Origin of the sequence: Mesorhizobium sp. M1348 (assembly GCF_040317925.1) — a bacterium.
Taxonomy (GTDB): Bacteria; Pseudomonadota; Alphaproteobacteria; order Rhizobiales; family Rhizobiaceae; genus Mesorhizobium.
Map to the genome: position 1 here is coordinate 107,430 of NZ_JAMYLH010000005.1, position 224,796 is coordinate 332,225.

Annotated in this window: 214 protein-coding genes, 1 tRNA gene and 11 pseudogenes (2 of these 226 running past the window's edge); 116 read left to right on the top strand and 110 right to left on the bottom strand. The window is 62.6% G+C overall.

Annotation, left to right across the window (positions count from 1 at the left end; genetic code table 11):
- Both NKH13_RS11275 and NKH13_RS11280 read left to right on the top strand, forming a co-directional pair.
- A protein-coding gene (locus NKH13_RS11275; RefSeq protein ID WP_352912529.1) for an MFS transporter crosses the window boundary here: on the top strand, positions 1-7 show its end. Its footprint begins 1,238 nt before the window's first position; 7 of the gene's 1,245 nt are visible here — the last part of the coding sequence; its start codon lies off the left edge, out of view; it ends in the stop codon at positions 5-7.
- Positions 8-212: 205 nt separating this feature from the next.
- The gene (locus NKH13_RS11280; protein WP_292661315.1) at positions 213-962 is read left to right on the top strand and encodes an SDR family oxidoreductase; all 750 of its coding nucleotides are present in this window, start codon (positions 213-215) and stop codon (positions 960-962) included.
- Positions 963-1,021: 59 nt separating this feature from the next.
- Here the strand turns inward: NKH13_RS11280 and NKH13_RS11285 are convergent.
- A pseudogene (locus NKH13_RS11285) lies at positions 1,022-1,108 on the bottom strand (alpha/beta fold hydrolase); the annotation flags it as partial.
- 224 nt (positions 1,109-1,332) lie between these two features.
- Here NKH13_RS11285 and NKH13_RS11290 point away from each other — a divergent pair.
- The 7 genes from NKH13_RS11290 to NKH13_RS11320 all read left to right on the top strand — a co-directional run bounded on the left by NKH13_RS11290 (position 1,333) and on the right by NKH13_RS11320 (position 6,731).
- Entirely contained in the window at positions 1,333-1,977 is a 645-nt protein-coding gene (locus NKH13_RS11290; RefSeq protein WP_352912530.1) for a 50S ribosomal protein L25/general stress protein Ctc, read from the top strand.
- 25 nt (positions 1,978-2,002) lie between these two features.
- Positions 2,003-2,728, top strand: a complete 726-nt coding sequence (gene pth / locus NKH13_RS11295) for an aminoacyl-tRNA hydrolase (RefSeq protein ID WP_352912531.1) — start codon at positions 2,003-2,005, stop codon at positions 2,726-2,728.
- Positions 2,729-2,731: 3 nt separating this feature from the next.
- Positions 2,732-3,295, top strand: coding sequence for a hypothetical protein (locus tag NKH13_RS11300; RefSeq protein WP_352912532.1), 564 nt, complete (start codon positions 2,732-2,734; stop codon positions 3,293-3,295).
- Between the two features lie 77 nt (positions 3,296-3,372).
- Positions 3,373-4,476: a redox-regulated ATPase YchF gene (gene ychF, locus NKH13_RS11305; protein WP_352912533.1), complete on the top strand. Its 1,104-nt coding sequence runs from the start codon at positions 3,373-3,375 to the stop codon at positions 4,474-4,476.
- A 216-nt stretch (positions 4,477-4,692) separates the two neighbouring features.
- A complete protein-coding gene (gene corA / locus NKH13_RS11310; protein WP_352912534.1) occupies positions 4,693-5,667 on the top strand; it encodes a magnesium/cobalt transporter CorA in 975 nt (324 codons plus the stop codon).
- Positions 5,668-5,802: 135 nt separating this feature from the next.
- On the top strand, positions 5,803-6,264 hold the full coding sequence (locus tag NKH13_RS11315) for a MaoC family dehydratase (RefSeq protein WP_352466830.1): 462 nt from the start codon (positions 5,803-5,805) through the stop codon (positions 6,262-6,264).
- Entirely contained in the window at positions 6,261-6,731 is a 471-nt protein-coding gene (locus NKH13_RS11320; RefSeq protein ID WP_352912535.1) for a MaoC family dehydratase, read from the top strand. Before NKH13_RS11315 ends, NKH13_RS11320 begins: the two co-directional genes overlap by 4 nt.
- A 47-nt stretch (positions 6,732-6,778) precedes the next feature.
- On the opposite strand, the gene NKH13_RS11325 is transcribed toward NKH13_RS11320, so the two are convergent.
- The 4 genes from NKH13_RS11325 to petA form a co-directional block, all read right to left on the bottom strand.
- A complete protein-coding gene (locus tag NKH13_RS11325) occupies positions 6,779-7,324 on the bottom strand; it encodes an adenine phosphoribosyltransferase (RefSeq protein WP_352912536.1) in 546 nt (181 codons plus the stop codon).
- Between the two features lie 212 nt (positions 7,325-7,536).
- The gene (locus NKH13_RS11330) at positions 7,537-8,409 is read right to left on the bottom strand and encodes a cytochrome c1 (RefSeq protein ID WP_292662132.1); all 873 of its coding nucleotides are present in this window, start codon (positions 8,407-8,409) and stop codon (positions 7,537-7,539) included.
- Positions 8,410-8,498: 89 nt separating this feature from the next.
- Complete coding sequence (locus NKH13_RS11335) at positions 8,499-9,800, bottom strand: cytochrome b (RefSeq protein WP_352488993.1); 1,302 nt, start codon at positions 9,798-9,800, stop codon at positions 8,499-8,501.
- A 16-nt stretch (positions 9,801-9,816) separates the two neighbouring features.
- On the bottom strand, positions 9,817-10,377 hold the full coding sequence (gene petA / locus NKH13_RS11340) for a ubiquinol-cytochrome c reductase iron-sulfur subunit (protein ID WP_352912537.1): 561 nt from the start codon (positions 10,375-10,377) through the stop codon (positions 9,817-9,819).
- Positions 10,378-10,658: 281 nt separating this feature from the next.
- Between petA and NKH13_RS11345 the strand changes: the two genes are divergently transcribed.
- Positions 10,659-11,015: a cupin domain-containing protein gene (locus NKH13_RS11345; protein WP_352638465.1), complete on the top strand. Its 357-nt coding sequence runs from the start codon at positions 10,659-10,661 to the stop codon at positions 11,013-11,015.
- A gap of 28 nt (positions 11,016-11,043) precedes the next feature.
- Here the strand turns inward: NKH13_RS11345 and NKH13_RS11350 are convergent, their stop codons facing one another.
- Genes NKH13_RS11350 through NKH13_RS11365 form a run of 4 tightly spaced genes read right to left on the bottom strand, consistent with a single transcriptional unit; the run spans position 11,044 to position 15,719 of the window.
- Positions 11,044-11,358, bottom strand: coding sequence for a DUF6665 family protein (locus NKH13_RS11350; protein WP_352466824.1), 315 nt, complete (start codon positions 11,356-11,358; stop codon positions 11,044-11,046).
- Between the two features lie 22 nt (positions 11,359-11,380).
- On the bottom strand, positions 11,381-13,264 hold the full coding sequence (locus NKH13_RS11355; RefSeq protein ID WP_352912538.1) for an ABC transporter ATP-binding protein: 1,884 nt from the start codon (positions 13,262-13,264) through the stop codon (positions 11,381-11,383).
- Positions 13,261-15,150 (bottom strand): ABC transporter ATP-binding protein, encoded by a 1,890-nt coding sequence (locus tag NKH13_RS11360; protein ID WP_352912539.1) that lies wholly within the window; start codon positions 15,148-15,150, stop codon positions 13,261-13,263. The genes NKH13_RS11355 and NKH13_RS11360 overlap by 4 nt, the downstream gene beginning before the upstream one ends.
- Positions 15,151-15,176: 26 nt before the next feature.
- Positions 15,177-15,719 (bottom strand): hypothetical protein, encoded by a 543-nt coding sequence (locus tag NKH13_RS11365; protein ID WP_352912540.1) that lies wholly within the window; start codon positions 15,717-15,719, stop codon positions 15,177-15,179.
- 283 nt (positions 15,720-16,002) lie between these two features.
- On the opposite strand from NKH13_RS11365, the gene NKH13_RS11370 reads away from it, so the two are divergent.
- Complete coding sequence (locus tag NKH13_RS11370; protein WP_352912541.1) at positions 16,003-16,461, top strand: tRNA (cytidine(34)-2'-O)-methyltransferase; 459 nt, start codon at positions 16,003-16,005, stop codon at positions 16,459-16,461.
- Between the two features lie 170 nt (positions 16,462-16,631).
- Positions 16,632-17,078 (top strand): redox-sensitive transcriptional activator SoxR, encoded by a 447-nt coding sequence (gene soxR / locus NKH13_RS11375; RefSeq protein WP_352466819.1) that lies wholly within the window; start codon positions 16,632-16,634, stop codon positions 17,076-17,078.
- Here the strand turns inward: soxR and NKH13_RS11380 are convergent.
- Positions 17,075-17,332, bottom strand: a complete 258-nt coding sequence (locus NKH13_RS11380; RefSeq protein ID WP_023679487.1) for a hypothetical protein — start codon at positions 17,330-17,332, stop codon at positions 17,075-17,077. The two genes, soxR and NKH13_RS11380, sit on opposite strands and share 4 nt — an antisense overlap.
- Before the next feature lie 105 nt (positions 17,333-17,437).
- Here NKH13_RS11380 and hemF point away from each other — a divergent pair, with 105 nt between their 5' ends.
- The 3 genes from hemF (at position 17,438) to NKH13_RS11395 (ending at position 19,340) form a co-directional block, all read left to right on the top strand.
- The gene (hemF, locus tag NKH13_RS11385) at positions 17,438-18,352 is read left to right on the top strand and encodes an oxygen-dependent coproporphyrinogen oxidase (RefSeq protein WP_352912542.1); all 915 of its coding nucleotides are present in this window, start codon (positions 17,438-17,440) and stop codon (positions 18,350-18,352) included.
- A 258-nt stretch (positions 18,353-18,610) separates the two neighbouring features.
- Positions 18,611-18,871, top strand: coding sequence for a DUF1344 domain-containing protein (locus NKH13_RS11390; RefSeq protein WP_023679489.1), 261 nt, complete (start codon positions 18,611-18,613; stop codon positions 18,869-18,871).
- A 283-nt stretch (positions 18,872-19,154) separates the two neighbouring features.
- Positions 19,155-19,340: a DUF1059 domain-containing protein gene (locus NKH13_RS11395; RefSeq protein ID WP_292662162.1), complete on the top strand. Its 186-nt coding sequence runs from the start codon at positions 19,155-19,157 to the stop codon at positions 19,338-19,340.
- A 3-nt stretch (positions 19,341-19,343) separates the two neighbouring features.
- Here the strand turns inward: NKH13_RS11395 and NKH13_RS11400 are convergent, their stop codons facing one another.
- The 3 genes from NKH13_RS11400 to NKH13_RS11410 are packed head-to-tail and all read right to left on the bottom strand — an operon-like array spanning position 19,344 to position 21,884.
- Positions 19,344-20,612, bottom strand: coding sequence for a CCA tRNA nucleotidyltransferase (locus NKH13_RS11400; RefSeq protein WP_352912543.1), 1,269 nt, complete (start codon positions 20,610-20,612; stop codon positions 19,344-19,346).
- Complete coding sequence (locus tag NKH13_RS11405; protein WP_352713193.1) at positions 20,609-21,241, bottom strand: CoA pyrophosphatase; 633 nt, start codon at positions 21,239-21,241, stop codon at positions 20,609-20,611. The genes NKH13_RS11400 and NKH13_RS11405 overlap by 4 nt, the downstream gene beginning before the upstream one ends.
- Positions 21,242-21,254: 13 nt before the next feature.
- Positions 21,255-21,884: a DUF1285 domain-containing protein gene (locus NKH13_RS11410; RefSeq protein ID WP_352714559.1), complete on the bottom strand. Its 630-nt coding sequence runs from the start codon at positions 21,882-21,884 to the stop codon at positions 21,255-21,257.
- Between the two features lie 145 nt (positions 21,885-22,029).
- Here NKH13_RS11410 and NKH13_RS11415 point away from each other — a divergent pair, with 145 nt between their 5' ends.
- From NKH13_RS11415 to NKH13_RS11430, 4 genes are read left to right on the top strand one after another with little or no spacing between them, the layout of a single operon-like run.
- Complete coding sequence (locus NKH13_RS11415; protein ID WP_292662167.1) at positions 22,030-23,034, top strand: AAA family ATPase; 1,005 nt, start codon at positions 22,030-22,032, stop codon at positions 23,032-23,034.
- Complete coding sequence (locus NKH13_RS11420) at positions 23,034-23,948, top strand: DUF58 domain-containing protein (RefSeq protein WP_352912544.1); 915 nt, start codon at positions 23,034-23,036, stop codon at positions 23,946-23,948. The genes NKH13_RS11415 and NKH13_RS11420 overlap by 1 nt, the downstream gene beginning before the upstream one ends.
- Positions 23,945-26,767: a DUF4159 domain-containing protein gene (locus NKH13_RS11425; protein ID WP_352912545.1), complete on the top strand. Its 2,823-nt coding sequence runs from the start codon at positions 23,945-23,947 to the stop codon at positions 26,765-26,767. Before NKH13_RS11420 ends, NKH13_RS11425 begins: the two co-directional genes overlap by 4 nt.
- A gap of 3 nt (positions 26,768-26,770) precedes the next feature.
- Positions 26,771-28,858 carry a hypothetical protein gene (locus NKH13_RS11430; protein WP_352912546.1) on the top strand — a complete coding sequence of 696 codons (2,088 nt, stop codon included), beginning with the start codon at positions 26,771-26,773 and terminating at the stop codon, positions 28,856-28,858.
- Positions 28,859-29,020: 162 nt separating this feature from the next.
- On the opposite strand, the gene clpS is transcribed toward NKH13_RS11430, so the two are convergent.
- The 3 genes from clpS to NKH13_RS11445 all read right to left on the bottom strand — a co-directional run bounded on the left by clpS (position 29,021) and on the right by NKH13_RS11445 (position 30,179).
- On the bottom strand, positions 29,021-29,326 hold the full coding sequence (gene clpS, locus NKH13_RS11435) for an ATP-dependent Clp protease adapter ClpS (RefSeq protein ID WP_352540995.1): 306 nt from the start codon (positions 29,324-29,326) through the stop codon (positions 29,021-29,023).
- 256 nt (positions 29,327-29,582) lie between these two features.
- Positions 29,583-29,798, bottom strand: a complete 216-nt coding sequence (locus NKH13_RS11440) for a hypothetical protein (RefSeq protein ID WP_352450529.1) — start codon at positions 29,796-29,798, stop codon at positions 29,583-29,585.
- 36 nt (positions 29,799-29,834) lie between these two features.
- Positions 29,835-30,179, bottom strand: a complete 345-nt coding sequence (locus tag NKH13_RS11445) for a hypothetical protein (protein ID WP_292665026.1) — start codon at positions 30,177-30,179, stop codon at positions 29,835-29,837.
- Positions 30,180-30,416: 237 nt separating this feature from the next.
- Here NKH13_RS11445 and NKH13_RS11450 point away from each other — a divergent pair, with 237 nt between their 5' ends.
- Both NKH13_RS11450 and NKH13_RS11455 read left to right on the top strand, forming a co-directional pair.
- Positions 30,417-31,133 carry a response regulator gene (locus tag NKH13_RS11450; protein WP_352466812.1) on the top strand — a complete coding sequence of 239 codons (717 nt, stop codon included), beginning with the start codon at positions 30,417-30,419 and terminating at the stop codon, positions 31,131-31,133.
- Entirely contained in the window at positions 31,130-32,539 is a 1,410-nt protein-coding gene (locus NKH13_RS11455; protein WP_352912547.1) for an ATP-binding protein, read from the top strand. The genes NKH13_RS11450 and NKH13_RS11455 overlap by 4 nt, the downstream gene beginning before the upstream one ends.
- Before the next feature lie 109 nt (positions 32,540-32,648).
- Here NKH13_RS11455 and choV read toward each other — a convergent pair whose 3' ends face one another.
- From choV to NKH13_RS11470, 3 genes are all read right to left on the bottom strand, one after another.
- Positions 32,649-33,830, bottom strand: coding sequence for a choline ABC transporter ATP-binding protein (gene choV / locus NKH13_RS11460; protein ID WP_352713211.1), 1,182 nt, complete (start codon positions 33,828-33,830; stop codon positions 32,649-32,651).
- On the bottom strand, positions 33,827-34,681 hold the full coding sequence (gene choW / locus NKH13_RS11465) for a choline ABC transporter permease subunit (protein ID WP_352466809.1): 855 nt from the start codon (positions 34,679-34,681) through the stop codon (positions 33,827-33,829). The genes choV and choW overlap by 4 nt, the downstream gene beginning before the upstream one ends.
- A gap of 118 nt (positions 34,682-34,799) precedes the next feature.
- Positions 34,800-35,735, bottom strand: coding sequence for a choline ABC transporter substrate-binding protein (locus NKH13_RS11470; RefSeq protein ID WP_352912548.1), 936 nt, complete (start codon positions 35,733-35,735; stop codon positions 34,800-34,802).
- A gap of 236 nt (positions 35,736-35,971) precedes the next feature.
- On the opposite strand from NKH13_RS11470, the gene NKH13_RS11475 reads away from it, so the two are divergent.
- The 9 genes from NKH13_RS11475 to NKH13_RS11515 all read left to right on the top strand — a co-directional run bounded on the left by NKH13_RS11475 (position 35,972) and on the right by NKH13_RS11515 (position 46,485).
- Positions 35,972-36,583, top strand: a complete 612-nt coding sequence (locus NKH13_RS11475) for a thymidine kinase (protein ID WP_352912549.1) — start codon at positions 35,972-35,974, stop codon at positions 36,581-36,583.
- A gap of 126 nt (positions 36,584-36,709) precedes the next feature.
- Positions 36,710-37,099, top strand: a complete 390-nt coding sequence (locus NKH13_RS11480) for a c-type cytochrome (protein ID WP_352912550.1) — start codon at positions 36,710-36,712, stop codon at positions 37,097-37,099.
- 215 nt (positions 37,100-37,314) lie between these two features.
- Positions 37,315-38,403, top strand: coding sequence for a hypothetical protein (locus NKH13_RS11485; protein ID WP_352912551.1), 1,089 nt, complete (start codon positions 37,315-37,317; stop codon positions 38,401-38,403).
- A gap of 35 nt (positions 38,404-38,438) precedes the next feature.
- On the top strand, positions 38,439-39,584 hold the full coding sequence (locus NKH13_RS11490; protein WP_352912552.1) for a hypothetical protein: 1,146 nt from the start codon (positions 38,439-38,441) through the stop codon (positions 39,582-39,584).
- A 24-nt stretch (positions 39,585-39,608) separates the two neighbouring features.
- Complete coding sequence (locus tag NKH13_RS11495) at positions 39,609-41,519, top strand: AAA family ATPase (protein ID WP_352912553.1); 1,911 nt, start codon at positions 39,609-39,611, stop codon at positions 41,517-41,519.
- A 63-nt stretch (positions 41,520-41,582) separates the two neighbouring features.
- A complete protein-coding gene (locus tag NKH13_RS11500; RefSeq protein WP_352714560.1) occupies positions 41,583-41,993 on the top strand; it encodes an endonuclease domain-containing protein in 411 nt (136 codons plus the stop codon).
- A gap of 67 nt (positions 41,994-42,060) precedes the next feature.
- Positions 42,061-43,359 (top strand): DUF6638 family protein, encoded by a 1,299-nt coding sequence (locus tag NKH13_RS11505; protein WP_352912554.1) that lies wholly within the window; start codon positions 42,061-42,063, stop codon positions 43,357-43,359.
- A 15-nt stretch (positions 43,360-43,374) separates the two neighbouring features.
- The gene (locus tag NKH13_RS11510) at positions 43,375-44,499 is read left to right on the top strand and encodes a DUF2333 family protein (RefSeq protein WP_352912555.1); all 1,125 of its coding nucleotides are present in this window, start codon (positions 43,375-43,377) and stop codon (positions 44,497-44,499) included.
- Positions 44,500-44,805: 306 nt separating this feature from the next.
- Complete coding sequence (locus NKH13_RS11515) at positions 44,806-46,485, top strand: formate--tetrahydrofolate ligase (RefSeq protein WP_352466802.1); 1,680 nt, start codon at positions 44,806-44,808, stop codon at positions 46,483-46,485.
- 77 nt (positions 46,486-46,562) lie between these two features.
- Here the strand turns inward: NKH13_RS11515 and NKH13_RS11520 are convergent, their stop codons facing one another.
- Positions 46,563-47,210: a cysteine hydrolase family protein gene (locus NKH13_RS11520; protein ID WP_352912556.1), complete on the bottom strand. Its 648-nt coding sequence runs from the start codon at positions 47,208-47,210 to the stop codon at positions 46,563-46,565.
- 146 nt (positions 47,211-47,356) lie between these two features.
- Here NKH13_RS11520 and NKH13_RS11525 point away from each other — a divergent pair, with 146 nt between their 5' ends.
- The 3 genes from NKH13_RS11525 to NKH13_RS11535 all read left to right on the top strand — a co-directional run bounded on the left by NKH13_RS11525 (position 47,357) and on the right by NKH13_RS11535 (position 49,700).
- Positions 47,357-48,346, top strand: coding sequence for a helix-turn-helix domain-containing protein (locus NKH13_RS11525; protein ID WP_352912557.1), 990 nt, complete (start codon positions 47,357-47,359; stop codon positions 48,344-48,346).
- A 362-nt stretch (positions 48,347-48,708) separates the two neighbouring features.
- Positions 48,709-49,194 carry a type II RES/Xre toxin-antitoxin system antitoxin gene (gene parS / locus NKH13_RS11530; RefSeq protein WP_352912558.1) on the top strand — a complete coding sequence of 162 codons (486 nt, stop codon included), beginning with the start codon at positions 48,709-48,711 and terminating at the stop codon, positions 49,192-49,194.
- Positions 49,191-49,700: an RES family NAD+ phosphorylase gene (locus NKH13_RS11535; protein WP_352466798.1), complete on the top strand. Its 510-nt coding sequence runs from the start codon at positions 49,191-49,193 to the stop codon at positions 49,698-49,700. The genes parS and NKH13_RS11535 overlap by 4 nt, the downstream gene beginning before the upstream one ends.
- A 56-nt stretch (positions 49,701-49,756) precedes the next feature.
- Here the strand turns inward: NKH13_RS11535 and NKH13_RS35615 are convergent, their stop codons facing one another.
- Entirely contained in the window at positions 49,757-49,879 is a 123-nt protein-coding gene (locus tag NKH13_RS35615) for a hypothetical protein (protein ID WP_502914562.1), read from the bottom strand.
- Complete coding sequence (locus tag NKH13_RS11540) at positions 49,822-50,445, bottom strand: maltose acetyltransferase domain-containing protein (protein WP_502914563.1); 624 nt, start codon at positions 50,443-50,445, stop codon at positions 49,822-49,824. Before NKH13_RS11540 ends, NKH13_RS35615 begins: the two co-directional genes overlap by 58 nt.
- Before the next feature lie 14 nt (positions 50,446-50,459).
- Here NKH13_RS11540 and NKH13_RS11545 point away from each other — a divergent pair, with 14 nt between their 5' ends.
- The 5 genes from NKH13_RS11545 (at position 50,460) to NKH13_RS11565 (ending at position 56,823) form a co-directional block, all read left to right on the top strand.
- Positions 50,460-50,921, top strand: a complete 462-nt coding sequence (locus NKH13_RS11545) for a DUF4126 domain-containing protein (RefSeq protein ID WP_352912559.1) — start codon at positions 50,460-50,462, stop codon at positions 50,919-50,921.
- Positions 50,918-52,294: an FAD-containing oxidoreductase gene (locus NKH13_RS11550; protein WP_352912560.1), complete on the top strand. Its 1,377-nt coding sequence runs from the start codon at positions 50,918-50,920 to the stop codon at positions 52,292-52,294. Before NKH13_RS11545 ends, NKH13_RS11550 begins: the two co-directional genes overlap by 4 nt.
- A gap of 101 nt (positions 52,295-52,395) precedes the next feature.
- Complete coding sequence (locus NKH13_RS11555) at positions 52,396-53,445, top strand: M14 family metallopeptidase (protein ID WP_352912561.1); 1,050 nt, start codon at positions 52,396-52,398, stop codon at positions 53,443-53,445.
- A 226-nt stretch (positions 53,446-53,671) separates the two neighbouring features.
- A complete protein-coding gene (locus NKH13_RS11560) occupies positions 53,672-55,861 on the top strand; it encodes an anthranilate synthase (RefSeq protein ID WP_352713255.1) in 2,190 nt (729 codons plus the stop codon).
- A gap of 32 nt (positions 55,862-55,893) precedes the next feature.
- Positions 55,894-56,823 (top strand): cation diffusion facilitator family transporter, encoded by a 930-nt coding sequence (locus NKH13_RS11565; RefSeq protein ID WP_352713258.1) that lies wholly within the window; start codon positions 55,894-55,896, stop codon positions 56,821-56,823.
- Positions 56,824-57,208: 385 nt separating this feature from the next.
- On the opposite strand, the gene NKH13_RS11570 is transcribed toward NKH13_RS11565, so the two are convergent.
- The gene (locus NKH13_RS11570; protein WP_352713261.1) at positions 57,209-57,454 is read right to left on the bottom strand and encodes an antitoxin; all 246 of its coding nucleotides are present in this window, start codon (positions 57,452-57,454) and stop codon (positions 57,209-57,211) included.
- A 57-nt stretch (positions 57,455-57,511) separates the two neighbouring features.
- A complete protein-coding gene (locus tag NKH13_RS11575; RefSeq protein WP_352713264.1) occupies positions 57,512-58,612 on the bottom strand; it encodes a hypothetical protein in 1,101 nt (366 codons plus the stop codon).
- A gap of 102 nt (positions 58,613-58,714) precedes the next feature.
- Here NKH13_RS11575 and NKH13_RS11580 point away from each other — a divergent pair, with 102 nt between their 5' ends.
- The 4 genes from NKH13_RS11580 (at position 58,715) to NKH13_RS11595 (ending at position 61,759) form a co-directional block, all read left to right on the top strand.
- Positions 58,715-59,173: a DsrE family protein gene (locus NKH13_RS11580; RefSeq protein ID WP_352713267.1), complete on the top strand. Its 459-nt coding sequence runs from the start codon at positions 58,715-58,717 to the stop codon at positions 59,171-59,173.
- Positions 59,174-59,244: 71 nt separating this feature from the next.
- Positions 59,245-60,042 carry an SDR family NAD(P)-dependent oxidoreductase gene (locus tag NKH13_RS11585; RefSeq protein WP_352912562.1) on the top strand — a complete coding sequence of 266 codons (798 nt, stop codon included), beginning with the start codon at positions 59,245-59,247 and terminating at the stop codon, positions 60,040-60,042.
- A 49-nt stretch (positions 60,043-60,091) separates the two neighbouring features.
- Complete coding sequence (locus NKH13_RS11590; RefSeq protein WP_352713272.1) at positions 60,092-60,400, top strand: putative quinol monooxygenase; 309 nt, start codon at positions 60,092-60,094, stop codon at positions 60,398-60,400.
- Between the two features lie 270 nt (positions 60,401-60,670).
- Positions 60,671-61,759, top strand: coding sequence for an AbrB family transcriptional regulator (locus tag NKH13_RS11595; RefSeq protein ID WP_352713275.1), 1,089 nt, complete (start codon positions 60,671-60,673; stop codon positions 61,757-61,759).
- A gap of 19 nt (positions 61,760-61,778) precedes the next feature.
- On the opposite strand, the gene NKH13_RS11600 is transcribed toward NKH13_RS11595, so the two are convergent.
- From NKH13_RS11600 to NKH13_RS11610, 3 genes are read right to left on the bottom strand one after another with little or no spacing between them, the layout of a single operon-like run.
- On the bottom strand, positions 61,779-62,093 hold the full coding sequence (locus NKH13_RS11600; protein ID WP_352713278.1) for a nuclear transport factor 2 family protein: 315 nt from the start codon (positions 62,091-62,093) through the stop codon (positions 61,779-61,781).
- Positions 62,094-62,111: 18 nt separating this feature from the next.
- Positions 62,112-62,888: an esterase family protein gene (locus tag NKH13_RS11605; protein WP_352713280.1), complete on the bottom strand. Its 777-nt coding sequence runs from the start codon at positions 62,886-62,888 to the stop codon at positions 62,112-62,114.
- A gap of 4 nt (positions 62,889-62,892) precedes the next feature.
- On the bottom strand, positions 62,893-64,059 hold the full coding sequence (locus tag NKH13_RS11610) for an ATP-grasp domain-containing protein (RefSeq protein WP_352912563.1): 1,167 nt from the start codon (positions 64,057-64,059) through the stop codon (positions 62,893-62,895).
- A gap of 772 nt (positions 64,060-64,831) precedes the next feature.
- Between NKH13_RS11610 and leuA the strand changes: the two genes are divergently transcribed.
- The 4 genes from leuA to NKH13_RS11630 all read left to right on the top strand — a co-directional run bounded on the left by leuA (position 64,832) and on the right by NKH13_RS11630 (position 70,287).
- Positions 64,832-66,568, top strand: a complete 1,737-nt coding sequence (gene leuA, locus NKH13_RS11615; protein ID WP_352912564.1) for a 2-isopropylmalate synthase — start codon at positions 64,832-64,834, stop codon at positions 66,566-66,568.
- Positions 66,569-66,711: 143 nt separating this feature from the next.
- Positions 66,712-68,502 (top strand): tetratricopeptide repeat protein, encoded by a 1,791-nt coding sequence (locus NKH13_RS11620; protein WP_352912565.1) that lies wholly within the window; start codon positions 66,712-66,714, stop codon positions 68,500-68,502.
- A 229-nt stretch (positions 68,503-68,731) separates the two neighbouring features.
- Positions 68,732-69,535, top strand: a complete 804-nt coding sequence (locus tag NKH13_RS11625) for an alpha/beta fold hydrolase (RefSeq protein ID WP_352912566.1) — start codon at positions 68,732-68,734, stop codon at positions 69,533-69,535.
- Positions 69,536-69,669: 134 nt separating this feature from the next.
- Positions 69,670-70,287 (top strand): hypothetical protein, encoded by a 618-nt coding sequence (locus NKH13_RS11630; RefSeq protein ID WP_254819130.1) that lies wholly within the window; start codon positions 69,670-69,672, stop codon positions 70,285-70,287.
- Between the two features lie 76 nt (positions 70,288-70,363).
- Here NKH13_RS11630 and NKH13_RS11635 read toward each other — a convergent pair whose 3' ends face one another.
- Positions 70,364-71,308, bottom strand: a complete 945-nt coding sequence (locus tag NKH13_RS11635; RefSeq protein ID WP_352912630.1) for a metallophosphoesterase family protein — start codon at positions 71,306-71,308, stop codon at positions 70,364-70,366.
- 53 nt (positions 71,309-71,361) lie between these two features.
- Between NKH13_RS11635 and NKH13_RS11640 the strand changes: the two genes are divergently transcribed.
- Complete coding sequence (locus NKH13_RS11640) at positions 71,362-71,862, top strand: NUDIX domain-containing protein (RefSeq protein WP_352912567.1); 501 nt, start codon at positions 71,362-71,364, stop codon at positions 71,860-71,862.
- Between the two features lies 1 nt (position 71,863).
- Here NKH13_RS11640 and NKH13_RS11645 read toward each other — a convergent pair whose 3' ends face one another.
- The gene (locus NKH13_RS11645) at positions 71,864-72,853 is read right to left on the bottom strand and encodes a glutathione S-transferase family protein (RefSeq protein WP_352912568.1); all 990 of its coding nucleotides are present in this window, start codon (positions 72,851-72,853) and stop codon (positions 71,864-71,866) included.
- 282 nt (positions 72,854-73,135) lie between these two features.
- Between NKH13_RS11645 and NKH13_RS11650 the strand changes: the two genes are divergently transcribed.
- From NKH13_RS11650 to NKH13_RS11665, 4 genes are all read left to right on the top strand, one after another.
- Positions 73,136-73,672: a GNAT family N-acetyltransferase gene (locus NKH13_RS11650; protein ID WP_352912569.1), complete on the top strand. Its 537-nt coding sequence runs from the start codon at positions 73,136-73,138 to the stop codon at positions 73,670-73,672.
- Between the two features lie 63 nt (positions 73,673-73,735).
- The gene (locus NKH13_RS11655) at positions 73,736-74,497 is read left to right on the top strand and encodes a 3-hydroxyacyl-CoA dehydrogenase (protein WP_352912570.1); all 762 of its coding nucleotides are present in this window, start codon (positions 73,736-73,738) and stop codon (positions 74,495-74,497) included.
- On the top strand, positions 74,469-75,275 hold the full coding sequence (locus tag NKH13_RS11660) for a HugZ family pyridoxamine 5'-phosphate oxidase (protein ID WP_352912571.1): 807 nt from the start codon (positions 74,469-74,471) through the stop codon (positions 75,273-75,275). The genes NKH13_RS11655 and NKH13_RS11660 overlap by 29 nt, the downstream gene beginning before the upstream one ends.
- 173 nt (positions 75,276-75,448) lie before the next feature.
- Positions 75,449-75,787, top strand: a complete 339-nt coding sequence (locus NKH13_RS11665; protein ID WP_352466769.1) for an ArsR/SmtB family transcription factor — start codon at positions 75,449-75,451, stop codon at positions 75,785-75,787.
- 55 nt (positions 75,788-75,842) lie between these two features.
- Here the strand turns inward: NKH13_RS11665 and NKH13_RS11670 are convergent, their stop codons facing one another.
- On the bottom strand, positions 75,843-76,847 hold the full coding sequence (locus tag NKH13_RS11670) for a L,D-transpeptidase (RefSeq protein WP_352912572.1): 1,005 nt from the start codon (positions 76,845-76,847) through the stop codon (positions 75,843-75,845).
- A gap of 315 nt (positions 76,848-77,162) precedes the next feature.
- Between NKH13_RS11670 and NKH13_RS11675 the strand changes: the two genes are divergently transcribed.
- Complete coding sequence (locus NKH13_RS11675; RefSeq protein WP_352912573.1) at positions 77,163-77,960, top strand: TrmH family RNA methyltransferase; 798 nt, start codon at positions 77,163-77,165, stop codon at positions 77,958-77,960.
- Positions 77,961-78,095: 135 nt separating this feature from the next.
- On the opposite strand, the gene NKH13_RS11680 is transcribed toward NKH13_RS11675, so the two are convergent.
- Positions 78,096-79,259, bottom strand: a complete 1,164-nt coding sequence (locus NKH13_RS11680; protein WP_352912574.1) for a coiled-coil domain-containing protein — start codon at positions 79,257-79,259, stop codon at positions 78,096-78,098.
- A 147-nt stretch (positions 79,260-79,406) separates the two neighbouring features.
- A complete protein-coding gene (locus NKH13_RS11685; protein ID WP_292660010.1) occupies positions 79,407-79,943 on the bottom strand; it encodes a DUF1134 domain-containing protein in 537 nt (178 codons plus the stop codon).
- Positions 79,944-80,060: 117 nt separating this feature from the next.
- On the opposite strand from NKH13_RS11685, the gene NKH13_RS11690 reads away from it, so the two are divergent.
- The 3 genes from NKH13_RS11690 to NKH13_RS11700 all read left to right on the top strand — a co-directional run bounded on the left by NKH13_RS11690 (position 80,061) and on the right by NKH13_RS11700 (position 81,564).
- Entirely contained in the window at positions 80,061-80,306 is a 246-nt protein-coding gene (locus tag NKH13_RS11690; RefSeq protein WP_352912575.1) for a hypothetical protein, read from the top strand.
- A 21-nt stretch (positions 80,307-80,327) separates the two neighbouring features.
- Positions 80,328-80,957: a histidine phosphotransferase ChpT gene (chpT, locus tag NKH13_RS11695; RefSeq protein ID WP_023679558.1), complete on the top strand. Its 630-nt coding sequence runs from the start codon at positions 80,328-80,330 to the stop codon at positions 80,955-80,957.
- A gap of 238 nt (positions 80,958-81,195) precedes the next feature.
- Positions 81,196-81,564 (top strand): response regulator, encoded by a 369-nt coding sequence (locus NKH13_RS11700; RefSeq protein WP_352466765.1) that lies wholly within the window; start codon positions 81,196-81,198, stop codon positions 81,562-81,564.
- A 105-nt stretch (positions 81,565-81,669) separates the two neighbouring features.
- Here the strand turns inward: NKH13_RS11700 and ctrA are convergent, their stop codons facing one another.
- Complete coding sequence (gene ctrA / locus NKH13_RS11705; protein WP_006203583.1) at positions 81,670-82,365, bottom strand: response regulator transcription factor CtrA; 696 nt, start codon at positions 82,363-82,365, stop codon at positions 81,670-81,672.
- A 450-nt stretch (positions 82,366-82,815) separates the two neighbouring features.
- Between ctrA and NKH13_RS11710 the strand changes: the two genes are divergently transcribed.
- Positions 82,816-83,193, top strand: coding sequence for a flagellar export protein FliJ (locus NKH13_RS11710; protein WP_023719275.1), 378 nt, complete (start codon positions 82,816-82,818; stop codon positions 83,191-83,193).
- 62 nt (positions 83,194-83,255) lie between these two features.
- Here NKH13_RS11710 and NKH13_RS11715 read toward each other — a convergent pair whose 3' ends face one another.
- Entirely contained in the window at positions 83,256-83,651 is a 396-nt protein-coding gene (locus NKH13_RS11715) for a winged helix-turn-helix transcriptional regulator (protein WP_352466764.1), read from the bottom strand.
- Positions 83,652-83,742: 91 nt separating this feature from the next.
- On the opposite strand from NKH13_RS11715, the gene NKH13_RS11720 reads away from it, so the two are divergent.
- On the top strand, positions 83,743-84,669 hold the full coding sequence (locus NKH13_RS11720) for an NADP-dependent oxidoreductase (RefSeq protein ID WP_352713317.1): 927 nt from the start codon (positions 83,743-83,745) through the stop codon (positions 84,667-84,669).
- Between the two features lie 57 nt (positions 84,670-84,726).
- Here NKH13_RS11720 and sciP read toward each other — a convergent pair whose 3' ends face one another.
- Complete coding sequence (sciP, locus tag NKH13_RS11725; protein WP_023679563.1) at positions 84,727-85,002, bottom strand: CtrA inhibitor SciP; 276 nt, start codon at positions 85,000-85,002, stop codon at positions 84,727-84,729.
- A gap of 261 nt (positions 85,003-85,263) precedes the next feature.
- Here sciP and mnmA point away from each other — a divergent pair, with 261 nt between their 5' ends.
- Positions 85,264-86,454, top strand: a complete 1,191-nt coding sequence (gene mnmA / locus NKH13_RS11730) for a tRNA 2-thiouridine(34) synthase MnmA (RefSeq protein WP_352912576.1) — start codon at positions 85,264-85,266, stop codon at positions 86,452-86,454.
- 13 nt (positions 86,455-86,467) lie between these two features.
- On the opposite strand, the gene NKH13_RS11735 is transcribed toward mnmA, so the two are convergent.
- Positions 86,468-87,427, bottom strand: coding sequence for a Gfo/Idh/MocA family protein (locus NKH13_RS11735; protein WP_352466761.1), 960 nt, complete (start codon positions 87,425-87,427; stop codon positions 86,468-86,470).
- A 236-nt stretch (positions 87,428-87,663) separates the two neighbouring features.
- On the opposite strand from NKH13_RS11735, the gene NKH13_RS11740 reads away from it, so the two are divergent.
- Positions 87,664-87,740: transfer RNA gene (locus NKH13_RS11740), tRNA-Met, on the top strand.
- Here NKH13_RS11740 and NKH13_RS11745 read toward each other — a convergent pair.
- The 3 genes and pseudogenes from NKH13_RS11745 to NKH13_RS11755 all read right to left on the bottom strand — a co-directional run.
- Positions 87,697-89,325: a recombinase family protein gene (locus NKH13_RS11745; RefSeq protein WP_352912631.1), complete on the bottom strand. Its 1,629-nt coding sequence runs from the start codon at positions 89,323-89,325 to the stop codon at positions 87,697-87,699. The genes NKH13_RS11740 and NKH13_RS11745 overlap by 44 nt on opposite strands.
- Positions 89,326-89,862: 537 nt before the next feature.
- Entirely contained in the window at positions 89,863-90,324 is a 462-nt protein-coding gene (locus tag NKH13_RS11750) for a phasin (RefSeq protein WP_352912577.1), read from the bottom strand.
- Positions 90,325-90,508: 184 nt separating this feature from the next.
- Positions 90,509-90,637 (bottom strand): annotated as a pseudogene (locus NKH13_RS11755) (NAD-binding protein); the annotation flags it as partial.
- A gap of 192 nt (positions 90,638-90,829) precedes the next feature.
- Between NKH13_RS11755 and NKH13_RS11760 the strand changes: the two are divergent.
- The 3 genes from NKH13_RS11760 (at position 90,830) to NKH13_RS11770 (ending at position 91,915) form a co-directional block, all read left to right on the top strand.
- Complete coding sequence (locus NKH13_RS11760; RefSeq protein WP_125007292.1) at positions 90,830-91,252, top strand: CBS domain-containing protein; 423 nt, start codon at positions 90,830-90,832, stop codon at positions 91,250-91,252.
- Between the two features lie 196 nt (positions 91,253-91,448).
- Positions 91,449-91,658 (top strand): recombinase family protein, encoded by a 210-nt coding sequence (locus NKH13_RS11765; protein ID WP_352912578.1) that lies wholly within the window; start codon positions 91,449-91,451, stop codon positions 91,656-91,658.
- A gap of 41 nt (positions 91,659-91,699) precedes the next feature.
- Positions 91,700-91,915 (top strand): hypothetical protein, encoded by a 216-nt coding sequence (locus NKH13_RS11770; protein ID WP_502914564.1) that lies wholly within the window; start codon positions 91,700-91,702, stop codon positions 91,913-91,915.
- 473 nt (positions 91,916-92,388) lie between these two features.
- On the opposite strand, the gene NKH13_RS11775 is transcribed toward NKH13_RS11770, so the two are convergent.
- The 3 genes from NKH13_RS11775 to NKH13_RS11785 form a co-directional block, all read right to left on the bottom strand.
- On the bottom strand, positions 92,389-93,180 hold the full coding sequence (locus NKH13_RS11775; protein WP_352912580.1) for an ATP-binding cassette domain-containing protein: 792 nt from the start codon (positions 93,178-93,180) through the stop codon (positions 92,389-92,391).
- Entirely contained in the window at positions 93,173-95,428 is a 2,256-nt protein-coding gene (locus NKH13_RS11780; protein ID WP_352912581.1) for an ABC transporter permease, read from the bottom strand. The genes NKH13_RS11775 and NKH13_RS11780 overlap by 8 nt, the downstream gene beginning before the upstream one ends.
- Before the next feature lie 83 nt (positions 95,429-95,511).
- Entirely contained in the window at positions 95,512-96,594 is a 1,083-nt protein-coding gene (locus tag NKH13_RS11785) for a substrate-binding domain-containing protein (RefSeq protein WP_352912582.1), read from the bottom strand.
- Between the two features lie 719 nt (positions 96,595-97,313).
- On the opposite strand from NKH13_RS11785, the gene NKH13_RS11790 reads away from it, so the two are divergent.
- Positions 97,314-97,550, top strand: a complete 237-nt coding sequence (locus NKH13_RS11790) for a hypothetical protein (protein ID WP_352912583.1) — start codon at positions 97,314-97,316, stop codon at positions 97,548-97,550.
- Positions 97,551-97,779: 229 nt separating this feature from the next.
- Here the strand turns inward: NKH13_RS11790 and NKH13_RS11795 are convergent, their stop codons facing one another.
- Positions 97,780-98,283 (bottom strand): site-specific integrase, encoded by a 504-nt coding sequence (locus NKH13_RS11795; RefSeq protein ID WP_502912326.1) that lies wholly within the window; start codon positions 98,281-98,283, stop codon positions 97,780-97,782.
- Positions 98,284-98,379: 96 nt separating this feature from the next.
- Here NKH13_RS11795 and NKH13_RS11800 point away from each other — a divergent pair, with 96 nt between their 5' ends.
- On the top strand, positions 98,380-98,565 hold the full coding sequence (locus NKH13_RS11800) for a hypothetical protein (protein WP_111549063.1): 186 nt from the start codon (positions 98,380-98,382) through the stop codon (positions 98,563-98,565).
- 837 nt (positions 98,566-99,402) lie between these two features.
- Here the strand turns inward: NKH13_RS11800 and NKH13_RS11805 are convergent.
- The 9 genes and pseudogenes from NKH13_RS11805 to NKH13_RS11845 form a co-directional block, all read right to left on the bottom strand.
- Positions 99,403-100,617 (bottom strand): NAD-dependent formate dehydrogenase, encoded by a 1,215-nt coding sequence (locus NKH13_RS11805; protein WP_352912584.1) that lies wholly within the window; start codon positions 100,615-100,617, stop codon positions 99,403-99,405.
- A 441-nt stretch (positions 100,618-101,058) separates the two neighbouring features.
- Complete coding sequence (locus NKH13_RS35620) at positions 101,059-101,214, bottom strand: hypothetical protein (RefSeq protein ID WP_502908371.1); 156 nt, start codon at positions 101,212-101,214, stop codon at positions 101,059-101,061.
- 775 nt (positions 101,215-101,989) lie between these two features.
- Positions 101,990-102,355 (bottom strand): 4a-hydroxytetrahydrobiopterin dehydratase, encoded by a 366-nt coding sequence (locus NKH13_RS11815; protein WP_352912585.1) that lies wholly within the window; start codon positions 102,353-102,355, stop codon positions 101,990-101,992.
- A gap of 49 nt (positions 102,356-102,404) precedes the next feature.
- Positions 102,405-102,479 (bottom strand): annotated as a pseudogene (locus tag NKH13_RS11820) (NADH-quinone oxidoreductase subunit D-related protein); the annotation flags it as partial.
- A gap of 42 nt (positions 102,480-102,521) precedes the next feature.
- The gene (groL, locus tag NKH13_RS11825; protein WP_352912586.1) at positions 102,522-104,165 is read right to left on the bottom strand and encodes a chaperonin GroEL; all 1,644 of its coding nucleotides are present in this window, start codon (positions 104,163-104,165) and stop codon (positions 102,522-102,524) included.
- 50 nt (positions 104,166-104,215) lie between these two features.
- A complete protein-coding gene (locus NKH13_RS11830) occupies positions 104,216-104,530 on the bottom strand; it encodes a co-chaperone GroES (RefSeq protein ID WP_352466759.1) in 315 nt (104 codons plus the stop codon).
- A gap of 633 nt (positions 104,531-105,163) precedes the next feature.
- Complete coding sequence (locus tag NKH13_RS11835) at positions 105,164-105,601, bottom strand: hypothetical protein (RefSeq protein WP_292659986.1); 438 nt, start codon at positions 105,599-105,601, stop codon at positions 105,164-105,166.
- A 303-nt stretch (positions 105,602-105,904) separates the two neighbouring features.
- A pseudogene (locus NKH13_RS11840) lies at positions 105,905-106,029 on the bottom strand (IS6 family transposase); the annotation flags it as partial.
- 669 nt (positions 106,030-106,698) lie between these two features.
- Complete coding sequence (locus NKH13_RS11845; RefSeq protein WP_352912587.1) at positions 106,699-107,373, bottom strand: protein-L-isoaspartate(D-aspartate) O-methyltransferase; 675 nt, start codon at positions 107,371-107,373, stop codon at positions 106,699-106,701.
- Positions 107,374-108,036: 663 nt separating this feature from the next.
- On the opposite strand from NKH13_RS11845, the pseudogene NKH13_RS11850 reads away from it, so the two are divergent.
- The 8 genes and pseudogenes from NKH13_RS11850 to NKH13_RS11890 all read left to right on the top strand — a co-directional run.
- A pseudogene (locus NKH13_RS11850) lies at positions 108,037-108,336 on the top strand (diacylglycerol kinase); the annotation flags it as partial.
- 602 nt (positions 108,337-108,938) lie between these two features.
- Entirely contained in the window at positions 108,939-110,141 is a 1,203-nt protein-coding gene (locus NKH13_RS11860) for an ABC transporter substrate-binding protein (RefSeq protein WP_352912588.1), read from the top strand.
- Between the two features lie 76 nt (positions 110,142-110,217).
- Positions 110,218-111,084 (top strand): branched-chain amino acid ABC transporter permease, encoded by an 867-nt coding sequence (locus NKH13_RS11865; protein ID WP_352912589.1) that lies wholly within the window; start codon positions 110,218-110,220, stop codon positions 111,082-111,084.
- A 5-nt stretch (positions 111,085-111,089) separates the two neighbouring features.
- Entirely contained in the window at positions 111,090-112,064 is a 975-nt protein-coding gene (locus NKH13_RS11870) for a branched-chain amino acid ABC transporter permease (protein ID WP_292659991.1), read from the top strand.
- 4 nt (positions 112,065-112,068) lie between these two features.
- Positions 112,069-112,848 (top strand): ABC transporter ATP-binding protein, encoded by a 780-nt coding sequence (locus tag NKH13_RS11875; RefSeq protein ID WP_352912590.1) that lies wholly within the window; start codon positions 112,069-112,071, stop codon positions 112,846-112,848.
- A gap of 2 nt (positions 112,849-112,850) precedes the next feature.
- On the top strand, positions 112,851-113,573 hold the full coding sequence (locus NKH13_RS11880) for an ABC transporter ATP-binding protein (RefSeq protein WP_352466752.1): 723 nt from the start codon (positions 112,851-112,853) through the stop codon (positions 113,571-113,573).
- Between the two features lie 8 nt (positions 113,574-113,581).
- Positions 113,582-114,322 carry an aspartate/glutamate racemase family protein gene (locus NKH13_RS11885; RefSeq protein WP_023722329.1) on the top strand — a complete coding sequence of 247 codons (741 nt, stop codon included), beginning with the start codon at positions 113,582-113,584 and terminating at the stop codon, positions 114,320-114,322.
- A gap of 102 nt (positions 114,323-114,424) precedes the next feature.
- Positions 114,425-115,129, top strand: a complete 705-nt coding sequence (locus NKH13_RS11890; RefSeq protein ID WP_023722328.1) for a GntR family transcriptional regulator — start codon at positions 114,425-114,427, stop codon at positions 115,127-115,129.
- Between the two features lie 491 nt (positions 115,130-115,620).
- Here NKH13_RS11890 and glnQ read toward each other — a convergent pair.
- Together glnQ and NKH13_RS11900 are read right to left on the bottom strand one after the other, a co-directional pair.
- A pseudogene (gene glnQ / locus NKH13_RS11895) lies at positions 115,621-115,761 on the bottom strand (glutamine ABC transporter ATP-binding protein GlnQ); the annotation flags it as partial.
- Between the two features lie 40 nt (positions 115,762-115,801).
- Positions 115,802-116,140: pseudogene (locus NKH13_RS11900) on the bottom strand (DUF1612 domain-containing protein); the annotation flags it as partial.
- Positions 116,141-116,388: 248 nt separating this feature from the next.
- Here NKH13_RS11900 and NKH13_RS11905 point away from each other — a divergent pair.
- Together NKH13_RS11905 and NKH13_RS11915 are read left to right on the top strand one after the other, a co-directional pair.
- On the top strand, positions 116,389-116,646 hold the full coding sequence (locus tag NKH13_RS11905) for a hypothetical protein (protein ID WP_352466751.1): 258 nt from the start codon (positions 116,389-116,391) through the stop codon (positions 116,644-116,646).
- Positions 116,647-117,570: 924 nt separating this feature from the next.
- A complete protein-coding gene (locus NKH13_RS11915) occupies positions 117,571-117,828 on the top strand; it encodes a hypothetical protein (protein ID WP_352466750.1) in 258 nt (85 codons plus the stop codon).
- On the opposite strand, the pseudogene NKH13_RS35625 reads toward NKH13_RS11915, so the two are convergent.
- Both NKH13_RS35625 and NKH13_RS11925 read right to left on the bottom strand, forming a co-directional pair.
- Positions 117,812-118,099 (bottom strand): annotated as a pseudogene (locus NKH13_RS35625) (hypothetical protein); the annotation flags it as partial. The gene NKH13_RS11915 and the pseudogene NKH13_RS35625 sit on opposite strands and share 17 nt — an antisense overlap.
- 85 nt (positions 118,100-118,184) lie before the next feature.
- Positions 118,185-119,516 (bottom strand): PQQ-dependent sugar dehydrogenase, encoded by a 1,332-nt coding sequence (locus NKH13_RS11925; protein ID WP_352466749.1) that lies wholly within the window; start codon positions 119,514-119,516, stop codon positions 118,185-118,187.
- Between the two features lie 402 nt (positions 119,517-119,918).
- Between NKH13_RS11925 and NKH13_RS11930 the strand changes: the two genes are divergently transcribed.
- A complete protein-coding gene (locus NKH13_RS11930) occupies positions 119,919-120,878 on the top strand; it encodes a DMT family transporter (protein WP_352466839.1) in 960 nt (319 codons plus the stop codon).
- Between the two features lie 68 nt (positions 120,879-120,946).
- Here NKH13_RS11930 and NKH13_RS11935 read toward each other — a convergent pair whose 3' ends face one another.
- Positions 120,947-122,185 (bottom strand): ROK family transcriptional regulator, encoded by a 1,239-nt coding sequence (locus NKH13_RS11935; RefSeq protein WP_352713339.1) that lies wholly within the window; start codon positions 122,183-122,185, stop codon positions 120,947-120,949.
- A 101-nt stretch (positions 122,186-122,286) separates the two neighbouring features.
- On the opposite strand from NKH13_RS11935, the gene NKH13_RS11940 reads away from it, so the two are divergent.
- The 9 genes from NKH13_RS11940 (at position 122,287) to NKH13_RS11980 (ending at position 130,643) form a co-directional block, all read left to right on the top strand.
- Positions 122,287-123,552 (top strand): ABC transporter substrate-binding protein, encoded by a 1,266-nt coding sequence (locus NKH13_RS11940; RefSeq protein ID WP_352912591.1) that lies wholly within the window; start codon positions 122,287-122,289, stop codon positions 123,550-123,552.
- Positions 123,553-123,609: 57 nt separating this feature from the next.
- Positions 123,610-124,548: a carbohydrate ABC transporter permease gene (locus NKH13_RS11945; protein WP_352466746.1), complete on the top strand. Its 939-nt coding sequence runs from the start codon at positions 123,610-123,612 to the stop codon at positions 124,546-124,548.
- Positions 124,541-125,443 carry a carbohydrate ABC transporter permease gene (locus NKH13_RS11950; RefSeq protein WP_352912592.1) on the top strand — a complete coding sequence of 301 codons (903 nt, stop codon included), beginning with the start codon at positions 124,541-124,543 and terminating at the stop codon, positions 125,441-125,443. Before NKH13_RS11945 ends, NKH13_RS11950 begins: the two co-directional genes overlap by 8 nt.
- A 10-nt stretch (positions 125,444-125,453) precedes the next feature.
- Positions 125,454-126,551 (top strand): ABC transporter ATP-binding protein, encoded by a 1,098-nt coding sequence (locus tag NKH13_RS11955; protein WP_352466744.1) that lies wholly within the window; start codon positions 125,454-125,456, stop codon positions 126,549-126,551.
- 3 nt (positions 126,552-126,554) lie between these two features.
- A complete protein-coding gene (locus NKH13_RS11960; RefSeq protein WP_352466743.1) occupies positions 126,555-127,328 on the top strand; it encodes an SDR family NAD(P)-dependent oxidoreductase in 774 nt (257 codons plus the stop codon).
- Positions 127,329-127,365: 37 nt separating this feature from the next.
- Positions 127,366-128,367 (top strand): sugar phosphate isomerase/epimerase family protein, encoded by a 1,002-nt coding sequence (locus tag NKH13_RS11965; protein ID WP_352466742.1) that lies wholly within the window; start codon positions 127,366-127,368, stop codon positions 128,365-128,367.
- Positions 128,364-129,176: an SDR family NAD(P)-dependent oxidoreductase gene (locus tag NKH13_RS11970; protein WP_352713345.1), complete on the top strand. Its 813-nt coding sequence runs from the start codon at positions 128,364-128,366 to the stop codon at positions 129,174-129,176. The genes NKH13_RS11965 and NKH13_RS11970 overlap by 4 nt, the downstream gene beginning before the upstream one ends.
- Positions 129,177-129,399: 223 nt before the next feature.
- Positions 129,400-129,564 (top strand): NAD(P)-binding protein, encoded by a 165-nt coding sequence (locus NKH13_RS11975; protein WP_352912593.1) that lies wholly within the window; start codon positions 129,400-129,402, stop codon positions 129,562-129,564.
- Positions 129,561-130,643, top strand: a complete 1,083-nt coding sequence (locus tag NKH13_RS11980) for an NAD(P)-binding domain-containing protein (protein ID WP_352912594.1) — start codon at positions 129,561-129,563, stop codon at positions 130,641-130,643. The genes NKH13_RS11975 and NKH13_RS11980 overlap by 4 nt, the downstream gene beginning before the upstream one ends.
- Before the next feature lie 233 nt (positions 130,644-130,876).
- On the opposite strand, the gene NKH13_RS11985 is transcribed toward NKH13_RS11980, so the two are convergent.
- Positions 130,877-131,317 carry a DUF2267 domain-containing protein gene (locus NKH13_RS11985; RefSeq protein WP_352912595.1) on the bottom strand — a complete coding sequence of 147 codons (441 nt, stop codon included), beginning with the start codon at positions 131,315-131,317 and terminating at the stop codon, positions 130,877-130,879.
- A gap of 184 nt (positions 131,318-131,501) precedes the next feature.
- Here NKH13_RS11985 and NKH13_RS11990 point away from each other — a divergent pair, with 184 nt between their 5' ends.
- Positions 131,502-131,927: a VOC family protein gene (locus NKH13_RS11990; RefSeq protein WP_352912596.1), complete on the top strand. Its 426-nt coding sequence runs from the start codon at positions 131,502-131,504 to the stop codon at positions 131,925-131,927.
- Positions 131,928-132,003: 76 nt separating this feature from the next.
- Here the strand turns inward: NKH13_RS11990 and NKH13_RS11995 are convergent, their stop codons facing one another.
- The 5 genes from NKH13_RS11995 to NKH13_RS12015 form a co-directional block, all read right to left on the bottom strand.
- Entirely contained in the window at positions 132,004-133,200 is a 1,197-nt protein-coding gene (locus NKH13_RS11995) for a glycoside hydrolase family 172 protein (protein WP_352912597.1), read from the bottom strand.
- A gap of 24 nt (positions 133,201-133,224) precedes the next feature.
- Positions 133,225-134,067 carry a carbohydrate ABC transporter permease gene (locus NKH13_RS12000; protein ID WP_352912598.1) on the bottom strand — a complete coding sequence of 281 codons (843 nt, stop codon included), beginning with the start codon at positions 134,065-134,067 and terminating at the stop codon, positions 133,225-133,227.
- Entirely contained in the window at positions 134,060-134,986 is a 927-nt protein-coding gene (locus NKH13_RS12005; protein WP_352912599.1) for a carbohydrate ABC transporter permease, read from the bottom strand. The genes NKH13_RS12000 and NKH13_RS12005 overlap by 8 nt, the downstream gene beginning before the upstream one ends.
- 27 nt (positions 134,987-135,013) lie before the next feature.
- The gene (locus tag NKH13_RS12010; RefSeq protein WP_352912600.1) at positions 135,014-136,366 is read right to left on the bottom strand and encodes an ABC transporter substrate-binding protein; all 1,353 of its coding nucleotides are present in this window, start codon (positions 136,364-136,366) and stop codon (positions 135,014-135,016) included.
- A 73-nt stretch (positions 136,367-136,439) separates the two neighbouring features.
- Positions 136,440-137,444 carry a LacI family DNA-binding transcriptional regulator gene (locus NKH13_RS12015; RefSeq protein ID WP_352912601.1) on the bottom strand — a complete coding sequence of 335 codons (1,005 nt, stop codon included), beginning with the start codon at positions 137,442-137,444 and terminating at the stop codon, positions 136,440-136,442.
- Positions 137,445-138,347: 903 nt separating this feature from the next.
- On the opposite strand from NKH13_RS12015, the gene NKH13_RS12020 reads away from it, so the two are divergent.
- Positions 138,348-138,815 (top strand): hypothetical protein, encoded by a 468-nt coding sequence (locus NKH13_RS12020; RefSeq protein WP_352912602.1) that lies wholly within the window; start codon positions 138,348-138,350, stop codon positions 138,813-138,815.
- Positions 138,816-138,854: 39 nt separating this feature from the next.
- On the opposite strand, the gene NKH13_RS12025 is transcribed toward NKH13_RS12020, so the two are convergent.
- The 3 genes from NKH13_RS12025 to NKH13_RS12035 form a co-directional block, all read right to left on the bottom strand.
- On the bottom strand, positions 138,855-139,529 hold the full coding sequence (locus tag NKH13_RS12025; protein WP_352713353.1) for a LuxR C-terminal-related transcriptional regulator: 675 nt from the start codon (positions 139,527-139,529) through the stop codon (positions 138,855-138,857).
- Positions 139,526-140,836, bottom strand: a complete 1,311-nt coding sequence (locus NKH13_RS12030) for a sensor histidine kinase (protein WP_352912632.1) — start codon at positions 140,834-140,836, stop codon at positions 139,526-139,528. Before NKH13_RS12030 ends, NKH13_RS12025 begins: the two co-directional genes overlap by 4 nt.
- A gap of 280 nt (positions 140,837-141,116) precedes the next feature.
- The gene (locus tag NKH13_RS12035) at positions 141,117-142,634 is read right to left on the bottom strand and encodes a S10 family peptidase (RefSeq protein WP_352912603.1); all 1,518 of its coding nucleotides are present in this window, start codon (positions 142,632-142,634) and stop codon (positions 141,117-141,119) included.
- 280 nt (positions 142,635-142,914) lie between these two features.
- Between NKH13_RS12035 and NKH13_RS12040 the strand changes: the two genes are divergently transcribed.
- Complete coding sequence (locus NKH13_RS12040) at positions 142,915-143,418, top strand: hypothetical protein (RefSeq protein WP_352713361.1); 504 nt, start codon at positions 142,915-142,917, stop codon at positions 143,416-143,418.
- 114 nt (positions 143,419-143,532) lie between these two features.
- On the opposite strand, the gene NKH13_RS12045 is transcribed toward NKH13_RS12040, so the two are convergent.
- A complete protein-coding gene (locus tag NKH13_RS12045) occupies positions 143,533-144,867 on the bottom strand; it encodes a four-carbon acid sugar kinase family protein (protein ID WP_352912604.1) in 1,335 nt (444 codons plus the stop codon).
- Between the two features lie 4 nt (positions 144,868-144,871).
- Positions 144,872-146,134, bottom strand: coding sequence for a 3-oxo-isoapionate-4-phosphate decarboxylase OiaX (gene oiaX / locus NKH13_RS12050; RefSeq protein ID WP_352713366.1), 1,263 nt, complete (start codon positions 146,132-146,134; stop codon positions 144,872-144,874).
- Positions 146,135-146,317: 183 nt separating this feature from the next.
- Between oiaX and NKH13_RS12055 the strand changes: the two genes are divergently transcribed.
- Together NKH13_RS12055 and NKH13_RS12060 are read left to right on the top strand one after the other, a co-directional pair.
- Positions 146,318-147,031 carry a transcriptional regulator NanR gene (locus NKH13_RS12055; RefSeq protein ID WP_352713369.1) on the top strand — a complete coding sequence of 238 codons (714 nt, stop codon included), beginning with the start codon at positions 146,318-146,320 and terminating at the stop codon, positions 147,029-147,031.
- A gap of 309 nt (positions 147,032-147,340) precedes the next feature.
- Positions 147,341-148,309, top strand: a complete 969-nt coding sequence (locus tag NKH13_RS12060) for a GlxA family transcriptional regulator (RefSeq protein ID WP_352713371.1) — start codon at positions 147,341-147,343, stop codon at positions 148,307-148,309.
- Positions 148,310-148,386: 77 nt separating this feature from the next.
- Here the strand turns inward: NKH13_RS12060 and apnL are convergent, their stop codons facing one another.
- From apnL to NKH13_RS12095, 7 genes are all read right to left on the bottom strand, one after another.
- Positions 148,387-150,294: a D-apionate lactonase gene (apnL, locus tag NKH13_RS12065; RefSeq protein WP_352713374.1), complete on the bottom strand. Its 1,908-nt coding sequence runs from the start codon at positions 150,292-150,294 to the stop codon at positions 148,387-148,389.
- The gene (locus tag NKH13_RS12070; RefSeq protein WP_352713376.1) at positions 150,291-151,325 is read right to left on the bottom strand and encodes a Gfo/Idh/MocA family protein; all 1,035 of its coding nucleotides are present in this window, start codon (positions 151,323-151,325) and stop codon (positions 150,291-150,293) included. Before NKH13_RS12070 ends, apnL begins: the two co-directional genes overlap by 4 nt.
- Position 151,326: 1 nt before the next feature.
- The gene (locus NKH13_RS12075; protein WP_352713379.1) at positions 151,327-152,391 is read right to left on the bottom strand and encodes an ABC transporter permease; all 1,065 of its coding nucleotides are present in this window, start codon (positions 152,389-152,391) and stop codon (positions 151,327-151,329) included.
- On the bottom strand, positions 152,388-153,932 hold the full coding sequence (locus NKH13_RS12080; protein ID WP_292663146.1) for a sugar ABC transporter ATP-binding protein: 1,545 nt from the start codon (positions 153,930-153,932) through the stop codon (positions 152,388-152,390). The genes NKH13_RS12075 and NKH13_RS12080 overlap by 4 nt, the downstream gene beginning before the upstream one ends.
- A complete protein-coding gene (locus NKH13_RS12085) occupies positions 153,929-154,582 on the bottom strand; it encodes a DUF2291 family protein (protein ID WP_352713382.1) in 654 nt (217 codons plus the stop codon). Before NKH13_RS12085 ends, NKH13_RS12080 begins: the two co-directional genes overlap by 4 nt.
- Before the next feature lie 113 nt (positions 154,583-154,695).
- Positions 154,696-155,637: a D-ribose ABC transporter substrate-binding protein gene (locus NKH13_RS12090; RefSeq protein WP_352466724.1), complete on the bottom strand. Its 942-nt coding sequence runs from the start codon at positions 155,635-155,637 to the stop codon at positions 154,696-154,698.
- Positions 155,638-155,901: 264 nt separating this feature from the next.
- The gene (locus NKH13_RS12095; RefSeq protein WP_352713384.1) at positions 155,902-156,729 is read right to left on the bottom strand and encodes a phosphogluconate dehydrogenase C-terminal domain-containing protein; all 828 of its coding nucleotides are present in this window, start codon (positions 156,727-156,729) and stop codon (positions 155,902-155,904) included.
- Positions 156,730-157,060: 331 nt separating this feature from the next.
- On the opposite strand from NKH13_RS12095, the gene NKH13_RS12100 reads away from it, so the two are divergent.
- The 3 genes from NKH13_RS12100 (at position 157,061) to NKH13_RS12110 (ending at position 159,568) form a co-directional block, all read left to right on the top strand.
- The gene (locus NKH13_RS12100; RefSeq protein WP_352713386.1) at positions 157,061-157,735 is read left to right on the top strand and encodes a DUF2161 domain-containing phosphodiesterase; all 675 of its coding nucleotides are present in this window, start codon (positions 157,061-157,063) and stop codon (positions 157,733-157,735) included.
- 150 nt (positions 157,736-157,885) lie between these two features.
- Positions 157,886-158,311: a hypothetical protein gene (locus NKH13_RS12105; RefSeq protein ID WP_292663156.1), complete on the top strand. Its 426-nt coding sequence runs from the start codon at positions 157,886-157,888 to the stop codon at positions 158,309-158,311.
- A gap of 66 nt (positions 158,312-158,377) precedes the next feature.
- The gene (locus NKH13_RS12110) at positions 158,378-159,568 is read left to right on the top strand and encodes an NADH-quinone oxidoreductase subunit D (protein ID WP_352713388.1); all 1,191 of its coding nucleotides are present in this window, start codon (positions 158,378-158,380) and stop codon (positions 159,566-159,568) included.
- A 286-nt stretch (positions 159,569-159,854) separates the two neighbouring features.
- On the opposite strand, the gene NKH13_RS12115 is transcribed toward NKH13_RS12110, so the two are convergent.
- Entirely contained in the window at positions 159,855-160,286 is a 432-nt protein-coding gene (locus NKH13_RS12115) for a hypothetical protein (RefSeq protein ID WP_352465792.1), read from the bottom strand.
- Positions 160,287-160,375: 89 nt separating this feature from the next.
- On the opposite strand from NKH13_RS12115, the gene NKH13_RS12120 reads away from it, so the two are divergent.
- The 4 genes from NKH13_RS12120 to NKH13_RS12135 all read left to right on the top strand — a co-directional run bounded on the left by NKH13_RS12120 (position 160,376) and on the right by NKH13_RS12135 (position 163,605).
- Complete coding sequence (locus NKH13_RS12120) at positions 160,376-160,795, top strand: hypothetical protein (protein ID WP_352912605.1); 420 nt, start codon at positions 160,376-160,378, stop codon at positions 160,793-160,795.
- 54 nt (positions 160,796-160,849) lie between these two features.
- The gene (locus NKH13_RS12125) at positions 160,850-161,731 is read left to right on the top strand and encodes an HlyD family secretion protein (RefSeq protein ID WP_352912606.1); all 882 of its coding nucleotides are present in this window, start codon (positions 160,850-160,852) and stop codon (positions 161,729-161,731) included.
- Positions 161,728-163,341, top strand: coding sequence for a DHA2 family efflux MFS transporter permease subunit (locus NKH13_RS12130; protein ID WP_352713393.1), 1,614 nt, complete (start codon positions 161,728-161,730; stop codon positions 163,339-163,341). Before NKH13_RS12125 ends, NKH13_RS12130 begins: the two co-directional genes overlap by 4 nt.
- A gap of 93 nt (positions 163,342-163,434) precedes the next feature.
- Positions 163,435-163,605, top strand: a complete 171-nt coding sequence (locus NKH13_RS12135; protein ID WP_352713396.1) for a hypothetical protein — start codon at positions 163,435-163,437, stop codon at positions 163,603-163,605.
- On the opposite strand, the gene NKH13_RS12140 is transcribed toward NKH13_RS12135, so the two are convergent.
- Together NKH13_RS12140 and NKH13_RS12145 are read right to left on the bottom strand one after the other, a co-directional pair.
- Positions 163,602-164,354, bottom strand: a complete 753-nt coding sequence (locus NKH13_RS12140) for a metallophosphoesterase family protein (protein WP_352713397.1) — start codon at positions 164,352-164,354, stop codon at positions 163,602-163,604. The genes NKH13_RS12135 and NKH13_RS12140 overlap by 4 nt on opposite strands.
- A complete protein-coding gene (locus NKH13_RS12145) occupies positions 164,347-165,159 on the bottom strand; it encodes a nucleotidyltransferase family protein (protein WP_352713400.1) in 813 nt (270 codons plus the stop codon). The genes NKH13_RS12140 and NKH13_RS12145 overlap by 8 nt, the downstream gene beginning before the upstream one ends.
- Before the next feature lie 721 nt (positions 165,160-165,880).
- On the opposite strand from NKH13_RS12145, the gene NKH13_RS12150 reads away from it, so the two are divergent.
- Positions 165,881-166,744, top strand: a complete 864-nt coding sequence (locus tag NKH13_RS12150) for a hypothetical protein (protein ID WP_352912607.1) — start codon at positions 165,881-165,883, stop codon at positions 166,742-166,744.
- Between the two features lie 59 nt (positions 166,745-166,803).
- Here NKH13_RS12150 and amaB read toward each other — a convergent pair whose 3' ends face one another.
- From amaB to NKH13_RS12230, 16 genes are all read right to left on the bottom strand, one after another.
- On the bottom strand, positions 166,804-168,315 hold the full coding sequence (gene amaB / locus NKH13_RS12155; RefSeq protein WP_352912608.1) for an L-piperidine-6-carboxylate dehydrogenase: 1,512 nt from the start codon (positions 168,313-168,315) through the stop codon (positions 166,804-166,806).
- Between the two features lie 184 nt (positions 168,316-168,499).
- Complete coding sequence (locus NKH13_RS12160; protein ID WP_352713407.1) at positions 168,500-169,762, bottom strand: RNA polymerase sigma factor; 1,263 nt, start codon at positions 169,760-169,762, stop codon at positions 168,500-168,502.
- The gene (locus tag NKH13_RS12165; RefSeq protein WP_292663532.1) at positions 169,759-170,133 is read right to left on the bottom strand and encodes a YciI family protein; all 375 of its coding nucleotides are present in this window, start codon (positions 170,131-170,133) and stop codon (positions 169,759-169,761) included. The genes NKH13_RS12160 and NKH13_RS12165 overlap by 4 nt, the downstream gene beginning before the upstream one ends.
- An 85-nt stretch (positions 170,134-170,218) precedes the next feature.
- Complete coding sequence (locus NKH13_RS12170) at positions 170,219-171,337, bottom strand: DNA topoisomerase IB (protein WP_352713408.1); 1,119 nt, start codon at positions 171,335-171,337, stop codon at positions 170,219-170,221.
- A 118-nt stretch (positions 171,338-171,455) separates the two neighbouring features.
- Complete coding sequence (locus NKH13_RS12175) at positions 171,456-172,340, bottom strand: transglutaminase family protein (RefSeq protein WP_352448166.1); 885 nt, start codon at positions 172,338-172,340, stop codon at positions 171,456-171,458.
- 7 nt (positions 172,341-172,347) lie between these two features.
- Entirely contained in the window at positions 172,348-174,759 is a 2,412-nt protein-coding gene (locus tag NKH13_RS12180) for a circularly permuted type 2 ATP-grasp protein (RefSeq protein WP_352912609.1), read from the bottom strand.
- A 6-nt stretch (positions 174,760-174,765) separates the two neighbouring features.
- Entirely contained in the window at positions 174,766-178,137 is a 3,372-nt protein-coding gene (locus tag NKH13_RS12185; protein WP_352912610.1) for a transglutaminase family protein, read from the bottom strand.
- 380 nt (positions 178,138-178,517) lie between these two features.
- Positions 178,518-179,708, bottom strand: coding sequence for an acyl-CoA dehydrogenase (locus NKH13_RS12190; RefSeq protein ID WP_352664437.1), 1,191 nt, complete (start codon positions 179,706-179,708; stop codon positions 178,518-178,520).
- A gap of 239 nt (positions 179,709-179,947) precedes the next feature.
- Positions 179,948-182,260: a Tex family protein gene (locus NKH13_RS12195; RefSeq protein ID WP_352912611.1), complete on the bottom strand. Its 2,313-nt coding sequence runs from the start codon at positions 182,258-182,260 to the stop codon at positions 179,948-179,950.
- Between the two features lie 120 nt (positions 182,261-182,380).
- Complete coding sequence (locus tag NKH13_RS12200) at positions 182,381-183,562, bottom strand: serine hydrolase domain-containing protein (RefSeq protein ID WP_352713415.1); 1,182 nt, start codon at positions 183,560-183,562, stop codon at positions 182,381-182,383.
- Between the two features lie 26 nt (positions 183,563-183,588).
- Complete coding sequence (locus NKH13_RS12205; protein WP_352713417.1) at positions 183,589-184,785, bottom strand: serine hydrolase domain-containing protein; 1,197 nt, start codon at positions 184,783-184,785, stop codon at positions 183,589-183,591.
- Between the two features lie 62 nt (positions 184,786-184,847).
- Positions 184,848-185,876, bottom strand: coding sequence for an extracellular solute-binding protein (locus NKH13_RS12210; RefSeq protein WP_352713418.1), 1,029 nt, complete (start codon positions 185,874-185,876; stop codon positions 184,848-184,850).
- A 42-nt stretch (positions 185,877-185,918) separates the two neighbouring features.
- Positions 185,919-186,731, bottom strand: a complete 813-nt coding sequence (locus NKH13_RS12215) for an ABC transporter permease (RefSeq protein ID WP_352713421.1) — start codon at positions 186,729-186,731, stop codon at positions 185,919-185,921.
- A complete protein-coding gene (locus NKH13_RS12220; RefSeq protein ID WP_352713423.1) occupies positions 186,724-187,653 on the bottom strand; it encodes an ABC transporter permease in 930 nt (309 codons plus the stop codon). Before NKH13_RS12220 ends, NKH13_RS12215 begins: the two co-directional genes overlap by 8 nt.
- Positions 187,653-188,753 (bottom strand): ABC transporter ATP-binding protein, encoded by a 1,101-nt coding sequence (locus tag NKH13_RS12225; protein WP_352714565.1) that lies wholly within the window; start codon positions 188,751-188,753, stop codon positions 187,653-187,655. Before NKH13_RS12225 ends, NKH13_RS12220 begins: the two co-directional genes overlap by 1 nt.
- Positions 188,754-188,892: 139 nt before the next feature.
- A complete protein-coding gene (locus NKH13_RS12230) occupies positions 188,893-190,560 on the bottom strand; it encodes an amidohydrolase (protein ID WP_352713426.1) in 1,668 nt (555 codons plus the stop codon).
- Between the two features lie 141 nt (positions 190,561-190,701).
- Between NKH13_RS12230 and NKH13_RS12235 the strand changes: the two genes are divergently transcribed.
- The 7 genes from NKH13_RS12235 to NKH13_RS12265 all read left to right on the top strand — a co-directional run bounded on the left by NKH13_RS12235 (position 190,702) and on the right by NKH13_RS12265 (position 198,368).
- A complete protein-coding gene (locus NKH13_RS12235) occupies positions 190,702-191,733 on the top strand; it encodes a histone deacetylase family protein (RefSeq protein ID WP_352713429.1) in 1,032 nt (343 codons plus the stop codon).
- A gap of 237 nt (positions 191,734-191,970) precedes the next feature.
- A complete protein-coding gene (locus NKH13_RS12240) occupies positions 191,971-193,614 on the top strand; it encodes an MFS transporter (protein WP_352713432.1) in 1,644 nt (547 codons plus the stop codon).
- Between the two features lie 137 nt (positions 193,615-193,751).
- Complete coding sequence (locus NKH13_RS12245) at positions 193,752-194,612, top strand: FAD binding domain-containing protein (protein WP_352713436.1); 861 nt, start codon at positions 193,752-193,754, stop codon at positions 194,610-194,612.
- A complete protein-coding gene (locus NKH13_RS12250) occupies positions 194,612-195,088 on the top strand; it encodes a (2Fe-2S)-binding protein (protein WP_352713439.1) in 477 nt (158 codons plus the stop codon). The genes NKH13_RS12245 and NKH13_RS12250 overlap by 1 nt, the downstream gene beginning before the upstream one ends.
- A 2-nt stretch (positions 195,089-195,090) precedes the next feature.
- Entirely contained in the window at positions 195,091-197,355 is a 2,265-nt protein-coding gene (locus tag NKH13_RS12255; RefSeq protein WP_352713442.1) for a xanthine dehydrogenase family protein molybdopterin-binding subunit, read from the top strand.
- Positions 197,355-197,600, top strand: coding sequence for a MoaD/ThiS family protein (locus tag NKH13_RS12260; RefSeq protein ID WP_352713444.1), 246 nt, complete (start codon positions 197,355-197,357; stop codon positions 197,598-197,600). Before NKH13_RS12255 ends, NKH13_RS12260 begins: the two co-directional genes overlap by 1 nt.
- A 204-nt stretch (positions 197,601-197,804) precedes the next feature.
- The gene (locus tag NKH13_RS12265; protein ID WP_352713446.1) at positions 197,805-198,368 is read left to right on the top strand and encodes a GNAT family N-acetyltransferase; all 564 of its coding nucleotides are present in this window, start codon (positions 197,805-197,807) and stop codon (positions 198,366-198,368) included.
- An 89-nt stretch (positions 198,369-198,457) separates the two neighbouring features.
- Here the strand turns inward: NKH13_RS12265 and NKH13_RS12270 are convergent, their stop codons facing one another.
- On the bottom strand, positions 198,458-198,856 hold the full coding sequence (locus NKH13_RS12270; RefSeq protein ID WP_352448190.1) for a GFA family protein: 399 nt from the start codon (positions 198,854-198,856) through the stop codon (positions 198,458-198,460).
- A gap of 208 nt (positions 198,857-199,064) precedes the next feature.
- Between NKH13_RS12270 and NKH13_RS12275 the strand changes: the two genes are divergently transcribed.
- On the top strand, positions 199,065-199,562 hold the full coding sequence (locus tag NKH13_RS12275; RefSeq protein WP_352912612.1) for a GNAT family N-acetyltransferase: 498 nt from the start codon (positions 199,065-199,067) through the stop codon (positions 199,560-199,562).
- A gap of 54 nt (positions 199,563-199,616) precedes the next feature.
- Here the strand turns inward: NKH13_RS12275 and NKH13_RS12280 are convergent.
- From NKH13_RS12280 to NKH13_RS12295, 4 genes and pseudogenes are all read right to left on the bottom strand, one after another.
- Positions 199,617-199,793 (bottom strand): annotated as a pseudogene (locus NKH13_RS12280) (hypothetical protein); the annotation flags it as partial.
- A 44-nt stretch (positions 199,794-199,837) separates the two neighbouring features.
- Positions 199,838-199,951 (bottom strand): annotated as a pseudogene (locus NKH13_RS12285) (Lrp/AsnC family transcriptional regulator); the annotation flags it as partial.
- A 121-nt stretch (positions 199,952-200,072) separates the two neighbouring features.
- Complete coding sequence (locus tag NKH13_RS12290; RefSeq protein WP_352664401.1) at positions 200,073-200,585, bottom strand: OmpA family protein; 513 nt, start codon at positions 200,583-200,585, stop codon at positions 200,073-200,075.
- A 10-nt stretch (positions 200,586-200,595) separates the two neighbouring features.
- Positions 200,596-201,255 (bottom strand): L,D-transpeptidase, encoded by a 660-nt coding sequence (locus NKH13_RS12295; protein ID WP_352713452.1) that lies wholly within the window; start codon positions 201,253-201,255, stop codon positions 200,596-200,598.
- A gap of 282 nt (positions 201,256-201,537) precedes the next feature.
- Here NKH13_RS12295 and NKH13_RS12300 point away from each other — a divergent pair, with 282 nt between their 5' ends.
- The 3 genes and pseudogenes from NKH13_RS12300 (at position 201,538) to NKH13_RS12310 (ending at position 206,619) form a co-directional block, all read left to right on the top strand.
- On the top strand, positions 201,538-201,948 hold the full coding sequence (locus NKH13_RS12300) for a DUF1194 domain-containing protein (protein WP_352713455.1): 411 nt from the start codon (positions 201,538-201,540) through the stop codon (positions 201,946-201,948).
- A gap of 365 nt (positions 201,949-202,313) precedes the next feature.
- Positions 202,314-203,419, top strand: a pseudogene (locus tag NKH13_RS12305) (efflux RND transporter periplasmic adaptor subunit).
- Positions 203,416-206,619, top strand: a complete 3,204-nt coding sequence (locus NKH13_RS12310; protein WP_352713458.1) for an efflux RND transporter permease subunit — start codon at positions 203,416-203,418, stop codon at positions 206,617-206,619. Before NKH13_RS12305 ends, NKH13_RS12310 begins: the two are co-directional and overlap by 4 nt.
- Before the next feature lie 558 nt (positions 206,620-207,177).
- Here NKH13_RS12310 and NKH13_RS12315 read toward each other — a convergent pair.
- On the bottom strand, positions 207,178-208,290 hold the full coding sequence (locus tag NKH13_RS12315) for a TauD/TfdA family dioxygenase (protein WP_352713461.1): 1,113 nt from the start codon (positions 208,288-208,290) through the stop codon (positions 207,178-207,180).
- Positions 208,291-208,546: 256 nt separating this feature from the next.
- Positions 208,547-210,328, bottom strand: a complete 1,782-nt coding sequence (locus NKH13_RS12320; protein ID WP_352912613.1) for a chloride channel protein — start codon at positions 210,326-210,328, stop codon at positions 208,547-208,549.
- A gap of 262 nt (positions 210,329-210,590) precedes the next feature.
- Between NKH13_RS12320 and NKH13_RS12325 the strand changes: the two genes are divergently transcribed.
- Positions 210,591-210,875, top strand: coding sequence for an SCP2 sterol-binding domain-containing protein (locus NKH13_RS12325; RefSeq protein WP_352664381.1), 285 nt, complete (start codon positions 210,591-210,593; stop codon positions 210,873-210,875).
- 50 nt (positions 210,876-210,925) lie between these two features.
- Here NKH13_RS12325 and NKH13_RS12330 read toward each other — a convergent pair whose 3' ends face one another.
- The gene (locus NKH13_RS12330; RefSeq protein WP_502908334.1) at positions 210,926-211,489 is read right to left on the bottom strand and encodes a GNAT family N-acetyltransferase; all 564 of its coding nucleotides are present in this window, start codon (positions 211,487-211,489) and stop codon (positions 210,926-210,928) included.
- Positions 211,490-211,754: 265 nt separating this feature from the next.
- Positions 211,755-212,888, bottom strand: a complete 1,134-nt coding sequence (odc2, locus tag NKH13_RS12335) for an ornithine/lysine decarboxylase (protein WP_352576081.1) — start codon at positions 212,886-212,888, stop codon at positions 211,755-211,757.
- Positions 212,889-213,451: 563 nt separating this feature from the next.
- On the opposite strand from odc2, the gene NKH13_RS12340 reads away from it, so the two are divergent.
- From NKH13_RS12340 to NKH13_RS12355, 4 genes are all read left to right on the top strand, one after another.
- Entirely contained in the window at positions 213,452-214,651 is a 1,200-nt protein-coding gene (locus NKH13_RS12340) for an amidase (RefSeq protein ID WP_352912614.1), read from the top strand.
- 1 nt (position 214,652) lies between these two features.
- A complete protein-coding gene (locus NKH13_RS12345) occupies positions 214,653-215,552 on the top strand; it encodes a LysR family transcriptional regulator (protein ID WP_352912615.1) in 900 nt (299 codons plus the stop codon).
- An 86-nt stretch (positions 215,553-215,638) separates the two neighbouring features.
- On the top strand, positions 215,639-216,307 hold the full coding sequence (locus NKH13_RS12350) for a DUF1007 family protein (RefSeq protein WP_352713476.1): 669 nt from the start codon (positions 215,639-215,641) through the stop codon (positions 216,305-216,307).
- A gap of 5 nt (positions 216,308-216,312) precedes the next feature.
- Positions 216,313-217,419, top strand: a complete 1,107-nt coding sequence (locus NKH13_RS12355) for a nickel/cobalt transporter (protein WP_502908333.1) — start codon at positions 216,313-216,315, stop codon at positions 217,417-217,419.
- 25 nt (positions 217,420-217,444) lie between these two features.
- Here the strand turns inward: NKH13_RS12355 and denD are convergent, their stop codons facing one another.
- The 4 genes from denD to NKH13_RS12375 form a co-directional block, all read right to left on the bottom strand.
- Positions 217,445-218,422 carry a D-erythronate dehydrogenase gene (gene denD / locus NKH13_RS12360; protein ID WP_352912616.1) on the bottom strand — a complete coding sequence of 326 codons (978 nt, stop codon included), beginning with the start codon at positions 218,420-218,422 and terminating at the stop codon, positions 217,445-217,447.
- Position 218,423: 1 nt separating this feature from the next.
- A complete protein-coding gene (locus NKH13_RS12365) occupies positions 218,424-218,630 on the bottom strand; it encodes a hypothetical protein (RefSeq protein WP_031211377.1) in 207 nt (68 codons plus the stop codon).
- 62 nt (positions 218,631-218,692) lie between these two features.
- Positions 218,693-219,676 (bottom strand): cation diffusion facilitator family transporter, encoded by a 984-nt coding sequence (locus tag NKH13_RS12370; protein WP_352713482.1) that lies wholly within the window; start codon positions 219,674-219,676, stop codon positions 218,693-218,695.
- A 14-nt stretch (positions 219,677-219,690) separates the two neighbouring features.
- Positions 219,691-220,377 carry a GNAT family N-acetyltransferase gene (locus tag NKH13_RS12375; protein WP_352713485.1) on the bottom strand — a complete coding sequence of 229 codons (687 nt, stop codon included), beginning with the start codon at positions 220,375-220,377 and terminating at the stop codon, positions 219,691-219,693.
- Positions 220,378-220,460: 83 nt separating this feature from the next.
- Between NKH13_RS12375 and NKH13_RS12380 the strand changes: the two genes are divergently transcribed.
- Both NKH13_RS12380 and NKH13_RS12385 read left to right on the top strand, forming a co-directional pair.
- On the top strand, positions 220,461-221,645 hold the full coding sequence (locus NKH13_RS12380) for a pyridoxal phosphate-dependent aminotransferase (RefSeq protein ID WP_352713487.1): 1,185 nt from the start codon (positions 220,461-220,463) through the stop codon (positions 221,643-221,645).
- Between the two features lie 30 nt (positions 221,646-221,675).
- Entirely contained in the window at positions 221,676-222,056 is a 381-nt protein-coding gene (locus NKH13_RS12385; protein ID WP_352912617.1) for a YciI family protein, read from the top strand.
- Between the two features lie 22 nt (positions 222,057-222,078).
- On the opposite strand, the gene NKH13_RS12390 is transcribed toward NKH13_RS12385, so the two are convergent.
- Together NKH13_RS12390 and NKH13_RS12395 are read right to left on the bottom strand one after the other, a co-directional pair.
- Positions 222,079-222,834 (bottom strand): SDR family oxidoreductase, encoded by a 756-nt coding sequence (locus tag NKH13_RS12390; protein ID WP_352912618.1) that lies wholly within the window; start codon positions 222,832-222,834, stop codon positions 222,079-222,081.
- Between the two features lie 223 nt (positions 222,835-223,057).
- Positions 223,058-223,804 carry a tellurite resistance TerB family protein gene (locus tag NKH13_RS12395; RefSeq protein WP_352488764.1) on the bottom strand — a complete coding sequence of 249 codons (747 nt, stop codon included), beginning with the start codon at positions 223,802-223,804 and terminating at the stop codon, positions 223,058-223,060.
- 278 nt (positions 223,805-224,082) lie between these two features.
- Between NKH13_RS12395 and NKH13_RS12400 the strand changes: the two genes are divergently transcribed.
- Positions 224,083-224,442 (top strand): YybH family protein, encoded by a 360-nt coding sequence (locus NKH13_RS12400; protein WP_352912619.1) that lies wholly within the window; start codon positions 224,083-224,085, stop codon positions 224,440-224,442.
- 2 nt (positions 224,443-224,444) lie between these two features.
- Here the strand turns inward: NKH13_RS12400 and trhO are convergent, their stop codons facing one another.
- A protein-coding gene (trhO, locus tag NKH13_RS12405; RefSeq protein ID WP_502908332.1) for an oxygen-dependent tRNA uridine(34) hydroxylase TrhO crosses the window boundary here: on the bottom strand, positions 224,445-224,796 show its 3' portion. Its footprint extends 569 nt past the window's final position; only the last 352 of its 921 coding nucleotides appear in the window; its start codon lies off the right edge, out of view; the stop codon is at positions 224,445-224,447.

Below are 224,796 nucleotides of genomic sequence, written 5' to 3' on the forward strand. Positions count from 1 at the left end.
CAGCTAAAAATCAGTTCATCTTTCGGAATTGATACGAGGGCGCGGCAGTTGCCGCGCCCTCGATGATTCCTTCACCATACGCCGGGTGAAAAGCCTGTTAGAGAGGGTCACCCCTGAAGGCAAAATTTTGGTCAGCAACGCCTTCAAGTTGAACATACCGGGCTCAGCCCAGATGCTGCGCAGCGCTCCGCGCCAGGAAAGGCAATTCGCTTATGTCCAGACTAAAAGGCAAGGTCGCATTGATTACCGGCGGTACCAGCGGCATCGGCCTGGTGACGGCGCGACGTTTCATCGAGGAAGGTGCGCGCGTCGCTATCACCGGAACCAATGCGAGCCGTCTCGAGGAGGCGCGCACCATCCTCGGCAGTGATGTGCTTGTCATTGCCGCCGACGCCGGAGATGCTGCTGCCCAGAACGACATAGCGCGGCGGATCGAGGAAACCTTCGGCAAGCTCGACGCTCTCTTCCTCAATGCCGGTATCGCCGACCTGCGCCCGCTTGGCGACTGGACCGAGGCCGCGTTTGACAGGAGCATCGATGTCGACCTCAAGGGGCCGTACTTCCTGGTCAAGGCGCTCGTTCCGCTGTTTTCGAACCCGTCGTCGATCATCCTCAGCGGCTCGGTCAACGCACATATGGGAATGGCTGGAACGCACGTCTATGCGCTGGCCAAGGCCGGCATGATTTCGCTCGCCCGGACGCTCTCGGGCGAACTGATAGAACGCGGTATTCGCGCCAATGTGATCAGCCCGGGTCCGATCGACACGCCGCTCAACGACAAACTTGGGCTGGACCCCGAAGCGGCGAAGGCGCGCGCGAAAGCTGTGGTCGGCCTGGTGCCCGCCCGTCGTTTCGGAACCGCCGAGGAAATTGCCAACGCAGTGGTCTTTCTTGCTTCGGACGAATGCCCGTTCATGGTCGGTGCGGAAATGCTGATCGATGGCGGCTTGAGCATCGCCTGACATCGGCACGACCTGACACAAGAACACCCGGGTGTTTTTTTGTTACGTTCTGAAAGGCCTTACGCCCTGAAGAAGGCCAGCAGGTCGGCGTTGATGACATCGGCATGGGTGGTTGCCATGCCATGGGGGAAACCCTTGTAGACCTGTGCCTGCCATGGCTTGCACCTCGCGCCGCCTTCCGCTATAGAGCCGCCACCCGCGTAGACACCCTTGGAGGCAACGCGGCGGAAGGCCGCCTTCCCGCATGATCCCGAAAAGTGGATTCCGGTTTTCGGACCAGGTCATGCGTTAGCTATGTCGGCTTTCGACGTTTACGGCCCCGGCACATTGCCGGCCGCGAACGCTCCAGAACAACGCGAAAGGAAATGCCATGAGCCACGATACTTACGAGCTCAAGGCCGAGGCGCGCGAACAGGTCGGTAAGGGGTCCGCCCGTGCAGTTCGCCGCAACGGTAAAGTGCCTGCAGTGATTTACGGCGACAAGCAGCCTCCCCTGGCGATTGCGCTGACCTACAAGGACATCTACTACAAGATCCATGGCGGCGGGTTTCTGACCACGGTCGCCACGATCGATGTCGACGGCAACAAGATCCAGGTTCTGCCCAAGGACTTCCAGCTCGACCCGGTCAAGGATTTCCCGGTCCATGTCGATTTCCTGCGCATCGGCAAGGACACCGAAGTCAATGTCGACGTGCCCGTGCACTTCATCAATGAAGACAGGTCGCCCGGCATCAAGCGCGGCGGCGTGCTCAACATCGTGCGCCACGAGGTCGAGTTCCACTGCCCGGCCAATGCGATCCCGGATTTCATCACCATCGATCTCACCGGTACCGATATCGGCGATTCGATCCACATTTCGGCCGTCACCTTGCCGGCCGGCGTCAAGCCGGTGATCTCCGACCGCGACTTCACCATCGCGACCATTGCCGGCTCCTCGGCGATGAAGCCGGAGGCTGCAGAAGAGACGACTGAAGTGGCTGCGCCCGAAGCGGCTCCTGCCGCCGAAGAGAAGTAACCCCCCTTCCCGCCCGGAGGCGACGATGCTTGTCTTTGCAGGCCTCGGCAATCCGGGCGCGAAATACGCCAACAACCGGCACAATGTCGGCTTCATGGCGGCGGACGCGATCGCCCGCCGCCATTCCTTTTCGCCTTGGTCGAAGAAATTCCAGGGCCTGATCGCCGAAGGCACGCTTGCGGGCGAAAAGGTGATCCTGATCAAGCCGCAGACCTTCATGAACCTGTCCGGCCAGGCGGTCGGCGAAGCCTTGCGCTTCTACAAGCTCGGCCCTTCGGCACTGACTGCCTTCTATGACGAGATCGACCTTGCCGCCGGCAAGGTGCGGGTCAAGGTCGGTGGCGGTTCCGGCGGCCACAACGGTATCCGCTCGCTCGACCAGCACGTCGGCAAGGATTTTCGCCGTGTGCGCATCGGCGTCGGCCACCCCGGGGTCAAGGAAATGGTGCATGGCCATGTGCTCGGCGATTTCGCCAAGGCCGACCGCGAGTGGCTGGAGGTGCTGCTCGACGCTATCGCCGACGATGCCGGATTGCTTGCCAAGGGCGACGACAATTCCTTCATGAACCGCGTGACGCTGGCGCTGCGCGACAAGCTCACGCCGACCGGCGACGACGACCGCCCGCCGCCCAAGGCGCCAAAGGCGCAAAGCCACGTCCGCCAGGCACGGCCGCAGCAGCCGGCGGCCAAGCTGCCCGAAACCGGCCCGATGGCGGCTATGCTGAAGAAGCTTTTTGGCGGCAAGGACTGAGCCATGGATCTGGATGACGTTCAGGAATTGGTCCGTCTCATCAGACAGAAGTATGTTGATTATTTCGTCGCCGCTGCCGGCGAACTTGCTCGCAACAGCCAAGGGTCGCATGCAACCGAGATCAAGTTTTCGAATGTCGATTCGTTCTATCGAAATCTCATCGCGGTTGATTTCGTCGGCAATGACGGACAGCCAAATCCACAATTCATCAATAGCGAAACCTATGTGAAATTCTCTCCGGATATTCACGCCGGGATTGGTGGAATGGATATCCTCGTCTCACCGTTCAAATGGGACGAGGTTCATTTAAAATTCCCCGTAAATGAGCTCGACGGCGATCTCTTCGACGAATGGTTTCGCGGCTGGTTCGATATCGATGGCGAGCGTGAAACATCGGAGACCGTCGGAAACATCATTCACAGTGTGCAATTGCTCGACGGGCAACTGACGATCGATTTCGGAACCGCCGAGGTCGACGCGTTCTGGCATCTCCTGCAAATACTGAGCAGGTCCGGTGTCCGCTCGTTGGCCATAGGCACCGATGGCGTCGCGCAGCGTCTGAATTGAATTGCTCCTTGACGATCATCGGCGCTTTCGCCCATAGCCCTGATCAAATTTCGATTTCCCGATAGGACCAGACAAAAATGGGTTTCAAATGCGGCATCGTTGGCTTGCCCAATGTCGGCAAGTCGACGCTCTTCAATGCGCTGACCAGGACGGCGGCGGCGCAGGCCGCCAATTATCCGTTCTGCACCATCGAACCGAACACCGGCGAGGTGGCGGTGCCCGACCCGCGCCTGCAGAAGATCGCCGCGATCGGCAAGTCGAAGGAGATCATCCCGACCCGCATCTCGTTCGTCGACATTGCCGGCCTGGTGCGTGGCGCCTCGAAAGGCGAAGGGCTTGGCAACCAGTTCCTCGCCAACATCCGTGAGGTCGACGCCATCGTCCATGTGCTGCGCTGCTTCGAGGATGACGACATCACCCATGTCGAGGGCCGCATCGATCCTGTCGCCGATGCCGAGACCGTCGAGACCGAATTGATGCTTGCCGATCTCGACAGCCTCGAGCGCCGCATCGTGCAGATTCGCAAGCGTGCCGCCGGCAAGGACAAGGAAGCAGCGACCGTACTTCCGATGATGGAAGCGGCGCTTGAACTGCTGCAGGCCGGCAAGCCCGCCCGCATCCTGCTCAACGGCATCTCGGCTGAGGATCTGGGCATCCTGCAGGGGCTGAATCTCTTGACCTCACACCCGGTGCTTTACGTCTGCAACGTCGCGGAAGCCGATGCCGCCACCGGCAACGCGCATACCAGCGCTGTCGAGAACATGGCCGCCGCGCAAGGTGCCCGCACCGTCGTGATTTCCGCGGCGATCGAGGCCGAGGTCGCCCAGCTCTCGGACGAAGAGGAAATGGAATTCCTGGCAACGCTCGGTCTGGACGAACCCGGCCTGAACAAGGTCATCCGCGCCGGCTACGAGCTGCTCCAGCTCATCACCTACTTTACCGTCGGGCCCAAGGAGACGCGCGCCTGGACCGTGCACAAGGGCGCCAAGGCGCCGCAGGCGGCAGGCGTCATCCACACCGATTTCGAGCGCGGCTTCATCCGCGCCCAGACCATCGCTTATGACGACTTCGTCAGGCTGGGCGGCGAAGTGGCGGCCAAGGAGGCCGGCAAGGCGCGCGACGAAGGCAAGGAGTATGTCGTCCAGGACGGCGACATCATGCTGTTCAAGTTCAACACCTGACCGCGAGGGAGCCCAATGGTCACCATTGCCGTCGCTCGATGACAAACTTCAAAGCAGGGGTGTCGCAGTGCCTCTTGCGCTGCTTGACGGGCCGTCGTGCTGGGTCTAAGGGGCCTCTGCACCGGCCTCGCGCCTCACCTGCCCGTGTCCGTGCGATCTGACTGACGCGCCCCCTCCAAACGAACGCTCTTTGGCAACAGCAAGGGAGACCCGGCGATGATCAAGGCCTTCGTCGTCGACAATGATCGCCTGCGCCTGGTCGACGATCTCCTGCAAAACAGCGACACTGTCGTCTGGGTCGACCTCTTCAACCCGACAAAGGAAGAAGAGACGACAATCGAGACCTGGCTCGGCATCGCCGTTCCGACCCGCGAGGAGATGGAAGAGATCGAGATCTCGAGCCGTCTCTACGTCGAGGACGGCGCCTACTTCATGACCGCCATTCTGCCTGCACAGACCGAGGTGGACGATCCGTTGATGTCGCCGGTTACCTTCGTGCTCGCCGGCAGCAGGCTGATCACCGTGCGGTACCACGAACCGAAGGCGTTTAAGACCTTTCCGCTGCGCGCCGAGAAGGTAGCGACCGGTTGCAACAGCGGCGACACCATCCTGATCGGATTACTGGAGGCGATCGTCGACCGCCTCGCCGACATTCTGGAGCGCGCCGGCCGCGACGTCGAGGCGATCTCGCGCGACATCTTCGAGGCACGCTCGACCAAGGTTTCCAAGCGCAACCGCGACTTCCAGGAGCTGTTGAAAGGCATTGGCCGCAAGGAGGACCTCGCCTCCTCGATCCGCGACAGCCTGATCTCGCTGCAGCGCCTTGCCGGCTTCCTCGCCCATGCCTCCACGCAGACCAGGATGAGCAAGGATACCCGCGCCCGCATCAAGACCTTGTCGCGCGACGTGCTGTCGCTCGCCGACCACGCCACGTTCCTGTCGCAGAAGATTAGCTTCCTGCTCGACGCGACGCTCGGCATGATTTCGATCGAGCAGAACGCCATCATCAAGATCTTCTCCGTCGCCGCTGTCATCTTCCTGCCGCCGACGCTTGTCGCGTCGATCTACGGCATGAATTTCGACATCATCCCCGAGCTCAAATGGCACTTTGGCTATCCCTTTGCCATCGGCATGATGGTGCTTTCGGCAATCCTGCCCTTCTGGTATTTCCGCCGCCGCGGCTGGCTGTAGGGTCATCAATACCTCCGCTGCGGCTTGGGCGCAGCGGGCTGGCGCAGTAGAAATTGCTTGACCAAACGCCACCCTGCCTGCATCCGGGACCCCGACCCGTAGCGATCGTACAATCCTGAACAGGATCTCCAGACCATGACCGCAAAGACCTGGGCTTATGAGGATTTTGTCGAGGGCGCTTCGCTCGACCTCGGCACCAAGCTGGTAAGTGCCGCCGAAATCATAGAATTCGCCGGCGAGTTCGACGCCCAGCCGATGCATCTCGACGAGGCAGCGGGCAAGGCCAGTATCCTCGGCGGGCTGGCGGCTTCGGGCTGGCACACCTGCGCCATGTTCATGCGCATGCTGTGCGATGCCTTCCTGCTCGACTCTACTTCCCAGGGCGCGCCGGGCGTCGACCAGGTCAAATGGAAACGGCCGGTCCTGGCCGGCGACCTGTTGAGCGGCAGCACCACCGTCCTTGCCAAGCGCCTGTCCAGATCGAAGCCCCGGCTTGGCCTGGTGACCATGCGCAGCGAGTTGTTCAACCAGCGCGGCGAAGGTGTTTTCGAGCTCGAAAACACCGTCATGTTCCTCACCCGCGAGGGCAGTGCGTGAGCCTCGACGAATTCTTCTGCATCGGTATCACCGTCACGCTCGGTTCGCATCGATTCGAACCGGAGGCGATCAAGGCTTTCGCCCGCAAATACGACCCGCAGATATTCCATATCGACGAAGAGGCGGCGAGGAACAGCATATTCGGCGGGCTCTGCGCCTCGGGCTGGCACACCGCCGCCACCTGGATGAAATTGAACCTCGAGGCTGGCATGGAGGCAGAGGTCGCCCGCTGGCCCGGCCCCGGGCCGGTGCCGGAATTCGGCCCCTCGCCCGGCTTCAAGAACCTCAAATGGCCCAAACCTGTCTATGCCGGGGAAACCGTGACTTTCACCCGCACCGCGCTGGCCCATCGCCCCATTGCCTCGCGACCGGGCTGGCGGCTGCTGACGCTCCGCTCAGAGGCCTTCGATTCGACCGGCGACAAGGTCATCGAATTCGAAAGTGCCGTGCTGGTGAAGGTGGGGTGAGCGGAGTTCTTCCCTTCTCCCACAACAAGGGGAGAAGGAAGAAACGCTCAATGCCCCTCAAACCCGATCAGCGTACTCACCGGCACGCCGAGCGCCTCTAGCCTCTCTCGGCCGCCAAGGTCCGGCAGGTCGATGACGAAGCAGGCGGCGAGAATGTCGGCGCCGATTTGCCGCAATAGCTTGACGGCCGCCTCGGCCGTGCCGCCGGTGGCGATCAAATCGTCGACGAGGATTACCTTCTCGCCTGGAGAAACACCGTCCTTGTGCATCTCCATCTCGTCCAGCCCGTATTCCAGGCTGTAGGCGACGCGCACCGTCTCGTAAGGCAGCTTGCCCTTCTTGCGGATCGGCACGAAGCCGGCCGAGAGCTGGTGGGCGATGGCGCCGCCGAGGATGAAGCCGCGCGCCTCGATGCCGGCGATCTTGTCGATCTTCAGGCCGGCATAGGGATGCACCAATTCGTCGATGGCGCGGCGGAAGGCCCGCGCATTGCCGAGCAGCGTGGTGATGTCGCGAAACAGGATGCCCGGCTTGGGATAATCCGGAATGGTGCGGATCGCGGCAAGCAGCGTCTCTTCGAGCGAGGATTTCATCAAGCGGCTCTCCGGGCCATTCAGATTCGGCTGAAGACGTGAAAGGAATTGGCCAATCGTAACCCGGTGCAGCTAAGTCCGGCTACCGCCATGTGACGCCTGACGGAAAATTGTCCGACAAAGGGCCTGCTCTGCGCCGGCAGCGATGAATCGACATGCCTGCAATGAAAAGGGCGCCTTTCGACGCCCTCGCATTCTCGTATATCGCGGGTTCAGTGCGCCACGCCGGCCCACACCTTGCGCTTGGTCAGGTAGACCAGCGCACCGAACAGCAGCAGGAAGACCAGTACGCGAAAGCCGGTCTTCTTACGGTCCTCGAGGTGTGGCTCGGCCGCCCACATCAGGAAGGCCGACACGTCCCGCGAATATTGATCGACCGTCTGCGGCGCGCCGTCATCATAAGTAACCTGGCCGTCGGAGAGCGGCTTCGGCATCTTCAGCGACACGCCGGATAGGAAGTACGGATTGTAGTGCGTACCTTCCGGTATGACCATGCCCGCCGGCGGTTGTTGGTCGTAGCCGGTCAGCAGCGAGTGGATGTAGTCGGGACCGCCCTGGGCATACTGCGTAAAGATGTCGAACACGAAGCGCGGAAAGCCGCGCTCGATGCCGCGCGCCTTGGCCAGCAGCGACATGTCGGGCGGTGCTGCGCCGCCATTTGCCGCCGCCGCCGCTTCCGCATTGGGGAACGGCGCTGGGAAATGGTCGGACGGCTTGCCGGGACGATCGAACATGTCGCCGGCATCGTTCGGTCCGTCATGGATCGTATATTCGGCCGCCAGCGTCTTGATCTGCGCATCCGAATAGCCAAGGCCCTCCAGAGTACGGAACGCCACCAAATTCATCGAATGGCAGGCCGAGCAGACTTCCTTATAGACCTTCAGCCCGCGCTGCAGCTGCGCCTTGTCATAGGTGCCGAAAGGCCCGGCGAAGCTCCAATCCATTTCCTTCGGTTCGTGTATCGGGAAATGCGTCGGCGCCGCCTCATTGTGCGCCTCTTCCTGGGCGTTGGCTCCAGTGCCCGCGACCCCAATGCCCGCGGCCACAAGGCCAAGCAGCGCCAGCGAGGTGAGAATCTTCTTCATGCCAAATCCCCTTGAGATTCTCTGACGCGCTGTCACCGTCTCGAGCATGACCTTGTCCGAGTACCGGTTTCCACTTTTCGGAATCATGCTCAGCCCTTGGTTTCCGGCGCGGCCGTGGCGCCGGCAGGATGTCCACCGCCGCCCTTGTTCTTCTCGAGCACCGCCTCGGTGATCGAATTCGGCAGCCGCCGCGGCTTTTCGATCAGCCCGAGCACCGGCAGCGCTACCAGGAAGAAGGCGAAGTAGAACAGCGTCGCCATCTGCGCCATGAACACATAGCTGCCCTCGGCCGGCTGCGAACCCAGCCAGCCCAGCAGGATGGAGTCGGCTACGAACAGCCAGAAGAAGAGCTTATACCAGGGCCGGTAGACCGCCGAGCGCACTTTTGAGGTGTCGAGCCACGGCACCAGGAACAGCATGACGATCGCCCCGAAAAGGCAGAGCACGCCGCCAAGTTTGGAGTTGATCGGCCCGATATTGAAGGTGATGGCGCGCAGGATCGCGTAGAACGGCAGGAAGTACCATTCCGGGACGATGTGGGCCGGCGTCTTCAGCGGGTTGGCGACGGTGTAATTGTCCGGATGGCCGAGATAGTTCGGCAGGTAGAAGACGAAATAGGCGAAGACGAACAGGAACACGATCATGCCGAACCCGTCCTTGATGGTCGCGTAAGGCGTGAAGGCGAGCGTGTCGGTCTTCGATTTGACCTCGATGCCGGTCGGATTGTTCTGGCCGACGACATGAAGCGCCCAGATGTGCAGCACGACGACGCCGGCGATCATGAACGGCAAAAGGTAATGCAGCGCAAAGAAACGATTCAGCGTCGGATTGTCGACGGCGAAGCCGCCGAGGAGAAGCTGCTGGATCCAGTCACCAACCAGCGGTATGGCGGTGAAGAAGCCGGTGATGACGGTAGCGCCCCAGAACGACATCTGTCCCCAGGGCAGCACATAGCCCATGAACCCGGTCGCCATCATCAGCAGGTAGATGATGCAGCCGAGGATCCACAGCAACTCGCGCGGCGCCTTGTAGGAGCCGTAGTAGAGTCCACGGAAAATATGGATGTAGACGGCGATGAAGAAGAACGACGCGCCGTTAGAATGCATGTAGCGCAGCAGCCAGCCGGAATTGACGTCGCGCATGATCTTCTCGACCGAATCGAAGGCGAGAGTGCTGTCGGCCGCATAGTGCATGGCCAGTACGATACCGGTCAGGATCTGCGCCGCCAGCATAAGCGCTAGGATGCCGCCGAAGGTCCATGCATAGTTCAGGTTGCGCGGCACCGGATAGGCGATGAAGCTGTCATAGACCAGCCGCGGCAGCGGCATGCGGGAATCGAACCAGCGTCCGATGCCAGTCTTGGGCGTATAGGTCGAGTGTCCCTCGCTCATGGAAATATCCCCTGCCTCAGCCGATACGGATCTTGGTGTCGGAAATGAACTGGAACACCGGTACCGCCATGTTCTCGGGTGCCGGACCTTTGCGAATGCGGCCGGCGGTATCGTATACGGAACCGTGGCACGGGCAGAACCAGCCGCCGAAATCGCCTTCCTGGCCAAGCGGGATGCAGCCAAGATGGGTGCAGACCTGGACCATCACCATCCAGGCTTCCTTGCCCGGCGTGGTGCGGTTGGCGTCGGTTGCCGGCGCATCGGCCGGCAGGTTGGCGTTGCGGGCGATTGGATCCTTGAGCTCGGCGAGATTGACCGCCTCGCCGTCCTTCATCTCTTTTTCGGTGCGGTTGCGCACGACCACCGGCTTGCCGCGCCACTTCACAACGAGCGACATTCCTGGCGTCAGCGAAGAGACGTCGACCTCAACCGAGGCGAGCGCCAGCGTCGAGGCATCCGGACGCATCTGGTCGATGAACGGCCAGGCGACGGCGCCCGCGCCGACCACCGCGGCCATGCCGGTGGCGACGTAGAGAAAATCACGACGGTTGGGATCCTGGGTGTCGGTTGCGCTCACGGGTGCCTGATCCTTTCGCCTCTTCCGTGCCGGCGGCCGAGCCTTGTTCCCCGCTCAATCGCGCCGGCCCGACAGCGCATGGCGAACAGGCTAGCGAATTCCTCCGGCATTTGGGACTTGGGTTTATGCGTGAAGCCTGTTTTTGTCCAGACGGGTGAAGGCACAAGGGCAGATTGTCGCGGGGACGTAATTCGCACGGCGGAGCGATTGGAAAACAGCAGCAAAACCAAATGGCTGCGTTCGCCTCGACAGCTGGCGCTGGCCCGGTTTATCCTCGGCCTATGGCGCATGTCATAGACCGCGACAAATGGGCCGAAGCGCCCGACCGCTGGCCCGACCACTGGCAGGGCGAGCTGCAAGGCGGAGCTTACGGCTCGAACAGCTGCCTGATCTTCAACTACCTGCCCGAAATCGGCGGCGGCCCCAGGCTGCACAGCCATCCCTATTGCGAGATTTTTATCATCCGGACTGGGACCGGCTTGTTCACCGTCGGCGACCGGCAGATCGAGGCCACCGCCGGCCAGATCCTGATCGTACCGCCGAACACGCCGCACAAATTCACCAATCTCGGGCCAGGCCCGCTGGAAACCACCGACATACACGAGAACGGCAGCTTCATCACCGAGTGGCTGGAATAACGCCTCCCGAACCAATTTCCGGTTCGGATCATGCGCTGGCGCCGAGCCTGGCCAGCACGGCCTTGGGAATGTTGTATTCCCGGATCACCGCGTCGTGCTTGCGCAAGCCGCAGAGTTCGCGCTGGATGAAATAGCCGTGCACCGCTTCGGCTGCGTCCCTGAGCAGCCGGGCTCGATCGTCGCTGTCGCAATTCTCGCGCAGCCTCGTCAGTGTTTCCTCGACGCGCCGGCCGGCACGGCCGAGCGCTGCCGCCTTTTCGCCGAGGATTTCGTGGCCAAGCAGGTCCAACGCGCTCTCCTGCGCGCCGGACCGTCCGAAATTCGATGGCATTCTCACCGCCATGGTCTACTCCGGTTTGTAGAAACTACTCTGCCGGCCGGGTCTCGGCCAGCGCGCTCTCTTCGTTGAACAGGAAGCCGCCGGACTGCCGCTTCCACAGCCTTGCATAGAGCCCGTCGAGCGCGACCAGCTCGTCATGCGTGCCTTGCTCGACGATGCGGCCCTGGTCGAGCACCACCAACCGGTCGAGTGCCGCGATGGTCGACAGCCGGTGCGCGATGGCGATGACCGTCTTGCCTTCCATCAGCCTTGCCAGATTTTCCTGGATCGCCGCCTCGATGTCGGAATCGAGCGCCGAGGTCGCCTCATCGAGCACCAGGATCGGTGCGTCCTTGAGGAAGACGCGGGCGATCGCCACGCGCTGGCGCTGGCCGCCGGAGAGCTTGACGCCGCGCTCGCCGACATAGGCCTCATAGCCAATACGATCGCGATTGTCGCGCAGACCGAGGATGAACTCGTGCGCCTCGGCCTTCTCCGCTGCCGCGACCACCTCGGCGTCGGTCGCTTCCAGCATGCCGAGCTTGATGTTGTCGCGCAGCGAGCGGTGGAAAAGTGCCGTATCCTGGCTGACGACGCCGATATTGGCGCGCAGCGAGTTCTGCGTGACCCTGGAGACGTCCTGCCCGTCAATGGTGATCTTGCCGCTCTCGAGGTCGTAGAGGCGCAGGATCAGATTGACCAAGGTCGTCTTGCCGGCGCCGGACGGTCCGACCAGCCCGACCTTTTCGCCCGACCGCACCACCAAGTCGATGCCGTTGAGCACGCCGAACCCCTTGCCGTAGTGGAACTCGACGTTGCTTACGTCGATGCGGCCGCCGCCGATGACAAGCTCTTTCGCGTCCGGTGCATCGGTCAGGCCGAGCGGCTGCGAGATCAGCGCCTTGGAGTTTTCCAGCACGCCGAGGTTCCGCAATATGCTGTTGAGCTGCATCATCAGCCGACCGAGCAGCATGTTCAGCCGCAACACCAACGACAGCGTGAAGGCCACGGCGCCGACGGTGATCGTGCCCTCGACCCAGAGATAAACGGCAAAGCAGGCGATCGCGGTGATCATGATCCCCGACAGCATCGTCAGCGCCATGCGCACGCCGGTCAGCCGGCGGGTGAACGGGCGCAGCGCGTCGAGATAGATGTCGAAGCCGTTCCTGATATAGCGGTCGTCGCCATCGGCGGAGAACAGTTTCAGCGTCTGCACGTTCGAATAGGAATCGACGATGCGGCCGGTGATCATCGAGCCGGCTTCGGCGGTGGCTTCGGCATGCTTGCGGATCGCCGGCACATAGCGTCTGGCCAGCAGGCCGAAGGCGGTAATCCAGATCACCACCAGCACCGCCAGCCGGAGGTCGAGCCCGGCGACCAGCGCCAGCGTCGTCACCGTATAGACGACCATGAACCAGACGACCTCGATGAAGCTTTCCATCAGATCGCCGGTCGCCTGTCCCGCCTGCCAGACCTTGGTCGCGATACGTCCGGCAAAGTCGTTCTGGAAGAAGGCGTAGGATTGGCGCGAGACATGGCGATGCGCCTGCCAGCGCACCAGATTGTAGAAACCCGGCGTGATCGTCTGCTCGTCAACCAGCGCCGACAGGCCGACGACGATGGTGCGGATGACCAGCACCACGGCAATCATGAAGACAAGTTCCGGGCCGGCGGCAGTCCACAGCGCGTGCCAGCTGCGTTCGCCGGGAAGCTGGTCGAGGATGTCGACCAGCCGCCCGACGAAATAGAACAATCCGGCTTCGACCAGCGGCGCGATGCCGCCGATCACCAGCATGGCGAAGAAGGCGATCTTCGCCTGCCCGACATAGTGCCAGAGGAAACCCCTGACGCCGGCAGGTGGCCGAAGGTCCGCGGGCTCCCGGAATGGATAGACCCAGTTCTCGAACCAGCGGTAGATGGCAGTCATCATTCGGCGGCTTCACCCTTGGCGAGTGCATCGTTGGCGGCTGCATCGTTGGCAGAGGGGCCGTCGTCGAGCAGGAAGCCGCCCGACTGGCGCTGCCAAAGCTGGGCGTAGAGCCCGCCTTTGGCAACGAGTTCCTCATGCGAACCTTCCTCGATGACGCGGCCTTTGTCCATGACGACGAGGCGGTCCATGGCTGCGATCGTCGACAGCCGGTGGGCAATGGCGATGACGGTCTTGCCTTGCATGAGCTTGTAGAGGTTCTCCTGGATGGCCGCCTCGGCCTCGGAATCGAGGGCGGAGGTCGCCTCGTCGAGGATGAGGATCGGCGCGTCCTTCAGCATGACACGGGCTATGGCGATGCGTTGCCGCTGGCCGCCGGACAATTTGACGCCGCGATCGCCGACATGCGCGTCGAAACCCTTGCGGCCGCTCGAATCCGACAACCCGGCAATGAAATCCAGCGCCTCGGCGCGCCGCGCCGCCTCGATCAGCATCTCGTTGCTGGCGTCCGGCCGGCCATAGAGGATATTCTCGCGTACCGAGCGATGCAGCAGCGAGGTGTCCTGCGTGACCATGCCGATCTGGGCGCGCAGCGAGTCCTGCGCCACCGCCGCGATGTCCTGGCCGTCGATCAGGATCTTGCCGCTTTCGAGGTCGTAGAAGCGCAACAGAAGATTGACCAGCGTCGACTTGCCGGCACCCGAACGGCCGACGATGCCGACCTTCTCGCCCGGCTTCATCGTCAGCGACAGGCTTTCGATCACGCCCTTCTGCTTGCCGTAGTGGAAGCGGATGTCCTCAAAACGGATCTCCCCCTTGGTCACGGCAATATCCTTGGCGCCAGGCCGGTCTTCGACGAGGCGCGGCAGCGAGATCGAGCTGATGCCATCCTGCACCGTGCCGATATTCTCGAACAGCGTCGACATCTCCCACATGATCCATTGCGACATGCCCCAGAGCCGCAGCACGAGGCCGATGACCAGGGCGACCGCGCCGATCGTCACGGCTTGGCCGAGCCACAGCCATAGCGAGATTGCGGTGACCGAAAACAACAGCAGCGAATTCAGGACATAGAGCAACCCGTAGAGCTGTGTCACCAGCCGCATCGACCGGTAGACCGTATCGAGAAAGCCGGCCATACCGTCCTTGGCGAAGGATGCCTCGCGCCGCGCATGCGAGAACAGCTTGACCGTCTGGATGTTGGAGTAGCTGTCGACGACCCGGCCGGTCATGGTCGAGCGCGCATTGGCCTGCTCCTCGCCGACCTGGCCCAGCCGCGGGATGAAATAGCGCAACAGCAGGACATATCCGGCAAGCCAGACGGCAAGCGGCGCAGCCAGCCGCCAGTCTGCCGAGCCGACAATGAACATCATGCCAAGAAAATAGACGACGATGTAATTGAGCACGTCGATGAGCTTGATGACGCATTCGCGCACCGCGAGCGCCGTCTGCATCAGCTTGGTCGCGATGCGCCCGGCGAACTCGTCCTGATAGAAGCTCATCGACTGCTTGAGCAGATAGCGATGCACCTGCCAGCGGATGCGCATCGGATAGTTGCCCATCAGCGTCTGCTGGTTGAGCAGCGAATGGAACCAGACCGTCGCCGGCAGCGCGAAAACCACAATGAAGGCCATGCCGGCCAGCTTCAAGCTCTCGGTCTGCAGGAACGTCTCGCGATTCTGCGCCGACAGCCAGTCGACGATCCGGCCCATGAAGCCGAACATCCACACCTCGGCAAGCGCGATGGCCGTCACTAGCACCGCATCGAGAGCGATGTAGGGCCACGCGCCGCGCGTATAATGCACGCAGAAGGCGATCAGTGTCCTTGGCGGCTCGACCGGCTCCTTGGCAGGGAACGGATCGAGCCTTTTTTCAAACCAGCTAAACATAGTGATGCTCACAATATTGGTTCCGCTCACGCGGCACGGGAACGGACGAGGTGCCCAGACCGCATGGCGTCAAGGACCGGCGATACGGAATCGTCCGCCTCGCCGGTCCTGCTTCGCGCTATATAGGTTGTCGCGGGCCTTTCGCCGACAGTCTCGTTTGACGATGCTGACGACGTTTTGACGATCCGGATTTTCGCGCCGGTTTTTGCACCAGGCCGGATCAGCCTGATGATCCGGCGCACCAGCGACGGCCGGCTATGGTCCGGAACGGCGCGCGAGAAATCGACGTCCGGCAGCATGCCGCGATGCGGACGCCGGCGAGTCTCGGCGTGAACCGCTGACGAGTAGGTCTCGCCGATCAAAAGCGCCCAAGTCGCAGTCTTGCGCTCGTGCAGGCTTCTTGAGCCGGGTATTCTACAGGGATCGAACATCGGTCCGTCCTCCAGTTGAAGATGCAGATAGAAGGGTGAACCAACCCAGGCCGCGGGCACGCGCAGCGCGGCAAAGGTCACATCGGTCGAAGTGTGTTCAGGTGGGGCGTTCAGCCCCTTCCACAGCTTGAAAAACATCGCAGGATTCCTTCAAAGGCCGAAAAAGGTTTCGGCGGGAATCGGTGCGATTGAAGTCTAGAAGGTCAGGAGAATCGTCGTACCGAATCCGCCATCGGGCTGGTAAGCCCACGAGAGGGGTGGTGGATGTGCATGGCCATCATGAATTACCCCTCCATCGGTTCGGGTTGACAATGCTGGCCGTATAACCGACTTCGCAGAAAATGACCACCCGCCAGTCCAGGAATTTCCAAAACCGCGAGAGCTCTGTGGCTGATCTGCCACTTATTAGAAAGACGCGGAAATGAACGATCGTCTCCGCATCGCGCTCTACCAGCCGGATATCGCCGGCAATACCGGGACAATCCTGCGCTTCGCCGCTTGCCTCGGTCTCGGCGTCGACATCATCGAACCGACCGGCTTCCCGCTCTCCGACCGGGCGCTGAAACGGGCCGGCATGGACTATCTCGAAATGGCGGCGCTCACCCGGCATGTCGACTGGCACGCCTTCGATGACTGGCGCAAACTTGGCAAGCGGCGGCTGGTGCTGCTGTCGACCAAAGCCGCTGTCGCCTACACGGATTTCGTCTTCGCCACCGATGACATTCTCCTGTTCGGCCGCGAATCCGCAGGCGTGCCGGATGCCGTCCACGAGGCGGCGGATGCGCGATTGATCATCCCGATGCAGCCCGGCGCGCGCAGCATCAACGTCGCGCTTTCCGTTGCGATGGTGGCGGCCGAGGCGATCCGGCAGCTCCGCTAGGATGTGTACGCGATCGCCGGCCGTAGCGACCAAGGCGTCGTCCTCACGCAACACTGCGTCCTCTCCGGTCATTCTCATCCAGACGCACATCGCCTTCTCCTGCCGTTTGCATCTTCGAGGCTTCTTCGCTACAAGCTCAACTTAACTTGAGGTCAAGCGGAAACTCGGAGATGGCTGCGGCAACGGAATTAACAGTCGGCCAGGTGGCGACGCGCAGCGGCGTGGCGGTGTCGGCGCTGCATTTCTACGAAGCACGCGGGCTGATCCGCAGCCACCGCACATCAGGCAACCAACGGCGTTACGGCCGCGACGTGCTGCGACGTGTGGCGATCATCAAGGTAGCGCAGGAGGTCGGCATTTCGCTGGCCGAGATCGGCGCCGCACTTCGATCATTGCCCGAAGGCCGGACGCCGACGCGCGAGGATTGGAACCTGCTTTCGACGGCTTGGCGCGACGAGCTCGACCAGAAGATTGCCCAGCTCAAGAAGCTGCGCGATGGGCTGACCGACTGCATCGGCTGCGGCTGCATGTCGATCGACAAATGCCCGCTGAGGAACAAGGGCGACCGGCTGAGCACCCGGGGGCCGGGAGCGAGACGTTTGCTGATCGAGCGTTAATCCGCCGCCGGCAGCCGCCTGATGGTGAATTCGATGACGTCGCCCGGCCGCTCGAACCAGCTCTCGATCTCGGTCCAATAGGCCTGCTTGGGAAAGCGCTCGAACCATTCCTTCGCCTTGAGACGAGCGTCGGAGCGCGGCAGCACGAAGGTCTCGCGCAGAAATCCGTCGCGCGGCATGCGCGCGTTCTCGGCGCGTGAACGGTCGAGCCTCTTCTTCAGGCCATCCAGCGGCGGTCTTGCCGGGGTGCGCACGAAAGAACTCCATTCACACTTGACCCTTGCACCTAAGAGATTAGGGATCGCGGCCGGAAAAGACGAGTCATTTGTCGGGGTACGCCCCGCAACCGGAGACAGGATTTGCAACGACCCGAGATACCGGCGGGGCTGCCAGCCGACATCGAACAGAAGAAGATGAAGGCACGGCTGTGGTTCGAGACGTTGCGCGAGCGCATCTGCGCCAGCTTCGAGCAGATCGAGCAGGACCTGCAGGGGCCGCAGGCCAGCTGGTCGCCCGGTCGCTTCGAAAAGACGCCGTGGCAACGCGATGCCGGCAAGGGCGGCGGCGGCATCATGTCGATGATGCACGGCCGCGTCTTCGAGAAGGTCGGCGTCCACACCTCGACCGTCCACGGCGAGTTCTCGCCCGAATTCAGGAAGCAGATGCCGGGCGCCGAAGAGGACCCGTCCTTCTGGGCGAGCGGCATTTCGCTGATCGCCCATCCGTGGAACCCCAACGTACCGGCAGTGCATATGAACACGCGCATGGTCGTCACCTCGCGCCAGTGGTTCGGCGGCGGCGCCGACCTGACACCGGTGCTCGACCGCCGCCGCAGCCAGGACGACCCCGACACGATCGCCTTCCACAGGGCGATGCAATTTGCCTGCGAGAAGAACGCGGCGATCGCCGACTACGCGAAATTCAAGGCTTGGTGCGACGAGTACTTCTATCTGCCGCACCGCGACGAGCCACGCGGTACCGGCGGTATCTTCTTCGACTGGCTGCATTCGGGCGAGGACAAAGGCGGCTGGGACGCCGATTTCAACTTCGTCCAGGACGTTGGGCGATCTTTTCTCGTCGTCTACGGACATCTGGTGCGCGCCAACTTCAATGATAACTGGACCGATGGCGACCGTGACGAGCAGCTCATCCGTCGCGGCCGCTATGTCGAATTCAACTTGCTTCACGATCGCGGCACCATCTTCGGGCTGAAGACCGGCGGCAATGTCGCGTCGATCCTGTCCAGCCTGCCGCCTGAGGTGAAATGGCCGTAAAATCTCGGTGAGCGCAACGTGAGCCGCAATCGGGTCCAAATCCCCAGAATTTGACGGCGAATGTGGCGCAACGCGCGCCAGAAAATATCTTTTTCGTCTAATATTCTATTGAAAAGATTGGGCTATTTGTCGCGTCGGGCCAGGAAACGCCGGCGGTTCTTTACTCCCGAGAGCCGCGACCCGACGTGACCGGACGGCCCATGATTGAATGGGGCACCTTTCCCAAGCGGGTGCCCGCATTTTCCAGGAGAGCATGCCATGCGCAAGCTTATTATGACCGCGGCCGCCGCTGCCGTTCTCGCCTCTGGTACTGCCGCATTCGCTGCGGTCAAGCACACCACCGGCACGATCAAAAGCTTTGATGGAACGGCGATGAGCCTAGTTCTGGATAACGGAGCCACCTTTACGTTGCCCCAGACCTTCAAGGATCCTGGCCTGAAGGTCGGCGAAAAGGTCCGCGTCACGTGGGATATGAGCGGCAAGGATAAAATTGCTGAGGCAGTCAAGATCGTGAAGTGATGTCCTGCCCGCTGGAGCAAGACAAGGTCTTGCCTCCGGGGTAGCGTAAGAGGGCGGAGCAGCGATGCTCCGCCTTTTCGCAATCCGTACCCTTGAGCACTGCGTGTCGGCTTGGACGCGCGGCGCTCTAAGGCAACCAAAACCGTTCGATCGTGTTATGCTAAGCTGGCCAGCGTGTAACCCGGATACCGGACCCGGTTTCCGGATGCTGCGCAAGATCAAAGGTCTGGAGCTTCCGTGTCAGTGCGCTGCGGCGCTCCAAGGAGGAGATGAGGAGAAGCCGATGAAGGAGTTCCATTGCGGGTCGCTCGTACCCGGCTGCGAGTGGCACACACGCGCCGAGGAGGAGGCTGAGGTCATGCGCCGTGCCGTCGAGCATCTGCGCGAGACGCACGGCGAGACGGTGATCCGCGAGACGATGATCGAGGCGATCCGCTCGCGCATCGAAAAGGCCCGCGACGCAGCGTGACGGTTAGGATTCGAGTGCCTCTGCGGCGCGCTTGAGCAGCGCGCCGCGATCAAGCGCAAAACCGGACTCGACCCATTCCTTTTCAAGATTCTTCAACGTTGCACCAAGCTTCGGCCCCGGTGATGCGCCAAGTGTCGTCAGATCGGCGCCCTTGACCGGAAAAACAGGGTTTTGCCATTTTGCGGCGAAGGCAAGCAGGCGCGAGAAGCCGCCGGCTTCGAGCAGTGCGTCATTGTCTTCGACCGCGCGGGCTCGAGCGGAAGCGAGCAACAGCCGCAACCGATCGACAAAGCCTTGGCGGTCGCCAAAATAGAGCCTTTTCGCCAACTCTCCTTCGGTCGTTTTCGGATCGACGGCAGCCGTGATCGCCCAATGCCGCAGGCGGCTTGCCTCGCTCACAGAAAGCCTCAATCTCTCGGCAAGCGTTTTCATGCGCGCGGCATCCGGCGGCACGATAGCTTCCAGCCTGAGCAGCGGGTCCGGCGCCCAGGCCAGGTCCTTCTCGGTCTTGGTCAGCCCGTGGATGGCATCGATGCCCCATTTCTCGCTTTCCGGCAAAACGGCGGTCAGAACGCCGGCCTGACGCATCCACAGCAGCGCCCGTGACGGATCGGGCGCTGACAGCAATTTCTTCAATTCCCACCAGACGCGCTCGACCGAGAGCTGGTCGAGCCCCTGCTTCAGCCTGGCGCAAGCCTTCAACCCTTCGGCATCCGGCCTGCCGTCGCCATACCAGGCGAAGAAGCGGAAGAAACGCAGGATGCGCAGATAATCCTCGCGGATGCGCGCTTCCGGATCGCCGATGAATCGCAGCCGCCGCGCTTCGATATCGGCGATCCCGCCGACCAGATCGACGACCGTTCCATCGGCTTCGGCATAGAGTGCATTGATGGTGAAATCGCGCCGCTCAGCGTCGGCTTTCCAGTCGCGACCGAAGGACACTTTGGCGCGCCGGCCGTCGGTTTCGATATCGGCACGCAGCGTGGTGACCTCATAGGCCTTGCCGTGGGCGACCGCGGTGACGGTGCCATGCTCGATGCCGGTCGGCACCGTCTTGAAGCCCGCCGCCTCGGCGCGCCGGATGGTTTCCTCAGGCACCGTGGTGGTGGCAATGTCGATGTCGGCGACAGGCTGTCCGATAAGCGCGTTGCGCACGGCACCGCCGGCGACGCGTGCCTCCTCGCCGCTGTCGGTGAGCGCGGCGAGCAGGCGCTGCAGGTGGCTTTCGCCGAGCCAGCCGGCCTTGCCAGCAATCGACACCGGATTGCTCACGAATAGAGCCTTTCATAAAGCGTTCGGATGATACCCGCGGTGACGCCCCAGATGCGCTGGCCGCCATAGGGCATCTCGTAATAGAACCATTCGAGGTCATTCCACATGCGACTGTCTCTGGTGTGGTTGGCGGGGTCCATCAGAAAGCCCAGCGGCACTTCGAAGACGGCATCGACCTCGTCGGAATTCAGCGTCAGGCTGAAACCGGGCCGCACAATCCCGAGCACCGGGGCGATGCGATAGCCGCTGCCGGAGACGTAGTCCGGCAGACGGCCGATGATCTCGATGTAATCCCTATCGAGACCGATCTCCTCGAATGTCTCGCGCAATGCCGCCGCTTCCGGGCTCGCATCGGTTGGATCGATGGTTCCGCCGGGGAAAGCCACCTGCCCCGAATGGTTGCGCAGCTTTTCCGCCCGCCTGGTCAAAAGGACCGTGGCTTCATGGCCATGATCGACCACCGGGATCAGCACGGCGGCGTCGCGCAGCGCCTTGGCCAGCTTCAGCCTGGCATGGCCCGGATTGAAGCGGTGGTCGCCAAAATCGTCGCCGGCATGCGCCAGTGGCTGCGCCGCGACGCGCTGGCGAAACTCGGCAGCGGAAAACGGCAACGGCGTCACCTGATCCATCATAGACGGTCCATCATGCGCTCAGCCGTTTCAGTTTCTCAGCCGGCATGATTGGATAGACCTCGCCTTTGGAACGGACGGCAAACATCGTCTTGCCGCCGATGTCGATCTCTTCGCCGTGCTCGACCAGCTCGTACATCACCGGCCGCGCCACCAGCGCCTCCAGCCGCCCGCGCACCAGCACGTAGGGCTTCAGGCCACCTGTCTCATCCTCATCGACGAAGCGCAGCGGATGCTCCGCCCCAGCCTCGACCACATCGCCGACATTGGTGCGAAAGGTGATGATTTGTCCGTCGCCGGCGCCCGACACATCCATCTCGACGGCAATGAAGGGCGCGTCGGCAACGCGGATCCCGACCTTTTCCACCGGCGTCACCAGGTAGGTCCTACCGTCCTCGTCCTTGCGCAGCACCGAGGAAAAAAGCTGCACCAGCGGCATCCGGCCAATCGGCGTTCCCAGATAGAACCAGGTGCCATCCTGCTTGATCTCCATGTCGAGATCGCCGCAAAACGCCGGATTCCAGCGTTCCACCGGCGCCTGCCCCTTGCCGGCGCGCGTCGCGCGCGAGACCAGCGCCTCCAGCCCGCGCGCCTCGGTCGCGGCCGTCAGGCTCTCTTCACGATGGTCGGCGGCTTCTGTCATGGTCACGAAATAGTCACTGTTGTTCCGCTTGTCAGCCTAAGTCTGTGATTTAAGTTCATTGCAGGCGCCATGCGAGGCCGAATCGCGGCATTCTGCGGCACCCAAGGTGCCAAGCGGTATTTCCAACCAGAAGGATCGATGCTGCATGAGCGTTATGATCAAGGAAAGCCCGATCAGCGAAAAAGACATGGTGGCACAGGCCGAGAAGGCGCTGGCCGACATTTCGAGGGTCCGCGACGGCGTCGGCCGGGTCATCTTCGGCCAGGAAAGCGTCGTCGAGCGCACGCTGGTTGCGTTGCTGGCCGGCGGCCATGCACTGCTGGTCGGCGTGCCCGGCCTAGCCAAGACCAAGCTGGTCGAAACGCTGGGCATCGTGCTCGGCCTCGATTCGCGCCGCATCCAGTTCACGCCCGACTTGATGCCATCAGACATTCTCGGCTCCGAGGTGATGGAGCAGGATGAATTCGGCAAGCGCTCGTTCCGCTTCATTTCCGGGCCGATCTTCGCGCAACTGCTGATGGCCGACGAGATCAACCGCGCCTCGCCGCGTACCCAGTCGGCGCTGCTGCAGTCGATGCAGGAATACCACGTCACCATTGCCGGCGTGCGCCATGACCTCCCGTCACCGTTCCACGTTCTGGCGACGCAGAACCCGCTGGAGCAGGAAGGCACCTATCCGCTGCCGGAAGCGCAGCTCGACCGCTTCCTGATGCAGGTCGACATCCTCTACCCCGAGATCGAGGCGGAGCGCCGCATCCTGCTGGAAACCACCGGTATCGAGGATGCCAAGGCTGAAAACGTGCTGCAGCCGGCGCGGCTGAAGGATATCCAGACGCTCATCCGCCGCATGCCGGTGCCTGAAAGCGTCGTCGAGGCGATCCTCAAGCTGGTGCGTTCGGCGCGCCCCGGCCAGGGCAACGCCGATACCGACAAGCACGTCGCCTGGGGCCCAGGCCCGCGCGCCAGTCAGGCGCTGACGCTGTGCGCCCGCGCCCGCGCCCTCTATGACGGCCGGTTGGCGCCGTCGGTCGACGACGTTCGCGCGCTCGCTGAGCCGGTGCTGCAGCACCGCATGGCGCTGACCTTCGCCGCCCGCGCCGAGGGCACCACGGTTCGCGATGTCGTGGCGAAGCTCGCGAAAGGGATTTGATGGCGCGCATCGGTGAAGCGCAGGCACCGGCAGCGACGCGCGATGCGCTCGCCAGAGGCCGGTTGCGGGCTTCGTTGGTGCCGGACCTGCTGGTCGAGGCGCGCCGCATCGTCAACACGGTAATTGCCGGCTGGCATGGCCGCCGCAAGCGCGGCATCGGCGAGAATTTCTGGCAGTTCCGGCCCTATGTCGAAGGCGATTCCTCGCGCATCGACTGGCGCCGTTCCGCTCGCGACGACCACACCTATGTCCGCGACCGTGAATGGGAGGCCGCCCATACGGTGTGGCTGTGGGCCGACCCCTCGCCTTCCATGCTCTACAAATCGACCGGAGCCAGCGTTTCCAAGGAATCGCGCGCCCTGGTGCTGGCGCTGGCCATGGCCGAGCTTTTGTCGCGCAGCGGCGAGCGCATTGCCTGGCCGGGCCTGACCGACCCGTTCACCGCCCGCAATGGCGCCGAGCGCATCGCGGCGCAACTGATGCACGCCGCCGACCTGCCGGCAAAGCCCGACCTGTCCGGCATTCGCCGCTTCTGCGACATCGTCCTCGTCAGCGATTTCCTCGACCCGGTCGAGGACACCATAGCCTGGCTGGACGTGCTCGCCCGCCACGGCGTGCGCGCACATCTGATCGAGGTCGCCGATCCGGCCGAGGAAAGCTTCCCCTATGCCGGGCGCACCGAATTCACCGATCCTGAGACCGGCGACAAGCTGACCGCCGGCCGCGCCGAAATGCTGGGCGAGGAATATCGCCTGCTTTATGCCGCCCGCCGCCAGGAACTGGCTGCCTGGTGCAAACGGCTTGGCTGGAGCTTTACCGTCAATCATACCGATCGCCTTGCCTCCGAGGCGCTGGTGCACATCCACATGGCGATGACCGCCGAGGGCAGCTTTGCCGGGAGGGCCCGCGCATGAGTTGGCTGCCGCTCTCCTTCGGGGCGCCGATGGTGCTGTGGGGCCTGCTGGCGCTGCCTGTGATCTGGTGGCTTCTGCGGCTGACCCCGCCCAGGCCGCAAACCGAGGTGTTTCCGCCGCTCAGGATTCTCGCCCGCGTGCTGAGGCGCGAAGAAACGCCGCAGCAGAGCCCTTGGTGGCTGACGCTGCTCAGGCTGCTGATGGCCGCGCTTATCGTGGCAGCACTTGCCGAACCCGTCTTCAACCCGCGCGAAAAGCTGCCGGCCGAGGGCGCCGCCCTGGCGCTGGTGATCGACAATGACTGGGCAAGTGCCGCCGACTGGGGCAAGCGCGTCGCCACCGCCGAGCGGCTGATCGCCGATGCCAATTCGAACGGCGTGCCGGTGCTCATCGCTTTCACCGCCGAGAAGCCGAATGCCGAGATCGGTCCCTTCGATGCCGCTGCCGCGCTCGACCGGCTGCGCGCGGCAATGCCGCGGCCGATCCCGACCGACCGCCCCGCCGTCTACGCCCGCGTCGCGTCAGCCTTGGAGTCGCTGCCGGGCGCCAGCGTCGCAGTGCTCGCCGATGGCTTGGCGGCGCAAGGCGACGAAGCCGCCTTCAACACGCTGTTGTCGAAGAACGCAGCACGCGTCGTCTGGGCCGTCTCCGACCGGCTGTCGCTGACCGGCCTGACCGGCGCCGACAACCAGGTCGACGGCTTCGCCCTGACCGCCATCCGCGCACCGGGCGATCCGGCACCTGCACAGGTGACGGCCGGCGCCTTCGACGACAAGGGCCGCCGCATCGCCGACGCGACGCTGACCTTCGCACCGGGCGGAACCACCGCCACCAGCACGATGGCGGTGCCGTTCGAACTGCGTAACGACTTCGCCTACATCGCGCTCGATGGCGAGCGCCAGGCCGGTGCCGTCCGCGTGCTCGATGAGAGCTCAAAACGCCGCCGCGTCGGGCTGCTGTCGCAGGCCGAGGCCGACCAGGCGCAACCGCTGCTGTCGCCGCTCTACTACATCCGCCGCGCCCTGCAGCCTTTCGCCGATCTCGTCGAGCCGTCGAGCGTCGATCTCGCCGACGCCATCCCGCAACTGCTCGACCAAAAACCGGCGATGATCGTCATGGCCGATGTCGGCACCATTCCGGAACAGGCACGGCGAAGGCTGGTCGACTGGGTCGACAAGGGCGGCACGCTGGTGCGTTTTGCCGGTTCGCGGCTGGCGGCTGCCGGCAATGACGACGATCTGCTGCCGGTCCGGCTGCTTACCGGCGAGCGATCGCTTGGCGGCGCGCTGTCATGGACGGCACCGCAGCCGGTCACTGAATTCCCGAAAACCGGCCCCTTCGCCGACCTCGCGCCGCCCACCGAGGTCACCGTCACCAGGCAGGTGCTGGCCGAACCGACGCCCGACATCGTCGAGCGCACCTGGGCCACGCTTGCCGACGGTACGCCGCTGGTGACCGGGATGAAGAAGGACAAGGGCACCCTCGTGCTGTTCCACGTCACCCCCGAGGCGACGTGGTCCAACCTGCCGATCTCCGGCAGCTTCGTCGAGATGCTGCGGCGCATCGTGCAACTGTCGCGCAACCAGGGCGCGGCGGTCGCCAATGCCGAGGCCGCCGCGACGTCGCTGGCACCCTATCGCATGATCTCCGCCGACGGCACGCTGGTGCCGCCGACGCCGGATGCCAGGCCGCTGGTGCCCGGCGCCGGCCCGCAGCCGGTGACGCTGGAAAACCCGCCCGGCCTCTACGGCTCCGAGACGGGAGTGTTCGCTCACAATCTGCTCGTTGGCGACAGCGCATTCACGCCGCTGGCCCGGCCTGAAATCACCGTGCCGGTCACCACCATCCAGTATGCCTTCGACGAGCAGCGCAACCTCAAAGGTCCGCTGGTCACGGCGGCCCTGGTGCTGATGGTGCTCGACACGCTTGCCGTATTCTGGATGGGCGGCCTGTTGTCGCGCCGGCCGCGCCGTGCCGGCGCTGCGGCGACGGCAGCCGTCCTGCTGATTGCGCTCGGCGCCTTGATTGGCCACGCGGACGTCGCGCGTGCCGACGACGCCAAACCGGGAGATACGGAGGCGATCGGGGGCATTTCAAAGACCCGGATCGCCTATGTGCTGACCGGCGAGCCGGGTATCGATTCGATCAGCCGCGCCGGGCTCGAAGGCCTGACCCGATTCCTCATCGAAAAAACCGCGCTCGAACCCGGAGCACCGGCCGGCGTCGACATCTCGAAGGACGAACTGTCCTTCTATCCGCTGATCTACTGGCCGATCGATCCCTCGGCCCCGATGCCGAGCGAGGCCGCCATCGCCCGCGTCGACGCCTATATGCAGCAGGGCGGAACCGTCTTGTTCGACACCCGCGACCAGTTCGCCAATGGCATTGGTGCGGATTCGACCAGCCCGGCGACGGAGCGGCTGCGCGACATCCTCGGCAACCTCAACGTGCCACCGCTGGAACCGGTGCCGTCGGACCACGTGCTGACCAAATCCTTCTACATCCTTCCGGAGTTTCCCGGCCGTTTTGCCGGCAGCCCGCTTTGGGTCGAGGCATCGCTTGAAGCCAGCAACACCGAGAACCGCCCGGTGCGCACCGGCGACGGCGTTTCGCCAATCATGATCACCGCCAATGATTTCGCCGGCGCTTGGGCCGTCGACGAGAATGGCGACCCGCTATTGCCGACCGTGCCGTCGGATCCGATGCAGCGCATCTATGCGCTGCGCGCCGGCGTCAACATCATGATGTACATGCTGACCGGCAACTACAAATCCGACCAGGTGCACGTCCCGGTGCTGCTCGAACGGCTGGGGCAATAGACCATGAACTGGTCGCTCGCCTTCGAACCGCTCACCACCTGGCCGCTGCTCGCAGCGGTTGTGGTGCTGCTGCTGCTGCTGGCGCTAGTCGGCCTTTGGTTTCGCCAGCGCGGCGCGGTCTTCCGCCTGGCAGCCCTGATTGCTCTGGCTGCGGCGCTGCTCAATCCGGTGTTCCTCGACGAAGAACGCGAGCCGCTGAAAAGCATCGTCGCCGTCGTCGTCGACCGCAGTCAGAGCCAGGATATCGGCGACCGCACCAAGCAGACCGACGCGGCGTTGGCCGGTCTTCAGCAGCGTCTAGGCCGCTTCAAGCAGTTCGACGTCCGTGTCGTCGAAGCCGGCAAGTCCGAAGCCGCCGACGAGCGCACCGAGACGCGGTTGTTTTCCTCGCTCGAAAATGCTTTCCGCGACGTGCCGCCATCGCGCATTGGCGGCGCCATCATGATTACCGATGGCGAGGTCCATGACGCGCCACCCGGCGCGCCCGACTTCAATGCCCCGCTGCATGCGCTGATTACCGGCAACGACCATGAAAAAGACCGCCGCATCCGCTTCGAGAATGCGCCGCGTTTCGGCCTCGTCGGCAAGCCGCTCGACATGACCTATCGCGTCATTGCCACCAACAACGAAACCGGCCCGGTCGACGTCCGCGTATCGGTCAACGGCGAGCAGGTATCGGTCGAGCACGCCAACATCGGCCAGGCGATGCCGCTGCAGGTGACCATTCCCAACGCCGGGCGCAACATCGTCGAACTCGCCATCAACCACGAGCCGGGCGAACTCACCGACACCAACAACCGCGCCATCGCGCTGATCGACGGCATCCGCGAAAATCTGCGCGTGCTGCTTGTTTCCGGCGAACCGCATGCAGGCGAGCGCACCTGGCGCAATTTGCTGAAATCCGACGCTTCGGTCGACCTCGTGCACTTCACCATCCTGCGCCCACCGGAAAAGCAGGACGGTACGCCGATCAACGAATTGTCGCTGATCGCCTTCCCGACGCGCGAGTTGTTCGTCGAGAAGATCAAGGATTTCGACCTGATCATCTTCGACCGCTATCAGCACCGCGACGTGCTGCCGATCCTCTATTACGACTACATCTCCGAATATGTCGAAAAAGGCGGCGCGCTGCTAATCGCGGCCGGCCCCGAATACGCCGGCGAAAGCTCGATCGCCCGCACGCCGCTGATGTCGGCGCTGCCGGCAATGCCGACCGGCGAGGTCATCGACAAGGCCTTCTATCCGCGCCTCACCGATACCGGCCAGCATCATCCAGTAACGCGCGGGCTTGATGGCTCGGCGACCGAGCCGCCGCACTGGAGCCGCTGGTTCCGCACCATCGGCGTCGAGAACCCCGAGGGCGAGGTGGTGATGAAGGGCGCCGACAACCGGCCGCTGCTGCTGCTCGACCGCAAGGGCGAAGGCCGCGTCGGCATGCTTCTGTCCGACCAGGGCTGGCTGTGGGCGCGCGGCTTCGAGGGCGGCGGGCCGCATGTCCAACTCTACCGGCGCATCGCCCACTGGCTCATGAAGGAGCCCGAACTCGAGGAGGAGCGGCTGACCGCCGACGGCCGCGGCATGGTGCTGGAGATCCGCCGCCAGACGATGAGTGACGATCCCGGCCCGGCGCAAGTCATCACGCCGTCCGGCAAGGCACTGATCGTCAGGCTTGAGAAGTCCGAGCCAGGCGTCTTCCTCGGCAGCGTCGAGACCAGCGAAATCGGTCTCTATCAGGTCGGCAATGGCGACCTGACGGCATTGGCCCATGTCGGGCCGGTCAACGCGCCGGAATTCACCGACTTCGTCTCCACCGAAAACCGGCTGAAACCACCGGCTGAGGCAACTGGCGGCAGCGTTCGCCGGCTGGCGCCGGCCTCGACACTTGGCACTCTCACCAGCACGGTCACGCTGCCCTCCGTCGTCCCAGTCCGTTCCTCGGGTGCAGCTTCCGGCAATGACTGGATCGGCCTGCGCACCACCGACGACAGCGTGCTCAAGGCCGTCTCGCGCGTGCCGCTGTTCGGCGGCTTCCTCGGCCTCGGCCTGCTGCTTCTGGCGATGGGCTCGATGTGGTACCGCGAAGGGCGGTAGTTCCCTTCTCCCCGTCTCATACAGGGAGAAGGTGCCGCAGGCGGATGAGGGGCGGCGCCGGCGCTGTGAAACTTTCTTCAGACATTGCGCTGCCCCTCACCCTGCTCTCCGGCAAGCCGGGCTTCGCCTCCCTCTCCCTGCAAACGGGGCGAGGGAGGAGCCCTACTCCTCCGGCTCCGTCGTGAACATCAACGGGTAGCCCTTGGCCTTGCCGGCATCGGTTGCCCGCGCCGCCTTGGTCTCGGCGACATCCCTGGTGAAGACGGCGACGACGCAGACGCCGCGCCGGTGCGCGGTGATCATTATCCTATGCGCCTGGTCTTCACTAAGCTTGAACTCGGACTTCAGCACCGTCACGACGAACTCGCGCGGCGTAAAATCGTCATTGACCAGGATGACCTTGTAGAGCTTCGGCCGTTCGACCTTCGGCTTCGTGCTGGTACGGGGTTTTGTGGTGATTTCAGGCATTGGACCGGCAATTGCGTACGACAGCTTTGCGGTCATTTTGACATGGGCAAAAGCGGTCGTCCATTCAACCGCGCGCGATCGGCTTCCCGGCGGGCGCAGTTCAAAAGTCCGTGCCTATGTGGGAACTGCCGTCTGGCGTTCAACGGAGGGTGTGGGCCGGGACTGGCCCTATTGTCTGCACGCAACAAAAAGACGACCGCTCCAGGCAAATCGCAACTGGAGCGGTCTTCTCATAGGGTAGAAAGATGTCGCTTGATCAGGCCTTCGGAGCTGCCTTGACCGCGTGCTTCTTGTGCTTCTTGACGGTCTTCTTGGCAGCGACCTTCTTCACGGCCTTGGCCGGCGCAGCGGTCGTCGTTGTCGTCGCAGCCGGGGTGGTGGTCGCGGCATTGGCGCTGCTGGCGCCGAGAACCGGCATCGAGACCGCCAGCGCGATGGCGAGACCGAGGGCGGAGAGGAGGGACTTTTTCATGGCTTCACTTCCTTTTTGTGCAGATCGGGTTGAGTGTCACTGAACGGGATCGATCGGTGTCACTCCAAGCAGCTTCAAAGCGTTCGCGAGCATCCGGATTCCCTGTGCCTGTTTCTTGTTGGCGCAGAACCGGTTTCCCTTTCTTTGAAGTGCTTTCGCCGCGGTGACCTGCGTTGCCGCGGCATGGGTTTCGAGGGCTTCGTCAAACTGGCGGTTCAGATCGATGCAACGCTCGCTGCGGGTGGTCGCCACCTTTGCATCGGCCGCCTTTGCATTGGCCACCTTCGCATCGGCCAGTTTTGCGTCGGCTTGTTCAACCGCGGCCGTGACGAGCGAAATGGAAAGCAACGCACCCATCAGACTGATCGAGAACCTTTGCATTGGTCTGTCCGTAATCCCGTAACGCGTGTCGCAGCCGATGACCTGACCGCCACGGCACCACTTATGCCTTTGATTTTTTTCGGTAGTTTTTCCGGCTTGTAGAATTTTGTTTCTGGATTGTTTCTGGGCAGCCCGGATCGAGCCGCCGATCTCCACTGGCCAACTTATGGCCTGAATTCTATCGTCTGGCTGACGGCCGAAGCACGGCTTGGGCGATCCACAAATGACAGGTTCCCTGTGAAATCCGACCCCCACATACTGATCGTCGACGACGACAAGGGCATTCGCGACCTGCTTCAGGAATTCTTCCAGAAGCGAGGGCTGCATACATCGGTCGCCGCGGACGGCACCGAGATGGAGACCGTGCTGCGCCGCGCCCAGGTCGACCTGATCGTTCTGGACGTCATGCTGCCCGGCAGGAGCGGCCTGGAGCTCTGCCGCGAGTTGCGCGCCAATTATTCGACACCGATCATCATGCTGACCGCGGTCACCGAGACCACCGACCGCGTCGTCGGCCTGGAGATGGGCGCCGACGACTACGTGCCGAAACCCTTCGATCCGCGCGAGCTGCTCGCACGCATCCGGGCCGTCTTGAGACGCAATGGCGCCGCCGAACCGCGACGCGCCGCCTCGCGGCAAATCTACCATTTCGCCGGCTGGACGATGGACTGTTCGCGCCGCCGGCTGATGGCGCCGGGCGACGTCAGGATCGAGCTGACGATGGCCGAATTCAACCTGCTGCAGACCTTCGTCAAGAGCGCGCAGCGCGTGCTGAGCCGCGAGCAGCTCATTGAGCTGTCCGGCGGCGACAGCGGCTACAGCTTCGACCGCAGCGTCGACATTCTGGTCAGCCGGCTGCGGCGCAAAATGGAGGACGACCCGAAAACGCCGAAGTTGATCCTGACCGTGCGCAGCGGCGGCTACCAGTTCCTGCCTGAGACGACCTCCGAATGAGACGCATTCTGCCGCAAACGCTGCCGGTCTGGGTGCTGCTCATCGTCATCGCCGGCCTGCTGATCAGCCAGATCGCGACCCTTTACATCGTTTCGCGCGACCGTGCCGCCACCAATGACGTCGTCGATCTTTACCGGCTGAACGACCGCGCTTTCTCGCTGGTGCAGCTGATGCATGACGCTACGCCGGAACAGCGCAAGGCGACGGCCTCCGGCCTGTTCAACGCCACTTATGCGCTCACCGTCTCCGACACGCCCGCCGTCACTTCCTCGATAGCCGGCGACGACGAGCTGGCCGAATTGGAAGACATATTGGTCGGCCGGTTGTCGAAGTTCGGCATCACCGACGCGCGGGTCCGCCGCGACCCGGCAACGCACGAAGCCGACGCTCCCGGTGGGACGATCGCCGGTCCCGATATCGGCCAGGTCGAGCGCGACCTGCTGGTGCTGGCGGCCGATTTCGCCCAGAGCGACAAGCTGACGGCCTCGCTTCGCTTTGCCGACGGCCAATGGCTGAACTTCACCGAACCGAACACGCCGGCCGGGCCGATACTGAGCTTCGAGAGCCTGCCACTCTATGCCTTGATCGCCGGGCTGGTGGTGGCTTCCTCGATCTGGTCGCTGCGGCGGCTGACGGCGCCCTACCGGATGATGGAGACCGCGGTGAAGCGGATCGGCGAGGATCTGAAGAGCCCGCCGATCGCCGAGAGCGGCAGCCGCGAGGTGCGTACCGCGGCAAAGGCGGTCAATGCCATGCAGGCGAGGCTGCGCGCCTATGTCGAGGACCGCGAGCATCTTGCGGCCGCACTGGCGCACGACCTGCGCACGCCGCTGACCAGGATGCGGCTGCGCCTCGAACTGCTGAGGAATTCGTCCGTACGCGCCGCACTGGCGCACGACCTCGCCGACATCGAAGGCATTGCCAGCTCGGTCATCGACTTCGCCACTTTCGAGGTGACCGAGGAGAAGAGCGAGCGGATCGATTTCTGGTCGCTCGTCGAATCGGTCGCCGACGGCTACGAGGAGGTCTCGTTCGACAATGACGATGCGCGCTCGCGCGGCCTGATCTGCATGGCGCGGCCGGTCGCGCTCCGGCGCTGCGTCACCAACCTCGTCCAGAACGCGGTGACCTATGGCAAGAGGGCGCATCTCAGCCTGCGTCAATCAGGCAAGACAATCACGCTGGCGATCCATGACGAAGGGCCGGGCATACCGCAAGCCGAGCTCGACGCCGTGTTCGGCTCGTTCGTGCGCCTGGAACAGTCGCGCAACCGCCAGACCGGCGGCCTCGGCCTCGGCTTGACCATCGCCCGCAATATCGCCCGCGGCGCCGGCGGCGAAGTCAGCCTGTCCAACCATCCCGACGGCGGCCTGATGACGGAGTTGCGCCTGCCGCTGGCGGTGTAGAGAGCGGTCGGTAAAACTGCCAGCCTCCCCAACTGTGAGGAGATGTCCGGCAGGATCGGAGGGCGCGAAGAAACGCTACGAGCCGTTTCGTTCTTCCAGAGGAAAACAACTACCTTCGCAGCACCGCGCTCAGCACATCCCTGACGCCGATGGCGCCGACGAAGCGCGACTGGTCGTCGAACAGCGCCACAGGTGCGGTCTGCGAGCGATGCATGGCCAGCATCACGGTCTTCAACGAGGTGCCGGGATTGGCCCAGAACACCTGCGCCGTCTCCTCCGGCTGGGCCTCGACATCGGCGCAGGACACCCACACTGCCGGCTTGCCGTCCCGCTCGGCCGCCGCCACCAGACCATGCTCGTCGATCTTGAAGCGCGTCGTCTTGCGCCGGTCTAGCCACACCCAGCCGTCCTCGCCGTGCTCGAGGTCGCGGCGGTCGCGCATGACGTTCCAGGCGGTCAACACCGACAGCGGGTTCACATTGGCGATGAAGTCGCGGACATAGTCGTTGGCGGGCCGCAGCACGATGTCTTCCGGCGCGCCGGTCTGCACGATGCGCCCGCCCTCCATGATGGTGATATGGGTGCCGATCTTCAGCGCCTCCTCGAGATCGTGGCTGACGAAGATAATGGTCTTCTTCAGCTCGGCCTGGAGCTGCAGCAACTCGTCCTGCAGCTTGGTCCGGATCAGCGGATCGAGCGCCGAGAACGGCTCGTCCATCAACAGGATCGGCGCCTCCGTGGCAAAGGCGCGCGCCAGGCCGACGCGCTGCTGCATGCCGCCGGACAGCTCATGCGCGTATTTCTTCGACCACTGGTCGAGATGGACCAGCCTCAGCTGCCTGTTCACCCGCTCCTTGCGCTCGGCTTCCGGTACGCCGGCGAGTTCGAGGCCGAGGCCGACATTCTCCTCGACGGTGCGCCATGGCAGCAGGCCGAACTGCTGGAACACCATCGCCACCTGCTTCTGCCGCAGCCGCCGAAGCGTCGCCTCGTCGCAGGTGACGACGTCGACCGTACCGTCGCCGTCCTTGACCAGCACCTGACCGCGCGAGACGACGTTCAGCCGGTTGACGGCTCTGAGCAGCGTCGATTTGCCGGAGCCGGAAAGCCCCATCAGCACCGAGATCTCGCCTTCGTTCACGGTGAGGCTGGCGCCGGCGCAGCCCAGCACGTTGCCCGTCTGTTCGAGGATCTCGGCGCGGGTGGCGCCGCTGTCGATCAGCGCTAGCGAGCCTGCCTGGTCGGCGCCGAAGACGATGTCGACATTTCTGAAATCGACGGCGACGGTCATTTCTTGCCTCCCACGCCGATGCGCGTCATTCGGTCGAGCACGATGGCGAGCACGACGATGGCCAGACCTGCCTCAAGCCCGAGGTCGATCCTGCGCGACCCGAGCGCCCGGTTGATTTCCGTACCGAGGCCGCCGGCGCCGATCAGGGCGGCGAACACCACCATCGACAGCGACAGCATGATCGACTGGGTCAGCCCAGCCATGATGGTCGGCAGCGCCGAAGGCAGCTCGACCTTCCACAGCAGCTGGCGCTTGGTGGCGCCGAACGCCTCACCCGCCTCGACGATCGATTTCGGCACCGAGGTGACGCCGAGATGGGTGAGCCGAACCGAGGTCGGGATGACGAAGATGATGGTGACGATCAGGCCGGGCGCGTTGCCGAGGCCGAACAGGGTCAGCACCGGAATCAGGTAGACGAAGGTCGGCAGCGTCTGCATCAGGTCGAGTACCGGCAGCATGACCCGATAGACCTTCGGCTTGTGCGCGGCCCAGATGCCGAGCGGCACGCCGATAGCCATCGAGACGGCGGCGGCGGCAACGACCAGCACCAGCGTCTCCACCGTCTGCTTCCACAGGTTCTGGTTGAGGATGAACAGCAAGCCGATGAACACCGCCAGGGCCAGGCCTTTCGAACGCTGCAGGAAATAGGCGAGCAGAGCGATCAGGGCGATCAGCAGAACCGGCGGCAGCAGCAGCAGCCCGTCGACGATGCCGTCGAGCAGGAAATTGAGGCTGTTGGAAAAAGCCCTGAAGACGGTGTCGAAATTATCGGTGAGAAAGCCGAAAAACGCCTTCCCCCACGCCCCTATGGGAATCTTGTAGCTGACCAGGAATTTGGAGATCGGATCCATCTAGCCCCTCTTCTGCCGGCGCCGTCCTTTGCCGGACGGTCATCTTGTCACAGGATATGAAAAAGGGCAGCCATTTCTACCGTGGCTGCCCCTTGTCTCGTCATGCCAGATGGTCGGGTCAGCTTCCGAGCGCCGTTTTCACCGCAGCCGCCGCATCGCCGCCGTCGAAGGTTGTGACGCCGGCGATCCAGGGAGCGACCGCGTCCGGGTGCTTCTTCAGCCAGTCGGTCGCGACCGTATTGGCGTCGCCGCCCTTCAGGATCGCGTCCATCATCTCGCCTTCCATGTCCAGGTTGAACTTCAGGTTGGCGATGAACTTGCCGGCATTGGGGCATTCGCTCATGTAGCCCTTGCGTACATTGGTATGCACGGTGGCGGCGCCAAAGCCGCTATCTCCCATCCCCTCGAGATAGGTGATCTTCATGGCGCCCATCACCGGATGCGGCGTCCAGCCGAGGAAGGCAATCCATTCATTGTTCTTCATCGACTGCTCGGCCTGGGTGAGCATGCCGGCCTCGGAAGATTCGACCAGTTCGAAGCCTTCGAGATTGGTCTTCGGATCCTTGATCATGTCGAGGATGATGCGGTTGCCGTCATTGCCGGCCTCGATGCCGTAGATCTTGCCGTCGAACTTGTCCTTGAACTTGCCGAGATCGGTCAACGTCTTGACACCGGCATCGGCAACATAGGTCGGGACGACGATGCCGTAGCCGGCACCGCTGAGATTTTCGCTGACGGTCTCGACCGAGCCTTCGGCGGCATAGTCCTTGATGTCGTTGGTCATCGACGGCATCCAGTTTCCAAGAAACACATCGAGGTCTTTGTTCTTCAGCGACGCATAGGTCACCGGCACGGAAAGCTGGATCACCTGCGGCTCGTAGCCGAGCGCCGTGAGCAGAACCGAGGCGACGCCGGTGGTCGCCTGGATGTCGGTCCAGCCGACATCGGACAGCCGCACCGTCTTGCAGCTTTCCGCATCGCCGGCGAAGGCCCCAGTCGTGGATAGAAAAGCCGCCAGGCCGAGGCCGGCGACGAATGAACTCATACGCGACATGAAGATTCTCCCATTTCAGTTCTCGGTGAAGCCAAGCGACGGTTTTATCTCCGCCTTGTAGCGTCAGCCAAACATCATTCTGCTGCGGTTTCAAGCACTAAGGCAATCACGAACAACGGCGCAGGCTGGCCGATCAGCGACACGCCCGCCGCTTTCCGGATGGAAGTCGCCTTTTCCCGGTGGAATGTAGGTGCTCCCCCTCCCCGCTTTGTTGCAACTCGGCTTAAAAGGACGGCATGGCCAAGCTGTACTTCCATTATGCGACGATGAATGCCGGCAAGACGACGATGCTGTTGCAGGCCTCGTACAATTACCGCGAGCGCGGCATGACGACGATGCTGTTCATCGCCGGCCACTATCGGAAGGGCGATACCGGGCTGATCTCGTCGCGCATCGGCCTGGAGACGGAGGCCGAGATGTTCCGCGACGGCGACGATCTGTTTGCCCGAGTCGCCGAGCATCACGACCACGCCACGGTGCATTGCGTCTTCGTCGACGAGGCGCAGTTCCTCGAACAGGAGCAGGTCTGGCAACTCGCCCGCATCGCCGACCGGCTGAACATCCCGGTCATGTGCTACGGCCTGCGCACCGATTTCCAAGGCAAGCTGTTTTCCGGCTCGCGCGCCCTGCTGGCGATCGCCGACGACCTGCGCGAGGTGCGCACCATCTGCCGTTGCGGCCGCAAGGCAACGATGGTGGTGCGCCTCGGCGCCGACGGCAAGGTGGCGAAACAGGGCGAACAGGTGGCGATCGGCAAGGATGTCTATGTCTCGCTCTGCCGCCGCCATTGGGAAGAAGAAATGGGCCGCGCCGTGCCCGACGATTTCATCGGCTTCACCAAAGCCTGAACCAGCGCTATTGCTTTCATCCGACCTCCCGGCCGACATTCGTTCCGCAATCGCGCCATCGTGCGGCGCTTGTTAAGGCCTGCTTCCTATTTCAGAACCTCTCAGCCAGAGCCGTCGGGATTTCCCATGCTTCGAGCCATTTCGTCTGCCGCTGCTTTCCTCATCACCGGCACTCTTGCCGCGCATGCCGACGGCGATGCCGCTCTCGGCAAGAAGGTCTTCAACAGATGCATGGCCTGTCATGAGGCTACTAGCGACCGCGACAAGGTCGGCCCGCATCTGCTGGGTGTCGTCGGCCGGACCGCCGGCACCGCGGACAGTTACCTCAGCCGCTACTCGCAGGGGATGAAGGACGCGGGCGCTGCCGGCCTGGTCTGGGACGAAGCAAACCTTGCCGAATACCTGCGCGCGCCGCGGCAGAAGGTCCCCGGCAACAAATTGGCCTTCTCCGGCCTGACCAGCGACGACGACATCGCAAACGTCATCGCCTATCTCAAGGCCGATCCCAAGCCCTGAGCGTCGCTCCCGAGCAAAAGTCCAGCCGCGGTTGGAAGCGGTGCCTGACCGGACGGCAGTTACACCGTAATCATTGCCTGACTATCCTGCAGTCGCCTCCTGAAATTCTTTTGTTTTCCTGTAATCCCATGCCTTCCGTCTTTCATTCGCCAAACCCGGCACATATATTCGCGGCGGTTTGCGAAACGAAACCGATGCCGAAGCGGGAGGCCCCAATGGCGACATTGCAGAATTTCGATGCCGAGATTGCCAAGACCAAGCAGGTCGTGCAGGACATGCGCACCAAGATCGAGCAGTCCGGTACCGTGCTCGACACACTCGCCACCGCCGACAAGAAGATCGGCGACGCCAATTTCGACATCGAGAACGCCCGCATCGAGGATGTGCTGAAGCAGCAGAAGGTGATGGAAGGCAATATCGCCGACCTGATCATCGGCCTCGAGGACGCCACCAACGTCTTCGGCGCCGAATTCGAGAGCATGAAGAACTACACCGGCTGGGAAAATTTCGTCGGTGTCTTCTCCAGCCAGCGCAAGCAGCGCCTGCGCACCGACCGCGTCCGCAACATGTCGCTGGCCGGAAATTTGCAGGAGCTGCTGGCGAAATCCGACACCATCGTCGGCATCCTCAAGGCGCAGAAGCAGGTCCTCGACACGCGCTACAAGACCTCCGAGGCCAGCCTGTCGCAGGTGATCGAGCGCCGCAAGACCACCATGTCCAATCTCGAGACCGTGCAGAAGCGCATCGAGGAACTCAACCCGATGCTGCTCGACATCGAGAACAAGATCGCCGCCTCGACCAGCCAGAAGGAGCGCACGCAGCTTGAAGGCGAACGCTCGAAACTGGCCACGGAATATAACGAGAAGCAGGCCAAGGAGCAGGAATTGCTGGCCGAAAGCCAGACGCTGGAGCGCTATACCTCGATGTTCCAGACCTTCGTCGATTCGCTCAACAACCAGATCGCGGCGCAATCGACGCTGATCAACAAGCTGACCATCGATACCGAGCAGCGCATCGTGCTCTACAAGGCCCTGGAAGATTCGCTGAAGACCGCCGCCCAACAGGATGTCGCCCACAAGATCAACACGCTGGGCAGCCAGGTCGATAACACCGCCGAAGAGACCATGGCCGGCATTGGTGCTGCCTCGCAGAAGCACATTGGCGATCTGCTTGAAATGCACGAGAAGAACATGGTCGCCACCGCCGACATCCAGCGCCGCAAGAAGCTCGCGGACGATGCCTTCGCCCGCCGCTTCGACGATGTGATGAAGAAGCACAATTCGGCAAATTACGTGCAGTCGTAATTGCTGCACGTGCACTGCTCCCAAGGGCTGGCAGCATGACCCCCGAAAACGAAGCCGCGGCGCGCTATTTCTCGGCGATCGCGGCGGCACTTGGCGGCCTCGAAGTGTTCATGCGCGACGATCGCTCGCCGCTCTACCGGCACGGCATCGTCGCCAAGGTCGTCGCCGAATATATTGCGCGGCTCGACAAGTCGTTCTCGTGCTGGCGCAACCGGCTGGGCTTCACCGAGACGTTCCGCATCTCGCGCGCCGAAAGCGGTTTCCCGGTCTTCCAGAACCTGCTCGAGTTGGAAAACGACCGGCTCCAGGCCGATGCGCGCCTCGCCAATCTCCCGCTGGCCGATGAGCTGCGCGAGGAAATGGCGGACTTCATCCTGCGCCACAAGGAATTCCCCGAAGCGCTGCAGAAGTCGATGGCCGAGCGGCTTTACCTCGAGGACGTCAAGAGCGAGACCACCTTCGGCCCGTTCACGCTGGCCCAGACGGTCAAGGTGTCGGTCAATCCGAAGACGTTGCGGCCCTATTATCTGGTCCACTGGGCCTGCTTCGACGGCAGCGCCAACCTGCCGCTCGTCTATATGGTGACGGTCGAGGATTCCTCGGACGACATGATCCGGCAGCTTGTCGACTCCAATGGCAAACTTAATGAGAGGGTCGACATCCCGCTGCCGGTCGACGGGTTGCTCAATCCCGAGCTTGCCCACCGTTTCGACGATTTCACCGAGAAGAATTCCGCCTACGCGCTGTCGCCGGCGACCATCGCGGTCAACCTCGACAAGGATTTCGAGCCGCTGCATCCCAAGCAGCTGCGTCGCGTCGTGCTCGGCCCGTTCTATTCTGCAGGGATTACCGACAACAATTCGACGGTGAGCGAAGTGCTGGCCAAGGTCCGCAAGCCGGAAAACGCCTGGCTGCTGACCTGGACCATCCAGGAGGTCTTTTCCAAGGCCGAAAAGCCAGGCCGCAAGGGGTTGTTTTCGAGCGAAAAGACGACGCAGGAATTCTTCATCAATACCGACGATCTCGAGGCCGCGCGGCAAGGCGTGTCGAGCTATGAGAACCATGCGCTGATTCCGCACGAGGCCTATCAGGCGCTCTATGCCGCCGGCGAGGCGCAGAAGATCTTTTCGGGCTACAAGGTCCACATCCTGTCGAATGGGCAGGTCATCAGCGACGTCTGACCGTCAAATCGCGGAGCATCCTCCATGGACACCGGCCTGACCACCATCCCGGAAGCGGCAATTGAAAAGCACCGCGCCACTGCGCAAAGTTTCATCACTCGCATCGTCGTGCTGGAGGACCCATCGCGCGAGTCCGGCACCGCGCTTGCCGGCACCAACCGCCGCTTCGTCTCGACCGTCTCGGTCGGCTCGGTGCGCCACACGCGCGAGGTCGAGCTCGCCAAAACCGTCGCCGCCGTCCATTCCGACGACCAGTTGCTGACCATCCCGCAGCACACGCTGTTGTTTCGCGCCCGGCGCGGGCTAGCGATAGCGCTGGCCATATCGGATGTCTTCGCCGAGGGCTCGGACCTCGAAAGCCTGCAGGCGAAAAACGCCCGCGCGCCGCTCGAAGGCGATGAAGCTGCCACCTTCAAGAAGCTGCTGTCGGCCTCTGCCTACATCTCCGCCTTCAGCCTTGCCTCCTATTTGTTCCAGCTGATCGACAGCGACGGCGAGGCGCCGAACGACACGCCCGAGCCGGACTTTCTGTTCGACACGCCACAGGATGCGGTGAAGTCGATCGTGGCCGGGCTCGACAGGGCGATAGCAGGTTCGAAGGACGATGCCGACCTGATGACCCGCGCCCGCGCCTTTGCCCGCGTCGCCATCGACGGGCTGTTGGCGCGAAAGGGCCGCTTCGACGGCATCGGCCCGTTCGAGAACGCGCATATCCGCATCGACGTCGACGATTTTACCCTTGACGGTTTCGACGTCGCGCCGGGTAAGCGGGCAAAGCCGCTGGTGATGACCTTCAAAAAACCGGAAGAGGTCGTCGGCAACCACATCGCCAAATACCAGTCGGTCAAGCTTGCCAAGATGCTGATGGCCTACGATTTCGAGCGCGAGCTGAACCCGTTCGTCGAGCTCGGCGGCTTCTTGTTCACCTTCATCGGCGACGGCGCGCCCGGCACCGGCAAGACGACGCTGATCCAGATGATCGCCGGCCTGCTCAACGGCTACTGCCAGATCGCCGGCTATCCCTTCGCCTACGAGAATTTCGGCGTCGACCAGATCTCCTCGTACCAGGGCAAGTCCGGCCAGAACTGCCGCCAGTTCATCAACAATGTGCTGAACCCGCGCGTCATCGGCTTCGGCACCATCGATGATATCGACCAGGTAGCGGCACGTCGCTCCGACGATCGCGCCTCCGCCGGCCAGCAGGAAATCACCGGCGTCCTGATGGACGCCTTTGGAGGTGCGGCGACCGTGGTGCGCGGCAACTGCTCCTTCGGCATGTTCTCCAACTATCCCGAAAACGTCGACGACGCGCTGCGCCAGCGCGCCGGCGCGCGCTGGCTGGTCGATGGCCCGCAGAGCCGCGACGACTACATCGACATCTTCGTTCTGCTCGCCGGCAAGAACCACAAGATCCCGCTCGGCGACCACAAGCTCTATGCGGCGCAAGAGATCCAGCGCGCGGTGATGGAAGCTTACGAGGAGCATGAGAAGCCGCAGGAAGACGGGTTGATGAAGGTCTATGAGCGCTACATGAAGGAAAACGGCGCGCCAAAGACGATGGCCGACATCGGCACTTATCTGCATATGATCAAGGATGCCGAGCCGCGCTTTACCGGCCGCGCCATCAAGAACGTCACCGATGCCATCAAGATGCGCGCCATGGACATCGAATTGCCGGACGAGTGGTTCGAAAAGCCGGAAGCCTTCATGCACAAGGGTTACGACGACAAGAAAGCGATGATCGAGGAACTGCGCGGGCCATTCTCGATGGATATGGTCATGCAGGAGATCAACCGCTACGCGGATTCCGAATTCCGCTATTCCGACAAGTCCGATGATGCGGCGGTGACCAAGCTGATCCGCGACACCCGCCTGCGGGAGCGTGCCGTCCGCGAGATCGAGGAGTTGAAGAAGAAAGGGCTGTGGAATGCGTGAGCCCTTTCCCTTCTCCCCGTTCACGGGGAGAAGGTGCCCGAAGGGCGGATGAGGGGCAGCGCAATGCGTGGCGGAAACGAGCCGAAAGTTACGAGAGCCCGGCAACTGCGGAAGGTCGAAAACGGCGCCGAAGACAAGCTTTGGAGCGAACTGCGCGGACGAAGGTTGAATGGCCATAAATTTATTCGCCAACTGCCGATCGGTCCATATTTTGCTGACTTCGCCTGCCGTGAAGCCAATCTGGTCGTTGAAGTTGATGGAAGCCAGCACGCAAATCGATCTCAGGATCGATACAGGGACGAGACGATGAATCGGAATGGCTGGTCGGTACTGAGGATATGGCACGCCGATGTGCTGACGAGCCGCAAGAGCGTGCTGGACACGATCGTGGCCGTCCTTGACGGTCGACTGGATGAAAAAATGATTGCTGTTGACGCAAAATTTCTGCCTTCGACAGCTGCAGGAAAAGAATGATGAGCGTCTGCGCCGCCCCTCATCCGCCCTTCGGGCACCTTCTCCCCGTGAACGGGGAGAAGGAATAATGGCCAAGAAGCCCGATCTGCTGCGCGACAACGAGCTGATCTACGGCCGGCTGCTGACGATCGACGAGCCGCATCTCATCCAGCGCTACAACAAGGCAATGGTCGCGTTCGGCCTGAAGCCGACCAAATTGAAAAGCTTCGAGATCGACCGCACCGGCTTTTCGCCGCAGGTCGCCGAGGAATGCGGCGACTACAGCTACCTCGATCCGAACGAGGTCAACCGCCGCTTTATCATCCTGACGCCGTCGCAGATCGACCTGCCGGTGGTGCACACGGCTTTCTCCAACACCTCGCTGCTGATGTACGAATTCATGTCCAAGAACCAGCGCGCCATCGATGCACTGACGATCAAGGACGTCATCTACGGCGAGATAGAGGATTCGGTTCCCAAGGTCGACGACATCGAGGACCTGCTGTCGATCAACCAGGTCGAATTCAAGGTGCTGTCGGCCGAGGATGTGCTTGGCAAGGCCGCTGAACTCGGCAAACTGGTCGACCGGCTGAAGCAGGAGCCGGATGCCTGGCGCGACAACGCCATGCTGGCCCACATGGTCGAGCTGGCGAAGATCTGCGGCGACATCCGCGAGAATGCGCTGGTGCCGGACCAGGTGATCTTCCGCCACAATGCCTATTGGACCAGCCATTTCGGTGGACTTTATGTGTTCGTCGATCCCGAGGTGACGACGGTGATCAGCGACCCGGCAGCGCCGGGTTTCCGCCGTTCGCGGCCCTGGCAGGTGAGCTACCTCTCGATCCACGATGCCGACAAGGTGTTCAAATTCCTCGCTTCGACCGGCCGCATCGAGCTGCCGCGCGCCTCATGGATCGAAACCTCCGGCTATCTCGAGCATCGCGCCGAAATGGTGGTGCGCGCGCTGATCCGCGACGCCGAGCCCGACCGCAATCTGACCGACGTCGACAAGGTCTGGCTGCAGACCTGGATCCACGGCCACGCCGATCTGATCACCAGGGACGGCAATTTTCCCTTCCTCAACGCCGCCAAGCGCGAGATCGCCCAACTCGGCCATCTCAAGATCGAGGATGTGTTCCCGCAGCAGCGCTTCCTGGTCATCCGCGCCAAGCCGGACCATCCCGACGCCTGGCTGAGCAACCAGCTAATCTCGGACTTCGTGCCGCAGGACTTCGTTTCGCGTTACGTCTTCAACAAGCCGGGCTTCTACAGGGATTATGAAGGCTTCAGCGACGCCTGGCGATCGCATGTTGTGGACGTTCTGAAAACCACATATCTGAAGGACAAGGTGGCGTTTCGCACACGCCTCTATGGTTTGACTGACTGAGGGGGTGACATCGCCATGCTTGATCCGATCGTGAATTTCTTCACCCGGATTTTCCAGTGGATTGGCCGCGGCATCGGCCTGCTCATCGGCGCGATCCTGTGGCCGTTCCTGTGGGCGGGGCGCTGGTACACGCAACGCGGCTGGATCCTGAAGGCGGTGCTCGGCCTGGCGTTGCTCCTGCTGATCGGCCTCTATGTCAATTTCTTCTACGCCACCCAGTGGTGGAACAATTTCGACCCGAATTACGTCGACAAATACACGTTCGAAGAGCGCAACAGCTCCGCCGGTGAACAGGTTTCCGCCGGCGCCGGCACCGACACGGCCAAGACCTGCGGAAATTCAGCCATTGCCCAGGTTGCGGCCGACCTGACCGACTTCAACGTCAACCAGAATGCCTGGGTGTCGTCGATGATCCTTTACAAGCTCGGCCTGTTCGGCATCGACTGGGACCACACGCCGTTCATGGACAACAAGGCTTCGTTCCAGCGCGGCATCAACCAGGCGGTGCGGCGCACGGCGACCGAGCTTGCCGACAATCTCGGCCGCGTCCGCACCACCTCGCAGATCGACGCCGACCTGCAGGACGCCCGCGGCAATCTGCAGTTCGATGAGGAAACCTGGTATTTCGGCTTGAACCCGTTCGGGCCCAAGACGCCGACGCCGAGCTATTATCGCGACGCGGTGCGCAAGCTGCGTTCCTTCAACGCCCGCCTCGCAGCCTGCCAGGCGACGTTCGATGCCCGCGCCGACAATCTCAAGCAGTATATCGACCGCATTTCGTCCGATATCGGTTCGACCTCGGCGATCCTCAAGGAGCGTGCCGAAAACCACAATAATGGCTGGTTCGACACTCGCGCCGACGACCGCTTCTGGTTCGCCTATGGCCAGCTCTATGCCTATTACGGGCTGATGAAGGGCGCACAGGCCGACTTCGAGGACGTCATCAAGGAAAAGCACCTGCAGAACCTGTGGGATACGATGGACGCGCAATTCGTCTCGGCGCTGCGCATCCAGCCCTTCATCATCGCCAATGGGCGCGAGGACGGCTGGCTGTTGCCGACACATCTGACGACGATGGGTTTTTACATACTGAGGGTGCGCTCGAACATGGTCGAGATCAGCAACGTGCTGACGCAGTAGCGGATCGTGCCGCACAGCCGGCGCTGGTGAATTTGCGCCGTTGCTTCTGTCGCTTTTCGCGTATTAGGCGGCTGTTTTGAGACGGCGGAACCGCGCCTGCTCTGGCTTCTATACGGCGCTGCAACCGGCGCAAAAAGAACCTGTAGCAGAGCGGCCGGCGGCAGAGGTATTTTCTTCGCAGGAAACATAGTTGCATGAAAGTTGACGCCGCGGCAGCGACAGGGGTAGAACATGCTCGCGCCTGCAATGCCGGGCTGTTCTTGCGACCACACTAGTCAAATCCGTCCAATCCAGAGGGAAGCCGTCATGGCCGAAGTGAAGTCCGACATCGAGATCGCGCGCGGCGCCAGGAAGAAGCAGATCCAGGAGATCGGCCAGAAGATCGGCATTCCGAGCGAACATCTTCTGCCCTACGGCCACGACAAGGCGAAGATCTCGGCCGAGTTCATCAAGTCGGTGAAGGGCAACAAGGACGGTAAGCTGATCCTCGTCACCGCCATCAACCCGACACCGGCCGGCGAAGGCAAGACGACGACGACAGTGGGCTTGGGCGATGGCCTCAACCGCATCGGCAAGAAGGCCATCGTCTGCATCCGGGAGGCTTCGCTCGGACCGAATTTCGGCGTCAAGGGCGGTGCCGCCGGCGGCGGCTACGCGCAGGTCGTGCCGATGGAGGACATGAACCTCCACTTCACCGGCGATTTCCATGCCATCACCACCGCTCACAATCTGCTGTCGGCGCTGATCGACAACCACATCTACTGGGGCAACGAGCTCGGCATCGATACCCGCCGCGTCGTCTGGCGCCGCGTCATGGACATGAACGACCGGTCGCTGCGCGAGATCATCTGTTCGCTCGGCGGCGTCGCCAACGGTTTCCCGCGCGAGGCCGGTTTCGACATCACAGTCGCCTCGGAAGTCATGGCCATCCTGTGCCTGTCGACCGACCTGAAGGACCTGGAAAAGCGCCTCGGCGACATCATCGTCGCCTATCGCCGCGACAAGTCGGCCGTCTATGCCCGCGACCTCAAGGCCGACGGTGCAATGGCCGTACTCTTGAAGGACGCCATGCAGCCCAATCTCGTGCAGACGCTGGAGAACAACCCGGCTTTCGTCCATGGCGGCCCGTTCGCCAACATCGCGCATGGCTGCAACTCCGTCGTTGCCACCACGACAGCGCTGAAGCTTGCCGATTACGTCGTCACCGAAGCCGGTTTCGGCGCCGATCTCGGTGCCGAAAAGTTCTTCGACATCAAATGCCGCAAGGCCGGCCTTAGGCCGGCAGCGGCGGTCATCGTCGCAACGGTTCGCGCCATGAAGATGAATGGCGGCGTCAAGAAGGAGGACCTCGGCAAGGAGAACGTCGAGGCGGTGAAAAAGGGATGTGCGAATCTCGGCCGCCACATCGAGAACATCCGCCAGTTCGGTGTGCCGGCAGTGGTCGCTATCAACCATTTCTACTCCGACACCGAGGCCGAGATCCAGGCGATGAAGGACTACGTCGCCTCGATGGGCGAAGAGGCGATCCTGTGCAAGCACTGGGCTCAGGGATCCGCCGGCATCGAGGAACTGGCCAAAAGAGTCGTGGCGTTGGCCGAATCCGGCGCGTCGCAATTCGCCCCGCTCTATCCCGACGCCATGCCGCTGTTCGAGAAGATCAACACCATCGTCCAGCGCATCTATCGCGGTTCCGAAGCGATCGCCGACAAGTCGGTGCGCGACCAACTCCACGCCTGGGAGCACGCCGGCTACGGTCATTTGCCGGTCTGCATGGCCAAGACGCAATATTCCTTCTCCACCGATCCGAATCTGCGCGGCGCGCCGACCGGCCACACCGTGCCGGTGCGCGAGGTCAGGCTGTCTGCCGGCGCCGGCTTCGTCGTCATCATCTGCGGCGAGGTGATGACCATGCCCGGCCTGCCCAAGGCGCCATCCTCGGAAAAGATTTTCCTGAACGAAATGGGCCAGATCGAAGGCCTGTTTTAGGGATAATCAACGCTTGAACGGCAAAGGCGCCGCAACGCTGCGGCGCCCTTTTTGGCGTCTTCGCGACGATCTCGTCCCTACGCCGCGCTTCGCGCCAGCGCGCGCTGGTTGGAGGCATAGGGTGTGTCGTGCTGGGGTACCACGCCGGTCTTCAGGCAATCGATCCACTCGGCGGTTTTGAGAACGGCCGCGAAGCGCGACTGCAATACGATCGTCACGACGCGATGGATTTCCTCCCCCGAAGCGTAGCCGGCGCTGTTTGCGTACGGCAATGACCCCGTTGCGTCAGACAGGAACTCCACCTCAAAGCCCATATGCACGGCGTGGATGACCGTCGACAGATCGCAATTATGCGTCATGTAGCCGATGACCGTGATCGTATCGATAGAGTTGGCGCGCAGCCACTCCTCGAGGTCTGTGCCGGTGAAGGCGCTGGGCAAGTTCTTTTCGATGTAGTGGTCGTGGTTTCGCCTGGCGATTTCCGGGTGCAACTCGGCGCCATGGCTACCCTTGGCGAAGACCGGTGAGGTTTCCGGCGCCAACTGTTTGATGACCACCACCTTGACGCCTGCCTCGGTGGCCGCGTCCATCGCTCGCGCTACATTGACGACGCTGTCGCGGAAGGGCGGATGCTGGATGGCGAGGTTGCCGCCATCATAGTCGTTCTGAACGTCGATAACGATGAGGGCGCGGCGTGGAGCTTTGCCTTTGGCTGGTTGCGACATGGGTTTTCCTTTCCCGTTGGACATTGATGGGTGGACGATAGGCTCGGCACCGGATGGCAAAAAGTGACCCGATTGACATTATTCGAAAGAATTGGGACAATTGGTTGTTACTCCTGTTGGTGCTGCCCGTGACTGTTGGTGCTGCCATGACCGATCCTGTCGTTGCCGCCATCGCCTTCGATGGCATCAGCCCGTTTCATCTCTCCGTGCCGTGTCTCGTGTTCGGCGCGGATCGCACGACGCTCGGCCTGCCGCGCTTCGACTTCCGGGTCTGCGCGATTGAGAACGGGCCGATCCGCACCGATGCCGGGCTGACCATCAGCGTCCCGCACGGGCTTTCCGCGCTCGATGACGCCGACATCGTCATCGTGCCAAGCTGGAAGGATCTCGGGAGCTCGCCTCCAGCGGCATTGATCGACTCGTTGCTTGGCGCGCACGAGCGCGGCGCGCTGATCGTCGGACTGTGCCTGGGAACGTTCGCTGTCGCGGCGACCGGACTGCTTTCAGGGCGGCGAGCGGCGACGCACTGGGCCTACGCGGGTCAGCTGCAGGAACTCTATCCCGACATTCTCGTCGAACCGGAAGTGCTCTACATCGACAATGGCGATGTCGTGACATCCGCCGGCGTCGCCGCAGGGCTCGACTGCTGCCTGCACGTCGTACGGGCTCGTTACGGCGCGGAGGCGGCACTTCGGCTTGCCCGGCAGATCGTGCTTTCTCCGCATCGGCAGGGCGGGCAGGCTCAATTCATCGAACGTCCCATCGCCAGGACCGGCAATGCGGACCGCTTTACCCAGGCTCTCGAAACGGTGCGCAAAACCCTGGGTGATCCGCACGGCCTGGACAGCGTTGCCGGTCTCGCCGGCCTCACCCGCCGGACGTTCACGCGCCACTTCCAAAAAACGATCGGCACCAGTTTCGGCGACTGGCTGACCGACCAGCGCGTCCAGCTGGCGCAGCGGCTGCTGGAAGCAACGGAAAAATCAATGGACACGGTTGCCTTCGAGGCTGGCTTCGGCAGCACTACCTCACTGCGCCAGCATTTCGCGGCGCGGCTCAGAACCTCGCCGGCGCAATACCGGCGCGAATTCTCGAGGAGCGCTCAGGAGGAGCGCGTGGCGCACATGCCGAGGTGAAATTCGGCTCGCGCTCGATTCCAGGGCAATCGCTTCGGGTTTGCGCTGCCCCTCATTGCCCTGCCGGGCATTTCTCCCCGTATAGAGACGGGGAGAAAGTCGCATCGCAAAGGATTTCGCCAATCACCAGCGTTAGAGAAAGGGTGCGGAGGTTGCGGCCAGCCCCTTCTCCCCGTCACTATACGGGGAGAAGATGCCGGCAGGCAGATGAGGGGCGGCGCCGACGTCGAACTGGCATCTGGCCTGAATTATAGGCTATCTTTTTTCTCGAAGCGATTGCCTGCTCTCGATCCTGTCGTCCTTGAAAGGCTCTGCGTCATCTGTCATATATTAAAGCGACAGATGACGCGAAGAGGCCCGCCGTGGCGATAGCATTGGAAAAGGCTGCGCCAGCAGCAAAAAACAATGAACTGCAGAAGGTGGCGAGATTGCTAGGCGGCAGCCGCATTCTGGCAAGGCGCCTCAGCAGCGCTTTGGATGCCCACGAGCTGCTTCTGCACGGCCTGCCGGCTTCAGCGCTGGACCATCTTATCGGGCAACTCGTCTTCATCCAGAAGACCGATTCGCTGGAGAAGGCCGTCGGCATGAGCCTGCGCACCTACCAGCGCCGCAAGGATGCTCCTTCCAAGCCTCTCAGTCAGGACCAGAGCGGACGAACCTGGAAGTTCGCGGAGATCCTGTCGAAAGCTACCGACGTGTTGGGTTCGCAGGCGGAGGCAGAGCAATGGCTGGAGCGCCCGGCGATTGGGCTCGACCAGCGTCGTCCAATCGACCTTCTGGCGACGCCGGCGGGGATCGAGCTTGTAGAAGACTATCTGGAACGGCTTGAATATGGCGTTTATGCATGACGCCGCTGCCGGCGGCGCTTGGTGGCTCCGACCTCATCGGATGGCGCCTCGATCAAGCCGCGTTTGCGCCTACATGGGATAGTGGCGAGGGCGCATACAGGGTGGGCGGACGCTGGAACAGCAAGGGCGTGCGCGCCGTCTACTGCTCGATCGATCCGTCGACTGCGATCCTCGAAGTTGCGGTCCATAAGGGCTTCAGGGCGCTCGACACGATTGCGCATGTCATGACGGCAGCAATCGTCAGCGATGTCGCGGATGTGCATATCGTCGACCCCGCCGCCGTGCCCAACCCCAACTGGTTGCGCCCGGGCATTCCGAGCTCAGGACAACAGGCGTTTGGCGACGATCTTCTGCAACGGCACCGGTTCGTTGTGATTCCGAGCGCCGTATCGCAGCACAGCTGGAACCTGATCTTCGACGCGAGCCTCGCCAGGGGGGCATACGCCATGAAGACCCAGGAGGCGTTTGCGCTCGACACGCGGTTGCATCCACCTCCGGCCAAGTGACACAGCCGCCCATGTCCATCAGAACGAGGACATGACCGGCGACAGAAGCACGGTGCTCAGCCGTTCCTGATTATCCGTGCCGGATTACCAACCACCGTGGTGTTCGCCGCGACGTCGCGCGTCACCACGGCACCGGCGCCGACGATGGCGCCATCGCCGATCCTGACCCCGCCGAGGATGACGGCACCGCCGCCGATCCAGGCACTGTCGCCGATCTCGACCGGCTTGGCGATCTCCAGCCCTGCCCGTCGCCCCGCAGCCTCCTTGTGGTGCTCGGCACAATAGATCTGCACATTGGGGCCGAGCAGCGTTCCCTTGCCGATGCGGACTGGCGCGTATCGAGAATCGTGCAGCCGGCATTGAGGAAGACGCGGTCGCCGAGAAAGATGTTGAAGCCATAGGCGCAGTGGAACGGCGCTTCGACCCGGGCGCGCTCGCCCGCAGCGCCGAGCAGCGCCCGCATGCCAGGCCCAATATCGGCACGCTGCCGGGGTGGCAGGCTGTTGTGCTCGAACACCGCGTCGCGTGCCGTGATCCGCAGCGCCTCCAGTTCCGGATCGAGGCAGCAATACCACTCGCCCGCCGCCATTTTCGTGCGCTCGCTTCCGGCCATGGCCGCGACTCCAGTCTCAATCTTTGCCAAAGCACAAATGGTGAAAATACGGAAGCGCCGGCGACGACACCAGCTCTGGTCAAACGCCGGACCTATGGTAGCTTGCCCATGCGACCTGTCCCGCCTAGCCATCGAGGGGATCAATCATGCTGTACATTCTTGCACTCCTGATTGGCGTCGTTGCCGGGCTTCGCGCCATGACTGCGCCCGCCGCGGTCGCCTGGGGCGCCTGGCTTGGCTGGTTGCCGGTCGCCGGCACCTGGGCGAGCTTCATGGGCCACTGGATCGCCGTCGGCATCTTCACCATCCTGGCCATCGCCGAACTGGTCACCGACCAGCTGCCATCGGCGCCGAGCCGCAAGGTGCCGCAGCAATTCGGGACGCGCATCGTCCTGGGCGCTTTCACCGGCGCGGTGATCGGAGCGACCGGCGGCGCCACTATCGGCGGCCTGATCGCCGGCGCCGTCGGCGCGGTGATCGGCACGCTGGGCGGCGCCGAGGCGCGTAAACGCCTGGCCACCGCCTTCGGCAAGGACCCGCCCGCCGCCTTCATCGAGGACGCGGTGGCGATCGTAGGCGGGCTTCTGATCGTGGCGGCGGTGGCATGACGGCAAAGACATTCGACGCCATCATCATCGGTGCCGGGCAGGCCGGCCCACCGCTCGCCGGCCGGCTGAATGCGGCCGGCATGAGCGTGGCGCTGATCGAGCGAAAGCTGGTCGGCGGCACTTGCGTCAACACCGGCTGCACGCCGACCAAAACGATGGTGGCAAGCGCCTATGCCGCGCATCTCGCCCGCTCCGCCGCGGACTACGGGGTGACGCTCTCCGGTCCCGTCGGCGTCAACTACAAGGCGATCAAGGCGCGCAAGGACAAGGTCTCCAACGACGCACGCGGCAATCTCGAAGACTGGATTGCCGGCATGGACAAATGCACGCTCTATCGCGGCCATGCGCGCTTCGTGACCGCCAATACGGTGCGCGTCGGCGACGATCTGCTGAGCGCCGAAAGGATATTCCTCAACACCGGTGGCCGCGCCTCGGTGCCCGACCTGCCCGGCGTCAACGACGTATCCTACCTCACCAACTCGTCGATGATGGATCTCGACGTGCTGCCGCGCCATCTCATCGTCGTCGGCGGCAGCTATGTCTCGCTCGAATTCGCGCAGATGTTCCGTCGCTTCGGTTCCGAAGTCACGGTCATCGAAAAGAGCCCGCGTCTGATCGGCCGCGAGGACGATGACGTCTCGGACGCCATTTTGTCGATCCTCGAAAACGAAGCCATTGCCGTCCATCTCGGCGCCGACGACATCCGCTTCGCCAGGCGAGGCAACGAAATCGCCGTGACCTTCTCGCCAGGCAAGGCGGCTGCGGTCGGCTCGCATGTGCTGCTGGCGCTCGGCCGCACGCCAAATACCGACGATCTCGGCCTCGACAAAGCCGGCGTCGAGGTCGACAAACGGGGCTTCATCGTCGTCGACGATCAGCTGCGCACCAGCGTGCCGGGCATCTGGGCGATGGGCGACTGCAACGGCAAGGGCGCCTTCACCCACACCTCCTACAACGACTACGAGATCGTCGCCGCCAACCTGCTCGACAACGATCCGCGCAAGGTCAGCGACCGCATCGAGGCCTACGCGCTCTATATTGACCCACCACTCGGCCGCTGCGGCATGACCGAAGCCGCGGTAAGGAAATCCGGCCGCCGCGCCCTGGTCGGCCAGCGGCCAATGACCCGCGTCAGCCGTGCCGTCGAAAAAGGTGAGACGCAAGGTTTCATGAAGATCCTGGTCGATGCCGACACCAAGGAGATCCTCGGCTGTTCGGTGCTCGGTCCGGGCGGCGACGAAGCGGTGCACTGCGTGCTCGACCTGATGTATGCCAAGGCGCCGGTCAGCACGCTGGCGCGCGCCGTGCACATCCACCCGAACGTCTCTGAGCTTCTGCCGACCATCGCCCAGGAACTCAAGCCGCTGGTGTGACGGCCGGGGAGAATCGTGCGCCCATAGCGGCGCCGGCTGGACCAATCGACAGCCCATCGGCAAAAGGGCATGTGTTCCGCCTCTTCTCGCGGAGGCATCCTATGCAGAAATCCATCGAACGCATCGCCGGCGACAGCGAAGGCGTCTCCTACGAATTCCCCGTCTTCCGCTTCACCGGAACGGACAAGACGGCGCCTTCGGCCTATCTGCAGGCGGCACTTCATGGCGGCGAATTGCCGGGCGTCGTCGCCATCGATGCGCTGATGCCGATGCTCAGCAAGGCGGAAGCCGAAGGCCGCATCAGCGGCAATATGACCATCGTGCCCTGGGCCAATCCGATCGGCCGCGCGCAATATCTTAACGGCGACCATCAGGGCCGCTTCCATCTGGGCACGCGCACCAATTTCAACCGCGGCTTTCCGCGGCTCGCCTCGCCCGACGTCGCCCTCCTGCCGGCGCACGGCACAGTCGACCAGCGGCTGAAGACGCGGCTGCTGCAGCTCTCGATCGGCCACGACATCGTGCTCGACCTGCATTGCGACGATGAAGGCCTCGCCTATCTCTACGTCCACACCAGCCTGTGGCCGGCCATGGCGGATTGTGCGGCGGCCATGGGCGTCGATGCGGTGATGCTGTGGGACGAAGATCCCGACGGCACCTTCGAAGGCGCCTCGATCATGCCGTATCAGAACGTCCCAGCCGACGTGGCGCGCCTGGACCGGCGCGTCGCCACCACGGTCGAATATCGCGGCATACTCGATGTCGACGGCGCCCTCGCCGGCGACGATGCCGAAGGACTCTACCGGCTGCTGGTGGCGCGCGGCGTCATCCGGGATCAGGCGCTGCCCGCGCCTGGCAGCTTCGTAGGGCTCGTCGCGCCGATCGAAAACATCGAGATGATGCCGGCGCCCCGCTCGGGCGCGATCCTCTACCAGGTGAAGCCGGGCGACCGCGTGGCCAAGGGTGCGCGGCTCGCCACCATCGTCCACGCGCCGGGTGAGCCCGACGGCCGCACGGAAGTGTTGGCGCCGCAGGCGGGCCTCATCCTGACACGGCGTTCCCGCCGCATCATCCGCGCCGGCGAAGACCTCTTGAAGCTGGTCGGCGACAGGAAGAGCGCCGATGCAAGGTCCGGGACGCTGGAGGATTGAAGCCTTCCTTTGAATCCAGTTGCGCGGCCGTCCAATCGCCGCTATGGGAATCGCCATGAATATGCGTTCGATCAAGACCATTTGGTGGTGGGCTCGCTGACAGCGGCCTGTTCGAACGCGTTCGCGTGACAATAGAGGGTGGCCGCAGCGGAATGTCCGGGCGGCCATTTGTTTTTTCAAGCCATTCCCGGGTCCGTTGCCCCAAAAGACGCTGATGGAGACGGCAATGACGACGAAAATTCTGGAGAATGGCGCCGAGCGCTTCGTCACGGCGGGTGGCGTGGCGATTACCCGCCAGCGCCATGACCGGCCATATGAAGGGGCGATCGACGGCTATGTCGATGGCCTGAATTCGCGCCGCGGCGCCGTGTTTTCCTCGAATTACGAATATCCCGGCCGCTATACGCGCTGGGACACCGCCATCATCGATCCGCCGCTGGTGATCTCGGCACGCGGCCGCGGCATGCGCATCGAGGCGCTGAACCGCCGCGGCGAGGTGCTTTTGCCGGTGATCGGCACGGTGCTTGCCGGCCTTGACGATGTCACGATCGCCGAGACGTCGAACAAGCTCATCCGCCTCGAAGTCGCCAAGCCCGGCCGTGTCTTCACCGAGGAGGAACGCAGCCGCGTTCCCTCCGTCTTCACCGTGCTGCGCGCCATCACCGCTTTGTTCAAGACCGAGGAAGACGCCAATCTCGGTCTCTATGGCGCCTTCGGCTACGACCTCGCCTTCCAGTTCGATCCGGTCGACTACAAGCTCGAGCGCAAGCCAAGCCAGCGCGATCTCGTGCTGTTCCTGCCCGACGAGATCCTCGTCGTCGACCATTATTCGACCAAGGCCTGGACCGACCGCTACGACTATTCCGGCGATGGCTTCTCGACCGAAGGCCTGCCGCGCGACGAAATCGTCGAGCCGTTCATGACCGCCGACCGCATCCCGCCGCGCGGCGACCACGAGCCCGGCGAATATGCCAAGCTGGTGCGCAAGGCGATGAAGAGCTTCGAGCGCGGCGACCTGTTCGAAGTGGTGCCGGGGCAGATGTTCTACGAACGCTGCGAAACCCAGCCCTCCGAGATTTCCCGCAAGCTGAAGAGCATCAACCCTTCGCCCTATTCCTTCTTCATCAATCTCGGCGAGGGCGAATATCTGATCGGCGCCTCGCCGGAAATGTTCGTGCGCGTCAACGGCCGCCGCGTCGAGACCTGCCCGATCTCCGGTACGATCAAGCGCGGCGACGATGCCATCTCCGACAGCGAGCAGATCCTGAAGCTGCTCAATTCGAAGAAGGACGAGTCCGAACTCACCATGTGCTCGGACGTCGATCGCAACGACAAATCGAGGGTCTGCGAGCCGGGCTCGGTGCGCGTCATCGGCCGCCGGCAGATCGAGATGTATTCGCGCCTGATCCACACCGTCGACCACATCGAAGGGCGGCTGCGCGAAGGCATGGACGCTTTCGACGCCTTCCTGTCGCATGCCTGGGCCGTCACCGTTACCGGCGCGCCGAAATTATGGGCCATGCGCTTCATCGAGCAGAACGAGAAGAGCCCCCGCGCCTGGTATGGCGGGGCGATCGGCATGGTCAATTTCAACGGTGACATGAACACCGGCCTGACGCTTCGCACCATTCGCATCAAGGACGGTATCGCCGAGGTGCGCGCCGGCGCCACGCTGCTCTTCGACAGCATTCCCGAGGAAGAAGAAGCCGAAACCGAACTGAAGGCATCCGCCATGCTCTCCGCCATCCGCGACGCCAAATTAGGCAATGCCGCCAGCACCGAACGCAGCACCGCGCGTGTCGGCGACGGCGTCAACATCCTCCTGGTCGATCACGAGGACAGTTTCGTCCATACGCTCGCCAACTATTTCCGCCAGACCGGCGCCAATGTCTCGACGGTGCGCACACCGGTGCCGGACGAGATCTTCGACCGGCTGAAGCCAAACCTGGTCGTGCTGTCGCCCGGCCCCGGCACGCCGAAGGATTTCGACTGCGCCGCTACCATCAAGCGGGCCCGTGCGCGCGACCTGCCGATCTTCGGCGTCTGCCTCGGGCTGCAGGCGCTGGCCGAGGCCTATGGCGGCGAGCTGCGCCAACTGCACATCCCGATGCATGGCAAGCCGTCGCGCATCCGCGTGTCGAAGCCGGGCATCATCTTCTCCGGCCTGCCCAAGGAAGTAACGGTCGGCCGCTACCACTCGATCTTCGCCGATCCGGTGCGGCTGCCCGATGGTTTTGTCGTCACCGCCGAGACCGAGGACGGCATCATCATGGCCTTCGAGCACCGCAAGGAGCCGATCGCCGCAGTGCAGTTCCACCCGGAATCGATCATGACGCTCGGCCACAATGCCGGCATGCGCATCATCGAGAACATTGTCGCGCACCTGCCGCGCAAGGCCAAGGAAAAGGCCGCTTAATTCGAGGGCTCAGTGTTGGGATCTTTTCCCCAATGACCGCGGCAGAAATCAAGGCCGCCGCCAGGCAGAAGGTCGCCAGCCTCGCCTTCTGGTCGATCATTGTCGCCTTCGTCGTGCTCGGCCTGAAGCTGGCCGCCTGGTACATCACCGGCTCGGTTGCGCTTTATTCGGACGCGCTGGAATCGATCGTCAACGTCATTGCCTCGGCCGCCGCCTATTGGGCAATCCAGGTCAGCTACAAGCCAGCCGACCAGGACCATCCGTTCGGCCACCATAAGGCCGAGTATTTCTCGGCCGTCCTGGAAGGCGTGCTGATCGTGCTTGCCGCCTTGCTGATCCTCAACGAGGTCTGGTGGTCATGGCAGCATCCGGCCCCGCTGGAACAGCCATGGACCGGCCTTGCCGTCAACGGCGTCGCAACGGTCATCAACGCAGTCTGGGCCTTGACGCTGATCCGCACCGGACGGAGTGAAAAATCGCCGGCTCTCGTCGCCGACGGCAGGCACATCATGACCGACGTGGCGACCTCGGTCGGTGTGTTCATCGGCCTGGTCGGCGCCGTGCTGACCGGCTGGCAGGTTCTCGATCCGGCTCTTGCCGTGATCGTGGCGCTGAACATTCTATGGCAGGGCTGGCACGTCATCGGCTCGTCGATGAACGGGCTGATGGACCGCGCCGTGGACACTCAGGAACATATCCGCATCCGCGACATCATCTCGGCCAATTGCAAGGGCGCGCTCGAGGTCCACGACCTGAAGACGCGCATCGCCGGCCGCGCCACCTTCATCGAGTTCCATCTGGTCGTCGACGCCGACATGTCGGTCGGCGCCAGCCACGTCATTTGCGACCGCATCGAGGACGCGCTGCAGGCAGAGATCCCTTCCGTCCGCGTCATCATCCATGTCGAGCCCGACGACGAGGCGAAACTGCCCAAGGGCACGACCGCCGTGCCCTTCGCGTGAGGTGGCGCAGATCGGTCTCCTCGTTGGTAGCGCATATATCTTGGAGATTAGCTGAGACATCCATCCCTTCGTCATCCCAGGGCGGAGCGACGCGAAGCGGAGCGCAGACCCTGGGATCCATGCCGTAACATCCGCCGAAGAATGCTGCGGGTCGGAATGTGTCACCCCGCTCCTAACCCGCCGTGACGAAGTGGCACTCTCGATTCTGGTCCGCCTTCGTGTGCCGCATATATCGCGGCATGGATCCCAGGGTCTCCGCGACGTCGCTTCGCTCCTGCTCCGCCCTGGGATGACGAAGGGATGGTGACTTTTGGCCAATCACCAGCGTTGTCGATTGGCAATTAGGGGCGGCGCCGACCTCCACAGTCCCTTTGGAGGAGCGAGATCAGCTAAAGACCACACCAAGGGCGGCTCGCTCCTGATCCGACGGACTTTCCAGCGCCGCCTCCGCGAAATCGTCGTCAAGCGGACCTATCACTCCGTCCAGCCAGGCCCAGTCCTGCGCAAGAGGCTCGATAATGACCCTCTGGCCGTGGCGGCTGATCAAAACCTCTTTGGTGTCGAAACGGTACTCCTTTGGCAAGCGCACCGCCTGCGAGCGGCCGGACCAAAACACCCTTGTCTTGCGCATGGCATCCACCTCCTCGTCACATTCGGCCAATTTCGAACCTGGGGTCCCGAACCCTGATCACGGCCCGCAGGCCGCCTGCGGCATCGGCTCCAGCCGGTAGACCTTGTCGTCGGAGCCGGTGTCGCCTTCCGCCGCCTTCGAGCACAGATCGACGATCGGCAGGCCGCTGTTCGGGTTGGCCAGCATCATCGTGCCGTTGGCGCCGCGGCGAAGGAAGACCTCCTTTTGCGCGATGTCGCAGGTGGCAGCACCCGTCTTCGCGCTCGCCGCGCAGCGCCATTGGTCGCCCTCGCCCTGGCAGTTATAGACCTGCGTGACCTTGGCCGATTTCTGCCGCGTGCTAACCGAAACGGCGATATCGGCGCCGCTTGGCCAATTGGCCGGATCGCCCTCCTTGGCGAAAGACGCCAGCTCGACCGGTCCGCGGAACACCCTGATCGACTGGGTCAGCTGGTCTGGATGCAAGCCGAGATGCGCCGCATCGTAGTCGCGTCCGTAGCAGAAGGCCTGGTCCAGCTTCAGTCGCTCACGCAATGGCGGGCCAAGGGCCGGGTCGATCGGGTCGATGCGCGCGAACTCCGCCTTGCAGGTCGCGGCCGGCATCGGGTCGAGCCTGAAGCCGTTGTCGTCCTTGCCCAGCGCCTGCCTTTCGTACTCCGCCTTGCCGAGCTCGTCTTCCGATCCGGCGTCGAGATAGAGGTCGGGCTGCACGTCCGAGACGATCAGCCGGCCTTTGTCGTCGACCTTCAGCGACGCCATGGTGCGATCGCAGTCCATGCCGCAACGGATCGGGCCGGTCTTGCCGTCCTCCGACTCATGACTGCACCAGCCGCCGAGCCATTCCGGCGCCTCGGCGCCGCGCACCGTCGTCGCCATGAAGCCATTGTAGGAGGAATCGATGCCGGCGCTCGGCTCCTCGTTTGGCCGGCTGACCGGATCGCGGCCGTAATAGAAGAAGATGCGCGTTACCTTCTGGTGCGGATGCGACTTGAGATGCGCGGCGTCGTAGACGCGGCCGAAGCAGGCGTCCTTGCCGTCGGGGCTGAGCTCGGTGAGTTTGAGCGTGTCATCGGCGAAAGCAGCGCCGGCGACGGCGGCAAGCAAGGCAACCCCGAGCCCGGCACCCACAAAGGTCCCCATTATGGTCCTCGACGTCATGCTACCCCTCCATTGCCCCGACAAGACGTGGCGTCAATTTATGCTAGGATCGAGGCCGAGGCCACGCAATTTGCGCGGGCCGGCTAAATGGGAGATGAAGCCATGCGACGCCGCGATATTTTCCGCGTCGGTCTTGCCGGGGCCGCCGGGCTTTTCGGGCTGCGCCCGATCAAGGCAGCAGCTAATGAAGTCAAGCCGGCGGCTTCCGAAGAAGAAAGGCAAAAGGTCGCCTATCACCTCAGCGACCTCGACAAGGTCAATTTCGTGCTCGGCAACATCAAGAACCACTTCGAAGGCACCGACGGCAAAGTCGACATCGCGCTTGTCGTGCACGGCCCAGCACTTGCCGCCTTCAAGTCGAAGGGCATATCGGCCGCCATTTCCGGGCGGTTCGCCGGCCTTGTCCAGGATGGGCTCAGCCCGCACGCTTGCGCCAATACCATGCACGGCATGGATATCGGCTTGGCCGACCTGCTCGACGGCTTCCATGCAGCCGACCGGGGTGGCGTCGTCAAGCTCGCCGAATTGCAACGCCAAGGCTACGCCTATCTCAGGCCATAGGCTTTTACGGACTTGAACGCGAGGACTGCGAGGGCCTACGAAGAGCAGGCAGAGTCCCCGGAGGAATAGACGTGCCAGCCACCACCACCCTTGTCAGCCCCTCTCTGGTCATCCCCGACCTTGCCGGAAAGGCGGTCCTGGTCACAGGCGCCTCGACCGGCATCGGCGCGGCGCTTGCACTTGCCTACGCCGCGCAGAAATGCCGCGTCGCGCTGCACTACAATTCGAGCCGTGCGGCAGCCGAAAACCTGGCCGCGACCATTCGCAACGGCGGCGGCGACGTGTTCCTCACCCAGGGCGATTTCTCGATCCCTGCCGATGTCGAGCGCGTCGTCGAGGACAGTGCGCAACATTTCGGCCGGCTCGACGGCCTCGTCAACAATGCCGGCGGCATGCTCGGCCGCGTGTCCTATGCCGAGCAGACCGAGGCGCATTACGACGCGGTGATGGACCTCAACGCGCGTTCCGTGCTGACAGCTTCGCGCAAGGCGATCCCATGGCTGAAGCGGCAGGGTGGCTTCATCGTCAACACCTCCTCGATCGCCGCGCGCAACGGCGCCGGCGGCGGCGCCGGCCTTTACGGCTCGGCCAAGGCCTTCGTCTCCAACGTCACGCGCGGCATGGCCAAGGAGCTGATCGGTTTCAACATCCGCGTCAACGCGGTGGCGCCCGGCACGATCGCGACACCTTTCCACGAGCGCTACTCGACCGACGACCAGATGAAAGGCATGATCGCCACCATCCCGCAGGGCCGCGCCGGCACCGCCGAGGACTGCGTCGGCGCCTATCTGTTCCTCTCCTCCGATCTGTTGAGCGGCTACATCATCGGCCAGGTGATCGAGGTCAATGGCGGGCAGTTGATGCCGTAGACGGCGAACTGCATACTCCTGGTTGCGTCATCTCAACGGAGCAAAGCGAATGTACGGACTGATCGGCAAGATGCGGGCAATGCGCGGCCAGCGTGACGCAATGATGGATATCCTGCTCGCCAGCACCAGCGCCATGCCCGGCTGCCTGAACTACATCATCGCCACCGACCCGGCCGATGCCGACGCGATCTGGGTGACCGAGGTGTGGACCGACGCCGAAAGCCACAAGGCTTCGCTGCAGCTGCCCGAAGTCCAGGCGGCAATCGCCAAGGCACGGCCGATCATCGCCGGCTTCGAGTTCCAGGTGGAAACGCATCCTGTTGGCGGCTTCGGGTTACCGGCGGTGAAGGCGGGATAGAGGGAGAGGCCGGCGGGACAGCGCCCCCCTCTGGCCTGCCGGCCATCTCCCCCTCTAGTGGGGAGATTGAATGTCACTTCGGCCTTCGCCAACCTCCAAAGAAGAGCGCTGTCGGCGAAGCTGCCAATCTCCCCACTAGAGGGGGAGATGGCCGGCAGGCCAGAGGGGGGCGCGAAGGATCGCTACGGATGGTTGTGCCATTACCACCCACGACCGTTTCCCCCGCAAAAAGGGTTCGCATTTTTCCGCCACCGGTCTAAGAGCCGATCTATGGATTCTTCCCCGAACCCGCCGGCCATCGAGCATCTGGCGCGGATCCACAAGGCTTGGCAGTGGCCGGTCCTGGTGGTGGTCTCGGTGCTGTTTGCCGGCGCGCTGGAACTCGCCGCCCTGCCCGCCGCGCTCTTGATCGGACCGATGCTGGCGGCCATCGCTGCCGGCACCAACGGCGCCACGGTGCGCGTGCCGCGGGTTCTGTTCGGCTCCGCCCAGGCGGTCGTCGGCTGCCTGGTCGCCAGTTCGATCTCGGCCGATATCTTTCCCGTCTTCTACAAGGAATGGCCGCTGTTCCTCGGCGTCGTGATGGCCACGGTCGCGGCATCCAGCCTGCTCGGCTGGCTAATCAGCCGCTGGCGCATCCTGCCCGGCACCACCGCGGTCTGGGGCTCGTCGCCGGGCGCCGCCACCGCCATGGTGCTGATGGCCGGTGCCTTCGGCGCCGACCAGCGCCTCGTCGCCTTCATGCTATATCTGCGCGTCATCTGCGTCTCGATGACGGCAGCCTTGGTGGCCAAGCTTTGGGTCGACACCTCAGGCATCGAGGTGCCAGCCATCGTCTGGTTCCCACCGGTCGACCCGCAGGGCTTGGCCGCAACGTTCGGCGTGGCGCTGGTCGGCGGCCTCACCGGAAAGCTTTTCCGGCTGCCGTCGCCGTTTTTCCTCGGCACCTTCATTTTCGGCACCGTGATGCATCTCGGGCTCGGCGTGACCATGCAGTTGCCACCCTGGCTGCTCGCCTTGAGCTATACGATGATCGGCTGGAGCATCGGCCTGAATTTCACCAGGGCCATTTTGCGCCACGCGGCCCGCGCGCTGCCGCAGATTGTCGGCTCGATCATTGCCCTGATCGTCTTTTGCGGCGGCCTCGCCTTCCTGATCAGCCGCCTGCTCGGCATCGATCCGCTGACCGCCTATCTGGCAACCAGCCCCGGCGGCATGGACAGCGTCGCCATCATCGCCGCCGCCGCGCAGCATGTCGACATATCCTTCGTCATGGCGCTGCAATCGGCACGCTTCCTGATCGTGCTTCTGGTCGGCCCAAGCGTGGCGCGGCTGGTGGCGAGAAGCCTGCGGGAGTAAAGACCAGCCGGGCAGCGCGTCAGCTGATCACCAGGCTCGATATACGCTCGCCGTCCAGCGTGAAGACCATATCGCCCTCGCCGTTGAAACCGTTGCCTTCGACCGCGATGCGAACGCGCCAGGTGCCGTCCTCCGCTGCGATGCCGAGGATGCGGAGCCTGGACTGCACGCCGATATTGTCCGACTGGTTCCAGCGCGCAATCTGGTCGCGGCCCTGGAACGACCTGCCCCAGTCGCTCAGAAAGGCATCGGCCGTGAACGTCTCGAGGAAAGCTTTGGTGTCGCCGGCATTGGTAGCTTCGACAAAGCGGCGGATGGCATCGGGCGTGGTCATTTCCTTCCTCCAGGTGGCCTAATCCAGCCGGTGCATCAGATCGTCGTCCAGCCAGCGGGCGAAGAAATAGACCAGTTGCTTGTGCCACCACGGCCAGTCATGGGCGACATCGCCGCCCCAGTAGTCGACCCAGGCCGGAATCGACTTGTCGCGCAGGATCTGTTCCAGCGCCTGCGTATCGGCCAGCATCCGTTCCTCCCAGGCACCCTGCCCGCAGCAGAAGATCAGCCGCAGCGCCTTCAGCCTGACAAGCAGCCCCGGATCGACGATACCCGGCAGGTAGTCGAGCGGCGAGTTGAAGAAAATCTGTCCGTCGAGCGCGCTGCCGAAGAAATCGTGGGTCGAATAGACCCCCGACAGCGCGATGACGCCGCTGGCCAGTTCCGGAAAGCGGAAGACGAAATTCGACGAATGATAGCCGCCCATCGAGCAGCCGCAAAACAGCGGCTTCAGCGTACGCCCGCCATTGGCCTCGGCTGCGACAGACAGGAGTTCCGGCAGCGCCTCCTCGCGCACATAGCGGAAATACGCTTCATGCCGGGCGATGCGATGGGCCGGCGCGGCATGACGGTCGAAGAAGGATTCCGCATCGATGCCGTCCAGCGTGAACAACTGGATGCGACCGGTGTCGACGAACTCGGCGAGAGCCGAGACGGCGCCGGAATCCTCGAACTGGTAGAACCGCCCTTGCGAAGTCGGGAACACAACCACGGGTCGGCCGGCATGGCCGTAGCGCTTGTACTCCATGTCGCGGCCGAGGTTGCGGCCAAAACCCTTGTGGTAGGAAACGTCCATCGCCTCACGCCTTTTCCGCATGGATGTAGTCGACCGCCCGGCGCAGCGCCTTCGGGTCCGTGGAGCGCAGCTGATAGGCGTAGTTTCCCATGGCGCGGCTGAAAACCTCCTCGATGGCGTGATGATGGACGATCATGTCGCCATGGGCGGCTAGCACGTCGGCATGGCTGTGCACATAGTTGAGGTGCCGCTTGCGGCTGGCATAGGCGGTGAAATACTTGCCCCTGTAAGGGCCCCCGGCGGTGTCCTTGACCACCATGTCGGCCCAGGCGGCATAGACATCGATATCGAAGGTGTAATTGATGGCATCGGTCATCCAGGCGCCGGGCGGCCGCATGTTGACCTCCAGCGCGATGACCCGGTCGTCCCTGGTTTCGAACAGCTCGATGTGGAAGAAGCGCTCGCGCACGTCGAACGCCTTGAGGATTTTCCTGCCGGCCTCCTCGACCGCCGGGCTGATCTCGGGAAAACAGACATAGCTCATATGGCGGTCGCGGTTGACCACCTCCATGACGCTCTGGTCATAGCGGTGGCTGGCGGCCAGCACCACCTCGCCGTCGCGGTTGACCAGCCCGTCATAGGTCACCACCAGCCCTTCGATGAACTGCTCCATGACGAAGCTGACGCCTTCCGGCTTGTCCCTGAAGAACCGGTCGAGTTCGCCGGCGTTGGAGATTTTGAAGGTGTTCGAGGCGCCGGAGCCGGAATCCGGCTTCACCACCACGGGATAGCCGACGCGGCGGATGAAAGTCATGGCGCCGGCGCGGTCGGAGCATTTGCGTTGCGGGATGGTTTCGACGCCGCTCTTGCGGAAGAATGCCCGCATGCGGCTCTTGCGTTTCAAATTCTTCACGAAGTCGAGCTTGGTGCCGAAGATGTTGAAGTCGGTGCGGATATTGGCTTCCAGCTCCAGCCAATGCTCGTTGAGCGATTCGAACCTGTCGACGCGGCCCCATTTGTGGATGAAATGGCCGATCGCCCGGAACACCGGCTCGTACTCCTCCATGTCCTCGATGCGGTAATATTCCGAAAGGGCTGCCTTCAATTTGCCGTCCAGCGCATCGAACGGCGCATCGCCAATGCCGAGCACGGTGGCGCCGGCCTTCTTCAGCCGGTCGCAGAAATCGGCGCCGTTGGCTGGAAAATGCGGCGAGAAGAACACGAAGTTCATGGACGATTCCTCCCGGCGGCGAGCCATCGCACCCCCGCCGACAATCGACTCTGGCGCATTTGCCGGGCTCGGGGAAGAGCAACTGGATCAGGTGAGCGGTTGGGTCCGCGAAAGGTGACGCCAAAACCGTGAAATAAAAAACCCGCCTCGACGGCGGGTCCTCGGTGCCAATCAGCACCATACCCAAATTAGTAGCATAGCTGCCGGCACAAAGCAAGAACAAAGTTGCTATAATCAGGAAAAATCGCTTCCTGTCAGCGCCGCGCCTTCATTGCAGCCTGGGTTCCTCGCCCCACGAAAGTGGGGAGAGGTGGCTCGGCGAAGCCGAGACGGAGAGGGAACTGCGCCTATGAAGGCCCCCTCTCCGGCCGCTTTGCGGCCACCTCTCCCCCGCTTCGCGGGGGCGAGGAACCCAGGTCTTGAGGCTGGATCCGCAGCTTCTGCGACAGCGAGGCTCCCACTTGCCTCGCTTTGCCCGCTCCTGTATGAAAACCGCCATGAGCCCGCGCGCCACCTCTTTTGCGTCCCGTCCGACCGGCATTGCCGGCCAGACCGTCCGCGCGCTCGCCTCCGCCCTGCTGCTTCTCGGCCTTATCGGCGATCGCCGGGTTCGCTGAAGGAGCGCCCGGCGGTCGAATTCGCCGCTCACGCGCACGCTCCTTGGCCAGTCACAAATTGGCAAGTCACATCAAGCGAACGAAATTCTGGTAAAGGCGCCGCTCGCCACCAATCCGCCTGAAGCTGGATCCGCGAGCCGCCGGGAGAAACGACGATGAACGCACGAGAAGATATCCGTCTGAATGTAGAGGAAACCGCCAAGCCCGCGAAGGGCATGCCGGACGCCGCCCGCAAATACCAGCCCTATCCGACCGTCGGCCTTGCCGATCGCACCTGGCCTTCGAAAGTGATCGACAAGGCGCCGATCTGGTGCTCGGTCGACCTGCGCGACGGCAACCAGGCGCTGATCGATCCGATGGGCCAGGAACGCAAGGCGCGCATGTTCGCCCTGCTCCTCGACATGGGCTTCAAGGAGATCGAGATCGGCTTTCCGTCAGCCTCGCAGACCGATTTCGATTTCGCCCGCTGGTGCATCGAACAAGGCAACGTGCCCGCCGACGTCTCGCTGCAGGTGCTGGTGCAGTGCCGGCCGGAACTGATCACCCGCACTTTCGAGGCGCTGAAGGGCGCCACCAACCCGATCGTCCATTTCTACAACTCGACCAGCGAGCTGCAGCGCCGCGTCGTCTTCGAGAAGGACGTCGCCGGGATCAAGCGCATCGCCACCGATGCGGCCAAGATGATCACCGACATGGCGGCCAAGGCCGGCGGCGGCTATCGTTTCGAATATTCGCCGGAGAGCTTTACCGGCACCGAGCTCGAAGTGGCGCTGGAGATCTGCAACGCCGTCACCGAGATCGTCAAGCCGACGGCGGAAAACAAGCTGATCATCAACCTGCCCTCCACGGTCGAGATGTCGACGCCCAACATCTATGCCGACCGCATCGAGTGGATGTGCCGCAACCTCGACAATCGCGAGAACCTGTTGATCTCGCTGCATCCGCACAATGACCGCGGCACCGGCATCGCCACCACCGAGCTCGGCCTGATGGCGGGCGCCGACCGCGTCGAAGGCACGCTGTTCGGCAATGGCGAGCGCACCGGCAATGTCGACATCGTCACGCTGGCGCTCAACATGTACACGCAAGGCGTCGATCCCGGGCTCGACTGCTCCGACATCAACCGCATGAAGGACGTCTACGAATACTCCAACCAGCTGAAGATCCCCGAGCGCCATCCCTATGTCGGCGAGCTCGTCTACACCGCCTTTTCCGGCTCGCACCAGGACGCCATCAACAAGGGTATGAAGGCGCTGCGCAAGGCCAACACGCCGCATTGGGAGGTGCCCTATCTGCCGATCGACCCGGCCGATGTCGGCCGCAGCTATGAAGCCATCATCCGCATCAACTCGCAGTCCGGCAAGGGCGGCATCGCCTATGTGCTGCATGCGGATTACGGCCTCAACCTGCCGCGCAACCTGCAGATCGAGTTCAGCCAGGCCATCCAGGCGATCACCGACGCTGAAGGCAAGGAGGTGCCGGCCAAGCGCATCTACGAGCGCTTTCTCGACACCTATGTCGACCAGCTCGGCGCGCGGCTGAAATTCCTCGACCACCACACCTACCCCGACACCGGGGTCAAGGGCCGGCGCGTGGTGGAAGCGGTGATCCTCGACAGAGGCAAGGAGGTGACCATATCAGGCACCGGCACCGGCCCGATCGACGGCTTCGTCGATGCGCTGTCGCGCCATGTCGGGGTGCCGATGTCGGTGCTCGATTATTCCGAGCATTCCATGCAGCGCGGCTCGAATGCCTCGGCCATTTCCTATGTCGAGATGGAACATCCGGGCGGCAAGCTGTTCGGCGCCGGCATCAACACCAACATCGTCGCCGCCTCGCTCGAAGCCGTCGTTTCGGCCGCCAACCGCATCGTCGGCCGAAAGGACGGCTAGCCGGGACTGCCAGGCTCGCGCCATCAGCCCACCGGATATTTATCCGGTGGGTACGCTATCGCACCATAAGCAGATGCTTGTATGGCGGCGCCAGCGCTATATGATCGTACCTCAACCTGTGCCGAATTCGAAGGGATCGACACTTGCAGCATACCACGCCTGCCGCCCCCGCAGTGCGCGAAACGTTGGAGCGATTGCTTGCCAGCGAAACGTTCGGACGATCCGAGCGCGCGCGCAAGCTGCTCCGCTACCTGGTCGAGCGCGAGCAGGCAGGCGAAGCCGATAGGCTCAAGGGCTTCTCCATAGCGATGGACGTCTTCGGCAAGGACGGCGATTTCGACCCGTCGACCGATGCGGTGGTGCGGGTGCAGGCCGGCAGGCTGCGCGACCTGCTACAGCAGTATTTCGCCAACGAGGGCGTTGCCGAACCGGTCCGCATCGCTATTCCGCGCGGAGGCTATGTTCCATCCTACGAACTCAACGCCATTCGCTTGCCGGCGGAGGCCGAGGCAGAGGGCAAGCCGCAGCCGGCGACAGAGGAGGCGGCGGCGACCGCCCCGCCCGGATCGCCACAGGATACCCGCAACCGGGCACATCCGGCTGCATTGCTGAGCGTTCCAGCCGTGGCCCCTGCTGCACCTTCGCTGCAGCGCCATTTGCAGTTCTTCTGGCTGGCGATCGCGCTGGTCATCCTGATGCTGGGTGTGCTGATCCTTCGCCAGGGCAGCGTGGTATTGCTGACCGGCGGCGACACGGCGGTCGAGACCGCGGTGGCGACCGGCAGCATAGCAGCGCCTCCGGTTGAAACCCTCCCCCAGGTCTACATCGCCATCAAGGCCGACAGCGACGTGGCTCGCCGTGTCGCCGCATCGCTGCGCGCCGGCCTTAGCGGCTTCGATACCATCAATTTCATCGGCCGTGATGCCGACAGCCCGCCCGATCCACTTACCGACGCCGCCAGCTTCGTGTTCGATGTCCTGCCCGGGCCGCGCAGCGGCGACATTATGCTCGAGCTGCAGAGCGTGGCGACCGGCCGCGTGCTGCTGTCACGCAACCTGACCGCCGGCGACAGCGCGAACATCGCCATCGAGGACCAAATCTCCGGCATTTTGAGCTCGGCTCTTCCCGCCTCGGGCACGATCTACAACTACATCGAGCAGAGCGGCATCCAGACCGGGCTGACGGCGTGTCTGGTGCTCAACGGCAAATATTATCTCGACCAGAACGCCCAGACGCACGAAGCCGCCTACCGCTGCCTCGAAGATCTTGCCAACCGGGAGGCCAAGTCGTCGCTCGTCTATTCGGAACTCGCGTCCTTGCATCTCGAAGCGGTCACCGACCACTATCCCTACCCCGCCGACGCGACGATCGACAAAGCGATGACGTTTGCCCATCGCGCCATCCAGATGGGCCCGACCAGCCCCTACGCGCACCGCGCCCTTGGTTATCTCAATTCGCGCATGGGCGATTCCGCGGAATCGATCCGCTGGATGCGCAAGGCCTATGAGCTCAATCCCTACGATCTCGCAATGGCCGCAGCCTATGGCTACGGGCTGGTTTTCGCCAGCAGGTACAGCGAGGGCACCCCGATCCTTGCTCACGCCGTGGACATCGCCAGCGCCCATCCGACATGGTGGGATTACGGGCTCTTCGCCGGAGAGTTCATGATCGGCGACATGAACAAGGCCACGCTTGCCAGCGACGGCTTGCGAACGACGGAAATGAAATCGCATTATCTGGCGGCGCGGCTGATCGGCGCCAAGGCTGCCGGCCGCGAGAAGCTGGCGAGCAGGCTGCTGCAGGAACTGACCGCCAAATTCCCGAAATTCGTAGCCGATCCGCGCGCAACCTTCGTGGAGCGAAGATATCCCGCCGATCTGACCAACCGGCTGGTGGAGGCCCTGCGCGCCGCCGGGCTTGGCGGCGCCAGCTGACGTCTCCCGGCGCGTGCGCGACGTCAGGTGATCGCAAAAATTTTACTGGCCATCCGCACGGCCAAAGCGCAATTCAGACACAGTTTGAACCGGCCAATCTGATCCCCACATAGGTCTGATCCCGCATAAGACTGATCTCCGCACAAGTCTGACCTCCCGCAAAGACTGATCCTCGCATAGACCGCCCCCGGCATCCTGACTGATCCCGGCACCAATCCATAAAGTTTGCATGACCCCATCTCTTTACGCTGCCGAACGGGGCACCGGCCCGACAACGATTGCCTTCCTGCATGGCTTCGGTGGCTGTCACGACGACTGGCGCGACGTGGCCGCGTCCCTGGCACTCGGCGCGCGGACGTTGGCCTATGATCTGCCGGGGCATGGGCTGTCGCTCGATTTTCCGCGCGGCGGTCCGGCCAGGGTCGCAGCCAGTGCCGTCCTTGCGGATCTTTCCGCTCGCGGAATAAAGCGGGCCCATCTCGTCGGCCATTCGATGGGCGGCGCCGTAGCCGCCCTGATGGCATTGAGCGAGCCCGAAAGAATGGCGTCGCTGACGCTGCTGGCACCGGGCGGTCTTGGTCCTGAGATCAATGGCCCGCTGCTGCGCCGCTACGCCGCGGCTGCCGGCACCGACGAAATTCGCGCCTGTCTAGCCGCCATGTCGGGACCGCAAAGCCGGCCGCCGCTGCATAGGATCGATCTCCTCAACGGGATGCGGCAGCGTCCCGGCCAATTGCGGACACTTGTCGAGCTCGCAGCCGCAATGACCAGGGATGATCGGCAAGGTGTCATCCCGAGCGAGCGGCTTGAAACGCTGAACATGCCGGTGATGGTTGTTTGGGGAACCGACGACGCGATGCTGCCCGTCAGCCAGGCGGACGGCGTGCCGAAGCATTTTCACCTGCACCACGTGCTGGAAGCCGGCCATATGCTGGTCGAGGAAGCGCCCGGCCTGATCGTCGAGGCTGTCCGTCGCAATATGCGGCGCCGCAGCAGGCGGCTTCGCCCGGGATTAGCCGCGGCGGCGAGCTGATCGGGTCTCGCGCAGGCACGGCGGCGCCGCTGGTGCTCCTCCAGCGAACCCTTGCCCGGCCATCGATCTCGCAAGTGCATTTTGCCGGCGGCTGTGTTAATTCGGTGTTAACCAAACCCCGCGAGGCCACGCCGATGAAGGACGCAGGCGAGAACATCACCCAGATCGATCAGTCGCGAAAACTGTCCGATGCCATTCGCGACGTCAAGAACGCCTTCGCCGACCGCGACGACGTCGTCGTCGACATGCGCGAAGCGCATCGCATGCGGCTCGATCTGCTTGCCGCCGAACTCGCGCCGGTTTTTGGCGACGTGCCCACCGACATGGACAGTTTCGACTTCGCCGTCTCGTCCGGCCTGCAGCCACGGCTGTGGATCGACGCAGTCAGCCATGTCGCCATGGGACGCGACCGCCGCACCTACCGCTTTCTCAAGGACACGCGCATCGGCCGCGTCGTGCTCGCTGAGTCGACCGACATGAAGGTCGTTGCCGACCAGGTGACACGCTATGTCGCCGAGCGCGTCGTCGAACGCCAGAGAATGATGGAAGGCGGCATCGAGCAGGCCGTCGCCGGCCTGAAACGCGCCCTGGTGGCGGAGGCCGAGCCGCCGCTGCAGATCGCTGCGCGCAGCAATGGCTGGTCGGCGTTCTTCTCGGGCCTTGGCCTGATCGCCGCCGGCGCCCTGGTCGGCCTGGCGATTTCGCTCGTGCTGTTCTGGGACCGCATCGTCGCGATGAAAATCAGCTTCTAGAGCGGTTCATCGTTTCACGGAAACGCTGAACCGCTCTATCTCTTTGTTTTGACGCAATTCCGGACGGAAATCCGTTTTACACATTTCCTGGAATTGCTCTAGCCATCGACGCGTCGGCTTCGACGCCAAGCTCCATTGTCTGCAGGTCGCTGGGCGGCAACGCCGGCCCGGTCAGGCCGCGGCGCGTCAGTTTGATCCGCCAATTGTCCTTTTCACCGTCGATGTCGAGCAGATTGTATTGCGCCGGCGCATGCGAACTGCCGGGGGCCTGCCCGGCGGCGGCGACCCCGACCACCGGGATTTTGGTCTTGCGGGCGCCGATGAAGAAGAGCGACGGCACATGCGAATGGCCGTGCAGCACAAGCTCGGCGCCGTGCCGGTGGAGAACCTTATGGAAGCGGGAGATGCCGAACAGCCGCTTGTTCTGCGAAACGGCGCCGCGCACCGGCGGGTGGTGGATCATGATCACCCGGAACAGGCCGCGCTTGCCTGTGGCGTCGAGCATGTCGCGCAGCTGTTCCGCCTGGCCTTCCAGAAAGAAGCCGTTGGCCATGAAGGGAGCCGTGGCGCGCGCCGTCGAGACGCCGATCAGCGCAACATCGCCGCGTACCCGCAGATACGGAAAGGTGTTGCGGTCGACCGGCGTATTGACGCCGTCGCCGGTCATCCATGCCGCCCAGGACCGGCAGGTCTTGTCGAAGGCACCCGGCACATAGGCATCATGGTTTCCCGGCACCACCGACACGTCGTTGGGCGAGCCCAACGTCTCCAGCCAGTGCTTGGCCATCTCGAGCTCACCGTCGAGCGCCAGATTGACCAGGTCGCCGGTGATGGCGAGATGGTCCGGCCCGCTGGCCTTCATGTCGGCGACGATCGTATCGATGACCGCGTCGTGCATGTGGCGGCGGCGGTTGCGCTGCCAGTTGACGTAGCCGACCACGCGCTTGGAGGCGAGATCGCGATAGGTTACATCGGGAAGCGGCCCCAGATGGACATCGGAAATATGCGCGAGCCTGAACATCTTTTCTTCATAGGCGAGGCGCGCGCGGCTTTCCACTCACGGTTTCGCGGACGATGACGGCGCCGGATCCGGAGCAAGTCCTGCGCCAGACCGGATGGCCGGGCCTCAGGGCAAGGCTGTTCCACCTGTATTTCGTGCTGCGGCGGCCGATGACGCTCGGCGTGCGCGGCCTGATTCACGACCGCCCCTCCAATTCCGTCTTCCTCATCCGCCACACCTATGTTCCTGGCTGGCACCTGCCCGGCGGTGGCGTCGAGTTGGGCGAGACGATGATCGAAGCGCTGACACGCGAAGTCTTCGAGGAAGGCAACATCGCGCTGACTGGACCGCCGGTGCTGAAATCCCTGCATTTCAACCGCCGCGCCAGCCGGCGCGATCATGTCGGTCTCTATCTGGTCGAGGAGTTCAACCAGACAGCACCCAAACTGCCCGACCGCGAGATCGCTGAGGCCGGCTTCTTTTCGCTCGATCGTCTGCCGGAAGGCACGACGCCGGCAACTTTGCGGCGCATCGCGGAGATTCTTGGGGGTCAACCGGCACTACCCTATTGGTAGATCACGCCGCCTTCCTGAATCGCGCCCGGTCATGCGGCGCGCCATAGTCGAGCTCTGGCCCGACCGGCACGATCCGCGTCGGGTTGATGGTCTCGTGGCTGCGGTAATAATGCGCCTTGATGTGGTGCAAATTCACCGTGCCTGCGACGCCTGGCACCTGGTAGAGATCGCGCAGATAATTCGACAGGTTCGGATAGTCGGCGATGCGGCGCAGATTGCACTTGAAATGGCCGACATAGACCGGGTCGAAGCGGACCAGTGTCGTGAACAGCCGCCAGTCCGCCTCGGTGATGCGGCCGCCGACGAGATAGCGCTGCTTTGACAGGCGGTCCTCCAGCATGTCGAGCGTCGAGAACAATTCGCCGAACGCCTCCTCGTAGGCTGCCTGCGTGGTGGCGAAGCCGGCACGGTAAACGCCATTGTTGACCGCGGGATAGACCAGCGCATTGACCGCATCGATCTCGCCGCGCAACGGTTGCGGATGAAAATCGAGCTTTGCGTCTCCCCATTCGTCGAAGGCCGAATTGAGCATGCGGATGATCTCGGAGGATTCGTTCGAAACGATGGTTTGCTCGCGTTTGTCCCACAGCACGGGAACGGTGACCCGGCCCGAATAGCCGGGATCGGCCCTGGTGTAGATCTGGTGCAGGAAATCGAGGCCGTAGAGCGTGTCGCCGGTGGCGCCGTCCTCGGCCAGGAACGTCCAGCCGTCGGCGCCCATGAAATGATGGACGACCGAGATGGAAATCACGTCCTCGAGTTTCTTGAGCACGCGAAAGATCAGCGTCCGATGCGCCCACGGGCAGGCGAGCGAGACATAGAGGTGATAGCGGCCGGGCTCGGCCTTGAAGCCGCGTTTTCGCCCTTCGACCTGCGCGCCGTCGCGGGTCACCCAGTCGCGCCACTGTGACTGCGCCCGCACGAATTTGCCGCCGCTCTCCCCGGTATCGTACCAACGGTCCTGCCATTGGCCTTCGACTAGCAATCCCATGAAATGTCCTTTCGTGTTCCTGCCTGATGTAGGGCATGAAATGGACCTGCCGAAATCGCCAGCGCTGAACAGATCGTCAACGGCTGCGTCGTCGAGTGCGTGTCGATTGCGCCGGCCGATTGCGGCGACTGAAAATTGGTGCTAGCGGACAATCCGCATGTTCGACTTTGCCGTGATCCGGTTCGACCGACGACGAAAGAGCGCCCGCGCTTGACGAAGCGCTGACTGGCGAACGCTGCCGCTTGCAGCAAACCTTTCCTCGTATACCGGAACGCAAAGACCATGAGCCTTGCCGACGTGAAATACCTGCCGGAAACTCCGGCGCATGATCCTGAAATCGAAGCTATCAACGACGAGGCCTTCGGGCCGGGCCGTTTCGTGCTTGCCGCCTACAAGATCCGCCAAGGTGGCCCGCACGAACGCGCGTTGTCCTTCGTGGCCGTCGATGGCGCAATCGTCGTCGCCTCGGTACGGATGACGCGTATCGCCGCCGGTGCCGGCCGCGCGCTGATGCTCGGGCCGCTCGCCGTGCAGCCGGCCTTCAAAAATCTCGGTATCGGCCGCAAGCTGGTGGCAATCGCGCTGGAAGCCGCTGCCAAGGCCGGCGCGCCGGCCGTGATGCTGGTCGGCGACGAACCCTATTACGGCCCGCTCGGCTTCAAGAGGCTGGCGCGCGGGCAGATCTCGATGCCGCGTCCGGTCGATCCCGACCGGCTTTTGGCGCACGAGATCCTGCCGGGCGCGGTGGCAAGGCTGGTGGGCGAGGTTTGCCACGCCGACCAGGGAAGGATAGCCGAGCACATCGCCGCGATGGCGTGACCATGCCGGCGCTGTTGCACGGTGGCTTGGCAGCATAGTCTGGGCACGGAGGAGGACGTCAAGATGAACCCGAACGGCCAGATTGCGATCGTCACCGGCGGCGGCTCCGGCCTTGGCGAGGCGACGGCGCGCGCTCTTGCCGCCGGCGGCGCCAGGGTTGCCGTCCTCGATCTCGGTATCGAGCGTGCGGCCAAGGTGGCGGCCGACATCGGCGGCATCGCCGTCCAATGCGACGTGAGCGACGCGGAGAACGGTGCCACCGCGGTCGCGGAAGTGGCAGAGACCCTCGGCGAGGTCCGCATCCTGGTCAATTGCGCCGGCATCGTTATCGGCATGAAGACGATCGGCAAGGACGGACCGCATCCGCTCGACCAGTACCGCAAGGTGATCGAGGTCAATCTGATCGGCACCTTCAACATGATCCGCCTGGTCGCCGACCGGACCGCCAGGCTCGAACCGCTGCTGGGCGGCGAGCGCGGCGTCATCGTCAACACCGCATCGGTCGCGGCCTATGACGGCCAGATCGGCCAGGCGGCCTATTCCGCGTCCAAGGCCGGCGTCGTCGGCATGACGTTGCCGGTGGCGCGCGATCTCGCCCGCTCCGGCATTCGCGTCTGCACCATCGCGCCCGGCATCTTCAGGACGCCGATGATGGCCGGCATGCCGCAGGAGGTGCAGGATTCGCTCGGCGCCGCAGTACCCTTCCCTTCCCGTTTGGGCGAGCCTTCGGAATACGCGGCACTTGCCCTGCACATCATCGAGAACCAGATGCTCAACGGCGAGACCATTCGCCTCGATGGCGCCATCCGCATGGCGCCGAAATAAAAGCGACGGTGGTGCCTTGGACGAACCCAGGAAAGACGTGATCCGCGCGACCGACGCCGAGGCGATCAGGCTGGCAAAGACGCTGATCCGCAGCGCCCGTTTCGGCGCGCTGGCGGTGCTCGAACCAGGAACCGGTTCGCCGCTGGCCAGCCGGGTCGGCGTCGCCACCGACATCGACGGCACGCCATTGATCCTGGTGTCGATGCTGTCCGCCCATACCGGCGCTATCCTTGCCGACCCGCGCTGCTCGTTGCTCGTCGGCGAACCCGGCAAGGGCGATCCGCTGGCGCATCCGCGATTGACGCTCGTCTGCCGCGCCGTGCGGCTCGAACGCGGCTCGAACGAACACGCCCGCGCCGAGCGGCGCTACCTCAACCGCAATCCCAAGGCGAAGCTCTATGCCGGGCTCGGCGACTTCTCGATCTTCCGGCTCGAACCGGAGCGCGCCAGCCTGAACGGCGGCTTCGGCAAGGCCTATCTGCTCGACCGCACCGATCTGGTCGCGACGGGAGCGATCGTCGAAGAGCTTGCCGCCGGCGAGCAATCGGCACTCGACCACATGAACGCCGACCATCTCGATGCGATTGCCCTCTACGCAAGTCACTTCGGCGGGGCCGAGAGTGACGGCTGGATCGTCACCGGGTTCGACGCCGACGGGATGGATCTCGTATCGGGCGACAATGTCTGTCGGGTTTTCTTCCCCGAGCCGCTGAGAGCGGCACGCGACCTCAGGCCTGTCCTGGTCGACATGGCAAAAGCTGCCCGATCGGCAAATTGATCACAGCCGCAGAGTTAATCGGCTTGCATGGAAAGCAAGCCTTGAGATTTGAGCGAAATGTTCTACCTTTGCGAGTGACGCTGAATCGCTGGCGTGCATCTATAGGGAAAGTCTATGGAATCCGACGCTATTGCCCCCATAGCGGCGGATGAGCAAGAAGGCATGGGGGATCTATGGTCTCGAACAAACTAGTCGCCAACGCCGGAACCGCGGCTGCGTTTCTGACGCTGATGGGCAACGAAAAACGTTTGTTGATCATGAGCTATCTGGCCGAGGGCGAAATGTCGGTCGGCGCCATAGCCGAGAAAGTGTCGCTCAGCCAATCCGCCCTGTCACAGCATCTGGCCAAGCTCAGGGCTTCCGAGCTCGTCGAGACCCGCCGCGATCGGCAAATGATCTATTATTCCTGCAAATCCGAGGCGGTGCGCGAATTGCTGCATATGCTGGACGGCATTTTCGGCGAAGGTGAACTGTCGCAAATGGCTCACCGGCTGCGTCGCGCCGGGACCTGAGCGGCCGGGGCGGAGAACGCCCCGCCAAATCCGCTTTGCTGCCAAGTCCACCTTGCTACTGAACGCGCTCGTCGGCGGTCTGCGCCATCTCGTCTTTGAACTCGACCTTCGTGCCCGGCTGCACCATGGAGGCAAGATCTTCGGCATCCCAATTGGTCAACCGGATGCAGCCATGCGAAAAGGTCGTGCCGATCTTGCCTGGTTCGGGCGTGCCGTGAATGCCGTAGCTTTCGATGGAGAGATCGATCCAGACCGATCCTACGGGATTGTTCGGCCCGGCAGCGATGGTGAAGGGCCGCTTGGTTTTGACCCCCTTGAAAGCGAAGTCCGGATCGTAGTGGTAGGTAGGGTTGTGGACCACACGCCTGACCTCTGCCGTGCCGCTTGGCGCCGGCTTCTCCTCGCTCCCAATCGAGGCGGGGTAGACCGCCAGCCATTTGCCGGCACGGTCGAGCACACGCACCTGGCGAGCGCCCTTGTCGACCTCGATGGCGTCAACGCCGGCGGGAGGGTCGCCCCTGTCGACATCCGGCACCACCAAGGTCCTGCCTGGTTTCCTGAGGCTGGTGCCCGGATTGAGCATTCTCAGCAATTGTTCGCTGACGTGGAAGCGCTCAGCCAACCTCTCCACCGCATTGCGATAGCCGAGCCGCCGCAAGCTGGCCATCCTCTCCAAGCGGGCCGGAATACGCCTGGTGAAAGGTCCGCGCACATCCTTGCGCATCACCTCATAGGTCACCAGCACCGGCTTGGCGGAGGTTGCGACGAGTTTGCTCCAGGTTTGTGGACTGAGCTTGCCATCGGGCGGAAGTCCGTTTGCCGCCTGAAACGCGGCGACGGCCTTGGCGAAGTTCTGGGAAAGGCGACCGTCGATCAGGCCCGGCGAGAAACGGGCGCGATCCAGAAGGATCTGCGCCTTCAGCAGCGTCGGATCGACACCCTTCGGTTCGCCGATAGTGAATTGGGCCTGATTGACGGTGGCTGGATCGAGCTTGGCCGCGCGAGCCACGCCGCATGCGAGGGTAAGCGTGGCGGCAAAGACGAGGAGGAGCCTGATCATTGATGTCCTCCCAGGACCGCAGCAGGAGCCCGCTTCTATGACGCGGCATGGCCCCATGCGGTTCCTTCGCTCTATCGAAAATTCTGCATTGAAACGGCTTGGCCGACGAGCCGTGCCGCGGGAATCAAGATTTCCCTGTCGCTAAGAGGCAGGCAGGCCCAATCTGAGCCCGGCATCCACCTGATTGGGCTTGACCGTTCGAACGACGTGCATCCATTTGGACGCTGAGATACGGTCTGAGCTTCGGATCCTGCATCATGCCTTCCGAAACCGAATCCCGATTCGCGGCCGACGCCATGGTCCGCCGAGGAAGCCATGAATCCGATCCGCATAGACGACCCGCAGGATCCCCGCGTCGCCGCCTATCTCGACATCCGGGAGCGAGATCTTGCCGGCCGGCAAGGCCGTTTCGTCGCCGAAGGCAAGGTGGTGCTCGACACGCTGCTTGCCGCCCGGCGCTTCGAGGCAGAATCGGTGCTGGTACTCGAAAACCGGCTGGCCGGCCTCGATGACGTCCTGCGCAAGGCGCCTGCCGGGCTTCCGATCTATGTCGCATCCGGCGAAATCATGGACAGGATCGCCGGATTCCACATGCATCGCGGCATATTGGCGATCGGCCGCAAAGGTACGGCCATCTCCGCTGAGGCCTTGCTTGGCGCACTGCCCGCCCGCACGCTGATCGTGGTGCTGGTCGGCATCGCCAATCATGACAATATGGGTTCGATCTTCCGCAATGCCGCCGCCTTTGGCGCGGATGCCGTGCTTCTCGATCCGACCTGCTGCGATCCGCTGTACCGCAAGGCTATCCGCGTCTCGGTCGGCGCCGCCTTGAAAATTCCCTTCGCCTGCTTTGCCGACGCCGCCAGCTGCATCGCAATGCTCGACCGGCAAGGCTTCAGCCAATTCGCCTTGTCGCCGCGCGGGCAGATCGACATTCGCGATGCCAAGAGAAACGAGCGGCTGGCGCTCTATCTCGGCACCGAGGGCGAAGGCCTGCCGGAAAGCCTGCTTGCCCGCCTGCAGACGCTGCGGATCGGTATGGCGCAAGGCTTCGACAGCCTGAACGTCGCCGCCGCGTCAGCCATCGCGCTGCATCATTTTTCCGGAGCCTAATGCATGTCGCGCAAAGTGTGCAGCGGTTTTGCGGTAACGACATGCATCAAAACAAGAACCTAAAGCGTCGCATGAGGCCGATCGAACGCGACGCGCTTTAGAGCCGGGGCGTCCCGCGCTCGCGCTTGCGGAATCTCAGTCGGTCGAAGCGGCCTTCTGCAGCGCCCGCACGCGATCGGCAAGGCTGCGTCCGCCGCTCCCCGGCCGCGTATCCTCAGGCGCTGCAAGCGCCCGGGCGATCGGCGAATCCGGCCCGTCGAGCTTTGCCGTCAAGGCCACGACTTGCGCCGCCAGATCGTTCATCTCTTCGCGCAATGCGGCGCTGGCGCTGCCGGTATCGTCTCCGGCCTGTGATTTCGATGTTTCGACGGCAGCAAGATCTGTCTTCAGCCTCCTGTTCTCGCGTGCCAGCGATGTCAGCCTGGCCTCCAGCCGCTCGCGCTCGGCATCGAGCTTGGCGGTTGCCTTTTCGATGTCGCCGTTGGCGGCCACATTGACCTGACTGCCTGGCACGCCGGCAAGGCCCACCGCAGGCGCCCTTTCAGCGCCTTTCGGCTTTTCGCGAAGGCGCACCAGTTCCTTCTCGCGGCGCTCCAGCCTGTCCTCGCGATCGGCCAGCGTGGCGAGCAGGCGTTCGACCTTCTTTTCCAGGTCGCCGGTTCTTTTCTTCTCGGCCTTCAGCGCGTCCCGCAAAGCCTTGCTTTCGGCTGCCAATTCCTGGCTGCGCCTGTCCGCCTCCTTGCGCTGGCCGCGCAGCAGCGAAATGTCGCTCGCCAGCTTCTGCAGCTCGGATTCGCGCGCCACCAGCTCGATCTGCCGGCTGCTGGACGAAAAACTGGCGTCGTCATACATGTGCTCCAGTTTTCGCAGTTCGAGCCCGCGCTTTTCGAGCGCGCGCTCGGTCTCCGCAAGCCGCTCCGACAGCTGCTGCAGCTGCTCGTCGCGCTTGCGAAGCTCCTCGCCTCTGGTTGTGAGGTCGGCGACGACCCGGTTCTTGTCCTGCCGCTCGGCCGCCAATTCCTTCAGGGCTTCGCGGTCGCGGCCGATCTCGACCAGCTGCTCGGCGGCCTTCTCGCGCAATGACTTGACGGTCATTTCAAGCCGGCGCACCGAAACGGCGAACTCGGCGCGAATGCGATCCTTGTCCGCCTGGATCTCGGCCAGCGTCAACGGCATCGAGCCCTCGACGCGCTTGCGCGTCAGCGCCACCGCCCGCCGCCACACGGCCGGGGCAATCATCAGCGCCAGAAAGCCCGCGCAGAGAAAGCCGAGGACAAAGAACAGGATCGACTGGACCAAGATGACTATCCGTTGTGCATGGCAACCGCCAAAGGTCGACTTTGCCATCTTCGCATGACGGAAATCCGGCGCCACGGCAAGAGTATGCCGCGGCAAAGCTCAGACCGTGGGATCACAGGTCCAATCGCAGTGGCGCCATCATGCAGGTCAGAACGGATTCCAGGTCGCGCGCTGGGTGAGCTTGAGGTAGCCGAGATTCACGCCGAGACGGGCGCCGACGCCGGTACGAATCGGTACGAGCAGCACATTGTTGTTCTTCAGCACATTGAAGCCAACGCCGGCGACGACATAGGCGGAGCCGGCGACGCCGCCAAAACGGTTATAGAGGCTGCTCACATCGTCGAGATTGTAGACCAGCATCATGACGCGCGAGCCCTCGCCGCCGAAATCCCAGCCGAGCGACGGGCCTTGCCAGAACACTTTGTGATCGCCGGCATTCTTGGTGTAGAGCGTGCCTTCGCCATAGGTCAGGCCACCGATCAGCGCCCCGGACCCCTCTTCGCCGAGCAGATAGCCGTTCGGCAGGCCATAGGTGGCGAAAATCTTCTCGACGACGGTGGCGAGCCCGCCCGATGTCGCGCCGAAGAATTTATGACCGGAATCGACGATCTCCTGTGCGGTGTATTCGTCGGCCCGCGCGGCCGATGCCGAAAAGGCGACAAGGCCGATGAGGGCGATCGTCATTGAGATGACACGGAAAAAAGTCCGGTCGTAGAATCGGGAAACCATGCTTCCAATCTCCGTCAGGGAGCACTTTCGCCGACGCCTCGCACCCGTACGGCTCTTTGGCGGCCGTTAAGGATGACTGTTAGGGGCAAACTATGCCGTAATCCTTTTTCAACCATTAAACTCTCACATGAAGATGGCGGTTCGAAGGCTGTTTCGCATCGCCCGCGCAGCACCCTGCTGCGTGAACACACCATTTTCGACAATCATGATTTTGGATTTGTTGCTGCACGCACAGGCGCTGTGTATTCAGAATGCTTGGGAGAGAGCGTGATTCGTGTGGACAGGCGTGATCATGATCGCCCGGTCATTGTGTTGTGAAATTTGCAGGGATTTTTGCCGATGGCCGAGCTTTTCACCCTTTCCGCACCCGACCTGGCAGCGCTGCTGTGCAGCCGGGTCTGCCACGACATCATTTCGCCGGTCGGCGCCATAAACAACGGACTTGAGCTGCTCGACGAAGGCGGCGCCGACGAAGACGCCATGAAGCTGATCCGCCAAAGCGCCAAAAACGCCTCCGCCCGCCTGCAATTCGCCCGCATCGCCTTCGGCGCCGCCGGTTCCGCCGGCATGCTGATCGACACCGGGGACGCCGAGGCCGTGGCCATCGCCTTCCTGAAGAACGAGAAGCCGGAACTGATCTGGAACGGAACCCGCGCACTGTTGCCCAAGAACAAGGTCAAGCTGCTGCTCAACCTCATCCTCGTCGCCAACGCCGCCATTCCGCGCGGCGGCAGGCTGGTGGTCACGCTGGAGAACCTCGAGACCGAGCCGCGCTTTGCGCTCGCGGCGAGCGGCCCGATGCTGCGCGTGCCGCCCAAATTCCTGGAATTGCATTCCGGCCACAGGCCGGAAGAGCCGATCGACGCGCATTCGGTGCAGCCCTATTACACGCTGCTCCTGGCCCGCGAAGCCAACATGACGATTTCGATCCATGCGACCGCCGACGAGATCGTCCTTTCTGCAGTCTGAAGTTCTGCTAAGAGCCGGGAAAGTATTTTCTCCAAATCATATTTGCGGCGTCGTCTTAACATCTGTGGGACCGGCTTGCAGATTGATTGCGTGAAGCATTGCGAAAGAAGATTTCGCTTAAAACACCTTCAGGAAAATTTTACCTAACGGCTTTTCGGCTTCTTTACCAGATCGGCCTATGTTCCCCGGCAGATGCCACGACGCTGCCGGTTCGCCACATGGCAAAGAGGGTCCGGAAATGAAACGCTGCATGTTCGTCGACAATTCGAGCGTCATCAGGAAGGTTGCAAGGCGTATCCTGGGCGGTTCCGGCATGATGGTGATCGAAGCCGCCAGCGGCCATGAGGCGATCGAGATGTGCGCGGCCGACATGCCTGATATCATCGTCGTCGACGGTGCCTTGCCGGACATGCAGGCGCAGGATCTCATCCGCCGCGTGCGCGCCATGGAAAGCCCGGTATTGCCGCAAGTTTTGATTTCGCTGGTCGAGGTCGACGTCGGGGCGATCATGCGGGCAAAGCGCGCCGGCGCCCAGGGCTACCTACTGAAGCCGTTCAACAGGCCGCAACTGCTCGAGTGCTTCCGCGCCTTGAAGATTGCCGCCTGATCAGAGCCTGTTCCATTCCGATGAAAGTCGGATGAGCTCTATCTCGTTGTTTTACCAGGTTCTTTTCCGAAAAACCGGCGCCCACTTTGGGATCATGCGCTTGGTTCAGGCGCTGACCCGGATATCTTCAGGCTCGCGCAGCACATAGCCGCGGCCCCAGACGGTCTCTATGTAATTCTGCCCGCCCGACGCGGCGTCGAGCTTCTTGCGGAGCTTGCAGATGAAGACGTCGATGATCTTCAGCTCCGGCTCATCCATGCCGCCATAGAGATGGTTGAGGAACATTTCCTTGGTCAGCGTGGTGCCCTTGCGCAGCGAGAGCAGCTCCAGCATCTGATATTCCTTGCCGGTCAGATGCACGCGCTGGCCACCGACTTCAACGGTCTTGGCATCGAGATTCACCACCAGGTCGCCGGTGGTGATGACCGACTGGGCATGGCCCTTGGAACGCCGCACGATGGCGTGGATGCGGGCGACCAGTTCGTCCTTGTGGAAGGGCTTGGTCATGTAATCGTCGGCGCCGAAGCCGAGGCCGCGCACCTTGTCCTCGATGCCGGCCATGCCGGAGAGGATGAGGATCGGCGTCTTCACCTTGGAAAGGCGAAGTGTTCTTAACACTTCGTAGCCCGACATGTCGGGCAGATTGAGGTCGAGGAGAATGATGTCGTAATCATAAAGCTTGCCTAGATCGACGCCCTCTTCACCAAGGTCGGTCGTATAGACATTGAAACTTTCTGATTTCAGCATCAGCTCGATGCTTTGTGCGGTTGCACTGTCGTCTTCTATCAGCAGAACGCGCATTTCATTCCCCTTTTCTGCTGCCGGACCATTTCACGACCCGTCCAGGACCGGAGCAGTGATTGCCTGAGCAGAGGCTGCCATCGAATGGTTAATAAAACCTAATTCCCCGTCCGTGACGGTATCAGATTTTTTAACCCCTTTCTACACCTTATTGAATCCAATAACGAATCACAGACCCAAACCGTTAATACGACACATTAACAAGCCAGACTAAGTGACTCTTCAGACTCGTTGGCTGGGTTTCGCGACGAGACGCAGAATTTTTACCCGCCCTTAAGTCCTGAGCCGTATGATTAACAATGCCCGTAAACGAATGGTTACCGCCGGCAAAAAACTTTAGGAGTTTGTTTCCCATAGTTCCGGGAAAGCCGGTGGAAACGGGTCAAGCCTGGGCCTTGCCGGGTGAATTGGACGATATGTGCAGGTGTGCGTTTCCGGGAGTACCGAATCATGAAGTCACGTGAAAACCTCGTTCGGCTGAAGCAATTTCAGGTGAGCGAGAAGCGGCGGCAGCTGCTGCAGCTCGACATGATGATCGCCGAATTCGAGCGCATGGCCGTCGAGCTGGAACTTCAGATCGCCGCCGAGGAGAAGAAGGCCGGCATCACCGACATCAATCATTTTGCCTATCCGACCTTCGCCAAGGCGGCACGTCTGCGCCGCGACAACCTCAGAAATTCGCAAAGCGACCTCGCCCAGCAGCGAAATGTCGCCGAATCATTGCTTAGCGAAGCCGAAGCGGAGCTTTCCAAGGCCGAGATGCTGGAATCGCGCGACACCAAGGCGCGTGACACGGAAGCCGGCGGCCGCAGCGCCATGATCGGCTGAAAACAAGGCTTTAACGCGCGCCGCGCTTGAGCGCCATTGCTGCGCACCGAACCGTGCCCGCCTCAGGCACCCAGATCTTCCTGCTGTTCCGCCGCCCGCGCGCGCGCATTCTTGATGTCGGGCACATGCTGCTCCGACCAGGCTCTGATCTGATTGAGCAGTCCTGCCAGGTTCTGGCCAAGTTCGGTCAGCTCATATTCGACCCGCGGCGGAATGACCGGGAAAACCTCGCGCCGGACCAGACCGTCGCGTTCCAGGATACGCAGCGTCTGCGTCAGCATTTTCGGCGTGATGCCTTCGAGCTTGCGCGCCAATTCGCCATTGCGGAGCCGGCCCTGGCGCAACGCACAGATCACCAGGTAGACCCATTTGCTGGCGAGCGTCTCAAGCACGGCGTGCGACGGGCACGTCCGTCGGAACGCGTCATAACCAGAAGGGAAACAATCATCGCTATCCATGAGGTGCGTATATATCATAAAGGTACATACTAGACAATAGAATGTAACTATCCAAATGATAGTGGCATATCAAACCAGCAGGAGAGCCTCCATGCGTGCCATTATCCAGAATTCCTTCGGCGGACCCGACGTCCTCGTCATTGCCGATCGCCCCGCGCCATCACCCCAGGCTGGCGAAGTGCTCGTCCGCATCGAGGCGGCCGGCATCAATCCGGTCGACGGCGCAGTGCGCGGCGGCCACTATCCGCTGCTTGGTGAGCCGCCTTTTGTCCTTGGCTGGGACGTTTCGGGAATTGTCGAGGCGCTGGGCTCCGGCGTCTCCGGCCTCAAGGTCGGCGATGCCGTCTTCGGCATGACGCGCTTTCCCAAACAGGCGGCAGCTTACGCCGAACTCGCCGCTGTCCCGGCTGATGAGCTTGCGCCGAAACCTGAAGGCATAGATCACGCGCAAGCCGCCGCGCTGCCGCTGGCCGGCCTGACGGCCTGGCAAGGCCTTGTCCGCCATGGCCGGCTCGAACCTGGCAAGCGCGTGCTGATCCACGCCGGAGCCGGCGGCGTCGGCCATCTGGCGGTGCAGATCGCCAAGGCGCACGGCGCTTACGTCGTCGCAACCGCCAGCCCGGAAAAGCTCGATTTCGTCCGCTCGCTCGGCGCCGACGAGGTGATCGACTACACAAGGGATGATTTCACCGGGAAGGCCCGCGACATCGATCTGGTTCTGGACCCGTTCGGCGGCGAGCATGCGGAGCAATCGCTGGAAGTGCTCAAGGCCGGCGGCGTTCTGGTATCGCTGCTCGATGTCAGCGATGTCACCAAAGCAAAGGCCAGGACGCGAGGCATCCGCGTCGAGCGCATGTCCGTAGTGCCCGACCGTGCCGCTCTGGTGGAGCTCGGCAAATTGATCGACGCGAAAAAGCTGGCCGTCCACGTGGCAAAGGCGTTTCCGCTCGAACAGGCAGGTGCCGCCCATGCCTTCCTCGCCACCAGGCCGATCGGCAAGGTGGTGCTGACGGTCTGAAATTGCAGATCGTCGCCCCTCGCAAACGTAAGGGCGCGGATCGGCGCCCTTACCGGCCTAATGGCGGTATTGCTGGATGCGCGTGGTGCGCAGCCCGGCAAGGCCGTATTCGTCGATCGACGCTTGCCAGGACAGGAATTCCTCGGTGGTGAGCTTGTAGCGCTGGCACGCCTCTTCGAGGCTCAAAAGCCCCCCACGCACCGCCGCCACAACTTCCGCCTTGCGCCGGATAACCCAGCGACGTGTGTTTGTCGGCGGCAGATCGGCGATGGTAAGTGGGCTGCCGTCTGGCCCGATAACATATTTGACTCGCGGTCTAATTAGATCGGTCATCGTACTCTCTACAAAAAACTCAAAGACCCAATCCCCACCACATTACCGCCACAGCTTTAAAATTTGCCTAAGCAGACCCTAATGGTTAGGTAAGGATCATGAACGCGGCGTTAGTCTTTTCATCGGCATTTGAGACATCTGCCGGCAAGCGCGTTGAACCCGCCCGGAAAAATGAGCCGGCCCGGCAAAGCTGGCGCAGCCGGGACGCTTGACCTATATTCCCGCCATTGGCATTGAAGCGCCGCGCAGAACGAAAGAACCATGAATAGCCTCGATCTTCCCGGACGCCCAGAAAACACCCGTGTCGTCGTCGCCATGTCGGGCGGTGTCGATTCGTCGGTCGTTGCCGGTCTCCTGAAGCGCGAGGGCTACGACGTCGTCGGCGTCACGCTGCAGCTTTACGACCACGGCGCGGCAACGCACCGGGCCGGCTCATGCTGCGCCGGCCAGGACATCGACGATGCCCGCCGCGTCTCCGAGACGCTCGGTATCCCGCATTACGTCCTCGATTACGAGGAACGCTTCCGCAAGGCAGTGATCGACCCGTTCGCCGAGAGCTATGTCGCCGGCGAAACGCCGATCCCTTGCGTTTCCTGCAATCAGACGGTGAAATTCGCCGACCTTCTCGCGACCGCCAAGGAACTCGGTGCCGACGCGCTAGCGACCGGCCACTACATCCGTTCCGGCGCCAATGGCGCCCACCGCGCGCTTTACCGGCCGGTCGACGCCGACCGCGACCAGAGCTACTTCCTGTTCGCCACCACCCAGGCGCAGATCGACTATCTGCGTTTTCCGCTCGGCGGCCTGTCGAAGCCTGAGGTTCGCGCTATCGCCGAGGAGATGGGGCTGACGGTTGCTGCCAAGCAGGACAGCCAGGACATCTGCTTCGTGCCGCAGGGCAAGTATTCCGACATCATCGCCAAGCTGAAGCCGGCTGCCGCCAATCCGGGCGACATCGTCCATATAGACGGGCGCGTGCTTGGCCGCCACGAGGGCATTTTGCGCTACACCGTCGGTCAGCGCCGCGGCATCGGCATCGCCTCGGGCGAGCCGCTCTACGTCGTTCATCTCGACGCCGACCGGGCCCGCGTCGTGGTCGGCCCGCGCGAGGCGCTGGAGACCCACAAGATCTTCTTGCGCAACATGAACTGGCTGGGCGATGGCCCGCTGGCCGATATCCCGGCGACCGGGCTTGAGCTTTTTGCCAAGGTGCGCTCGACGCGGCCGCCGCGGCCGGCCGTGCTGCATCACCGCGCCGGTGTCACTTCGGTGGAGCTGGTCGACGGCGAATCCGGCATCGCGCCCGGTCAGGCTTGCGTGCTCTATTCCGACGATGGCAACGAGGCGCGTGTGTTCGGCGGCGGCTTCATCGAGCGCTCCGAGCGCGGCGCCGAAGCCGAGGCGATGCTGACGCGGCTTGCCGTCCAGCCGGCGCGGGTTCCCGCCGAATAGACGGCGTTTTCGCTTAGGGCCTGGTGTGGGCGACGGTGCCGGCGGTCAGGATGCGCAGCACCCTGATGGCTTCCTCGCCGCTGGTGCGCGGTTCGGCCCGTGTCTCGATGCAGTGGATGAAATGCTCGAGCTCGCGCGTCAGCGGCATGCCCTCGCCGACGGCCACATAGGACGGCTCGTTGGCGGTGAACGCCCATTGGCCGCTGTCCTGCCACACCGCGTGGCGGTAGACGGCAAGCTTGCGCTCCCACGGCTCGACGTCGTCGAACACGGCCATCGCCTTGGTGCCGACCACGGTCAGCCGCCGCTCGCGGTAAGGGTTGAGCCGCGAGGCGAACAGATGGCCGCGCAGGCCGTTGGGAAAGCGCATGTGCAGATGCGCAAAGTCGCTGAGATTGTCGAGAAGAGCAGCGCCTTCGCCGCGCACCTCGACCGGCTCGGTGCCGGTGATGGCCAGGATCATCGACAGATCGTGCGGCGCCAGATCCCATAGCGCGTCGTTTTCGGTGTGGAACTTGCCGAGGCCGAGCCGATGCGAATGGATGTAGCGGACCTCGCCGAGCTCGCCATTGTCGATCAGCGCCTTCAGCGTCTCGAAGGCGGGATGGAAGCGCAGCACGTGGCCGACCATGAAGACACGGCCATTATCGGCGGCCGCCTGCACCGAGCGCTCGGCATCGGCCACCGTCAGCGCGATCGGCTTCTCCACCAGCACGTCCTTGCCGCCGAGCACGGCGCGCACCGCCATGTCGGCATGGAACTGCGGCGGCAGCGCCATGACAATGGCGTCGACATCGTCGCGGGCAAACAGCGCCTCCGGCTCGATCGCCAGGCAATCCTGCTCGCTGGCAAAACCCTCCGCACGCGCAGGGTTGACATCCGAAACCGCGTGCAGCGCGCCGAGCGCCTTGAGGGTGCGGATGTGGTTGCTGCCCCAGTATCCGCAACCGAGGACTGCAATGCGCGGTTTCATCAATTCCTGACCATGGCTTTCGTGGCCGAGACATAGCGACGTGCCTCGCTGAACTCAACCCCGGCCTGTGCGCCCAAATGTCTGCCCGGCAAAGCTTTAGGCGCCAGCAATATGCCGGCTCGGCAGCCACTTCGATGCTTGACAGGCTTGGCCTCGCAACCTTATATCCGCGCGACCTTGGCGAACGCGCCGATATGCCTGCCGATTTAAGCTGGATTTCGGGCCTTCGCCGCCCTGGCGGGGTAGCTCAGTTGGTTAGAGCACGGGAATCATAATCCTGGGGTCGGGGGTTCAAGTCCCTCTCCCGCTACCACCTTTCCCCACACTCCTTTGACGCCGTTGGGGAAGGCATTCTCGCCCAAGAGTGCCGTTAGACGTCCGGCGATTTCGACTTCGATTCCGCCGATCCTCGAAGGATCTCGAAACACAGTAACGGTGTCGATCAACTCCCGCATCGCCTCTGCGGACTCGGGATCGCCTGCCTCAAGGCCGTTGGCAAGCCCTGCTCGAAGTTGGTTTACTTGTTCCTCGTAGCGTGCCAGCTCTGCAGGATGCAGCGCGATCACGCCGGTCGCCGCGGGCGCCTGATCCAGCTCAGCCACAATGCACTTGCGCTCTTCATTGAGCGTCGTTGATTGCGGTCCCAATACGGCTGGGTCGCCATGGCCCTTGGCGATGCCGTTGACCAGCCGCTCGATCTCCCGAGATAATTCTCCAAGCCTTCGCTCCAAACGAGTGCGCCGCGCATCGGTTTCGGCTGCCAGGCGCCTCCGTTCTTTTTGATACGTCTGGACGTAGTGGGCAATTACTTCAGGATGACGCAACTCGGCGGTAAGCCCATTTAGAACCGCGGTCTCGACTGTATCCAAATAAAAGGTTTTAGGATCAGGGCATGTTCCGCTTTCCGTGGCGGCCGAGCAACGGATGCGAATACGCCGGGACTTGTCCTTGCCGTTTGACGACATTCCCGCTCCACAAGCGCCGCACCTAAGGAGCCCCGACAACATATGCCGTGGTCGGCGCTGATGGCTTGGATGGGTGATTGCGCGAGCCTTTTTCCTCTCCCGTGCCGCCTCGAACAGGTCGGGCGAAACAATGGCGAGATCGGGAACTTCGATTGTTCGCCATTCGCTCTTAGGATTCGGGCGCGAGACACGCTTCCCACTATCAGGGTCCTTGACCATTCGGACCCTGTTCCAAATCAACCGGCCGACATAGAGTTCATTCTGAAGCAGCCCCGTCCCTCTCTGCGCGTTTCCATTGATGGTAGAGGCATTCCAGGCTCGACCACGAGGTGGCGGTATGCGGTCTCTGTTGAGTTTGTGAGCGATGTCGCGCGGGGTCTGTCCGTCGACGTATTCCCTGAAGATACGACGCACGATCTCCGCTTCGTCCTCTGCGATCAGCCGCTTCCCAGGATCTCCTAGCACGTAAGTGTAGCCGTAGGTTATTCCACCCGCGTGGAGCCCCTTGTTGATCCGGCCGGCTTGGCCCCGCCGAACTTTGTGAGCATTGTCCTCTCGATAGAGTTGCCCAACAAGACCGCGAAGCCCGACCAAAACTGTGTTCACCACGCCCTCGTGGACGGCACGAATTTCGACGCCAAGAAATGAAAGGCGCTTGTGAATGCCGGCGAGGTCTTCCATGTCGCGAGAGAGCCGGTCAAGCGCCTCTACGACCAGCACATCAAATTCGTGCTCACGAGCTTTGTCCATGAGGTGGAGCAAACCATCACGGCCCATAACGGACCCGCCAGAGCGAGCTCGGTCGTCAAACGTTGCGACAATGTTCAGACCCTCGCGCTCGGCGTATGTTCGGCACAACGCGAGTTGATCGTCTATAGATCGTTCATTCTGAAGATCGGTTGAGAAGCGTGCGTAGATCGCGGCTCGATTCATGATGTATTTTCTCGGCCTGTTCACGTGCGTGATCTTCGCGGGCCGCCTGGCGCGCGAGAGCGCTTGCAAGGCGCAGAATCGCTCTGTCAGGCGCCTGGCGCAAGACCCGTCTTGGGGATTTCACCACCATTGCGGGTGGCGCTCGCAACGAGTCAAGAATAGCGTCCGCCATGTTGGCTCGGAGAATAGCAGTCCGCAGGATGGGTAGCCTCCTTCAAGCCTGCCGAGTTCATGATCTTGGTCCATGTGTTCCAAGATGTGCTCATGCAGGAGACCAGAGAAGCCATCAAACCGACCAGTCGCAGAAAAGGATAGCAAGGCGTGCTATTCGGAAAGTCGCGAGCTTGATCGGTTGAACTCGTTCAGCCTTGTCGGGAAAAACGACAAGTTCAAATAACGGACGTGCGACCACTCAAACGTACAAAGCCTGCGGCATTCCTGCACTGGCCTCGCGGTGGCGACTCTTTCCGACCTACTCGCACTTACCCCTGCCCCTTCGCCGATGCCTCGGCGACCAAGGCTCCGCCCAAGAAAAAGCTAGGCGACTTTGAGTTCCTTGATCGCCTTCTCGAAGGCGGACTTGATCGGCTTGGATACGTCCTCGACGGCTTTGGTCGTGATGGCCTGGAGTTCCTTGGACTGCTCGACGGCCGTTTCAACCTGCTTGCGAACGAAGGCGGTCTGCAGTTCAACGAATTCGGAAGGCGACTTAACGGCAATTAGGGCTTCGAAGTGCGAGAAGGCGGCTTCAGTATTGGCGCGCAGAACGGCAATTGTCTTCAGCGACAGATCGCTGCCAACGGCTTTGGCGGTTTCGAAGCTCGACTCGAGAGCCTTCTGGGCGTTTTCAGAGCCGGCCTTGAATTTGGTAAAAACTTCTTTCGACTGTTCGACGCCCTTTTCAGCGGCAGCGCGGAACTCGGCCGTTACCTTGGACGGATCGAAGGTCGGTAGGGCGGTGCCTTCAATGGCATCAGCGGTTTTTTCAGTGGTGGACATAGTTTCCATCCTTCAGTGGATACCCCCAAAAACGCCTCGTTCATTATGAAACCGACACAACCCAATAGCAATGTTTTTGTGCGCTGCACCATGAATTTCTTCCCCTACGGCAACCGAGCGCTGAAGGCAGGGCGGCGCCCGCAATCGCTGGCGGAAACGGAACCTGGGGCACTCGCATGCCTCTCATTCCGGGACCGCTCCATGGGCCGTTATCCGGCGCCACGACATGAACTTCGATATCGCGCGAGCGCAGGGCCGCGGCAACTTCCAGGCCAATGAAACTGGCGCCAAGCACGATGCCGCGGCGCGCAGTCGGGAGCCGGAGGGTGCCGAAGAAAATAGCGGCTGGACCATTCGAAGAGAAAGGCGATCGATACGCACTCAACGTACTCGTCGATGCTCCACCGGTTCTGTGTCGGAGAGCCTTTTGATGTTTCCAGAAAATCCTGTCCGCGGTAACATGAGACAGAGGGACATGCACCAACCCCAGAAAGGGAGGTCCGCCATGAAAGTCAAAGACGCAATGCACAAGGGTGTCGACTGGGTCAGCCCCGAAACCGCTGTCACCGAACTTGCGAAATTGATGCGAGCCGAGGATATCGGTTCGATTCCCATCGGAGAGAACGACCGGCTGATCGGAATGGTGACCGACCGCGACATTGTCTGCAAAGGACTGGCGGAGGACGGTTTCGACAGCCGCACCGCGACGGCGCGCGATGTCATGACGACCGGCATTCACTGCTGCCGCGAAGACGACGATCTGGCCAAGGCCATGCGGCACATGGAGGAACTGAAAATCCGCAGGTTGCCGGTGATCAACAAGAGTATGCGGATGGTCGGCATCCTCAGCGTCGGCGACGTCGGTCAGTCGGCGCCGAGGGAACTTGTGTCCGAATACGTCAAGAGCGTTTCCGCCCATCACCACTGAAGGGCGGCTCGCCCGGCGGATAGTCGATATCCGCCGGGCTTTGCCCATGCCCTCGATCGAAGACCTCAACCGGCAGAAATGTCCGGTCCTCGTGGCCAAGCTCGACCGCCTCGCGCGCGACGTCGCGTTTATTGCCGACTTGATGGCCTAACGTGTCGTTCATCGTCGCAGAACTCGGGGCCGACGCCGACCCTTCATGCTGCACCTCTACACCGCACTGGCCAGGAAGGAGCGCCGGAAAATTTCCGAACGGATTCGGGCCGAACTGGCAGCCCGGAAGCAGCGTGGCGAAAAGCTGGGTAATCCACGAAATGCCAGCGATGCGGCTGCGACTGGTCGCCTGGCCCAGGTTGAGGCGGCGAGCAGTTCGCCCAAATCGAGTTGCCGCAAAAACCGCCCCGGTTAGACCGGGACGGTTTTGGATTGAAACATAAAGGCTCAATTGCGGTGGGCAAAGACGCTGACATTGAGATCTGGGACCCCAGCATGCGCAAAACCATACGTCACGGCGAGTTACATGATGGGTCGGACTATTCGCCCTATGAAGGTTTGGAAGTGAGCGGTTGGCCGACTACGGTCGTCGTGGGCGGCACTGTCATGATTTCAGAGGGACAGCTCTGCGGACCGAGGGGAGCCGGTAAATATATTGTGAGAATGGTCTAGATCCAGAAGTAACTTCAACTTGTTCTGCGATATCGCATCTTTTTTCAGGACTAATTTGTCCTTCGGGTGCAACGCGTATTTGCGATACATCATCTATTCCGCTCCGTATGGAGATTTGGCGCAGTTTGTGCTTAACGAACGACGAACCCGATAGCCGCAGAGATTTCCGCTACGGGCCGACAGCGGAATGGCAGCTTTCGCCGCGAGGACTGTCAAAACGGACATTCATCTCCGCACACAGATGGTCTGGATCTGACCCGGTGACGACCTTCTTGAGGTCACGGTGCAGGATCTGCACAAGGGTGGAAGCTGCCATTCGAGCCGGAAAGCGCGCCATAGGGGAGATGAACCGAGTTTAGCGAAGGCTGGCCTTCATTATGCGGTTGCATATCCGGTGCGTGCTTCCTGGCGGGAAACGTCCGCTGTGAAAGGGCCGTTTGACAGCCACACCCGGAGACGTTGGTCCTGATCGGTTAAATCTTGCTTGGCGACGCTTCATCTGCCGTAAGGGCGCGCGCTCGCGTGCCGGAGACAATAATCTCCAGGACCTCGTGCTCGTCGGTGTTCCTGACGTAGCGATCGCCGACGTTCTCGCCGCGCTTCAGCACCATCACGCGGTCGCCCACAGCGAAGATGTCGACGAGGCGGTGGGAGATGATGATCTGGGCAACGCCCTGCTTTTTCAGCTCCAGCATGGTCTCGAGCAGCCGCTCGGTCGCCATCACTGAGAGATTGGCGGTCGGCTCGTCGAGGATCACCACGCGCGGCTGGAAGGAGATAGCGCGGGCAATCGCCACAGATTGCTGGCGGCCGCCCGACAGGCTCTCGACCTTTTGATAGACGGAGTTCACGTCGACCTTGAGCCGCTTCAGCACGCTGTCGGCTTCCGCGTACATTTTCCGCCGATTGACGAAAAGGCCCTTGAGCGGCCAACGGCCAAGAAAGATATTCTGACCGACATCCATATTCCCGCAAAGAGCGAAATCCTGGTAGATCATCTCGATGCCGGCGTCGCGGCTTTCGTGCGGGCTCTTGAAGTGCACCGGCTGCCCGGCGACGAAGACCTCGCCGCCGGCGTCGCGCTGGTAGGCGCCGGTCAGGATCTTCATCAGCGTCGACTTGCCGGCCGAGTTGTCGCCGACGAGGCCCAGGATCTCGCCGGGATAGAGCACGAGGTCGACGTTGCGGAGCGCCTGCACCGCACCGAAGGCTTTTTCGATGCCCCGCATTTCTACGATCGGTGCAGGCCTCGTCGCGTCACGCATGGGTGGTTTCCGCCGTTCTTGTGCGCCGCGCGAGGCGCGCCCGCAGGCGGCCGAGGATGTTGGCCTGGCGCACCCAGATGTCAATCAGCACCGCCACGATCAGGATGCCGCCGATGAAGACGTTGATCCAGTGCTGCGGCATGGCGAAGCCCTGGACGTTGAGCTGCAGCAGCGCCCGGATCAGGGTGATCACCGCCGCCCCGGCGAGCGCCCCGATCACGGTGCCGTAGCCGCCGAAGATCGAACCGCCGCCGATGATTACCGAGGCGATGGCGTCGAGCTCGCGGAACTGGCCAGCCACCGGGTTGAAGCTGCGGAAGTAGGCGACGTTGATGATCCCGGCCATTGTCGCGCAGAGCGCCGCCAGCATGAGCGCGAGGAACCGCACCCGGTTGGTGTTGATCCCGGCATAAGCGGTGGCGCGAATGTTGCCGCCGGTCGCATAGACCTTCTGCCCGAACGGCATGTAGGCGAGCACGACGCCGGCAATGAGGGCGACGAACAGCATCCAGATGGTCTGGACGCTCACCACCTCGGCGATCGAGCGCAGGAGCCCGTCCGGCAGCGAGATGCGGTAGTGCAGCAGGATGTCGTTCACCTTGCGGCCAAGCAGGTTGTAGCCCTCGGGCCAGCCGGTGAGCTGCTGCCCGGCGACGAACCAGGCGGCGAGGCCGCGGGCGATGTAGAACATGCCGAGCGTGGCGATGAAGGCCGGCAGCTTGAAGCCGACGGTGACGATCGCGTTGACGAGGCCGGCGCACATGCCCGCGAGCAGGCCCATAGCCACGGCGGTCACGGGGTCGGCGCCAAGGACCTTGAGGAAATAGGCGGCGGTGCTGCCGGCGAGGGCGAGCACCGCCCCGACGGAGAGGTCGATATCGCCGGCGGCGATGACGTAGGTGAGCCCGATGGTGATCAGCGCAAGCTCGGTGTAGTTGAGCAAGATCGCGAAGCTGTTGGACAGGTTCCACCAGTAGTCCGGCCGGAGCGCGAGGCCGGTCAGCCACAGGAGCGCGGTCAGGATGATGGCGAGCGCGTCGCGCCGGGCGAGGAACTTGCCGAACCCGGTGGCCGACAGCGCCATGTCGGTCACCATCGCGCCCTTGGTCTGCACCCCCTCGATCGCGATGCCGCCGATCTCGTAGGCCGGTGGCGGCGGCCGGCCGCGGAGCCAGGCCCAGAGGCGCCCTGCCACCTGGCGGCGGATGAGATAGGGCTCGATGAGCACCGCGACGACGAGCAGCAGCCCGAGGAACACCGGCACCGCGCCGACCGGTAGCGAGAAAACGGCGTTGACCGTGATCTCCTCGTCGCCGATCTTGATGATGCGCGTGATCGGCCAGCCCTCGCGCAACACCTTGTCGAGCAGCACCACCAGCAGGGCGCCAAGGCAGGATCCGGCGACCCGACCGCGGCCGCCGAGGATCGAGGCGCCGCCGATGATCACGGCGGCAATGACGGTCAGCTCACCGCTGACGCCGTAGAGGGGCGTCACGCCCTTGTCTTGGGCGGCTGACATCAAGCCGGCTAGCGCCGCGCAGAGCGAGGAGATCAGAAAGGCTCGGATGCGCACCCAGTTGGTCGGGATGCCGGCATAGGACGCCGCCTGCTCGTTGCCGCCGGTGGCGAAGGTCTCGTAGCCCCAGCGCGTCTTGGCAAGCACATAGGCGCCGGTCACGGCGACAACGAGGAAGATCACGATCTGGTTGTTGAAGCCGAGGAGGTTAGTCTCGCCGAGGTGAAAAAAAACCGGATAGCCGGTCGCCTTGGCAGGGTAGTAGATCGCCTGGCCGTGAGTGAGCGCCAGCACGAAGCCGCGGCCGATGAAGAGGACAGTCAGAGTGGCGATGAACGCCGGCACTTTCAAGATGGTGACGAGCACGCCGTTGACCAGCCCGATCAGCGTGCCGAGAAGGACGCAGGGGATTACCGACGTGACGACGCCGAGGTCAAGGAAGTTCGGCGCGAACAGCCTGGCGAAGACGACGGCGACTAGGCCGTAAGTCGAACCGACCGAAAGGTCGAGGTCCTTGTTGACGATGACGAAGGTCACTCCGACCGCGATGATGGCAACCCGCGAGGTGTCGCGGAGCAGCGAGTGAAACGCTCCTGTTGACCCGAAGAACGCGGGATTGACGAGAGCGCCGCCGAGATAGAGCAGCAAAAGCAAGGCAACGAGCCCCACCTCCCAGCCGCCGACAATCTGGGACGGCGCACGGCCGAGCGATGTGGTCGCGGTAAGCGCCATGGTCTCTTCTGGTCGATTTCCTGCTGCCGCATTGCGGGAGAGCCTGCGCCCTCCCGCAGTGATTTCAGACGTTCCGAGCGGACTCAGTTCTCGAAGCGCTTGCCGACGTCCTCGACGGTCTCCTTCGTCACGAGTTGGGCGCGTGTGTCGAGGTTGGCCGCCGCGATGCCTCGATCGATCTCCAGATAGAGCTGCATGACCGGCCAGAAGCCCTGCAAGAAGGGCTGCTGCCCGAGCGCGCCGGTCAGATCGCCGCTCTTCATCGCATCCTGCTGGGCCGGACCGAGGTCGAAACCGTAGGCGCAGATCTTGCCGGTCATTCCGGTCTGAGCGACGGCCTTGGCAAGCGCCGGCGTGAACACGTTGTTGCCGGCGAAGGCGCCAACGACATCGCCGCGCGATTCGAACAGCGTCACGATGCCGTTCACCGGATCATTCGGATTGGTGTCGATACCGGTGTTCTCCGGACCCGCGTCGACCTTGAAGGCATCAAGCTTGCCGGCATCCTTCAAGCCCTTGACGATGGCGTTGAAAGCCGAAGTGACGCGATTGTTCACCTCGATGTTGCCCATTGCGGTCGACGACGGCAGGACGATCGAACCCTTCTCGATATCCTTGTCCGCGAGGCACTTGACGAGCGCCTCGCCGGCGATTGCGGCAGCGGAGGCGTCCTGGCCGGTGTGGCCGATGCCGCTGCGGTTGAGGATCGTGCCGTCAAAGGAATTGGTCGTGGCGACTGGTATGCCCTTCGCCTCGGCGGCCTTGACGATGTCGTTATAGGCGCCGACCTGGGGCGTTGTCATGATCAGCCCGTCGATCGTCGGATCCTGCACGATCTGGTTCAGGATTTCGATCTCGCGGGCAGGGTCGTCGGTCGGCGATTCCGAGCCGAGCAGCAGGATCTTGGCGCCGATCAGGTTGCCGGCGACGGTCGCGCCGACGTAGACCGGATCGAAGAAGCCATTGCCGGCAGTGTGTGTCACGATAGCGAAAGTGAGGTGACCATCGGCCGAATGGAAGTCCTTGGTACCGGGGGCCTCCTTTGCGGCTTCTTCGAAGCTGTAGCCGCCGACCGCCTTATCGACGCCGCCCGATTGTGCGTAGGCGTTCGATACGCCGAGCGATAACGCCGCGGCACACGCCGCGAGCGAGAAAATGCGTTTCATGATTTTCCTCCCTTGCAACCAACGGTCGGAAGCCGTTCGGGCGCATTTATTCAGGGATTCCGAATGCTTCCTCCCACCCCTCATATTCTGCCCAAAGCCCGCCCACGTAAATAGTGCTCCCACTTTCACCGACGAATTGGTTTAGAGCGGAAAAGCATCCGCCGTCGAAAGGTCACCTGACGCAAGTGAAGGCCGGCTGAGAGTTCGGAAGGCTTTTGGCCGGCGAAGCGCGATCCCGAACGGCAGTCAGCTCGACATGACGGTGTTCGAGAAGAAGATCGACGCCGGGGCAGCGGCGATACGGGAAGCGATGACTCATTCAGTGGACGGCCGATCCGCTGCTCGCAAGCGAGGATGGATACAGCACAATCGTCGCCAGAAATCGGCCAATGCGAATGACCGCAATTGTATAGTGACACGCCTTTGGCTGTCCCACCTGGGAAGGACCGTTTCTGGCGCAACCACGACTTGGGCTTCGCTGGCCGCTATGTCCGCTTGCGCGAAATGGCAACGTCGACCTGAGGTACCGAAATGCGGCGCATCTTGTCCATCCAGCCTTCAAATGACGGGTGCAATGACCGGCGTCATGCAGATCCTGCCTATGGATCGAGCCCTGTTCGCGCGCTTCATGGCAGCCAGGCTCCAAGGATTTCGCGACCGAGGCGTGCTCGGCACCGATTGCGGTTCGACGCTTCCGGCGCGTCTGCGGCAGGCGGGGCTTGGAGGTCGTCAGTCGCAAGGGCTGGTTGGTCGAGCGCTGGGCGGCCGCGCCTCGCCTCACGCATAACTATGTTCGCGACCTACTAGCCTATTTTGCCAGCGTCGCGCCGGGCTACGTCCTGCCTGACGCCGACCAGGCCTATTGGCAGGAACTAAAGGAGCGGCCGGATCGCCTGCTCGACGATCCGGACTTCTGCTACCGCGAGTTCTTCGTCGTCGCGGTCTGCCGGATTTAGCGCTCTGCCGCGACGGCTGACCTGCGGGCGGTTGCGCGGAACTTTCATCGAAGATCGTGCGTGACAGTTCAAGCATGTGGGCGTTGCAGTCCCGGTTGCGCATCGCGTTGACACCTGCGAAGTCCGCTTCTGGGGGGCGGGAGGGGCCGGCGGAATGACCGACATCAGGCGCAAAGCAGCCGTTAGCCCCAGACAAGGTCCGGTGCAATGCGGAAATGTCTTGGAGCAGCTAGTCCTCCTCGCTCATCAGTTCAGAAAGCAGGCGGCTGCTTGGAAGTGCGGGCCAGACAGAAGTGCGACGCTCCGTTTCTTTCCTTCGCGAGCGCCCGGCTTCCAGCATCCGGCTCGAGATGGCTTCTTGCTGCTGGCGCAGGTGATCGCTCAGCAGCTTGTTGCGTGTGATGTAGCCCGCATTAACGCCCGGGATCGAGTGGTTCATCAGCAGGTGAACGTCCAGCTCCGCAACGCCCGCGGTTTGGGCGATTGTGCGGAACGTCTGCCGTAGGTCATTCCCCCATTTCGAGAGATCGCTGCGTTTCTCTTTGTGCTCGACGATGTGACCGCTTTCGCTCTCGGCCGGAAAGAGCCATTCACGCGATTGCTCGCCGTAGAGAGCCCGGCCAATGCGCATCACTCGAACCAGACAGCGGATCATGGCGTTCGAAAGCGGAATGTCGAATGCCTTGACTTCGCCGCCCTTCGGCCTGGGTATGTGCAGGACAAGCGCGGCCACCGGCCCTGTGGAGCGCCAATGCTTGAATGTGGCACCGTGATTTCATCCCCTACCGCCCTGAATTCCTGTATGCTTGGCGCAAAGGAACGACCAAAAATGGCCTTCACTGTCATCTGGTACGGAAGACAGGGCATCGTCGACAAGGAGACGTTCGACGCCGAGAAGACAGCGAAAGACCATGCAATCTCGATGTTCCAGACCCGAAAAGGTGACGATGGAATCGTCGCCGTTGAAGTTCGTAACGACAACGGCGCTGTGGTCTTTAGCCATGCGGAGAGCTAGCGATGGCCATCCGGTCTCGCGCAGTCGCTACCCAACCGTACGGGCGGCTTCATCGGCCCAGTAGAGCCCTACAAGATCCAAGGGGCGGTCTGGGGACTTCCTTCACCGTTTGCAGAAGCACCTGATTCAGAGCCACCAGTGCACGGTGGCGATCTGAACTGGACGAAATTCTCGGCTACTCTGTTAGCTTGATTTGCCTGCCGGCTGAATGTCGACTTTGACCCAAGCGGACATCGGCACTCATGCCACGACCACCCTACGCGGTAGCGACGCACCACCTCCACGATGCGGCATTGGGGCGGAGAGCCAGCGGTCGGCCTCAATATGTGCTTAGGCTCGGCGATCACGACTCACCGATGTCGACGACGGTCGCTAGGTCGCAGATCATCTGAGAGTGGAACATCACGGGCCGGCCGTCCTGCGGATCAATTCCGAAGGAATGCGTCATGACGGGCTCGAAGGCGCCGAGCGCATCCTGCTCCGCCTTATGGCGACCGACGAGCGATGATGCCGGATGCGTGGGGGTATAGATGGCAGATCGGGACACATCGGGAAGACTTGTCAGTCAACGAAATTTGAGAATGCATGCGCGGAAGCTGACTTGTTCCGGTTGGGATGAGTCCTGTCCAACCGCTCCGCCCTAGCGTGTTAACGCTAATCAGAGGCACGCACACATCAATCTTCTTTAGCGGACTTTGTCGAAGCGGCCAGCATCATCGTCCAATTTTTCTTGAGTTCGGCCTTGGTCTTTTCGTCAACCTTGGCAGCAGGACCCATGTTGATCTGCCCCCCACCCTTGTCTTCTTCCCGTCCGAGTCGAGCGCAGCGGAAATCGATCTAGCTCGGATCACTCCTGGCCTTAAAGCGTGCTGCCTCTTCCAAACCTCGGGTGGCGTCTCCCACGCTGTAGGAATGCGCACCGGCGCCGGCGAGCTTGCCGCCATCGACGATCAGATATTCCTCACGGATCGGCCGGCCTTCGAACCAGCATTCGAGAATTTCGCGGGTGCCCGCGGCGTAGCGCGCCTGGGCGGAGAGCGACGATCCTGAAATGTGCGGCGTCATGCCGTGATGCGGCATCGATCGCCACGGATGATCCTTGGGAGCCGGCTGCGGGAACCAGACGTCGCCGGCATAGCCAGCGAGTTGGCCACTCTCCAGCGCGCGGGCGATGGCGTCACGATTGCAGATCTTGCCGCGCGCCGTGTTCACCAGATAGGCGCCGCGTTTCATCCTGGCGATCATCGTCTCGTCGAAGAGATTCTCCGTCTCCGGATGCAGAGGTGCATTGATCGTGACCACGTCGCAGACGCCGACCATGGATGCGGGATCTTGGTGGAAGGTGACGCCAAGTTCTTTCTCGACCGCCTCAGGCAGTCGGTGGCGATCGGTGTAGTGCAACTTGACGTCGAACGGCTTCAGCCGGCGCAATACCGCGCTGCCGATCCGGCCGGCGCCGACGGTTCCGATCTGCATTCCCTCGATATCGTAGGAGCGTGCGACGCAGTCCGCGATATTCCAGCCGCCTTTCACGACCCACTGGTAGGACGGGATGTAGTTGCGCACGAGCCCCAGGATCATCATGACCACATGCTCGGACACGCTGATCGAATTGCAGTAAGTCACCTCGGCAACCGTGATGCCGCGGTCCATGGCGGCCTGAAGATCGACATGATCGGATCCGATGCCGGCGGTGATCGCAAGCTTCAGTCTGCTTGCCTTGGCTATTCGTTCTTCGGTCAGATATGCCGGCCAGAACGGCTGCGAGATCACGATTTCGGCGTCAACGAGTTCGCGTTCAAAAATGCTGGCGGGACCGTCTTTGTCCGAGGTCACCACCAGGCTGTGGCCCGCGCTTTCGAGAAATTTCCTCAGGCCGAGTTCGCCCGACGCGCTACCGAGCAAGACCCCCGGTTCAAAGTCGATGGCCTTCGGCGTGGGAAGTGTCTGGCCGCCGGGATAGCGGTCGAGCTTTGGCAGGCCGTCCCGCGCATATTTTGTCGGATAACCGTCGACCGGATCGTCATAGAGGACGCAAACGACCTTTGCCATTGTGTATCTTCCTTCGTCTGACAACGAAGAGGAAAACGCTCTGTTGTTAACGCTGCCGGCCAACGATGGTCGGCACGGCGATGCTCTGTTGAATTGCTGGTGGGGAGCAGACTCATCTGCCGGCGCTTCCTCATTCGGAAAGTTGTGCGCTATTGCGTATTACATGGAAGACCCGGGCATGGTTTCAAGTGCTGCGGGCGGCACTGGTGCAGCGTTCGAGTTCCTTTATTTCAGACCGCGCGCACGGTCTGCTGACAACAAATGCTTGATGCGGACACTTCAGAATTGCCGAGGTTGGGCACCGTGCATCATGATCACTGACAGGCTCCGACTTCGCAGGCCTCAAGGGCTTCTGCATCCCCTCAAAGATTGCAAAAAACCTGTTAGTCAGCGCTTATCAAGCAGAGGAATCTCGCATCGCTTGCCGCTCAGACGGTATTGCTAAGCCAGTTCGCAACGCTCACCGATGTCACCTGGAAATGGCGAAAGTGACGAGACAGACAAGGCCGTCGCCTGCAGCTGCACCTCGCCGCGATCATCGACGACGCACACCGCCGTCTCATCCATCGCAACATCCAGTCCACAAAAGAATTCCATTGTTCGCCTCCTGCGTTGCTTCACAGGCGCAGATCTTGCCGCCGAGTCGCCAGCCACCACCAGTCGCGCCGCGGCCGACGCACAGCTTTGCCGTCCCGCCAGGCGCCCGCCCCGATTACCGGCGGCCGTCCCTCCCGTCCCGCTGTCCCGCTCCCGTCCTTCCCGTCCTCCGCTATCTCTCCCCGTCCCCCTGAAACAACCCTCCCACTGCAGTTCCCGCGACGCAACAGACCGAAATGCGCTTGACCAGGAATGCCACTGCCAACGTGATGCTATGGAAGGGCACTGGACAAACAGGCTATCTGCGGCGGGTCTCGCAGCCGGACACACAAGCTATCGGGCCGAGGCTCGACCGCAGTTAAGTCAACTACGGCAACGTTCGTCGGCGACCGACTGTTGGGCGAATGAATCGCCGCGAACACTGCCTCTGCCGCAACATTCGCGTCACGGTCGCTACGCATTGCAACGTCATTCCGGATGTCGCCCGTGCGCGAAAACCGGCGAATGGAGGGCGCTCGCCTCGCCCGCTCCCTGCCGAGAGCGCGTCGGAATGGAAACCGCACCATTGATCAGCGATGCGCGCAGCTTCCCGGAAACCATGGATCAGCGGATAAGATCGTGCTGCTGGAGCGCGCCCGCCATTCACCATGCGTGGGAGGTTCCGCGCAAATAGCCGACGCCGAATGGGTGAGCCAAGCATGCAGACATCATTGTCATGGTGCTGCGGACGACAGTGCATAAACGACCTCACTTGATTGGCAATGGATTTGCCGTGTCACCGTTGGCGGTCGAGGGGCCGCCCCGCGCGATCGAGCATCCGATCGATCTTGCTCGCCATGATGAAATCGTTCTCGTGCAGTCCTTTGATCTTCTTGGTGCTCAGGGAAACCGTCACATAACCCCAGCCGAAGCTGATGTCGGGGTGATGGCCCTCGGTTTCGGCGAGCTCACCGATCTCCTGAACAAGGGTGAGCGCGTCCCGGAAATTGCGGCATCGAAAGCTCCGCTGGATGCGGTGGGCATCGTCACCCAGCTCCCAATCAGGAGCCTGTGCCTGGAACCCTTGGGCTTCATCACGCGTGAGCGGCGGGACGCCGCCGCGACAAGGCGTACATGTTTTCTCGGCAAGAGTGTCGGTCATGTTCTTGTCTCCAAGACCATTTTTAGCAGCAAATACGACAGCGACGAGCCTATCGATCGATCTCCCCGAACACGATGTCGAGCGAACCGATGATCGCCGAGATATCGGCTCGCATGTGCCCGCGTCGCTGGCCTTCCGTCGTCCTGGCTATAGTCTCAGGCGCCGCTCAGTAGTCCATTCCGCCCATTCCGCCCATACCTCCCGCGCCACCCATAGCGGGCGAAACCTTCTGCGGAATGTCCGCGATCATTGCTTCAGCGGTGATCAGGAGCGCGGCAATCGAGCCGGCATCCTGCAGGGCCGTCCGAACGACCTTGGCGGGGTCGACGATACCGGCCTTGATCATGTCGACATAGACTTCGTTCTGGGCGTCGAAGCCCTGATTGTGATCCTTGCTGTCGGAGAGCTTGCCGACGACGATCGAACCTTCAACGCCGGAATTCTCGGCAATCTGCCGGATCGGCGCTTCAAGTGCTCTCAGCACAATCGAAATACCTGCCGTCATGTCAGCATTCGCGCCAGTAAGCTCAGTCAAAGCTGCCTTGGCGCGCAAAAGCGCAACACCGCCGCCGGCAACGATGCCTTCTTCCACGGCTGCACGAGTGGCGTTCAGCGCATCATCGATGCGGTCCTTCTTTTCCTTGACTTCCGTCTCGGTCGCGCCGCCGACGCGAATGACAGCAACGCCGCCAGCCAGCTTGGCGAGACGTTCCTGGAGTTTCTCCTTGTCGTAATCCGAGGACGTTTCCTCGATCTGCAACTTGATCTGCTGGACGCGCGCCTGGATGGTGGCTTTCTCGCCGGCGCCGTCGATGATCGTCGTCGTATCCTTCTCGATGAGCACGCGCTTGGCCCGCCCGAGCATGTCGATCGTGATGTTCTCGAGTTTGATGCCGAGATCCTCGGAAATCATCTGGCCGGCGGTGAGCACGGCAATGTCTTCCAGCATCGCCTTGCGCCGGTCACCGAAGCCTGGCGCCTTGACGGCTGCGACCTTGAGGCCGCCGCGCAGCTTGTTGACGACCAGCGTCGCTAGCGCCTCGCCTTCGACGTCTTCCGAGATGATCAGCAGCGGCTTACCGCTTTGCACCACAGCTTCGAGGATCGGCAGCAACGCCTGCAAATTGCCGAGCTTCTTCTCATGGACGAGAACGTAAGGGTCCTCCAGCTCCGCGCGCATCTTCTCGGCATCGGTGACGAAATAGGGCGAGAGATAGCCACGGTCGAACTGCATGCCTTCGACGACATCGAGTTCGGTTTCGGCGGTCTTGGCTTCTTCGACGGTGATCACGCCCTCATTGCCGACCTTGTTCATCGCCTTGGCGATCATGGCGCCGACCGACGCGTCGCCATTGGCGGCGATCGTACCAACCTGGGCGATCTCGTCCGAAGATTTGACTTTCCTGGCCCTGGCTTGAATGTCCTTCACCACAGCAGCCACAGCAAGGTCGATGCCGCGCTTGAGGTCCATCGGGTTCATGCCCGCGGCAACGAATTTGGCACCTTCGCGCAGGATGGAAGCGGCCAGCACCGTGGCGGTGGTGGTGCCGTCGCCGGCGAGGTCGTTGGTCTTCGAGGCCACTTCGCGCACCATCTGGGCGCCCATGTTCTCGAACTTGTCGGCAAGCTCGATTTCCTTGGCGACGGCGACACCATCCTTGGTGATGCGCGGCGCGCCATAGGCCTTGTCGATGACGACATTGCGGCCTTTGGGGCCGAGCGTCACCTTGACGGCGTTGTTCAGAATTTCGACGCCGCGAAGCATCCGGTCGCGGGCATCGGTAGCGAATTTGATTTCCTTGGCAGACATGATTTTAGGTCCAGTTCAGTCTTGAAATTGCGGGATCGGAAATCGCCCGGTCAGGCGGCTTTCTTGGCCGCTTTGGTCTTCTCGACGATGCCCAAAATGTCGCTCTCCTTCATGATCAGGAGGTCTTCGCCGTCGATCTTCACCTCGGTGCCGGACCATTGGCCGAACAGGATGAGATCGCCGGCCTTGACGTCGAGCGGGATCAGCTTGCCGCTCTCGTCACGCGAGCCCGGGCCCACGGCGATCACTTCGCCTTCCCGAGGCTTTTCCTTGGCGGTGTCGGGAATAATGATCCCGCCCTTGGATTTGGTATCGCCTTCCGCGCGCCGAATGACGACGCGGTCGTGGAGTGGCCGGAATTTCATTGGGGGTTCTTTCTGCCGCCGCACATAGAGCGACTGCAACACTTAACATAGCCCCTTTGGCACTCGAATGATAGGAGTGCCAAATTTTTAATTCCTCAAACCGAAAATATTTGAAATGTAAATCAGTCGTTGTTACCGGCGCTTTTGGCCGTCCGAAAGGCGGAGCCATAAGCAATTTTATTGTAATTCATCCCTCTTAATTTTGCCGACAACAGACTATATTAATCCGCAATTATGAACCAAACCTATTGAGCCTTGATTGAATGTGCATCGAGAGATATATACAGTTCGCGAAAATTTGGCACGATTTGGCTTTCCCGGTCCCGATCGACATAGGTCCGCGACCTTCGACCCACCATGAAGCACCGAATTTTCGACAGCGAATGTATAGCGCTTATCCGGCGCGCATGTCGCTCTGTTCGAGCCTTTGAACCACGGCGCTGACCACGGATGTACTGGCAGCATTGGGATCTTTCCGGTTCGGATGGAAAAGATGCAGGTCGGCGTGCTCCTGCGGAAAGCCGCACCCCCTCATGCAACGCAGCCTCCCGCGTGGGGAGCGCTTGCCTGCGCTACGGCGGCGGCTTTCCATGCGAGCCGCTTCAAAAATGATGCTGCGAAACGGCTCCGGCTTTATCCGACGAACGCCTCACGCATCCGAGCGAACATGCCGGGCTGTCTCCCGGCAATCGCCGCACGGATGTGACGGGCGGCCGTTACGGCGCTCACCGTCGCGCCGAAATGACAATAGCAGATGATCTCATGCAATTGCCTGTCGGTCAGTTCGAAGAACCGCTTCGCTTCGCCGTAGTTGTCGTTTTCCAACCCGGCGGCGCGGAGGACAGGATCCTCGAAAGCGACTGAGATCGGCGAGCCGTCGCCGCGCATGGCCCCGCGTGATCTAACCGGCTGATACTCGGTCTGGTGTAGCGTCGAGAGTCGCCGGTCAGGGTTCCGTTCAAGGAGCTCCGCCCAGCGTTCAAGACGTTCGCTGCGCGACATGGCCTGGCGCAGGTAGTCCTGATCGATCTCGGCGACGATCTGCAGTTGCTCAAGCGTCTGGTGCTTCATTTTAGCCTCCTATTCGGACGATAGTTGGCCCACCCATATCCTTCTTATACCTGCGGCCAGCGTGACTCCGACCGATCGTGAAGTCCAATCACGATGATGTTGGGAGGGCTTCCCCCCACGAAAATGCGGAGGCTTCGCAAAGATCCGGCCATTAATTTGGCGAACGCGGTCAAATGCGCGGCTGTTCGACGATGTCGGTCTGGAGTCCGTGCCGATCGAGGTGATCGACGGGCAGAGTCTGTGCTGGAGTAGCCCGGCTCATCGCTGGCCGGGCAGCGGGATCAAGCGAGTGGCAGTTTAGCTTCGAAACCGCCGAAGGCCGGGCTGATGCGAGTTCTCCGCCCGGTCGTTGGGCCCTTGTGGCTCCAGTGTACGACTTCCGGCATGACCTGGCGCCTGGCTACTCCGTAGGATCGCAGTTTGTCCGTGTCGAAACCATTATCGAAGTTACCCGGCCCGATGGCGGAGTGTTGCGGATTTGCGCGATCCAAGGACCGGTCCGTCCATCAACCAACAAGTTGAGCGGAAGCCACCTCAAAAACGGTCCAGGCTGTGCGTCGTCAGGATGGTAGCCGAACCAGCGAAACAGCCAACCAGGTGTCCCTTCCTTCGACCTTTAGAGACTGAGCAGTCAGCTGCCGCCAAGCGAGAATGACGATCGCTCTCACTGCTGCGGCGCTGGTATCGGTGTGCCGCCAAACCAACCAGCCGCATACGCAATCACGACCAATACCACGATCACGGATACCACGCCGTACCAGAGGCGCCTGTCCTTGAGATCCATCGTTACCTCCTGCCCGCTACATGTTGGCCACTGGGCGAATTCCTTGAGCCTTTGGCCGTCATTTCCCAGATGAGCGACCCAGTGCCGTCTGGCAGGCACACAGTAGGCTGGATAAGGGGTCTTTGAGAAGCGCGCAATACGACCGCGCCGGCATGATCGCCAGCGGCTGCGACCGGCGGCTGCAGGCGTGCTCGACGAGTAGCGTTGCGGCATGGATGTCAAAAGATCGGCGATGCCATCCAGCGCCTGTGTGATCGATGCGGCGCGCGTTATCCTGATCTTCCAGCACGGCTCCGCGCAGCCGCACCCCTCATTAGACCGTTTCGAGACGGCTGAACCGAACCGGGATGAGTTTGCGAGTCTTCAGTTGCCCTGCCGCATCCTTGTCGATGACCGTCAGCAACTGCGCTTCTCCAGGTCCCACGGGCAGGACCAGGCGTCCCCCCGGTTTGAGCTGCTCAAGCAAAGCCGGCGGTGTCCGCTCAGCGGCCGCGGTGACCAGGATCTTGTCGAATGGGGCGTGCTCAGGCCAGCCGCGAGACCCGTCTCCGACACGAATGCCGACATTGGAGAAGCCGAGACCCCGCAGGAGAGCCTCGGCATGGCTTGCGAATTCCTCGATGATTTCGACGCTCCAAACTTGCCCGGCAAGGTCCGCGAGGATTGCGGTTTGGTAGCCTAGGCCGGTGCCGATCTCGAGCACTGCCTCGTGCGGTTGCGGCGCAAGGAGATCGGTCATGAGAGCAACGATGAAGGGCTGCGAGACGGTTTTATCAAAGCCGATCGGCAGCGGCATGTCTTGGTAGGCATAAGGCGCAACTGATGCTGGCACGAAGAGGTGCCGCGGTATCCGCCTCATCGCCGCCAATACCCGCTCATCGAGCGCCGCCTTGCCAAGTTCTTCGCTTGCAAGATCGGTGTGAATTGCAATCATCTCGACCATGTGCCTGCGTAGAACCGCGAGGTGCTCTTCGTTCATCGGCTTCATGACGGTGGGGCGCTCCTCAACCAGTCTGCTGCCTGATAGCCTTATACCCTGTTCGTCTTGTCACAGTAACCATGTCGTCGAGAACGCGGCTTCGGTTGGGGCGGGTTGTACCGCCCTGCTATTTCGTCGCCGTCCTTGGTGCTCTCCCGTTCCTCGCACCGGGGTGGAACGGCGTGCGCATCAGAAGCTCGCCAGCCAGGCGACAACATCGATATAGCGGATCGCCAGCCAGTTGAGCACCAATAGGCCGAAGGCCAAAACGACGCCGAACCCTGCGCTGTCGCTCACCGGCTCCATCCCGTGCTGATCGTGCGTGATCTGGCGATTGACGATGACCGAACCTGGGCGAGCCAGCAGCGCTATTCGCGCTGCAGGCCGGCCATACGATAATCAGCGTTAGCCCGCGTGGCGCTGCTGAGAAGAACCGGAATTTCGTGATGGCTTGCCGCCGCCATTGGCGCGGCACTGGGGGACTGGCTGTCCTTCTGGATCGGCAAACGGCTTGGAAAGCGGGTTTCGCACTATTGGCCCCTCTCCTGTTCTTCGAGCGGTGGGGGGTCGCCGGCGCTTCTTCGGTCCCTTGCGTGCATCCGTACCCTTGGTGGCGGGCATCTGCGCGATGCCCGCTCTGACGTTTCAGTTTGCCAATATCGCTTCGGCTCGCCGGAGTTCGTAGCCGACGTTGCACGGTTTTTCGACGTCACGAGAGGACACGTCTTGCTCGCCGGTCCCAAGACGATCGCAAGCGTTCCGGATTTTGCTCGCGCGGATCGGGAACTTGTCGTCGTTCGCTCCAGTATGGATCCCGAGGACACGCTCAAGCGCTTTGCCGGCCGTGTCGTCTTCATCGGCGGCGGTCCACCGGTCTGGGACGCCTACGCGCGCTTCGTCAGCCACTGGGATGTCACGCGGCTGCCCTATGACGGGCCGACGGACCGCTGGTTCGATGCAAGATGGCTTACGGGGGTGTCGAAGTTGCCAGAAATCACCGCGACCAATGAAGGCTCGGCTCGTATCGATCTGGGATTATTTAGACCACCTCGCGACCCAAGTTCCAGACCGCATTTTATGCAACTTTACATCGAACACAGAACCGACACCGGTGCAGCTTGCAATTTTTTCGCCGAACGGCGTCACACGGTGATGGTCGTGCAGCACCAGCCCGCGCACAAAACGATCGCGGACTCCTTCCTGCAACTGGCGCAATCCCCCGAAAGTCCTGCGGAACCGTTGCGGAGGCCTTCACCTCGATACCGACGACCCGACCGCGTCGATCCTCGATCACGACGCCGACTTCGTCCTGATCCTTGGTCCGGTAGTGTGAGAAAGACACCCGTCGCTCTGACCACCATGCGAGCTTCAGGAATTCCGACACCACGAACCTCTCGAGCAAAGCACCGAACCGCGATCGGTCCTACGTTCTTCGCCTACGGCCGCTCACAAGATTGTCAACAATCTGAGAAAGTTTTGTTGACAGGTGATTGATTTGAGCCTTCACTCACAAAAGTCCGCGTATCGGTCGAGTTCTGTCGCAACAATGCGCGGCCTCCAAAGGGGAAAGAACAATGATCAACAGACGTTCAATAATCACATCCGCGGCGCGCGGCGCCGTCTCCGCGCTGGCAATCATGGCCGGCGGCACAATCGCGGTGCACGCCGCCAACAAGGAACTCAAGATCGGCTTTGTCGGCGTGACGAGTGGCGCGGCCGCTGCGTGGGGCACATCCAACGTCCGCTCGATGCAGACGCGCGCCGCCTGGATCAACGAAACCGGCGGTGTGAAGATTGGTGACGAGACCTACGACATCAAAATCGTCACCTTCGACGACCAGAAGGATCCGAAGCGGGCGATCGCCGGCATGGAGAAGATGGCCCAGGAGGGCATACACTATGTCGTCGGTCCGAATGTCGACGACGGCGCCGCGGCGGTGCGTCCCGTGGCTGAATCCAAGGGCATCATCTATTTTCCCTACGCGTTCCCGAAGGAACTCTACACCCCGCCGGCGTCCAACGCCGTGCTCGGCATGATCGCCAACTACCAGTCGGCTCCGGCGATCTACAAATATCTCATGGAAAACAGGGGCGTGAAGAAAGTTGCCTTTGTCGCCGCAAATGAATCCGATCCGCTGAGCCAGCGGGATGGCGGTGTTGCCGCGGCAAAGGCGCTCGGGCTCGAGGTTGTGGCTGCCACGGATGTCTACCAAAACGATACCCGCGATTTCACGCCGGTACTGACGCCGATCGTTTTGCAAAAACCGGACCTGCTGGTGCTTTCGGGTGTCGCGCCCGGCAATGCGCCGCTGCTGATCCGCGCCGCGCGCGAGCTCGGCTACGAGGGTCTGATCTCCACCGAAACGGCGCAGGATGCCAAGGTGCTGGAAGAGGGCGCGGGCGAGTTGGCCAACGGTTTCATCTCAGTCGGTGGCGCATCGACGCCCGAAATCGCGTCCGACACGATGAAGGAATTCGTCGACCGCTACACGAAAATGTTCGGCGAATACAATGACGAGTCCAACACCAAGGTCTACGCGCTCGAATACATCATCGAGACGCTGAAGGCGAACCCGGCCGCGATCGACAATGTCGAGGAGTTCAAGAAGACGATCGACACTTTCTCGGCGCCCAATCCCTATCTGAAGGACGATGCCAAGCTGACCTATGTCGGAATGACGTCGTTTGGCCAGAAGCGCCAGCTTTCGGTCCCGATGGTGGTCACGGAATACCGCGACGGCAAGTTCGAGACGCTCTTCGTCGCTCAAGTCGATTGACGCAACTGCACCGAAGCGGATTGCCGCAGAGGCTCGAGCATTCGTCTTCAGCCTCTGAACGGCCGGAACCATCCTGATGGAACAAATCATCGCCAACGGGCTTTATCTTGGCGCGCAATACGCCTTGATCGCGCTCGGTCTGACCCTGATCTTCGCGCTGATGAACGTGCTTAACTTTGCCCATGGGCAGATGTACGTTCTCGGCGGCTTCGTCACCTACACCGTCTATGGCCAGCTCGGCATGCCTTTCGTCGTCGCGCTCGTCGCGTCCGGGATCACGCTGCTGGTCATTGGAGCGCTTGTCGAGAAATTCCTTTTCAGGACGGTGATTAAGCGAAGCGTGCGGGAGGAAAGTACGATGCTTCTCGCGGCGGCAGTCGCATTCTTCCTCGACGCCGTGATCCTCCTCCTGTTCGGCGAAAAGCAGCGCGGCGTGCCGAAGATCGTCAAAGGCGTCTTCGTCTCCGACAGCCTCATAATGCCTAACGACCGGCTGCTGGTCGGCGCACTCGCCATACTGTTCATCGCCTCCTTCGTGCTTTTCATGCAGTACAGCAAGCCGGGACGCGCCATGCGGGCGCTGGCGCAGGACCGGGTCGCGGCGCAGCTGATGGGCGTCGAGGTCGACCGCTATTCGATGATCGGCTTTGCGCTCGGCGCCATGCTTGCCGGCATAGTCGGGGGGCTGCTGGTCGCCATCACCGGCGTCAATTCGGGCATCGGCGGGCCGATCTCGATCAAGGCGTTCTTGATGGTGATGATCGGCGGGGCCGGCGTGGTCAGCGGAGCGATCGCCGGCGGCTTCATCCTCGGCATGATGGAATCGGTCGGCCTGACGGTCCTACGCCAATATGGCGACGTCACTTATCTCGTCATCTTCGCCGCGCTGATGGTGTTCCTGAGCATCCGCCCGAACGGGCTCATGGGCAAGCCGTGGGGATGATGGACATGAAGCGTACACGCAACATCCTCGCCGTCGCTGTCTTCCTGCTGGTCGTACTCGTCGGCGTGCCCTGGCTGATCGAGGCGACCGGTCGGCTCGACCTCTACTACACGCTGACCTCGGTCGCGCTGCTCAGCATCGCCAGCGCCGGGGTGTGGGTGACTTTCTACATCGGCCGCATCAATATCGGCCAAGGGGCCTTCGCGCTTATGGGCGGCTATGTTTCGGCCATTCTTGTCGTCCAGTACGGTGTGTCGTTCTGGCTGACACTGCCGCTGGCTGGGCTATTCTGCGCCGCTGCAAGCGTGCTGATCGGACTGCCCATCCTCAGGCTTCGCGGCGTCTATTTCGCCATGGTCACGCTGGTTTTGACCGAAGTGGCGCGGCTGCTCGCGCTGGCGCTGCCGATCACCAACGGAGCCAAGGGCATGGTCAGCATTCCGCTCCCCGGCGGCATCTCGATCTTCGGGCTGACCATCCTTCCAGATTTCGCGACGCTCGCCAATCCGCGTCCCGCCTTCTATCTGGTGTCGGTTGTGCTGATGGTGCTGTGCTTTGCGGCGCTCTACCGCCTAGTCCATTCGCGCATTGGCAAACTCTGCCAGTCGTTGCAGCAGAACGAGGAACTGGCCTCCTCGATCGGCGTCAACATCGCCTATCTGCGCGTTATCGCCTACGCCTTCTCCTCATTCCTCGGCGGTCTCGGCGGTGCGATGTTCGTCGCCATCTCGCAGTCGATCTATCCGTCGAGCTTCACCGTCACCGACTCGGTGAACTTCATGCTGAACTGCTTCCTCGGCGGGCTCGGCCACGTCTTCGGGCCGATGATCGGCACCTTCGTGCTCTATTTCGGCTGGGATTTCCTGTTCGAGACCGGCGAGTTCCAGTTGCTGATCTTCTCTTCGGTGCTGATCGCGCTGATGCTGTTCCTTCCCAACGGCCTGCTCAGCCTCAGGCTGTTCGGCAAGAAGCAGGGCTAGGACCATGACTGAGCTTCTCCAGATCAAGGCCGTGACCAAACGCTTCGGCGGGCTGGTCGCGGTCAACAATGTTTCCTTCGCGGTCCGCGAACGCGAAATCCTCTCCGTCATCGGCCCCAACGGCGCCGGCAAGTCGACGCTGTTCAAGTTGATTTCCTCTTTCCTCAATCCGACCTCGGGCGAAGTGCTATTCCGGGGAGAGCGGATTTCAGGCCTAGCGCCGCATATCGTCGCCCGGAAGGGCGTGGTGCGCACGTTCCAGGAGACGACGATCTTCAAGGGCATGACGGTGCGCGACAATGTCATCATCGCGCATCACTTGCGTTCCAACGCCAGCCTTGCCGGCTTCTATCTCGGCACGAACACCGCACGGCGCGACGAGGATGAATTCGGCCGCTCGGCCGACGAGATCATCGACTTCCTCGATCTCGGCGCGCAACGGCATGAGATCGCCAGCACGCTGCCGCACGGCCATCTGCGCGCGCTCGGGATTGCCATCGGGCTCGCTACCAACCCGACCGTGATTCTGCTCGACGAGCCCTTCGCCGGCATGAACCATGACGAAACCGTACGCGCGGTGGAGATGGTGCGCGACGTGCGGAAGCGCGGCGTGACTGTCCTGCTGGTCGAGCACGATATGCCCGCCGTCATGAACATTTCCGACCGCATCGTCGTCCTGAACTTCGGTGTGAAAATCGCCGAGGGAACGCCGAAGGGAATCCAGGAGAACGAAAAGGTCATCGAGGCCTATCTCGGCGCCGAAGATGAGGCGATCGGATTTTAGCCATGAGCGAACTGCTGAAAGTCTCCGACGTCGAACTCTACTACGACCATGTCTATGCACTGAAGGGCGTGTCGCTCAACGTCAACGAGGGCGAGACCGTCGCGCTGATCGGCGCGAACGGCGCGGGCAAATCCTCGATCCTGCGCGCCATCACCGGCCTGAAGAAAGTTCGCAGCGGCGAGATTCATTTCCGGGGCCACCGCATCGACGGAACGCGCCCGGACGAGCTGGTCAGGATGGGCATCGCCATGGTGCCGGAGGGTCGGCGCGTCTTTTCCTACATGACGGTGCGCGACAATCTGATGATGGGCGCCTTCACCCGCACCGACAAGGCCGAAATCGCCAGGACGCTGGACATGGTGCTCACGCGCTTTCCGCGCCTGAAGGAACGCTATTCCCAGACGGCGGGCACGATGAGCGGCGGCGAACAGCAGATGCTGGTGATCGGGCGGGCGCTGATGGCCAAACCGAAGCTTCTGCTGCTCGATGAACCCTCGCTCGGCGTCGCGCCGAAGCTCGTCCAGGACATCGCCCGCTCCATCGTGGCGATCAATCGCGACGAAAAGGTCAGCGTTCTCTTGGTCGAGCAGAATTCGCGCATGGCGCTGCGCATCTCGCAGCGCGCCTACGCACTGACGACCGGAAAGATCGCGCTGGCCGGACATTCGGCTGAGCTGCTTGGCGACGACCGGGTCAAGAAACTCTATCTCGGCGGGGAAATATGAAAGCGCAAATGGACATACTCGTCGTCAATCCCAACACCACTGCGTCCATGACCGAAAAGATCGGCGAGGCGGCGCGCGGCGCGGCTTCGGCCGGCACCAGGATCATCGCCGTCAATCCGAAGGACGGGCCGCCGAGCGTCGAAGGCTATTTCGACGAGGTCTTCGCCATCCCGGGAATGATCGGCGAGATCCAGAGACATCCGGCGGCGAGCGCCTGCGTTATCGCCTGCTTCGACGACACCGGCCTCGACGCAGTACGCTGCGTCGGCGAGATGCCGGTGGTCGGCATCGGCGAAGCGGCGTTTCACATGGCGAGCCTAATTGCCGGCAAGTTCAGCGTGGTGACCACGCTGTCGCGTTCGGTGCCGGCGATCGAGCACAATCTGGTGCGCTACGGCCTCGCCAGCCGCTGCGCCAGGGTGCGGGCAAGCGACGTTCCCGTTCTAGAGCTCGAAGTGCCCGGCTCCAACGCCCGCCATCGAATTTCGGAGGAGATCGAGCGCGCCATCCGCGACGACCGGGCCGAAGCGATTGTGCTGGGATGCGCCGGCATGGCCGACCTCGCCGCCGCGCTCAGCCGCGAACATGGCCTTCCTGTGCTCGACGGCGTCGCCTGCGCCGTACAACTCTGCGAGAGCCTCGTCAGCCTTGGCTTGTCGACCTCGAAGCGCGGCGGCTACCAGGTTCCACTCGAAAAATCCTTCGCCGGAATCTTTGCGCCCTTTTCGCCCTCCGGCCGTGTATCCTGATGCGTGCAAAATTGTTGACACTCCCACACAGGATGTTCGATGTCCGGCCGGAAACGCGGTGTTCGCGCCGCTATGCGATCCGGCCGCCGGGACAATGAGACGATGGACCTGCTTGGACCAAAGACACGGGATGGCGACAAGCCGACGATGCGCTGGTTTCCGGTCTATGCCGGCCTGCGCGACGCCATCGTCAGCCATCGCCTCGCACCGGGCACAAAGCTGCCCGAGGACGAGCTCGCCTCGATCTATTCGGTGAGCCGCGCGGTGATACGCGCGGCGCTGCAGGCGCTGTCGCATGACCGCTTGGCTCGGCTCGAGCCGAACCGCGGCGCGTTCGTCGCTCAGCCGACCAAGCAGGAAGCGCGCGAGGTGTTCGAAGCGCGGGCGCTGATCGAGCCCAAGGTCGCGGCGCTTGCCGCCGAAGTGGCAAAGCCGGCCGAGATCGCGCAACTGCGGCTTCATCTCGAAAAAGAGCACGAGGCCCTGCATGCCGGCCGCGACAGCGACGCCATAATGCTGTCGGCAAAATTCCATGTCGGCATCGCTGAAATCGCCGGCCATTCGATCCTGACCGGCTTCGTCAAGGACCTGTTGTCGCGGTCGTCGCTGATCATCGCGCTCTACTGGCGCCGCCGCGACACCACCTGCGAAAGCCACGCCCATCACGCCCTCGTTGATTCCATCGAAAAGCACGACGCAAAAAACGCGTCCGACCTGATGCAAAGTCATCTCATCGACCTTCTGTCGGGCCTTGATCTGTCGCTTGGCGAGAAGAAGCCCGAGAGCCTGTCGGACATCTTGCGCTGATCTCCGCTGTCAAACTCTTCGCCGGAGTTCGCCCATGTCCCCACGTGCTGGGCGTGATCGAAGCAATGCATAGCATGCATCGGTCCATGAGGACTGCTTCTTCGTTCCTGCCGTCATAACAGTAGCGCTCGTTGAGTCCGCGGCGCTGCCCTCCAGCTTCACCTACTCCTGCTGCCGCACAACGGGGCACGCAGTCGCAGCAAGGATTGGGCAAACTGCCGGTTTTTCTTACGGCCTTTAGATACGACCTGATGCGATCGGTCGATGGCCCTCGCGAGAGGCCAGTTCCAGACTGCAATCTTATGCGACTTTCGAAGCACAAAGCGTGCACATCGAACCCGAAGGCGGCTTTGCTACCCGACCCTGGACGCCAGTTTCGCGCCCCAAGGAAACAGCGATCAGCAGCGTGGCATTGGAGGTCTCGGTTGGGGCCGGAAGCAGACTGTCCGCTTTCCGAAAGCGACGTGAAAAAGCAGCCTTTTTCTGGAAGTCTAATGCTTCAGTATCTGGCTGAGGAACAACTTCGTTCGATCATGGCGCGGGTTGCCGAAAAACGCGTCGGGCATGCCCTCCTCGACGATCTGCCCAGCGTCCATGAAGATCACCCGGTCGGCGACCTTTGCGCCGTTCCCTGGCAATCATGCGCAGCCCCAAATTAAGAGCAAAAAGATGCGAACTAACCTTGCCGCGCTCCCTGAGCAGCGCGGCCACCAGCAGATTGCCAAGCCCGTGCTGGTGCTGCAGTGGTTCGATGTCTTGCCACGCCTCCCAGGCAATCGCCGCGGCCAGCACGGCCGGGATGTTGTCGCCGCGCAGCCGCTCAACGACGGCGAGCCAGTCGACCAGCCGCTGGTCCTCGTTCCAGTCGAGATCGCGGATCAGCGGCCCGAGACCGTCCGGCAAGGCCTCCCGCGCGTTTGCCCCTTGCCCTTCCGTCTGGACCTCCGGGCTGTCCGCGGCGCGCGGCGCGATTTTTTCGCTGGCCAGCAGTCGGCCGGAGCGGGCCAACACGGCGTCGATCTCCGCCAGCTCTTCGGCAAGAGCGTCCTCCTGGCCGGTGTCTTCGGCAAGGCTTTCGTCGACGTCGTAATCCGCCCCACCGGCCGCCGTCCCTGAATCGGGACGGGAGCCAACCTGCCCCGCGCTAGACCGGTCGCCGCCGCCCTGCCTTCGCGGCCGCGCAACGCCAAAATGCCTACGCGAGAAAGCGCCCAGTCGGGTGGGTGCAAAAGAATGCGGCGGCGGGTGCGCAGCACGGCATGCGCCCGGGTGAGCTCGTGGCTCGGGATGCGGATGTCCATATTTGCGTCGTGCAGGACGAGGTCTTCCATGTGGACGAGTTCGCCTTCCAGCCAGAGCGCCGCGGCCGCGTCGGCAAAATGCTGGCGTTGCAAAAAACCGTCGCGGACAGGGCTTTTGTACACGCGCTCATCGAGGCGGGCCACAAGGTCTTCGGCGCGTGCGAGCGGCCCCAGCAGGGTGTTCAGCGGCAGAGTGGTGAAGTCGTAAGCCATTGATTCTTTTGTAGCCGATTCGCGTAGCGGAAGCTATCTCGCCATTTAGTTCCGTCACAGCGGATTATCTCCGCAGCATTCTTCACTATCGATAATTACCTCTTATCGATACTTGGACAATTACAATAAGACAGCCCAGTACTATTTCCCCGGCTCTTTCCGGCCGAGACCCATCAAGAACAACACTGCATTTTTCCGATCATCGCCTTTGGGACCCCAGACTCGTGGGTTGCTGCTATGCCGCATGCCGTCGATAGCAGAAGAAGGCGTCGTCGATAGTGGGTGTTGCGATGTAGCGCTCTCCCGCTACCAAAATTCAGATAAGTAATCGAAATAACGAGCAAATCGTGGCGCCGCAAACCCTTCGCGCGCCTCGGCTTGTGCAGATTCCGGCAAGGCTGGAGTCGAGTTGAGCCAAGAGCGGACGAACAATGCGAAGCGTCTCAATGGCAATTCCGACGTCACGTTCGACACGCTGCACGCGTCGATTGATCCGGTCGAGGCGGCGAGTAACCGCCGCTTGCTTTCGCTCTTCGGCATCCGCCGGCAGCAAAGACGCGAGCGCAGCCTCGGCGACCAGGGACAGCGAGACCTCGCGCCGTCCAGCGTAGTGCTCGAAGCAGAGCGGTCGCTCTGTTCTGCCACCTCCTGCAAAGCCGCATTCAGTCGCGATCGACTACATCGCTCTCAAGAAGGTGCCCGGCGGCGGAAACGGTTAAAACGCCTGCTTTTTCGCCGGCAGCTCAGCCGCTTTCCGTCGAAGGGTGAACCCCGTTCCCTAGTCCGAATGGTTACTTGCGCTGCAGCTAATGTAGTTACAATCTTGTGCCGTCGAAAGCCGCATGGGCCGGCCAGGCGCGAGTACCGTCTTCGCCGGCGTCTCAAAGCAGTCGACCACACGTTTGCGGTGCCCTAAGGGGGAAATCAATGAGATTGACGATTATTTGTGGGGCAATTGTGATTGCCGTATCCACCGCCGCCGTTGCGCACGAGAAAGAGAAGGTGGTCAGTACAGAAGTAACGTCGGCCTGCGCCGACCTGTCGGGCAGCACGATCAAGAAAAACAGGGAAACAAAGGTGGATTGCAGTTCAACCGGAACTGTCTCCAGCGCAATTTCGAAAGACAAATCGGAGCCGCGCCTGGGCTATGAAACGGTTAATCCTGCAATCATATCGATCTATTAGCTGAGGAAACAGCAGGCCGGTCTATCGGGGTCCAGGCTTCGGGAGCAAGGCAAGGACCGACACGCGGCCACATTGCCTGCGGACCGTTCGTCGCGTAGTGGCTTAGGGTCGAAAACAGATCGAGCCGCGAAGCATCACCGGTGATCGCCTCAGCGGGCAGCGTGCCCGACAGCGTCGACAGGATCACCCCCTTGCCCGAATAGCCATGCGCAAAATAGAACTCGCCGTAGCGACCGACATGCGGCAGGCGCGATGTCGTCGCCTGGCATATGCATCGAAACCGTAGCCGAATGCAGCCATATCGGGCGTGGCGCTGTAGCCGAAGGCTGAGGTCGGAATCAGAAAGGCACCTGCGCTCAACGGCCATTCGCCCGGCGGACCCGCCAGATGACGTTACCGACGTCATCGGCGACGAGCAGTGCGCCAGTCTGATCGATAGCAACGCCGACCGGACGGCCCATCGCCTCGCCATTACGCCCGATGAAGCCAGTGAGCACATCTTTCGGAGAACCGCTCGGTTGGCCACCATGGAACGGCACGAAGATCACCTTGTAGCCGCTGTGCACGCTTCTATTCCACGATCCGTGCTGGCCGACGAAGGCGCCGTTGCCATAGGCCGGACCGAGCCGGGCGCCTTTGGAGAAGGTCAGTCCCAGCGAGGCGGTATGAGAGCCCAGGGCGTAATCGGGCTTGATCGCTGTCGCCACGAGATCGGGGCGCTGCGGCTTGGCGCGTTCGTCGACGTTCTGTCCGTAGTAGCTGTAGGGCCAGCCGTAGAAAGCACCGTCACGAACCGAGGTCATGTAATCCGGCACAAGGTCGTCGCCGATCTCGTCACGCTCGTTCACGGCGACCCAAAGCTCGCCAGTTCCAGGATTCCAGGAGAGCCCGTTCGGGTTGCGCAGGCCCGAGGCGAAGACCCGAGTGCGGCGGGTCGACCGATCCACTTCAAGGACAGCGGCGCGGTTCTTCTCCGCGGCTATGCCATTTTCTCCAACGTTGCTGTTGGAACCAACGGTGACATAGAGCTTGCGTCCATCCGGAGTTGCTATCACGTCCTTGGTCCAATGATGGTTGAGGTCCCCGGCCGGCAAGTCGATGATCTTTTCCGGCGACGTGCTGACTCGGGTCTGGCCAGTGGAGTAGGGGAAAGCGACGAGCGCGTCGGTATTCGCGACAAAGAGCTTGCCTTTGGACAGCGTCATGCCGAAGGGCGAATTGAGGCCTTCCGCGAACGTCGTGCGCACATCCGCAATGCCGTCGCCATCGGTGTCGCGCAGGAGCGTGATGCGGTTGGCGCTTTTGGTCGCGGCGCCAGCCCGCTTCATAGCCAGGTCCATGAACACCTTTCTAAGACTGAAGCCTTCGTCATGCTTGGCAGGGGCATTGGTTTCAGCAACCAGCACGTCGCCGTTCGGAAGCACATGCAGCCAGCGCGGATGGTCGAGACCGGTGGCGAAGGCGTTCACTGTCAGCCCCTTCGCCGGGGTCGGCATACCTCCTTTCTGCCAGCCTTTCGCCTCGGCTATGTTAACAGTCGGGATCAGCGTCGGTCTTGGTTTCGGTAAGGTGGGGTTGGGGCCATAGCCGGTTATTGCCCCGGTTTTTTGCGCCGGAATGCCAGCGCAGCTTGCCATGACGGCGCCCAACACCGCTACGAGTACGCTTCCTCGGAAGCCGGCATGCATCGGACGTCCTCCGCATGGATTTGTGTCGCGCTCTTTGTGCAAACGGAAGTCAGTGGCTTATTCTTCCAATTGCTTCGAAAAAAACAGCGGCGCTAGTGATCCGAGGGCCAGGAATTCGCGACAGATCTGCTCTCGGCAGAAATATGGCGCGAGAAGATTGTGGCAACCGCGCGAATATCTGTCGCGCGATATGAATCTCAGATTCGTATCGCACGAAATCGATACGGCTTGCGCTTTTCGGTATCGAGTTGCTCATGGGCCAACATGCGTTCGAATGGAACGAGACCATGAACGGCGGGACCCCCAATGACCCACCAATTGCACTAGCTGGTGAAACAGCTGTTGCTGCTGCTTAGCAAGACGCTGCAGATCTGCTAAAATCTGCGGTGGGAGGAGACGGATATCCAATCGCTGCCTATAGCACATCCAAGTGTAGCGAAGGCGACACCCGACGCTTCACTTCCGCTCGCCTATTCCCTCGCGACGCTCTGCTGGCTCCTGTCGGCCGGCGTCTATATTGCCGCCAAGTGGGTTGCCCCCGAGATGCCGCCTTGGGCGCTCTGCTTTTGGCGGCTGGCGCTCGCCTGCGCGATCCTGCTGCCTATCGTCCATCGTCATCACGGGGCAATGCTCGTGCTGATCCAATCCCGGGTGATCGAGGTGCTGGTCATCGGCGCCATCGGGCTGACCTTGTGTCAGGGCATGATCTACACGGGCCTCAACTACACCAACGCGACAACCGCCGGCATCATCATGGCGCTGTCGCCGATCATGACCATGGTGCTTGCCCGCTTCGTGCTTGGCGAGCCCCTCGGTGTCTGGAAGGCGTTTGGAGCGCTGCTCGCTCTGGTCGGGATGGTGGTGATCGTGGCGCGCGGCGACCTTGCCGCGCTGATGCAGCTACAATTCAATCCCGGCGAATTGTGGATCGTCGGCAGCGCCTTTTGCTGGGGCCTCTACACTGTGCTGCTGCGTCGCGCGAAATTCGCTATCGAGCTTCTGCCGATGGTGGTCCTGCTGCTGGGAGCCGGCGCGCTGGCCGCACTGCCGCTTTATCTCTGGGAACTATTTTCCGGGGATCGTTCGGCGCTGCATGCGAACGGCCTTCTGGCTCTCGCCTATGTTGCCGGCCCGGGCGGCGCTCTGATGTACTATCTCTACAACCGTAGCGTCGAGGCGCTTGGCGCCGGGCGGGCCAGCATGCTGCTCTATCTGCAGACTGCCTTCGTCGCCGTGCTCGCTTATCTGTTCCTTGGCGAAAGCTTGCACGACTACGATCTCGCCGGCGCCGCCTTCATCGTCGCCGGCCTGCTGCTCGCCACCGCGATCAAGCCGAGGCAGCGCACGGTGCGTGTCGCGTAGGCAACATCAGCACCGCCGCTTCGGTCAGCAGCTCGTAAAATCAGAGCACCACCCGAAGCGAAGCCGGGTCACTGAAGTCGGCTGTTGTGGCGCAGCACGAGGCCGACCGCGCCGAGCAATGCATCGTTCTCCGTGTGCTTGCCAACGATTATCCGTGTGCGCAGCGCGGGCGCCACATCGCGGGACTTGATGAGCGTGTGGCGTTCGTATGACGCGATCAGTGGCGCCAGGAGAATGTCGCCCGCCAAGGCCATGCGGCCGCCGATGATGATGAGCGGCGGATTGAGCACCGAACCGATCAAGCCAAGGCCACGGCCGGCGAACTCGGCGGTGTCCTCGATCATCCGCAGCGCCCTCACGTCGCCCTGCTCGGCCATCATGATCACATCGTCCATCGTGACCGGCCGTCGCACGATGCGCGAAATCTGCTCGAGCGGCCGGGCAAAGCTGGCATAGAGCTCCAGGCATCCGCGATTGCCGCACCGGCAAAGGTCGCCGCCGGGATCGATGCTGATGTGCCCGAATTCGCCGGCGCCGCCGGCGATGCCGCTCACCAGCCGGCCGTGCTGCACAATGGCCCCGCCGACGCCCAGATCGACCTTGAACAGCACGAAGTCGTCCTGGCCGACGGCCGCACCCCACATCAACTCCGCAATGGCCGAGCAGTTGCTCTCATTGTCGGCGAAGATCGGCTGTTCGAGGACCGGCCCGAACACATCGCGGATGTTGACCCCGGCCCAGGTCGGAACGATACTCGCGCGCAGCACCACTCCTTCGCGGCTGACTGGGCCCGAGACGGAGACCCCCACCCCCAGGAGCCCCGCCATCGGCAGACCGTTCTCTTCGTAGCATCGGGCAATTACTGACTTGGCGAGCTGGGCCGCCTGCTGTGGCTGGTAGTCCAGACCCATGGGGATAGTTTGTTCGGCAATGAAAGAATGCGAGACATCGGCGACGACGCAGCGCATCTCGTCGAGGCCCAGATGGATGCCGACGCAGGTGCCCGCAGCAGGATTGAGCGTCAATGTCGCGGCAGGCCTGCCAATACCCCTGGCCGCGTCATGATGGGCCGAGGATTCGATCACCATCCCCGACTTTCTCAAGCCATTGAGCGCGGTTGAAACCGTCGACCGCGCCAAACCGGTAATGCGGGTAATTTGCGACGCAGAAAGCACGCCGCGCTCACGCAGGCATCGGACGATCAGGCTCTCCGGCGACGCGGACGGCCTGTCGATTAGCCAATTTCTAAGCGAAGGTTTGTTCATGATGAGCACAAAGCACGTTGACTGATAGCTCAAATATGTCATCTTGGAAAGAACGGAGATTACTGCATCTCACCGGCCACGACCTCAAATCGCGGGCCACAAGCGGTCGATACGAACCGTGCATCACATATGGGAGTGAAACGATGAAATATCTGAGGACGGCCTTTGCGGCCGCTACCGCCTTCACCTTGGCTACCGGAACAGCGCTCGCGGAGCCCAAGACCAACCTCTTGCATCAATGGGCCACCGGATCGGACGCCCAGGCTATCGCCAAGCTCGGCGAGATGTTTACCGCCAAGGGCGGCACCTGGCAGCAGACCTCCATCGCAGGCCATACGGCCAATACATTGGCCAAACTGCGTGCCGATGTGATCGCCGGCAACGCTCCTCCCGCTGTGCAGCTCAAGGGCCCCGAAATCGCCGAATGGAACGAGACGGGCATGACAGCCAATCTCGATGACCTGGCGAAGGCGGAAAATTGGGAGAAGGTCGTCGCTCCCGAATTGCTGCCGGTGATGAAGCCGACCGGGAATTGGGTGGCGGCGCCGATGAACATCCACCGCATCAACTGGCTGTGGGCATCGCCGAAGGTCATGAAGGACGCGGGCGTCACCGAGATGCCAAAGACATGGGCGGAATTCAACGCCGCCTGCGACAAGATCGTGGCCAGCGGCAAGATTTGCATTTCGCACTCGACCGCCGACTGGACCGACTCGACCGTCTTCGAAGTGGTCGTGTACGGTCAGGACCTCGATCTCTACAGGAAAGCTTTCGTTGAGGGCGACGTCGATGCCATGCGCAGCGACGGCATGGTCAAGGCCTTCGAGCAGTTCCGCACCATGACTTCGAAGTACATGGATCCCGGCATGAACGGGCGTGACTGGGATACCATGTCGCACCTGGTCGGCCGTGGCGAGGCCGCTTTCCACATCATGGGCGACTGGACGCTCGGCCTGCTGACGGCCGGCGGCTTCAAGGAGGGCACCGACTATATCTGCGCCCAGGCGCCGACCGATTGGGGCAAGCCTGGCTTCATCTTGAATTCAGACTCGGTCGTGTTCTTCAAGCAGAAGGACCCGGACTATATCGAGGGCCAAAAGCTGCTTGCGAGCACTATCTTGTCGCCCGAGTTCCAGACCATTTTCAATCAGACCAAAGGCTCGATACCGGCCCGTCTCGACGTCGATCTTTCGAACGGCTTCAATCCCTGCCAGCAACTCTCGCAAAAGGATCTGCAAGCCTCGATCGCCGCCGGCACGCTCGTGCGTTCGATGGCGCACAACATGACGGTGCCGCAAAAGGTCCGCGGCGCAATCATGGATACAATTACCGAGTTTGTGGCCACGCCGGATATGAGTGCGCAGGACGCGGCCAATGCGATGGCGGATGCGGCCCAAGCGCAGACGTGACGCTGCCGATGATGGCCGGGGGCGAAGCGCCCGGCCAGACCTCGCCGGAGCAGCCCGATGTCCACCCATGATCTGATAGTACCAGCTGCAGCTGCCGCGGCCCGTCCGTGGCGCGAGCGCCTGGGCACGATGGTGCCCATTCTGGTGCTGGCGCCGTCGATAGCGGCGAGTTTCATCTATGTTTTCGTCTTCACGCTCTGGACGCTCTACATCTCGCTGTCCAATTCGTCGCTGTTGCCGACCTATGGGTTCGTCGGCCTGGACAATTACGCTTCGCTCTGGGCAAACCGGCGCTGGAACATCGCCTATACGAATCTCTTCCTGTTCAGCGGCTTCTATATCGTTGGCTCGATGGCGGTTGGCCTGCTGCTCGCCATCGCGATCGACCAGCGCGTCCGCGGCGAGGCGGTTTGGCGCACCATCTTCCTCTATCCGTTGGCGGTGTCCTTCATCGTCACCGGCACGGTGTGGAGTTGGCTGTATAATCCTGTCGACGGTATCCAGGCCTTCGTTCGAGGGCTTGGCTGGACCGACTTCAGCTTCGCCCTGACGGCCAACCGCAACACCGCGATCTATGCGGTGATCATAACCGGTATCTGGCAGTCGTCCGGCTTCGCAATGGCACTTTTCCTGGCTGGTCTACGGTCCGTCGATCCGGATCTCGTCAAAGCCGCGCAAATCGACGGCGCGTCGGTTTTCCGGACCTATCGCAGGGTCATCCTGCCAACCATCGCTCCGATATTCCTGGCGGTGGCGGTCATTCAGATACAATTCGCCATCAAGACCTTCGACCTGGTGGCGGCGTTGACGCGGGGCGGGCCAGGTGTGTCCACCACCTTCCCCGCCATCTATGTCTACGACCTGATGTTCCAGCGCGGCCAAATCGGCGAGGGTGCCGCCGCGGCGATGATGATGCTCGCAGCGGTAGCGGTGGTGCTGGTGCCGTACTCCTTGTGGATTGTCTGGCGCCGGCGGGCGGAGGGCCGCAATGGCTGAAATTGCCCCCAATGCCCGTTTTGATCCGGAAGAAGCCGCTGCCACGCGCCGGCATTTCTGGAGCCGCTTCCTTGTCTATGCCGTGCTGACGCTTTTCGCGATCGTCTATCTCGTGCCGTTGCTGGTGGTGATCTTCAACTCATTGCGTGAGCAGTCGGAGATTGCCCGCAACGGCCTCATCTCCGTACCGCGCAGCTTCCGGTTCGATGCGTGGGCGCAGGCCTGGGGATCCTACTGTGTCAGCGGCACCTGCGAGGGCATGAAGCGCAATTTCTTCAACTCGCTGGCGATGACGATCCCCGCCACGATCATCTCGACCATTCTCGGCGCCATGAACGGCTACATCCTCTCCAAATGGCGCTTCAGGGGTTCCGAACTGATCTTCAATCTGATGCTGCTCGGCGTATTCATGCCCGGCCAGATTTCGCTGATGCCGTGGGCGTTCCTGCTCGGCAAGCTCGGCCTGACCAATTCCACATATGGGCTGGTGTTGATCCACGTCGTCCAGGGCATCTCGTTCACCACCCTGTTCTGCCGCAATTTCTACGTCAGCATACCGGACGACCTGATCAAGGCGGCACGCATCGACGGCGCCGGCTTCTGGCGGATCTTCCGCAAGATCATCCTGCCCCTGTCGCCGCCCATTCTGATCGTCACCGTCATCTGGCAGTTCACCGGCATCTGGAACGAGTATTTGTTCGGCGTCGTCTTCACATCAGGCCAGCAGCAGCCGATCACGGCGGCGTTGGTAGCACTCACGGCCGGCGGCACGACCGCACGTGCTTACGATGTGATGAGCGCAGCAGTGCTGATCGGCGCGTTGCCACCGCTGCTGATCTACCTGTTCGGTGGAAAATACTTCGTGCGCGGCCTCACCCAGGGCGCCATCAAATGAGGCGTCGCCCATGTCCGCGTTGACGATCCGCAACCTTCACAAGAGCTACGGCTCGCTCGAGATTCTTGCCGGCATCGATCTCGAGGCTAAGACCGGAGAATTCGTCGCCCTTGTCGGCCCGTCAGGCTGCGGCAAGTCAACCTTGCTCGCCATGATTGCCGGTCTCGAAACCGTCACGTCGGGAGAGATTTGGATCGGCGACCGGCTGGTGAACTCGGTGCAACCCAAGGACCGCGACATTGCGATGGTGTTTCAGTCATACGCCCTCTATCCCACGATGACCGTGCGCCAGAACATCACCTTCGGCATGGAAAGCCGAGGCGTGCCAAAAGCGGTGCAAGCGGAAGCTGTCCAGCGGGTTGCCGCACTCCTGCAGATCGAACAGCTGCTTAAACGCAAGCCCGGCCAGCTCTCGGGCGGCCAGCGGCAGCGCGTGGCGATGGGGCGTGCCCTCGTCCGCGACCCGAAGCTGTTTTTGTTCGACGAGCCCCTGTCCAACCTCGACGCCAAGCTGCGCGTCGACATGCGTACCGAAATCAAGAAGCTTCACCATCGCGTCGGCAAGACCACGGTGTATGTCACCCACGATCAGGTCGAGGCGATGACGCTTGCATCCCGCATTGCAGTGATGAACCAGGGCTCGGTACAGCAGTTCGACACCCCGAAGCGGATTTACGACCGGCCGACCAACATGTTCGTTGCCGGTTTCATGGGATCGCCGGCGATGAATTTCATTCCCGCCCGGCTTACGGGCTCGACCAGCATCTCGGTACGCGCCGCTGACGGCAGCGACGCCAGCCTCGCCCTTGCCGCACCGATGCCCGCCGGTGCGCCAAAGGACGTCGTGCTCGGTATCCGGCCGGAACACATCTACCGTTTCACGACCGACCTGAAGTCGCGCAAACCGGCTGTGGCGTCCATGCAGGCGCCGGTCGAACTGGTCGAGCCGACCGGGGCCGAGACGCTTGCCGTGCTCAGGCTTGGTGACCTGGAGATCACCGGCCGTTTCGAGCCGGACGACGCTCCGGTCATGGGCGAGACGATAATGCTGGGCATCGATATGTCGCGCGCCTGCCTGTTCGATCCAACAACCAAGGCGCTTCTGTAATCGATGTCCGTACAATTCGCGACTTATCCGAGCTTGACCGATCGGGTCGTGCTGATCTCCGGCGGCGCCTCCGGCATCGGCGCCGATATGGTCCGCGCCTTCGCCTCGAATAGCGCCCGGGTAGCCTTTCTCGATGTGCAGGATGAGCCAGCGGAGGCGTTGGTGCGCGAGCTCGGTGGTGCCGCCGGGCAGGCTCCCTTGTACCTCCATTGCGATGTAACCGACGTCGATGCGCTAAAGGCGTCGGTAGAAGGCGTGCGCGCGCGGCTTGGTCCGGTCGCGGTCCTGGTGAATAACGCTGCCAATGATCAGCGCCATCCCATAGACGCGGTAACGGCGGAATATTGGGACCGCAGCTTCGACGTCAATCTCCGGCATCACTTCTTCGCCGCCCAGGCAGTGCATCCGCATATGAAGGAACTCGGCTTCGGCTCGATCATAAATTTCTCTTCCATCGCCTGGCGGTTCGGAGCGGACCAGATGGTGGCCTATGCCACCGCAAAGGGGGCTGTGGTGGCGCTGACGCGTGCGTTGGCGCGGTCGTTCGGACCGGACAACATCCGCGTCAATGCAGTCGAACCCGGCGCCGTCATGACCGAGCGGCAGCGCGAGCTGTGGTTCAAGACGCAGGAGGCAGTCGACCAGACGGTGCAGCGGCAACTGATCCGCCGCGTCCTGCTGGGCGAGGAGATTGCACGGACAGTGCTCTTCCTTGCGGCCGACGACAGCCGCATGATCACCAAACAGTCCATAACCGTCGATGCCGGTCTGCGCTAGTGACGCCTCTCCGCTCTCCATTGGAACCGCCAAGCTGATGCTTCGTCTCGGCCTCAACCCCTACGGACTGACCTACCATCTCGGACTGCAGGGCCGCGGCACGCCGCGGCACAATCCGGACGGCGCGGGGCTGGAAGGCTTCATAGCACTGGCGCAGGAACTGGGCGCACGCACGCTCGAGATCTACGAACCCTGGTTGACCGAACTAACGGACGCCGAAATCGTCGCGCTGCGCAGGCGTCTTGCCGCGCTGGACATCGTCCCGGTGGTGAGCGGCGGACTGCTCGTGGCAGGTCCACTGGACAACGCCTTTCGGGCTGCGCGCCTGCTCGAGGCAACAACGATCCGTATCGCACTGACGCCCGTCCTGTGCGGCGACCGCAATGCGTGGGGCCGGAAATGGAGCGAATTCAACGCAACGATTCGCGCTGCCTTGACGGAATGGGGGCCGCGTGCGGCGGCGGAGGGCCGCGTGCTCGGCATCGAGAACCATCAGGACTTCGGCAGCGACGAACTGGTTGCGTTCTGCGAACTCGGCGGGCCGGGTGTCGGCATCACCTACGACACCGGCAACACCTTTCCTGTCGGCGAGGCGCCGCTTGCCTTCACGCGCCGGATCGCGCCCCATGTCCGCCACGTTCACCTCAAGGATTATCGCGTCCAGTTCACGGATGAGGGGTACCGCCTGGTCCGCTGCGCGATCGGCGACGGCGCCGTGCCATTCGCCGAACTGGCAGCCATCCTTGGCGAGCACCACGACACGCTGACGGCGGTGCTTGAGCCCGGCGCGCTGGAGGCCCGTCACGTTCGCTGTCTCACCGACGACTGGTGGAACGGATATGCGCCGAAGACCGCCCGCGAATTCGCGGCCTGCCTGAGTGCTGCGCGCCTGAACCGCCTTGCGGACGACGCCGACTACCGCACGCCATGGGAGCGCGATGATGACGGTGCGCTCGTTTCGTACGAGCTCGACATGATCCGGCGCAGCGCCGCCAACATGATGAAGTTCGATTTCATTGCAAAGGAGAAATCAGCATGACTGCCCGAGAACTCAGCGGCCTGACCGCCTTCGTGACCGGCTCGGGACGCGGCCTCGGCCGCGTGATGGCCGACCGCTTGGCCGAACTTGGCGCAAACGTCGCGGTCCACGACCTCGATTGGACCCGGCCATCTCAATATGGCGAATTCGCGGACCTCGGCGACTCTGCCAGGGGCTTGGAGAAGCATGGGACGCGCATCACCGCGGTCACCGGCAACATCGGCGACAAGCAGGCCGTCGCCGAAATGAGGAGGAAGATCGAGGCGGATCTCGGCGACGTGCACGTACTGGTCAACTGCGCCGGCGGCGACATCGGCGCCAAGGGCGTAAAGCCCAGTCCCAACAACGCGCTCGACATCGACTACGAAGACATCAAGGTTCTAACCGAGAACAACCTTATCGGCACGATGTTGGTCTGCCAGGCGTTCGTTCCGCCTATGGTCAAGCGCGGCTCGGGCTCGGTGATCAACATCGCCTCGGCGGCAGCGCATATCGGATGCTCGCCCGAAGTGGTCTACTCGACGCTCAAGGCAGCTGTCGTCCATTATACGCGCTGCCTCGCCAAGGAACTGATCGACGATGGCGTACGCGTCAATGCGGTGAGCCCTGGCGCCACCAAGACGGCACGGTTCCAGGCGAGCCGCGTGGTCGATCCGCAGCGCATGGATTCGAGCAAGAAATCGCTGAACCGGTATGCGGAGCCTGAAGAGATCGCCGAAGCGGTGGCCTTCCTCGCCGGTCCGCGCGCGCGCTTCATCAACGGACAGGTAATCCGCGTCGACGGCGGCTTCACACTCTTTCCAGGTTAAGCTGCGACCGTTGCCGGTTTCGGATGAGTATTTGGTTGTGCCGTGACCCGATAAAGCTGTTATCGTGCCCTCGCGTCGGGGGCGAAACCATGCAGATCGCGGGGATGGGTTCAGGCAGCATCGGGTGCTGTTTGGCGGTTGTTCGCCGGCCAAGGCGTTACGCTGATGGCGTTGGTGCCGCCTCGAAGCGCTGCTCCGGCGCTAGCACCCGGATCCGCGGCAAATGACGGATGACGCCAACATCGTTGATGCGGTGGTGGTCGGGGCCGGTTGGGCCGGCCTGGGCGTCAGCTATTCGCTGGCACCGCAAGGCTTGCGCCATGCCGTATTGGAGCGAGGCCGCATCGGAGAGACCTGGCGCACCCAGCGTGGGATTCTTTCCGGATGAATACCCCCAACGTTCAGACCGTCATGCCAGGCGACTTCTATGACGGTTCAGATCCGTTCGGTGCCCTGACGCGCGACCAGTTCGTCGCCCTGCTTGAGGATTTCGCCAGGCGAAATGAACTACCGGTCGAACCGGACACTGTTGTGACCGAGCTATCCGGTGGGCACGGGAATGGCGTCTATCGGTTGACCACCTCGCGCGGCACAGTTTTGGCACGCAACGTGGTGATCGCAAGCGGTGACTTGAATTGTCCGGTGCGGCCAGTTTTCGCCGCTGCCTTGCCGCCGGGCCTGCGCCAAATCGATGCTTCTGATTACCGCAGCGCCGCCGATCTCCCGGCTGGAGCGGTGCTGGTGGTCGGAAGCGGCCAGTCTGGTGTCCAGATCGCGGAGGAACTGGCAGAAGCAGGCCGAACGGTCTTCCTTGCCACCAGCCGCGTCGGGCGGCTCTCGCGGCGCTACCGAGGTCGCGACATCATGATCTGGCTCGTCGAAAGCGGGTTTCTCGACGTGCGTCGAGACGAGATCATTCGACTTGCGGGGCGCATTCCACCTCGTGGTCTGCTTGGGGTGGAACACACGATAAGCCTGCAAGCGCTCGGCGCCCGAGGCATCGTGCTGCTAGGGCGACTCGCGGGCGTCGAGGACGACGGCCGTCTGTCATTCGCCGACGATCTCGAAGAGCATATTCGTTTTGCGGATGAAGCCTCCGCAAACGTTAAACGCTATATCGACGAATACATCAGCCGCTCTGGAATCGATGCTCCCGTGTCGGAGCCGGATCCAGCGGATACCGTCACAGCGCATCGGCCGGACCCGGCTATCGTTTCGCTTGATCTCGCCGGGTCCGGCATCACGACCGTGGTGTGGTGCACCGGCTTCAAGGGTGATTTCAGTTGGGTGAGGCTTTCCGGTCTGCTCGACCCGGAAGGACAGCCTGAACACGAGGATGGCGTGGCCGCCCTGCCAGGCATTTACTTCGCCGGGTTGGACTTCGCCTCCACACGCAAGTCAGGCACAATATTGGCAGTCGCCGAGGAGGCGCCCCGCCTTGTCGAACACATCGTGCGGCGTTCGTGACGACCTGGACACCGTCGGTCTGAACCGGTATGCGGAGCCTGAAGAGATCGCCGAAGCGTTGGCCTTCCTCGCCGGTCCGCGCGCGCCTTCATCAACGGACAGGTAATCCGCGTCGATGGCGTTTTCACAATCTTTCCAGGTTAAGCCGCGACCGTCCATACCGGCTGAGAACTTCGCCCTTGAGCGTGGCGCAGTCCGGTCCGGTGCACTCCACTAACCTCTGACTTTAGCCGCTATTTGACCCCCATGCTTTCAGGCCAGAGGACCTGGATTTCCTTTGGCAGCGCATCCCGCACCTTTGCCGACTGGCCAAGGTCGATATGCCGTGCAAGCACACGCAGCACCGAGCGGGCCGCATCCTCTGGATCGACAGGACGGGTCGATTTCAATTCATCGGCGATGTGTTGCAGGAACTCCTCGAGCGAGCGTGTCTTGTCGGGCATGTCGGCGGGCCGATAGCGATCATAGTAGGCGCCGCGCACGAGCAGCGGCAGTTCCGCTCCCAATTTGGCCGCCAGTCCGATCTGTAGCCTGTCACGAAGGGTTCGCAGAACGGCGCCCAATGCATGCCAGGCGATGTGTCGATCCGGACCAAGATCTGCCATGACCTCGTCAAGCCAGATGTTTGTTATTTGCAGCGTTTTCTCAAAAACGTCCAAGCCGGTTGCGCTCATCGTCGCCTCCTCGAAAGGTTCTGCGGGCAAAACGGCGACCGGAGACAATTGTTTCGTGGTCCTGTGAAAATCGCCTGGCGTGGGGAGCTTTGGCCGACCCGGCCTTGAAGTCTCCGACCGAACCCGGATATCTCTTGACTGACTGAGCGGCCCGCGCCGACAATGGCATTGGGGAGATGGCGGGATGTCGCCCACGGTGTTCGGCACCACTTGGCAATCAAGCTGCGAAAGGGCTGTCATGGATTGGAAGCTGGAACTAGTCCCGGTCCCCGTATCGGACGTCGATAGAGCAATCGCCTTTTATGTTGGCAAGGTCGGCTTTCATCTCGATCACGACCACACCGTAAGTGACGAGATACGTTTCGTGCAATTGACGCCGCCCGGTTCGGCCTGTTCGATTGCCATGGGCAAGGGCCTCGTCGACAGCCCCCCGGGATCCATAAAGGGCCTGCAACTGGTCGTGCCCGATATCGATGAGGCACACCGGTACCTGGCCGCTCAAGGTATCGAGGTCAGCGATATCAAGGATTTTCCCTGGGGCAGATTTGTCTTCTTTGAGGATCCCGACGGCAACACCTGGTCTGTCCAGCAACTTCCACCTCGCAGCTGAGGCGGCGCGCTACGGCAGGGTGATGCCCCGACGCAGATAGCGCGGGATGCACGGCTCAATTCGAACGCACGCCGGCCTAACGCCTCTTCTCGTCGAAGGCAGCCTTCCAATTATGATAAGGCGCGCGAAAGGTGGGGATGCGGTCCTCGACATCGGCAAGCGCTTCGAACGGCTTGTGCGGTTCGGCCTGATACCAAAAGGCGACCGACGAGATGTCGTCCGAGCGGCGATTGGCGTGACCGTGCTCTATGGTCACCCGGATGCGTTTGTGGAAGATGATCGGGTCTTCTATGTGCCAGCGATAGAGCGTAACCGGCTCGGTCCAGTTCGGCCCGCCGGCAGCGATGATGCCGTGATAGGGCGCGCTGTAATCTTGTGTCGGGCACCATGCCGTATTGAAATAATCCTCGGTGCCGGTGCCGTGCAGGGTCGGCGGCCAGGCATCATTGGCGCCGGGGCTGGTCTCGCCACGATCTCCGATCAGTCCGGCCTTCAGTCCGATACGCGGATCGGGCTTACGCACCGTATCCGGCACGGAAATGCCCGGCTCGCCGTCGACGAAGATCATGTCGTCGCCCTCGCCGTACCAGTCCCACAGAGCGGAGCGGCGGCGCGAATAGACGGAATAGAGCACGCCGACATAGTGGCCGTGACCTTCCGCCTCGAGGATGGTGTAGTTGCCGTTCCCGTCGATATTTTCGCCGCCAAATAGGAACTGCTCGTTGGCCAGCCCCGCTTCGTCGATGCCATCAGGTCGTTGCTGCCTGTACTGGGCGTGGAAGCGGCCCAGGCCTTCCTCCAGTTTTTCGTGCAGTTCGAGATCGACATAATAATAGAAAAGCAGGTCGTCATCGGCTTCATTGGTTACGGTGAACCGCATATGGCTGGCAAACGGCATCGGAAAATAGCAGTTGAAGGCCTTGCCGTCCTCTGGGCTTGCCTGGACCGGCAGGCTGGCAAAATTGCGGGTGCGGGCTTGGCCCATGCCGAAGAAATCGCCGATCGGCGTTTCTATGCTCGGATGTTGCTCACTATCCCAATACGCGCGCAATACGATCTTGCGCAGGAAGTCCTCGCTCTTGCATGCGAGCGTCGCCCAGATATGCGTGACGATGCCGGCACCATTATGCTCGGCAATCACCACCGTCTGGCCAGGTTCAATATGCAGCCGGTCGTCATTGCCGCCGGTGCGGTCGTAGCTTGAGAACCGGCGGGTTTTGGCGTCGCGCAATTTGGCGAGCCCGCGAAGCGGCGACAGGCCGGCATTATCCATGTGTTTCTCCTCTTGCTTCAGCGGTTATTTCAGGCCGCTTGTCTTGATGGATTCCATGATCTGGCGCTGGAAGATCACGAAGAGGACCAGCATCGGCACGGCGACGATGGTCGAGGCGGCCATGACGTAATTCCAGGCGGCGGCGTACTGGCTCTTGAAGTTTGCAATGGCTACCTGCACCACCCAGAGGTTGAGGTCCGATGTGATCGTCAACGGCCACAGGAAAGCGTTCCAGTTGGCGAGGAAAAACAGGATCGCCAACGCCGACAGAATCGGCCGACTCAGCGGCAGGATGATGCTCCAATAGATGCGCCAGTAGCCAGCGCCATCCATGATCGCCGCTTCTTCCAACTCCCTCGGCAGCGACAGGTAGTATTGCCTGAGCAGAAAGATGCCGAACGCGTTGAAGATCGCCGGAATGATCAGCCCGGCATAGCTGTCCAGCATGTGCAGCGTCCGCGTCAAAATGAACAGCGGCACGATGATTACCGGCAGCGACACCAGGAAGGTCGAGAACATGGCGAGGAACAGGATGTCGCGGCCCGGAAAATGCAGCCGTGCGAGCGAATAGCCGGCCATCGAATGAAAGAACAGCGCAGCGACCGTTACCGTCGCCGACACGAAGAACGAATTGAAGAGATAGCGCAGGAACGGCACCTCGGTCAGCACGTAGAGGAAATTGCCGAGCGTCGGCCGTTCCGGAATGAGGCTCGGCGTGAAGACGTCGCTCGCCGGCTTGAGCGAGATGACCAGCATCCAGACCAGCGGGAACACCGTCATCAGGCCAAGCGCCGCGGTCGCCAGCATCCAGGCAAGCCTCGCCGCTTGTATCTGCGAACGCGCGGAAGGAGTTCGGCTGTCAGTCATGCTCGAAACGTCCGCCACGCGTCAGCAGGAAGAAGAAGACCGTGACCAGCATCAGCGCCAGCACCAGCAGCGATGCCATTGCCGATGCATAGCCGAAGGCGCCGAACTGGAACGCTTGCTTGTAGATGTAGATGATCAGCACCGAGGTCGAATTGACCGGCCCGCCCTTGGTCATCACATAGATCAGGTCGAAGACCTGGCCGCCGGCGACAGCCGCGACCAGCGAGACCAGGAGGACGAAGAAGCTGGTCGGCTTGAGCAAGGGCAAGGTAATGTACCAGAAGCTTGTCACCGGCCCGGCGCCGTCGATCTTTGCGGCTTCGTAGTACTCTGCCGGGATGTCCTGGAGCCCGCCGAGGAAGATCAGCATGTAGAAGCCCATCAGGAACCAGACGCTGACCACGACCAGCGTGAACAGCGCCAGATTTGGATCGCCGAGCAGCGAAATTCCGCCGAGGCCGACGAGCGGCGCCAGCCGGCTGACGATGCCGACCTTTTCGACCAGCATGAGCTGCCACACGAGGGCCACCACGACGAGGCTGACCATCTGTGGCGCAAAGAACATCGAGCGCATGACCGCGTTGAAGCGGTTGGTCTTCTGTACCAGAAGCGCCAGCCCCAGCCCGGCGGCGTAGAGCGCCGGCACAAGCATGACGGCATAGGCCACGGTCACCTTCACGGATGACCAGAACAGCGGATCGCTCCACATACGCCGATAATTGCCGAGCCCGACGAATCTATAGCCGCCGAAGCCGTTGACTTCGAAGAACCCGACGGCGAGCGAAAGCAGCATCGGCACGCCGACGAACACCAGCAGGCCGAGCGCATCGGGCAGGACGAACAGCCATGCGGCGCAGAGTTCCCTTTGCTTGGCGGTAAGGCCGCGAGCGGATTTGGTGCTCGCGGCTGGCGGTTCCATCTGGTCCACATGCATGTTGGAAAGCGCCTAAAGGATCGGCGCGCCGGAATAGGAGGCGAGGAACGCATCGAGTTGCTGACTGGCCGTCGTCGCCGCCTGCTGGGCATCGACGCCGCCAAGCTGTGCCGACTGGATGGCATCGGAGATGATCTTGTAGGCCTCAGGCGGAACCCGCGGTTCGGCGCGCGTTCCCGGGTGGATCTCTTTGGCGAATGTGCCGAACTTGCCGGTGCTGAAGACATCGGCGCCGGCCTTCAGCGCGCTGTTGCGCGGCGGCATGTCGCTCTTGGCGACCGTGCACCAGTTGACGACCCGGTCGATCGAGGCCTGATCCATCGAGGCCAGCGCCCAGGCGCAGAACTGGGCGGAAGCATCCGGGTTCTTGCCTCCGGCATTGGCGACAAAGGCCCACCCACCGCCGACGGTGACGTATTTGCCATTGGCCGGTGTCGGCAATTTGAAGATGCCGTAGGGCACGTCCTTGGCGTTGTTGTCCATCGCCGAAATGCCCCAGATGCCGCAGTTCTGCATGGCGCACAGCCCTGCCCCGAGATTGGCGACTATGTCGAAGCCGCCGCCGACCACTTGACGCGGCGCCACGCCGGCGTTGATGGCATCCTGCCAGAGTTTCAGCGCCTGGACGGTGGCCGGCGAATCGAAGGCGCTCTTGCCGTTCTTATCCTGGAACTCGCCGCCGCCCTGCCACAGGAACGGATACCAGGTGAAGTTCTGGTAATAGCCGGGCGTCGTTTCGAACAGCACGCCGTAGCGGCTGGGCGTCGTCAGCTTTTTGGCGACCGCCAACAGCTCGTCCCAGGTCTTCGGCACGTCGTTCTCGTTGAGTTTTGCATCCTCGAACGCTTTGACCGAATAGTAGAAGGCCATCGGCTCGACCTCCATCGGCACACCGTAGATCTTGCCGTCCACCATGCGGTTGGCGATGACGCTTTCCGGGAAATCGGCTTTGGCGGCATCCTCGATATGCGGCGTCAGGTCGGCCAATACGCCGCCATTGTAATAACGCAGGAAATCGCCGGGGCTGATGAGGAAGATGTCGGGGCCCTCGCCCGACGCGAAGGCCGTTGCCAGCTTGGAACCGGAGATGTATTCGCTGTTGACGACATACTCGAGCTCGACCTTCTGGTCGTGGGCGTCGTTCCAGTCGGCCACCAGCTTCTCGAACCACTGGACCTGCGGCTTCACGTCTCCACCAGGCGCATAGAATTGCCAGAATTTCAGCGGCGCTTCCTGAGCGCGCACGGCCATCCTGTTGATGAACGGGAAGCCTGTGAGGCCGGCGGCGAAAGTAGCGCCGGCCTGGATCAGCCGACGGCGGTTCAGGCTGGCCAATGGCCGGCCGCGGGTCGTTTTGTCAGTCATCAATTCCTCCCTTTGATGTTGTTCGGTCGAACGTTGGCGAAGGGACCTCCGTTCCCATTGCCGGCATCTGCCGTCACGCGCTGTCGAATGGGCTCAATGCGCATGGGATCACTTCGGTGCGCGGCGCGCCCTCGACTTTGCCACCCAGCCGTTCGAGCAGCATTTCCGTGGCGCGCTTGGCAAGCATTGTCGGACTGTTGCCGACACGGGTCAGCTTCGGCCTGACATATTCCAGTTGAGGCAGGTCATCGAAGACTGCGATGGCGATATCCTGAGGGATATTGATCCCATGGTCGTAGAATTCGGTCAGCGCACCGGAGGCCATCAGATAATTGGCGAAGAACATCGCCGACGGCAGGTTTCCGCCGTGCTTCTCCTTAAGCCAGGTAACGGCTTCCCGTCCGGACGGAGCAAGATAGCTTCCCTCGAACCGCAGATCGGCGGCGATTGGCACGCCATTGTCGGCGAGCCCTTTTTCGAAGCCGGCGGCGCGCGCCATCGCTTCCTTGAAAAAGGAAGGCCCGGTGACATGGGCGACGCGGCGATGGCCCCTCTTCGCCAGATACTCGCCCATCAGATAGCCGCCGCCGAAATCGTCCAGCTGGACGCTGTCGACAGCATGGTTCGGCAGATGGCCGATGAAGACGGCGGGCACATCGAGGCTGAGCAGTTCGCTGTGCATGCCGTGCAGCGCGAAGTCGGCAACGATGACGCCGTCGACCCGCTTGCGCCCGATCTGGCGTAAATATTCGCGGCCGTGATCCTGTGAATGTCCGCCCGGCACGTCGGTGTTGAAGATCAGCATGTCGAGGCCGACCAGTTCGAGCGTCGACTGCGCCGTTTTCACCAGCTCCGGATAGAACGGGTTGCGGATGTCCGGGATCAGCATCGCGATGATGTTGGTGCGGCCGGTGCGCAGACTTTGCGCCTGCGGGTTCGGCGTGTAACCGAGTTCGTCGATCGCCGCTTGCACACGTTCACGCAGCGATTTCGACACCCGGTCGGCATGGTTGATGACATGCGACACAGTCGTGCGCGACACGCCCGCTCGCGTGGCAACTTTGGAAATCGTGCTCATGGTGACAGATTATGAGTACATGAATGCATTTGCAAATCGATTTTTTCCGGCGTCTCGCAAATTAGGGCCATCAGGCGGATTGCACAAATGCCAAAAGAAAAGGCCGGACTGTTGAGCCCGGCCAAGCGTGAAGGTCTATAACCTCGAGAGGGGAACACGCCGGACGCAATGGGAGGAGACATCCGACGCAGCTTAGATGTGGGTCTGTATTGGTGACGTTTCAACGACATAGCAGTGGACCAACGTCGCTGTTGCCATAGTGCCAGGAACGCAAAGCATTCGAAGGAAGCGGTGGATCGCAGCCGCCAGGTGGATACAAAGGGCGCCGAACGCAGGGCGGGGTCCATTGCTCCTGGTATTGGACTTCAGTCTGTAAGACTGTCGACCAAGGACCTGCACGGCCAAACTTTGGTCCGAGGCTGCTATCGCAAAAGCCCGAAAGGCGACAGTTTCAGGAACCGAGTTCCGATGGCCCCGTTGCGATGCCGACTGTTACAGGAGGCCGCTATGGACCCGAGCGTTCACCAGGCACGTTGGCTGCTTTTTCCGTTATTTGGCCTGTGTTTCGGGATCACGGCAATTGGATTCATAGTTGGCTGATGGTGGGAAGTCGGCGCTTTCGCCGAGAGACGCAACCAAAGGAAGGCAAAAAACTTGCGCAGTAAATAGTCCCTTCCTGCGCTAGCGAGACCCACCAGTTACCATCGTGGAACTGGTGGGTCTTGACGTCCCGGATGCAAACCATTGTTTTAAGCGTCACACGAATTCGAACAGGAGGCAGTACGACAGAGCCGTATGGTTAAGGGCATTTCCGACATGCGACTGGCAAGTTCACTGATGACGACCCGGAGACGAAGGACCGGATCTTCACGAGGACGTCGTGTCGGCATTTCTGTAGTCGTGTTGACCTTCATTCTCGTCGTGAGCCCCTATCGCGTCATGTTCGACGGACCGTCGCCGACGCTCGGCCCGCAAACTGCCTGGGCCAAAGATGGTGGTAGTGGTAGCGGGGACGGAAATGGCAATGGGAACGGGAACGGGAACGGCAATTCCGGCAATCCAGGTGGAAACTCTGGCAACTCAAACTCGAATAGCAATGCGGGCAAGGACAAAGCAAAGTCGCAGGAGGACAATCCCCCTGATCTGGCCCCTGCGGCAAACCCCGACAGCAAGCCGAAACTCTTCATCAATGCAACCACGGGAGACCGGGTCGAGGTGAGCGGGCCGAGCATTGGCGTGGTGCATTCGAACGGCCTCAGCGAGCGCATTGATAGCGGCCAATATGAAATGCGAGATGCCAAGGGCCGCACCATCATTCGGCGCCTGGCGACGCGTTCCGATCGGGACAGGTTGCTTGAAATGATCAACTGAGGGCCAGTTCACATAGCCGCGCCGTGCGGCAATTTCGGCTCAAGCATGATCGCGAACAGGCGGATGCCGGCGCTCAGTCGCGTCGCGCAAGGTCATCGCGGCTTCGGTCCTGTTGCTGACGTTGAGCTTGGCCAGGATTCGCGTCATGTGGTGCTTTATCGTTTTCTCATGCAGGTTCAGCCGAAGCCCGATCCGCTTGTTGCTCAGTCCCGCGGCCACCAGCGTCAGGATCTCCCTTTCGCGGCTGGTGAGTTCGGCAAGTCCGTCAGCTTTCGCCGGCTCATTTGATTGAGCCGACAGATCGGCCAACAGGCGCGCCGACAATTGTGGACAGACATATCGTTCGCCCGACGCTACCGTGCGCAGGATCGCAGCCAACGTCCTCGACCCGACCCCCTTCAGAACATAGCCCCTTGCCCCGCTCTGCAACGCGGTCATCACGTGCTGGTTTTCTTCCGAAACGGTCAGCATCACAATTTTCAGTGCCGGATGCCGCTCCAGGGCCGGTCCGATCACGCCAAGGCCACCTCCAGGAACCGAGATGTCCATCAGCAGAATGTCGGGCCGCTGGTCTTCGATTATCCGCAGGGCATCGTCTCTGCTGCTTCCTTCACCGACGATCTCGAACCCGCCGATCTGATCGAGCGTGCGCACAACGCCTTCCCTGAACAGCGGGTGGTCGTCGACGATGGCGAGTTTGATGGCTACTGTCATGTCTGCCCCATTTCAACGATGTTGAGGGCCATTCTTACGACTGTGCCACTCTGTGAGGAAGTCACGGTAAACTGGCCCCCGAGGCTTTCCACCCGCTCGCGCAGCCCAACGAGTCCCAGCCTCTCGGGACGCACGATTTGCGGGTCAAACCCAGCGCCGGCGTCGGACACTTCGATACAAACGCGCTCGCCGTCGAAATGTTTCTCGACCGACTGACCTTCACCTCCGGCATGGCGGAATCCATTGTTCAGCGCCTCCTGGACGAAGCGGAAGATGCAGATCTTGGCCGCTGGCGACAACGGCGTATGGCCGCCGGTCATCGATAATCTCACTTTGACGCCGGTTCGTTCTTCGTGCGCCTGTACGGCAAGCTGGAGAATCTCACCCAGTTCGGCATGCTCGATATGCGGCAGGACAAGGCCCTTGCTGATGCTCCTGATCTCGCGCATGGCATTGTCCAGATGTGCTTTGATGGCCAGCAATTCCTGTGCACGCTTCGATTGCGTCGTAGCGGGATCGCCAATGACGGGGCTGTCGATCCCCAGCGCCGCGAGAGCAACCAGTTGCGCGGGGCCATCGTGCAAGTCCGCACCGATGCGCCTGAGATAGCGTTCGTTAACTGCGGTGGCACGCTGCGAGGCACGCTGCACCCGCAGCCTCAACAGTCTGTTTTGAGCAAGCAGATCGGAAAGCTCGGCAATGCGCTGCTTCAACGAGCGGCTCTGCGAACTGATCGTGCGGCTGCCACGGAACACGATTGCCGACAGTCCGAGAAAGAAGGCCGCTGTGACGGCGGCAACGTCCAGCCAGGTTCGAATGAGTGCCTGATGCAGGTTTCTTTCAAAATCAGTGGCGACCTCGTAGAATTCCGAAACGGCTACCACTTCCCCCGACCATGGCTGCAGCACCGGATTGTAGATCTCGAGGAGATGCAAGCCGCTGGCTCTTTCGGCCTCGCTGTCCGGATCGTCGAGCTTGTCGAACTCCGAAACCATTTGGCCTGCGAATGCTGCCCGGAGATTGTCGCTGGGTTCAAAGCGCTTGCCCATCAATGTCTTGTCGGTCGAATACAGGATGGTTCCGTCGCGACGCCAGAGCTTGAACGATTCGAGCCTTGTGCCGAGTGCCCCTTGTCCCAGCGTTTCATCGAGCGCGTGGGCGACGCTCTCGTCGAGGACTTCGCTCTTGCGCATATCCGGAAGCAGCGGCGCGATAACGCTGTCCACGTAAAGAGCCGTAGCGGAAGCCGAATTCTGCGTGACCACGGCTTCTATGTGGCTCGTGACTGAAATCCCGACCACCACCATGGCCGACAGGGAGAATAGACCGCCCGCGAGCAGGAACTGCGTGGCCAGCGACAGCGCATTCCAGCGGTCGACGAGGCTTGTCAGCCTGTGTGGCCTGGTATTCCGAATGGCCCGCTCGGCAGCACGCCGCACCAGTGGCGCGATTCTGGAGAGCCGGCTAATCCGCTGTCGAACGTCGCTAAAAGACGCCATCCTAGGTGTGTAACCGATCAATCGCGATGGAACTAGGGCCTGATGAGAGGGCGAACAGCGCATCCGGCGCTTTTTTGCGCAAACCGTCTCATTGCGTCGTTCGGTAAAGCTCGGACGCGGCCTGCTTCAGTGCCGCCCGTCCATCCGGCCTCAGATACATCATGTGCCCGCCCTCCAGCACCTCGCTGCGAATGGGCTTTGCGCCGGCAAGCGAAGGAATTTGACCAAGCAGGTAGCGCGAGCCCATATACGGTGTCACCAGGTCGCTGTAGCCGTTGACGATCAGCACGCCGAGGCTGGGGTTCAGCGTGCGCGCCTGCTGAAGGTCGTCCATGACACCCGCATAGCCCTGACGCGTCGGGCTCGTTCCATAGTCCCAATTGCCGCTGACTTCGCGGTTGAGAAGCCGATAGCTGATATCCGTACGGAAGTTCAATTCATCACGCACATAGCCGACGAAAGCGGAGGTGAGCGCCGGCACGCTTCGATCGAGCACCGGATCGGGACCCTCGACTCCCAGGCTCTCTGGCGCCACGTCCGCTGTAGCGATGTTGCCGTCATAGGCGCTGAGAACATTGCCCTTTGCCCGTGCAAACTCCTTGGCGAAGAGCCCTATGGGAATGCGTGCAAAGTGCCGCTGGACGAGATCGAGCGGCAGACCGGTGATTGCGGCGACACGCTGGCTCGCCAGGCGTCCACCTTGCTCCAGCCCACCGGCCAGCGCGGCCAGATAATCGCCGAGCGCATAGCGTTCGACTTCGGCCAGCCGCTCCTGCAGAGCCGGGCCGGAAACGCCTTCGCTGTGCAGGCGCACTGCCGCCAGCGACGGCAGTTCCAGCGCCCAGTGGAGCGGCTGGAACTCGTCCGGGCGCACCAGCGTGAATTCGAGCGCCGGCGAAATCAGCACGACGCCGCTCGGGCTGATGCCGATGTCTTCCTGAAGCTTCCTGGCGAGCAATGCTGCTCGGAAGCCGCCATAGCTCTCGCCAGCCAGGAAGACAGGCGATGCCGTTCGGTTCGTCTGCGCCAGATAGAGCCGGATAAACGCGCCTATCGACGCGGCGTCCTGGCTGACGCCCCAGAAGCTGTGTGCTTCCGTGCCGGGCGCTTCACGGCTGTAACCGGTTCCGACAGGGTCCACAAAGACCAGGTCCGTCATGTCAAGCCAAGTGTCGGGGTTATCGAACAGCCTCTGTGGCGGCGGCAGGAAACTTCCATCGGCCGCAGTCGCCAGGACCCGCGGACCGAGCGCGCCGAGATGAAGATATGCGGAAGCTGCTCCCGGACCGCCATTGAACACGAAGGTGATCGGGCGCCGCGGATCCGGTCCCATGTCTTTCCCGGGGTGCAGAGCATAGGCGACATAGAAAATCTCGGCGGTGATATCGCCTTTGCCGGACGGCAATGACAGCGTGCCGGCCTTGGCCTCGTAATCGAGCGTGCGTCCGGCAATGGAGATCGAATGATCGGAAGTCTGCGGCGGTGGCAGGAGCGAGAGAACCCCGCCCGTGGGCGGCGGCCGCTGGGCCGTCTCCGCATGACCGACCCCGGCGCCGGCAGCCAACAGCAGAAGAGCGAGGGCGATTTCTTGCAGCTTGATAGGCATGACGTCTCCGGAACAATTGGCTGGAAACTAGCACACCGTCGGCCGAACCAAAGTCACAGCACCGTGCGTCAGTACATCTGACAAGAAGGGGTCGGGTTTGGAAATCCGATGCCCAGGCGGAAGATAGGGCGCGAGGGTCACGGCGGCAGCCTCAACCTCTTGCAGCGGATGCGTGCGGCGGAATGGCGGACCAAACGACTTCGTGAATTTTGTGCCGGTTGACTCGATTGGCCCACTTCCTAAGTTGGCATTCGGGGCTCCCGTCCAATCCGAAGTTGGTATGACATCTTTCCACACCCGAAAGCTTGCCCTTCTCCTTCTATCGGCAAGCGCCTTCATCCTGTCTTCCTGCGTCATGCCAGACGACACGTCGAGCACTGCGAAGGAGGACGCCACGGCGGCGGCAGCCCGCAAGGAGATGGTCGGCCTTAGCGAGGCGGACGTTCGAATGTGCGCCGGCTTTCCGACCGCCACTGCCGCTGTCGGCAAATCCGGCCAGATCTGGACCTATCAGCGCGTCGTTCAACGTGGCAATCTCAACATTGTGGTTCCGACGGTGGCCATTGGCCCCGTTCCGGCGCTCGGAGGTTCCGTCAACGTCGCCCCCGGCGGCTATTGCAACACACAAATTCGAATGGTTGACGGTCATGTTGCCGAGGTTGCCTACGCCGGCGACAACAACCTGCCGAACAACCGCGATGCGCTCTGTGTCAGCACGGTGGACGCCTGTGTCGCCTATGCCCGTCAGTATCATCCAAGCAGGGCAATAGGCCGTACAAGATAGCGGGATGAGTGGCATTGCCGCTGATCTGAACGCCTGAAGTTTTCTGGTTTGCCGACTAATGATTATCCTAGATCTCGATTGAGCATCACCGATTTGACCTGATATTCCCCGCTCTCAACCGCCGACCCCATCGCGAATAGCGGAGAAATAGCGGTCGGTTCCGACCTGCCCGCCCTTGAGGGCAATTTCCAGCCCGTCGATCGCCTTGATGCGCGAGTGCGCCACACAAAGCGGCGAACCCGGCGATGCCGGCAGCGGCATTCGCACCGTCAGCGCGTCGACGCCCATCTGGCCCAGTGCATGGCTCGACGTGTCGCCGCCGGCGATGACCACGCGCAGTAGCTTCTCTTGAAGCGTCAGTTCGCGGAGAAGCTCGCCAAGGCCGCGGCCGAGCTTATGGCGGGCGCCTTCCCGGAGGTCGATTTCAGCACCGCGGTCGGCCGCAGGTCCGAGCGCGGTGTAGAGGATGACGCTCCGCCCGGCCCGTAGGCTGGAGCGGCCGGTTGCAACCGCGCGCGCAATAGCGTCGTTCGAAGCCTCGGAAACCAGTTCGACCGGGTCGAGCTCGATCCCGTCGAAGCCTTCGGCCAGAGCATGCCGGATCTGTCGTTCCGTCGTCGGCGAGCAGCTCCCCGAGACCACGGCGATCCTGCCGGCAGCGCCCGGCGGCGAAAAGGCGGGTTTGGCATCCACGATCCGGTTCGATGCCCATTCGGCCAGCAAGGCATATTCGATGCCCGAAGAGCCGACGACGAAATAACCGCCCGGCTTGCGAGCGCGCCAAATCTCCTTGCCGGCAAGCGCCTGGGTTTCCGGGCTATCGACATCGACAAGCACGATACCTGTGCCATTCTCCACAAGCCGGTCGAATGCTTCCGACCGCGACGCAGACTGCAGCGTCGCCAGGTCGACCAGCCCAGACCTGAGGTCGGTCTGGCGCGACAGATGGATCAGCAGGTCGGATTCGTCCATCGGCGTGGTCGGATGGCGGCTCATCACGGGATGGCGGTCGATGCGGAAATATTTTTCGCGATAGGCAGCGAAGAGATGACCGAAGGCGGTGTAGCGCTTCAGCTGCGGCGCGCCGACCACCAGCGGCACGCTGCCTTGCCGGAAAACCGAGCGGCCGATCTCGATCGCCCGGCCGATGCTGCCGATCGCCGGGCTGGAATCGAAGGTCGAGCAGACCTTGTAGTGGCAGATCTCGGCGTTGACGGTCTTCAGCCAGGCGAAGGCATCTCGCAGATGCGTGTCCATCCACAGCGGTGTCTCACTGCGGCTGGTGCCGGCCAGCCCGAGGGCGCGGCAATGCGCGAATTGCGAAAGCAGCGCCTCGTCCGGCCGGCGCATGAACAGCACGGTCGGCACGCCGCCGAGCTCGAGCGCCTCCATGACGTCGGTGGAGCCGGTCAGGTCGTCGCCATAGTAACTCAGAAGCAGGTTTTGCATGGCGTCAGGCCGCCTCGCCGCCGCCGAACTTCTCGATCGACCGCGCCAGCTCGACATGGCCCAAGGCATAATCCGCCAACGGAATGTCTTGGACCGCTGCTTGCCAGGCTTGCTGCACGGCGCGGACGCCGGCGCCCGGCCCGTCCGGGTGGCTGACGATGCCACCGCCGCAGAGATAGAGAAGATCGACCGTCCGGCCGGTTCGCTGGAAGGTTTCAGGCGCCTGCCCGCCCCACTGGCCGGAGCCGGCGACCGGCAATGCGCAATCGGCCGGCGAAAAGATCGGCGTGGTCACCGCCTTGAAGGATTCGACAAAGGACCAGTCGGGTTCCCAGTATTTCGAGGCGATGCCGTTGATCTGGAACTGGTCGACGCCGAGCAGCCGCCAGAACTGCTGCCAGACCTTGAAATCCATACCGAGGCCGGGATGACGGGTGAGAATGTCCCAGCCATTGCGGTGGGCATGGAGCACCAGGCTGGAGCGTTTTCGAAGGTAAGCCATACCGCCGAAACCGATCGAATTGATGTTGACCACCGCGCAATTGCCGCCGGCCTTTGCCACCAGGTCGTGGTTTCGCATCATCTCGTCGGGATCGGCATGTGAGATGCCGAAGGCATACATGACCTTCTTGCCGGTCTTCTGCTCGTGGTCGACGATCAGCGGCATGATTGCCCTCACCCGCTCCGACAGCGGTGAATAGGCCGGGCTCATCAGCTTCTCGTCATCCTTGATGAAATCGACGCCGGCGGCAATCAATTCTTGCACCATCGCGGCCGTCTCGTGCGGGCGGAGCCCCAGCGCCGGCTTGACGATGGTCCCGATGATCGGACGACCCGCGACGCCGGTCAGCGTGCGGCTGCCTGCGACGCCGAATTGCGGACCCGGATGCGTGCCCCGGTACTCCTCGGGTAGCTTCATGTCGACCACACGAATGCCGGACAGGCCCTTGATCGAAAACGTGCCGCCGATGGCGATAGTCATCAGCGCCGACAGGTCGGTGCCGATGGCGTCCAGCGGAAACGCGATGTCGACGTCGGCGCGCTTGACCGGGCCGTTGCTGGCTTCGGGGCAGGTTTCGGGAAGAGACGGCCGATCCGCATCCGGCAGATGCCGTATCGCCAGGACCCGCGCCGCGACCCTGGCCTTGAGTTCTTCGGTCTCGCCGGCCAGCGCGACGAAGGTTCCGGTCGACTGGTCGCTTGCGATCTTGGCCGCCAGCGCCTCGATATTGCCGGGCGTTTCGATGCGATAGGTGAGAACAATCATATTTGCGCGGCCTGTCAGGGTGGTTCGAAAAAGGTTCCTTGGCCCTCGAAATCTGGTATAATGAGTACATAAGCATTGCAAGCCCTATCCGGCTTGGCAGGTAAGGGCGAGCCGGCAACAGGCGTTCCGGGATTCACGGCGGAAATGCTAGGTATAGGCCGGTCAAAGGAGTGATTCGCGACGATGAACCGTTCGGAGCCGATCGTCCGGCGCAAGCTTTCCGACGAAGTATTCTTGAGACTGAAGCGCCTGATCACCAGCGGCGAATTGCTGCCGGGTGACGACATGCCATCGGAGCGCGAATTGATGGAGCGCTTCGAGGTCGGCAGGCCGGCGATCCGCGAGGCGATGCAGGCGTTGAGCAATATGGGACTGGTCGCGATCTCGCATGGCGAGCGGGCCAAGGTGCTGCAGCTGACCGCCAAGTCGATCATCAAGCAGGTCGACGGCGCAGCCAAGATCATCCTGTCGTCATCGAAGGACACGCTCGAGCACCTCAAGAACGCGCGCATCTTCTTCGAGCGCGGCATGGTCAAGGAAGCTGCAGAAAAGGCCACAGCCGAGGACGTGCAGCGGCTGCGGGCAACGGTCGCCGAGCAGCGCAGCCATCGTGGCGACTCGGAAGCCTTCATATCCGCCGACATGAAATTCCACACCCAGATCGCGGCAATATCCGGCAACCCGATCTATGTCGCCGTCAGCGAGGCAATGCTTGGCTGGCTAAAGGAATACCACACCGAAATGCTGATCTGGACCGGCAAGGAAAAGTTCACGCTGACCGAGCACGAAGAGATCATCGGACGCATCGAAGCCAAGGATGTGGATGGCGCCGAGAAGGCGATGATCAAGCACCTCGAACGCTCGCGTGCGCTCTACGTGATGAACTCCGGAAACTGAAAATCTAGAGCAAGGTCCCGACCGGCGTAGCGGCCGGCACCGTGCTCTCGGCCTACTGACTGACCACAGATCAGCCTGAGCCCGGACCGACGCAGTTTTCTGTTGCCGTCTGAATCCGATGTATTTGCCGCGTGTTTTCATTCAGCGATTTCAGCATTTGTAGTTCCCAGCCATGGATTTCCGCGGGCGGCGTCGTCGGCAGCCCGCATGCGGCCATCCTGGAGGCGCCGCGGTTGCTCTTGAATTGGCAATTTTGACAAAGACTATGCTAGACTTGCCAGTCGACGAGAACGACACTGGAGTACCGCAATGGCTGTCAGGAGCCTCCACGTTGTGATCTGGCTGCCGTCGAATTTCTATTCGGCCGTTGTCTCGACGCTCGTGGAAATGTTTCAGCTTGTGAATGACGTCTGCCGTTCACAGGTTCTTTCATGTGAGTTCGTTTCAAGGGGCGCGCCGTCGACATCAAGCACCGGAATTTCCTTCCCGACAAAGGCTCAACCATCCCGGAAAATGGATGTCCTGATTCTCATTGCGATGCCGGGTGTCGAGATTCCCGAGCTTCTGCGCTCGCTCGACGAGGAGAGTGAACATTCAAAACCGCTGATCGCGCTCGCACAACAGCAGGGCGCAATCATCGCAGCACATTGCGGTGCATGTTATCTGCTCGCCAATTCAGGATTATTGGACGGCAAACGCGCAACGATATCCTGGTGGCTGAAAGCCGAGGCAAGCCGCCGGTTTCCGCAAGTGCGATGGGACGCTTCCCGCTTGCTCATTCGCCAGGACCGCCTTTACACATGCGGAGGCGGGTTTTCCGGGCTCGAACTCGCCAGGGCTTTGCTGATCGATCTGGGCTTCTCGAAGGAGGAGCGAATCATTCGAAAACTTCTGGTTCTTCCTCCGCCGCGCAAATTCCAGAGTCCCTACGAATTTCCTCTCGACGAAATTTCGAACGAGGCCAGCCCATTCGAGAACAAGCTGCGCGAGCTCTCGAAAGACAAGATGTCGGAAATCGATCTGAAATTTCTCGCAACCGAATTGGGCATGTCTTCGCGAACCCTGTCTCGCAGATTTTTCGACGAACTCCAGACAACGCCGGGAAAATGGATCCAGGAACGGCGGCTGGAGTTGGCAAAATCCATGCTTGAGGAAACGAAACTGAGCGTGTCAGAAATTTGCTATCGGGTGGGATATCAAGACGTCGCCTCGTTCAGCCGTCTTTTTTCCAAGACAACTGGAATGGCGCCAGGCGAGTTTCGAAAGCAAATCCGGTGACAAGTCGGCAACGGAAGTGCTGCGGCTGCGGGCAACCGCTGCGGAAGGCGGCTACCCATGAACCTCGGCAAATGACTTCAGCCGACCCGCACGATTGCGTAGGGCGTCATCACAAGACGGTCTCGGCCCGACGCGTCTTGCTGAATCTGGCGTGACATTCGTCCATCCCAAATCTTGAGAGGGCCCTGATCGGAGCCGAGCCCGGAAACGTCGACCGGAACGTCGTCCGGGGTAAGATTCGCCAGCCAGACGATGATCTTGCCTGTCTGGGAGCGGCCGGCCAGCGCCAGCACCCGCGTCTCATCAGTCGTTGTCGCCGCCACATGCGCATGGCCGGCCAGCTCGCAAAGTCCTTTCACCGCGTGGAAAATCGGCCGGGGTGTACCTTCTTCGACAGGTTCGCCCGACGAGGCCAGTACGCCGAATGGTCCGGTGAAGCTGCAGAGCGTGAGCATTTCGAGCCCGGCCGGCGCAACATGTGCGGCATAGCCGATCGTCCATGCGGCCCCGAACAGCCCGGCATGGCGCGGGTCGCGGTCGGCCATGGCGATGCGCTGATTGTCGGGATTGGCCTTGGTCGCGCCGCCGTAAGGGTTCTGGCGCATGGCAATGGTCGACGGCCCGATCCGGTAAGGTTTTGTTCCAAAGATCGCCCGTACAGACGCCGTTATGAAAGGCAGTGCCTCCAGCGATTGCATGACGCTGAGATCGTCGGCGGCATGCACGATCGGGGAGGTGCAATGCGTGACGAAATCGAGCGGATCGGCCGGCACACGCTTGCGGTTGAGTTCGGTGAAATAGCTGAACATGCCGCCGCCGAGGCGGGTGTCGGGAAAGGCGCGCCGCGCCGCGGCATAGACGTCTTCGAGCGGCGGGCATTGCGGCCACGCGCTGCCCGGTGGCGTCGACTGCCGGTCGACCGAGGGCGAGACGGCAATGGCCGAAAGCTTGAGCCCGGCCTGGCGCACCCTGTCGGCGACGCCTGAAAGCTCGGCGTCGAGATCGCCGTCGCCGGCAATGACACATTCGAGCGTTGTCCGGACCGGATAGGCGGCGGCGAGCCTGGCATAGGACCGCAAGGCGGCGAGCCCGTGGCCGCGCGTCGGGTCATAGTGGAACATCAATTGCTGCGGGCCAAGCCCGGACAGCACCGACAGCTTGCCCAGCGCCGCCTCGACCTCATCCGGGTAGATGATAACGCCGATATCCGGCAGCACCGGTCCGGCTTGGCCGAGCCTGACACGAATCGGTTCGGCACTTGCCGCGGCGGCCGGCACTTTCCCGCGACCCGCCACCCGCAAGCTGATGGTTTGGCGGAAGGTCTCGCCGGCCGGCAGCACGTATGGCCATGGCAGCGCGAGCGGCCGGACATAGGTCTTGTAGGAGGCATCCGACCAGTTGCGCTGGTCCTCCATCTCGAAGGTATCGCCTTCCATCCGGCATTCGGCGGTGACGCCCGGCCGGACCTGGTGGGTGATCGCCCGCAGATCCTTGAACGGCTGCCAGGGATCGATCAGCTCTGGAAGCCTGGTCGCGACCACGCTGCCATCGGTATGCTCGACCGTGACCGGGCTGCCGGCCAGGCCGGCGATCGGATGCAGGATGCAGAAACCACAGCGATTGGTTTCGAAATCGCTGTCGGGAAGAGCGCTCACGTCGAAGACCAATTGGCCATCGGCGGAGCCCTTGATGGTCGCGCGGAAGTCGAGCCGGCTGCCGTCCGGTGCCCGGCAATTTGCCGAATAGCTGACGGAAAAAGCCTCGGCATCCTGCTCGATAACAAGGTTGGTGAGCCCCGGCTCGTAGGTGCCCCAGTCGCGATCCCTGACGATGTAGGCGATGGCGCGCAAAACTTCGGTGTCGCCGTGCCGGATGGTGCGCAGATTGCCGTTGACGAAGTCCGCCGTCAGCGCGCCGGCGCGCAGCCTGACCGGTTCGGCTTCAACGGCACGTGTACCGTAGAGGAGGAAGGCGTCGGCTGTCATTTCAGCAAGGCGTCGAGTTGCACCGGTTCGCGGCTTGCGGCGCCGGCGTACGCTGCCTCGACCAGCGCTAATGTCTTCAGGTTGTCCGCGCCCGAGGTCGCGGGCTCGGTTCCATTGGTCAGGCAATCGACCCAATGCTTTTGAATGGCGACGACGCTTTCCTGGATGTTGTGCCACGGCCGCGATGCCCAAGGCAGCAGCGGCGGCGAGACGTCGCTGACGGCCGTCCCGCTCCTGCCGGTGACGGTGAGGCGGTAGCCCTGCGCCAGCCGGATCGTGCCGTCCTTGCCGTCGAGCTCGATCAGCGTCTCGGGAAACGGCTCTGTCGCGAGCTTGCTTGCATAGCTGCAATCGACCACGGAAGTGGCGCCGCTCGTATGGTCCATCAGCATCGTCGCAACGTCCTCGCCGGCAATGGCAGGGTTGACGCGCGCCGTTCGGGCGGTGACCGTCGAGACGTCGCCCAGCAGAAAGCGGGCGATGTCGAGGATATGGATGCCGAGATCCTCGATAATGAAGCGCTTGCCGGTCGCAAGATAGGGCTGGCCGGAAAACACGTCATAGGCAGAGCGGAACGAGATCCGTCCGAAGAAGGGCGTGCCGACCTCACCGCTGTCGAGTACGGCGCGCACCGCCTGGATCGGCGACTGCCAGCGAAAATTTTCATGCACCATCAACGGCACGCCGGCGTCGGCACAGGCCTTCACCATCGCCTTGGCATCGGCAAGCGTCGGCGCAAACGGTTTTTGGCAAATTGCCGGAACGCCGTGCTGCGCCGCCATCTCGACGAGCGTTCTGTGGCTTGGTGCGGTGGTGGCGATGTCGACGAAATCCAGCCTTTCGCCGGCAAACAAAGCGGCCGCATCGGTATAGCGCCGCGCAATCCCGAACTGGTCGCCGACGACCCGCAGCCGGTCCGGATCGCGGTCGCAGATAGCCACGATCGAGGCGCCCTCCACGTCGCGCCAGGCATGCATCTGGTTGACGGCAAAGAAGCCGCAGCCGATCAGCGCTCCACGCAGCTCCGCCATGTCAGCCGGCCTTTGCCATCTGCATCAGCGTGACACGGCTCTGCAGCCGGCGCTGTGCCTGGTCGACGACGACGGCGACGATGATGACGAGGCCCTTGATCACCATCTGCCAGAACGAGCTCACCCCCATCATCACCAGCCCGTCCGAAAGGATGCCGATGACGAAGGCGCCGACAATGGTGCCGCCGATGGTACCGCGTCCGCCCGACATCGAGGTGCCGCCGAGCACTGCCGCGGCAATGGCGTTGAGTTCGAAGCTCTCTCCGGTCGCCGGATGCGAGGCCATTAGTTCGGACGAGATGATCAGCCCGACGATCGCCGCGCAGAAGCCGGAGAACATGTAGACGAACATCTTCACCATGTTGACGCGGACGCCTGAAATCCGCGCCGCCCGCTCATTGCCGCCAACGGCAAAGATGTGGCGGCCGAGCGGGGTGTATTTGGCGAGATAGGCCGCCCCTAGCGCAACAACGAGCAAAATCCACAGCGCGACCGGCAGGCCAAGCAGCCGGCCGGCGCCAAGAAAGCCGAACCCGGTGGTGCCGAGCTCCGGCTTGCCGACGAGATTGGGGAAGGTGCGCCCGTCGGACGACAGCAGCGCCAGGCCGCGCGCGACATAGAGCACGCCGAGCGTGGCGATGAACGGCGCAACGTTAAGCCTGGTGATCAGCAAGCCGTTGACGGCGCCGATCAATATGCCGACGGCAAGCGTGATCAGCGCGATCTCGAAGACGTTGAAATAGATGGTATAGCCGACCTGCAGGTCGACGCCGTTGAGCACGAGATAGCCGGCCACCATGCCGCACAGGCCGACGATCGAGCCGACCGACAGGTCGATGCCGCCGGTGATGATGACGAAGGTCATGCCCATTGCGAGGAATGCGTTCAGCGCCACGTGCTTCGACATCAGGATAAGATTGGCGGCCGAGAGGAAATTGGGGGCAGCTATCGAGAAGAACAACAGCACGGCGATCAGCGCGATGAACGTCCTCGCCTTCATCAGCGTCAGCAGGACCGAGCCGCTCGAAATGGAGTTGACCGCCGCCTTGGCTGGAATGTCAGTCATGCGCCTTGCTCTCCGTGCGGGACCGGTCCGTGGCCGAAGGCCGAGGCAGCGACAAGTGCGGCCTCCGTCGCCTCTGCGCGATCGAACATACCGGTCAATTTTCCATTGCTCATCACTGCGATGCGGTCGGACAACGCCATCACCTCATCGAGATCCGAGGTGGCAAACAGGATCCCCAGGCCGTCGCGCGACAGCTTGCGCATGGTGCGGAACACGTCGGCCTTGGCGCCGACGTCGATGCCGCGGCTGGGCTCGTCCATCAGCAGCACCTTCGGTCCAGTGAGCAGCGCTTTGCCGATCACCACCTTCTGCTGGTTGCCGCCCGACAGCGACGAGACTTCCTGCGCCGGATCGGCGACCTTGATGGCCAGTTCGCGCACCGTCTGGGTCACCGCCTGTCGTTCGGCGGCACCACGAATGTGGAACAGGCGCACGAACCGCGACAGGCTGGCCAGCGTCAGATTGCTGGCGACGGAGAGGATCGACACCAGCCCTTCGCGCTGGCGGTCTTCGGGGATCAGCGCCAGCCCGCGCCGGATGCGCCGCGTCGTGTCCCGCTCGTGCACCTTTTTGCCGGCAATGAATATCGTGCCGGTCGAATGGCCGTGGCGGCCCATGATGCAGTCGAACAGCTCGCTGCGTCCGGCGCCCATCAAACCGTAGATGCCGAGGATTTCGCCGGCGCGCAGCGACAGCGAGACGTGATCGACCGCAAGCCCGCCGGTGACGCGCGGCAGGCAGATGTCCTCGGCGCGGAATATCTCTTCGCCCGGCACATGGCCGTCGGCCTTGGCGAAGTCCTTGGCGTCCGAGCCGATCATCTGCCGCACGATCCACTGGGTGTCGACGTCTTTCATCTCCGCCTGGCCGGTGATGCGCCCATCGCGCAGCACGGTGATGGTGTCGCCGATGCGGATCAGTTCCTCGAGCCGGTGCGAGATGTAGACGATCGCCACGCCGCGCGCCTTGAGATCGGCAATCACCTTGAACAGTATCTCGACTTCTGCCGCGCTCAGCGCCGAGGTCGGTTCATCCATGATGAGAATGCGCGCATCGAGCGAAACCGCCTTGGCGATCTCGACCAGCTGCTGCTGGCCGATGCGCAGATCCTCGACCAGCATGTCCGGCCGGATGCCGGCCTCCAGGCGTTCAAGGAATTCCGCCGCGCGGCGCTCCTGCTCTTTGCGGTCGATCTTGCGGAAACGATTGGTGATCTCGCGGGTGGCGAAAATATTTTCGGCGACCGTCAGATTGCCGAACAGGTTCAGCTCCTGGAACACCATGCCGATGCCGCGATTCACCGCATCCCCGGATGACGAGAAGGAAACCTCCTCGCCGTCCAGCAGGATGCGCCCGAGCGTCGGTTGCTCGACACCGGCGATGATCTTCATCAGCGTCGATTTGCCGGCTCCGTTTTCGCCGACAAGCACGTTGACCGCGCCCTTGCGCACCTCGAAATTCGCCCGCTTGACTGCGACGGTGCCGGAATAGACTTTCGAGACATCCTCCAGCTTCAGGATGACATCTTGATCGCCGCTCATGGCTTCGGCCCGATCTCTGCCTCCGCCGGCGTCACCAGCGGCAGGTCCTGGCCACTGCCCGGCGTATAGGCGCCAAGGACCTTGACGCTGCGGCCCTCGAGTGCCTCGCGCGGCAGCTTGGAAAGCACGGTCTTGTCGGCATAGGCGTTGAAAGCCTTGCCGAACTGGGCGAAGTCGATCTGGTTGGTGAAATCATTGAACTGGATGAAGTCGAGGCTGTCGCGCAGCGCGGTTCCGCGCATGGCGGGGCCGATCTGCACCCGCGCGTCCGCCTTGCCGTCGCCATCGGCATCGACGTCCATCGTCGCCGCCCGTGACTGTGTGTTGGCTGCAACGATCTTGCCCTCGAGCCGAACGGCGAAGGTCCATGGCGAATTCGCCTGCTTCTTCGGATTGCCGTATTTGGCGCCGGCAGCGGCGGGGTCGGTCTTGGCCAAGGCATGAACCTCGGCAAACGGCCCGGCCTTCTGCTGTAGATAGGGTATCACTTTCGTCGCCCAGATGTCCTCGACCATCTTGTCGGGATTGAACGCGGAGCCAGTGCCGCCGTTTTCCGCTGACGGCGTCGGCAGGATCTTGCAGGCGGTCAGGCTGCCTATTGCTGCGAGGAACAACGCGACAAGGATCGGCCGGATCAGCGTGTTGAACATGTCGGCTCGTTCGGCATGGCGGTCAGGAGCACCCAGAGAAATGGAAGCAAGGGCGAAATGGAAGCAAGGGACGAACCGGAGGCTCGTCCCTTGCTGCTTGATGTTACGCCGGCTCAGTTGGTGAGCGCGAACGTCTCCAGCTTGGCGGCATTGTCGCCATTGACCAGGACGCAGTCCATCAGCTGCTTTTCTTCGGCGGGAGACTTCTTGTTCTTGATGAAGTCGTTGGCCTGCTCGACCGCCATCTGCGCCTGCGCGAAGGCCGGCTGCAGGACTGTCGCCTTGATGCCGCCGGAGGTGATCGAGTCGCGCACATCGTTCGACCCGTCGAAGCCGACGACGATGACGTCCTTGCGGCCGGCAGCGGCAAGTGCCGCATAGGCGCCCATCGCCATCGTATCATTGCCGGAGATCACGCCCTTGATATCGGGATTGGCCTGAAGGATCGATTCCATCTTTGAATAGGCCTCGGTCTGGCTCCAGTTGGCCGACTGCTGCGCCACCATCTTCAGGTCCGGATAGTCGTCGATGACGTCGTGGTAACCCTTGGAGCGGATGCCGGCATTGGTGTCGGATTCCTTGCCGACGAGCTCGACGAAATTACCCTTCTCGCCCATCAGCTTGACGAATTCCTGCGCGCCGAGTTGGGCGCCCTGATAATTGTTGGAGACGATCTGCGCGACGGCGACACCAGTGGCATTGATCTCGCGATCGATCAGGAAGGAAGGAACGCCTGCGTCCTTGGCTTTCTGCACCGCGGCGACGGTGGCGTCGGCGCCGGCATTGTCGAGGATGATCGCCTTGGCGCCGCGGCCGATCGCCGTGTCGATCAATTCGGACTGCTTGTTGGCGTCGTCGTCATGGACGAGCACCAACGCCTCGTAGCCGAGTTCCTTAGCCTTGGCCTCCGCGCCGACAGCTTCCGCCTTGAAGAACGGATTATCATGCGAGGGCGTGATGATGGCGATCAAATCCGCCGCATAGGCGGGTGCGGCGGTGCCAAGCGCCAGTATGCCGGCAAAAGCCGCAAGCGTCATTCTGCGTGTCAGTTTCATGTATTCCTCCCGTTGAAAATCCGCGCCTTGTCCCAAGGCTATATGCATTCGATTTCGTTAGCCGGCCGTAGGCGGCGGGTCGCGTCAGATTCACAAGCCTTTGCCGGCTTCAACTCGACGGATCGCTCCCCCTATCCCTCCACTCATCCAGCCCCTGAGCCTGTTGCGAAGCTTGACGGTCCGATCCATTGAACAGCTAAGCCAACTGGTATAATGAGTCAATGACAATTTCAGGTGATATGTTCCGGAAGACGCGTCGCGCCCTCAGGTGATGCGCTGAATGCTCGCGGCAATCTCCTCCGGCTCGAACACCCGCTTCCAGTCGTCGCGCATCAGCACCGGCTTGCCGAACTCTATCGCCTTGTTGCAGGCGTCGGAGAACACGCCTTTGGTCTCGCCGAAGATGACGGCGCCAAGCACGTTCATATGGCCAAGCAGGAAATCGAGCGCCGCCTGCTTGTCGACCCCGCGCGCCACCACCTCGTCGACCGCCTCTTTCATGACGACGAGCAGCGAGGCGCATACCGTTTCCGAAAGGCCGGGCTCGAGCAGCGCCATCTGATCGACAGTGACGCGATGCGAGCGCATAACCGGCGCCCAGATGATCTTTGCGATCGCCTCACCCTTGGCGAAATCTCCCTCCGGTCCCTGCATCAAGGCGCTGACCATGTGCTGCTTGGCCTTGACGCCGCCGAAATAATCCTTCTTGGCCGCCATGTCGGTCTCGTCGTTGAAGATCGGCGGATGGCACGGGTGGGTGACGAAATAGGTCAGGTCCGGTCGCTTCGGCAAATGCCCGGCGAAAGGTGCCGCGGCGTCGAGCACGACAACCATCGTGCCTGATGCAAGCTTGCTCTCGATGCTCGCCGCGACCTTGCCGATATGCGTGTCCGGCACCGCCAGGATCACCACATCGGCGCCATCAAGCGCCTCATCGGCGCTGACGGCATCGATGTTGAGGCCCGACTTAAGCCGCTCGCGGCCGGCGTCGCTGACCTCGACATGGCGTATCGTGTAGGGAGATCCGCGAAAATTGGTCGACAGGCGGTAACCCATTTTGCCGCCTGCACCAAACAGCGCAATCGTTGTCATGTGTCCGTTACTCCTGATTACCAACGACGGCCCTGCCGATCGTCCCATTGACTTGTATGCACATTGCCGCCGGCTGGCGGATTAGAAAAGGCGGAAAGCCGCCGCTTAAATGACGTTCCCCTGGACGATGTCGTGGGCACCGTCCAGCACAGCGCCGCTAGGCGGAGCATGCTATATCAGGTACACATTATACCAGCATACCAAATTGGCAAGCGGCGTGGCACGGCTCTGACCAATTGTTTGGCCGTCGTTTACCTCCTGTTCAACGGCAAAGAGCGATCATCGCGCTGAACCGCCGATCGGCGGGATGATTCGCAGCCAACAAAGGCCCATGCTCGAAACGTCACTCTACAGCCCGGTCAAGACCTTCCTCGAAGGCCTGGGATTTATGGTCAAGGGCGAGATCGGCGGCTGCGATCTGCTGGCGCTGAGTGCCGACTCTCCACCGATCGTCGTCATCTGCGAGCTGAAGCTGAAGTTCAATCTCGAGCTGGTCCTCCAGGGCGTCGACCGTATGGCGGCGAGCGATGAGGTCTGGCTCGCGGCATGCGTGTCGGCCCGTGGCAAAGGCCGTGAGAGCGATGTGAGATACCGCAATCTCTGCCGTCGCCTCGGCTTTGGCCTGCTTGGCGTGCGGGCGAACGGCGAGGTTCAGGTGCTGCTCAGCCCGGCGGCATTGGCCCCGCGTCGGGATCCCCGTCGCCGCTCGAAACTAATCGACGAACATCGGCGTCGGCAGGGCGATCCCGTCGCCGGCGGCGGCTCGCGTGCGCCGATCATGACCGCTTATCGCCAGCAGGCACTGGCATGCGCCGCAGCGCTCGCCGATGGTCCAAAGCGGCCACGTGACTTGAAGCCCAACCTGCCGAACGCACCCAAGATCCTGCTGCACAACGTGTATCGCTGGTTCGCGCGCACCGATCGCGGGGTCTACGAACTGACCGCTCAGGGCCGTGAAGCATTGCAGCGCTGGCCGCAGCCCGATCGCAGCCACGCCGCTGCCTGAGACAGGGCAACGCCGGATTTCGCGCCCTGCTTTCCGCGACAATCACCGCTTTCGGCAAGACAGCAACCTCCGTAACGGAACCATATTTCGACACGATGGTTTTGTCGGGACCGAATTGATCGTCCGCTGAGCAAAACGGAAGGAACGGCCATGCGCCTATCGACGACAATTGTCACACTTTCGGCACTGGCCCTTGCCTCGCCGGTCTATGCGCAATCCGTGGGACCAGAGCTTGCCCCTGTCCCGCCAACGGCGCCGCAAACCCTGCCAGAGCAAGCCACGCCAGAAGGGGCCACTCCCGACCAGGCTACACCTGACCAAGCCTTCTCCGCCCAGAATTTCACCGCTGTGACAATCGTGGCGATGGAGGATCTGCCTCCTGAAATCAAGGCACAGGCGGAGGCCGTCGTCACCCAGACCAGCGCCGAGGATTTGCGCATCCTGCAAAGTTCGATCGACGCATCGCCGCAGGCGGCATCGGCACTGGCGGCGAACGGACTTAATTCCACTCAGGTCGTGGCGGCCAATATCGACGGCGACGGCACGCTGACGCTGATCATCCAGACGACGACGTGAGCGGCTGAAAGCGGACAAGCCGGTTCCGGCACGGAACCGAAGTCCGCCTGATCGCGGAGGACTGTCATGGCCGAGGCTGCAGTTCGCAACTTCACCATCAATTTCGGGCCACAACATCCCTCCGCTCACGGCGTCCTGCGGCTGGTGCTCGAACTCGACGGCGAGATCGTGGAACGCGCCGATCCCCACATCGGCCTGCTGCATCGTGGCACCGAGAAGCTCATCGAGTACAAGAACTACCTGCAGGCCTTGCCCTATTTCGACCGGCTCGACTACGTCGCGCCGATGAACCAGGAGCATGCATTCTGTCTCGCCGCCGAGAAGCTCCTCGAAATATCGATTCCGAAACGCGGGCAGCTCATCCGCGTGCTTTTCTGCGAAATCGGCCGGCTGTTATCGCACCTCCTCAACGTCACCACGCAAGCCATGGACATCGGCGCGCTGACGCCACCGCTCTGGGGTTTCGCCGAACGCGAGAAGCTGATGGTCTTTTATGAGCGCGCGTCCGGTGCCCGCATGCACGCGAACTATTTCAGGGTCGGCGGCGTGCATCAGGATCTGCCGCCGGAACTCCTCGACGACATCTGGAATTTCTGCGATCCGTTCCTCAAGGTCTGCGACAATCTCGAAGGGCTGTTGACCGAGAACCGCATTTTCAAGCAGCGCAATGTCGATGTCGGCGTGATCGGCCTCGATGATGCCTGGGCCTGGGGCTTTTCCGGCGTGATGGTGCGCGGATCGGGCGCCTCATGGGATCTGCGCAAGGCGCAGCCATACGAATGCTATTCGGAGATGGATTTCGATATCCCGGTCGGAAAGCATGGCGACTGCTACGACCGCTATCTCGTACGCATGGAGGAAATGCGCCAGTCGGTCCGGATCATGCGGCAATGCCTGGAAAAGTTGCGCTCGCCCGAAGGCCAGGGGCCGTTCGCGATCCCGAACCGCAAGATCACGCCGCCGCCGCGTGCTACAATGAAGCGCTCGATGGAAGCGACGATCCAACACTTCAAACTTTATACCGAAGGCATTCGCGTGCCGAGCGGTGAAGTCTATGCCGCCGTCGAAGCGCCGAAGGGCGAGTTCGGCGTCTACCTCGTATCGGACGGAGGCAACATTCCCTACCGATGCAAGATCCGCGCACCTTCCTTCGCCCACCTGCAAGCGATGGATTTCCTGTCCCGAGGCCATATGATCGCCGATGTTGCCGCGATCATCGGCTCGCTCGACATCGTGTTCGGAGAAATCGATCGCTAGTTTAGCCAGGTCGCAGGATCTTCCCCGATCGCAGGATCATTCGTCCTCAGCAGACCGCGCAGGCAGGCCTGGACGGCGCGCGAACGCCAGTGGACGAAGGCTCTCACTTGCGGCGGGCCAACTCAAATTCTCACATCAAAGACGGACGCATGGCCGCGACAAGGCGCAGCCAAGCGTCGAGGAGTTTCACAATCTGCGCGGCCTGACGGGCCACGAGCCCTTCCAAGTTCGGAAGCGCTCTCCACGGCGCGGAAAGAACGCGTGTTCCGCCGTTCCTCGTACCGCGTCAATGCACGATCAAGCCCTTCATCCAGGCAACAAATCTGTTGCCGCGAACTATCCCGCGCACCCTGGCAGCGGCCCATCTCGCTTGCATCGTAGCGCCAACATGGCAATGGCAGACGATTTGGTGCAACTGCCGGTCGCTCAGTTCGAAGAAGCGCTTTGCCTCACCATAGGTATCGTCGTTGAGGCCCATGGCACGCAGAACCGGATCCTCGAACGCGACAGTGAGCGGCGTCCCAGCCCCACGCGATCTGTCACGCGCTTCCCTGTTCATATATTCGGTGCCTGGAAGCGCCCCAAGGCATCGCGTCGGGTTTTGTTCGAGAAGTTCTGCCCAACGTTCAATCCGCTGGTTTCGAGTCATCGCCGGATACGCCGCGAAGGACTCAACTTCCGCGACGGCATGCAGTTGGTCGAGTGTTTGATGTTTCATGGTCGGCTCCTGTCGACAGGTGAATTTGCCCACGCCTATATGAGCAATTATCGCGCCGTGGAGCGCTGACAAGGCCGGACCGCCGCAACATGAAGCGTACGGATCACCAGCCCGGTGAAGCGGCACTCGTATTCCAACGCGCCCGCGCCGGTGGGTCCGATGTCGACTCGTTAACCGAACCCGTTCCGGACAGGAACTTTTGCGGAAGCTTGCCGTTTGGCTTTGCGTCCGTTTCGGCGGCTGCAATATCAATCTTGAAAGCAATTCCGTTGGACACGAAGCCTCAAAGCGTCGAACACGACGTCGAGCCTGTAAATGAAACCCGGGAGCAACCGACCCCGGTTAGAGAATCTCGTGAGCGATCGGCAGGGCCCCGGCAGGAAAAGCCCGACGGGAATGCCTCGCAACGAAAGGCAGGTCTGCTCGGCTTTCCCAGGCGCCATCCCTATGCGGCCGCAGCCATCGCGCTTGCGCTGTTGCTCGTCGCGGCAGGCGTCGCGATCTGGTAGCTGAACGCCCGCCAGTACGAATCGACCGACGACGCCTTCATTGACGCCCGAACGGTGACGATCGGCGCCCAAATCGCCGGCCGTATCACCGAGCTGGCGGTTACCGACAATCAGCATGTACAGGCGGGCGATGTCCTCCTGCATATCGACGACAGCGATTATCAGGCGAATCTGAAGCAGGCCGATGCCGGCGTCGCCGCGGCCGAGGCCGAAATCGTCAATGTCACCGCCCAGATCGAGGCTCAAAACGCAAAGGTGAACGCTGCCCAGAGGCAGGTTGGACAGGCCAAGGCAGCGCGGGATTTCGCCAAGGCTGAGGATCAACGCAATCGCGAACTCCTGGCCAGGGGCACAGCAACGCAGCAGCAAGCGCAGCAGGCAGCATCGACGCTGCGTCAGGATCAGGCCGCGCTGGACAGCGCCGAGGCCAATGTCGCCTCGGCAAAAAGCCAGGTTTCGGTCTTGCAGGCGCAGGCCAGGAGCGCCGAGGCGCAGCTCGAGCAGGCCAAGGCCAGCCAGGAGCAGGCCCGCACGACGCTGTCACGCACGACCATCACGGCACCCGCAGCCGGGCGGGCAACAAGCATTTCGGCCGCTGACGGCACCTACGCCCAACCCGGCCAGGTATTGATGATGTTCGTTCCCGACGAGGTCTGGGTGAAGGCCAATTTCAAGGAGACGCAGCTCGACCTGATGCGGCAGGGACAGCCGGTCGACATCGACATCGACGCCTACCCGGACAAGTCCTTCCATGGCCGGGTCGACAGCATCCAAGCTGGCAGCGGCACTGCCTTCAGCCTGCTGCCGGCCGAAAATGCCACCGGCAATTACGTCAAGGTGGTGCAGCGCGTGCCGGTGAAGATCGTCTTCGACAAGCCGCCGGATGTGCTTCTCGGTCCAGGCCTGTCGGTGGTGCCGACGGTCAAGGTGCGATGAGCGGCGAAAGCGCCAGAAATCAGGGCGAAAGCCGATCCGCCGCCGGGACACACAATCCCTGGCTCATCGCCGTCGTCGTCTCCATCGCCACTTTCATGCTGGTGCTGGACACCTCGATCGCCAATGTCGCCCTGCGCAACATCGCCGGCAGCCTGGCTGCCGGAATGGACGAAAGCACCTGGGTGATTACCACCTATCTCGTCGCCAACTCGGTGATCATCCCGGTCAGCGGCTGGCTGGCAAGCGTCATCGGCCGCAAGCGCTACTACATGCTCTGCGTGGCGACCTTCACCGTCGCGTCGCTGCTATGCGGACTGGCGCCCAACCTGGAACTGCTCATCCTGTTCAGGGTCCTTCAGGGCCTCGGTGGCGGCGGCATGGCGCCAAGCGAACAATCGATCCTTGCCGACACCTTTCCGCCTGAAAAGCGCTCGCAAGCCTTCGCACTTTACGGCATTGCCGTCATCGTCGCACCGACGGTCGGGCCGACGATCGGCGGCTGGCTGACGGACCATTTCTCCTGGCACTGGATCTTCTTCATCAACGTGCCGTTCGGCATCCTGTCGCTGGCGCTGGTGCAATGGCTGTTGGTCGAACCGGACGTACTCGAACGCGAACGCAAGGAACGGCTGAAAGGCGGCCTGAAGATAGACGGGGTCGGGTTCGTCCTGGTGGCGATAGCCTTGGGATGCCTGGAGATCTTCCTCGACCGGGGCCAGCGCTACGATTGGTTCGCCTCGAATTTCATCACCACTTTCGCAGTGATTTCCGCGATCGCGTTCCTGCTGCTTATCCCATGGGAAATCAGTCGCAGCGATCCGGTCGTCGACATGCGCCTGTTGTTCACGCGCCAGTTCGGTACGGCCTTCCTGGTCATGATGGCGGTCGGTGCTATCCTGTTCAGCACCACCCAGATCGTTCCGCAGCTGCAGCAGACGACATTTGCCTACACCGCGACGCTCTCGGGCCTTTCGATGATGCCGGGCGGCATCGCCATGCTGATCTTGATGCCGGTGTCCGGATTTGTAGGCAGCATCGTGCAACCCAAATACCTGATCATGATGGGCATGTCGGTGGTCGCAGTGGCCCTTTGGCACATGACCTCGCTCACCCCGGACGCCAGCTTCCGCTTCTTTGCCTTTGCCCGTGCCTTCCTGATGGTCGGGCTGCCGTTCTTGTTCATTCCCATTTCAACCGCGGCCTATGTCGGCCTGCCCCCGCAGAAGACCAACCAGGCATCGGCGCTGATCAACGTTGCACGCAATATCGGCGGCAGCATCGGCGTCTCGCTGTCCAACACCGTCATTGCGCAAAGCTCCCAGATCCATCAATCGAACCTGGTCGGCCGCACCGTGCAATCGTCGCCCGCCTATCAGCAGGTGCTTCGGCAGGCGACCGAGCATTTCGTCGCCCATGGTTCGCCGCTGGTCGAGGCGAAGCAACAAGCGATCGGCTGGCTCGGCCAGTTGATCGCCCGCCAAGCCACGTTGCTCGCCTATGTCGATGTCTTCCGCTACTGCGCGGTGGCAACCGCCCTGCTTGTTCCGCTGGCGCTGCTGCTCCGGTCAAGCAAGTCGGGCGGCAGCCAGCCGAATCCCGAAATGGGCTGACCGGCAAGTGCGACGGTGTGGTTTTCCAAAAACGGGCAAGCCGGGAACCAGCCGACCCGTTGCGTTGTTCTGCGCCAAGAGGAGATGATTACGATGGCCACTGTTCCCACACCCGAGCCGACACCGACCCCGGTGCCACCGCCTCCCATCCCAGATCCCAAGCCCGTGCGTGAGCCGGACCCCGACAGGCTTCCCGACGAGGACCCCATTCCCAATCCGGATGAAAACGATATTCCGCCAAAGCGGGCGTTCAACACCTATTAGATTTCGAGCATGGCGTAGGGGCGGCCGGTCGGCTTGGCGACATGCATGGCAACGTTATAGACCGGCGCCCCGCCCGGCGTGCGGCCCTCATAGGCGCCGCGATGCGCATGACCATGCACCACCGCGCTGACCTGGAACCGGTCTATTGTCTCGGCCAGGCGTGACGAACCGAGAAACGGGAATATCTCCAGCGGCTCGCCTTCGACCGTCTCGATGACAGGCGCGTAGTGCAGAACGACAAGCGTGCGTTTGGCGCGGACCTGCCGCATTGCGTTTTCAAGCCGCATCGCTTCGTTCACGCTTTCCGCCACCATTGACTTGATCGCTGGTTCGCCGAAGGAGCCGAGCATGCGCGATCCAAAACCGCCAACGAAACCCTTGACCCCAACGAACCCGACCTCGTGAATCTCTGTCGCCTCGCCGTCGAGCAGGTGAACGCCCGCCTGGCGCAGAATGTCGGTGACCTGGGCGACGGCGCCTGACTCATAGTCGTGGTTGCCAAGTACGGCGACGACCGGGATCGTGCAAGCACGCAGTTCCTCGGCAAGGATTTCGGCCTCCCGAGGCTTGCCGAGATTGGTAAGGTCGCCCGTCAGCACGAGAACCTGGGCTTCACGCGACATCTCGCCGAAAAGATCGCGGTACGAGGCCTGGTCTTCCTTGCCGACATGCAGATCGCCAATGGCGGCGACTTTGAGTGCGCTGCCGCTTTCCGCCTTTGCCGGAGCAGTTTCGAGCTCGTCAGCCATTGCTATGTTCTCCTTCACCGCCGACGTCGGCAAAGCCCCAGTCCTTGACGTCGATCTCATAGTCGGTTCGTGAAAGCATGCGCCCACGGCAGATTTTCATCCGGGAAGGTGGCAATTCGCGCTGCTTGGCCAGCCGGTCAAGCAGCTCGTCGAGCAGCCAGGCGGGTACGCGGCCCCGCTCCGACGGATAGATCCATCGGAAGTTCAAGAGATGCATCAGCAGAACTTCCCAATGAACTTCCATGTAGGAAAGCAGCCTTTGCCAGTCGATCTGGTCGTGCGTCTTGAGGATGGTGTGCGAAACGTCGGCGCCATCGTGGCGGCCGCGGTCCTGGATGAAACATTTGGACCAGACAAGCTCGGTGGGACCGATGATCCGCACCTGGCTGCCCAGCAATTCGCCCTGACGGGCGTGCTCCAGCCACTGGTCGTCGACCGGCATTGTGCCGTTCATTGAGGCGAAAATGACGTCGAAAAAATGCGTCCCCTTGAACACTTTGCCCAGCCACCGGTCGTCCTCGACCACGACGGCGTAGCCGATCCGCTTGAAATGGGCGAGGATGCGCGGGCAGTCGCCGGCCTTGCAGAAAATGTCGAGATCCTTGGTCAGGCGGATGATCCCGGTATAGGCGCTTACGGCATAGGTGCCGGCGACAAGAAAGGGGATGCCGGTCGCGACAAGTTCGCGGATCGCTTCGATATAAAAGACCTCCGCTTCGGCATTGCGAAGCGTCGGGGCGGCTTTTGGATCGACCGACGGAACGGATGCCGGGATGGCGCTTTCCGGTGGGGGATTGATGATCATAGCAATGGCTCCTGGCCCGGCAGACCAGCAGCCGCCTGTATCTAATAGCCAAGCACGCCCGATGGTTCCCGCCGCTGCGTGCCACGGCCGCTCTCGCCTGCTGCATCAGGCGGACACGCCGCCGTGACAGGCCTTCGAAGCGGTCATGGCTGTCGGCTGCGGCGGCAGCCATAAAGAGATATGTGAGCGGTCATTTTTGACGTCAAGATAGCAGCGCGGTCAGCCTCAAGCGCGTCGAGGCGAAGTAGGCCCGCTATCGTCCCCGGGTTCGGAAAGGATTGGCTTCAACATGGTTCCCGAGCTGTCGGAGGCACTGCGCACCCGGCGCAACAGCCACTTGAGCGCTCGTGGCCAGACCGACTCTGTTTGCCGGAAAGCTGCAGGCGGCGTGGCAAGAAGGCCATTCTCCATTTGTAGTTCCTTACTGTCTCAGTCCAATCAGCGTTCTTCAACGAGCAAAACTTGTGTTGGTTCCGCATCGCCATCGACGGTAGCACGGGCTGGCCAGGCGAAGCCACCATTTGTGGGTTCGAGCAGGCTAGCCTCGTGCGGCAAGATCAGCGCTCGCGAGATCAGGGTCCTCGGCGACCAAGTCACGGAATTCAGCTACTAGCCGGCGGGATTCAGCTCGTATCCTGATGCGCCGGCTCTGGACACGGCCCGCGAAGGCTGAAATTGTTACCGGCATTTCCAGTTGCAAATTTGGTTGGGCTCGGCGGGGATGGCGCTGGTTTCTGAAGACATTGCCGGCCATCCGGCATTGCGTCGCCATGTCCAGGCTCAGTCGCGGACGCTGCTCCAGACCTATGAAGCGAACCCGCGGCTGGCTTCCGTATTCGCCACGCAACAACGCTGGCTGATGGCCCATATCGGCCTTGCCTTGTATTTCGATCGAGAGCCGGACGATCATCGCAAGGGACTTACGTCTACACGGTTCATGGACGGCATCTGCCGGCATTCGGTGGCCAGCCGCAACACCGCCGATGCCTTCCTGAAGGAGATGCTGCATTACGGTTTCATCCGGCATCTGCCGATTAAATATGGGCGCATCCGCCCCTTTGAGCCGACCGCGGGCACTCTGGAGACGGTTGCCGGCTGGTTCATGGCCCATCTGAAAACGCTGGACAGCCTGGACGGTGGATCTCGACTGGCTGCATTCGTCGCACAACCGGACGTACTCGCCAAACTGCAGCCACTGGTGGCCGACGGACTGCTTTCGTCGCATGCCGTGCGCGAGCCAAGACAGACTTTTTCCTTGTTCACCTGGCTCGACAATGGCGGCATCGTCATGGATTGGCTGATGTCCGGCGTCGATCCCGATCATGCCGACCTGGACCGAATTCCGACCGGTGTCGTCTCAATCGGAGATTTCGCGAACTGGCTCAAGCTCTCCCGGACCCACCTGTCACGCAAATTGCGCGATGCCGAGGAACTCGGCAGCATCGGCTGGCTGGGCCAGCGCGGTCATTCGGTCATGTGGGTGTCGAGCGAGTTCTATCAGGAATACATGACCGCCCAGGCGGTCAAGCTCGCCATCATCGATACAGCCTTCGACAATTGTGTTGTAGCTTCCGACGGCAGCTGAACCGCGAGCGGAACGCCGTCGTGGCAGCCTTGGCGCCGCCGCGACGGAGGTCTGGCATTTCAATCGATGTCGAACGACACGCCCTGCGCAAGCGGCAGCGCCTTGGAATAATTCACCGTATTGGTGGCGCGCCGCATATAGGCCTTCCAAGCGTCGGAGCCGCTCTCGCGGCCGCCGCCGGTCTCCTTCTCGCCCCCGAAGGCACCACCGATCTCTGCCCCCGACGTGCCTATATTGACATTGGCGATACCGCAGTCCGACCCGTCGACGCCGAGGAAGCGCTCGGATTCCTGCAGGTCGCGGGTAAAGATCGACGACGACAGCCCCGCTCCCACCGCATTGTGCTCGTCAAGCACGGCGTCGAAGTCCGAATATTTCATCACATAGAGGATCGGCGCGAAGGTCTCCTCCGTCACTGGCGAAACCTGCCGCGGCATTTCGACCAGCGCCGGACGCACATAGTAGGCCTCGGGATGGCCGTTCTCGACCCGTATTCCGCCGGTTATCTTACCACCATGCGAAGCCGCCTCCTCCAGCGCCTTCTGCATATTCCCGTAGGCAGCCTTATCGATCAGCGGGCCGACCAGAGCGCTTGTCTCCAGCGGATTGCCGACCGAGACGCTTTCATAAGCTTTCTTCAGGCGCGGAACGAGCTGGTCGTAGACACTCTCATGCACGAAAAGGCGCCTTAGCGTCGTGCAGCGCTGGCCGGCCGTGCCCATGGCGCCGAAGGCAATGGCGCGGAGCGCCATGGCGAGGTCGGCCGTCGGGCAGACGATGCCGGCATTGTTGCCGCCGAGCTCCAGCACGGCACGGGCAAAGCGCTTCGCCAGCCGTGGGCCGACGTCCCTGCCCATGCGCGTCGAGCCGGTGGCCGATACCAGCGGCACCCTGGGATGATCGACCAGGATCTCGCCGACGGCGCGATCGCCGATCAGAACCGGCGCCAGCCCCTTCGGCGCATCGCCGAAACGTTCTGCTGCGCGCTTGAAGATCGCTTCGCAGGCGAGCGCCGTCAGCGGTGTCTTCTCGGACGGCTTCCACACCACCGCGTCGCCGCAGACCAGCGCAAGTGCCGCGTTCCACGACCATACCGCCACCGGAAAGTTGAAGGCCGAGATCACGCCGACGACGCCGAGCGGATGCCAGGTTTCCATCATGCGATGGCCGGGACGCTCGGTGGCGATGGTCAGGCCGTACAATTGCCGGGAAAGACCGACGGCGAAATCGCAGATGTCGATCATCTCCTGCACTTCGCCTAGACCCTCGGACGGGATCTTGCCGACTTCGATCGACACCAACCGGCCAAGCTCGGTCTTGTGTGTGCGCAATTCCTCGCCGAGCAGCCGCACCAGCTCTCCACGCTTGGGAGCTGGCACCTGCCGCCACGCCAGGAAAGCCTTGTGGGCATTGTCGATGGTCGTTGCCGCATCAGCCGGCGAGATGGTCTTCAGCGCGGCGATCTGCTCGCCGGTCACCGGGCTGCGCACGATGAGGTCGCCGCCCGTAAGCGCGCCCTCGGCAACGCCCAGTTTCGCCAGAAGCCCGGCCGTTTCCTTCGCAATCGTCATTTTCATCCCTTTCCAGATCCCGTCGCTCATATGGCGTCGGTCCAAGCCTTGCGCCATACCCGCTCCCTGCCGGTCGGCACACCAGGCGCTGTCATGGCGTGGCATTACGCGTTTCAGGGAAAAATCGCCACCCCGGCATGGTCTAAGCAAAGGTCAGACCGTTGAACCAGGCGGAGGCGTCGGATCAATGCGCCGTTTGCTTAGCGCCTTCTTTCATCAGCCGGTCGATATGCATGCGGATATGCGCTGCCTCTGCGGCCGTATTGGCAAGCGCGATGGCGCGGTCGAAAGCGACGCGTGCCTCCTCGCCGCGGCCAAGCTGCATCAGCAGTCCGCCCTTGAGGCCGAAGAAATGGAAATAGCCGGAAAGCCTTCCCTCCAGCGGCTCGATCATGGCGAGTGCGGCTTCCGGTCCACGCACCTTGGAGACCGCGACGGCGCGGTTGAGCGTCACCACCGGCGACGGCTGCATCTGCTCGAGCAGGCCGTAGAGCAGGTCGATCTCGTTCCAGTCCGTATCCTCGGGCTTTTCCGCCCGCGCATGCAGTGCGGCGATCGCCGCTTGCACCTGGTAGGGACCGGGCTTGCGATGGCGCAACGCCTTATCGACCAGCGCCAGGCCTTCATCGATCATCTTGCGGCTCCACAGGCTGCGGTCCTGGTCTTCGAGCAGCACGATCTCGCCGTTCTCGTCGAAGCGAGCCGGCGAGCGTGCATGCTGCAGCAGCAACAGCGCGGTCAGCCCCATGATCTCCGGCTCGGTCTGGAATAGCCTGAGCAGCAGGCGGGCCAGCCGGATCGCCTCTTCGCAAAGCGGCGCACGCGCCGAAGCCTCGCCGCTGTTGCTGGAATAGCCTTCGTTGAAGATCAAGTAGACCATGGCGGCGACGGCGGCGAGCCGTTCGGAGCGCTCGACCGCTCCCGGCGTCTCGAACGGCACCCCGGCGTCGGCGATACGCGCCTTGGCGCGCGTGATACGTTGCTCCATGGCGCTTTCACCGACGAGGAAGGCGCGGGCGATCTGCTTGACCGCCAGGCCGGAGACGATGCGCAACGCCACCGCGATCTGCTGTGTCGCCGGCAGGTCGGGATGGCAGCAGATAAACAGCAGCCGCAAAATATCGTCGCGGTAATGCGCCCCGTCCAGCCGCTCGGCGACGTCGCTCTCGGCATCTTCCAGATCGGAGATCTGATCCTCTTCCGGCAGCGGCGCCTGCTTGGCGCGCTTGCGCACCGCATCGATGCCGCTGTTGCGGCCGACGAAGATCAGCCAGGCTGCCGGATCGCGCGGAGGACCGTTTTTCGGCCAGTTGTTCAGTGCCCTCAGGCAGGCGTCCTGGAATGCTTCCTCCGCCGCGTCGAGGTCGCGGAAGTAGCGCAGCAATGCCCCCATCGCCTGCGGGCGAGCGGTGCTGATTGCCGTGCTGATCCAGGCGAGTTCGGTCATGCGGAAACCTTGGCGGGATTGAAGAGCGAGACCGGCCGGATTTCGTAGGAGCCGCCGCTCGGGTTGACCTCGGAAAGCTCGCGCGCGAAGTCGACGGCCTCATCGAGGTCGGCGCATTCGAGCGTGTAGAAGCCGAGGAACTGTTCCTTGGTTTCGGCAAACGGCCCGTCGATGACGATCGATTCGCCCTTGACCTTCCTCAGCGTCGTCGCCGCGGTCGTCGGCAAGAGCCGCGCCACCGGGCCAAGCCGGCCGGCCTGGGCATATTTTTCCTGCACGCCGATAAGCTTTTCCATGACGGCATCGTCCTGCTCCTTGCTCCAGGAGCAAACGACATCTTCAGAGGCATAGCAGAGGATCGCGTAGAGCATGGGTCGTCCTTTTCTTTATCAAAGGACGAAACACTAGGACCGATGCCGACATGGCGTCGACAAAAAAATACGCTCCGGTCCGGCGTCATTCCCTCGCCTTCAGCCATCTCAAGACCAAGGCTTCCTCGTCGTCGAGCCCGGCGATCGACCGTTTCCCTTTGTTGGCATCCGCCATTTCGTCGAGCAGCCGTCCTTCGGACCAGGCGCGGAAGACTTCCGGATGGATGTAGCATTGGCGACAAACCGCGCGTGTGTTGCCAAGCCGCTCGGCAACCTTGTCGATGACATTGTTCATCACCCGCTTTTGCTGCGCCTGGCTTTCCGGACGTTCGGTTTGCGCAAACAGCGACGCCGCATGAATGGTGCCGCCCCAGGTTCGGAAGTGCTTGGAGCTGAACTCCGCCCCGGCGTTATCCCTGATATAGCGGTTGACGTCGTCTGAGCGCACCGGACGCCTGTTTCCATCCTCGTCGAGATACTGGAACAACTTCTGTCCCGGCAGGTCCTGCGCTCCACGCACGATCTTGGCGATCCGGCGATCGACAAGCTTCAATCTCCATTCCTTGCCGGATTTGCCGGTGAAGGCGAAACGCAGGCTCGAGCCCTTGATGTCGACATGGCGGTCACGCAGCGTGGTCAGTCCAAAACTCTTGTTGTCGCGGGCATAGGCGGCATTGCCGACACGGATCATTGTGTTGTCGAGCAGCCAGACGATGGCCGCCACGACGCGCTCCAGCGGCAGGCCGTGACGACGCAGATCGGCGTCGATCTTCCGTCGCAATTCGGGCAGGCTTTCGGCGAAGGCGATGAGGCTCGAATATTTGACCCCGTCGCGCTCCTCTGCCCATTGCGGATGATAGCGGTATTGTTTGCGGCCGCGCTGGTCCCGACCGGTCGCCTGGATGTGACCGTCGGCATCCGGCGAGATCCACACATCCGTCCAGGCCGGTGGAATGGCAAGCGCCTTGATGCGTGCCAGCGCCTCCCCGTCGACAATCGGCCCGTCGGGTCCTTTGTACGAGAACCCCTTGCCCGAACGCAGCCGGCGAATACCGGGTTCAGTGTCGGTGACATAGTTGAGCGAGGCCCGAACGGCCGAGGCTTGCGCGCCGTTCTCCAGCGCTCCGTTCTGCGGCACCCCGTTCTTTGGTGCAGCTTTCCTCACAGCCGATCGGCCAGACGACGACCCGGATTTGTCCAGCATGTCCTCTCCACGGAATTTCCGTAGATAAGCCGCTTGCCGGCTGCGGGTTCCACCGCCTCTTGATCTCTTGGTTCCAGGACAGCCTATCGACACCGCCGTGCAATGAAGAGGTGCATTCTCACGCCTTTTCGAGCACGACCGGAATGACGTCGACCGCTTGCTCGCCGACCTGTCCACCAGTGGTTTTCAGCACGCCGACGATCGGCGCCACATCGGAGTAGTCGCGGCCATAGCCTACCGTGATATGGTCGTTGCTTGCCCGCATGCCATTGGTCGGATCGAATTCCTGCCAGCCGGCATCGCGCCCGCACCACACCTTGACCCAGGCGTGCATGGCGTCGGCGCCTTCGAGCCGCGGCTTCCCGCGCGGCGGAATGGTGCGCAGGAACCCGCTGACATAGCCTGCAGGGATGCCGAGGCCGCGCAGGCCGGCGATCATGATGTGGGAAAAATCCTGGCAGACGCCGCGCTTCAGGCCGAAGGCGTCGCTGGCCCGCGTCTGCACGGTGGTCGCCTCGCCGTCATAGGTGAAATCGCGGTGAATGCGGTTGCACAGAGCCATGGCCGTGCCGACTGTCGAACTGCCGGCACTGCCTTTCGCATAGGCAGTGATTGCCGCATCGATGCCGGCATGATCGCTGGCGGCCAGAAAGTGATGCGGCGAAGCCGGCGCCAGCGAGTGCACTGCGCCGAGTTCTTCCCTCAGCCGGCGTATGTCCGGCGATACGTCGAGCCCGGGCTCCGGCCGCGACACTGAAACACGCGCGCTCATCCTGATGTCGAGCGCATCATGCGCGTCACGAAAGGCGATCGAGGTGACACTGTTGCCGAAAAAGTCGGAAAAGTCGGAGCGTTCGCTGGGCGCCGGCACAAACGACAGAGAAGCGGCGATGACGCGCTGCACGCCAGGGATGGTCGGCGGCAGCACGCGGACCTGATGGCGGCCGCCGCCGGCCGCCGCATCATAGTCGTAACGCAGGTGAAGCCTGATGTCGTAGAGCATGCCGTCTCTACCCGAAATAGGCTTTGGAGAGGCTGTTGTAGAGCCCGCCGATTTCATTGGCGAGATCGCCGAGGGCCTTGGCAGTCATGTCCGAAGGCTCCTTGATGGCAATCGACGTGTTGAGCTGCAGGATTTCCTTGGCCGCGGGCGACATATGGCCTTCAGCGCCGACAGCGGGCAGCAGCGCGATTTCGGCCTTCAGCCGTTCGAGCTGAAAAAGGATTGAGCGCGGGTTGAGCGGATCGAGCGCCAGAAGGTCGACCACCGTGCGCCGTCCCGCCTGCACCGGATATTGCCGACGGTGGGTCATGACGCTGTCGCCGATCTCCAGCATCATGTCGAGCGCGCCTTCCGGCGCCTGGGCTCTGGTCAGCCGGGCGAGCGTGCGGGCGATCTGGATGCCGCGTTCGAGCCTGCGGCCGATTTCCAGGAAACGCCAGCCGGCAAAGCGGTACATGTTCTCGTGCAGCAGGCCGGAAAACCCGGCCAGCTTGCGCAGGATGACCGTCATTGCCCTTGTCGCGTCGTCGCCCGGCGCCACTGTCGCGGCAAATTGATGGATGGTCTTCGACAGATCTTTCAATGCCAGCCAGCCATCGGGCGAGAAGCGGTCGCGGATCTGTCCGGCACTGTAGACGGCGCTGTCCAGGGTGCCGATGAGCCCCAATGGGATTGCCGTCTCGACGTCGATGCCGAACGGCGCGAGATAGTCCCTGATATCGGCGAGCAGCGGCATCTCGGGATCGGATGTCTCGGCCAGCCGCACATGGTAGGCGCGCAGGATGCGCACCGTGTCTTCCGACCGCTCGATATAGCGGCCGAGCCATGTCAGGTTCTCAGCCGCGCGGCTGGGCAGGCTGCCCGGCAAGGTTCGGGTGAAGCTGTCGTGCTCCTGCGGCAGCAGCGTCTCGCGCTCGACCGGCCTGTCGCTGACCACCCACACATCCGCCGCCTGGCCGCCGCGCTGCATGGCGATGGCCGTCGGGTCGAGCGAAAAGCCGACACGAGCAAAACCGCCCGGCATCACCGTCCAGCCTTCCGGCGTCCGCGCCAGATAGACGCGCAGGCTTGCCGGCCGCGGCTCCAGCCAGCCGCCGACATAGACCGGGGTGGTCGATAGCGTCACCGCTTCCTGGCCGACGAAGTCGCCGCCGTCCTGTTCGATCCGGGCGACGAGCGCGGCCCGTTCCTCGACCGACAGCGCTGACCCGAGCTTGGTCGAGCCGTCGTCCTCGAAGGCAAGCCGTGTCGACAATGCCGGGCCGATCACCATGCGGTCGATATTGGCGAGCACATGCTCGCGCTCCGTCTCCTGCCCACACCACCATGTCGCGACGGTCGGCAGCAGCAGCTCCTCATTGCGCAGGGCGCGCGAAATCTTCGGCAGGAAGGCGAGCAGCGCGCGGGTCTCCATCAGGCCGGAGCCCAGTGCATTGACGGCCGAAACCGCCCCTTGCCGGACCGCTTCGACCAGCCCCGGCGTGCCGATCTGCGAGTCCGGCCGCAGTTCGAGCGGATCGGCGAAGGCGGCGTCGAGTCGTCGCCACAAGACGCTGACCGGCATCAGCCCCGAAACCGTGCGCACCATCAGCCTGCCGCCGGAGACGGTCAGGTCCTCGCCCTCGAGCAGCATGATGCCGAGATAACGGGCGATGTAGGCATGTTCGTAATAGGTTTCGTTCAGCGGTCCCGGCGTCAGGATGGCGACACGGCCGCCGGCTTGCTTGGCCATGTCGATCAGCGCATCGCGGAAACGGCGGAAGAAACCGGCCAGGCGGTGCACATGCATCTCGCCGTAAATGTCGGACAGCGCCCTTGTGGTGGCGACGCGGTTTTCCAGCGCAAAGCCGGCGCCCGACGGCGCTTGTGTGCGGTCGCCAAGCACCCACCAGCGGCCATCCGGGCCACGGCCGAGCTCGAAGGCGCAGAAGTGCAGGAAATGGCCGCTGGCCGGCCTGGTTCCGACGACCGGCCGCAAATATTCGGGGCTGGCCGCGATCAATCCGGCCGGCAGAATGCCTTTCTCGACCAGCCGGTTCGGTCCATAAATGTCGGCGATGGTCTCTTCGAACAGATCGGCACGCTGGACCAGGCCGGCGCTGATGTCAGCCCATTCCTGCTCCTCGATCAGCAGCGGCACATGCGCCAGCGGCCATTCTCGCTCATTGGCGCCGGCCTTGTCATAGACGCGGTAATAGACGCCGGCATCGCGCAGGTACTGGTCGGCGCGGGCAAAGCGCTGGGCAAGTTTTTCCGGCCCCAGGTCCTCCAGTGCCTCGATGAAGTGCCGCCAGGCCGGCCGCGGATTGCCCGACGCATCGACCATCTCGTCGACGACGCCGTCGATCGGCTGGTAGTGCTCCAGCAGACTGTGGGTTTGCGGCTTGCTGCGCAGCCTTTTGTGATTCCCCTTCGCCATTGTTGATCAGAGTCTTTGCGGCCGCCGAAGGTCAAGGGTCATCGGGAAATCTTCAGAGGCTTCTTCGTTGCGCAGCACATAGCTGGACGGCGTATGGCCACGCGGCTCGAAGCGGGCGAGCCGCCGCGCCTCCGCTTCATTGCCGTTGACCGGGAACGTGTCGTAGCTGCGCCCGCCGGGGTGTGCCACATGGTATACGCAGCCGCCGACCGCGCGGCCCGACCAGCGGTCATAGATATCGAAGACCAGCGGCGTGTTGACCGGTAGCGCCGGATGTAGGCCCGACGCCGGCTGCCAGGCCTTGAAGCGCACGCCGGCCACAGCGATCTCGCGGTTGTCGGTCACCTTCATCGGCACCAGGCGGCCGTTGCAGACGACGGCGTGACGCTCCGGGTTGAGTCCCTCGGTCTTCACCTGCAGCCGCTCGACGGAGGAATCGACAAAGCGCACGGTGCCGCCGATCGCGCCTTGCTCGCCCATCACATGCCACGGCTCCAGCGCCTGCCTGAGCTCCAGCTTGATACCGGCATGCTGGACCTCGCCGCAGAACGGGAAGCGGAATTCGAGCTGCGCGTCGAACCATTCCGGACGGAATGCAAAGCCGTTCAGCTTGAGGTCGTCCAGCACATCGAGAAAATCCGCCCAGACATAATGCGGCAGCATGAAACGGTCGTGCAGCGAGGTGCCCCACCGCACGAAACGGCCGTCGAGCGGGTTCTTCCAGGCCCGGGCAATGATGGCGCGGACAAGCAATTGCTGCGCCAGGCTCATGCGCGCATTGGGCGGCATCTCGAAGCCGCGGAATTCGACCAGCCCCAGCCGGCCGGTCGGCCCGTCCGGCGAAAACAATTTGTCGATGCAGATTTCCGAGCGATGCGTATTGCCCGTCACGTCGGTCAGAAGGTTGCGGAACAGACGGTCGACCAGCCACGGCAGGGGTACCGCGCCCTTATCCGGATGCGGCACCTGCGCCATCGCGATCTCGAGTTCGAAGAGCGAATCATGGCGCGCCTCGTCGAAGCGCGGCGCCTGGCTGGTCGGGCCGATGAACAGGCCGGAGAACAGATAGGACAGCGACGGATGCCGCTGCCATTGCAGCACCAGGCTTTTCAACAGGTCGGGGCGGCGCAGGAACGGGCTATCATTGGGCGTGGCACCGCCGACGACGACGTGGTTGCCGCCGCCGGTGCCGGTGTGGCGGCCGTCGATCATGAACTTGTCGGCGCCAAGCCGCGTCTGCCGCGCCTCTTCGTAGATCGCCGTGGTCGTCGCCACGCAATCCTGCCAATTCGCGGCGGGGTGGATATTGACCTCGATGACGCCGGGATCGGGTGCGACACGGATGACATTGAGGCGCGGATCGTGCGGCGGGCCGTAGCCCTCGATGTGCACCGGCAGTCCGATCGCCCTTGCCGCATTCTCCGCCGCCGCGACCAGTTCGAGATAATCCTCCAGCGCCTCGACCGGCGGCATGAACACACAAAGCCGTCCGTCGCGCGGCTCGACCGAAAGTGCCGTGCGCACGGCGCCGCCGATCTCGGTGATCTCCTGTTCGACGCGGTCTTGCTGGCCTGTAACGGCCGTGAAGGATACCGCCTGCTGGCGGCGCGCCATCTCGTCGGCGCCTTCCAGTTCGGCCGGAGCAGGCGAAGAAGCAGCACCGGGCAAGATCGCCTCACGCGCCGGCAATGGTCCGCGCGGCAGCGATGGATCGACCGGCACGATATAGGGGAACTGCGCCGGCGGCACATAAGGCAGCGTGCCGAGCGGCAGGCGGTAGCCGACCGGCGAATCGCCGGGCACCAGGAACAGCCTGCCGCGGCGCGTCTTCCATTTCTCCGAGCGCCAGCGCGGTCCGGAAGCCTGGCTGTTCCAGCGCTGGACCGGCAGCACATAGCCCGACGGCTTGGTCAGCCCGCGTTCGAACACCCGCGCCATGCGGCTGCGCTCCTCCGGGTCCTCCAGCTTCGAATTGGAAGGATCGACGTTGTCCGGCAGCTTGCCTTCCTTGAGCAGCCATTCGGCCGGATCCTCATAGGCTTCGCTGACCATCATCTTGTCGATGCCGAGTTCGTCGGCAATCGCGGTCAGCAGGCTCTCGGCCTGCTTTGGTCCGACATCCGCCTCGCTCTTTTCATGCGCGATCAGCGACGGGTCGCTCCACACCGGCTCGCCATCGGTGCGCCAGTAGAGCGAGAACGTCCAGCGCGGCAGGCTTTCGCCGGGGTACCATTTGCCCTGCCCGTAATGTAGGAAGCCGCCCGGCGCGAAGCGTTCGCGCAGCCGGCGGATCAGCGCATCGGCCTTTTCCCGCTTGGTCGGCCCGACGGCCGCGGTGTTCCACTCGGCAGCCTCGAAATCGTCGATCGAGACGAATGTCGGCTCGCCGCCCATGGTCAGCCGCACGTCGCCGGCCTGGAGCGCGGCATCGACTTGGTTGCCGAGCGCATCGAGCGCCTGCCAGCTCTCGTCGGAGAACGGCTTGGTGATGCGCGGATGTTCGGCGATGCGATCGACCCGCATGTCGAAGCCGAATTCGACATTGGCGAAGCTCGCCATGCCGGAGATCGGCGCGGCATTGCGGAAATGCGGCGTTGCCGCGAGCGGCACATGGCTTTCGCCGGTGAGCAGGCCGGAGGTCGGGTCGAAGCCGATCCAGCCGGCGCCCGGCAGATACACCTCGCACCAGGCATGAAGATCGGTGAAATCGGTCGCCGTGCCAGGCGGCCCGTCGAGCGCGACGAGGTCGGGTTTGAGCTGGATCAGATAACCGGAGACGAAACGCGCGGCGATGCCGAGGTTCCTCAATATCTGCACCAGGAGCCAGCTCGAATCGCGGCACGACCCCTTGCCCGCGGCCAGCGTTTCCTCGGGCGAGAAGACGCCGGTTTCCATGCGCACGATATAGGCGATCTCGCGCTGCAGCCGCGCATTGAGGTCGACGACAAAATTGACGGTATTGGTCGGGCTGCGGTCGAGGGTTTTCAGGAATGCCTCCAACAGCGGCCCCGCCGGTTCCGGCGTTCGGTAGATGGTCAGATCGTCCCTGATCTCTTCGGGGTATTCGAACGGAAACGTCTCGGCCGAGGGCTCGACGAAGAAATCGAACGGATTGTAGACCGTCATGTCGGCAACGAGATCGACCTCGATCTTCAGTTCCGTCACCGGTTCGGGGAAGACGAAGCGGGCAAGGAAATTGCCGTAGGGGTCCTGCTGCAAATTGACGAAGTGATTTGCCGGCCCGACCTTCAGCGAATGGCTGAGCACTTTCGTGCGGGAATGCGGCGCAGGCTGCAACCTTATGACTTGCGGGCCCAATACGACCGGCCGGTCGTATTTGTAGTGGGTCAGGTGATAGACGGCTGCCAGAATTGCCATGGTGCCCCTGAAGTCGGCGTTTCAAAAGGAGTTCGCTGAACCCTGACACGAATGCTGACCATTCTCCAAGCAGAGATGTTGCGCTGCACCTAAATTAAGCAGCTTTCACAGCTTCACGAAACGGAGCGCCGACCCTGGGATTCCGCAGCGTGGCGGTATCGGCAGCACGCGCGATGCTTGGTCGAAAAGAAGCTGAAAAGAAAAACCCGCCTCGGTGGGCGGGTCGTTGGCGCTAATTAGCACCATAGTGAGATTAGTAGCATAGCTGCCGGCACAAAGCAAGAACAAAATGTGGCACCGCGGCAAAAGTTGCGATCTCCCGCTTTGCGAAGGGAGATGCCAAGCAGTGGCGCCCTGGAAGCGGAGGAGACCTGCCAATGCTAAAAGAACGCCTGCAACCCGGTCTGCGCCCGTCCGAGGATCAGCGCATGCACATCATGCGTGCCCTCGTAGGTGTTGACGGTCTCCAGGTTCTGGGCGTGGCGCATGACGTGATAACCGATCTGGATGCCATTGCCGCCATGCATGTCGCGGGCCTGGCGGGCGATGTCGAGCGCCTTGCCGCAATTGTTGCGCTTGACGAGCGAGATCATCTCCGGCGCCATCTTGCCTTCATCCATCAGCCGCCCGACGCGCAGGCTGCCCTGCAAGCCCAGCGCGATCTCGGTCTGCATGTCGGCGAGCTTCTTCTGGAAAAGCTGCGTGCCGGCCAGCGGCTTGCCGAACTGCTTGCGGTCGAGGCCATATTGGCGGGCGCGGTGCCAGCAATCCTCAGCCGCGCCCATCGCTCCCCACGAAATGCCGTAGCGCGCCCGGTTGAGGCAGCCGAACGGTCCTTTCAGGCCCGAGACGTTGGGCAGCAGCGCGTCCTCGCCGACCTCGACGCCTTCCATTACCACTTCGCCGGTGATCGAGGCTCGCAGCGACAGCTTGCCGCCGATCTTCGGCGCCGACAGCCCGTTCATGCCCTTTTCCAGGACAAAGCCGCGAATCTCGTTGTCATGCGCGGCCGACTTTGCCCAGACGACGAACACGTCGGCGATCGGCGCGTTGGAAATCCACATCTTCGAACCGGAGATCCTGTAGCCGTTCGCAGTCTTTTCGGCCCGCGTCTTCATGCCGCCCGGGTCGGAACCGGCATCCGGCTCGGTCAGGCCAAAGCAGCCGATCCATTCGCCCGACGCCAGCTTCGGCAGGTATTTTTTGCGCTGCTCTTCCGAGCCATAGGCATGGATCGGATACATTACCAGCGACGACTGCACGCTCATCATCGAGCGATAGCCGGAATCGACGCGTTCGACCTCGCGCGCGACCAGCCCGTAGGTGACGTAGTTGGCGCCGAGCCCGCCATATTCCTCGGGGATGGTGATGCCGAGCAGACCGGCCTCGCCCATCTCGCGGAAGATGCCGGCGTCGGTCTTCTCTTCGAGATAGGCTTCCTCGATCTTCGGAGCGAGCTTGTCGGCGGCAAACGCCGCGGCGCCATCGCGCACCATGCGCTCGTCCTCCGAAAGCTGGTCCTCGATCAGGAAAGGATCATCCCAGACGAATGCGTTCTTATCGGCGGCCATGGCTCTCGGTCTCCCAAACTCATGCATGTGGCCCAAAGCTTGCCCGCGGGCCTGACCCGACGGTGTTTGGCAGCTTGGAGATAACGACATGCATCGAAACAGAAATCTTGAAACGCGCGGCTTATCGGCTCCCGTCCTGAAAAAATCAAACGAAATAGCTTCGCCGATGCATGAGCATTGGTGATGGATCATCAATATCGAGCGCCGCCGTCTGACCTGGCGCAGCCCGGCTCGCGAAATTACTTCCGCTTCAACGCATCGGCCAAAGCGGCGCCGAAAGCGCCCTGCTGCGCCGGCCGCTCCGGCTGGCGTTGGGGCGCCGGCACACGCGGCACCGGCCTGCTGCCATTGTCGCGCGGCTTCGGTGCGCCACCGTCACCGTCCTTGCGCATCGACAGGCCAATGCGCTTGCGCTTGAAATCGACGTCGACGACACGCACCTTGACCACGTCGCCGGCCTTGACCACCTCGTGCGCGTCCTTGATGAAACGGTCGGCCAGTTGCGAGACGTGCACCAATCCGTCCTGGTGCACGCCAATATCGACGAAGGCGCCGAAGGCCGCGACATTGGTGACGGTGCCTTCAAGCCGCATGCCGGGCTTCAGATCCTTGATATCGTCGACGCCGTCGGCAAAGGTCGCGGTCTTGAAGCCGGGGCGCGGATCGCGGCCGGGCTTTTCCAGCTCCGCCAGGATGTCGCGCACCGTCGGCAGGCCGAAGCGCTCGTCGACGAAGACGCGCGGATCGAGCGCCTTGAGTGCGGCGCTGTCGCCCATCAGCGAGCGAACGTCGCGCCCGCAGGCCGCAACGATCTTCTTGGCCACGCCATAGGCTTCCGGATGCACGGCCGAGGCGTCGAGGGGTTCGCTGCCGTTCGGAATGCGCAGGAAGCCGGCGCATTGCTCGAACGCGCGGGGTCCAAGGCGGGAGACCTTCAACAGTTCGCGGCGGCTGGCGAACGGGCCGGAGGCGTCGCGATGCGCAACGATCGCCTCGGCCAGCGATGCGCCGAGACCCGAAACCCGCGCCAGAAGCGGCGCCGACGCCGTGTTGAGATCGACGCCGACGGCATTGACCGCATCCTCGACCACCGCTTCCAGCGAGCGGCCGAGGCGGTACTGATCGACATCGTGCTGGTACTGGCCGACGCCTATCGATTTCGGCTCGATCTTGACAAGTTCGGCGAGCGGATCCTGCAGGCGCCGGGCGATCGACACCGCCCCGCGCAGCGACACGTCGAGGCCGGGAAATTCCGCCGCCGCCGTTGCCGAGGCGGAATAGACCGAGGCGCCGGCCTCGCTGACGATCACCTTGAGCGGCTTCGGTCCGGACCCGGCAGGCATGTCACCCAGCATGTCGGCCACCAGCCTTTCGGTCTCGCGGCTGCCAGTGCCGTTGCCGATCGAAATCAGCTCGACGTTGTGCAGCCGGATGAGCTTGGCCAGTTCGGCCTGCGTGCCGCGGACATCGTTCTTCGGCGGAAACGGATAGACGGTTGTCGTCGCCAGAACCTTGCCGGTGCCGTCCACCACCGCGACCTTGACGCCGGTGCGAATGCCCGGATCGAGCCCCATCGTCGGCCGCGAGCCGGCAGGCGCGGCAAGCAGCAAATCCTTGAGATTGCGGGCGAAGACGTGGATTGCCTCCTCCTCGGCCCGCTCGCGCAGATCGCGCATCAGATCGAGCGTCAGGTGAAGCGACAGCTTTATGCGCCAGGTCCAGCCGGCTACTTCCATCAGCCAGCGGTCTCCCGGCAACTGGCGGCCGATGGCGTAGGTATCGGCGATCATCCGCTCGACCGGTTTCACCGGTGACACATCGTCCGCATCGACCTCGATCTCGAGCGACAGCACCTCCTCGTTGCGGCCGCGCAGCATGGCCAGCGCGCGATGGCTGGGCACGTTGGCCCAGCGCTCGACATGGTCGAAATAGTCGGAAAATTTCGCGCCCGCCTCCTGCTTGCCATCGACGACGCGCGAGCGCAGGAAGGCGCGTTCCTTCATATAGGTCCGCAACTTGCCGACTAGGTCGGCATTCTCGGCGAACTGTTCGGACAGGATATCGCGCGCTCCCTCGAGCGCCGCCTTGGTATCGACGACGTCTTCGCTGATGTAGGCCAGCGCCAGCTCGGCGGGTACGGCCGTACGGTCGGCGAGAATGGCTTCCGCCAGCGGGCCCAGCCCGCGCTCGCGTGCGATCTCGGCCTTGGTCCGGCGCTTCGGCTTGTAAGGCAGGTAGATGTCTTCGAGTTCGGCCTTGGTAGCGGCCGCAGCGATCTTTGCCTCGAGCTCTTCGGTCAGCTTGCCCTGCTCGCGGATCGAACCGAGGATGGTGTCGCGGCGCGCGTCGAGCTCGCGCAGATAGGCGAGCCGCTCGGCAAGGTCGCGCAGCTGCGTGTCGTCGAGGCCGCCGGTGACCTCCTTGCGGTAGCGCGCCACGAACGGCACCGTCGCGCCGTCGTCGAGCAAGCCGATCGCCGCCGCAGCCTGTTCGGGCCGCGCGCCGATCTCGGCGGCTATGATGGTTGCGATGCGCTTGATGTCGGATGCCATGTCGTACCTGTCGTTGGTCGAAAAGAGCAGCGACCATAGGCGCAGAGCACTGCTGCGCCAACTGCGCCATTTTCAACCCGGCGAGAGGTCCACAGGAAAGGCGCGGCTGTCTGGATCGGATCAGACCATCCGGCTCAGCGCCTCGAAGAAAGAAATCATATCCAGATCGAGCGGATCGTCGACCGGTACCGGCTGCGACGACATCTTTGCGATTACCATTTCGGCCTTCGGATTGACGTAAAGCCACTGGCCGTGGATGCCGATGCCGCAGAAGGCGCCGCTTGCCGCGCCCGTCTGGTACCATTTGTTGCGATAGCGGCCACGCGGAAACAGGAACGCCATCGTGCCGCGTTGCCAAGCCTCGGCGTCACCGCCAGTTTCGGTCGTGTCGCGCACCCAGCTCTCCGGCACGATACGGCAGCCATTGGCCATGCCGCCTTGCCGCATCATCTCGCCGACCCGGGCGAGGTCGCGCGGCGTCACCGAAATGCCGCCGGCCGTACGCGCCGTGCCTTCCATGTCCGCGGTTACCAAAGCTTCGCTGACAGCGCCGAGCGGCTCCCATAATTTCTCGCGCATCAGATCGGCGAAGCGCCGGCCCGACGCACGTTCGAGCAGGATGCCGAGCAGGTCGGAATTGGGCGAACGGTAGCGGAACGTCCGGCCATGCGGCTCGGACAGGCCCTGCAGCGTCATGAGGAAAGTGGCCAGGCTCTCGGTGCCCCCGCCTGGATTCCACAGCATGGCGCGGCGATAGCGGGCGAAGGCGCTTTCCGGATCGAGATAGGCCTCTTCGAAGTCGAGGCTGACACTCATGTCGAGCACGTGCCGCACACTCGCGTCGCCATAGGCCGAGCCTGCGGTTTCCGGGATATAATGGGTCACCGGAGCCTGCGGATCGAAAATCCCCTCCCCTTCCAATATGCCGGCGACAATCGCGGTCAGCGACTTGCTAATCGAAAAGATGATGTGGCGTGCACCGGACTCCATATGCGGCGCGAACCAGTCGCCGACGAATTTGCCGCCCTTAATGATCGTCAGCGCGTCGGTATCGGAGCGCTTGAGAAAAGCTGCGACGGTCTGCGCGCCGCCTGCAAGAGCGACCTTTTCACCAAGTAGCCCGCCGAAATCCTGCGCCGGCGCCTCGCTGCTGCCCGGCTTTGCCGCCACGGCAGCGCTCGGCACCAGTTCACCGACATTCTGGAACGACCACCGGCTGAACGGGCTTTCCCGCCAATTGCCGAGCAGCACCTCCTTGCGGGCAAAGCCATATCTGGTTTCGAACGCGGTCTTGCCGGCCATTGGCGCTTCCTTCGGTCTTTGGCGTTCTAGGCGAGCGCCGCGGCGATGGCGTGCACGGTTTTCAGTGTCGCCACCGAATAGGCGACGTTGGTAAAATTCGGATAGCTCGAAAGCTTCACCACGACCATTTTCGTGTCCCAGTCGATATGGATCAGCTGCCCGAACACGCCCCGGCACATCAGCGCCCGCGAGCGCGGGTCCTCGATCCAGAACTGGTTCCGGTAGCTGCCTTCCGGCAGGCTGGGACTGAAATCCGGTCCATGCCTGCCATTGCGCGTCGCCTCGATCCAGTCGGCCGGCACGACGCCACCGCCATTGTCGAGGATCAGCTGGCCGAAGCGGCCATAGTCGCGCAGCGTGGCGTTGAAGCCGCCATCGGCAACTGCATAGCCGGCGCTGTCGACGGTGAAGCAGGCGCTTTCATCCGCACCGAGTTTTTGCCAGAGCTCTTCCGAGACCAGCTGCGCCAGCCGTTTGCCGCTCACGCGTTCCATTATGAAGGCGAGCACGTCGGTCTCGATCGAGCGGTATTCGAAGGCAGCGCCGTGTGGCCGGCTCTTTTCCTTGAGGCCCAGGATCAATTCGAATATGTGCGACGGCCAGCGGAAGGCCGGATCGCTGCCCGGCGGCACCGGCTTCCAGCCGGTGGCGACGTCGACCTGGCCGATGTCCGAATAGGGATCGGTGTATTCCTCGGAAAAGCGCACCCCGCTCGTCATGTCGAGCACATGCTGCACGCTGGCGCCTGCCCAGCCGGTCGCTTCCAGCTCCGGCAGATAGGTCGTCACCGGCGAAGCCGGATCGATCAGCCCGCGCCCGACCAGTATGCCGAACACCGAGGCGGTGACCGACTTCGCCATCGACTGCGACAGATGCAGCGTGCGCTCGGTCATGCCGTTGAAGTAGCGCTCATAGACGATCTTGCCGTCCTTGAGCACGAGAAACCCATCGGTATAGGTCTCGTCGAGCAGCCCGGCCAGCGTCGTCGGCTGCCCCATGCTGTCGTCCACCGGCAGCGGGTCGAGGTTGACCTCGGCGCGCTCCAGCCTGTGGCGATGGCCATTGCCGCGCCAGACTTCGACGGTCGGCAGAATTTCGCGGATATGCTGGAACGCCCATCGATTCCATGGCGGCCGGTCCCAGTCGAGCTTCGGCGGAACCATCTGCGGCGGCGAACCCTGCATGATCGGCGGCGCCGGTTCGCTGTTGCGGTAAGAATTCATCCAATCCCCTTGCACAAGGAAGGGAGGCCGAAGCCTCCCTTCGGTCTGATCCTAGAGCAAGGCTACTTGCGCAAATTGGTCCAGATCTTGTTGTAGATCTCGACCACTTCCGGTGGGCAAGGCGGTACGAATTCCGCCGCCGGTGCACCGGCCGGCGGATTGATTTCCGGCGCGCTGGCGAAATCGGGCGGCAGGAACTTGTGGCTGCCGGTGATGCCGTTATCGTAGCCGGCGAATTCCGAAATCAGCGCCGCGTTTTCGGGAGCCATGACAAAGTCCTGGAACAGCTTGGCATTTTCGAGATTCTTGGCGCCCTTCAACACGGCGACATTGTCCATCCAGCCTTCGATGCCTTCCTTGGGATAGGCATATTTGATCGCCGGGATTTTCTGGCGCGCACGATAGGTCGCGCCATTCCAAGCCTCGGTAACGATCACGTCGCCGGAGGTGATCTTGGTGATGGTGTCGTAGCTGAAGGTCTTCCATGACGGCTTGGCGGCCATCAGTATGTCGTTGACCTTCTTCAGATTGGCCTTATCGGCGCCGCAACGCGGTACGCCGGCGTAGCGCTCGGCCGCATGCATCACAGTGTTGACATCGTCGAGCATGTTGATCTGGCCCTTCAACTCGTCCGGCGGGTCGAACAGGATCGCCAGCGTGTCGATGTCCCCCTTGTATTTGTCGGTGTTGACTTCGAAGGTCGTGGTGCCGAACTGCCACGGCACGGTGTAGTGGCGGCCATTGTCCCAGTAGATGTCGACGAAGCGCGGGTCGAGGTTCTTGCCGTTTGGCATCGCATTGGGCTCGGTCTTTTCGAGCAGGCCCTCGTCGATCATGATCTTCACGGTGTAGTCGGAAGGGACGACGATGTCGTAGCCGGAATTGCCGGCGCGTACCTTCGACAGCATGGTCTCATTCGAATCGTAGTCGTCCAGCGTCACCTTGACGTTGTATTGTTTTTCGAATTTTTCGATCAGCTTGGGGTTGGTGTAGTCACCCCAATTGTAGATGTGCAGCTCGCCGTCAGCGAGCGCAGGCACCGCCCATAAAAGCGCCGCCGTCGACACGGCAGCCATCAGTTTCCTAGACATCACACTCTCCTTTGCCTTCCCATTGATTCACTTGGCCTTGAGTCACTTGGCGCGGCGGCGCGCGATCAGGAACGATATCGAGACGAACAGGATCGAGACCAGCAGCAGGATGGTGGAGATGGCGTTGATCTCCGGCGTCATCGGCCGCCTGATCTGGTTCCAGATGTAGAGGGGCAGCGTCGTCTGCCCGGGGCCGGCGACCAGCTGCGTGATGGTGAAATCGTCGAAGGAGACGATGAAGGCGAGCGCCCCACCCGACAGAACGCCGGGAACCAGCAATGGCAGCGTTATGCGCCTGAAAGCATGCCACGGCGTGGCATAGAGGTCGGCCGCCGCAGCTTCGAGCGTCAGGTCCATGTCCTCGAGCCGCGCCCGGATCGGCATATAGGCGAATGGAATGCAAAAGACGGTGTGGGCGAGGATCAGATTGCCGATGCCGAAATTGAGCCCGAGCGTGCCCGCGATCAGCGCAAAGAACGAGAGCGTCGCCACCGCTGTGATAATTTCCGGAACCATCAGCGGCAGATTGATGATCATGAAGGCGGCCGACAGCCCGCGCCACGGCTTCACCCGGGTCATGCCGATTGCCGCCAGCGTCGCGGCGATCGTCGAAATGATCGTGGCGGTGACAGAGATGATCAGTGTGTTCTTGGCGGCGTTGTGGAATTCCTGGTTGAGCAGCGCACTGCCATACCAACCGAATCCGATGCCTTCCCAACGCGTCACCAGCGAACCGGTGTTCAGCGAAAAGATCATCAGGATCAGGATTGGCGCGTAAAGCACGCAGAGGCAGATGATGGCGATCGAGCGGAACCCCGGCTGGTCCTTGATATCGGCACTGCGGGGGTCAGCCATGCCGCATCTTCCCCGACGTGGTGCGGACATAGAAATAGAGCGCCACCAGCACCGCGGCCATCAGGATCAGCGCCTGTGCGCAACCGAGCGGCCAGTTGCGCCCGGAACCGAATTGCTGGGCGATGAGATCGCCGATCATCAGATGGATGCCGCCGCCCAGGATCAGCGGCGTCACATAGGCGCCGAGGGCTGGAATGAAGACCAGCAGGCAACCGGCGATGATGCCGGGCCGCGACAGCGGGATGATCACGCGCCACAGCACCTGCCGACGGGTCGCATAGAGGTCGTAGGCCGCCTCGACCAGGCGGAAATCCAGCTTCTCCAGGCTGGAATAGAGCGGCAGCACCATGAACGGCAGGAACGAATAGAGCAGGCCGAGCTGGATGGCGAAGTTGGTGTAGAGCATGGTGATCGGCTTCTCGATCACCCCAAGTGCCATCAGCGCGTTGTTGATGAGGCCCTCGTCGCGGATGATGAACATAATGGCGAGTGTGCGCACCAGAAGGTTCGACCAGAATGGGATGGTCATCAACAGCACCCACCAGTTGCGCTGCGCCGGCGGTCGCGTCGCCATGAAATAGGCGGTCGGAAAGCCGAGCAGCAGGCAGATGATCGTCGTCACCACGGCAAACAGAAACGAGCGCAAATAGATGATCAGGAAATCCGGCGTGAACTGCAGCGTGTCGTCGAAAATATCGCGCTGGAACAGGAAGTTCAGATAGGCGTCTGTCGAGAACTTCCACTGCACACCGCCATAGGGTGCTGCGGCGAGAAATGAATAGATGAGGATGATGAGAAGCGGCAGCACGCCGAAGACGCCGATGATGACCAAAGCCGGCAACGAAAGCAGGCGGTGGCGCCTTGCAGTGGCTTTCTCCGCCTCCGCTTCGAATACCGCCGCCTTGGAAAAGGTGATTGCCATCAATCCCTCAAAATGCGCGCGCCATCGTCCTCGAACACGACACCGACCTTGGCGCCCGGCTCGAATGAGACGGCGCCCGAGCGGCTGTTCTGGTGGCGCACGATGAAATCGTCGCCGCCTTCGAGCTTCACGTGATAGTGGGTGTCGGTGCCGAAATAGACGACATTTGCCAGGGTTCCCGAGACCATGCCCTTGGCGGCATCGGCGACGAGATCAGCATGTTCCGGCCGCACCACCACAGTCACCGCCCCGGAAGGGTCGAAGTTTTCCGGAAATCCCGCCGCCACCGTAGCTTCGGACGCGATCTTCACCATTGCGATGCCGGATTTCTTCGACACGACAGTGCCCTTGAGGAAATTGGTTTCGCCAATGAAGTCGGCGACGAAGCGCTCGGCCGGCCGGTCGTAAATATCGCGCGGCGTGCCGACCTGCAGGATCTTGCCGGCCGACATCACGGCGATGCGGTCGGACATGGTCAGCGCTTCTTCCTGGTCATGGGTGACGAAGATGAAGGTGATGCCGGTCTGGTGCTGCAGCCGTTTCAGTTCGATCTGCATTTCCTTGCGCAGCTTGTAGTCGAGCGCCGACAGCGGCTCGTCGAGCAACAGCACTTTCGGCTGTGGCGCCAGCGCGCGCGCCAGTGCCACGCGCTGCTGCTGGCCGCCGGAGATCTGGCTGGTGCGGCGGGCACTCAGCGCCTCCATCTTGACCAGCTTCAGCATCTCGGCAACGCGTGCCTTGATTTCGGCTTTCGGTTTGCCCAGCATCTCCAGGCCGAAGCCGATATTCTCGGCCACCGTCATGTGCGGGAACAGCGCATAGGACTGGAAGACGGTGTTGACTGGCCGCTTGAACGGCGGCAGCGGCGCGATGTCCTGGCCGTGCAGCAGGATTTCGCCTTCGCTGGGGAAATCGAAGCCGGCAATCAGCCGAAGCAGCGTCGTCTTTCCGCAACCGGACGGCCCCAGCAGCGTGAAGAACTCGTTCTCGCGGATCGACACCGAAACCGTGTCGAGAGCTGCGACTTGTACATCCCCGGTACCGAATACCTTGCGGACGCCGCGGACTTCGATTGCACTCTTACCCGGCTGATCCGGCACGCACTTCCCCATTGTTATGTCCGCTCTTGTTGGCGGATCCAGTTCCCATTCGATTGTCAGCATATGCCGGTCGGCTTGGCAACCATGCATCTGAATCTCGGTTCAGAACGCAAGCCCCGTGCCATAGTCAGCGCCACCATTAAACCTGATAAGTGATCTTGCCGCCGCAAATGGTGCTGACCGGATGCACCTTGTGTAACAAACCCGGTTCAGCTGCCTCGATATCGGCCGACAGCACCACCAGATCGGCCAGATAGCCTGGTTTCAGCCGGCCCTTGCGGTGCTCCATGAATTCGGCATAAGCGCCTTCGACCGTATAGCCCGCAAGCGCTTCCAACAGCGAGAAGCTCTGGTCGGGAATGCCGTCTGCCCAAGGTTTGCGCAGCATCGCCGCCTGAATGCCCAGGATCGGGTCGATCCGCGACACCGGCCAGTCGGAAGCGAAGACGACATGCGCGCCCGCCTGCTTCAGCGTCCGCCAGGCATAGCTCAGCGGCCATCTTTTGCGACCGATGCGCGAAAGCGTCGGCTCCAACGGGAAGTCCATGGCGCCGGGCGGGTGCGGCGGCTGCATCGAGGCGATGACGCCGAGTTCGGCGAAGCGCGGCACGTCGGCGGCAGTGGTGACCTCGATGTGCTCGACCCGGTGCCGGCTGTCGCGTTTGCCGTTCTTCCGCTGCGCCGCCTCGTACCCATCGAGGACCGCGCGCACCGCGCCGTCGCCGATCGAATGCACCGCGACCTGCAGCCCGCGCCGGTCGGCCTCCACCGCCACCTCGGCGAGATGCTCCGGCGTAAACAGCGGCTCACCGCGCCAGCCCGGCCGGTCGGCATAGTCGTCGACCATGACCGCGGTCCAGCCTTCCAGCACGCCGTCGTAAAACATCTTGACCATGCCGGACGACAGCCATTCCGATTGGTAGGAGTTGGCCATGCTCGATGCCTTTTCCAGCCTGTCGAGCGTCATGAAGTTCTTGAAATGAAAAGGTATCTTGGTGCGGCAGAGCAGCCGCCCTTCCTGTTCCAGCCCGGCTAGCAGCTCGAGCTGGTAAAGATTGCCGTCCATGTTCTGGATCGAGGTGATGCCGTGGCGGGCGCACCATTCCAACCCGCGATGCATCAGGTCACGATCGGCCGCGACTTCGGCGGCGGAAGGGTACGGCTCGGGCTCGCCGCCTGTCGCAAGGCCGAGCCGCACGCGGTTCTGCCCGGAAAGCTCGAGGATCGGCCCGAACGCCTCGCCCTCGCGCAATTCGCCCGCCGCGAGCCCGTCGGCGCCCATGACGATCTCATTGCCGGGGCCGAGTTGCTTGCCGTGCAGGATGCCAGCCAGCTCAAGCGCCTTGGTGTTGGCCCACATCGTGTGGTGATCGGAAGCCGACATCGCGAACGGCCGGTCGGCGATGATGCGATCGAGATGATGGCGGGTGACCGGCTCTTCCTTCGAAAGGATGGTGTAGTCGACGCCGGCCCCAAGCAGCAATTTGGCGTTCGGCCGTGCTGCCGCATAGGCGCGGATCGCGTCGCTCAGCGCATCGAAGCCATGCACGCCCTGAAGGTGCAGATTGTCGAGCTCGGCCGCGCCGCCGAAAAGATGCATATGCGCTTCGATGAAGCCCGGCACCACCGAACCGCCTTGCGCATCGATAATCTTCGTGGCCGGCCCTTTCAGCGCCTCGATCGTCCGACGATCGCCAACCGCCAGGATGTTGCCGTCCTTTACCGCCACCGCCTCGGCCGTCGGATTGCCTTCGTCCATGGTCAGCACACGGGCATTGGTGACGATTAGGTCGGCATTTGAACTCATGATTACCCGCGGTTCGGTTGCGCTGCCGGCAGGCTAGACGACCGGCTACCGTGCCAGCAAGCCATGGCTGGTTGGCCCAGCGCCTTGTGAAAGGCAGTGCAGGACGGTTAGGGTCGCCGCGTCTCACCACGGAACAATTTCATGAAGACTGTTTTTTCGCCTCTCCATGCCGGCCATTCCGGCAATGTCGAATTGATCGCCGGCGCCATCGTGCCGGCATTTGAAAAACCTTCGCGCGCCGAGTTCATCAGGGCGCGGGTGGAGAGCGAGAAGCTCGGTCCGATCCTGCCGCCGGAAATCCACGACCTCGCCGCCGCCAGGAAGGTGCATGCCAGCGACTACATCGATTTCCTGCCGACCGTGTGGCCGCTCTGGGAAGCGTCGGGCCGCAGCGGTTCGGCCATTCCCTTCACCTGGCCGACGCGCGGCCTGCGCGGCGACGTGCGCCCGAAAGGCATCGACGCGCTGCTCGGCTTCTACTCCTTCGACGGCGGCGCGACGTTCGTCAAAGGCACATGGGACGCGATCAAGTCGTCCTATGACGTCGCGCTGACCGCCGCCGCGCTGGTCAAGGCCGGTGAGCCGTCCGCCTTCGCGCTCTGCCGCCCGCCGGGGCACCATGCCGGTGCAGCTTTCATGGGCGGCTATTGCTTCATCAACAACGCCGCCGTCGCCGCGCAATGGTTCCGCGACCATGGCGCCGGGCGCGTTTCGATCCTCGACGTCGATTATCACCACGGCAACGGTACCCAGGAGATCTTCTACCGCCGCGGCGACGTTCAGGTGCTGAACCTGCATGGCGATCCGATGACCGAATATCCGTTCTTCCTCGGCCATGCCGACGAACGCGGCGAGGGCGACGGCGAAGGCTTCAACGACAATTACCCGATGCCCTTCGGCACCGGCTGGGACGTGTGGAACGCCTCACTTGAGGACGCTTGCACGAGGCTTTCGGCTTATGCTCCTGACGTCGTCGTGGTTTCACTCGGCGTCGACACGTTCGAGAAGGATCCGATCAGCCAGTTCAAGCTGAAAACGGGCGACTATCCCAGGATCGGCCGCCGCATCGCCAGGCTCGGCCTGCCGACGCTGTTCGTCATGGAAGGCGGCTACGCCGTCGAGGAGATCGGCATCAACGCCGTCGGCGTGCTGACCGGCTTCGAGGACCGCTAGAAGTGCTGCCGGTGCCTGCCAATTACATGGCAGCGCTCGGCAAGCGGTGCCGCCGGCCTGACCGACCGCTCCGCCTGCAGCGGCACGCGCTGGCCGGTCCGCTATCTTGTTGTTGGACCATGATGTTTTTCCAGAATGCGTTCGCCCTTTGCGACATGATGTTCTATTTTTTGAATCCATGGCTTGAGGGGCCGATTCATCGGAAGAACAAACGCGTTTGAGCCCGGGAAAGCATTTATGAACGACGACATACCGGAAAGCGAAAGCGCCTCGGCGCTGGCGCCGTTCCGGCACGGCATCTTCCGGGCGGTGTGGTCCGCCAGCCTCGTCTCCAATTTCGGTGGCCTGATCCAGGGCGTCGGCGCCGCCTGGATGATGACGACGATCGCCACCTCGTCCTACCAGGTCGCATTGGTCCAGGCCTCGACCACCTTGCCGATCATGCTCTTCGCGCTGCTGGCCGGCGCCATCGCCGACAGCTTCAACCGTCGCAAAATCATGCTGATCGCGCAGATCTTCATGCTCGCCGTCTCGGCACTTCTGACCGTCTTCACCTATCTCGACCTGATGACGCCGTGGACGCTGCTCGCCTTCACCTTTCTGATCGACAGCGGCACCGCGCTCAACAGTCCGTCCTGGCAGGCTTCGGTCGGCGACATGGTGCCTCGCACCAAGGTGCCGGCGGCGATCGCTCTCAACTCGATGGGGTTCAACCTGACACGCAGCGTCGGCCCGGCGATCGGCGGCATCATCGTTGCCGCCGCAGGCGCCGCCGCGGCCTTTGCCGTCAACACGCTGAGCTATGTCGGCCTCATCGTCGTGCTGGCCCGCTGGAGGCCGGAACTGCCGGCATCGACCTTGCCGCGCGAGACGCTGGGCGCCGCAATGGGCGCCGGCCTGCGCTACGTCGCCATGTCGCCCAATATCGGCAAGGTGCTGGTCAGGAGCTCGGCTTTCGGCTTCAGCGCCGGCGCGGTCCTGGCGCTGCTTCCCCTGGTCGCGCGTGACGTCGTCAAGGGCGATGCCTTGAGCTACGGCATCATGCTCGGCGCCTTCGGCATCGGCGCCGTCGGCGGCGCGCTGACCAGCGTCAGGCTGCGGCAGCTGCTGTCCAGCGAAACCATGGTGCGCATGGCATTTGCCGGTTTCGCCGTCTGCGCCTTCAACGCCGCCGTCAGCAATCATGCCTGGCAGACGTCGCTCGGCCTGCTGGTCGGCGGCGCCTGCTGGGTGACTGCGCTGTCGCATTTCAACGTCACCGTGCAGATGTCGACGCCGCGCTGGGTGGTCGGCCGCGTGTTGTCGGTCTACCAGACCGCGACCTTCGGCGGCATCGCGCTCGGCAGCTGGGTCTGGGGTGTCGTTGCCGACGCGCATGGCGCCGAAGTCGCCCTGATGGCGGCCAGCGTCGCGATGCTGGCGGGAGGCGCCATCGGCCTGCTGCTGCCGCTGCCGCAGCAGGCGGTGCTTAACCTCGATCCGCTTAACCGTTTCCAGGAACCGCATCTGGCGCTTGATCTCAAGCCACGCAGCGGCCCCATCGCCATCATGATCGAATATGTCATCCGTAACGAGGACGTGCCGGAATTCCTCGCCACCATGGCCGAGCGCGGCCGCGTTCGCCGGCGTGACGGCGCCCGCAACTGGACCTTGGCGCGCGATCTCGAAAATCCGTCGATATGGATCGAGCACTACCACACGCCGACCTGGGTCGAATACATCCGCCACAACAGGCGCGCCACCTACGCCGACGCCGTCATCGGCGAGCGCATAAGGGCGCTGCACAGCGGCAACGAGCCACCCCGCGTCCGCCGTATGATCGAGCGCCCGACGACAGCAGGCACGGCGCTGGTGATGCCGAAAGGACCGATCGAGCATTAGTGGCCAGCGGGACGTCCAGTTGGTCGAGCAAATGAAATTGCGCCGCCTGGCCCAATCCGCGAATGCACGAACGGGATGGCCATTGCGTAGAGACGGTTTATATCAGTTGATGTGACTATGACCACTAAGGGGAGACGATGCGTTACATACGTCCGCTTTCAATTGAAGACGCCGCCGGGCTGTTGGCCGGTTCAGCCGGCACGGCCGCCATCCTCGCCGGAGGCAGCGACCTCTTGGTGAGAATGAAAGGCGGCTTTATCGAACCCGACCTGATCGTCGACATCAAGGCGATCGACGGGCTTGGCGAGATCAGGGAAACAGCCGAGGGCTTCAGCATCGGCGCGGCGGTCCCCTGCGCAGTGCTGGGCGAGAGCAAGGCCCTGAAGAACGCATGGCCCGGCGTCGTCGAAGCTGCGAACCTGATCGGCTCGAAGCAGGTGCAGGGACGCTGCACCATCGTCGGCAATCTGTGCAACGCCTCGCCGGCCGCGGACAGCGTGCCGGCGCTGGTGGCCGCTGGCGCCAAGGCGGTGGTCGTCGGCCCGGGAACCAGGCGCACGATTGCCGTGGAAGCGGTACCGACTGGGCCGGGCAAGACGTCGCTGGCCAAGGGCGAGATCATCGAGGCAATCCTGCTCGACAAACGTCTGCCGCGTTCGGGCGATGCCTATCTGCGTTTCATTCCGCGCACGGAGATGGACATCGCGGTGGTAAGCGCCGGCGTGAACCTGACGCTCGACGAGCAAGGTCGCGTCAAATCCGCCCGCCTGGCGCTAGGCGCCGTGGCGCCGACGGTGATTCTGGTCGAGGAGGCCGCCGAGGTTCTCATCGGCTCCAAGCTGGACGAAGCCACGCTGGAGAGGCTCGCCAAGGTCTGCTCGGGGGCCTGCCGTCCGATCGACGACAAGCGGGGCACTATCGAATTCAGACGGAAAGTTGCGGGTGTGCTGGCCAAGCGGGCCGCCACGACCGCCTATGCGCGCGCAGGAGGCAAATGATGGCTGGTGTGGCAGTATCAACGACAATCAACGGCGACAATGTCGAGTTCCTTTGCCAGCCGGACGAAACGCTGCTTGATGTGCTGCGCGATCGCCTGGGGCTGACGGGTGCTAAGGAAGGCTGCGGCACCGGCGACTGCGGCGCCTGCAGCATCATCCTCGACGATCGGCTGGTGTGCTCGTGCCTGGTGCTCGGCGCGGAGGCCGAGGGTCGGCACGTCGAGACCATCGAGGGCATGGCGCGTGGCGACAGGCTGCATCCGCTGCAGCAGAAATTCCTGGAGCACGCCGCACTTCAATGCGGCATCTGCACGCCGGGCTTCCTCATGGCGGCCAAGGACCTTTTGGCCAAGAACCCCGATCCGACCGAGGAGGAGATCCGCTTCGGCCTTGCCGGGAACCTCTGCCGCTGCACCGGCTATGACAAGATCGTGCGTGCCGTTCAGGACGCCGCCAGCGTGATGAAGGGAGCCTGACGATGAATTTCGATCCGCGTTACTCCGGACGCAATTTCACCTCTGTCGGCACGCGTCCTATCCGTCCCGACGGCGTCGACAAGGTGACGGGCCGCGCACGCTATGGCGCCGACTTCAACATGGCCGGGCAACTGGTCGGGCGCGTTCTCAGAAGCCCTCATGCGCATGCCACGATCAGGAAGATCGACACGTCGAAGGCGGAGAAGCTCGCCGGCGTCAAGGCCGTGATCACCGCGGCCGACCTGCCCGACCTCACCGACGGCGATGCCGCCATGTACGACATCCTCGACAACTGCATGGCGCGCAAGAAAGCGCTCTATGACGGCCATGCCGTGGCCGCGGTCGCGGCGGTCGATGCCCGCACGGCGAGACAGGCACTGAAGCTGATCGAGGTCGACTACGAGGTGCTGCCGCATGTCACCGACGTCGACGAGGCGATGAAGCACTCCGCACCCCTGGTCAACGACGCCATCTTCACCGAGGGCCTCGAGGAGAAGCCCGTCAAGCCTTCCAATGTCACCAAGCGCACCCAGTATGGCCATGGCGACATCCATGAAGGTTTCGGCCAGGCCGATTTCGTCGTCGAACGCTCCTTCAAGACCGAGCAGACACACCAGGGTTACATCGAGCCGCATGCCTGCGTGGCCAATGTCAGCTCGGACGGCACCGCCGACCTGTGGGTCTGCACGCAAGGCCATTTTGTCTACCGCCAACACTGCGCCCAACTGCTTGGCATGGAAGCCTCGAAGCTGCGCGTCACCTCGTCGGAGATCGGCGGCGGTTTCGGCGGCAAGACCCATGTCTGGGCCGAGCCGGTGGCACTGGCGCTGTCACGCAAGGCCGGGCGGCCGGTCAAGCTGGTCATGACGCGCGACGAGGTGTTCCGCGCCTCCGGCCCGACCAGCGCCACCTCGATCGATGTCAGGATCGGCGCCCGCAAGGACGGCACGATCACGGCGGCCGAGGCGACGCTGCGCTATAGCTGCGGCCCCTATGCCGGCATGTGGGCCGAGATCGGCGCCATGACCGCCTTTGCCTGCTACAAGCTCGAGAACGTCAAGACGGTCGGCTACGAAGTGCTGGTCAACCGGCCCAAGACCGCGGCCTATCGCGCGCCGTCGGCTCCGATGGCGGCGTTTGCGGTGGAAAGCGCGGTCGACGAACTGGCCAAGGAAATCGGCATGGACCCGGTCGAATTCCGGATCAGGAACGCGGCGCAGGAAGGCACCCGATCATCCTACGGCCCGGTATATGGCCCGATCGGCATCGGCCCGACTCTGGAGGCGGTGAAGAACCACCCGCACATGAAGGCGCCGCTCGGCAAGAATCAGGGCCGCGGAATGGCCTGCGGCTTCTGGTTCAATTTCGGTGGCCAGACCTGCACGGACCTCAACATCGGCATGGACGGTTCGGTCTCGCTCGCCGTCGGAACCGTGGATGTGGGTGGTTCGCGCGCCTCGCTTTCGCTGGTCGCGGCGGAGGAGCTCGGTATCCCCTATGAGCAAGTCAAGGCGGTGGTCGCCGATACGTCCAGCCTCGGCTACAACGACATGACGGACGGCAGCCGCGGCACCTTCTCGTCTTCGATGGCGACGATCTCGGCGGCACGCAACGCCATCAAGGTCCTCAGGCAGCGCGCCGCGCAGATGTGGGACATACCCGTCGACGATGTGGTCTGGGAAGAGGGTCACGCGATTGCCAAAGGCGCGACGCACGGCAACCTTTCGCCGCTGTCGCTGAAGGAGATCGCGGCCGCTTCCGGAAAGACGGGCGGACCCATCGCAGGCCACAGTGAGCTCGTCGCCGACGGCGCCGGCGTCTCCTTCGCCACCCATATCTGCGATATCGAGGTGGATCCCGAGACCGGCTCCACCAGGGTGCTGCGCTACACCGTCGTTCAGGACGCCGGCAAGGCGGTGCATCCGACCTATGTCGAGGGGCAGTATCAGGGGGGTGCCGCGCAAGGCATCGGCTGGGCGCTCAACGAGGAGTATATCTACGGCAAGGACGGGCGGTTGCAGAACCCCGGCTTCCTGGACTACCGGATCCCGGTCTGCTCGGACCTGCCGATGATCGACACACAGATCCTCGAGATCCCCAACCCTAACCATCCCTACGGGGTGCGCGGTGTCGGCGAGACCTCGATCGTGCCGCCGCTGGCGGCGATCGCCAATGCGGTGTCGAACGCGGTCGGAGTGCGCATGACGCACATCCCGATGTCGCCGCCGCGCATCCTGGCGGCGCTCGAGGCAGAACGGGAAGGCTGATGGTCGAAGTAACGCTCTGGGGATCGCTCGCCGCGATCGCCGGAGGCAAGAGCAAGGTCGAGATCGAGGCGAAGGATATTCGGGAGCTGTTCAGGAAACTGGCTGAACAGTATCCCGGCCTCGAGCCCTACATCGATCGCGGCATCGCCGTCGCCATCGATGGGACGATCTATCGCGACACCTGGTCGAAGGAATTGCCGGAAGGGGCGGAGATATTCCTGCTGCCGCGTCTTGCCGGGGGATAATTTGGGCTCGACCTCAAGCCGCGAAACGGCCTCGTGCAGCCAACCTCGAGCCCGCCCGTAGCTGGCTTGGCAGCAATTTTTCGCTATTGTGGCAGCCGACTGTTCCGGTTGCGGCCGACGGACGAAGCCGGGCGACTCCGGCCAACCGAAGGGACATGCAATGCCCTACATATGGTCCAGATAAATGGTGCAGTGAGGGCCTGCATGCAGATCGCATCCAAGCCACGCGTCCGCCTGGCAAGCCGTCAGGAACTGGATGAAATTGGCGGGCTCGTCTCCGACGCTTTCGCATCGTTACGGCCCGTTCTGGCGCCACACATCTTCGAGCCCTACGTGAACGATGCACGGGATGTCGCGGGGCGATGGACGAAGGCTAGCGTCGCGGTGCTCGAAGCCGAGGGACGGCTCGTCGGGACGGTCACCTACTACGCCGATGCCGCCTTTGACGGCATGGGCTGGCCGCCCGGGCTGGCAGGCCTCAGGACCCTCGCGGTTGCTCCCTCGGCACGGGGCCGCGGATATGGCCGCGCGCTTTGCGAATGGTGCGTCTTGCAAGCGCGTCTGCAGGGCTCAGGCGGCCTTGCGCTTCACACCGCCTTGTTCATGACGTCTGCATGCAAGCTGTATGAGAGCCTTGGCTTCGAGAGACGCCCCGCCCACGACCTTTTTGCATCCGACATTATTGGTTTTGATCCAGCTCTCGGCGATCAGAAGATCATCGCCTACCTGCTGCCGCTCAAGCAGGTCGAGAGCAGCCGCGATCGATAATGTTCGATCACCGTTGGAACGGAGGGGTCATCATCTCGCTTCCGCATGCTGTCCGCAGCTTCCACCGTTTGTCTCGATGCGAGCAGATCCTAGTCTTTCGTATAGTCAGGCCCAAAACGGGTCGGCAGGTTGTCGGCGAGTTTCAACCAAGGGAGCTTCTCCTCAAAAGCGACATGCAGCGTAGGTGCAAATTTTTCTGGCTCCTCCATCGCTGCCGCAAAAAAATGCATGACATCAGACATGTTCTTTGAGCGGAAGGACAGCGGCGTGCCACAGTGATCGCAAAATGTTCTTTCCACACCGGGAGAAGAGTTGAATACCTTCGGTAGCTTGCCCAGCCATCGCCATTGACCGTTCAAGACGCCAATATAGGAGGTCATCGGCGCAGAACATTGCCGCCGACAACTTTCACAATGACAGACCACGCAGGCCTGTGCCGGGCCATCGACTTCAAAAGCAATAGCGCCACATAAGCAATGACCACGCATGCAAATACTCCTTGAGTCAACAAGGACAGCTTCATGCCTGGGCGTGAGGGAGGCGCCACGAAATGCGCCGAGCTGGCGCCCAGTTCCGACATTCGGCGCCGGCGATCGTCCTCGCGTGCGCGAGGCGTTGCCTCCAAGCTGCGGGCGCTGGCGGATCAGGCAATCTTCGGCAAAGACTTTGGAATACTGGAGAACCTCGGGAGGAAATGTGGCTGAGATTGTCAATACAGCCGTAGAGCACATTGAGAGTTTCCATGCGGCTCTCGACGTTGTCGCGCGGGAGAGAAAATACCTGACCATGCTTCAAGCGTTCCCGCTTCCCGAGACACGCGATTTCGTCTTGAATATGATTAAGCAGCGAAACCCGCATATCGCGGCGACGGAAGGAAACCGTGTTGTGGGATGGTGCGACATCACCCGCCATTTCTTTCCATCCCACGCTCATCGCGGAAGTTTAGCGATGGGACTCATACCCGGTTTTCGTGGACAGGGATTGGGCCGTCGCCTCATCACCGCCGCATTAGAAAAAGCTCGGCAAGAAAACTTCGTTCGCATTGAACTCTCGGTGCACGCCGATAACAGCCGGGCCATAACGCTGTATGAAAAAACTAGTTTCGTTACGGAAGGTGTCCTCAGGCGTAGCGTTTGCATTGATGGTCGCTATGTCGACGCCATATGCATGGCTGTGATGCTTGACGGTCAATGACGGATGCTGGCGCATCCCGGACGACAGTATGTTTGAACGCCTTGATCCTGCTAGTTAACTTCGGATGTTTTCCGACGGCTTCCGGTCAGCTTTGAGCCGATTGGAACGTGGCGAAGGAAGCCCCTTTCGACAACTTCCGGAGCGAGGCTTGGCCAGGCGCGAGGCGCGATTGCCTCCGCATCGAGGGCATTTGAAACCGAACTTCCAGCGTCTCGTTGCGAAGTAGTCGGCGCATGCGTAATCGGCCTAGCAGGTCTATCGCAACCCGAACACCACAGTGGAATTGCGGTCACTTCTTTGGCCGTTCGGATCACGAACATCGTGTGGTATCGCGCGACGTTGCTTCGGTCTCGGAACAGGCGCTCGCACAGCGCATCGAACTCTTCCATCGCGAGGGTCCGTTCTGAGCGCACAGCGATGCTGGTCTCAATGTCCGAGATGAGACGCAAAGCAGCCATGCCGCCGTCGGGTGCGAGACTCTGATTTGGTGACAAGCAAAACAGCGGCCCCCTACGGCTCGTCCCGCACATCGCGCAAATTAGACACAACGCGGCGGTTCTGCGACCTGCAGGCGGTGTCGGGGCACTCGCGGACGAGCCTGTCCTTGCCGTAGCCCTTGGCCCACATGCGGTTGCGGTCTATGCCGCCGGCGGCGAGGTAGTCCATCACCGCATCGGCGCGCTGCTGCGACAGCGCCGTTTCACTTGCGCCGGGATCGTCGGCGAAACCCTGCAGCTTGAGCAGCCAGCGCGGATGCTTTGCTAACCAGGCGATCTGGGTGTCGAGGGTGGCCTTGGCGACAGAATCGAGCGCGGCCGAACCTTGCGTGAAATAGGTGCGGCGGCCGACATTGAGGATAAAATCCTCCTCGCTGCCCGGCTGCACGTTCTGGAAGCCGGCAACCTCGGTGTTGGTGACGTCGGGCGTGGAAGGGGCCAGCGTGTTGCTGGTCGAGCAGGATGCGACCAACACCAGCAGGCCGGCGGCGAGCAGCCGGCGCGTGTTTTCAATCATGCGGTTCATGAGGCGCCAATCATTCGACAGTGGTGGAAGCGGGCGCCTGGTCGGCGATGTGCGGCAGGACCTGCACCGCGGTGCCGATCGGGCAGCGCTGGTAGAGGTCGATGATGTCTTCCGGGAACATGCGGATGCAGCCGCTGGAAGCGTCGGTGCCGATGCTCCATGGCTCCAGCGTGCCATGCAGGCGGTAGCCGGTGTCGGCGCCGTCGCGGTGCAGATAGAGCGCGCGCGGCCCGAGCGGATTGTTGGACGCGCCGCCTGCGATCATGGGCGGTAGTTCCGGCCTGCGCTTACGCATTTCGGGGGGCGGGACCCAATCCGGCCACAGCGCGCGGCGGTCGATCGTCGCGCGGCCGTACCATTTGAAGCCCTCCTTGCCGACGCCGACGCCGTAGCGGATGGCGGTCTTGTTTTCCATGATGACGTAGAGGAAGTGGTGGCGCGTATCGACCACGACGGTGCCGACCGGCTCGCTGCTGAAATACTTGACGATCTGGCGATGCCATCTCTTGTCGATCTTGGCGAAGTTGGTCTTGCGATAGACAAAATTGTTGTCGCTGGCGGTACCGGCGAAAAAGGATTTTGCCGCCGCGGCTTGAGCAATATTGCTGGTTGCACCCACCGCGACCAGCGCCAGGCCGCCAAGCACGACACCCCTGCGTGATAAAACCATCGGCAATATTCCCCCATGCCTAAAGCCTGGCGGACCATAGTTGAGAATTATTTCGCCTCAAAGTGGAAAATGCTGCGGTGCTTCAGTCCGCCGGGAACGAACGGTCCGGTTCTGGGACGAACTAGCCAGAAGGTGCCATTCCGCTGGCGCCCCATCTTGGCCGCAACGACGTTACTTGCCGTTGCCTGAAAACAACTGCGGCGCCGCGTTGGCCGCCTTGCGCCAGCACCTGCCTCTTGACGCTTCCGGCCGTGATACGCTCCTACCAATCGGTCATCATGCGTGTGGCCGAAGGCGGGTGACGAGCGTGGCGAGTTCCGCTTGACGGTATGTGTTGGTTTTGGCGAATACCTCTTTGAGCTGGGTGCGCGCGGTTTCGCGGCTGACGCCGAGTGCAATTGCCGCCGCAGCATCCTCCCGTTTGACCAACCGGATGGACGCGCCGAGATGATGTCCTTCATTCCACGCTTCGCTGGTCGGAGAAAACCCGAACGGGCACGAGGCGTGCTATTCCCTCTGGCGGTGAGCCTGACAACGTCGCTGTCGGCCACGGCGGAGCAGGTTTCCTCGGTGGATCTCGAACTGGTTCTTTGTGTCGATGTATCGTCTTCAATGAGCGAGACGGAACAACGGCTGCAGCGGGAGGGATATGTCAACGCACTGCTCGATGCCGCAGTGTTGCAGTCCATTTGAATCCGGCCGGCGTGGTAATGCCCATATCGGTCTCCTTCGAGCAATATGAATCATAAGCCGTCCATCAAAGGAATCCTGAATCCCTTAATTCGCGACTGACTTTAGCCCGGTGGCAGGGCAGCCACAGGGTGGACATTTCAGCCCACATGGAAAATGATCATGTTGCCATGCACAACACTGCAATGCTCTGATCTCGACGAGAAGCCTGAGCGTAGAAGCGGATCAACCGACCTCCGGTCCAGCGAGCGAGGACGCAAATGGACACCCCAGAGAATGGGCAATTGCATCGCGACGCGGGCGGGCGACCCCGTCGATCGGCCGGCTGGCTTGCCCGCGCCGCCATGTCGGCGGCATTCCTGCTCGGCATGGCTTTCAGCAGCACTGCGTTTGCGCAGGACCAGCAGCTTCCCGAGGTGACGGCGGCCAAGCCGGTGGTCCGTGAAATCGTCGAAGACGACGAGTTCGTCGGGCGCTTCGAATCCGTCGACCAGGTCGCCATCCGTTCGCGCGTCAGCGGCTATCTGGACAAGGTCAGCTTCCAGGACGGCGCACTGGTCAACAAGGGCGACCTGCTCTTCACCATTGACCAGCGTCCGTACCAGGCGGCTTATGATGCCGCCAAATCGCAAGTGGACGTCGCCAAGAGTCTGCTCGAATTCTCCAAGATGCAGCTGGATCGCGCCGACGAACTCGCCAAGACCGGCAATATCTCAACCGCGACGGTCGACGACCGCCGGCGGGAATACCTTTCGGCGCAGGCGCAGATGCAGGGCGCGACGGCTGCGCTGACGACGGCCAGCCTGAACATGGAATTCACCGAGATCAAGGCGCCCTTGTCCGGCCGCATCGACCGCCGGCTGGTGTCGGTCGGCAACCTCGTGCAGCCGGATACCACCTTGCTGACGACCATCGTTACGCGCGATCCGATCGACTTCTATTTCGACGTCGATGAGCGCCTGTATTTCAGCTACGCCCGCGACGCGAAGGAGCGTGGCGGCAGCATGCAGGAAGGCGCCGGCGGGCTCGAGGTGGTGGTTCGCGTCGCCGACCGCGCGGAGGCGGTATTCAAAGGCAAGCTCGATTTTGCCGAGAACCGGATCGACAACGCGACCGGCACCATGCGGGTGCGTGCAAGGTTTCCCAACGCCGACGGCATTCTCCAGCCAGGCATGTTCGGGCGCATCAACGTGCCGGGGTCGCTGCCGCATAGCGGCGTGCTGGTGCCCGACGAGGCGATCGGCGCCGATCAGGATCGCCGCATCGTGTTCCTGGTGATGAGGCCGGGATGGTGTCGGCGAAGCCCGTGCGCACCGGCCCGCTTCTCGACGGCTACCGGGTGATCCGCGGGGGCCTGACCGGCGACGAGACGATCATCGTCAACGGGCTGATGCACGCCAGGCCCGGCACCAAGGTGAAGGTCGAGATGGTGACATTGCCGCCCAAGGCCGAGACCGCCGAGTTGCAGCAATGAGGTTCGCACATTTCTTCGTCGACCGTCCGATCTTCGCATCGGTCGTTTCGATCGTCCTGCTGGTCCTCGGCGGGATTGCTTATACCCAGCTGCCGGTCGCGCAATATCCCGAGATCGCGCCGCCGACCATCGTCGTTCGCGCGCAGTATCCGGGCGCCGACGCCGAGACGGTTGCAGCGACGGTGGCAACGCCGATCGAGCAGGAGATCAACGGCGTCGAGGGGATGCTCTACATGTCGTCCTATTCGTCGGGCGACGGGGCGATGGCGCTGACCATCACCTTCAAGCTGGGCACCGATCTCGACCAGGCGCAGGTGCTGGTGCAGAACCGCGTGTCGGTCGCCGAGCCGCGCCTGCCCGAAGAAGTCCGCCGCCTCGGCATCACCACCACCAAGAGCTCGCCCGACCTGATGATGGTCGTGCACATGCTGTCGCCCGACAATACCTACGACCAGCTTTACGTCTCGAACTACGCCCGCTCGCGGGTGCGCGACATACTGCTCAGACTCGACGGCGTCGGCGACCTCATCATCTTCGGCGAACGCGAATATTCGCTGCGCATCTGGCTCGATCCGGAAAAACTGTCCGCCCTGGGGATGACCTCGGGCGATGTGGTGCAGGCGTTGCGCGACCAAAACGTCCAGGTGTCGGGTGGCTCGATCGGCGCGCCGCCGACCAGCACTGGCATGGCGTTCCAGTACACGGTCACCACGCAAGGCCGCTTCAACGACGCACGCGACTTCCGATACGTGATCGTCAAATCGACCGACGACGGCCGCCTGATCTCGCTGCAGGACGTGGCGCGCATCGAGCTCGGCGCCAAGGATTACGTCACCAACTCCTATCTCAACGGCAAACCGGCGGTGGCGCTCGCCATCTTCCAGCGGCCGGGCACCAATGCGCTCGCCGCAGCCGCGGAGATTCAGGACAAGATGAAGGAGCTTTCCCGCGACTTCCCGAAGGGGTTGAGCTACGACATCGTCTACAATCCGACCGAGTTCGTCGCCGAGTCGATCCAGGAGGTCTACAAGACAATCCTCGAGGCGATGCTGCTGGTCATCATCGTCATCATCGTCTTCCTGCAATCGTGGCGCATGGCGATCGTGCCGATCGTGGCGATCCCCGTGTCGCTGATCGGCACGCTGGCGGTGCTTTACGCCGCCGGCTTCTCGCTCAACATGCTGACGCTGTTCGGCCTCGTTCTGGCGATCGGCATCGTCGTCGACGATGCGATCGTCGTGGTCGAGAACGTCGAGCGCAATATCGCCAGAGGGCTGGCGCCCAATCCGGCGTCGCACCTGACCATGGACGAAGTCGGAACGGCGGTCATCGCGATCTCGCTGGTGCTGATAGCCGTGTTCGTACCGACAGCCTTCATCCCCGGCATTTCTGGGCAGTTCTACCTGCAGTTTGCGATCACCATCGCGGTGTCGACGGCGATCTCGGCATTCAATTCGCTGACGCTTTCGCCGGCGCTGGCCGCACTGCTGTTCAAGCCGCACCACGCCGCGGCGGCGCCGCCGCGCTTTTTCCTGGCGCGGTTCGGACGCGCGCTCGCCGACGGCTTCAATCGCGGCTTCGACAGGGTCGCCCACTGGTATTCGAGCATCATCCGCGTGCTGGTCGGCTCGTGGATAACGATCGCCGCCATGCTGGCCGTTTTCGCGGCCCTCATCTACGCCACGGTCTACATGGTGCAGGCGGTGCCGCGCGGTTTCATTCCGTCGCTCGACCAGGGCTATGCGATCGTCGTCGTCCAGTTGCCGGACGGCGCCTCGCTGTCGAGGACCGATGCGGTCATCCAGCAGGCGTCGCAGATCATCCAGAAAACGCCAGGCGTCGACTACGCAGTCGCCTTCGCCGGCTTCTCCGGCGCGACCTTCACCAACGCCAGCAACGCGGGCGTGATCTTCGCCAGGTTCAAGCCCTTTGACGAGCGACTGAAAGCCGGCCAGTCGGCGACCCAGGTCATCGGCAATCTGTTCGGCAGCCTGCAAAGCATCAAGGAAGCCTTCATTATCGCACTGCCGCCGCCGCCGATCCGCGGCGTCGGCAATGCCGGCGGCTTCAAGCTGCAGATCCAGGAGCGCAACAGCGCCGACATGCGGCAGATCCTGGCGCTTGCCAACGAAATCGCCGGCAAGGCCAACAAGACGCCGGGGCTGACGGGCGTGTTCACCACGTTCTCCGCGTCGAGCCCGCAATTCTTCCTGGCGATCGATCGCGACAAGGCGCGCATCCTGAACGTGCCGATCCCCAACATCTTCGAGACGCTGTCGATCAATTTGGGCACCGCCTACGTCAACGACTTCAACGCTTTCGGGCGCGTCTACCAGGTGCGGGCGCAGGCCGACCAGGCGTTCCGCCTCGATCGCGCCGACATCTTGAAACTGAAGGTGCGCTCGGCGACCGGCGCGCTGGTTCCGCTCGGCACGTTGATCGAGATCCGCGACGTCACCGGCCCGGCGCTGGTCCAGCGCTACAACATGTACGTCTCGGTGCCGCTGCAGGGCAACGCCGCGCCCGGCGTTTCCACGGGCGACGCGCTGGCATTGATGGAAGGGATCACGACAAAGACGCTGCCGGCCGGTACCTCCTATGAATGGACCGAGCTCGCCTATCAGGAGCGCAACACCGGCAATGCCGCTGTCTATATCTTCGGACTGTCGGTGCTGTTCGTGTTCCTGGCGCTGGCGGCGCAATATGAAAGCTGGGTGCTGCCGTTCGCCATTGTGCTGGTGGTGCCGCTCGGCGTGCTCGCGGCGTTGCTCGGCGTGTCTTTCCGAGGGCTGGACAACAACATCCTCGTGCAGATCGGCCTCATCGTGCTGATCGGGCTTGCCGCCAAGAACGCGATCCTGATCGTCGAATTCGCGCGCCAGGCGCAGGAACGCGGCCTGTCGGCCGCCGAGGCTGCCGTCGAAGCCTGCCGGCTCAGGCTGCGGCCGATCCTGATGACCGCTTTCTCGTTCATCCTCGGCGTCGTGCCGCTGGTGATCGCAACTGGCCCGGGCGCAGAAATGCGCCAGTCGCTCGGCACCGCGGTGTTCTCCGGCATGCTCGGCGTCACCTTCGTCGGCCTGTTCCTGACGCCGGTGTTCTACGTCACGCTCAGGTCGCTGTTTTCACGGCGCAAGCCCCGTGCCGAGGCCGAGCCTTCGGAGCCGGCAGAGGCGCCATCGGAGACGGCCGCCGAGTAGGGTAACGAATTCGCCGCGTCGGGCGCGGCTTATCACTCCAGAAAATCGGCGGCGCGTAACGGCCACGATCTGCGCGACAACCGCGGCCTCCGGAGTCCTCGCTTGCGATGTCTGCTTTCAGGACGCGGCGAAGCTGATCTCTACGACCGAAATGAGGCGCAAAGCAGCCATTCAGGATTCGGTGTGCGAAGGTCAACGTCGGGCTCGTATCCAAACGTTGGCTCTCCCCCGCCCTACCCTTCGCCCGACAGATCGCGCCGCGCCTTGTCGAGTTCTTCGGCATAGCGGCGCATCAGATGACCTTCGGTCAACAGCCCGACGTCCTTGCGATCTGTGAAATCCTCGACCACCGCGAATCCCCTCGGCGCCGGCACTGGAAGGTCTCTGCCGCCGATTGCACGTTCGGCACCAGCAGCGATTCGTTCAAATTGGCGAACGACAGCACCGCCGATTGCGCCAAAGTGCCTCCGGCTAATAAGGGCTATGTCTTGACTGACCTACTAACGAACCCTGCCGAATGCGATCTTCGGCAAGTCGATGCTCTTTCGGTGCATGCCGCTATCGCGAGAGGACGCGAATCCGGCTCTGGAACTCACCACGATCGACATAGCATCCGCGCAGATGTCGCCGCCCGGTGTTCGGGTTGAACGATTGGCGGCCATGCAACACCCGGCGATTGTCGAAGACCGCCATTTCGCCGGCCTTCAGGCGGTAGGCTATCTGGAAACGCGGCCCGCGGATCATCATCATCAGCTTGCGATAAGCCCCATAAAAGGGCGCGCATAGCTCGGAGGGAAGGTCGATGACATCGACAAGATGGGCGTTGAACCGCAACTCCGTCACTTCCCCGTTGCGTCGAGTTACAATCACGGGAAACCTGCCCCGCAAATCGTAGTTTTCATCGTGAAAACGATAGGGGATCTCGACCTCGCACAACAGGCGGTAGGCTTCCGGATCTTCCGCCTGTAGCGCGGCGACGACCGCAAACCCGTCGGCCAAGATCGATCCACCACCCTCAGCGTCGTTTGCGATACAATGCAGGAACTGGTAGCCGGGCGGCACCTCCTGGTTGGCGAGATCGGTGTGTAGCGGCAAGGCGACCGGCGTATAGGCCAGATTGTTCGGGTTCGGCATCGACACGACTTCGAACATCGCGCCAAAATTTGTCTGGCGCAGGAAACCAATCCGCTCGGCCGCACGCCGCCCCGCGTCGGGATCATCGTCAAGCCCATCGACGATGGAGAGCCCGTATGCAGCCGTTGCCCTCAGCCAAGCGAGCAGATCGTCATCGCTTTGCAAGATGTCTCCGGCGGCGTGACGCGGTATGGTTTCAAGATCGACCGAGGCGTCCCAGAGTTTCGGAGCGATGTCGGCCGGATCGTCCCGCTTTCTGCCGGGACGGTAGGACTCAAAGAACTGGCTCGGGAATTCCTCCTCAGCCTGGTCGTTCTGCCAGACAATGCCCACAGCGCTGCCCCTGTTCCGCACGCTGATGGGTCTGAGCGAGGGGTCTACGCTGGTCAGATCGAAAGTTCGTTCTTCGGTCTGCGGGTGAAACGCCGATGGCGCATTGTCCTTTAGCCAAAGCCAGGGATAGCAGACTGTTTCGCCCGACACGAAAGTCACGGCAAGCGCGGTCTCCCGGGCCTCCACGGAAAGCAGGGTATTCATGATGATGTCTCTCTGAACACAGAATTTGATTTTCAGGTTGGATCAGGCCCGCAGGCCATCAACCCAACGGTGGTGGCCACCACAAGCTCGGCTTTCCATAGCGATGGGATCCGGGATTTCTGTTCGGTTCTTCGAGCACGCCATCTCCAGGCGGAATCTGGCTCCAGATGAAATCTGGTTCAAAGCCACCGCGATGGTAGCGATCATTCGCCGGCGGTGTCCAGCTAAATGCAGCGGGATCGCCATCCCCTCTCGGCTACCCCTCGCCCGACAGATCGCGCCGCGCCTTGTCGAGTTCTTCGGCATAGCGCCGCATCAGATGGCCTTCGGTCAGCAAACCGACCACCTTGCGGTCGGTGAAATCCTCGACCACCGCCAATTCCTCGGCGCCGGCGCGCTGGAAGGTCTCGGCCGCCGACTGCACGTTCATGCTCGGCACCAGCACCGCATCTCTGAATTTGGCGAAGGACAGCACCGGCATCTCGTCATCCGACAAATGGCTGTGCAGTTCGGCGACGATCAGCACGCCGAGATAATGCAGGTCGGCGTCGACCGCGATGACGCGCTGCGAGGCACCGAGCGGCACCTGCTTGCGGAATTCCGCAAGCGTCGTCGAGGCGTCGATGGTGCGGACATCCTTTCGCATCATCGAGCCGACAGTCAGGCTGCGCATCCAGCCGACGTCATGGGCGCTGCGGATGGTTTCGCCGCGCAGGTGAAAGCGCCATGTCGAGAAGGAATAGCCGAACGTTTCGCGCACCAGGATCGCCGCCATGAGCGAGGCGGCCAGCACCACGCCGGTCAGCGTCAGGTCGCGGGTCGATTCCAGCGCCAGGAAGGTCATCGTCAACGGGCCGCCGACGACGCCGACGGCGAGCGAGGTCATGCCGACGACGGCGGCGACGGCGGGATCGATGCCGGTCGCCGGCGAGACGAATGCCATCGCGCCGGCAAACATCTTGCCGAGCAGCGCGCCGAGGAACAGCGAGGCAAAGAACAGGCCGCCACGGAAGCCGGAGCCGAGCGAGATCGCCGACGCCGCCAGCTTCAGCACGAAGACGCTGGCCACTACGGCCAGCCCGTAATTCATCGCGAATTCGCGGTGCAGCGCGCCATGGCCGCTGGACAGGACTTGCGGCGTGACCAGCCCCAGCAGCCCGACCATCACGCCGCCGATGGCGGGGCGCAGCGAGGCGTCGATCGACAGCCTGGCAAAGAGGCGCTCGATCAGGCTCACCAGATGCATGATGGCGATGGAAGCACCACCGCCCAGAAGCCCGAGCAGCATGAACGGCAAATACTGGCTGACGGTGAGCTGCGGCAGGCCGGCGAGCTCCAGCGGAAACGGCACGCCGCCAAACACCTCGGCGGTCAGCGAGGCCGAGATCGCGGCGGCCATCACCGGCGCGACATTGGCGACCGAATAGATGCCGATGACCAGCTCGAAACCGTAGAAGGCGCCGGTCAGCGGCGCGTCGAAGGCGGCGGCGATCGCGCCGGCGGCACCGCAGCCGACGAGGATGCGGACATCGTTGCGGCGCAGCCTGAACAAGCGCGCCAGCCGCGACGCCAGGCCCGAACCCACCTGCGTATAGCCGGCCTCGAGCCCGACCGAAGCGCCGAAGCCGCTCGAGATCATCGTCTGCCCGGCGATGATGAAGGTGTCGGTGAGCGACATGCGGCCGCCATAAAGCGCGTTGGCTTCGATCGGATCGACCGGCGTGCGGAACTTCCGCTTTCTCAGCCAGATCACCGTCAGCCCGAGCAGGATGCCGCCGATCGCCGGTATCAGCGCCTGCTCCGGCCTTTGCAGCGAAAACATCGCTGAAAGCCGACCGCCGGGCTGAACGCCGAACATAAGCCCATGCAGGACCTGCACCAGTCCGCTCATGCCGGTGACCAGCGCACCCGCCATCACCCCGACCAAAGCCGCCAGAATGACGACGGCGATGCCGCGCGCCTCGAGCAGCGGGATCGATCGGATCAGCACCGCGCGCAACCGGCGGGCATAGACTTGCGGTTCGTTTCTGGAAAGCACCAGGGCGGCTCGCCGACATCAAAGGGGAGTGGTGCCTGATACGCCCGGCGGCTTCGCATGGCAACAATGCCGGCCGCCGAGGTGTCATGCCCGCGTGATGCTGCGGCGATAAAGCCCATCTTCGGCTCGGGGAACTGCGTTGACGTAAACGTCAACCCGAAGCTATATGCGCCGGCGGCCGTGGCTGTAAAACCAGGCAAGCGGCTTCGGCCAGGTCGGAGCGCCGGCGCGCGACAAACGCAACCAGACGAGGAGAACCGCCATGAGCGTTCAGGAGATTGCCGACAACATCAGGTCGCGCGTGGCGAGTGCCGGGTTCGATCGCTCCGTGAAATTCGACACCGGCAGCGACGGCGTCATCGTCATCGACGGCGCCGATGTCTCGACCACCGATGCGCCGGCCGATTGCACCATAAAGCTGTCACTCGACGATTTGGACTCGCTGATATCAGGCGATCTCAACCCGACCATGGCCTTCATGTCCGGCAAGATAAAGGTCGAAGGCGACATGACAGTCGCCATGGCGCTCAGCCAGTTGATCGGCTGATCCAGTTAAGGCGAAACAAGCCGCCGCGATCGGCGGCTTGTTTCGAACCATCAGGCAGCGAGCGGCAGTCTCTGCGCCTTCAGTTTGCGCCCGGCCGCCTTCAGCGTGCCTTGCGCGCCGTCGAGCGCGCCGACAACCAGTTCCCGCACCAGCAGACGGTGCCGCTCGTAAGGCCCCGGCATGGCCAGCGAGCCGGTCTTTGCGGCCGAAAACCCGAAGCGCTCGTAATAGGGCGCGTCGCCGACCAGCAGGATCGCCGCATGGCCAAGCCGCTCGGCCTCAGTGACCGCATGGCGCATAAGCGCCGAGCCGATGCCTGCATTCTTGAACGCCGGGTCGACCGCAAGCGGGCCGAGCAGCAGCGCTGCCTTGCCGCCCTCGCCCAGCACCACGTCCCACAGCCGCACGGTGCCGGCAACAGTGCCCGACGCATCGCGCGCGACAAAGGCCAGGCCCTCCGAAGGCCGGCGGCCGCGCCGCAGCTTTTCCGACGACTTTTTCCGGCGCTTCGGCCCCATGGCGCGATCGAGCAAAGCCTCGCGCGCGCCGGCGTCGGCGGCGGTTTCGGCAGTGATGACAAAAGCGCCGGCAATCTCCCCCCTCGAGGGGGAGATGTCGCCACAGGCGACAGAGGAGGTCGGCACGTCCTGACGCGACACCCTATCGTAGGCCAAGAACGTCGGCGCTTCACGCGCGGCGACCCCCTCTGGCCACTTCGTGGCCATCTCCCCCTCGAGGGGGGAGATTCCCGCGGCGCCTTCAACAATGAAATCCAAAACGTCCATTTCCGCGATCCTTCACGAGCGGATTGTTCCACAGGCGAGCCCGGGCGGGCGACAGGCGCCCACCTCGGATGATCTGACCGGTTCTTTCGAACCGTCAGATCACGTAGGATCGGAGAGGCTCGAAGCCGTTGAAGGCGACCGAGGCGTAGGTCGTCGTGTAGGCGCCGGTGCCCTCGATCAGCACCTCGTCGCCGATGGTCAGCGACAAGGGCAGCGGATACGGCGTCTTTTCGTACATCACGTCGGCCGAATCGCAGGTCGGGCCGGCGAGTACGCAAGGCGCGGTCTCGCTGCCGTCATGCGCGGTGACGATCGGATAGCGGATCGCCTCGTCCATGGTCTCGGCGAGACCGCCGAACTTGCCGATGTCGAGGAACACCCAGCGCACATTGTCGTTGTCGGCCTTCTTCGAGATCAGCACGACCTCCGACTTGATGACGCCGGCATTGCCGACCATGCCGCGGCCCGGCTCGATGATCGTCTCGGGGATGGCGTTGCCGAAATGCTTCCTGAGCGCCGAGAAGATCGCCTGGCCATAGGCCTGCGCCACCGGCACATCCCTGAGATAGCGGGTCGGGAAGCCGCCGCCCATATTGACCATCTTCAGCACGATGCCTTCGTCGGCCAGCGTCGCGAACACCTTCTTGGCGTCGGCGAGCGCGCGGTCCCAGGCGGTCAGGTCGGTCTGCTGCGAGCCGACATGGAACGACACGCCATAGGCGTCGAGGCCGAGCGCCTTGGCATGGCGCAGCACGTCGACCGCCATCGCCGGCACACAGCCGAACTTGCGCGACAGCGGCCATTCGGCGCCCTCGCCGTCGGTCAGGACGCGGCAGAACACGCGAGCGCCGGGAGCGACGCGGGCGATCTTCTCGACCTCCTCGACGCAGTCCACCGCAAACAGCTTGATGCCGAGCTGGTAGGCACGCTGGATGTCGCGCTCCTTCTTGATGGTGTTGCCGAAGGAGATGCGGTCCGCTGGCGCACCGGCGTCCATCGCCATCTCGACTTCGGCAACGGAAGCGGTGTCGAAGGACGAGCCCATCGCAGCAAGCAGGCGCAGGATTTCCGGCGCCGGGTTTGCTTTCACCGCATAGTAGATCTTGGAATCGGGAAGCGCCTTCTCGAAGGCGCGGAAATTGTCGCGCACGACATCGAGGTCGACGACAAGGCACGGGCCGTTCGGACGTCGGGTGGCGAGAAAGTCAAGGATGCGCTGGGTAGCCATCGGGGTCTCTCCATCAGCGCCTTTCGGCGCGCACAAAGGCTTGCGGACGCGGGCTCTCGGCCTCGCGAACACGCGGTGGACAAAGGCGGGACGGAAATCCATGGAACCAGCCGGTGGAGACCCCGGAACCATGAAGCGCCGTCTCGCGGCGGTGAACCTTGGCCTTGCCCGGCCTCGGTTCGCTTTGTCTGCCTTGGCTTGGATGGGAGACCCGTCCGCACTGCCGGCAATGAAGGTGTGCCTCTTCAGTAACCCCGGTCTTTGGACGACCGGCAGAACACCAGAAAGGCCCGCACCGTCGTTGCTTCAAGGTGTCCTCGGTTGGCGGTTGGCCGCTAAACCGACTGGAGGGGTTGGCTCCAGTTACCTTACCGATTGCCCTCACCATTCGAGGATCGGCGGACACCCACAGGCACGTGCGACTTTGGGCAAGCGCGATATAAGATCGAAAGATTTCACAATCAATAAAAATCGTATGGCAGGTTGTAAAATTTGTGGCATCGAACAATGCTGCGGCAACCAGAAGAACAATGCTGCGGCAAGCACATCCGGATATCGAACGCATGACAGGCACTCGTGGCCCGCTGAACGCTTTGCTCGACCTTGATCAAACCCCTGTAGCCGATACGAAATCCGGCCCGCTTGCCGGCTTGCGGCTTGCCGTCAAGGATATCTTCGACGTCGCCGGCTACCGCACCGGCTGCGGCAATCCGCAGAGATACCGGGAGGCTTCGCCGGCCATGGCGACCGCGCCGGCCGTCCAGGCGCTGCTTGATTCGGGCGCGCGCTTCGTCGGCAAGACGCAGACCGATGAGCTGGCGTTTTCCCTGCTGGGGCTGAACGCGCATTTCCCGTCGCCGGTCAATCCGGCGGCGCCCGACCGGGTCACCGGCGGCTCATCCTCGGGTTCTGCCGCGGCGGTTGCCGGCGGGCTTGCCGATATCGCCACCGGCTCCGACACCGGCGGCTCGATCCGTGCGCCGGCAAGCTTCTGCGGCCTGGTCGGCCTCAGGACGACGCATGGCCGCATCCCGCTCGACGGCACCATGCCGCTGGCCCCTTCGCTGGACACGTTCGGCTGGTTCGCAAGCGACATCGTCATCTACGAAAAGGTCGGCACGGTGCTGCTCGGCGATGATCCGCATTCCCACGAACTGGCACGCCCCGTCACCCTCGCTGCGCTGGACGGCCTTGTGCTCGGCCCGCACGAGGCCGACGAATATCGCGCCATGCTCCGCAGTGTCTCGTCGGTGCTGGGCGCGCCGCGCAGCGTCGGCCCGCTGTCGCATTCGACCGACGATCTCTATTGGTGCTTCCGCAAGCTGCAGGGCTATGAAGCCTGGCAAAATCACGGCGCCTGGATCGCCGGCGGCGACCGCATGCTGGGACCCGGGGTCAAGGAGCGTTTCGAGCACGGCGCGACAATCGACGTGGCAACCGCGCATCGCGAAACGGAACGTCGCGTTTCGTTTCGACTCGAGCTTGCCGGCCTGCTTGGCGATGACGGCGTTCTTGTGCTTCCGACTGTTCCGGGTGCCGCGCCGCTTAAGGCCGCATCATTCGACGATTTGCAGACCTATCGCGAGCGCGCGCTGAGACTGCTATGCCTTTCCGGCCTGTCCGGTTTTCCGCAAATCACGCTGCCGCTCGGCAAGACCGGCGGGGCGCCGTTCGGTCTTTCGCTGCTCGGCCCGAAGAACAGCGACCGGCAGTTGATTGCGCTGGCCGCCCGCATCCTTTCAGCCCACCAAGGAGGCGCATGACATGGATACGCTGACCCGCATGCGCGCCTTCATCGACGTGGTCGAGGCCGAAGGCTTTTCGGCGGCGGCGCGCAAGATCGGCCGCTCGAAGGCGCTATTGTCGAAATATGTGCGCGAGTTGGAGGACGAGCTCGGCGCGCTGCTGCTCAATCGGACGACCAGGCAGTTCTCCCTGACCGAGGCCGGCCACACCTATTACCGGCGCGCCTCGGAGATCGTGCGCGAGGTCGACAACCTGGCCGATGCCGTGCGTGAATCCTCCGGCGACGTGCGCGGCAGGATCAAGCTGTCGGCGCCACGTACCTTTGCCGACGCGCCGATCGGCCAGTCGCTGATCGACTTCGCCAAGCAGCACCCCGATATCGTCCTCGACATCCATCTCGACGACCGTTTCGTCGATCTGGTCGAGGAGGGTTTCGATCTGGCGGTGCGCATTTCGCGGCTGGAAAATTCCTCGCTGATCGCCAGGCGTCTGGCGCCATTTTCGGTACGGCTTTGCGCGTCTCCCGAACTGATCGCCAAGCACGGCATGCCGGTCAGGGCGCAAGACCTTGCCCGCGTGCCTTGCATCATCGACACCAATGGCCGCTGGCTCACCAACTGGCCGTTCAAGGGCGACAGCGGCGATACGGTGAGCGTTTCGGTTTCCGGCCCGATCGAGGTCAACAGCCCGATGGCGGCAAGGGCCGCTGCCGTGGCTGGATTGGGATTTTCCATCCTGCCGGATTTCATCGCCGCGCCCGACATTGAAAACGGCAGGCTGGTGACTGCGCTGGATGACCGCATCCTGCCCGGCGGCGGCATCTTCGCCGTCTATCCGCACCGGCGCTATCTGCCTGCAAAGGTTCGCGTTTTCGTCGACTTCCTGGTGCAGTGGTTCAAGACGCTGGACAACGCATGAGCTTTCAGCCGCGTTGCGGTCCCATTTTCGCCCGCTTTCTGGTAACTGTCGGCAATTCACCGAAGCCGATTGAATCGCGACCGAGAATGCACCTGAAACAGCAAGCAATGATGCTGGCTTCGGCCTTGACCGCGACGTTTGCCGCCGTCGGACCGGCTGAGGTGCATCCCCACGTCTTTGCCGAGGCCCGCCTCGAAGTGGTCCTTAGCCCGGATCACCAAACTGTGAAGGCATTGCGCCATGTCTGGCGCTTCGACGATTTGTTTTCGAGCACAGTGATGATGGAGTTCGACAAGAATTCCGACCTGAAACTCGACGACAAGGAGTTGAAGGATGTTGCCGACACCGTCCATGCCTCGCTTGCCGAATTCAACTATTTCCAGCTCGTCACCGTCGACGGCAAGGACGTGGCAATGACCCCGCCGCCGCATTTGATGGCCAATTTCGACAATGACCAGTTGATCATCCTGTTTGAATCCGAACCGAAGGTGCCGATCAAACTGAGCGGCAAGATAGATATCGGCGTCTACGACCCGACCTTCTACACCGCCATCGATTTCACCGAGGATGCCCATCTGCAGGTCGATGGATTGCCGCCGACCTGCACCAGCAAGGTTGTCCGCCCGAATCCGGATGAGGCGATCGCCCAGAACCAGAAGACCCTGACCGACGCGTTCTTCAACGATCCGACAGGCACCGACATGAGCAAGATCTTTGCCACCAAGCTTGAACTGACCTGTCAGCCGGAAGGATAGATCCAGTGACCAAACCGTCCCTGCGTTTGGCATTCGGTCTTCTGGCCGTCGCCTTTGTGATGACGCACTTTCTCGGCTCCGCCCACGCCCAGAGCTCACTCGGCATCGGCACCAATGACGGCATGGCTCCAACCGCCACCGGCCCGTTCGCCCACATCCTGATGTGGATCAATCTGCGCCAGCAGGAATTCTATCATGCGCTTGCCGGCGCGATGAAGGCGATGCGCCAGGACGGCAGCAAGTTGTGGCTGCTCATCGGCCTGTCCTTTGCCTATGGCATTTTCCACGCCGCCGGCCCCGGTCACGGCAAGGCGGTGATCTCGTCCTACATGGTGGCCAATGAAGTGGCGCTCCGGCGCGGTATCATGTTGTCCTTCGTCTCGGCCCTGCTGCAGGCGCTGACCGCGATCGTGGTGATGCTGGTGGCCTATTTCGTGCTGCGCGGCACTTCTGTCTCGATGACCGACGCGGCATGGTTCCTCGAAATCATGAGCTATGTCTTCGTCACTCTGTTCGGCGCCTGGCTGCTGTGGCGCAAGGCCGGCCCGGCAATCCTTCGCCTGTTCGGGGCAAATCCCGGCTACAGCCTCTCGGCTGCCCACGCCGGCCATTCACATGCCGGCCATTCACATTCCGCGCATGCCCATGCGGCACATTCCCATGCGCTTCATGCCCACGACCACCACCACGCCCATGCCGCACACGGTCACCACAGCCATGCCGCGGGCGAGGTCTGCGAGACCTGCGGGCATTCGCACGCGCCCGACCCGGCGCTGCTTTCCGGCGATCGCTTCGATTGGCGCACGGCCTGGTCGGCGGTGGCTGCCGTCGGTATCCGCCCCTGTTCCGGCGCACTGATCGTGCTGAGCTTCGCCTTGCTGAATGGGCTGTGGTTCGGCGGCATCCTGTCGGTGCTGGCCATGGCGCTCGGCACCGCAATCACCGTCTCGGCCCTGGCGACGCTTGCGGTGACCGCCAAGAACTGGGCGGTGTATTTCGCCGGCGACGGCCGCATGGGCAACCGCATCCACTCCTTCGTCGAGATTGGCGGCGCCGCCTTCGTCTTCCTGTTCGGCCTGCTGCTGCTTTCGGCCAGCCTGACTGGCGCCTGACCTCGTTGCGTCCGATCAGGGCGCGTTAACTAGGGATCTTGCCACCCAACTCATCCTCGATATGGACGCGGATGATGTCGTCGAAGCTCGTTTCAGCGGCAAAGCCAAGCTCCCTCGAGCGCCGCGCCTCGAAGCGTGTCGGCCAGCCCTTGACGATCGCCCAGATCGTCTCGTCGGGCGCCTCGCGGATCGGTTTCACCGCCTTGGCGCCGGCGACGCGTTCCAGCGCTTCGATCTGCTCGCCGACACTGACGGCGACGCCCGGCATCGTCAGGTTGCGGCGCGGGCCGACGGCGGCACCGTCGATCTGAGCCGCATGGATCAGGAAATTCACCGCCGAACGCGGGCTGGCGTGTGTGTGGACGACCGAGCGCGGCACCGGCAGGATGGCTTCATGGCCGCTCAGCGGTTCGCGGATGATGCCGGAGAAGAACCCTGAGGCCGCCTTGTTCGGCTTTCCCGGCCTGACGCAGATGGTCGGCAGCCTGATGCCGATGCCGTCGAAGAAACCGCGGCGCGTATAGTCGGCAAGCAGCGCCTCGCCGATCAGCTTCTGCGTGCCGTATGAGGTCAAGGGCGTCGGGTGGAACTCGTCCGGAATGATGTCGGGAAACGGTGCTCCGAACACGGCGATCGACGAGGTGAAGACGACGCGTGGCGTATAGGCGGCTAAGCGGATGGCATCGAACAGCGCCCTTGTGCCGTCGAGATTGACGCGGTAGCCGAGATCGAAATTGGCCTCCGCCTCACCCGACACCACGCCGGCGAGATGGAAGATCACGTCAGGGCGCGGCGCGACCAGATTTGCCGTCGCCCCGGGCGCTGCGAGGTCGCTGGTGTGGACGCTGATGCTGACGCCTTCGAGGACCGGCGCCTGCGGCGGCACGATGTCGTGAAGGTCGAGCGCGGCGATCTTGCGGCCGCCGAGCGTCCCGTCCTTGGCCAGCCTGGCGATGAGCTTGCGGCCGACCATGCCTGCCGCGCCGGTAATCAGAATGCGCATGTCACTTTCCCTTTTTGCGCTGGCTGCGGCTACGCAGCCAGAACACGACGAAGATTGCCACCATGAAGATCGCGGCGACGACGCCGGCAAGCACCGTCGAGACCTTGCCGACAGCCAGCATCACGGTTGGAAGATAATAAGCAGCGATGCCGAACAGCAGCAAAATCCAGGCGGCGCCGATCGCCGCATTGCGGGTGTCGCGGTCCATTATGCGGCCCGAGAGTAGCGGGAGTTCATGTCGATCGTTGCCAATGCCCAGAACTCCCGAAGTCAGTGATAGTGGCCACGGTGTTGTGCCGTATCATGCGCATGCTCGTGCTCGTCATCATGCTCATGGCTATCGGCACATTGGCCGAATTCCGGTTCGACCGTGGCATGGGCTATGCCATGTTCCGCCGCAAGCCGCTTCTTGATCGCGCTGACCGCCATATGCGCATCGACGCCGTCATTGAGGCAGGCATGCAATGTCGCCATGTTGCTGGAGCCGTCGAGCGACCAGACATGCATGTGATGCACCTCGCGCACGCCCTTGACCGAGCCTTCGATGTCCCTCGCGATCAGGTCGCGGTCGAGGCTCGCAGGCACGCCCTCGAGCAGGACGTGGGCAGCCTCGCGCATCAGCGACCAGGCCGTGGACAGGATCAGCAGCGAGACCAGGATCGACAGAATCGGATCGATGGGCGTCCAGCCCGTCGCCAGGATCACCAGCGCCGCGACGATCGCCGCCGCCGAGCCGAGCAGGTCGCCGAGTACGTGCAGCATGGCACCGCGCATGTTCAGGCTGCCGCGGTCGCCGCCATGCAGCACGTAGAACGAGCCGAGATTGACCAGCAGGCCGGCGATCGCCACGACCAGCATCGGCCCGCCGAGCACCGGAACCGGCGCTTGCAAGCGGCCCCAAGCCTCGTAGACGATCCACAGCGCGATTGCGAAGATGGCGATGCCGTTGGTGTAGGCGACCAGCGTCTTGACCCGGCCGAAGCCGTAGGTGAGGCGCACGGTCGCCGGCCGGCTCGCAAGATGAAAGGCATACCAGGCAAGGCCGAGCGCGACGCAATCGGCAAGCATATGGCCGGCATCCGCCAGCAGCGCCAGTGAGCCGGTGAAGATGGCGCCCAGCGTCTCCGCAACCATGAAGCCGGCGGTCAGGCAAGCAGCGATCAGCACGCGCTTCTTGTCGGTCGAGCCGTGCACATGACCTGCGCCATGGCTGTCGTCATGCCCTTGCGAAGCGTGGTCGTGGATATGCGCCATTCTATGAGCCCTTGCTAGGCGCCGAACTCGGCGCGAATATCCTCGAGCCGCCGCCTCTGCTGGCCATCGCCGTCGAAATTGGCCGGATCGAGCCACGCCTCATAGGCTCTGCGCAGATCAGGCCACTCCTTGTCGATGATCGAATACCACGCGGTATCGCGGTTTTCGCCCTTGACCACAAGATGTTGACGGAAAATGCCCTCGAACTTGAAGCCGAAACGTTCCGCCGCGCGCTTCGACGGCTCGTTGCGATTGTTGCATTTCCATTCGTAACGGCGGTAGCCAAGCTCGTCGAAGACGTACTTCATGAACAGGAACTGCGCTTCCGTCGCCGCCGGCTTTCGCGAGATCAGCGGGCCCCAATAGATGTTGCCGATCTCGATGACGCCGTAGGTGGCGTCGATGCGCATCAGCGTCTGGCGCCCGGCGACCTTGCCGCTGGCCTTGTCAATGACGGTAAAGAACAGCGGGTCCTCGCTGGCTTCGACCTTGTCCAGCCACGGCTGGAAATCGGCGCGGGTCTGGGGCGGGTAGTCGAACAGCCAGGCGAAGCGATCGCCGGCATCGGCCACCGACGAGGCCTCGAACAGGCCGTCGCCGTGCTTTTCGGCGTTGAGCGGCTCCAGCCTGACAGTGCGCCCTTCCAGCACCTTGCGTCCAGGCCGCGGGCGCGGTTGCCAATTCTCGAGATTTTCCGACACCGAAAACTCCAATCCGTTTGACTTTTGCGGGCGGACGCTCACAAAAACGCACGCTCGCTGAAAGAACCACACGGACGGGAAAAATGCTCCACACGATTTCGGCCTTCGACCGCCTCGGCGAGGAAAATGCGTTCGCGGTGCTGGCGCGTGCCACTGCACTTGCCCATCAGGGCCGCGACATCGTCAATCTCGGCATCGGCCAGCCCGACTTCAAGACGCCGCAGCATATCGTCGAGGCCGCGATCAAGGCGCTACGCGACGGCCATCACGGCTATACGCCGGCCAACGGCCTGCTGGCGACGCGCGAAGCGGTGGTACGCCGCACGCTGGCCACTACCGGCGTCGAAGTCTCGCCCGAAGCGGTGATGATCCTGCCCGGCGGCAAGCCGACCATGTTCGCGGCCATCCTGATGTTCGGCGAGCCGGGTGCTGAAATTCTCTATCCCGATCCCGGCTTTCCGATCTACCGCTCGATGATCGAGTTCACTGGCGCTGCCCCCATCCCGGTGCCGATGCGCGAGGAGAACGGCTTTGCCTTTTCGGCTGCGGAGACCTTGGCGCTGATCACCCCGAGGACCAGGCTGCTGATCCTCAACTCGCCCGCCAATCCGACCGGCGGCGTCACGCCGCGAACCGAGATCGAGAAGCTGGTCAAAGGGCTGGAAGCGCACCCGGACGTGGCCATCCTCTCCGACGAGATCTACGACGTGATGACCTATGACGGCGAGACACATTGTTCGCTGCTCGCCTTCCCCGAGATCCGTGACCGGCTGATCGTCCTCAACGGCTGGTCGAAGACCTGGGCGATGACCGGCTGGCGCATGGGCTGGTCGATCTGGCCGAACGGCGACAAGGGCGCGCATCTCTACGACAAGGTGCGCAAGCTGGCGGTCAATTGCTGGTCCTGCGTCAACGCGCCGAGCCAGTATGCCGGCATAGCCGCCATCGACGGCCCGCAGGACGACGTCGACAGGATGATGCGCGCCTTCGACCGCCGCAGGAAGGTCGTGGTCGAGGGGTTGAATGCCTTGCCCGGCGTTTCCTGCATCACGCCGAAAGGTGCTTTCTATGCCTTCCCCAATGTTTCAAAAACCGGCTGGAAGGCCAAGAAGCTCGCCTCGGCGCTGCTCGAGGATGCCGGCGTGGCGCTAATCGGCGGCCCCGATTTCGGCATTCTCGGCGAAGGCTATGTCAGGCTGTCCTACGCCAATTCCGAGGAGAACATCCTGCGCGCGCTGGAGCGGATCGAGGCGTTCCTGGCGAAGTGAGGACGCACGACCGACGCAAGGAGACGCCAGATGTTCTATGCCATTCTTGCCTATCACGAGGAAGAAGCGATTACGGCGCTGACGCCGGAGCAGGATGCGGCGCTGATGACCGATCTTCTCCAGATCAACGATCGGCTGTACCGGCAAGGCACCCTTGGGCCGGCGGCGCGGCTCGGCGCGACACAAGACGCCTGTACCTTGCGCGGGCCAGGCACCGGAATGGTTGTCGACGGACCCTTCGCCGAGACCAAGGAACAATTGCTGGGGCTCTATGTCGTCGACTGCGCCAACCGTGACGCCGCTGTCGACATTGCGCGCGACCTTCGCCGCGTCAATCCGACCGCGGTCTACGAAATCCGTCCGATTTCGCTCTATCTTCCCGGCGTGCCGCTTCCGGTCACGCGACCCTGATTTAGGACCGGGTGAGACTAATTTAGCCTCGCCCGACAAACGGCATCTTGGTCGCCATCACGGTCATGAACAGCACGTTGGCGTCGAGCGGCAGGCTGGCCATATGGAGGACGGCGTCGGCGACGCGCTCGACATCCATCACCGCTTCGGCGGCAATGGTGCCGTTGGCTTGCGGCACGCCGACCGTCATCGCTTGCGCCATGTCGGTCAGTGCGTTGCCGATGTCGATCTGACCGCAAGCAATGTCGAAGGGCCTGCCGTCCAGCGCCAGCGTCTTGGTCAGTCCGATGATGGCGTGCTTGGTCGCCGTATAGGGCACCGAGCCCGGCCGTGGCGCATAGGCCGATACCGAGCCGTTGTTGATGATGCGGCCGCCCATCGGCTGCTGCCTGCGCATGGCGCCGAAGGCGGCGCGAGCACACAGAAACGAGCCGGTGAGATTGACCCCGACGATGTCGTTCCACACCTCGACCGGGATATCGTCGATCAATGTCGATTTGTAGCTCGTGCCGGCATTGTTGAAGAGCAGGTCGACGCGCCCGAAAGCCGCAGCCACCGTCTCGAACAGATCGTCGACCTGATCGGCCTTGCTGATGTCGCAGGCGAAGGCCAATGCCTTGGCCTGCGTCGGCCCGGCGGCGGCAATCGCCTCCTCCAGCACCGGCTTGCGGCGGCCGCAGAAGACCGTGTTCCAGCCGGTCTTGAGCAGCGCCGTGGCGACGCTCTTGCCGATGCCCGTGCCGGCGCCGGTGACGATGGCGGTTTTATAGTCGGTCATGGCTGTACTCCCTGAAAGGGATGAGCCATCGCAAATGACGGGAACCATGGCAAGCCGGCCCAAAGCCTGTGCTCACAAAAAGGGCGGCCATTGGCGACCGCCCCTGATCCGAACCGGGCTTGGGAGGAGGAAAGCCGATCCGACTGCCTGAATCATGCGCTCACCGGATTAACGAGAAGCTAACGCCAATGGCGCACCGGGTCTCCGCCGCCCAACCTTCAAGCTACCAGCGCGAGCCTGCGACCGGCTTGGCCGTGCTGCCCGCTGCCGGCACCTTCGCCGCCGTCACCGTCGCCTCGACATGATCGACCAGCGCGTCCGGCAGGCCGAGACGGCCGGCAAGCAGGTCGAGATAGCCGCGTTCGGCCCGCGTGTCCGGATCGATGGCAAGACGCGAGGCGGTGTAGAGTTCCAGCTTTTGCGCATCGGTCTTGGCGCCGGCGATCAGCACATCCAGATCGAGCGGTGCCTCCAGTTCCGACATCAGGAATTTCTCCGCTTCGGCGCCGACGCCGGCGAGGCTGAGCTTGCCGGCGATCTTCTGCCGCTCTTCGTCATCGACGTGGCCGTCGGCCTTCGCCGCCGAGATCATCGCCCTGACCAGCGTCAGCGTGAATTCGTCTTCGCCCTGCGGCGCTTGCGACGGATGGAAGGCGGTATCAGCCGGCGGCGGCAGCAATTCCGGTTCGCCGGCAGCTTGTGTCTCGGCTGGCGCGTTGCCGTTCTTGTAGTTCTGGTAGGCCTTGTAGGCGAGGCCGCCGATCGCAGCCAACCCACCAAGCTTCACCGCCGCACCGGTAACCTGACGGCCCGGGCCGGTTCCGAGCAGCACCGCGGCCAGCGCACCGGCGGCAAGCGGATTGTCCTTGGCCATCTGCACCGCCTGCCCGGCCTTGTCGCGGACAGTCGATCCGGTACCGGGAACCTGCGAGCCGAGCAGATCGTCGAGGAGCTTCTTGGGATCGAACATCTATGCCTCCAGAATTGGCCCGGCCGAAGGTGCGCGGGCAGGTTTGCACGTCGAAGACCTAGGTCCCGCAGTTTGACATTACAATGACGGCGTACATCCTTTTGCCCGCTGCCACGCATGACCTCGCACCGGCATCTGCTGGGATTTCACGCGGAAATCACAGTGCTGCAGCCTCCTTCCGCGCCCAAAAAAACACGCGGCGCTCTGGACATTGGACGTGTCGAAACCGCCCCCGACTTCGACTAATGTCGCGGCATGTCGCTTGAGAGGAGCCTGGCATGACCGATGAGACAGACCGCCAGCCGGCACGCGATCCCCAGGAGCTGGAGCGCCTGCTGATTTCGCGGCAGTGGGTCGGAGACATTGACGGCATGGCGGCGCTTTTTGAGCCGCATGCAGTCATCGACAGCGGTGGCGAACAACTAACGTTCGGCCGCGAAGCCATCCGAACGCTGTTCGCGGAGATCACCGCAACCGGCCGAAAATTTCAATCCGGAGATCAGCGTCCGGCTGTCATCAGTGGCGACCTGGCGCTCACCTCGACCCGGCTTCCCGACGGCACGATCACTACCGAGGTCGCGCGCCGGCGGAACGACGGGACATGGCTGTGGGTCATCGATCGCTTCTCTGTTGCTTGAAGCTAACTTCCGATGTGGCGGTCGCCGCGTGCTTGCGCCAGCTCGACCTGGCGCTGGCGCTCGGCATAACGGGAGCGATCTTCGTCCGAGCGGGCATCGAAGCAATGCGGGCATGAAACGCCGGTGGCATATTTCGGCGACAGCCGGTCTTCTGCCGCCAGCGGATGCCGGCAGGCGCGGCAGAGTTCGGCCTCGCCTTCGAGCAGCCCGTGCGACACCGAAACGCGCTCGTCGAAGACGAAGCATTCGCCTTGCCAGAGGCTCTGTTCGGCGGGCACGTCCTCGAGATATTTCAGAATGCCGCCCTTGAGGTGGAACACATCCTCGAAGCCGAGCGACTTCACGTAGGCCGTC

Excerpts from the sequence above, each read along its gene's own strand:
- NKH13_RS12095 (WP_352713384.1), bottom strand. The coding sequence starts at position 156,729 with ATGACAACGATTGCGCTGTTTGGTGCAGGCGGCAAAATGGGTTACCGC.
- NKH13_RS12015 (WP_352912601.1), bottom strand. The coding sequence starts at position 137,444 with ATGAGCACGATTTCCAAAGTTGCCACGCGAGCGGGCGTGTCGCGCACG.
- NKH13_RS12025 (WP_352713353.1), bottom strand. The coding sequence starts at position 139,529 with ATGACAGTAGCCATCAAACTCGCCATCGTCGACGACCACCCGCTGTTC.
- NKH13_RS12150 (WP_352912607.1), top strand. The coding sequence starts at position 165,881 with ATGGCGCTGGTTTCTGAAGACATTGCCGGCCATCCGGCATTGCGTCGC.
- NKH13_RS11875 (WP_352912590.1), top strand. The coding sequence starts at position 112,069 with ATGACTGAGCTTCTCCAGATCAAGGCCGTGACCAAACGCTTCGGCGGG.
- NKH13_RS12005 (WP_352912599.1), bottom strand. The coding sequence starts at position 134,986 with ATGGAACCGCCAGCCGCGAGCACCAAATCCGCTCGCGGCCTTACCGCC.
- NKH13_RS11445 (WP_292665026.1), bottom strand. The coding sequence starts at position 30,179 with ATGCAAAGGTTCTCGATCAGTCTGATGGGTGCGTTGCTTTCCATTTCG.
- NKH13_RS12270 (WP_352448190.1), bottom strand. The coding sequence starts at position 198,856 with ATGCGTGGTCATTGCTTATGTGGCGCTATTGCTTTTGAAGTCGATGGC.
- NKH13_RS12040 (WP_352713361.1), top strand. The coding sequence starts at position 142,915 with ATGACATCTTTCCACACCCGAAAGCTTGCCCTTCTCCTTCTATCGGCA.
- NKH13_RS11335 (WP_352488993.1), bottom strand. The coding sequence starts at position 9,800 with ATGAGCGAGGGACACTCGACCTATACGCCCAAGACTGGCATCGGACGC.
- odc2 (WP_352576081.1), bottom strand. The coding sequence starts at position 212,888 with ATGGCTACCCAGCGCATCCTTGACTTTCTCGCCACCCGACGTCCGAAC.
- NKH13_RS11765 (WP_352912578.1), top strand. The coding sequence starts at position 91,449 with ATGCTGCACCTCTACACCGCACTGGCCAGGAAGGAGCGCCGGAAAATT.
- NKH13_RS12000 (WP_352912598.1), bottom strand. The coding sequence starts at position 134,067 with ATGACTGACAGCCGAACTCCTTCCGCGCGTTCGCAGATACAAGCGGCG.
- choV (WP_352713211.1), bottom strand. The coding sequence starts at position 33,830 with ATGACCGTCGCCGTCGATTTCAGAAATGTCGACATCGTCTTCGGCGCC.
- NKH13_RS12190 (WP_352664437.1), bottom strand. The coding sequence starts at position 179,708 with ATGGCCGCCGATAAGAACGCATTCGTCTGGGATGATCCTTTCCTGATC.
- NKH13_RS11710 (WP_023719275.1), top strand. The coding sequence starts at position 82,816 with ATGAAGTCACGTGAAAACCTCGTTCGGCTGAAGCAATTTCAGGTGAGC.
- apnL (WP_352713374.1), bottom strand. The coding sequence starts at position 150,294 with ATGACAGCCGACGCCTTCCTCCTCTACGGTACACGTGCCGTTGAAGCC.
- NKH13_RS11415 (WP_292662167.1), top strand. The coding sequence starts at position 22,030 with ATGAGCGTTATGATCAAGGAAAGCCCGATCAGCGAAAAAGACATGGTG.
- oiaX (WP_352713366.1), bottom strand. The coding sequence starts at position 146,134 with ATGATTGTTCTCACCTATCGCATCGAAACGCCCGGCAATATCGAGGCG.
- corA (WP_352912534.1), top strand. The coding sequence starts at position 4,693 with ATGATCAAGGCCTTCGTCGTCGACAATGATCGCCTGCGCCTGGTCGAC.
- soxR (WP_352466819.1), top strand. The coding sequence starts at position 16,632 with ATGGCTGCGGCAACGGAATTAACAGTCGGCCAGGTGGCGACGCGCAGC.
- NKH13_RS11555 (WP_352912561.1), top strand. The coding sequence starts at position 52,396 with ATGCAGAAATCCATCGAACGCATCGCCGGCGACAGCGAAGGCGTCTCC.
- NKH13_RS11955 (WP_352466744.1), top strand. The coding sequence starts at position 125,454 with ATGTCCGCGTTGACGATCCGCAACCTTCACAAGAGCTACGGCTCGCTC.
- NKH13_RS12055 (WP_352713369.1), top strand. The coding sequence starts at position 146,318 with ATGAACCGTTCGGAGCCGATCGTCCGGCGCAAGCTTTCCGACGAAGTA.
- NKH13_RS11805 (WP_352912584.1), bottom strand. The coding sequence starts at position 100,617 with ATGGCAAAGGTCGTTTGCGTCCTCTATGACGATCCGGTCGACGGTTAT.
- NKH13_RS11640 (WP_352912567.1), top strand. The coding sequence starts at position 71,362 with ATGACGGCGCCGGATCCGGAGCAAGTCCTGCGCCAGACCGGATGGCCG.
- NKH13_RS12105 (WP_292663156.1), top strand. The coding sequence starts at position 157,886 with ATGCGCCTATCGACGACAATTGTCACACTTTCGGCACTGGCCCTTGCC.
- NKH13_RS12145 (WP_352713400.1), bottom strand. The coding sequence starts at position 165,159 with ATGATCATCAATCCCCCACCGGAAAGCGCCATCCCGGCATCCGTTCCG.
- NKH13_RS11565 (WP_352713258.1), top strand. The coding sequence starts at position 55,894 with ATGACCGCGGCAGAAATCAAGGCCGCCGCCAGGCAGAAGGTCGCCAGC.
- NKH13_RS11870 (WP_292659991.1), top strand. The coding sequence starts at position 111,090 with ATGAAGCGTACACGCAACATCCTCGCCGTCGCTGTCTTCCTGCTGGTC.
- NKH13_RS12260 (WP_352713444.1), top strand. The coding sequence starts at position 197,355 with ATGGTCGAAGTAACGCTCTGGGGATCGCTCGCCGCGATCGCCGGAGGC.
- NKH13_RS12090 (WP_352466724.1), bottom strand. The coding sequence starts at position 155,637 with ATGAAACTGACACGCAGAATGACGCTTGCGGCTTTTGCCGGCATACTG.
- NKH13_RS11775 (WP_352912580.1), bottom strand. The coding sequence starts at position 93,180 with ATGCGTGACGCGACGAGGCCTGCACCGATCGTAGAAATGCGGGGCATC.
- NKH13_RS11975 (WP_352912593.1), top strand. The coding sequence starts at position 129,400 with ATGACGGATGACGCCAACATCGTTGATGCGGTGGTGGTCGGGGCCGGT.
- sciP (WP_023679563.1), bottom strand. The coding sequence starts at position 85,002 with ATGACCGATCTAATTAGACCGCGAGTCAAATATGTTATCGGGCCAGAC.
- ctrA (WP_006203583.1), bottom strand. The coding sequence starts at position 82,365 with ATGCGCGTTCTGCTGATAGAAGACGACAGTGCAACCGCACAAAGCATC.
- chpT (WP_023679558.1), top strand. The coding sequence starts at position 80,328 with ATGGCCGAGCTTTTCACCCTTTCCGCACCCGACCTGGCAGCGCTGCTG.
- NKH13_RS12350 (WP_352713476.1), top strand. The coding sequence starts at position 215,639 with ATGCACCTGAAACAGCAAGCAATGATGCTGGCTTCGGCCTTGACCGCG.
- NKH13_RS12060 (WP_352713371.1), top strand. The coding sequence starts at position 147,341 with ATGGCTGTCAGGAGCCTCCACGTTGTGATCTGGCTGCCGTCGAATTTC.
- NKH13_RS11675 (WP_352912573.1), top strand. The coding sequence starts at position 77,163 with ATGAATCCGATCCGCATAGACGACCCGCAGGATCCCCGCGTCGCCGCC.
- NKH13_RS11940 (WP_352912591.1), top strand. The coding sequence starts at position 122,287 with ATGAAATATCTGAGGACGGCCTTTGCGGCCGCTACCGCCTTCACCTTG.
- NKH13_RS12380 (WP_352713487.1), top strand. The coding sequence starts at position 220,461 with ATGCTCCACACGATTTCGGCCTTCGACCGCCTCGGCGAGGAAAATGCG.
- NKH13_RS12035 (WP_352912603.1), bottom strand. The coding sequence starts at position 142,634 with ATGCCTATCAAGCTGCAAGAAATCGCCCTCGCTCTTCTGCTGTTGGCT.
- NKH13_RS11560 (WP_352713255.1), top strand. The coding sequence starts at position 53,672 with ATGACGACGAAAATTCTGGAGAATGGCGCCGAGCGCTTCGTCACGGCG.
- NKH13_RS11420 (WP_352912544.1), top strand. The coding sequence starts at position 23,034 with ATGGCGCGCATCGGTGAAGCGCAGGCACCGGCAGCGACGCGCGATGCG.
- NKH13_RS12115 (WP_352465792.1), bottom strand. The coding sequence starts at position 160,286 with ATGAAACATCAAACACTCGACCAACTGCATGCCGTCGCGGAAGTTGAG.
- NKH13_RS11570 (WP_352713261.1), bottom strand. The coding sequence starts at position 57,454 with ATGCGCAAGACAAGGGTGTTTTGGTCCGGCCGCTCGCAGGCGGTGCGC.
- NKH13_RS11720 (WP_352713317.1), top strand. The coding sequence starts at position 83,743 with ATGCGTGCCATTATCCAGAATTCCTTCGGCGGACCCGACGTCCTCGTC.
- NKH13_RS12290 (WP_352664401.1), bottom strand. The coding sequence starts at position 200,585 with ATGAACCGCATGATTGAAAACACGCGCCGGCTGCTCGCCGCCGGCCTG.
- NKH13_RS11905 (WP_352466751.1), top strand. The coding sequence starts at position 116,389 with ATGCGCCCGGGTGAGCTCGTGGCTCGGGATGCGGATGTCCATATTTGC.
- NKH13_RS12130 (WP_352713393.1), top strand. The coding sequence starts at position 161,728 with ATGAGCGGCGAAAGCGCCAGAAATCAGGGCGAAAGCCGATCCGCCGCC.
- NKH13_RS11780 (WP_352912581.1), bottom strand. The coding sequence starts at position 95,428 with ATGGCGCTTACCGCGACCACATCGCTCGGCCGTGCGCCGTCCCAGATT.
- NKH13_RS11290 (WP_352912530.1), top strand. The coding sequence starts at position 1,333 with ATGAGCCACGATACTTACGAGCTCAAGGCCGAGGCGCGCGAACAGGTC.
- NKH13_RS12345 (WP_352912615.1), top strand. The coding sequence starts at position 214,653 with ATGGATACGCTGACCCGCATGCGCGCCTTCATCGACGTGGTCGAGGCC.
- NKH13_RS11345 (WP_352638465.1), top strand. The coding sequence starts at position 10,659 with ATGGCGCATGTCATAGACCGCGACAAATGGGCCGAAGCGCCCGACCGC.
- NKH13_RS12310 (WP_352713458.1), top strand. The coding sequence starts at position 203,416 with ATGAGGTTCGCACATTTCTTCGTCGACCGTCCGATCTTCGCATCGGTC.
- NKH13_RS11355 (WP_352912538.1), bottom strand. The coding sequence starts at position 13,264 with ATGATGACTGCCATCTACCGCTGGTTCGAGAACTGGGTCTATCCATTC.
- pth (WP_352912531.1), top strand. The coding sequence starts at position 2,003 with ATGCTTGTCTTTGCAGGCCTCGGCAATCCGGGCGCGAAATACGCCAAC.
- NKH13_RS11595 (WP_352713275.1), top strand. The coding sequence starts at position 60,671 with ATGGATTCTTCCCCGAACCCGCCGGCCATCGAGCATCTGGCGCGGATC.
- NKH13_RS11535 (WP_352466798.1), top strand. The coding sequence starts at position 49,191 with ATGACGCCGCTGCCGGCGGCGCTTGGTGGCTCCGACCTCATCGGATGG.
- NKH13_RS11935 (WP_352713339.1), bottom strand. The coding sequence starts at position 122,185 with ATGACATATTTGAGCTATCAGTCAACGTGCTTTGTGCTCATCATGAAC.
- NKH13_RS11865 (WP_352912589.1), top strand. The coding sequence starts at position 110,218 with ATGGAACAAATCATCGCCAACGGGCTTTATCTTGGCGCGCAATACGCC.
- NKH13_RS11600 (WP_352713278.1), bottom strand. The coding sequence starts at position 62,093 with ATGACCACGCCCGATGCCATCCGCCGCTTTGTCGAAGCTACCAATGCC.
- NKH13_RS12215 (WP_352713421.1), bottom strand. The coding sequence starts at position 186,731 with ATGGCTGACCCCCGCAGTGCCGATATCAAGGACCAGCCGGGGTTCCGC.
- NKH13_RS11370 (WP_352912541.1), top strand. The coding sequence starts at position 16,003 with ATGAACGATCGTCTCCGCATCGCGCTCTACCAGCCGGATATCGCCGGC.
- NKH13_RS11500 (WP_352714560.1), top strand. The coding sequence starts at position 41,583 with ATGCGTGGCGGAAACGAGCCGAAAGTTACGAGAGCCCGGCAACTGCGG.
- NKH13_RS12250 (WP_352713439.1), top strand. The coding sequence starts at position 194,612 with ATGGCTGGTGTGGCAGTATCAACGACAATCAACGGCGACAATGTCGAG.
- NKH13_RS11845 (WP_352912587.1), bottom strand. The coding sequence starts at position 107,373 with ATGAAGCCGATGAACGAAGAGCACCTCGCGGTTCTACGCAGGCACATG.
- NKH13_RS12400 (WP_352912619.1), top strand. The coding sequence starts at position 224,083 with ATGACCGATGAGACAGACCGCCAGCCGGCACGCGATCCCCAGGAGCTG.
- NKH13_RS11890 (WP_023722328.1), top strand. The coding sequence starts at position 114,425 with ATGGACCTGCTTGGACCAAAGACACGGGATGGCGACAAGCCGACGATG.
- NKH13_RS11700 (WP_352466765.1), top strand. The coding sequence starts at position 81,196 with ATGAAACGCTGCATGTTCGTCGACAATTCGAGCGTCATCAGGAAGGTT.
- NKH13_RS12295 (WP_352713452.1), bottom strand. The coding sequence starts at position 201,255 with ATGGTTTTATCACGCAGGGGTGTCGTGCTTGGCGGCCTGGCGCTGGTC.
- NKH13_RS12315 (WP_352713461.1), bottom strand. The coding sequence starts at position 208,290 with ATGAATACCCTGCTTTCCGTGGAGGCCCGGGAGACCGCGCTTGCCGTG.
- NKH13_RS11665 (WP_352466769.1), top strand. The coding sequence starts at position 75,449 with ATGGTCTCGAACAAACTAGTCGCCAACGCCGGAACCGCGGCTGCGTTT.
- NKH13_RS12340 (WP_352912614.1), top strand. The coding sequence starts at position 213,452 with ATGACAGGCACTCGTGGCCCGCTGAACGCTTTGCTCGACCTTGATCAA.
- NKH13_RS11835 (WP_292659986.1), bottom strand. The coding sequence starts at position 105,601 with ATGAAGCACCAGACGCTTGAGCAACTGCAGATCGTCGCCGAGATCGAT.
- NKH13_RS12110 (WP_352713388.1), top strand. The coding sequence starts at position 158,378 with ATGGCCGAGGCTGCAGTTCGCAACTTCACCATCAATTTCGGGCCACAA.
- NKH13_RS12265 (WP_352713446.1), top strand. The coding sequence starts at position 197,805 with ATGCAGATCGCATCCAAGCCACGCGTCCGCCTGGCAAGCCGTCAGGAA.
- NKH13_RS11300 (WP_352912532.1), top strand. The coding sequence starts at position 2,732 with ATGGATCTGGATGACGTTCAGGAATTGGTCCGTCTCATCAGACAGAAG.
- NKH13_RS12325 (WP_352664381.1), top strand. The coding sequence starts at position 210,591 with ATGAGCGTTCAGGAGATTGCCGACAACATCAGGTCGCGCGTGGCGAGT.
- NKH13_RS11315 (WP_352466830.1), top strand. The coding sequence starts at position 5,803 with ATGACCGCAAAGACCTGGGCTTATGAGGATTTTGTCGAGGGCGCTTCG.
- NKH13_RS11960 (WP_352466743.1), top strand. The coding sequence starts at position 126,555 with ATGTCCGTACAATTCGCGACTTATCCGAGCTTGACCGATCGGGTCGTG.
- NKH13_RS12030 (WP_352912632.1), bottom strand. The coding sequence starts at position 140,836 with ATGGTGGTGGTCGGGATTTCAGTCACGAGCCACATAGAAGCCGTGGTC.
- NKH13_RS12170 (WP_352713408.1), bottom strand. The coding sequence starts at position 171,337 with ATGCTGGACAAATCCGGGTCGTCGTCTGGCCGATCGGCTGTGAGGAAA.
- NKH13_RS11540 (WP_502914563.1), bottom strand. The coding sequence starts at position 50,445 with ATGGCTAGGCGGGACAGGTCGCATGGGCAAGCTACCATAGGTCCGGCG.
- NKH13_RS11410 (WP_352714559.1), bottom strand. The coding sequence starts at position 21,884 with ATGACAGAAGCCGCCGACCATCGTGAAGAGAGCCTGACGGCCGCGACC.
- NKH13_RS12175 (WP_352448166.1), bottom strand. The coding sequence starts at position 172,340 with ATGCTCTACGACATCAGGCTTCACCTGCGTTACGACTATGATGCGGCG.
- NKH13_RS11580 (WP_352713267.1), top strand. The coding sequence starts at position 58,715 with ATGCGACGCCGCGATATTTTCCGCGTCGGTCTTGCCGGGGCCGCCGGG.
- NKH13_RS11995 (WP_352912597.1), bottom strand. The coding sequence starts at position 133,200 with ATGGATAATGCCGGCCTGTCGCCGCTTCGCGGGCTCGCCAAATTGCGC.
- NKH13_RS11945 (WP_352466746.1), top strand. The coding sequence starts at position 123,610 with ATGTCCACCCATGATCTGATAGTACCAGCTGCAGCTGCCGCGGCCCGT.
- NKH13_RS11650 (WP_352912569.1), top strand. The coding sequence starts at position 73,136 with ATGAGCCTTGCCGACGTGAAATACCTGCCGGAAACTCCGGCGCATGAT.
- NKH13_RS12235 (WP_352713429.1), top strand. The coding sequence starts at position 190,702 with ATGAAGACTGTTTTTTCGCCTCTCCATGCCGGCCATTCCGGCAATGTC.
- NKH13_RS12365 (WP_031211377.1), bottom strand. The coding sequence starts at position 218,630 with ATGGACCGCGACACCCGCAATGCGGCGATCGGCGCCGCCTGGATTTTG.
- ychF (WP_352912533.1), top strand. The coding sequence starts at position 3,373 with ATGGGTTTCAAATGCGGCATCGTTGGCTTGCCCAATGTCGGCAAGTCG.
- NKH13_RS11330 (WP_292662132.1), bottom strand. The coding sequence starts at position 8,409 with ATGAAGAAGATTCTCACCTCGCTGGCGCTGCTTGGCCTTGTGGCCGCG.
- amaB (WP_352912608.1), bottom strand. The coding sequence starts at position 168,315 with ATGACGATTGCGAAGGAAACGGCCGGGCTTCTGGCGAAACTGGGCGTT.
- leuA (WP_352912564.1), top strand. The coding sequence starts at position 64,832 with ATGAACGCACGAGAAGATATCCGTCTGAATGTAGAGGAAACCGCCAAG.
- NKH13_RS12245 (WP_352713436.1), top strand. The coding sequence starts at position 193,752 with ATGCGTTACATACGTCCGCTTTCAATTGAAGACGCCGCCGGGCTGTTG.
- NKH13_RS12100 (WP_352713386.1), top strand. The coding sequence starts at position 157,061 with ATGCTCGAAACGTCACTCTACAGCCCGGTCAAGACCTTCCTCGAAGGC.
- NKH13_RS11395 (WP_292662162.1), top strand. The coding sequence starts at position 19,155 with ATGAAGGAGTTCCATTGCGGGTCGCTCGTACCCGGCTGCGAGTGGCAC.
- NKH13_RS11950 (WP_352912592.1), top strand. The coding sequence starts at position 124,541 with ATGGCTGAAATTGCCCCCAATGCCCGTTTTGATCCGGAAGAAGCCGCT.
- NKH13_RS12045 (WP_352912604.1), bottom strand. The coding sequence starts at position 144,867 with ATGCAAAACCTGCTTCTGAGTTACTATGGCGACGACCTGACCGGCTCC.
- NKH13_RS11485 (WP_352912551.1), top strand. The coding sequence starts at position 37,315 with ATGGCGACATTGCAGAATTTCGATGCCGAGATTGCCAAGACCAAGCAG.
- NKH13_RS11670 (WP_352912572.1), bottom strand. The coding sequence starts at position 76,847 with ATGATCAGGCTCCTCCTCGTCTTTGCCGCCACGCTTACCCTCGCATGC.
- NKH13_RS11970 (WP_352713345.1), top strand. The coding sequence starts at position 128,364 with ATGACTGCCCGAGAACTCAGCGGCCTGACCGCCTTCGTGACCGGCTCG.
- NKH13_RS11505 (WP_352912554.1), top strand. The coding sequence starts at position 42,061 with ATGGCCAAGAAGCCCGATCTGCTGCGCGACAACGAGCTGATCTACGGC.
- NKH13_RS11685 (WP_292660010.1), bottom strand. The coding sequence starts at position 79,943 with ATGACGATCGCCCTCATCGGCCTTGTCGCCTTTTCGGCATCGGCCGCG.
- NKH13_RS11365 (WP_352912540.1), bottom strand. The coding sequence starts at position 15,719 with ATGTTTTTCAAGCTGTGGAAGGGGCTGAACGCCCCACCTGAACACACT.
- NKH13_RS12205 (WP_352713417.1), bottom strand. The coding sequence starts at position 184,785 with ATGAATTCTTACCGCAACAGCGAACCGGCGCCGCCGATCATGCAGGGT.
- NKH13_RS11750 (WP_352912577.1), bottom strand. The coding sequence starts at position 90,324 with ATGTCCACCACTGAAAAAACCGCTGATGCCATTGAAGGCACCGCCCTA.
- NKH13_RS11610 (WP_352912563.1), bottom strand. The coding sequence starts at position 64,059 with ATGAACTTCGTGTTCTTCTCGCCGCATTTTCCAGCCAACGGCGCCGAT.
- NKH13_RS12075 (WP_352713379.1), bottom strand. The coding sequence starts at position 152,391 with ATGACTGACATTCCAGCCAAGGCGGCGGTCAACTCCATTTCGAGCGGC.
- NKH13_RS11735 (WP_352466761.1), bottom strand. The coding sequence starts at position 87,427 with ATGAAACCGCGCATTGCAGTCCTCGGTTGCGGATACTGGGGCAGCAAC.
- NKH13_RS11625 (WP_352912566.1), top strand. The coding sequence starts at position 68,732 with ATGACCCCATCTCTTTACGCTGCCGAACGGGGCACCGGCCCGACAACG.
- NKH13_RS11425 (WP_352912545.1), top strand. The coding sequence starts at position 23,945 with ATGAGTTGGCTGCCGCTCTCCTTCGGGGCGCCGATGGTGCTGTGGGGC.
- NKH13_RS11360 (WP_352912539.1), bottom strand. The coding sequence starts at position 15,150 with ATGTTTAGCTGGTTTGAAAAAAGGCTCGATCCGTTCCCTGCCAAGGAG.
- NKH13_RS11280 (WP_292661315.1), top strand. The coding sequence starts at position 213 with ATGTCCAGACTAAAAGGCAAGGTCGCATTGATTACCGGCGGTACCAGC.
- NKH13_RS11490 (WP_352912552.1), top strand. The coding sequence starts at position 38,439 with ATGACCCCCGAAAACGAAGCCGCGGCGCGCTATTTCTCGGCGATCGCG.
- NKH13_RS11455 (WP_352912547.1), top strand. The coding sequence starts at position 31,130 with ATGAGACGCATTCTGCCGCAAACGCTGCCGGTCTGGGTGCTGCTCATC.
- NKH13_RS11430 (WP_352912546.1), top strand. The coding sequence starts at position 26,771 with ATGAACTGGTCGCTCGCCTTCGAACCGCTCACCACCTGGCCGCTGCTC.
- NKH13_RS12185 (WP_352912610.1), bottom strand. The coding sequence starts at position 178,137 with ATGGCAATTCTGGCAGCCGTCTATCACCTGACCCACTACAAATACGAC.
- NKH13_RS35620 (WP_502908371.1), bottom strand. The coding sequence starts at position 101,214 with ATGGAATTCTTTTGTGGACTGGATGTTGCGATGGATGAGACGGCGGTG.
- NKH13_RS11690 (WP_352912575.1), top strand. The coding sequence starts at position 80,061 with ATGACTGTTAGGGGCAAACTATGCCGTAATCCTTTTTCAACCATTAAA.
- NKH13_RS11405 (WP_352713193.1), bottom strand. The coding sequence starts at position 21,241 with ATGGATCAGGTGACGCCGTTGCCGTTTTCCGCTGCCGAGTTTCGCCAG.
- NKH13_RS12370 (WP_352713482.1), bottom strand. The coding sequence starts at position 219,676 with ATGGCGCATATCCACGACCACGCTTCGCAAGGGCATGACGACAGCCAT.
- NKH13_RS11525 (WP_352912557.1), top strand. The coding sequence starts at position 47,357 with ATGACCGATCCTGTCGTTGCCGCCATCGCCTTCGATGGCATCAGCCCG.
- NKH13_RS11915 (WP_352466750.1), top strand. The coding sequence starts at position 117,571 with ATGAGATTGACGATTATTTGTGGGGCAATTGTGATTGCCGTATCCACC.
- NKH13_RS11520 (WP_352912556.1), bottom strand. The coding sequence starts at position 47,210 with ATGTCGCAACCAGCCAAAGGCAAAGCTCCACGCCGCGCCCTCATCGTT.
- NKH13_RS12160 (WP_352713407.1), bottom strand. The coding sequence starts at position 169,762 with ATGACCGAACTCGCCTGGATCAGCACGGCAATCAGCACCGCTCGCCCG.
- NKH13_RS11785 (WP_352912582.1), bottom strand. The coding sequence starts at position 96,594 with ATGAAACGCATTTTCTCGCTCGCGGCGTGTGCCGCGGCGTTATCGCTC.
- NKH13_RS11635 (WP_352912630.1), bottom strand. The coding sequence starts at position 71,308 with ATGTTCAGGCTCGCGCATATTTCCGATGTCCATCTGGGGCCGCTTCCC.
- choW (WP_352466809.1), bottom strand. The coding sequence starts at position 34,681 with ATGGATCCGATCTCCAAATTCCTGGTCAGCTACAAGATTCCCATAGGG.
- NKH13_RS12220 (WP_352713423.1), bottom strand. The coding sequence starts at position 187,653 with ATGGCAATCACCTTTTCCAAGGCGGCGGTATTCGAAGCGGAGGCGGAG.
- NKH13_RS11510 (WP_352912555.1), top strand. The coding sequence starts at position 43,375 with ATGCTTGATCCGATCGTGAATTTCTTCACCCGGATTTTCCAGTGGATT.
- NKH13_RS11350 (WP_352466824.1), bottom strand. The coding sequence starts at position 11,358 with ATGGCGGTGAGAATGCCATCGAATTTCGGACGGTCCGGCGCGCAGGAG.
- NKH13_RS12085 (WP_352713382.1), bottom strand. The coding sequence starts at position 154,582 with ATGTTCAACACGCTGATCCGGCCGATCCTTGTCGCGTTGTTCCTCGCA.
- NKH13_RS12200 (WP_352713415.1), bottom strand. The coding sequence starts at position 183,562 with ATGGCCGGCAAGACCGCGTTCGAAACCAGATATGGCTTTGCCCGCAAG.
- NKH13_RS11990 (WP_352912596.1), top strand. The coding sequence starts at position 131,502 with ATGTCGCCCACGGTGTTCGGCACCACTTGGCAATCAAGCTGCGAAAGG.
- NKH13_RS12140 (WP_352713397.1), bottom strand. The coding sequence starts at position 164,354 with ATGGCTGACGAGCTCGAAACTGCTCCGGCAAAGGCGGAAAGCGGCAGC.
- NKH13_RS12255 (WP_352713442.1), top strand. The coding sequence starts at position 195,091 with ATGAATTTCGATCCGCGTTACTCCGGACGCAATTTCACCTCTGTCGGC.
- NKH13_RS12385 (WP_352912617.1), top strand. The coding sequence starts at position 221,676 with ATGTTCTATGCCATTCTTGCCTATCACGAGGAAGAAGCGATTACGGCG.
- NKH13_RS11495 (WP_352912553.1), top strand. The coding sequence starts at position 39,609 with ATGGACACCGGCCTGACCACCATCCCGGAAGCGGCAATTGAAAAGCAC.
- NKH13_RS11760 (WP_125007292.1), top strand. The coding sequence starts at position 90,830 with ATGAAAGTCAAAGACGCAATGCACAAGGGTGTCGACTGGGTCAGCCCC.
- NKH13_RS11545 (WP_352912559.1), top strand. The coding sequence starts at position 50,460 with ATGCTGTACATTCTTGCACTCCTGATTGGCGTCGTTGCCGGGCTTCGC.
- NKH13_RS12120 (WP_352912605.1), top strand. The coding sequence starts at position 160,376 with ATGAAGCGTACGGATCACCAGCCCGGTGAAGCGGCACTCGTATTCCAA.
- NKH13_RS11590 (WP_352713272.1), top strand. The coding sequence starts at position 60,092 with ATGTACGGACTGATCGGCAAGATGCGGGCAATGCGCGGCCAGCGTGAC.
- denD (WP_352912616.1), bottom strand. The coding sequence starts at position 218,422 with ATGCGCATTCTGATTACCGGCGCGGCAGGCATGGTCGGCCGCAAGCTC.
- groL (WP_352912586.1), bottom strand. The coding sequence starts at position 104,165 with ATGTCTGCCAAGGAAATCAAATTCGCTACCGATGCCCGCGACCGGATG.
- NKH13_RS12230 (WP_352713426.1), bottom strand. The coding sequence starts at position 190,560 with ATGAGTTCAAATGCCGACCTAATCGTCACCAATGCCCGTGTGCTGACC.
- NKH13_RS11815 (WP_352912585.1), bottom strand. The coding sequence starts at position 102,355 with ATGACCGACACTCTTGCCGAGAAAACATGTACGCCTTGTCGCGGCGGC.
- NKH13_RS11985 (WP_352912595.1), bottom strand. The coding sequence starts at position 131,317 with ATGAGCGCAACCGGCTTGGACGTTTTTGAGAAAACGCTGCAAATAACA.
- NKH13_RS11630 (WP_254819130.1), top strand. The coding sequence starts at position 69,670 with ATGAAGGACGCAGGCGAGAACATCACCCAGATCGATCAGTCGCGAAAA.
- mnmA (WP_352912576.1), top strand. The coding sequence starts at position 85,264 with ATGAATAGCCTCGATCTTCCCGGACGCCCAGAAAACACCCGTGTCGTC.
- NKH13_RS11515 (WP_352466802.1), top strand. The coding sequence starts at position 44,806 with ATGGCCGAAGTGAAGTCCGACATCGAGATCGCGCGCGGCGCCAGGAAG.
- NKH13_RS12070 (WP_352713376.1), bottom strand. The coding sequence starts at position 151,325 with ATGGCGGAGCTGCGTGGAGCGCTGATCGGCTGCGGCTTCTTTGCCGTC.
- NKH13_RS11645 (WP_352912568.1), bottom strand. The coding sequence starts at position 72,853 with ATGGGATTGCTAGTCGAAGGCCAATGGCAGGACCGTTGGTACGATACC.
- NKH13_RS12240 (WP_352713432.1), top strand. The coding sequence starts at position 191,971 with ATGAACGACGACATACCGGAAAGCGAAAGCGCCTCGGCGCTGGCGCCG.
- NKH13_RS12010 (WP_352912600.1), bottom strand. The coding sequence starts at position 136,366 with ATGACTGACAAAACGACCCGCGGCCGGCCATTGGCCAGCCTGAACCGC.
- NKH13_RS11605 (WP_352713280.1), bottom strand. The coding sequence starts at position 62,888 with ATGGACGTTTCCTACCACAAGGGTTTTGGCCGCAACCTCGGCCGCGAC.
- NKH13_RS12195 (WP_352912611.1), bottom strand. The coding sequence starts at position 182,260 with ATGGCATCCGACATCAAGCGCATCGCAACCATCATAGCCGCCGAGATC.
- NKH13_RS12135 (WP_352713396.1), top strand. The coding sequence starts at position 163,435 with ATGGCCACTGTTCCCACACCCGAGCCGACACCGACCCCGGTGCCACCG.
- NKH13_RS11550 (WP_352912560.1), top strand. The coding sequence starts at position 50,918 with ATGACGGCAAAGACATTCGACGCCATCATCATCGGTGCCGGGCAGGCC.
- NKH13_RS11965 (WP_352466742.1), top strand. The coding sequence starts at position 127,366 with ATGCTTCGTCTCGGCCTCAACCCCTACGGACTGACCTACCATCTCGGA.
- NKH13_RS12390 (WP_352912618.1), bottom strand. The coding sequence starts at position 222,834 with ATGACCGACTATAAAACCGCCATCGTCACCGGCGCCGGCACGGGCATC.
- NKH13_RS11470 (WP_352912548.1), bottom strand. The coding sequence starts at position 35,735 with ATGTCGCGTATGAGTTCATTCGTCGCCGGCCTCGGCCTGGCGGCTTTT.
- NKH13_RS11980 (WP_352912594.1), top strand. The coding sequence starts at position 129,561 with ATGAATACCCCCAACGTTCAGACCGTCATGCCAGGCGACTTCTATGAC.
- NKH13_RS11325 (WP_352912536.1), bottom strand. The coding sequence starts at position 7,324 with ATGAAATCCTCGCTCGAAGAGACGCTGCTTGCCGCGATCCGCACCATT.
- NKH13_RS11715 (WP_352466764.1), bottom strand. The coding sequence starts at position 83,651 with ATGGATAGCGATGATTGTTTCCCTTCTGGTTATGACGCGTTCCGACGG.
- NKH13_RS11475 (WP_352912549.1), top strand. The coding sequence starts at position 35,972 with ATGGCCAAGCTGTACTTCCATTATGCGACGATGAATGCCGGCAAGACG.
- NKH13_RS11440 (WP_352450529.1), bottom strand. The coding sequence starts at position 29,798 with ATGAAAAAGTCCCTCCTCTCCGCCCTCGGTCTCGCCATCGCGCTGGCG.
- NKH13_RS11885 (WP_023722329.1), top strand. The coding sequence starts at position 113,582 with ATGGACATACTCGTCGTCAATCCCAACACCACTGCGTCCATGACCGAA.
- NKH13_RS12395 (WP_352488764.1), bottom strand. The coding sequence starts at position 223,804 with ATGTTCGATCCCAAGAAGCTCCTCGACGATCTGCTCGGCTCGCAGGTT.
- NKH13_RS11800 (WP_111549063.1), top strand. The coding sequence starts at position 98,380 with ATGGCCTTCACTGTCATCTGGTACGGAAGACAGGGCATCGTCGACAAG.
- NKH13_RS11860 (WP_352912588.1), top strand. The coding sequence starts at position 108,939 with ATGATCAACAGACGTTCAATAATCACATCCGCGGCGCGCGGCGCCGTC.
- NKH13_RS12210 (WP_352713418.1), bottom strand. The coding sequence starts at position 185,876 with ATGTCTAGGAAACTGATGGCTGCCGTGTCGACGGCGGCGCTTTTATGG.
- NKH13_RS11830 (WP_352466759.1), bottom strand. The coding sequence starts at position 104,530 with ATGAAATTCCGGCCACTCCACGACCGCGTCGTCATTCGGCGCGCGGAA.
- NKH13_RS12165 (WP_292663532.1), bottom strand. The coding sequence starts at position 170,133 with ATGCTCTACGCGATCCTCTGCTATGCCTCTGAAGATGTCGTTTGCTCC.
- NKH13_RS12180 (WP_352912609.1), bottom strand. The coding sequence starts at position 174,759 with ATGGCGAAGGGGAATCACAAAAGGCTGCGCAGCAAGCCGCAAACCCAC.
- NKH13_RS11745 (WP_352912631.1), bottom strand. The coding sequence starts at position 89,325 with ATGAATCGAGCCGCGATCTACGCACGCTTCTCAACCGATCTTCAGAAT.
- NKH13_RS12080 (WP_292663146.1), bottom strand. The coding sequence starts at position 153,932 with ATGAGCGGCGATCAAGATGTCATCCTGAAGCTGGAGGATGTCTCGAAA.
- NKH13_RS11880 (WP_352466752.1), top strand. The coding sequence starts at position 112,851 with ATGAGCGAACTGCTGAAAGTCTCCGACGTCGAACTCTACTACGACCAT.
- NKH13_RS11660 (WP_352912571.1), top strand. The coding sequence starts at position 74,469 with ATGGCGCCATCCGCATGGCGCCGAAATAAAAGCGACGGTGGTGCCTTG.
- NKH13_RS11390 (WP_023679489.1), top strand. The coding sequence starts at position 18,611 with ATGCGCAAGCTTATTATGACCGCGGCCGCCGCTGCCGTTCTCGCCTCT.
- NKH13_RS11655 (WP_352912570.1), top strand. The coding sequence starts at position 73,736 with ATGAACCCGAACGGCCAGATTGCGATCGTCACCGGCGGCGGCTCCGGC.
- clpS (WP_352540995.1), bottom strand. The coding sequence starts at position 29,326 with ATGCCTGAAATCACCACAAAACCCCGTACCAGCACGAAGCCGAAGGTC.
- NKH13_RS11575 (WP_352713264.1), bottom strand. The coding sequence starts at position 58,612 with ATGACGTCGAGGACCATAATGGGGACCTTTGTGGGTGCCGGGCTCGGG.
- NKH13_RS11480 (WP_352912550.1), top strand. The coding sequence starts at position 36,710 with ATGCTTCGAGCCATTTCGTCTGCCGCTGCTTTCCTCATCACCGGCACT.
- NKH13_RS11925 (WP_352466749.1), bottom strand. The coding sequence starts at position 119,516 with ATGCATGCCGGCTTCCGAGGAAGCGTACTCGTAGCGGTGTTGGGCGCC.